This is a genomic window from Streptomyces chromofuscus, assembly GCF_015160875.1.
GTDB lineage: Bacteria > Actinomycetota > Actinomycetes > Streptomycetales > Streptomycetaceae > Streptomyces > Streptomyces chromofuscus.
In genome coordinates this window covers 173,015-403,700 of record NZ_CP063374.1, presented here as the reverse complement: position 1 = coordinate 403,700, position 230,686 = coordinate 173,015, and the positions used below count along the sequence as shown (strand labels likewise).

Here is a 230,686-nt window from a genome sequence, read left to right as displayed (position 1 = left end):
CCGTTGGTGAAGTACAAGATCGGGCCCCTCCTCGCGGACGACTACACGTCGACGTTCAGCTCGCGGCTGATGCGCAAGGACCTGGACCTGGCTCTCGAGGCGGCGGCGGCGGGGGGAGTTCCGCTGCCGGTCACCGGTGTGGTGCAGCAGCTGCTCCAGGCCTGCATGTCGACCGGCTTGGGCGAGCTGGACTTCATGGCCCTGCTGGTCCGGCTCCAGCGCGAGGCCGGTCAGAGGTCTGCCTGATCGGCCGAGCGCCGCAGGGCGGGCACGTCGGTCAGGCCGCGCCCGGGCCGAGGCCCGGGCGGCGGTGCTCCGCGCCGATGTCGCGGCGGGCGACGGCGGCGAGCCCGGCCCGGGCGGCGAGCTCCGTCACGTCTCCTCGTCCCGGACGCCCGACCTGAGGGCGCGGCTCGGGCGCGGCATGGAGCAGGACGGCGTCGATGTCGTCGCGGTCGGCGGCGTTGACCTGCTCCAGCACCGGCCGGGCACGCCGCCGGCGCCCGCCTCGCCCAGCAGCGGATCCGTGCCCGGTTTTCGGGATCTGCCTGCACTGCGGGGCGGGCGGACGCGCCGTCGTCCCCCTGTACGTCACAGGCAGTCACCGTCGGGCAGCACCGTGCGCGCGATGCGCTCGGCGTGGGCCGGCCTTCGGCGAGGTCGAGTTCGCCGCCGGAGATCACCCACGGCAGCTGCAGGCCGTCGCTCACGGCGATGCACCGGCAAAGCGGACATGGAGGGGAGTTCAACGACGCGCTGAGCCCGGAACCGCACGGAAGCCTGATCCAAGGCATCCTGTCCATGTGGGGCCGCGCGCTCCCGGCAAGGCCTCGCCCACGGAAATACGGTCGGCCCGACGGGAGGATCGCACAGTGACCAGGAACCTCGACGGCGTGCCCGCCCAGGACGGTGCACCCGTGCCGCCCGAGCACATACCAGCCGCCGTCACCGCAGCAAAGCTCGTCTACAGCGACGGCGCGACGCAGACCTTCGACCCCGACGGGGCCACCGTCTACTTCGAGGCAGGACGCCGAACGGAGGGGACCTGGTCTGTGGACGGAAGCGGCCACTTCAGCTCCTTCTGGCCGCCCTCGTACCGGGCCTCCTACGATCTCCGGTGGGTGGTGGAGGAGGGCCGGATCGTCGGCCTGCAGTTCTTGGACCTCAGAAGCGGAGCTCGCTTCGACGGCCGCTACCAGTGACCAGACCGGGCACCCCTGAGGCCATGCGCATACCGAGGAAGATTCGCCTCCTTGTGTCACGGCTGATCCACAGGTATTGAGCATCGCTCCCGCCGTGGGCCAGGCTGTATCCGTCCAACGCGGGACTTGCTGAGGGAAGGGCCTGATGGCGGTGACCGGGGGCCGTGGTTACGGCAGTTGGGCCCTTCTTGTTGTCGGATTGCTGATGTTCGCCTGGGGTGTGTCGCCCTTTCTGACGAGCGACGTGGACTGCGGCGGACAGCGGATGACGGAGTCCGACACGTGCGTGAGCACGACCGTGAGCGCGAACGAGGTGCACAGCCGCACCTCCGACCTGACGCAACAGCGCAGCGAGAATCGGCGCGTGGGAGTGTTCGGCATGGTCGTCGGTGGGGCGACAGCCCTCGGCTCCGGTTACCTGATCCGCCTTCAGGCACGGGCTCGGCGCGAAGGGCGGCCTTTGCGGTTCGAAGTGGTCGGACGGCGCAGTCGTTTCGCACGACTGAGGCCGAGACGGTACGACGAACCACGGCACGTGCGCGGGGTGGTGCGGCTGAGCCCTGCCGACGCTGCGGCCGGCACCACCAAGACGGTGGAGTACCGGGCGAGGGTGCGCTGCGATCACTGCCACGGCACCGGAAAGGACGGCCGTAGACGCTGCCGTGACTGCCGGGGAAGCGGGCTGACCCGGCGCGTCCGGCAGTCGGTGACGATCCGGGTCCCCGCCGGAACGCGGGACAGGGGCGTCGTACGCGTACGAGGCCGGGGCGTACCGGGCCGCCATCCGAGGCCGTCGGGTGACCTCCTGCTGTCCGTCCGGCTGGTGTCCGAGGGAGGGGCGTCACCGCGGCCGGCGCCCGAACGGGAAGCGGCCGTGCGGGAGTCGACCGGCTCGGCGGCGCTTTCCGTCACCGTGACCGGCGACGGCGTCCGCTTCGTGGTCGGACCTACGGGGATCCTGGTGCAGCAGGAGCGCCGGTCGGCCACCGGGCGCCGGGACTGGGTCGACCATGTGGATCTCTCCTGGCCGGACATCACCGACCTGAGCTTCGACAGCGACCGGCACGACGCCGTCGTCGCCCTGTACGCGGTCCGCGCGGCCGGTGGTCGGCAGCATGTCGTGGATTCACGCGCCCTCAGCACGGTCCAGTGGCGGGACGTGGCCAAGGGCGTCGAGCGTCTCAGCGGAGGGCGGATCACTCTCGACCTCAGTCGGCGCGACCGCCCGGGCGGCCCGCGCGACTCCTGACCTCAGGCCAGGTGACAGGGTCGCACGGTGGCGGCTGTCCCTGATGTCCCCCGCGACTCCGCTGCCCCGCCCAGCGCTGGGGATGGTCTCGGCCCCGCGGGCGGCAGTACGCTCACGAACGTGTGTACGGGGGGACGTCCTCTGTACAGGCAGAATCGCATACAGCCGAATACATACAGCCGAATACAGGGGGGGGACCGTGCCCGCACGGAACCATCGGCCGAGGCGCCTGGGGAGCGCCGTCGCCACCGCGCTCGTCGTCACGACGGGCATGGCCATGCCGCCGCTGCTCTCGCCCGCCCACGCCGTTGCCGCGGGAGTGGCGATACCCGCGCCCGACGCCGACGTCGACCGCGGGGTCGAGGTGCTGGCGAGCACCCGCAACGGTGTGCTGTACCAGGAGGAAGGCACCGACGGCTATGTGTGGAGCGACACCGGACAGGCGGTGACGGCCCTCAACGGCGTCCCGGCGCAGTCCATTTTCCTCACGCACGACGACTACGACCGGGTCGCGTACTCCACCACCGGCGCCGACGGCAGCACCGGCATCGTCCTGCTCACCCTGAGCGAGGGCACCACACGCACCCTCACGCTGCCGAGCGGTTACGAGCACCCTCGGCTGAGCGGTGGTTCCGTACTGGTCTCGCGGCAGCTGGGCGACGGCTCGTACGAGTACAGGGTCCTCAGGCCGAACAGCACGGGCGGCTTCTACGACGTCCAGGTGCGGCTGCCCGCGGGCGCGACCGCCGAAGCCGAGCCCGAGATCCTTGCGAGCGACGGCGTGGAGTTCATCGTCCGGTACCAGAGGGACGGCCGGGCCGCGTACGGGATCGTCAGCGGCGTCTACGGCACCGTCACGGTGCTCCAGGTGACCGGAGCGGCGAGCAGTTTCCGGCTGACCGACGCGTGGGTGTCGTGGTACACCCGGGAGGGCGAGGACGGTATACGGATCAGGGCGCGCAGCAGCGCGGGTGGCACCCCCGGTGTCCGAACCGTACCGACGTCGTCCGAGGACAGCGAGGTCACCTCCTTCGTGGTGGGCGACAACCTGCTGTGGTACGAGGGTTCGGGCGGAGTGCTGCACACCCTGTCACTGGGCGGTGAGTCGGGGGTGGCCCTGGCCGATGTCGAATGGGCCGTGCAGACCGGTGAGTCGGTGAGTGTGGTCGGACGGGCCACCGCCGGCGGTACGCGTGCCATCCACCGGCTCACCCAGGACGGCAACGGCGCGGTCGCCGCCACCCCGCTGCACAGCGTGCCCCAGGTCCACCACGACGGCTCGGTCGGTGCGCTCAGCCTGGACCGGGGCACCGTACGCCTGCTCAACACCCTCCGGGACGAACGGACCCTCCACAGCCAGAACATCGGCACCGCGCTGGCCCCGACCGGCGGAGCCGCCCTCACCCCCACCGTCACATCCGCCACCACGGGCGCGGGCCGCTTCGCCGACGGCGGCGACGAGGGCCTCGCCCAGCTCACCACCGACGCGGCCACCGGCAGGGACGTCCTCACCACTGCCGACGACCCGAACGGGAACATCGCGCTGCCGGCCGCCGACGGCCGCATCCTCGACGTGTCCCCGCAGTACGTCCTGTACCAGGGCGGTGGTGACGCCGGACATCAGTACGTCGTGGACATCACCTCGGGCAAGGTCGTCCGCGAGCAGAACGCGCAGGCGGCCGCGCTCGACTACGCCACCCTGTGGACCCCGTCCACCACCGCCGGCACGGTGGTCGCCACCAGCCTGCGCACCGGCAGGACCGTGCGCACGGTCAACGTCGGCTCCGGCTGCACCCCCGACGACCTGCGGACCAACGGCACACTCCTCTACTGGAGTTGCCCCGCACAGAAGAAGGCAGGCATCAAGAATCTCTCCGCGCAGGGCCAGACGTACTACGCCCCTGTCGGGGATGTGCTCCTCGGCGACGGTTTCTACGGCTACCACGACGTCGCCGAGGGATCGATCCGGCTGACGCAGGTCGTCAACGACGTCACCGCCGACCTCGGGGAGATCACCGGCGTCGCGCCCTCGGCGGCCACCGACACCCGGGGCGTCACCTGGACCGTCGACCGACGCTCCAACAAGGTCGCCTACGTCGACGCGGGCAACACCGTTCACGTCGTCGGCGCGTACGACTACCACTGGCTCCCGGCCAAGCTCTCCGCACCCGACTCCACCGTCCCGACGTCCTTCGCGGCGGGCGGCGGCGCGGCGCGGTGGAACGGCCGCTGGTGGCTGTCCAAGCCCGCGGCGTCCTGGAAGGTGACCGTCAAGAGCACCACCACCGGGGCCGTACAGCGCACCTGGCAAGGCGGAGCGACCCGCAGCGTCGTGCAGGTCGCCTGGGACGCCAGGAACCAGACGGGCGCGCTGGTGCCCAACGGGTCCTCCACCTGGACTTTGACCGCCGTCCCGGCCGACGGCGCCGGCGCCACGCTGTCGACCTCCGGCACCGTCAAGGTGTCCGGCGCCGCGGCCGTGAGACGCGACCACGCCGGCTCCGACGGTATCGGCGATCTGCTGACGCTCAACTCCTCGGGCACCTTGAGCATCCAGAAGGGCAACGGAGCCGGCGGCTTCTCGGGCACGGTCTCCGCGTCCGGCTGGGCGACCTCCGTCAAGGCCGTCCCGTACGGCGACCTGAACGGCGACCGCTGCAATGACGTTCTGGTCCTCTTCAGCAGCGGCACGCTGCGTGGCTACCGGCCCGGCTGCGGGAAGGCTGTGACGACGTCGACCCCGTACACCTCGCTCGGCACCGGCTTCGGCCAGTACGACGTCCTCACCTCACCGGGTGACATCACCGCCGACGGGCGGGCGGACCTGATCGCGCGGAACTCGTCGACGGGCGCGGTGTACCTGTACAAGGCGACCAGCGCCGGAACGCTGTCGTCGCGGGTGAAGCTGTACACCAATTGGTCCGGCTACAAAAAGGTCATCGGCGTCGGTGACCTCAACGGTGACGGCCGCGGTGACCTGCTGGCCCAGGACAGGTCGAACGAGCTGTGGCGGTACGACGGGACCGCGTCGGGCACGTTCAAGTCCCGGGTCAAGGTCTTCGACGACTGGGGCTCCTCCTACAACGTCGTCGTCGGGGTCGGTGACATCAGCGGCGACGGCAAGGCCGACCTCGTCTCCCGCGACACCTCCGGCAACCTCTGGCGCAACACCGGCAACGGCAGGGGCTCCTTCGGCGGCCGTACGAAGATCGCCACGGGATGGAGCGCCTACAAGGGCGTCTTCTAGCCCCGTCCTGCCCACGGCCGCGGCCGACAGGTCCCTCCGGCACCTCCTCACGGGCGCCGGAGGGCAGCGGCAGACACGGTGCGGCGGCGCCTGTGTTGTGCCTGCGGGGTGCGCCGTGTCCTGAACCCCGAGGGCTGTCCTGACCGAACGGGTTCGCAGGCACCGTCAGCCCGAGCTTGACGCACTGGACGAGCGGTTCCGCGTGGCCACGGCACCGATCAAGCCGTTCCAGGAGAGCCGGCGCCCCACGGCAGAGCAAGCGCGGTGGTGGCGGTTCCGCTACCCGGTGCTGGTGACCGGGGATCCGGCTGAGCAACTGCCTGCGACGTGGTCACCGGTGCCCGTCCACATCGACTGACAGCGACCGTGGCCCACCGGGCCGCCCCACACTCCCGCCCCAGGGCACAAGCCAGGCCCCGAGAGCGGCCCCGGCGCCCGTACAACACTCCCTTCGGCCGGGCCGCGCGCGACACCCGAGGACCTCGCCATCACTCCTCCGCGCGCTCCACGGTTGCTGCGATCGGGCGACGCGCGGCATGGGGAGCGTCGGCTGTCAGAGCTCCGGCACCATGCTGAAGGGCATGTCTCAACAGCTGAGCAGGGTGTCGCTACGCCACCCTGGTTACCCGTTCCCGTCCATCCCGGCCGGTGGCCCGTCACACCGCCGGGCCCGGGTACCCGGCCGGTTCCTCGTCACCGCCCTCCTCGGCCTGTTCGTCTTCCTGGCCCCCGCCCTTCCCCCGGTCGGCTCCGCCGGCCGGGCGGCGCTCGGTACGTCGGCCGCCGCCGCGGTCACCGACGGCCATGACTCCGGCAGGGCACTGGCCGGGTTCAAGATCCAGTCAAGTGCTCGGGTGAAGGACCCGGCGGCCGAGGTGTCCAGCCCCGGCTATCCGGCGAAGGGCTGGTACCAGGCCGGCCCTCGCTCCACCGTCCTCGCAGCCCTGCTGGCGGCCGGCCTTTACCCCGACCCCTTCCACTCCACCAACCAGAAGCTGATCCCTGCCGCCGACTTCACGGTCCCGTGGTGGTACCGGTCCGACTTCTCGGTCGACGACAGCCGGTCACGTCGTACCTATCTCGACTTCAGCGGGGTGACCTCCGCCGCCGACGTCTACGTCAACGGCCGTCAGGTCTCGACGGCGAAGGACGTCGCGGGCACCTACACCCGACACGAGCTGGACATCACCGGTCTGGTCAGACCGGGTGCCAACACGGTCGCCTTCCGGGTCCAGCCCAACGACCCGCGCAAGCACCTCACCGTCGGCTGGCTCGACTGGCTGCAGCCCCCACCTGACAGGAACATGGGCATCCTCCGCGACGTCGTCGTCCGCCGCAGCGGCCCGGTGGTCCTCCGTGACGCGCATGTCGTCACCGACCTGGCTGTCCCGTCGCTGGCCTCCGCGGACCTGACCGTCAAGGCCCGCCTGCGCAACGACTCACCCGACACCGTCACGGCGGTCCTCTCCGGCACGGCCGGGCCCGCTGCCCTCAGCCGACGGGTGACGCTGGCGCCCGGGGAGAGCCGCACCGTGGTGTACTCCCCGGCCGACCACCCCGAACTCCATGTGCGGTCGCCCCGCGTATGGTGGCCCGCCGGGATGGGCGGGCAGCCCCTGTACGACCTCGACCTGGCCGTGACGGTCGACGGGGAAACCTCCGACACCGCCCACTCCACCTTCGGTATCCGCGACGTGCAAGCACCGATCAACGCCGACGGCGCGCGCCAGTACCGGATCAACGGCCGCCCACTGCTGATCAAGGGCGCGGGCTGGTCACCCGACGAGTTCCTGAGGTGGGATCCCGCCTACGCCGAGCACCGCATGCAGTACGTCCGCGACCTGGGCCTGAACACGCTGCGCCTGGAAGGCCACCTCGAGCCCGACGAGTTCTTCGACCTCGCCGACCGGTACGGGATCCTCACGATCGCCGGCTGGGAGTGCTGCAACAAGTGGGAAGGGGAGGTCAACCCCGCGGAGTCCGGGGAGAAGTGGCACGCCGCCGACCATGCGGTCGCCCGGGCGTCGATGGCCGCCGAGGCGGCCCGGCTGCGCAACCACCCCAGTGTGATCTCGTTCCTGATCGGCAGCGACGCGGCGCCCAACGCCAAGATCGAGTCGGGATACCTCCAGGCACTGCGGGCCGCCGACTGGAAGGTGCCCGTGATCCCCTCCGCCTCCGGGAAGTCGACACCCGTCATCGGTCGCTCCGGGATGCGGATGACCGGTCCCTACGACTGGGTGCCGCCCGGCTACTGGTACGACAAGCGTGAGGGAGGAGCCACCGGCTTCAACTCCGAGACCAGTGCCGGCCCGAGCATCCCCACGCTCGACACGCTGCGACGGATGATGACCCCGGCCGAGCTGGAGACCCTCTGGAAGAAGCCCTCCGCTCCCCAGTACCACCGCTCTCCCTCAGCCACCTTCTCGACGCTCAAGCTGTACAACGCCGCGCTCGCCGGCCGCTACGGACCCCCGACCGAACTCGGCGACTACGTGCGCAAGGCCCAGCTCGCCCAGTACGAGAGCGTCCGGGCGCAGTTCGAGGCGTACTCCCGCAACGCCAAGGACACCACCGCCCCCGCGACCGGCGTCATCTACTGGATGCTCAACAGTGGCTGGACCTCTCTCCACTGGCAGCTCATCGACCGCTATCTCGACCAGAACGGGTCCTACTTCGGCGCGAAGAAGGCCAACGAACCGCTCCACATCCAGTACGGCTACGACAACCGCACGGTGAGCATCGTCAACAACCGATCAGCCGGCGCCTCGGGGCTGAACGCCCGGGTCACACTGTTCAACACCGACGGGACCAAGAAGTACGACCGCACGGTGACCGGCGTCGACGTCGAAGCCCGCGGTGTGACCACCACCTCGCTGACCCTCCCCGCCAAGGTCCCCGGCCTGGGCAGGACGTACCTGGCCCGGCTGCTGCTCACCGACACCACCGGCCGGGAACTGAGCCGCAACGTCTACTGGCTCTCCACCCGCAACGACGTCCTCGACTACGCGAAGACCGACTGGTACTACACCCCCACCACCTCCTACGCCGACCTCACGGGACTGACCTCGATGCAGCAGGTCGCCTTGGACGTGACCGCCACGACGAAGGGGACCAGGGCCGGCACGTCGACGACGACCGTGACCCTCCGCCACCCGGGCACCACGAAGGCTCCCGTTCTGCTCACCGACGTCGACCTGGTCTCCGCGGACGGCAGGACTCCCACGTTGCCCGTCCACTGGAACGACAACCACGTCAGCCTGTGGCCGGGCGAGTCGGCGACTCTGGTGGCCTCCCATCGGACCGTCGATCCTGACCAGACCCCACGCGTACGCGTCTCCGGATGGAACGCCCGGGCCGTCACGGTCCCGTCCGGCTGACGACGCGGCAGCACACATCAGCCCACTTGGTAAAGGCATCCGTGGTCCGTGATCGTGCCTGGTGGCGGCGTTGCCAGTCGGACGGGGCGAAGCAAATTCCGACGGCCTCGACCTGCCACCCGGCGCCTTGGCTCCCTCGGGCTCAGACCAGGTGGTGGGTGGTCAGCTTCCCGCCCTTCGTCCCGGCGGCGAGGAGAGCGCTTCCGTCCGGCAGAGACACCGCGGAGACATAAGATCCGACGAACGTTTGCTTGAACGACTCGCCGGACAGCAGATCCCATTGGCGTACCACGTCCTGGTCTGCCGTGAACAGCCGCATCCGACCCCCAACGGTTGCCGTCGCGATCCTCACGAACTCCCCCCCAGCCGGAATCGGCGGCCCCACCTCCTTCCCCGTCGCGGCGTCCCAACGGCAGACGACCTCGCCCTCCTCAACCACACCGACAATCAGCGGTCGCCCGTCCTGGTCGTATGCCGTGATCAGCATGTCGATGTGAGGAGCCTTGATCTCCGCGCCGAACGACGACTCGCAGAGGTCGCCCTGCCAGCGCCGTACCCCTTCGTAGTCACCCGTCACGATCAATGAGGTGCCGCAGCGCAACTTCGCCAGGGTCACGGCGACCGCGTCTCCCACATGTTGCAGCGGAGGGACCAGGGACGCGCCTGTGACCGGATCCCACATGTGCAGCCCGTTGACCCCTGTGCCGACCAACTCAGCCCGCCCACCGCCCGTCAGTCCTCCGGCGACACGGAAGATCTGGTCGTCCCCGACCGCGTCGGCCAGAAGCCGTCCGCTCGCACCGTCCCACAGGAGGAGCCCCCATTCGTCCCCGGCCGCGATACGCACCTGCCCGTCCGGCAGCACGAGTGCTGTCAATTCGAACGTGCCGTTGGAAGCGTTCTGGGGCACCTGGAAGTTGCCCATCGGGCGGCCGGACTCGGCATCCCACCGCGTCAGCCGCCCGCGAGAGTCAGCGGCCACCAACTCCGTCCCACCCGCAGGTGACCGGTAGATCAACGGGGTTACCGGACCGTCGAGACTCGCAATCTCGATCCCTGGTCCAACGCTTCTCGGACGCATCGTTTCCTCTCCTGCCCGCACCCCATTCTTCATCTCTGGGCTGCGGCTCCTCGGCGGTAGTGGCTGGTCTGTGATCGTGCCTGGTGCTGGCGCCGCCAGTCGGACCAGCCAACCGGTGGGCCAGAATTTGCCCACAGTGTCCCGTGCGGGTCGTGCACTGTTCGAGGGCAGGATTCTGCGAACCCGCGCGTCTCCCGGCGAACACCGCCGAAGCTTCACCGGCGAGAGACGGGCACCACCCGCGTCACCCTGAGTCTGTGCCGCCATGCCTACCGCACGTTGCGGCGGCTGACCCCATCCCAAAGAGACCCGGCGCCCAGCCTGACCGTCTGTCAGTCGTCCGCGCCGCTCGGTCTTCCTGGAGGCCCGAGCCGGCGCCCGCCCCACTTGCCACCGAGAGGTTCACATGGGGCGGAAGCCGACCTCTCTCACTTGAGGCCGCTGAGCATCACGCCGCGGATGTAGTACTTCTGCAGCAGCAGGAAGGGGATCAGGACCGGCAGGACGCTCAGGACGAGACCGGCCATGACGATCGGCATCGTGCGGGTCGGGTCCACGTAGTCCTGCAGGAACTGGATGCCGACGGGCAGGGTCATCACGTCCGGGTTGGCGGTCGAGATGAGCAGCGCCCAAATGTACTCGTTCCACGCGTGGACGAAGGTCAGCAGAGCGAGCGTCAGCACGACCGGCCTCGTCTGCGGCACGACGATCCGCCACCACACGGCGAACTCGCCGGCACCGTCGATGCGTGCGGCCTCCAGGACCTCGTCCGGGATCGAGACCATGAACTGGCGCATCAGGAAGATGCCGAAGCCGTTGACGAGGAACGGCAGGGCGAGCGCCGCGATGCTGACGGTCAGGCCCGCGCCCCCGCGCCCGAACAGGTCGTTGCCGCCCGCGAGTGGCCAGTGCACCAGGATCAGGAAATGCGGGATGAAGAAGAGGAACGGGGGGAACATCATCGTCGACAGCACGAGCCGGAAGATCAAGTTCCGTCCCGGAAAGCGGAGTTTGGCGAGCGCGTAGCCGGCGAGCGATGAGGTGAGCAGCACCGATCCGGTGATCACGGCGGTGGCGACGACACTGTTGCGAAAGAGCACCGGCAGATCGAGCTGGTCCATCGCCGCTCGGTAGTTGGACAGGTCGAACGCCTCCGGCAGGAACCGGTACGGCAGCGTGCCGGCCTCGCCGGCCCCCTTGAACGACGTCATCACCATGTCGAGGAACGGCACCACCGTGAGCACGGCGCCGATCACGACCACCAGGTACGACAACCACGGAAAACGGCGGCGGATCATGCGTCCTCCCCCTTGCGCCGGAAGATCCACAACTGCACCAGGGTGATCAGGAGGACCACCACGAACAGGACGAAGGCGGCGGCGCTCGCCGGGCCCCAGTGGCCGTACGAGAACGCCTGCCGGTACATCTCCAAGGCAGCCACGTTGGTCGCGTCGCCCGGCCCGCCCTTGGTCATCACGATGATCAGCGCGAAGGACTGCAGGCCGCTGATCAGCTGGGTGACGCACACGAGCAGCAGGGACGGCCGCAGCAGCGGCAGTGTGATCTTCCAGAAGACGGTGACCGGCCCGGCGCCGTCGAGCGCAGCGGCCTCGTAGTACGACTCGGGAATGGACTTGAGCCCGGCGGTCAGGACGAGGATCGCCGAGCCGACCGAGGCCCAGGCCTGGACGACCACGACCGAGGGCAGCGCGGTGTCCGGGTCCTGGAGAAAGGCCACAGAGCCGAGCCCGAGGGCGTTCAGCACGCCGTTGACGAGGCCGCCCGGCTCGTACATGTACTTCCACACGTTGCCGACGGCCACGACGGTCGTCACGATCGGCAGGAAGTACAGGGTGCGCCACAGACCCTGGAACCGCAGGTTGTCGATGCAGGTGGCGACCACCACGGAGCCGGCGAGCGAAAGGACCAGGGTGCCCAGGGCGAACAGCAGCGTGTTGGTGAGGATCGGCGCCAGGAACGTCGATCCGTCAGCGAAGAGGCCCCTGAAGTTGTCCGTGCCGACGGGTTGGATGCCGCCGAGGTCGAAGCCGGACCAGCGGGACATGGACAGCAGCAGCGCGAACCCGAGCGGCAGGATCAGGAAGACGGCGAAGAACAGCAACGTCGGCGCCAGGAAGAGATAGGCGACGACGGCCTGGCGGCGGCGCGCCCGGGCGCGGCCGTCGATGGCGGGGCCGGCGGAGCGCGTGCGGGGCGCCGCCCGCTCCGTCGTCGCCGTCGTCAGCGCGTTCACCATGAGCGGGACACCTCTCGATCGACCTGACGGCGGGTGGTGCGCAGTGCCTGGTCGACCGACTGCTGACCGGTCCACAGCGCCTCGATGTTCTTGCGCAGCAGCGATTTGGCCTGCTGTGCGCCGGGCACGTTCGGTTCCGGCACCGAGTACGCCAACGCGTCCAGGAAGGGGCGCAGGTTCGCATCGCTGTGCGCGCCCAGGAGCGTGCGCATGTCGTCGGCGCGGCCGGTCAGGGAGCCGGCCGACACCTGCAGGGAACTCATCCGGGTTGCTTTCACACCCTTGGTGGTGCCTCTGACGTTCACCTTCTCGGTGTTGAGCCAGCGCAGGAACTCCCAGGCGGCGCGCGGGTTCTTGCTCGCCGTGTTGACCCCCAGCATGAAGCCGGTGGAGAGCGTGGCGCGCTTGCCGTCCGTCTCGGGGAGGGGGAGCGGCGCGACGCCGACGTCACGGTAGTCCTTGCCCATCAGTGCCTTCAGGCTCCCGGTCCACCAGCCGGCGCTGACCACCATGGCCACCTGCCCGGACCGGAACGCCTTGTAGACGTTGACGCCGGGAGCGCTCGCACCTCGGGTGACGAGGCGGTGCTCCAGCTCGAACACGGCCCGTCCGGCCGGTGAGTCGATCGCGGTGCTCCTGCCGTCCTCGGAGACGAACCTGCCGCCGGCGGCGTTGAGCAGGGCGAGTGTCTGGCCGACGGTGGTGGAGTCGTCGGCGGTCGACAGCCCGAAGCCCTGGACCAGTGTGTTGCCGTACCGGTCACGCCTGGCGGTGCGGTGGGCGGTCTCCTCCAGCTCCCGCCAGGTGCGTGGCGGGCCGTCGATGCCGGCTTCGCGCAGCAGCCGTTTGTTGTAGTAGAGGGCGTACGTCTGCACCTCGGTGGGGTAGCCGTAGATCCGGCCGTCCACCGAGGCGGAGTCGACGGCCGCTTCGCTGTACCCGCGTGCGATCTCCTCCGCGTACTCGCGCGGAGCGGGGCGCAGGACGCCGGCTTGGACCAGCTGGCCGTTCCACAGGCAGTACGGGTGGAGGATGTCGGCGCCCTGGCCCGCGGCCTGCCGCACCATGAAGGTGGTCAGCAGGTCCGTGAACTCGACGGCCTTCGTCTGCACCTTGACCCGGTCGTGGCCGGCGTTCCACTCGTCGACAGGGCCCTGCAGGGCCTCCTTGAGCACGCCGCTCGCGTAGTGGGAGAGCAGGGTGAGGACGATCGGGTCCCCGGGCCGCCCGGTGCCCTGATGCGGTGCGGCGCATCCGGAGACGAGCAGCGTCGAGGGGAGCGCGAGCGCGAAGTGGCGGCGGCTCAGGCCGCTGGTGCGGGGCGCCGGTGTCATCGAGCGGCCGTCCGGCGCATCACGCGGAACACGCGGGTCGTGGTGAAGCCGGTCTTGCGGTACATGTGGCCTGCCGGGGACTGCGCGCCGGTCCACAGGAACCACGCGGAGTGCGCGCGGCGCGCCCGCATCCGCTGAAGGACCAGGTGCAGGAGGACCTCACCGAGGCCGGTGCCGCGCATCTCCTCCAGCACGCCGATCGGGCCGAACCGCTCGTCCACCGCGTCGAACGCGCCGTGCATCGCCCAGCCGACCATACGGCCCGACGGGTCACGAGCGACGACGATCCGGTCGAGCGGAGTGCCCGCGACCAGACACGCCCGGATCGTGCACGCCCAGTCGGGGCCGAAGTGGCTCCCGGCGAGCGCGAACAGGTCCACCAGGTCGTCGTCGGACGGGGTGGCGAAACGGTGGCCCTGCGCCGTCAGTTCCTCCACGCGGCGCGTCACGTGTTCCGGGACGCGGTAGCCCACCAGGCCACGGTCCATCGCCTCCGCCTCGTACAGCGTGCGAAAGCCAAGGGACTCCAGGAGCAGGGCCGCTTCCGGGTACGTCTCGGCGTCCAGGCCGGGCAGGACGTAGTTCGGGGTGTACGAGGAGAAGTCCACCTGGGTGCGGCCGTGGCCGTGCAGCCAGTCGATGGCGTCGGTCAGCAGGCGACGGCCGAGGCCGCGCCCGCGGGCGGTCGGGTCGACGAAGAAGAACGGGATCCAGCCCTGCTCCGGCTCCAGGTCGGTGCCGGTCATCGGCGTCAGACGGCGCACCGCGTAGGCCGCGCCGACGACACGGTCCCCCTCGACGGCGACCCGAAGACCCTCCGGGTCGAAGTTGGCGTCGAGCAGGACCAGGGAGCGGAAGCGGTCCGCGGTGACGGGGTCGGCCGGCGCGCTGCGCCGCCACACGTCGACCAGCTGTGGTCCGTCGCCCGCGAGAAAGCCACGGATGTCGGCCCGGGATCTTGTTGTGCGATCGGTCATCGGGCGAGGTTGTCCTTCCATGGGCTGACGCGGGTCGGGGACGGGGCCGAGCGTTGCTTGCGGAGCTGCTGCGGTCTGGTGCGTGTGCGCGCTGCGCCACGGCGATCAGTGGCTGGTTCCTGAGGGCACGTGGGGCCGATGAGGCGCTCCGCGCCCGGATGCAAGGTGGGGGAGAGGGCGGTTCGGCTCGGGGTGTTTGTGGCGGCTGTCGGTTCCGCAATGGCGTCCGCTTCCGTCAGAGGAACGGCAGCAGGTCGCGCGGTGCGGCATCAGGGATCAGGCGCTCAGCGACACGTCGTCACCACTCCACGCCGCTGTCAGCGGCGTGCCGCGCCAAGTGGTCCGGGCAGAGCCGCCGCAGCGTATAGGTGTCGTCATGGCAGCCCGTGCGGGAGCGAGGCCCTCGCGGTCCGCCACCGAGTGGGACTCCGCGTCTGCGGCACGCTGTCGGTCGGCCACCTCAGTCACCGTCAAGTCAGTGGACATGCCTGCTACTTGGGTCATGGCCGAGGCGTTGAGACACCGAGCGAGCCGGTCGTGGACGAGCCTGTGCACGACGGATGCCGGGGCTCGCCCGAAGGAACCGGCAGTGCCGGCGGCCTGGTTCTCGCCGTCCTGACCGCTCCCGTGCAGCAGGAGTCCGGGCGGGGCATGCAGGCGTGCGACGCCGCTTGTCACTGCGACGCGGTCGTTCGTGCTCATCCTTTGCCCCGTCTGCCAGTGACATCTCGAAGCCGCGGCTAGGAATTTACTGGTATGTCCCCTAATTGCGCAATTGTTGACCAACGGGTCGTCCCGTGGACGGCCGGGATGTGGACCAGCGCGCACCGCGCCGCGCATTCCGTTGACCATGTGGCCGGGGGCATCCCGTCGGCGAGGTCGCCGGTGACCGAGACCCTGCACGCCGCCCGCCGCCGCGGGGTCGATGTGGCCGCCGCGGCGCATGCCGACGGGGTGGCCGAGCCGAAGGAGGCGGCCCTGGTTCGCCCAGGAGGGCCGCGGACTTCCCCTGGGCCACCGGCGGCCGACCCGCCGTCGCCCGCGGCTAGTTGGAATATCCAACTAGCCTGGTGGGTTCTCCTGACGAACGGTTTTCGTGAGGAGTTCTGGGCCTGAAAGGGTGAGGGCCGTGGCCGCTGGAGTCGGTGTTGTTCCGACGACGGGCGAACAACCCGAGAGCGGACGTTTCGGCGTCGAAGAGGGTGACGTGCGTCCGGGCGTACCTGGCGAGCGCGTCTCGAGCCCGGTGGGCGTCCACCGCGTGGTCGAGCTCGCCGGCTTCGGACGGGCCGCGCACGAGGCCCGGGAAGCCGTGCGGGAGACCTGCTCGGACCATCTCGGCGGGCGGCTGCCGGACGCGCTGCTCGTGGTCACCGAGCTGGTGGCGAACGCGGTCTCTCACACCGACGGTGTCGGGAACCTGGTGCTCCACAGCGACGTGAGCGGCACTGAACTGACCGTGTGCGACCGGGGCGGTTCCCCGACCTGGCCGCGGGTGGCCGACGGTGATCCGCTGGCCGAGTCCGGTCGGGGGCTGCGGTTGGTCGAGGCCCTCGCCGATTCCTGGCACACCCGCGCGGAGCCGGAGGGCAAAGCCGTCACCGCCGTCTTCCGCGCCAACGCGGTGGAATGACTTCTGCCCGGCGTCGGTGGTCCGTCTCGGCGAGCCACCGCACCGCGCGACGTCCGTCGACAAGGACTTCCCCGCTGATCTCCCGGCGCCACGCAGACGCGTTGATGGACAGCACCTGCCGGTCAACGGTGGCGAGGGGCGGCTGACCTGGGGCAGGGCGAGCCAGTTGTCCGCGCTCTGGGCGGGCATGGGGAGACCTTTCATGTCTGCCGGGCGCGCGGCCGGCGCTGGACGTGCGCGCCACTGCGGGACACCGCAGGGCGGACGCGGCGAACGCGCTGGGCGCGCTGCACGCCGAGAGCGCGGGCAGCACCGCCCACCGGCAGCGGTCGGGAGGGCGGGCGCGCCGGCGATGATCAGCACCACCGGGTCACCGCCACGGCCCTGACCTCCCGCCGCCGACGGGCAGCAGGCGCGCGAGGGCACCCACGGCAACCGCCGCAGCCATCGGACCGGCCAGGTAAGGCCACGCCGGTCCGGGAGCGCCTGCCATGAGCCAGGGGCCGAACTGCCGGGCGGGGTTCAGACTGCCCCCCGTGACGGGCGCCGCAAGAATGATCAGGACGGTGAGCGTCGCGCCGACGGCGGCCGGTGCCACCTCCTCGAGATCGGGATCGCTGACGAGTCGCAGCACGATCGCCAGCAGCACGGCCGTACCCACCGCCTCGCCGACGCCGATCACCATGGGTGGCTGGGCGAGGAGGGGGCGGAGCAGGGCATACCTGACGTGCGGGTGGGCCACCGCATCGCCGAGCAGACCCCGCCCCAGCGCGGTGCCCAGGAGCGCTCCCGCCAGTTGCGCGGACAGATACACCGGCAGCCGGGCCGCGGGCAGCCGGCCCGCCGCACACAGCATCACGGTGACCGCCGGGTTCATGTGGGCGCCGCTGACGCGGCCCAGGGGTGAGGCGACCAGCCCGCCCACGACCGCGCCGCTCACCGCGGCGTCGACCAGGAGTCGTCCGGCGTCCGAGGTGAGGTGCCCTGCCGGCCACGCCTGGGGGTGGAACAAGTGGCGGAAGAGAACCGTCATCGCCAGCAGCAGCAACAGTGTGGCGGCGCCTTCCGCCAGCCAGACACGGCCGGGGCTGGGCGGGGCGGCGGTCGCGGAGCGATCGCGGGAGGCGTGCGACGAGGAGGACACGGTAGGACTCCAGTGCTTGGGTCACCAGGGCTCGGACGAGGTACTGCTCGTCGTCGAACACCGCCGCTCCGGGTCGTCACGGCGCGGTCCCGGACAGGACGCCCTCACTTCGGGCCACCTCGCGGCCTCCCTCGCCGGGCCGGCTGCGAGGCGTGTCCCGATTCGAGGGTGTCCCGTCCCGAAGCACGGTCATGGACAGCTCCGTTCGCGGAGTTGAGTGGGGTGTCCGCTGCCACGCAGGTGCGGATCGGCGTCTCGCGGACAGCGCGGCGCCGAAGCTGGACGACCTCAGGGGAAGACACCATGGACACGTTGGGTGCGGGACCAGTCCGTCCGCGGACCGAATACTTGACAGCGCTGGGCCTGGCGGCCGGCCCGGTCGTGGCACTCGGGTTCACTCGCTTCGCCTACGCCCTGCTGCTGCCGTCGATGCGCACCGAGCTCGATTGGTCGTACGCGGCTGCCGGCGGTCTGAACACGGCCAACGCGGTGGGGTACATCATCGGTGCCGGCAGCGGCGCCTGGTGGGCCAAGCGGTTCGGCGCGGGCAGGGCCTTCGTGTGGGGCATGGTGATCAGCGCGTTGGCGCTTCTCGGCTCCGGCGCCACTGGTGACTTCGCCGCCCTGTCCGTACTCCGCTTCGTCGGTGGGCTGTCCACCGCCGTGACGTTCGTGGTCGGGTCGGCGCTGGCCTCCCGGATCCACACCGGCGGCCGGCAGCAGCGCTCCGCCGCGCTCGTCGCCGTCTACATGGCCGGGGTCGGCATCGGTGTCGTGCTGTCCGGCGTCGCCGTTCCCGCCGCGCTGAGCGCCCTGGGCGCCTCCGGCTGGCAGACGGGCTGGCTGCTGATGGGCGTCCTGGCACTGCTCGCCCTGATCCCCGCCGCACGGGCCGCCAAGGCAGTGCCCGCGGCGCCGCCGGCCGCGGCCGGGCAGGGGCGTTCCGGCCTGGGGCGCATGTCGTGGTCCTTCGTCTGGTACGTCCTGTTCGGTGCCGGCTACGTGTCGTACATGACCTTCGTCATCGCACTCCTGAAAGACCAGGGCCTGGGCACCTGGAGCACGGCTGCGTTCTTCATCGTGCTCGGTGCCGCGAGCGCGCTGGCGACGTTGCTGCTGTGGGGCCGCATCACCGGGCGACTGCCCGGCGGCGCCTCTTTGGCCTTGGTGTCCGTGGTGGTCCTGCTGGGCGTACTGCCCGTGCTGCTGGGCGACGGACTCGCCGCCGCCATGATCTCCGCGATCGTCTTCGGCTCGGCGTTCATGGCCGGTCCCACGGCCGTCACCGTCCTGGCCCGGCGCATGCTGCCTCCGCACGCCTGGGCCTCGGGCATCGCCTGGCTGACCGTCGCCTTCAGCGTCGGCCAGGCCGTCGGCCCGCTGGTCTCCGGTGTCCTGTCCGACTCCGACGGAGGCATCGCCAAGGGCCTGTGGCTGTCGGTGATCCTGCTCGCCCTGTCCGCGGTGGCCGCGCTCGCCCAGCGCGAACGTCCCGTGATCGCGGCGGTGGCGGGGTCGCCCGAGGGCGCCCGGCCTGCCGCCCGGAAGTGAAGGACGCGTCGTGCCCGCCCGTGCCGCCGTAGGGGAGAGCAGTCCTCCCGCCCAGGCCCAGGTGATCACCATCGGTCCGCACGCGCTGACCGCGGACGAACCCGCGCCCGTCGGACAGGACACCGGCCCCACCCCGGTCGACCTGCTGCCGGCGGCGCTCGGTGCCTGCACCTCCGTGACCGTGCGGATGTATGCCAAGCGCCATGGCCGGCCCCTGACCGGAGTCGAGGTCGACGTACGTCTCGACCGAACACAGGGTCGCGCGGCCACATCGTCAAGGACGTCCGCCTGTCCGGCGAACTGGGGCCTGAGCAGGTCACACGCTTGAACGCCGTCGCCGACCGCTGCCCGGTTCACCGCATGCTCAGCGATCCACCTGCCATCACCTCGCGCACGGTGTTCGCCTCCCCGGCGAGTCGCTGATCGCTGAACCGCCCATGGTGCCGCCGCTCGCCGGCGGCACCGTTCCCCGCCTCCTTGGAGCCCTGATGACCACCGAAACGTCCACCGCCGCCGGCGTCACCGTGCCCGGCAGCCGGCTGGCGCGCGCCTTCGGCAACGTCAAGGCGGACGGTCTGGAACGCCGTCTGCCTGGTTACGTGCGTCAGAGCTTCGTCGACACCGTCCTGAACTCCGACTGGCCCGAGTAACCCGCCCTGTTCGTGCCTCGGGGGCTCCTGTCCTGTCTCCACCGCCCCCGGGGCGCTCCGCACCCCACGAGGTAACCGATGTCGTCCCCTCCGCACCCGCCTGTCGGTCTGCCGCAGCCGGTCACCGACTCCGCCGACCGCGTAGCCGGAAATCGTCCGAGCGGACGCTGCACGCGGCCGGACGCAGGGCACTTGGTCGTCATCCTGTTGTACGAGGGCGTGCAAATGCTCGACGTCGCCGGCCCTGTCGACGCCTTCGCCACCGCCAACGAGCACGGGGGCCACTACGTCATCAAGACGGCCTCACTGACAGGTGACGCTGTCCACACGTGCGCGGGCGTCGTGCTGGGGGCCGACTGTGCCGCCGCCGACCTGCCCCGGGACATCGGCACCCTGATCGTGCCCGGGGGGCCCGACTGGAGACCGGCGATGCTGGACCGACGTCTGCGGCAGACTCTTACCGAACTCGCCAGAGGCGCCCGGCGCACGGCCGCCGTCTGCGCCGGGGCGTTCCCGCTGGCGGCGACCGGCCTGCTCAACGGCCGCAAAGCCGCCACCCACTGGGAACTCGCTCAGAGCCTGGCACACCGCTTCCCCAAGGTTCAGGTCGACGCCGAGTCGATCTTCGTTCGCGACGGCAGCTTCTACACGTCCGCGGGGGTGACTTCCGGCATAGACCTCGCCCTCGCGCTGATCGAGGAGGACCTCGGAGCGGACACCGCCCGCGAGGTCGCCCGGCAGTTGGTGGTCTTCCTCGCCCGACCCGGCGGCCAGTCCCAGTTCAGTGTGCGCAGTCGAGTCCGCCACCCTCGAACTCCCGCCGTGCGTGCGGTGCTGGACCGCGTGACGGAGAACCCGGCCGGCGACCACACGCTCGAGTCCCTCGCCCGGCGCGCCGGCATCAGTCCACGCCACTTCACCCGGCTGTTCCGTGCGGAGACCGGAACCTCGCCCGCCCGCTACGTCGAGCAGGTGCGTCTCGAGGCCGCCTGCACCCTGCTGGTGAGCGGAACGGATTCGCTGGAAACCGTGGCACGCCACGCCGGGTTCGGCAGTCCGGAGACGATGCGGCGTGTGTTCCAGCGGGAGATGGGTGTCACGCCCGGAGCGTACCGCGACCGGTTCAGCAGCACGGCGGCCTCGCCCCATAAGTACCGGACGGGCGACACCGTCTGATCGCGCTTCGGGCGCCGATGACTTCGCTGTGCCCTCCTCCTTCCGCCGTTGGGTACGGACGGCCATGCCGGTGCCGTCAGACCAGACCCCAGGGTGGCCGGCGTCGTCGGCCGACCGAGGCGGGGACCTTCTCGGCAGCGGCAGTGGCAGGGTCTGGGTGAGATCGTTGCGGGTGCCGCTGGTCAGCGACACCGCACGCGGGATGCCTGCCCCGGCCCATCGGTGCGGCAGTGTGCTTGATGCCGGGCTGTCGACGCCGGGACCGGGCTGATGCCTGCCTTCTGGGCAAGGCCGAGCCGACCAACGGTGGGCTGCCCGTTGCCGAGAGGCCGGCGCGGGAGCGGATCTGGTTGCAGGGTGTCGTCCGTTTCGAGGGCGTGGAGACGAACGGCGTTGTCGCCGCCGCTGTGTGGCCGAGTGAGCGGTCGGTGGTGCGGTGGCGCCGGCACCTGGCGTGAGCGCGGCACGGCCGGGGTCCTGGCGCGGGGCTCTGCGGGGCGGATCCCGCTCAGCGAAACGCAGGTCGCCAGGCCGAGTCCGGGCGCTGGTCGAGCGTGCCCCGGGCCACCCGGCCGCCGCGGACCTCGGTGAGAACAACAGAGCCCAGCGCCCGATCGCCCTTGGGTGCCTGGGACATCACCGCCCCAGTCCCGCACCTTTCGCGACGAGGGCGAAACTCGGCCCACCCGCTTCGCGGAACAAGTGCGCCCGAAGCCAGTCGGCCCTGTGGTCGGTATCGCAGCGAGACTCATTCGACACGGTGGCGCGCCGCCCAGGACGGGGCAGTCCACGCGCCGCGTTGTCCGACGCGTGCCGGCACCAGCCCCGGCGCTTGCCGCAACCGCTGCAGTCCGACCGCGGTGACAGCCCCGTTCCACGCGCGCGCTCTCCTGGCGTGCATCCGGCCACGATGAACCCGGGCGGCAGCCCGAGCGGCTGAGGCTTCGAGCAGACCTCGACGGCAGGCGCGCGAGACAACGCGTGCAGGTCCTCTCACGTCCCGAAAGCGCAGGCTGGGGCGGGCTGTTGTCCGCCCCGTCGGCACCCGTTCTGCGCCCGGGCAACAGCGGGCGGACGTGTCCCTCGGCCGTAGGGCGGAGGCCCGCCCGAGCTCGTTCGTGCGGCTGAGGCGAAAGGTCGTCGTGCGAGCCGAGGCCGGCGCGCCGGCGCGGACGAAGACTGAAAAGCGAACGTCGTTCCTTACCCCGGACGCCGACCACTTCATTCCCGACCGACCGGAGCAACCCCGCGTGGCAACTCTTCTCAGCAAATTGGGCCGGTTCGCCTTCAGACGGCGCCTGACCGTGATCTTCTCCTGGATCATCCTCCTGGTATTTGCCGGATTCGCGGCCTCGGCGGCCACGCCACCCGCCCCAAATTCCTTCTCGATGCCGGGAACCGAATCCCAGCGGGCACTCGATCTGGTGCGAGAACGCTTCCCCGAAGCGGAGGTCGACGGCGCCTCGGCCCGAATCGTGTTCAAGGCGCCGCACGGTCAGCGGATCGACAACCCGGCGAACCGGGCCGAAATCAGGCGCACTCTCGCTGAAGTGCGCGACAGCTCGTCCCAAGTCGCCGCGGTGCCCGATCCGTTCACCGCGCGGGCCGTCAGCCAGGACGGCTCCACCGCTTACGCGGCCGTCGCCTACAAGGCCGACGCGGCCGCACTCACGGACAGCACCAAGGATGCTCTGCTCGAGGCCGCCGACGCCTCACGCAAGACCGGCCTGACCGTGGAGATCGGCGGCAGCGCGGTCCAGCAGACGCAGGAGGGATCGGGCGCCGAGGTGATCGGCATAGCCATGGCCGCGATCGTCCTGCTCATCACGCTGGGGTCCCTGGTCGCCGCCGGACTGCCGCTGATCACCGCTCTGTTGGGCGTGGGCACCAGCGTGTCCACGATCGCGGCCCTCGCACACACACTGGACCTGGGGGACACGACCTCTCAACTCGCCCTGATGCTCGGCCTCGCCGTCGGCATCGACTACGCGTTGTTCATCGTCACCCGTTACCGCACCGAACTCGCCGGCGGACTCACGCGTGAGGAGGCGGCCGGCAGAGCCGTCGGAACAGCAGGCTCCGCGGTGGTCTTCGCCGGTCTGACCGTGTTCATCGCGCTGGCCGGCCTGTCGATCGTCGGCATCCCGATGCTGACGAAGATGGGGCTTGCCGCCGCGGCGACCGTCGCCCTCGCCGTCGTCGTCGCGCTGACCCTGCTGCCGGCCCTCCTCGCGGTCGCGGGAAAACGCATCCACGGCCGCAGGGCCCGCGCCAGGGGCCGCAGCCCGCAGCCGTCCCACTCCCGGAAGGGGGGTCGATGGGCCCGCTTCGTCCTCAGGCGCCCGGTCGCCGTGCTGGTGACCGGAGTTCTCGGCCTCGGCGTCCTGAGCGTCCCCGCGATGTCGCTGGAACTGGGCCTTCCCGACGAAGGGTCCCTCTCCGCCGAGACCACCCAGCGCAAGGCCTACGACCTGCTGACCGACGGGTTCGGCGCGGGGTTCAACGGCCCCTTGACGGTGGTCGTCGATGCGCGCGAGAGCGCCAGCCCACGCGACGCGGCGGCCGATGCCGCGGCGAGGGTCGCACGGCTCGACGGGGTGGCGCAGGTCAGCCCGCCCGTGTTCAACGCACCGGCCGACACCGCGACGATCACTGTGGTGCCCACCACCGGTCCCAGCAGCGAGGACACGGAAGCGCTGGTGCGTGACATCCGCGGGACCCGCACGACGGTCACCGAAACCACGGGAGCCCACACCATGGTGACGGGCCAGACCGCGCTGAAGATCGACTTCACACGCAAGATGAACGACGCACTGCTGCCCTACCTCGCTCTCGTCGTGGGACTGGCTTTCGTCCTGCTCATCCTGGTGTTCCGCTCGGTGCTGGTTCCCCTCAAGGCGGCGCTCGGCTTTCTGCTGTCCGTCGGCGCGGCTTTGGGTGCACTGGTCGCGGTCTTCCAGTGGGGGTGGCTGGCCGACCTGTTCGGCGTCGACCGCACCGGCCCGATCATGAGCACCATGCCGATTCTGATGGTGGGGATCATCTTCGGTCTCGCCATGGACTACGAGGTCTTCCTGGTCACCCGGATCCGGGAGGCGTACGTGCGCGGTCAGAGCCCTGCTGCCTCGGTCGAGGAAGGCTTCCGGCACGGTGGGCGGGTCGTCACCGCGGCGGCCGTCATCATGGTGACCGTCTTCGGCAGCTTCCTGGGCGCGGCCGAGGAGACGGTCAAGATGGTGGGCTTCGGCCTGGCGGTCGCCGTGGTGTTGGACGCTTTCGTCGTGCGCATGGCCATCGTGCCCGCCGTGCTCGCCCTGCTCGGGCGCGCCGCGTGGTGGCTGCCGGGATGGCTGGGCAAGGCCCTGCCCTCCGTCGACGTAGAGGGCGAAGGGCTGCGCCCGGAGCAGGCCCGGCATGGAGACGGACACAGGCAGCCCGAGCCGGCCGCGCGCTGACGCGATGGCACTGACCCGATGACCGAACGTGCCCCGGCGCCACGGCCGGGGCACGTTGCGTCCTGGGAATCCGGTGCAGCGAGAGCGACGGCCAGGGTGCGCGGACACCGGTGGCCGGTTCCTGCCGTCGCCGTTCCGCGGCGACGGCCTCAGCGAGCGAGTTCCTGTGGCCGGTCGACGCGCAGCGGTCCCGGCGGCCGTGGACGAGTGCGGGGCAGCCCGGGCTCACCGAGTGGTCAAGCCCTGGGAGGCTGCCGTGTTCGGGCGGGGTGGAGTCACCCGCCGACGGCCGGCCGTACCAGCCCTGTGTCATAGGCGAGGATGACCGCCTGCACGCGATCCCTGAGCTGGTACTTGTCGAGGATGTGGGCGACATGGGTCTTCACCGTCGCCTCGCTGACGTGCAGTTCGCGGGCGATCTCGGCGTTCGACAGTCCTCGCGTCAAAGCGCGCAGCACGTCGAGTTCCCGGCTCGTGAGCGCGTCCAGGCTCCGGGGCACCGGCGCGACCGTCTGATCGGCGAGACGGGCGAAGCGGTCGAGGAGTCGGCGGGTGACGCGCGGAGAGATCACCGCGTCGCCTTCGGCGACGGTGCGGATCGCCGACACCAGCGAGTCGGCGGGGCCGTCCTTGACGAGGAAGCCACTCGCACCGGCCCGCAGGGCGTCATGGACGTGCTCGTCCAGGTCGAAAGTGGTGAGGATGATGACCCGGCTGGAGGACCCCGACTCGACGATGCGCCGCGTCGCCTCCACGCCGTCCATGTGGGGCATGCGGATGTCCATCAGTACGACATCGGGCTGAAGCGTCCGGGTGTCGTCGACCCCGGCCCGTCCGTCGCCGGCCTCTCCGACCACGGTGATGTCCGGCTCCGCTTCCAGGATGAGCCGGAACCCGGTCCGGATCATCGGCTGGTCATCGACCAGCAGTACGCGGATGGCCATACTGCTCTCCTCTGTCCTACCGTCGCCCAGGGCGTCGTGCCCGGCCACGGACTACTGCCTTATGGCTGTGCCGCCGCCCACGGCTTCCTCGGCACCGGACGCCGACAGCGGAACGGTGGCGTGGACACAGAACCCGCCATTGCGCTGCTCACCCGTGTGCAGCGTGCCGCCGACAGCGGCGATGCGCTCCCGCATGCCGACCAGGCCGTGCCCGGTACCCCGTGCGGCGTGCTGCACTCGAGGCACGTCGTGTCCGGGGCGTCGGCCGTCGTCACAGACCCGCACCGACAGCCCCTCCCGCGCGCCCCAGTCGAGACTGAGCCGCGCGCTGGTGTGCCCCGCGTGCTTGAGCGTGTTCGTCAGGGCCTCCTGGACGACGCGGTAGACGACCAGTTCCGTCCCCGCCGGCAGTTCCACGGGGGACCCATGGACGGCGAACTCGACGTCCAGCCCAGCGGTGCGCACGGACTCGACCAGCCGCGGAATCTCCGCGAGAGTCGGCTGTGGGGGCTGCTTGGTGGGATCGTCGTCCTGCTCTTCGCTGCGCAGCACACCGAGCAGTCGGCGCAGTTCGCCCACGGCGGCCCGACCCGTCTGCTCGATGGTGCGATGCAGTTCGTGCGCCTTCGCCCCGTCCCGGTCCTGCACGCGGTCGGCGGCGATGGTCTGGACGACCATGAGGCTGACGTTGTGAGCGACGATGTCGTGCAGTTCACGGGCGATGCGGGCTCGTTCCTGCGCCACCGCGGCCCGGGCGTTGGCCGCCTGTTCCCGCTCCACGGCGGCCGCTCGTTCCAGCGCCTCGTGCGCCATCGCCTTGCGAGCCCTGAACAGCCGGCCGAGCGCCCAGGCCGCGACGAGGAGGAACACCGTGGTGACCGCGTTGGCCGTGCGGTAGCCGGGCTCCATGACGGCCTCGGCGACGGCGGTGGCCGGAATGAGCACCACGATCGTCACCGTCGCCGCTCGCGGCGAGGTGCGTACGGCGGTGAGGAACACGGCCAGGGCCAGGGCCAGGTAGGGAACACTGATCGTGGTGCCCTGCGGTCCCACCGGCGGCGGGAGGTAGTGCCAGGCCTGCAGCGCACCCAGGCCCACGACGACGACCGCCAGAACGGGTAGCGGCCACTTGCGGTGCACGGTGAGGGACAGCCCCACCAGCAGCACGAGCAGCACCCGCCACAGATCCAGACCATGAACGTACGTGCCGACGGACTGCGCAGGCTCGGACAGCCCGCCAGTGACCATGACCACGGCCAGCACCAGGTCGACGACGGCGCGGGGTACACGCCGCCGCGCCATCGAGTCGAGATAGGTCATACATCTCACGGTAGACGCGTACGGCACGGCCGCCCTCCGCCCCCGGGGGCAGGAGACGGCCCACGTCTCATCATTCCGGTCATCCGCCTCAGGGACGAGATGGGTGCGCTGATGCGGCACACAGTTGAAGGTCAGGGCCCAGTGGACTGCCCGCGACGATCGAGGTCTCCGTCGACCGGCTGATTCCGTTTCCCGGCTAGCCCGTGTGGACGACTCCGGTGTTCACCGTTGCGGCCGAGGAGGCGACGACCTGCCCGGCATGCAATGGAACAGGGCCCTCAGGAGGGCGCCCCGCCAACCCGAACGGACAGGGAGACAGACGTGAGCCTGTGGACTCCAGCGGTAGCCGCGCCCGGCGTGGCGCCGCGCGACGCACAGCATGCGGTTCGACTGCACGAAGTGACCAAACGGTACGGGCAAGGCCCGCGAACGGTTGTGGCACTCGACCGGATCAGCGTGGACCTCCCCGCGGGCACCTTCACGGCGGTCATGGGTCCCTCCGGCTCGGGCAAGAGCACGTTCCTGCACTGCGCGGCGGGACTGGACCGCCCGACCTCCGGCTCGGTCATGCTCGGAGCCACGGAACTGTCCCGCATGAAGGAAGCACCCCTGACCAGGTTGCGGCGCCGCCGCATGGGGTTCGTGTTCCAGGCGTTCAACCTGGTGCCCTCACTCACCGTCGAGCAGAACATCGTGCTGCCGCTGCGGCTCGAACGCCGCACACCCGACCAGGCCTGGTTCCAGCAGATCGTCGCCAGGATGGGGCTGTCGGAACGTCTCCACCACGTACCGGCCGAGCTGTCCGGCGGCCAGCAGCAGCGTGTGGCGATCGCCCGTGCCCTCGTCACCCGCCCTGACGTGATCTTCGCCGACGAACCGACCGGCGCTCTCGACCCCGCCACGGCCCACGACATCCTCGTCCTGCTGCGGCAGGCCGTCACAGACATGCACCAGACCGTGGTGATGGTGACCCACGACCCGGTCGCCGCCGCTCACGCCGACAGCGTCGTCTTCCTGGCCGACGGCAGCATCGTCTCCACCCTGACTTCGCCGACCGCGGACCGGGTCGCCGCGATCATGACCGGCCTGCGCAGGGCGGCCGCCTGATGGTGCGACTCGCGTTTGCCACCGTACGGGCCCGCAAAGGCGGCTTCGTCGGTACTTTCGTGGCCCTGCTGCTCGGCTCGGCCGTGGTCAGCGTGTGCGGCATCCTCATGGAGTCGGGCCTACGCACCTCCATGCCGCCCGAGCGGTACGCCGCCGCCGATGTCGTGGTCAGTGGACGGCAGCACGCGAGGCTCCAGCTCAAGACCGTGGAAGGACCCCAGCCCGTCAAACAGCCGCTGGTCGAGAAGGTGCCGGTGCGGGCGGACCTCGCCCGGCGCATCGCCTCGGTTCCCGGCGTGGCGGACGTGACCGCGGACATCGCGGTGCCGGCCGACCTCATCGGCCAGGACGGCCTTCCCCTCGCCGGAGCGAACGGAGCAGAGACCACCGGTCACAACTGGTCCAGTACCGGCCTGGGGCCCTACCGGTTGACGTCGGGGCGTGCCCCGAGCGGAGACCGGGAGGTCGTGCTCGATCAGGACCTGGCCCGGCGGGCGGGGGCCGCGGCGGGTGAGACGGTGCTGCTGATGACGGGCTCCACGCCGGAGGCCTTCCGCGTCACCGGCGTCGTCGCGCTGGACGGGGACCCGTCCCCGCGCCGCTCCGTCCTGTTCTTCACCGACGGCCGGGCCGAGCGCCTGGCGGCCCGCACGGGCTTCGTCGACGCCTTCGGGATACGAGCCGCAGCCGGGACCGGCGCCGGAGAACTGGCCGACGCCGTCTCCGACGCCCTGGCCGATCCGGATCTGGCCGTGGTGACCGGCGACGCTCGTGGCAAAGCCGAATTCCTGGACGTGGCCACCACCGGCTCCACCCTGGTGCTTCTCGCATCGGCGGTCGGCGGCAACATCGTCGTCGTCACGGTCTTCGTCGTGGCGAGCACCCTGTCCCTGTCCATCACCCACCGCCGCCGTGAGGTGGCACTGCTCCGCGCTGTAGGGGCCACTCCTCGTCAGGTCCGACGCATGGTGGCGGCCGAGGCGCTGACGGTGGCGGTGTCGGGCGCCGTGCTCGGATGGCCGCTCGGCATCGCCGTGGTCCACTGGATTCGCGACCACCTGGCCCGGCACGGCTTCGTCCCGCGCGACTACGAGCTGGTGATCGGGCCACTGCCCGCGGTGGGGGCGGCGTTGATCGCCATGGCCACGGCGTACACGGCGGCACGCGTCGCCGCCCGCCGTGCCACGCGGGTCCGGCCGTCGGAGGCGCTCGGCGAGGCCGCCGTCGAACGCGCGGAACTCGGCAGAGGCCGCCTGATCACAGGAGGAGTACTGGTCCTGGGCGCGGTCGGGCTGTTCGTGACCGGGCTGACGCAGGGCGGCGACTTCGCCGCGCTCGCCGGGTTCGCCAACTCCCTGGTTCTCGTCGTGGTGATCGCCGCGTCGGTATGGGGACCCGTCCTCGCCCGTGCGGCCACGCGTGCGCTGACCCCGCTGCTGAGAATGAACCAGGGACCGGGGTTCCTGGCGGCGGCGAACATCTCGGCTCATGCGCGGCGCCTCGCCGGCGCCGTCATACCGCTGGTGCTGTCCGTCTCGTTCGCCGCGACCGTGGTGTTCGCCGAGACCACCACCCAGCACACGGCCGAGCGGCAACTGCGCGCCGGTAGCGTCGCCGACCACGTACTGACGTCCTCGGCGGGCCTCGCACCCGAAGTCGCGCACGCGGTGCGTGAGCTGGACCAGGTGGAAGCCGCGACCGGTGTGGTCAGGTCGAAGGTCGTCGCGGTCACGCCGGACGCGGACGAGGAAAGGGAAAGCCTGGTGTCGCTCGGCGCGCAGGGCGTCGAACCCGGAGGGCTGCACAGGACGATGGATCTCCAACCCCGCGAGGGCAGTCTGGGGCGGCTGAACGACGGCACGGTCGCGCTCAGTACGGTCGCGTCCTCCTGGCTGGATCGCGGCGTCGGCGACACCGTGCGGCTGGTACTGGGCGACGGCACCGCACTCACGCCGAGGGTCGTCGCCGTCTACGAGCGTGGTCTGGCCTTCGCGGACGTCACCTTCGACCACGATCTGCTGCTGGCGCACACGACGGCGCGCCGCGACGATTCGGTCCTGGTCCGTGCCGCCGAGGGAGTGGACGACCTGGCCCCGGCGCTGGCCGAAGTGGCCCAGCGGTATCCCGGCACCGTCGTACAGGACCGGCTCGATCTGGACAGACAGCTCGAGCAGCAGAAGGCGAACGCCTGGGTCAACTATCTCCTCGTCGGGCTGATCATCGCCTACGCGGGCGTGACAGTGGTGAACACCCAGGCCATGAACACGGTCGCACGGCGCAGAGAGTTCGCGCTGCTCCGTCTGGGCGGCATGACCCGCGCACAGGTGATGCGGATGATGCGGTGGGAGGCCCTGGCCGTCGTCCTCGCCGGTGTGGGGATCGGAACGCTGGCGTCGGTACCTGCGCTCCTCCTGGTCTCACTCGCCCTCACGCAGAGTCTTCTGCCCACGGTGCCCCCGCTGCTGTACTTGGCCATCGCCGGCGGAACAGCACTTCTCGCGGCCACGGCCGCACTGCTTCCGGCACGGCTGATGCTGCGGACGCGACCCGTCGACGCGATCGGGTCGCGGGAGTAGACGAGCCCGGCCCGGCGGACGCCGACGGGATGCGCCGGCGCACGGGCCCCGCATGGCCGAGGTGGCTTCCGGGCCCTCGGTCACGCGGGGTGCGTGGTGCGGAACCGCGCCCGATACGCACTGGGTTTGACCTTCAGTACGCGCTGGAACGCCCTGCGCATGGTCTCCACCGAACCGAACCCACTGCGGCGGGCCACGGTGTCGAGGGGATCGCTGCCGCTCTCGAGGAGGGCCTGAGCGGCCTCCAGCCTGATCCGTTCGACGAACTGGGCGGCGGTCATCCCCGCCTCGGCCCGGAACAGACGGGTGAGGTGCCGTTCGCTCACACCGGCCCTGGCCGCCATGGCGGCCAGGGTGTGGTCCCCGCGTGGATCAGCGGTCACGCTGTCGAGCACGTTCCTGAGCACCGAGTCCGTGCCGTACTTCGCACCTTGGCGCACGGAGAACTGGGACTGCCCGCCCGGCCGGGCCATGAACACGACGAGGTACTTGGCAGCGGCCCGTGCGACGTCCGCACCGAGGTCGGTCTCCACCAAGGACAGGGTGAGATCGATACCGGCGGTGATCCCGGCCGATGTGACGTAACGCCCGTCGCGTACGAAGATCGCGTCGAGGTCGACGTCGATGTTCGGGTAGTGCGCCGCGAGATCGGCGGCGAGGCGCCAGTGCGTGGCCGCGCGACGGCCGTCGAGCAACCCTGTGGCGGCCAGCGGGAACGCGCCCGCGCAGACGGCGGCCACGGTGCGCGAGTCGGCTGCGAGACGGGAGATGCCCTCGACGAGGGGAAAGTCGGAGACCGCGGCCCGCCAGTCGGGCCGTCCGGGGATCATGAGGGTGTCGATGGCGAAGCCGACGTCGGGCAGGGCCAGGTCGGGGACGAGCTGGAGCCCGCCGGTGGTCGTCACGGGTTTGCCGTCCACGGAGGCCGTCGCGGTCCGGTAGTTGCCCCCGTACTCGTTCGCGGCGGCGTAGACCTCGAGCGGCCCGGTCACATCCAGAATCTGCACGCCGTCGAACAGGACCATGAGGACCTGGTGCGGCGGCACAGGCGACCCGTTCATAGGAGAAGCCTTCTCCTCGGCGGGGGCCGGGGCAAGCCTCTGCGTCGGCGCTGGACGCTGGAAGGTCAGGTGCCGCAGCCGCGGCAGCGCTCAGCCGGCGAACACCTGTGACAGCGGAAGGACGGCCGTTGGGAAGGCAGCGCCTACGTTCTGACGACGGACGGCACGTACCAGCGGCGCAGCGTCTACGGCAAGACCGATGAGGCGCACGAGAAGCTGACCGAGCTCAAGGCCGACTCCCTCAACGGGTTGCCGGTCGCCACCAGCGAGATGACCATCGGCGAGTACCTGACGTACTGGCTGGTGAACGTCGCCCGGGGCAAGGTGCGCAGGACGACGTACGTCAACTACGAATCGCTCGTCCGCAACTACGTCACGCCCGAGTGCGGCAGGAAGAAGCTGGCCCGGCTCACCGCCCGCGACATTCGGGCCTTCCTGACCAAGACGGCGACGACCTGCCAGTGCTGCGCGCAGGGCGGCGGGGGCCGCCGGAGCGGTGGCGGAGACAGGGAGCGGCGGCGGCCACGGGCCGCCCGGGATCAAGGGGGTGCGGATGCGGGTGAAGCCGGGCGAGAGCCGCCACGGCAGCTTCGTCCTCCACCGAAGCGGAAACCGGCCTGGTCGCCGCGCCCAGCGCACCGACTGAGCGTGCCCGGCTCACCGTCGAGTCCGACGCCATCGGCGAACGCGTCATTGCCTGGGGCCGCCGGTTCAAGGTGGACCCCATCACCGCCCTGGGCGACGGCGAACTCACCGACGCCAGGGCCGCCGAGTTACGCAGACGCCAAGGTCGCCGGATACATCGCCAGGTACTCCACGAAGAACGCTGAAGGTGCGGGGACCGCGGACCGCACTCTGATGTGCCGCCCCTGCGCCGTCCCGATCCCTGCCGCCCGTGCTCCGTCAGGGAAGACCTGACGCGGATGCGCTGACGCGCCCGCAGGGCAGCACAGCCTCGATGCAGTAACCGTCCGTTTGCCGCTCGACACTCATCCTGTCGCTGAGCACCCGGACGATCTCCATACCGCGGCCGGACTCGTCCGCAGCACGCCTGACGGCCGAGCCCCCGTGCCCCGGCTCCCGCCCGAAGTCGACCACGGAAATACGCAACGAGAACTCGGACAGTGCCAGGGCTATGGCCATCTTCGACCGCCCGTGCTCGGCCGCGTTGGCCGCCAGTTCCCCGAGCACCGCGATCGCGGTGTCGCGCTCATCCAGCGTCAGGCCCCACTGATCCAGCAACGCGGTGCCGAAATGCCGCGCCATCCGGACGTAGGGCGCCTCTGCCGGCAGAGCCAGGGTGGCTTCGATGCCGGGGTGGTCATAGGAAGCGTTACCGCACATGATCCGCATTCCTCGCTCGGGAAGTGGCCTACCCACGGCGAACTGCCGCGGCATTCGTTCTCAACCGATGAGGAAACGGTGCCGAAGGCCACGGGAGCAGACACGCACACCGCATTTGGGGACATCCGCCCGAGGCAGGGCGACGTGGGGTGCTGAAGGCGAGGGGCCGGCAGTGGTGCAGCCGGCCACGTCTTGCTCGCCTACCCTTCGGCATCGGGGCCGATCCGCTACCTGGCCATGACGTGAACGCGGGTCCAGGCGCGCAGCTGGTCAGGTGCGTCGGACACCCTCGTTCTCGTCTCCGCAGGCACCCCTTGGACCACACCACCAGGAGGAACCAGTGTCATACCCGCAACTGCTCACCCCCGAGGAGAAGCTCGCCGACGCGAAGAAGCTGTTGGGCCTCCCGCGTATCGTCGTGATCTGCGGCTCCACCCGCTTCATGCCCGAGATGAACGAGGCCGATCTGCGGGAGACCAAAGCCGGAAAGATCGTCGTCAAACCGGGCTGTGACATGAAGTCGCCGCACGAACTCTGGTCCGATCCTGTCGAGGCCGAGGCGCTGAAGGTTCGACTCGACGATCTGCACCGGGCGAAGATCCGGCTCGCGGATGAGGTGCTCGTAGTCGGCGACTACATCGGAGACAGCACCCGAGCGGAAATCGCCTACGCCCGGTCGCTGGGCAAGCCCGTGCGGTTCACGCACCCCGAAGTCGACCCTGACGCCTGACCGCCCGCTGCCACCTCGACGACCAGGGCCGGCAGCCCGCCGCCTGACTGTCTTGCGGTGGCTTCGGCCGCAGCCCACCCCACACCCTCACTGCCGCACCGAACTTCACGTCATCCGGGCAGCCCTTGAGGTGCCATCGGCAGACCGGGAGCGGGCCCTCGAACGGTTCAGGCGCGCCTTCGACTCCCACCGCGACGGCACCGGCCTCGGCCTGCCCGTCGTCCGCCACCTGGTCCGAGCCGCCGGGGGACGAGATCACCCTGCGCCCGGCCTGGGCGGCGGCCTCGACGCCTGAGTGGCTGATGTTACACCCGTAACATGACTACTGGAGGGGGCGGCGCGTCCGCTCGACAGCGACCGGCGGAGTGAGCGATGAACGACATCTGGCAGATGCTGATCGGCATCGCCGCCGGCCTGCTGGTGTGCTGGCTGATCCTGTTGGCCGCCCTCGCTCTTGCCCGGCCCAAGGGCGACCTGCTCACCGAGGCCGTCCGGCTCCTGCCCGACCTGCTGCGCCTGGTCTCCCGCCTCGCCCGCGACCGCACCCTGCCCCGCCGCACCCGCGCCCTGCTGTGGGTGCTGGCCGGCTATCTGGCCCTGCCCGTCGACCTGGTCCCCGACGTCATCCCGGTCCTCGGCTACGCCGACGACGCCATCGCCGTCGCCCTCGTGCTGCGCGCCGTCATACGCCGCTCCGGAGCGGACGCGCTCACGCGGCACTGGCCCGGAACGGATGACGGGCTCGCCGTCGTGCGCCGCCTTGCCGGACTCGGGGCAAGCGCACCCCGCCAGTAGCCGCCACGCCGGCCGCCTCGTGCTCGACGGCCCCGACCTGCAGTGGCCGCTGATCGGCCGCTTCGCTGCCGGTGCGATCCCAGCCGCCGTCGGCCGACGCATGCTTTGACGACGGGGGCCGTCGGCGCCCTGCTCTCGCTGCGCGTCCTGCCGCTCGGTGCCGCCCAACGCTTCGGACTGGTCGTCCAGGGACCGCTGTTCCTGCCCAGACCGTGAACCGCGCACTCGATGCCGCCCTACCCGGACGGGGTCGCGCCGTCCGCGTCCTCCCCGGCCAGCGCCGCCGTCGCGAACGCGGCCAGCGTCTCCCCGGCCCGCACCAGTTCGGCCCGCACCAGGTCGCCCCGCGGTGCGTCGAAGTAGTCGCGGGACTCGATCTTCGCCACCCACGAGCGGAACCCCTCCAGGTCGGCCTCGGACTCCTCCACCTCGGCGAAGATCGCCCGCCCGCGCCCGGATTCCCTCGCCAGCTCCGAGAAGAAGGACGGCAACCGTTCCAGCACCTCCGCGTACTCGCGATCGACCGTGGCGGTCATCTCCCCGGCAAGTTCTCGCCGCTCGCCCTCATCGGCGACCTCGATGTGCACCACCCGCATCCGCCCGCCGTCGGCCAGTACCCGCTCACCCAGCTCCGCCACCGCGGCAGCCACCGCAGGCCGTTCCGGCAGCAGACACACAGACTGCTGCAGATACAGCGCCCCCAGCCCTTTCAGCTTCCGCCACACGTGCATCCGCAACGACGAAGCGGCCCCGGCCGTCGTCACCGACACCAGCAGCCACCGCTCATCCACCTCACTCACCACACCGCGACCGTAACCCGACAACCGGCCTGGGATCAGACAGGCGATGTCGCCCGCGGGAGCTCGTGGACCCTGTGCGTGACGGCACTTCCCGAAGATCGCCCGGGCCACCGCACCGTCCCATTTCACTCCGTCGGCCCACCCATATGTGGCACGAGCAAGTATTGACGGAGTTCAGTCAAATCCCTTGCTGTGCAAGATCTTTCGTGGAACATTGAGTGCGGCCTCGCAGCGCCGTCAACGCCCGTTCATCAGCGGGTCGTTGGTGGCCGCTGGGCCTCCCTGGTGACGGACTGACCAACCGGCGCCAGGAGTCGTCCGGCGAGTCCGGGCGACAGAAACCCCGCACGGCCCGAATTGCCCGTAATCCGGACAGCGAAAGGTCTGGTTCTTCGCATGAGATCCACCGCGCGACGACTTCGCGCCCTGGTCCCCGCTGCCGTGCTCGCCGCAGGACTTCTCGCGGCCTCACCCACGCACGCGGCCGACCCCACGAACATCCGCACGGCTCCCGCCGACAGCGCGATCTCCGACAGCTGGATCGTGACCCTCAAGGACACCGCGCAAGCGTCGGTGCCGGCGGTCGCGGAAGGGCTGGCGGAGCGGTACGACGGCCGTCTCACCCACGTCTACCGCTCGGCGGTGCGTGGCTTCTCGGTGAAGATGAGCTCGGCGCAGGCGCACCGGCTCGCCGCGGACCCCCGTATCGCCCGGGTCGAGCAGGACGCCGAGGTCCGTATCGACGCCACCCAGTCCAACGCCACCTGGGGCCTGGACCGTATCGACCAGCGCGCGCTGCCGCTGAGCACCACGTACACCTACAACACCACCGCTTCCGGCGTCCGTGTGTACGTCATCGACACCGGAGTGCGTGTCGGCCACAGCGAGTTCGGCGGGCGGGCGAGCATCGGCACCGACACCGTCGGCGACGGCCAGAACGGCAACGACTGCAACGGTCACGGCACCCATGTCGCCGGAACCGTGGCCGGATCGACGTACGGCGTCGCCAAGGCCGCCTCGATCGTGGGCGTGCGCGTCCTGAACTGTTCGGGGTCGGGCACCATATCCGGCGTCATCGCCGGCGTGGACTGGGTGACCGCCAATGCCGTCAAGCCCGCCGTGGCCAACATGAGCCTGGGCGGCGGCGCCAGCTCGTCACTCGACGCGGCCGTGCAGAACTCCATCGCCTCGGGCGTCACCTACGCGATCGCGGCGGGCAACGGCAACCAGGGCGGCCGGGCCCAGGACGCCTGCGGCTCCTCACCGGCCCGCGTTCCGGCGGCGCTCACGATCGGCGCCACCGACTCCACCGACACCAAGGCGTCCTGGTCCAACTACGGCACCTGCGTGGACCTGTTCGCCCCGGGCGTGAGCATCACCTCGGCCTGGATCGGCAGCGACTCGGCGACCAGGACCATCAGCGGCACCTCGATGGCGACTCCGCACACCGCGGGCGTCGCGGCCCTCTACCTCGCCGCCAACCCCTCGGCCACCCCGGCCCAGGTGGGGAGCGCGCTGACGGCCAACGCCACCACCGGCGTGGTCAAGAGCGGCGGCACGGGCTCGCCGAACAGGCTGCTGTACTCCCTGTTCTGAGGACACGTCACCGGCGGGCGGTGCTGACCGGCTCTCCGCCCGCCGGGCTCTGACGCTCCCACGTCTACGACGGCCGCTCGGCGCACCGCCGGGCGGCCGTTCGCCGGTCCTGACACGACGGGCGCAGTGACGGCTGTCCGGCACCCGGAGGACGCGCGACGCCCCACTCGGAGTCCGACGGTTCATGGCTCATCACCCGAGCGTGATGACTGACCGGGATCGTGCAGATGGCGACCTCGCGCCCACGGCAGCAGCGGGCTCGCCGACTGCGGTCCGTGCCCGGCCAGACAGAGCTTCATGGCGCACTGATCTTCGGCCTCGATGAACACCTGCTGTCCCCAATGATCACTGGGACGGCGCGCGACATCAACCGGTCGACGGCGCTCGACGGCGTTCCTCCGGCGAGTATGCGGGGAAGCGGACCCAGCCTCGTTCAGCGATGACGTTGCCGAGATCGCGGAACAACACCGCCCACGCCCGTGCTCTTCCTCCTCCGTCAGTGGCGTGGGCCCGCCTTCCGCAGGCTGCACCCGGACGTTGTGAAGGTCTCGGACCACTGGCTTCCGGCAATGCGTCGGGGCTGTTTCCGGAGAGACTGTCGGCGCGACCAGAGGTCATCGATGCCGGAGCGTCCAAGTCTCACCCCTACCGGGATGCCCGCCTTGCGACCTGCGGCACTGGACGTGCCAAGGCTTCTTGCCGAGACCGATTTGCCCGCCCAGCTGCTGAACGGCCCGCTCTTGATGCTCTTCGTCATGAGCGGCTCCGGTCCTCGGGGAGGACGAGCGGAACCGTGTGAGATAGGGGCTCCGCCTCGCGGGTCGGGCGCCGCGTACCCGTCGGGCTGCTCGGGTCACGCATCATTCGCGGCACCGGTGCCCGACCATCGTCGCTGGACTGCCGACCCGGCCTACTCCCGACCGGCCGCACTTCACCCCGCGCCCCGGCGGCCGTCCCGACCAGGCCCGACGGCCGTCGCGACCAGGACTGTGCCTGGCGGCCCAGCGAGCCGGACCGGCGTGTGTCGGCGCCCGCTCGTCCGAGAGCGGCTCACGTCGAACGGGCGGGCGGGCTTATCCATCAGCGATCGGGTCACTCGTGAACCGACATACACGCCGAAGTCCGCCAGTCAGGGGCGGAAACCCGACGGCGGCAGGCGTCCGCCTCGCCGAGGAGTGTTCGTGAGCGTTCGTATCGGTGTGGAGGAGGAGTTCCACGTCGTCGAGATGGAGAGCGGGATGCTCGTGCCGCGCGCCGCCCGGTGCTTGAGCCTGCTTCCCCGGCGGACGTTCAAGAGTGAACTGCACCAGTCCGTCGTGGAGTCGAACAGCGGGGTGCACACCTCGCTCGACGGCCTGTACGCCGACCTCACCGCGACCAGGCGCCGCCTCGACGCGGCCGCCTCCTCACTGGGCCTGGCAGTCGTGGCCGCGGGCACCGCGCCCCTGGCGCCCGGAGTCTTTGCGAGTCCGACCGCCGGGGCACGCTACCGCCGCATGGTCGAGGCCTATCGCAAGGTCGCCGAAGAACAGCTGATCTGCGGGGCCCAGGTCCACGTGGACGTGCCCGACCGCGACACGGCGGTGCGGGTCATGTGCGTGGTCTCGCCCTGGCTGCCGGTGCTTCTCGCGCTCTCCGCCAGCTCGCCGTACTGGCAGGGGTCCGACACCGGATACTCCAGCTGGCGCACCATGCTCTGGCAGCGCTGGCCGACGGCGGGCCCGCCCGGCTGTTTCGCGGACGCGGCGGACTACGACGGCGTGGTCAGGGACCTCATCAGGGCGGGGACCATCAGCGACGAGGGAATGATCTACTACGACGTACGTCCCAGCGCGCACCTTCGGACGCTCGAGCTGCGCCTGTGCGACGCCTGCCCCCGCGCCGAGACGGTCGTACTCGTCGCCGGCCTGTTCCGTGCCCTGGTGATCGACGCCCAGGAGAGGCTGCGGACCGGCCGCGCGCCGGACTGCCGGGGCCGACATGAATGGCTGCGCGGCGCCTCGTGGCGGGCCGCCCGGTGCGCCCTGGAAGCCACACTCGTAGACCCCGAGACCCACCAGGAAGCACCCGCGGGTCAGGTCGTGCGCAAGCTGCTCACGCGCATGCGCCCGGCTCTGGAAGCCCACGGCGACTGGCAGACCGTCCAGGCGCTGACCGAGGCGGCCCTCGCCGAGGGCTCCGCCGCGCGGCGCATACGCCGGGCCGCACACGACGAGGATCTGCTGGCCTGCGTCGACATGCTGATCGCCGAGACCCGGGGTGAACGCCGGCGCCCTCGGTCCACCCCCGTCGGCCACCCGGACGTCCACTCGGCCGTCGCTGGGGTGACGGGCTCCTTCTACCGGTCGGGGGCTTGGTCCGCTCGTCCGCCGATTGGCGGGTGAGGGCGTGGAAACGGGCAACCGGACCACCTCCCACCTTCCGGGCGTCAAGCCTCCGGCCCGGCACTGGACGGAGAGGGCGGGCGGCGGGACGACGGTGACGCGCGTACGGATGCGACGCGGGCCGGGCGCTCGGGAGCCATGGCGAACTCCGTGCGAACCCGCAGGCCTGAATAGTGCAGGCCGTGGCGGGTCGGACAGCGATCCACGTAGAGGGCGATGCAGGTCGTCGGCGACGCGGCGAACAGCTCCGGGGCGTGGGCGCGGTGTCCGCACCGCCTGCGTCCGTGGGCTGATCGACCATCCTGATGACCACGGACGTCCACGGATCGAGCCACAGGTCGGGGCGGGGCGGCTCGGTCCTCGGCGACGGCGATGCCCGACACGCGTCCGACGCCCTCACGCCTCGGCGAAGACGCGTACGGCAGCTGTGTGGACTTCCGCAGGTGCCGCCCGACCCTCCCGGTGGGGCCGGTCGGCCCAAGCGCGCGCAGTGCCCGGTGGAGAACGCTGGTATGGGAGAAGAGGTGAACGTCATGACCAGCACGATCGAGTGGCTCCCCGGCCTGCCCGTGCCGTCCGCCCCGACCGACTGGGCGGAGGCCGGCTTCCCCGTGATGCACACCGTTCCGGAAACGCACGGCATCCATGTGGAAGAGCGCCTGACCGACGGGACGTATGTGCTGCTGGCCGAGCTTCCGGGAGTCGACGCCGAGGACATCGAGATCACCATCACAGACGGTGTCCTGACCCTGCGCGCGCAGCGCAGCAGGGTGACCCCGGACAGGCAGTCCGTCTACGGCCACCGCACTCCGCTGCCCACTGGGGCGAAGGGCGAGGAGGCCACGGCGCAGTACGGGCACGGCGTCCTCACCATCACGATGCCGGTGCCGGTGCCGGTGCCGGTGCCGGTGCCGGTCCTGGACGGGCAGCCCACGGTGCCGGACCCGGCAATCCGCCTGCGGGCCGGGGACGAACGCCTGCTCGCCTCCCACTCCGCGACCGATCGGGAGATCCACACGGTGTTCCAGTGAGCGCCCCGATGCCGGGCACGCTGGGCTTCCAGCAACCCGGCTGAACCACGCGCCCCGCGCCCGATCACCACCGGCTCGGCGGAGCACTCCGTCGTGCGGCTGCTCGCGCTCCGAGACACGCGACAGCGCCGCGGCAGGATGCGACGCCGAGCCGTAGCCTCCCTCCGCACCGGCGCCCTTACCTGTTTCGTCCAGGTTCACCCCGGCCATGCTCCGCCGCCTCGGGGACGAGTGGCGACTGCGGGGCTCTGGACCGTGCGGGAGAAGGCTCGAGCGGCGCCGTGTACGCGCAAGCCGACTTCACTGCCGACGAGATGGGGGACCGAGGCCGGGTTGAAGATGCGGGCCGTAATCGGTGTTCCGTCCGTCAGCCGCAGCGCGAGCAGGGCGTCGTGGCCCCGGAAGTCACGGCGTACGACGGTCGCGGTGATCACTGCCGCACTGTCGGCCGGGACGACCTCGATCTGCTCGGGGCGCAGCAGTACCCGTCCGGGCGCGTACGGCGGACGGCCGTCCGTGGTGACGACCTGCACGGGGCCGAGCGGTGTGCGGGCCCCGTCGCCGGTCAGCTCGGCGGGCAGCCAGACGGCTTCGCCGACGAAGCCGGCGACCCAGGGATCGGCGGGCGCACCGTAGACCACGTCCGGAGGGCCGCTCTGCACGATCCGGCCGTCGTGCATGACGGCGACCTCGTCGGCGATCGACAGGGCCTCGGCCTGGTCGTGGGTGACGAGGACGGCCGTCGCGCCGTCGGCGCGCAGGGCGCCGCGTACGTCCTCGCGCACCTCGGCGCGCAGGGCGGCGTCCAGGGCGCTGAACGGCTCGTCGAGCAGGACGACCGGTGGGTGCGGGGCCAGCGCCCGGGCGACGGCCACGCGTTGTTGCTGGCCGCCGGAGAGGTGGTGCGGCATTCGGTCCTCGCATCCGGCGAGGCCCACCAGCGCCAGCACGGTTTCGATGCGGCCGGTCCGTCGGCTGTGCCGGTCGAGCCCGTAGGCGACATTGCCGCGCACCGTCAGGTGAGGGAAGAGCGCGCCTTCCTGCGGGACGACCGCGATACGCCGCCGCTCCGGCGGCACGGTACGGCCGGGGGCGGCGATCCGGTGGCCGTCGAGCCTGATCTCTCCGGCGTCCACGGGTTCGAATCCGGCGATGCAGCGCAGCAGCGTGGTCTTGCCGCTGCCGGAGGGGCCGAGCACCGCGGTCAGTGTTCCGGAGCGGACCGTCAGGTCCACGCCGCGCATGGCCCGCACCTCGCCGAAGGACTTGTGCACCGCGGTGACACGCAGCTCCGCCATGTCAGCTTCCTCCTCCCCGAACCGCCCGGGTGAGGACGCCGGTACGGGCCGACAGCCACCAGGTCGGTACCGCGGCCAGCAGCACCAGGAGCGCGGCGTAGGGCGCGGCGGCCGCGTATGCGGAGACCGATGTCCGGCTCCACAGCTCGGTGGCGAGGGTGTCCGTCCCGGTCGGCCGCAGCAAGAGGGTGGCGGGCAGCTCTTTCATGCAGGTGAGGAAGACCAGGATCGCGCCGGCGCCGATACCGGGGGCGGTCAGTGGCACGGTGAGCGTGCGCAGCACATGGGATGTGCGGCGGCCGAGCGAGCGGGCCACCTCCTCCAGGGCCGGCGGGGCCTGCAGCGCGGCGGTGCCGACCGCTGCGACGGCCAGCGGGAGGAAGAGCGCGGCGTAGGCCAGGGCGAGCAGCCAGACGCTCTGGTAGAGCGGGTAGGCCACGTTGATGCCGAAGAACACGAGGGAGAGGCCGATGACCAGGCCGGGCAGCGCGTGCGAGAGGTAGGCCAGGCGGTCCAGGACGACGGCGACGGTGCCGGGCGCGCGGGCGCCCAGCAGTCCCAGTGGCAGGGCGAGCAGCATGGTCAGGCCCGCACCGGCGGCGGAGACGGTGAGCGAGTTCCCCGCCGCCGTGGCCAGTCCGGACAGTGCGCCCGGCCGTGACACGCCCTCGCCGAACCATCGCGCGAGGCTCGCCGCCGGTACGCCGAGCGCCGGGCCCGCCGTGCCGACCAGACCGGATACGGCGAGCCACCGCAGGCGGCCCAGGCGCAGCCGTGCCGGTGGGCGGCCCGCGCCGCCCAGGCGGGCGTAGCGGGCGGCACGCCGTCGGGTCAGCTGTTCGCCCGAGACGATGAGCATGGTGAGGACGACCAGTACGGTGGCGAGTACGAGTGCGCCGGCGCGGTCGAAACCGAGGCTGATGGAGGTGAAGACGGCCGGGGTGAAGACGTCCGCCCGCAGGACGGAGACCGCACCGAAGTCGGAAAGCACATACAGCGCCACCAGGAGCGCCCCAGCCCCGACCGCGGGTCGGACCTGGCGCAGCGTCACCCTGAGGAACGTGCGCCACGGGCCGCTCCCCAGGGATCGGGCCACCTCCTCCTGTGCAGGGTCGGCGCTCGTCAGCGCGGCGGCGACCGGGAGGGAGACGTACGGGTACGACACCAGCGTCAGGACCAGCGCGGCCGCCCAGAACCCCTCGAAGGCCTCCACCGTGGAGACCCAGGCGAAGGCCGCCACGTAACTGGGCACCGCCAGCGGCAGCGCGGCCAGGACCCCGAACAGTCGCCGCGCAGGCAGGTCGGTGCGCGTGACGAAGAACGCCAAAGCCACGCCGAGCGCCGTGCACGACGTGGTCACCACCCCGGCCAGCGCCAGGCTGCGCGTCGCGAGTTCCCCGGTCCGCGCCCTGAACAACTCCTCGCTGATGCGGGCCCAGCCCGCGTCACCGACCCGCACGCCCAGATACGCCAGCGGGATCAGCGCCACCGCGACTGCGGCCACCGCGGCAACCGCCAGCGCCGGGCGTGGCACGAGCCGCCGCACCCGGCGGCGCACGACGGCCACCGATGCCATGGTCAGGCCAGCCCCGAGTCCCTGATCATCTCGACCGTCGTCCGTAGGTCGTCGAGGTCGTCGAGGTCGATGTCGGGAGTGTTCAGCGAGGACAGCTGCGGCAGGCCGGGCGCACTGGCGACACCGGCCACCAGCGGATATTCGTACGTCTCCTGGGCGAAGTAGGTCTGTGCCCGCCTGCCGAGCAGGTAGTCGACGAAAGCGCGGGCGTCGGGATCGTCGTCGGCCCCCTTCAGGACGCCGACGCCGGAGACGTTGACGAGGGCGCCGATGTCCCCGTCCGGGAAGAAGTGGTTCTTCGCCTTGAGCGCGTCGACGGTGGTGCCCTTCTCCTTGGCCAGCTCGTACACGTAGTAGTGGTTGACCAGCCCTGTGGCGAGCCTGCCTTCGTCGACGTCGGCGACGATGGGCGCGTTGCCCTCCCTGATCTGCGCGTCGTTGGTCTTGAGACCGTTCAGGAAGTCCTGGGTGCGCTCGTCGCCGTGCTCGACCCGCATCGCGGTGATGAACGCCTGGAACGAGCCGTTGGTCGGCGCGATGCCCACCTTTCCCTTCCACTCCGGCTCGGTCAGCTCGAACACCGACTGGGGCAGGTCGTCCTCGGCCACCTGGCCGACGTTGTGGACCATGGTGCGCGAGCGGCCGGTCACTCCCACCCACTGCCCGGCTTCGTCCCGGTAGGCGGCCGGTACCTTGTCCAGCACCTCGTCCGGCAGTCCGGCGAACAAGTCGTCCCCGGCCACCGCCCCCAAAGCCCCCGCCTCCTGGGCGAGGAAGACGTCCGCAGGTGTTCGGCTGCCCTCTTCCTGCAACTGCGCGGCCATGGCGGCCGTATCGCCGTAGCGCACCTCGACGGTGATGCCGCTGGCCTTCTCGAACTCGTCCAGCACCGGCTCGACCAGGGGCCTGCTGCGACCGCTGTACACCGTGACCTCCTGGTCGGAAGCCCGACCGGCCGGGTGTGCTCCCTCACTGTCGTCGGCACAGCCCGCAAGGCCCAGCGTCAGCACAGTGCAGACGGCGACCGAGGCGACGACTCTCGGGCTGGTACGCGTGTGGTCACTCACCGGTCGTCTCCCTGAAGCCCGACCCGACTTAGGACAGGCTAAATTTACCTCTATTTCCGATCTGTGCGGACATCTCATGACTGATGCCGGGCAGCCCACCACCGTCGCCGGACGCTGTCCTCGTGCTCGGCCTGCTCCAGGGCGAGGTCGCTCCGGTCCAGGGCCGCCCGAAGGCGGGGGATCCAGTGGCGTCGCAGGGCACGGACCCGGTGCCTGGTGCTGCTGACCTCCGTGCCCACCAGCTGGACGGCGGCATGGGCCGCCGCGTACTCGGCTGCGGCGCGCACGGCACGGCCATAGGCCGCCTCGGCGTGTACCAGGGCCGTGTTGGCGGGGGCGGCGGCCGTGGGCGGACGGGCCGGTACGGACAGGGAGACCGCGGCCGGGCGGCGTACACCCAGGGAAGTGGCCCAGCGCACCGTGACCTCGGCGGCGCCGATGCCCGCGGTGGCCGACTCCAGGGCCTGTTCCCCGCCCAGGAGCAGTCCCCGCAGCAGCCAGCTCTCGGCCTCCGCCAGAAGGTCCCGCCAGGCGCGGGCGGCTTCCTGTTCCGCGCGCAGCAGCCGCGCGTGTTCGGAGCGCAGGATGAGCAACTTGCGCTCCAGGAGGTCGGCTCCGCGCTCGGCGACGTCGAGGCCGTGCCGCAGCCGCAGACGTCCCGCACGGCCGGGCGGCGTATGGCGGGCGCCGGTCATCGGGACGCCTCCGTGTCAGCGGCGTCCTCGGCCCCGTGGGCGCCGAGGAGCCGTGCGGGCAGCATGGAGAGCTGGCTGCGGGGCAGGGTCAGCAGAACCCGCCGGCCGCGTTCCAAAGAGGTGTCGAGGTCGCGCGGTTCGTCGCTGCGCTGGTCGGCGAAGTCCCGCAGGAACGCCTGGTCGAAGTCCAGGTAACGTCGGTCGGTGGGGCTCAGCGCCGACCGGCCGACCAGGTCCGCGAGATCGCGCACCTGCCGCGCGCGGGCCAGGGCGGCCAGCAACTGGGCCGCGACGTCGAGATGGTCGTCGCGGGTACGGCCGGGCCCCGCGCCCTTGCGCATCAGCCGGGAGAGGGAGGACAGGGCGTCCAGCGGTGGGTAGACGCCTCGCGCGTGCGTCTCGGGCGAGAGGACGATCTGGCCCTCGGTGATGTAGCCGGTGAGGTCGGGCACCGGGTGGGTGATGTCGCCCGCGGGCATGGTGAGCACCGGCAGCACGGTGACCGAGCCGGGCCGGCCCCGAATGCGTCCGCAGCGTTCGTACAGGGAGGCCAGGTCGCTGTAGAGGTAGCCGGGGTAGGCGCGGCGGGCGGGTACCTCCCCGCGGGCGGCGGAGACCTCGCGCAGCGCCTCGGCGTACGTGGTCATGTCGGTCATCACCACCAGGACATGCCGTCCCTCGTCGAAGGCGAGGTGCTCGGCGACGGTGAGCGCGATGCGCGGGGTGAGGATCCGTTCGACCACCGGGTCGTCGGCGGTGTTCAGCAGCAGGACCAGTTCTCCGGCCGCGGACCGTTCCTCCAGGGCGTCGCGCACGAAGGAGGCGTCGGCATGGGTGAGCCCCATGCCCGCGAAGACGACACTGAACGCCTCACCGGCGGCGGTGGCCTGCGCGGCGATCTGGGCGGCCAGTTCCAGATGCGGCAGTCCGGCCACCGAGAACACCGGCAGCTTCTGCCCGCGTACCAGCGTGGTCAGGGCATCGACGACCCCCACGCCGGTCAGCACCGGCTCGGACGGCGGTTCGCGCCGCACCGGGTTGATGGGTGCGCCGCCCACCTCGGCGTCGTGGGAGCCGAGGACGGGCGGGCCGCCGTCCAGGGGCTCGCCCCGGCCGTTGCAGACCCGGCCGAGCCAGTCCGTGCCGACCGGGACGCGCAGGGGGCTGCCCGAGAAGGCCGCCCGGACGCCCTCCGGGTCCATGCCCGCGGTGCCCTCCAGCACCTGGACGACCGCCAGGTCGCGGTCGGCGTCCAGGACCACGCCGTGGCGGAGTTCGCCCGAGGCGAGGGTGATGCGTACGTATTCGTCCCAGCCGATCCCGGTCACCCCTTCGACGATCGCGAGCGGCCCCCTCAGTTCACGCACCGACGTGTACTCGATCCCACCGGTCGGGCTCATGGCCGCACGTCACCCAACCTGGCGACCATGGCGTCCCGCCGCGCCGCCACTGCGGCGGCGTCCTGCGGGGCGGTGTCCTCGCGGGCGCGCAGCAGCGGGCCGAAGTCGACCTCCTCGATCGTGGCCGGTGAGACACCGGAGTCCACCAGTTCGCGGCAGCGGTCGGCGACCGCGAGGACGGCGTCGGCCAGGGCGGCCGTCTTCTCCGGCCCGCAGTAGGAGTCCCGCTCCGACAGCGCGCTCTGCTGCAGCACGCCCTCGCGGACCAGCCTCCCCGCCAGCACGCTGATCCGCTCCCGCGCGGGCAGGGCGGCGATGCCGATCAGGTCCACGAGAGCGGCCAGCCGGTCGGCCTCCGCCAGCGCCGCTCCCACCCGGTCGCGGCGCCGGGTCCATGCCGGGTCGCCGGCTGCCCGGTGTCCGGCGGCGAGGACCGGTACGTCCCGGGAGAAGGACCCAGCCCAGGAGACGGCGGGGTAGTGGCGGGCGTAGGCGAGGTCGCGGTCGAGGGTCCACAGGCAGCGGACGAAGCGTTCGGTGTGCGCGGTCACCGGTTCCGTCATGTCCCCGCCGGGCGGGGACACCGCGCCGATCACGGTCACCGAACCCCGGTCGCCTCCGAGGGTGGTCACGGCCGCGGCCCGTTCGTAGAAGGCCGCGATGGCGGAGGCCAGCCCGGCCGGGTAGCCCTCCTCGGCGGGCAGCTCGCCGGTGCGGGAGGCGAACTCGCGCAGCGCCTCGGCCCACCGGGAGGTCGAGTCGGCGATGACCACCACGTCGAGGCCCATGTCCCGGAAGTACTCGGCGACCGTCATTCCCGTGTGGACGCTCGCCTCGCGGGCCATCATCGGCATGTTGGAGGTGTTGGCGATCGTCACGGTGCGGTCCGAGAGGTGCCCGCCCGTGCGCGGGTCCTGAAGCTCGGCCAGTTCGGTGATGACGTCGGCCATCTCGTTGCCGCGCTCCCCGCAGCCGACGTAGACGATGACGTCCGCGTCGCACCACTTGGCGATCTGCTGCAGGAGCATCGTCTTGCCGGTGCCGAAGCCACCGGGCACCGCCGCCGTGCTGCCCCGCGCCACGGGGAAGAGCAGGTCGATCACCCGCTGGCCGGTGTTCAGGGCCTCGTGGCTGTCGACGCGCTCCCGCACCGGGCGCGGCCGGCGCACCGGCCACAGGGCGCCGACGGTCACCTCGGTACCGCCCACCACGGCCACCACGGCGTCCCGCGGGTGGTCCCCGGCCCCGGCGATCTCCTCGACCGTGCCCCCGCCGCCCGGCGGCACGAGGACCTTCACCGGCAGGGGCCCCACGTCGCGGACTTCTCCGAGCGCCTGCCCCTCGGCCACCGCCTCGCCCCGCGCGACCGAGGGGCGGAAGGACCAGGTCCGGTCCCCAGCCGTGTTCCGTTGCGCACCGGGCACCAGCCAGTCGCCGACACCGGACAGAGGGCGCAGCAGACCGTCGAAGATTCCGCCCAGCAGTTCGGGACCGAGCCGGACCGACAGCGGACGGCCCTGGGGCAGCGCCATCTGTCCCGGAGCGAGGCCACCGGTGTACTCGTACGCCTGGACGGTGACCACGTGGCCGCTGACGGCCACGATCTCCCCCGGCAACCGGGCGGGGCCGATCGAGACCAGGTCGTACATCGCGATGCCGCGCGTGTACTCCATCTCGACGAGCGGTCCGGTGACGCGCAGGATCCGGCAGACCGACTGCCGGTCGGTCTGTCGCCGATGCGTCCCGGAGTCTTCCGTCACGGCTCCCACAGGCTCCGCACCTCCCCTCTCACGCGGTCCACCGCGCGGTCGGCCAGCGTGGTCAGCGAGAGGTCGACACGCCTCCCCGGCGCCCGGGCCACCACGCCCCCGTCGGCGTGTTCGGTCACTTCGGCCGCGGGACCGAGCAGGACACGAGCCCGCTGCTCCAGCCACCCCCTCAGGGAGGTGTAGCCATCGGTCCCGCGCAGGGCGCGGACCCGCTCGGCGGCCTCGTTTCGCAACTCCTGGTACGCCTCCCGGCGAGCGGCGAGCGTCCGGGACCTGGCGTCCCGCCGGGTCTTGACGAGAAGGTCGCGGGCGGCGTCCGAGCCGTCGGCCTCGCCCTGCCGCCGGGCCTCGTCGAGGATGGCCCGAGCCTCCGCGCGGGCCTGGTCGAGGAGTGCCGCGGCCTCGCGCTCGGCGTGGGTCAGGAGCGCATCCGCGTCGGCGTGAGCGGCTCGCAGCAGCCCTGCCCGGACCGGCGAGAGGGGGTCCGCGTCCGTCGCATGCTCCGGGGCCGGGGTCGTCATGGCGGCATCACGGCGGTCAGCGGACGGCGGCCACCCGGCGTTGCGGGGTCCGACTTCAGCGCCTCGGCCGCGGCGGGTGTGAGGATCACCAAGTCGATGCCGTCCGGCAGGCTGCGCCAGACCCGGCGCACGGCCTGGACGTCGTCGGCGACCAGGACGACCGCCCCGGCCAGGGCCAGGCCGGTCACCCTGGACCGCTCTCCGAGGGCGGCGACGCGGCCCATGGTCATGCCTTGCCGATGAGGATGACCGCGACGACCAGCCCGTAGATGGCGATGCCCTCGGCCAGGCCGACGATGACCATGGCCCGGCCGAAGAGTTCGGGCCGTTCGCTGAGTGCCGCGAGGGCCGCCGCACCGGTGTAGGCGACCGCGATGGCCGCGCTGATCGTCGAGGCGGCCACCGCGATCGCGGCCGCGATCAGGGCGGCGGAACCCGAGCCGGAGTCCTGCGCCGCCGTGGTCGCGGCCTGCGCGGATCCGCCGCCGAGTGCCAGGGCCGGCACCACGGTGGCGGCCACCAGCAGCACGGCGTCCGCGGCGACCATCCACCACAGGGCCGTCCGGCCCGAGCGCCGCAGCACAAGGCGTACGGCGACGAATCCCGCGACGATGACAGGCAGGGCCAAGAACCAGGTGATCACGACGACTCCTCCCTCGCCGGGCCTTGTCGGACGGCTTCCTCCGTTGCGGGCGGCCCGGCGTCGGCGGCCGGCCCGGTGAGGTGCTGCACCGGCAGATGCCAGGGCCTGAAGGGGCGGCCCTCGCCCTCGAAGAGCCGCGAGAACAGTTCGTAGAACTCCAGCCGGAGTGCCTGGACACCCGCCACCAGCGCCTCCAGCGAAAAGGCGACCGCGTTGCCCACGAGGAACACCGGCAGCGCGGCGGCGACGCCCACCGGACCCCGGCCCGCCAGAGCCGTCGTGCCGTCCCAGACGAGCGCGCCGAGCGCCCCGTGGGTCAGGCCGAAGGCCGCGAGCCGTGCGAAGGACACGACGTTGGAGCCGATCCGGACCACCGCGTCGAAGAGCTGAATGCCGGTCTGCACGGCACCGCCCGGCCCGCCCGCCGTGGTCGCGTACAGTCCCGTCCCTGCCAGAGCCAGTCCCACGACGGCGATCACGGCGCCCACGACGCCGTACGCCACCTGGCCGAGCCACACATACCCCGCGCAGACGGCCAGGCCGAGGTAGAGCGCGGCCCCGGCGATTCCGGTCGTCGCGCACAGGGCAGAAGCACGTCCACCCTCCCGCCACCTGTTCACCGTCCCCGCCGCGTAGGCACCGGCGAGCAGTACGGCGCCGAGCGCGACGGCGACGGCGAGCAGCCGCATGGGCTCCTGCAGCGGTTGCAACCACAGCACGGGGAGCACCCCGGTCGGGCCGAAGAACTCGCCGTAGGCCACCCCCGCCACGGTGGCGGCCAGCCCCGCACCGGCGACGAAGGGCCACAGCGGGCGCAGCGCCGCCAACCGGCGCGGCCGTCCCGCCCGCAGCAGGAACGCGAGGGCGACCAGCAGCAGCCCCTGCCCGGCATCACCGAACATCAGGCCGAACATCACCACGTAGACGATTCCGGCCGCCATCGTGGGGTCGAGGTCGGCGTAGGGCACGGTTCCGTACGTGGTGACCAGAGGCGTGAAGGAACGGCGTACGGGCGTCGCCGTGTGCACCGCAGGTGCGGTGTCCGCTCCGGCCAGCAGGGTCGGCGGATCGACACCGCGCGGAGCCCGCAGGGGCACCAGCGCGGCCCCGGCACCGGCGATGCGCGCCGCCGTGGCGCCCACCTCCGTCTCGGGACACCAGCCGGCCAGTGCCGCGACCGCGCCGTGCCGGACCGCGCTGCCGAGCCGTTGCTCCAGCTGTGCCTCACCTGCCAGCAGGTCGGTCCGGCCCTCGCGCTCCAGGACGTCCAGATCGGGGGGAGCTTCACAGAGCATGGGTTGTGCCGCCTCGGCGCGCAGCCGCTGCAGGCGCGTCGCCGCCGGCCCGCGGACCTGAGGACCGCCGTCGCCGGCCAGGTCGACCTCGACGCAGCCCGCCTCCGCGATCCGCAGCAAACACTCTCTCAGCGCCTGCTCGGGGGCCATGACGGCCACCCTGCGCATCCGGACCGGGACCGCGCCCTCAGCGCGGAGCATCGAGCACCTCCGCCGTCCAGTCCCCGGGGCCACCGCCCCTGGCGGCCAGTTCCAGCGCCCCGCGGGTCCGCCACGCATCGACGGACAGCAGCGCCACGGCCCCGACCACCGGCTGGGGACCGAAGCGGGACCGGCGCATCAGTTCCCGGCCGTCCCGTTCGACCACGTTCCACCACCGTGCCTCCGCCCGCCACAGGTCCGCGGCCTCGTCGACGTCGTCCAGCAGCCACCTCGCGGTGGCCGGCAGCGCCTCCCGGAAATCGGCGTACGACCCCGCCCCCACCGCGCGCGGCCCGAGCAGGCGGGCCGCCCGGCGGACGGACACCTCCGGCAACCCGCGGCCGACGACGAACACCTCACGGCCGAACAGCAGCGCGAGTCGGGCCGCCGCCCAGCGCGCCGCGTCGGGGACGGCGGTGGCGAGCCGTACGGCGGCGGAGACGCGCATACCCGTGGCGACCGCCGCCGGGGAGTCGTCCCCCGGGTCGCCCCAGACGGAGGCCGTCAGCGCGGCACGCAGCTCCGACGGCGTACGGGTGTGGGCCAGCCGTCTCCAGGCGGTGGCCAGAGCGCCAAGGCGGTAGGGCGGCAGGTGCCCTGTGTCCGCGGCCGCTGCGCCGGCCGAGGCGGAGCGCGGGTCCTGGGCCGAGAAGGACCGCAGATGGTGTTGGGCGTTGGAGATCTCGAACCCGGCGGCGAGCGCCCGGATGGCGTCGGCGCCCGTGGCCGGCTGCCAGCCTGCGAGAACCCGGAGATGCCACAGCAGCGTCGCCGAGACCGCGCGCTGGGCCTCGGACGGCGTCGCGCCCGGGCTGACGTCGTGCCGGTACGGAGTGGCCGCCAAGTAGCGCAGGGCGTCCTCGAGGGTGCGGGAACCGGCCACGTCCCTGATGCCCTCCGCGCCCAGACACCTGGTCCGCAGAGCCCGTGCCCGGGACACGCCGGCCACCCGTCCGGCGCCCATCAGAGATCACCCTCCGGGGGGTGCCCCCGTTCGGCGGCCCGGCGTTCCTGCTCCGCTTCGATGTCCTCCAGCACCAGCGCGACCACTCGGTCGGCGAGCGCGGGCGTACGGATCCTGGCACGCTCGCGTACGGCCACGGCCTCATGTTCCGCTTCGGCGAGCAGTGCCGCTGCCTCGCCCTCGGCCGCACGCAGCACCTGCTCGGCGGTGCGTGCCCGTACGCGGCGGGCCTCCGCACGCGCCGCCGCCACCATCGCCTCGGCCTGCCGTTCGGCTTCATGCCGGCGCGACGCGGCGTCGGCGTCGGCCCGTTCCCGTACGGCCCGGGCTTCCGCCTCCGCCTGTTCGAGCAAGGCCAGCGGCGGTGCGAGTTCCGCACGGAGCTCGGCGGAGCGGTCCGCCGGGACACCGCTCGGTGCGGCCCGGCCCGGCGACACCGCCGGCCGGAACCGTGTCAGAAAGTCCCGGAAACCCGTCACCGACTCTCCTTGCGTGGGCCCGAGCCCCCGCTTCCAGTCTCCCCGCCGAGCGGCGACATGTCGTGCCGCATGGCACCGCCCGTCCCGCCGCGAGGCAACTCGGCCCGCGCCCCCTCGAAGCCCGGGACCGCTACCGGCACGGCGGAGTCGACGCGGCGTCCGCGACTCGTTCCGCCGAGTGAACGGTGACCGGCCGGGACGGCGGCCTCGGCCTTCAGGTCCGACTCCAGGACGACCCCGACCACATGGTCGTCGGCGTCGGCCACCGGTACGGCGCTCACCTGCTCGCGGGCGAGTGTGTGGGCCACGTTCGGGAACGGCATGTCGCCGAGCGCGTCACTGCGTGTGGGCGACCAGGAAGTCGGCGCTGCCGGACAGCGTGGTCAGCCGGGGTGTGTCCGCGTCCTCGATGCGCACGCCGGACCGTTCGCTGAGCACCTGGACGAAACTCAGGAAGTCCAGGGAGTCCATCTCGAGAGCGTCGCGGAAGGCGTCGTCGGGCCCCAGCGCCGCGACATCGGCGTCGGGGATGACGTCGGTGATCGATTCCTTGACCATGTCCAGCGCTTCGGTTCGGTTCACAGTTGCTCCGGATTCTGCAGAAGGCGGGCGACCTCCGTGAGGTAGCGGGCACCGACGGCACCGTTCGTCGCCCGGTGGTCGGCCGAGAGGGTCGCTGTGACCACAGGGCGCACGCCCAGCAGGCCGTCGACGGCGCACGGCCGGTCGACCACCCGCCCGAAGCCGACCAGGGCCACCTGAGGCGGGTGGATCACGCCGAAGACCGTCTCCACGCCCTGATCGCCGAGATTGGTGACCGTGATTGTGGCGTCGGACACCTCTGACCCGCGCAGCCTGCCCGTGCGGGCCCGGGTGACCAGGTCCTTCAGGGCGGCCATCAGTTGGGGGAGAGCCAGGGTGTCGGCGTCGTGCAGGGCGGGCGCGACGAGACCTCCGCCGCGCAGGGACACGGCCATGCCCAGGTGTACGCCCTCGCCTTGCGTGAAGTGGTCATCGGTCCAGAAGCCGTTGAGCTCGGGGACCTTCCGGGCCGCCAGGGCCGCCGCCTTGAGCAGCAGGGCTGCGGGGAGCAGCCGTTCACCGACCGGACTGCGCCGGTTGTGCTCGTGCAGCCAGTCCGTCGCGGCGGCCATGTCCACGGTGGTGCAGAGGTAGTAGTGGGGGATGTCCCGGTTGGCGCGGCTCATCAGGCCGGCGATCGCCTGGCGCATGGCCGCCGCCCGGCCTTCGGACGGGTGTGTGGCAGGAGCGCCTGCAGGGGAAGGACGTACGGGCGCGGCGGCCGCGGGCGGGGTGAGGGCTGAGGGGCCGGGCGCTGCACGGCGTACGTCCGATGCGCGGATGGCCGACCGGCTGCCCGTCCCTTTCACCGTGGCGAGGTCGACGCCCAGTTCGGCGGCGAGCCGCCGGGCGAGGGGCGTGGCCCGCAAGCGCGGTGGCTCGGTGGTGGCTCGGGCGGCTGCCGCGTGTTCGACGTCGGTCCGGGTGACGCGTCCACCGGGTCCGGTGCCGTGCAGCGTCTCCAGGTCGACGCCGCTCTGCTCGGCGAGGTGCCGGACCAGGGGACCGGCCTCCATGTGGTCGGGCAGCCGAGCGGCGGAGGGTGCCGACACCGGGACCGCGACGGGCTGAGGCTGCGGGGAGGGGCGCTCGGGGGGTTTGGGTATCTCGGCGGGCTCGGCGGGCTCGGCAGGCTTGCCCTTTTTCGGTGCGTGACGGGCGGGTCGCCGCTCCTCGGCCGGTCCGATCAGCGCGAGCGGCGTGCCCACCGGCACCGTCGCTCCGGGCTCGATGAGCAGCTTCCTCATGGTCCCGGTTTCGAAGCACTCCACCTCGATGGTCGACTTGGCGGTTTCCACGACCGCGACCGGGTCTCCCTTGTGGACGAGGTCACCGGGTCTCACGAGCCATTCCAGGAGCGTTCCCTCGTCCATGTCCGCGCCGAGGGACGGCATGGTGAACTCGGACATGATCAGTCCACCGCCCGGTGGGCGGCCGCGACGATGTCGGCGACCTGGGGCAGGGCGGCCTCCTCCAGCCGCCTGGCGTACGGCATGGGCACCTCGGCGCTGCATACCCGCTCGACGGGTGCGTCCAGGTCGTAGAACGACTCTTCCGCGATGCGGGCGGACACTTCGGCGGCGAGGCTTCCCGTCCGCCATGCCTCGTCGACGACCACCGCACGATGCGTTCGGGCCACCGACACGGTGATGGCCGCGTCGTCCAGGGGACGCAGCGTGCGCAGGTCGATCACCTCGGCGCTGATGCCCTCGGCGGCCAGTTCGTCCGCCGCAGCGAGTGCCTTGGGGAGCGAACCGCCGTACGTGATCAGGGAGATGTCGGTGCCTGGGCGGCGGATCGCGGCGTGGTCGAGGTCCACGGGGGCGGTGGACGGCAGGAGTTCGCCGGAGACGTTGTAGAGGCTTCCGTGCTCGAAGATCAGTACGGGGTCGGGGTCGGCGAGCGCCGGGGCCAGCATGTGCCGCGCGTCCTCCAGCGTGGCAGGGGCCAGGACACGGATGCCCGGGATGTGCGCGTACCAGCCTTCGAGGCTGTGCGAGTGCTGGGCGGCGAGTTGCCGTCCGGCGCCCGTGGTCATGCGGATGACCAGGGGCACGGGCAGCTGGCCGCCCGACATGTGCAGCAGGGTGGCGGCGTTGTTGAGGATCTGGTCGAGGGCGAGCAGGCTGAAGTTGACGGTCATGATCTCGACGATGGGCCGCATCCCGGACAGGGCCGCGCCGATGCCGGCGCCCACGAACGCGGACTCCGACAGCGGGGTGTCCCGGACGCGTTCGGGACCGAACTCCTCCAGCAGACCGAGGCTGACGCCGAAGCATCCGCCGTAGCGGCCCACGTCCTCACCCATGAGGAAGACGCGGTCGTCGGAGCGCAGGGCCTGCCTGAGCGCTTCGCGCATCGCCTCGCGGTAGGTCGTCTTCGCCTCGTGCGTTCCGCCCACGCCCACGGTCAGTGCACCGCCTCTGCCGAGGAACTGGTGACGTGGTGGAACAGGTGCTCGACCGGCTCCTCGGGTGCCTGTTCCGCCGCTTCGACGGCGTGGTCGATCTCGTCGGTGATGCCCTGCTCGATCCGGGCCAATGCGTCGTCGCCCAGCTCACCGTTCTCGCGCATGCGGTCGGTGAGCAGGCTGATCGGGTCCCGCTCCTTCCACCGCTCGATCTCCGCCTTGTGGCGATACCGGTCCGGGTCGTACATCGAGTGGGCGCGGAAGCGGTACGTGCGCAGCTCCAGGAAGTGCGGCCCGGTGCCGGTTCGGACGCCTTCGACGGCCCGTCGGGCGGCCTGCTCGACGGCCTCGACGTCCATACCGTCCACGGCCCAGGCGACCATGCCGTAGGACGCGGCGCGCATGGCCAGATCCGTCTGCGCCTCGTGCCGCTCCAGGGCCGTTCCCATGGCGTAGAGGTTGTTCTCGCAGACCAGCAGCACGGGCAGCTTCCACAAGGCCGCCAGGTTCGCGGTCTCGTGGAACTCGCCCTCTGCGAAGGCCCCGTCGCCGAAGAAGCAGCAGGTGACGTGCGGCTGTCCGCGCATATGGTCGGCGAGCGCGAGGCCGGCGGCCAGGGGGAGCCCGCCGGCGACGATCGCGTTGCCGCCGTAGAAGCGGCGACTCGCGTCGAACAGGTGCATCGATCCGCCCCTGCCACCGCTGCATCCCGTCGTCCTGCCGTACATCTCCGCCATGGCGGCCTCGGCGGTGATTCCGCGCGCCAGAGCATGACCGTGTTCCCGGTACGTGGAGACGACTGCGTCCTCGGGCGTCAGGGCTTCGTTGATGCCGACGGCGACGGCCTCCTCGCCGATGTAGAGGTGGACGAACCCGCGAATTTTCGCGGCGCTGTACAGCTCGACGCACCGCTCCTCGAACCGCCGGATGCGCAGCATCGACTCCAGCAGATCCGTCCGGTGTCCGGTGTCCCCGCGCCCGGACGGAACTCCGGCCCTCCCGTTCCCTCTGGTCGTCGTTGTCCTTTTGCCGGCCTTCGGAGGCGCCGAGTCCTTCCGCGTCCGGGTGGGGTGGGCCAGGCTCATGCCGTTCCCTCCAATGTCGACAAGTCGCCCGTAGGCGCACCGAGTTCACGCGCACGCAGCACACGGCGCATCACTTTCCCGCTGCGGGTCTTGGGCAGGTTCTGGTCGAACGCGATCTCCCTCGGTGCGACGGCGGGGCCCAGCTTGCGGCGGCCGAAGGCCAGCAGTTCCCGCTCCAGATCCGCGGTTGGCTCGACACCGGGACGCACCGACACGAATGCCTTGACGACGTTCCCGGCGACCGGATCCGGCCGTCCGATCACGCCGGCCTCGACCACCGCCGGGTGCTCCATCAGCGCGCTCTCCACCTCGAACGGACCGATCAGATGTCCCGCCGACTTGATGACGTCGTCGGCGCGCCCCACGAACCAGTACCAGCCGTCCGCGTCCCGGCGGACCAGGTCACCCGTCAGATACCAGCCGTCCGCGAACGCGGCGTCGTACCGCTCCTTGTCGTGCAGGTAGCCGCGGAACATCGACGGCCATCCTGGACGTAGCGCCAACTCACCAACCACATCGGGGTGTCGGACCTCGGTGACCCGACCGTCGATGACCAGCGCCCGGCCGTCCTCCCCCTGTGCCAGGACCGTCGCGTCGACGCCGGGCAGGGGTCTTCCCATCGAGCCGGGACGGATCTCACCGGCGGCGAAGTTCGCGATCATGATGCAGCCGGTCTCCGTCTGCCACCAGTTGTCGTGCACCGGCAGGCCCAGCACGTCGCGCCCCCACACCACGGCCTCCGGATTGAGGGGCTCGCCGACGGAGGCGATGAACCGCAGCGCCGAGAGGTCGTAGGAGCGCGGCAGGTCGTACGGACCCTGGCGGGGTGTGGCGCGCATGAGCATGCGCAGGGCCGTGGGGGCGGTGTACCAGACGGTGACTCGCTGTTCGCCGAGGATCCGGTACCAGCGCCGGGCGTCGTAGTCACCCGCGTCGACGACCACCGTCACGCCGTGGACCAGCGGGGCGACGACGCCGTACGACATGCCGGTGACCCAGCCGGGGTCGGCGGTGCACCAGTACACGTCCTCGGGGTGCAGATCGAGCGCGTACGCGGCCGTGGCGTGGTGGGCGACGACGGCCTCGTGGACGTGGACGGCGCCCTTGGGGGTGCCGGTGGTGCCACTGGTGAAGTGCAGCAGGGCCATGTCCCCGGGCGAGGTCGCAGGGATGGCGAAGGTGTCCGGGGCGGCGGACATCAGGTCGTCGAAGGAGGCCGTGCCGGGCAGTTCCTCCGCGCCGGGACCGACGATCAGGACGTGCCTCAGTCCGGGAACCGATGCGCGGCGCTCGGCGACCTTGCGCCGGTAGAGGGCCGCGGTGGTGACCAGGACCTGCGCGTCGCCCAACCGCAGCCGCTGTTCCACCGGGTCGGGGCCGAAGGCGGAGAAGAGCGGGCAGAGCACGCTGGTGTTCTTCAGCGTGCCCAGCACGGTGGCGTACAGCTCGGGGCAGCGGCCCAGCAGGGTGAACACCCGGTCCCCCTGTCCGACGCCGAGTGACCGTAGGACGTTCGCGAAGCGGGATGTGCGGCGGGCCAGTTCGAAGTATGTGATGGTCGAGACGGAGTCGTCCCGTGCGACGCAGCACAGCGCGACCTTGTCGGCGTGATCCGAGGCCACGTGCCGGTCGACGGCCTCGTAGGCCATGTTGAGGCCGCCGCCGGGCAGCCCGGCCAGGGCGGTGCGCGCCTGCGACCAGGTGAAGGCGGAGCGGGCCCGGTCGTAGTCGGTCAGTCGGGGTGGGACGACCGGTGGGGTGTCCTTGTGGATGGTTTCCCAGTGCATGGGTTGCTCCTCCCGGCACTGCCCCTGATCTCCAGGGTCGCCGAGTCCGGCACTGGCCGCATTTCCGCCGGAGGGCACGGGCCTGAGAGGACGGCCGACGGTCGCTGCCGACGCTCATGGAGCCGAGGGCCGCCCGCTTCTTGCGGGCCCTCATTGCACGGTGCGCGGTCTCGCTCCGCTTCGCCGTGTCACCTGTTGCCCTCGGCTCACTTCCATAGCACTCCCGCTCGTCGGCGGGCGCCAGGGCCGGACGGCCCAGGTGGGGGGTGCCGGACGGCCTTTTCGGACGTCTGTCGGTCGGCCGGGTTCTGCGCCGGCCGTCGTGCCGTGGGAGAACACCTCGTAGCCGTCCTCCAACGATCGGGGCCGAACGTGTGGGTGACCGAATGTGGGACGTGCGGGCGTCCGAACCCCACCAGCTCCCTCAGCCACGGTGGGGAGGACGTGTCCACCTGCCCTCCCGCCCGGACGGCGCGGCTGCACAGGACGAAATTGTCCGGTTGGTGACCGCCGGCCCTACTGCCTGCCCACTGACCCGGCCGTCTCCGGAAACGCATCCGGGTCCTGGCCGGTGGTCGTCCGCTTCCTCGTCGACGTCACCTACGGTGCGCTGCTCTGCGGCACGTCGGGCGGGACGTGAACGCCCCCCGATGTCGTCGACGGCACTGACTGTCGGAGCGGCCCCCTTCGGACAGCCCTGCGATCGCAGTGGGTTCGCGGACGCGAACCATCGATCACCGCGGCGGGCGACGCGGCCGGTGGCTGGTGATCGGCGCTCGCACGAGGGGGGAAACCTGGCCGCCCCGGTCAGGCCACGGTGATGCTGTCGTCGAGGTACACGTCCTGGACGGCGTGGAGGAGTTCTATGCCCTCGCTGGTGGGACGCTGGAAGGCCTTTCGGCCCGTGATGAGGCCGGTGCCTCCGGCCCGCTTGTTGATCACCGCGGTCCGTACGGCCTGCGCGAGGTCCCCTTTTCCGGCCGATGCGCCGCCGCTGTTGATCAGTCCGACCCGGCCCATGTAGCAGTTGGCCACCTGCCAGCGGGTGAGGTCGATCGGGTGATCGGTGGTGAGCGTGCTGTACAGGAGCTTGTCGGTCCTGCCGAAGTCCAGCGCGGTGTAGCCGCCGTTGTTCTCCGGCTGCTTCTGTTTGACGATGTCGGCCTCGATGGTCACGCCGAGGTGGTTGGCCTGCCCGGTGAGGTCGGCCGACACCGAGTAGTCCACGCCGTCCTTCTTGAACGCCGCATTGCGCAGGTAGCACCACACCACGGTGAACATGCCCAATTCGTGAGCCCGTGCAAAGACCTGGCTGACTTCCTGCAGCTGGCGGTCCGACTGCTCCGAGCCGAAATAGACCGTGGCGCCCACACCGGCCGCACCGAGTTCGAAGCACTGCTCGACGTTGCCGAACATGATCTGGTCGTAGTGGTTCGGGTAGGTCAGCAGCTCGTTGTGGTTGAGCTTGACGATGAAGGGAATCTTGTGCGCGTAGCGCCGCGACACCGCACCGAGCACACCCATGGTGCTGGCGACCGCGTTGCAGCCGCCCTCGATGGCGAGTTCGACGATGTTCCTGGGGTCGAGGTAGCGGGGGTTCGCGGCGAACGCCGACGCCGCGGAGTGCTCGATGCCCTGATCCACGGGCAGGATCGAGACGTATCCCGTGCCGGCCAGACGGCCGTGGTCGAAAAGGGACTGCAGGTTGCGCAGCACCCGGGGCGAACGGTCGGTCGCGGACAGGGTCCGGTCGACGAAGTCAGGACCCGGCAGTACCAGGTCTTCACTGGGAATCCCTTGGGCGGTGAAGGTCAGCAGGTCCTTGGCCTCGTCGCCCAGCAAGCCTTGGATGTCGGTCATCGGCTCGCCTCCGGTCGTTCGGAATGCCGAGGGATGAGCCCCGGGTTCCCGCAACTGCCAGGCCCATGTAAACCCGCGTGTGTCGTTCGGTGTCCATCGGGCGTAACGCGTCCCCCGGGGCGGCGGCCCGACGGGTACCCCCCGGGGGTGGGATGACGGGCGGGCGCTGCGATCCGGTCGCCGGACGTGGCTGCGAACCGGTCCTCCTGGACCTTCGCGCCACCCGGCATCCGATCCGGGCGCTGAGCGGTCGCGCCGTGGAAGAGTGGAAGAGAGGAGACAAACTCGTGTGGCGACGCCGGCGGAGGGGCCGGGCGAAGGAGGACACGATGAGTCACTCTGTGCTGGCGGGTGTCGACGGGTCCGAACGCAGTTCGGCGGCGGCCGACTGGGCGGCGCGGGAGGCCGCGCTGCGGGGTGTTCCACTGCGTCTGTGCCACGCCTCCTCACCGCTTCCGGGCACCGCCGGGGACACGCTGCGGCACGTGGGCGCGCGAAAGCTCCAGCGGGTGGTCGCCGAACTCGGCGAGCGATACCCGGACCTCGAGGTACGGGGCGAGCAGGCTGATGACGCGCCGGACTCGGCCCTGCTCGCCGCGGCCCGCGATGCCGGGCTCCTCGTCATCGGCACACGGGGGACGGGCGGGTTCGACGGTCTCGCGGTCGGCTCGGTGGCCCTGCGGGTGGCGGCAGCAGCCCCTTGCCCTGTCGTGTTGGTGCCGCAACCGTCCGGCACCTTCGGAGAAGGGACCCGCCTGGCACGCGCCATGTCCCAGGTCGTGGCAGGGTTCGATGCGCATCACCCGGTCAGTGAGGTGGCGGACTTCGCGTTCTCGGTCGCCGCGGCACACACGGCACACCTGCGAGTGGTCCAGGCATGGGCCCTTCCCGCCGAGTCCGTATCTCCTCGGACCCTGGTGGTGACCGCGGAGGACCGGGCCACCTGGGAGGACCAGGAGGTCCTGCAGCTCTCCGACGCCCTGCGGGCCTGGCAGGAGAAATACCCTCGGGTGACGGTCCGCACCGATGTCGTGTTGCTCCACCCCGCGGAAGCGCTCCTGAACACGTCGCGAAGTGCGGACCTGCTCGTCGTGGGGCGCCGTGCCGATCCGAGTGCGGCCGAGGGCCGACTGGGTCCGGTCACGCACGCCGTACTGCACCACGCTCGCTGCCCGGTGGCGGTCGTACCGCACCCGGATGACGGCCGGTCATAGGCCGGGTGGTGGATCGGCAGGTTCTGACAGTGATCGGCTGAGCGCCGGGGCCGGTCAGCCGAAGAACGTTTCGAACTCTCGGTACAGCGACGGATCGACCACCTTCTTCTGCACCGTGGCGTCGGCGAGTGGGATGCGGATGATGCGGGTGCCCTGCAGGGCGACCATGACGCCGAAGTCACCGTCCTTGACCGCGTCGATGGCATGCAGGCCGAAGCGAGTGGCCAGCCACCGGTCGAAAGCGCTCGGGGTACCGCCGCGCTGGATGTGACCCAAGACCGTGGTGCGGGCATCCTTGTTGGTGCGCTCCGAGATCTCCTGGGCCAGCCATTCGCCGATGCCGGACAGCCGCACATGGCCGAACTCGTCCAGCGACTCGTCCTTGAGGACCATCTGTCCCTCTTTGGGGACAGCCCCCTCGGCGACCACGACGATCGGCGCGTAATTGATCTTGAACCGGCTCATCACCTGCTCACAGACCTGGTCGATGTCGAACGGCCGCTCCGGGATGAGAATCACGTTGGCGCCGCCCGCGACGCCGGCGTGCAGGGCGATCCACCCCGAGTGCCGCCCCATCACCTCCACCACCAGGGTGCGCATGTGCGACTCGGCCGTGGTGTGGAGGCGGTCGATGGCCTCGGTGGCGATACCGACGGCAGTGTCGAAGCCAAAGGTGTAGTCGGTCCCGGACACGTCGTTGTCGATCGTCTTCGGCACGCCCACCAGAGGGATTCCCTGTCGGCTCAGCTCGGTGGCCACACCGAGCGTGTCCTCGCCGCCGATGACGACGAGCGCGTCCACGTCGTGCGTGGCAAGAGTGTCCTGCACGCGTCGCAGGCCGTCCTCGTGCTTGAAGGGGTTGGTGCGGGAGGAACCGAGGATGGTTCCGCCGCGAGGGAGAATCCCCCGCACGCTGGGGATGTCCAGCGGAATGACAGCACCCTGGAGCAAACCGAGCCAGCCGTCTCGAACACCGACGAAGTCGAAGGTGTATTCCTGGACACCTTTGCGGACGACGCTGCGGATCACGGCGTTGAGGCCGGGACAGTCACCGCCGCCGGTCAGCACTCCGACCTTCATGGGCTTCCTCCCATCCGCTGAGCACCCCGCCTGGTCGCGGCCCCAGCGGCGGTCGAACCGCCGTCCTGTGGCTCGCCTCCTCCAAGCCTCCCTCCATTCGATCCTGGGCGGCCACTCGACGCACGCCGGATTCAGGCGGCTCACTCCTGGGACCCTGTCCCTGGCTCGGCTGCGCACCATCAGCCCGGGCATCCTGGAAGGGCGGCGCCCACCAGCGCTCCACACTTGTGGGAGTTCGGGGAACGGCCCAGCTCCAGATTCGCGCGAGGTTCCTCCTTCCGCCAAGGGAGCCGTCCGGTGATCACATCAGTCCGCCTTTCGGTCCGGCAGCTGTCACGCTCTGCCAAGTCGGGGCCCCCGCGCGAGCCGCCCAAGCCGCCGGCGCCTTGGCGAGTTCGGCCCGTCCCCGGCCCTCGGCCCCGTCGGCCACGGCTCCGGAGCCCCCGCTACCTCGGCGGCGACAGCACAGAGGACACCCTGCGCCGTCCCTACTCCGAGCGACCCGGCGCATCGTCGACGAGGAGACCGCCCGCCTGGTACGGCACGCAGAGGAACGCGCCGTGGCTCTGCTCCGTGACCACCGGGAGGCGCTGGACACCCTCGCCGAACTGCTCACCACCTCGCGAGACCGTCGACGGGCCGGTGGTCCTCGACGTTCTTCGGCAACAGGAGCGGCAACAGCGACTGGACGCTCACCACCCCGCCGCAGCGAAACCGGCGCCCTCCCCGTGACACGGCGGCGACGTCCGCAGATCAGAAGGAGGCGACCATGGAACAGCAGTCGGGGGCGGGCCACGATGAGCCGGGGATCTTGGCGCGGACGGTCGCCGACGTGATGCGCACCGCTGTGGCCGCGATCACTGTCGACGAGACCGTGCTCGTGGCGTGGGAGTTGCTGGAGCGATCGGGCTCCCGTCACCTTCCGGTCGTGCGTCCGGACGGTCGCTGTGCCGGCCTGCTGGACAGGGCTGACGTGGCGGTCGCCTGTGCGGCACCGGCCGCTTCGCTGTCCGGTCTGCGCGTGCACGACCTCCTGCCCGGTCACGGACCGGCGCTCGTCCACGCGGAGCAGACCGTACGCCACGCAGCCGACCTCATGACCTACACCGAGACCGACGCCCTCCTGGTGCTGGACGAAGACGGACGTCTGGCGGGGGTGCTCACCGCAGCCGACATCGTCGCGGCCCTCGCCGGCCGTCCGGCGCAGAAGGAACCCGTGGACACGAGGCCGCAGGCCCCGCCCACCGTGCTGCCCGGGCCCCCACCCCGGCGGAGCTACCGCGGCACGGCAGTGCCCTGACCGCCCACCACTCGGACGCTCACCCAGGTGACTCGCGGACGCCGCTGCTTCACGAGCGCCGGGTTGGCGTATGCGGGGCAGCGGTTGCCTGCTTGTACAGGTGGTGTGCTCACACCTGCAGGCCGAGGCCGGCCTCCGCGTAGGGGCGCGCGGCGGCCACGCCCTCAGCGGCATGCCCCTTGAGCGCCACGGTGCGGCCGTGACGCTCTTCCACCTGTTCACGGATGATCCCGCGGAGAATGCCGGTCAGTTCGTCCGCGGAGCCGACGTCGAGGGCAAACTGCTTCGGGCACGTAGGGCGCGGCTTACCTCCGTCATGGGCTGACACCCCGGTTGTCCGGACTTCAGGACCCGTCCCGCCTCAGTGGCTTGCCGAGTCGTCGGGCAGCGGTGCACCAGGCTCGGGTCAGCCCGCTGCGGGCCACGGCGAGGGCCTGGGCTTGTTCGTTGCCGAGGTGCAGTGGTGCACCGACGTGCACGTACAGTCTCGGGCGGTGCAGCGGAGCGGTGAGCAGTCTGACCACCTGTGCGACGTGGCCGCCTGATGCCAGTGCACGGGCTCCGGCCTGGCCGATCGGCACGACCGGGGCGCCGGCCGAGTGCGCGAGGCGGAAGAGGCCCGGATGGAAGGACCGGGGCGGGGCTTCGTGGGGGCCCTTGCGGTGCGGGAGCCCACCCTCCGGGCAGAGCAGGACGGACCGGCCCGCGGCCAGTGCGGCTCGGGCGTCCTGCAGTGCCTGTGCGGCCCGCCGGTCGTGACGGTGAACCGGGATGTGCCCCTCCCAGGTCAGGACGCGGCCGAGGACGGGGACGCGCCACAGCCCCGCGGCCGCGAGGACGACGGGTTCGGTGCCGAGGCGGTGCAGCGCGGCGAGCACGATCGCGGGATCGCTGAGGGAGGTGTGGTTGGCGATGATGATGCTGCCCGCAGGCGGTGCGGCACCGGTTTCCGTGGTGACTTCCAGACGACCGAATACGGGCACCACGATGCCTGCGAGGTGACTGAGCACGACACCACCCTCAATGCGGCGACCTCGGCACGAAGGCGGGTCACCGCCGTGGCGTACCGGCTGTGGTGTCGGTTTCGGGGCGGAGGTGATTCGTGACGTCGATGACTCCGTCGACGCTCTCGGACAGGCGTATCGCGATGGGGATGAGGTCCTCCTGCGGCACGGTGCCGTTGAGCGTCACCCGGCCGTCGGTGACCTGGACGGTGACCGTGCCGGGTTCCAGGCCGAGGGTGCGAGTCAGGATGTCCGTCGTGATCTCCTCGCTGATCGTGAGGTCTCGCCGCAGGAAGACCCGCAGCAGGTCGCTGCGGCTGATGATGCCCACCAGTCGACCGGCGTCGTCCACGACGGGCAGCCGTTTGACGTGGTGGCGGGCCATGCAACGGGCCGCCTCCACGACCGACCACTGCCGTCGCGCCGTGACGGCCGGGCTGGTCATCAGTCCCTCGGCGGTCAGCGCGTGGGCCTTGGCACGTTCCGCGGGCAGCAGGTGGGCGGCGGCCAGATGTCCGCCCGGATCGGCCTGGCTCTCCTGTTTGCGCAGCAGGTCCGCCTCCGACACCACGCCGACCGGGCGGCACTGGTCGTCGACGACGGGTACCGCGGTGATGTCGTGCTCCGCGAGGTGCTCGGCGATGTCCTTGAAGCCCGTGTCCCGCCGCACACTCACGACGGCCGAGGTCATCAGGTCTCCGACCAGGCGATGCAGCATGTCCCGCTCCCTCCTCGGACGCTCGCGGCGAGGTCCCCTCTCCACTGTCCGCCTCTCGGACAGCGCCTGCACTGCCGACGCATACGATCACCGCTGCTCGCCTGCCTGAGCGGGCGGCACCGGTCACCGGCCGCGAGCGCCGGCTGGGGCAGGCGCCTGGCACTGGGCTTCCCGGACAGCACGCACACTGCCCCGTGGCCGTCGTCCCCCGCGGGTGACCTCTGCCGCTTGCCGGTGGCCGGCAATTGCTCGATCGACGGGAGCTTCTCCGTGACGGGGCATCGGCCGAGGGATGTGTGCGCTCCGTCAGCGGCCTGGAAACTGTGTCAGCTGCCAGGACAGGTCGTCGAAGGAGATCATGCCGACCAGGTGGCCCTCGGACACCACCGGAGGATGACGCACCTGAACCGACGCATGGCGAGAAGGGCGAAAGTCGTACGGGCACGCTGGTCGGCGGCCAGGCCGACGCGCGTGCCCTTCCCTGCCGGACGACGATGGAGGCGCACGTCGTTCCTGGCACCTCATGAGGGGAGAGCGGGGAAGTGATGAAAGCGGGGAGTTCCGCGCCGAGCGCCGGGCATCGCAGTGTTCCCCACACCGCGGACCTGCGGGTAGAGGCATGGGCCCCCACCCGCGAGGAATGCCTGACGCAGGCGGTGCGGGCTGTCTGCGAGTCGTTCGTGGACCTGACGGCAGCAGCCGGTGTCCGCCGGCGGGACGTCGTGATACGGGCGGACAGGGACGAGGACGTGCTCGTCGCCCTGCTGGAAGAGGTCGTGTACTGGCTCGACACCGAGGGCGAGGTGCCGGTCGGTGTGGAACTGACCCCGGCCGACGGCGGCTTGCGGTGCGGGCTGCAGATGGCTGATGCCGGGGCGCTTCCGGTGACGGGGGCCGCGCCGAAGGCGGTCACGCTGCACGAACTCGTCTTCACCCGAGGCCCGGAGGGCTGGAGGTGCTCGGTGACGCTCGACGTGTGAGCGCACCTCGGGTGCCGGGGCGCCTCACGCCTCAGCCCGCCCGGTCCTTGCGCAGGAACCGGCGCAGCCGCCGCAGCGGCCAGGTGTTGATCACGTCGTCCGGGGTGAGCCAACCGCGTTGTGCCGTGCCGATTCCGTACCGCAGGCAGGCGAGCTGGGGGATCGAGTGGGCGTCGGTGTCGATGGCGAACTTCGCCCCGTGACTCCTGGCACGGAGGATGTCCTCGTCGCCCAGATCGAGGCGGTCGGGCTGGGCGTCGACCTCCAGGGCCGTGCCGGTGCGGGCGCAGGCGGCGAACACCTCGTCGAGGTCGGCGTCGATGCCCGGCCGTTTGCCGAGCAGCCGGGTGGTGGGGTGGCCGATGATGTTGACGTGCGGGTTCTCGCAGGCGCGGACGAACCGCCGGGTCATCGCCTTGCGGCCGAGGTTGAAGTGGGAGTGCACCGCGGCCACGCAGAGGTCGAACCCCTGGAGGAACTCATCGGGCCAGTCCACCTCCCCTTCGGGGCCGATGTTGAGTTCAGTGCCGTGCAGCAGCCGCATTCCGTGGTGTTCGCCGTCCAGTGACCGTACCTGTTCGCGCTGGGCGAGGATCTTCTCGTCGGTCATGCGCTGCATGTACAGGTTCGGCGCGTGGTCGGTGACCGCGTAGTACGCGTAGCCCCGCTGGGCGGCCGCTGCCACCATGTCCTCCAGCGGGGTGAGGCCGTCGGTCAGGTCGGTGTGGGTGTGCAGGTCACCGCGGATGTCCCGCTCGGTCACCACCTCGGGCAGTTCGCCGCGCAGGCCGGCTTCGATCTCGCCCCGGTCCTCGCGCAGGGCGGGCGGGATCCAGGGCAGGCCGAGCCGGGCGTACACCTCGTCCTCGGAGCGGGAGGCGACCCGCTTGCCGCCCTCCGTTTCGAACAGGCCGTACTCGGAGAGCTTCAGACCCAGGTGGACGGCGATGGTGCGAGTCCGGATGTTGTGCGCCTTGGAGCCGGTGAAGTACTGCATCCCGGCACCCCACGCGTCCGGTCGGACCACGCGCAGGTCGACCTGGACGCCCTTGACGGTACGGATCGAGGTCTTCTTCTCCCCGTGTGCGATGACCTCGGCGGTGGAGGGCAAGTCGGTGAGCGCATCCATGAAGGGCGCCGCCCGGCGGGCGGCGACCAGGATGTCGATGTCGCCGATGGTTTCCTTCATACGGCGCAGCGAACCGGCGTAGGCGCAGTGTTCACAGCCCGTGATCCGGGAGAGTTCGGCGACGATGTCCTCGGCCGCCTCCATGGCGGTGCTCAGCAGGATCCGCCCGCCTGCCTGCTGCATGAGGGCGATGCCGTGCAGGATGTTCTCCTCGGTCTTCTCCCCGAAGCCCTTCAGGTCGCGCAGCTTCTCCGCCTTGATGGCGTCGGCCAGCTCGCCCACGGAGGAGATGTGCAGATCCTCGTAGAGCGCCATCGCCTTCCTGGGTCCGAGGGTGGGGATGGTGATGAGCTGCCGCACCCCTGCGGGGATCTCGGCCCGCCTCTCCTCGACCACCGTGACATGACCGGTGCGGAAGTACTCGACGACCTTCTCGGCGATCGACTTGCCCACCCCCGGGATCTCTTTCAGGCCCGCGACGTCCAGGTGGGAGACGTCGGCGGGGTAGCCGCCGATGGCGCGGGCGGCCTTTTCGTAGGCGCGCGCCTTGAACGCCTCGCCTCCGGTGATGGCGATGAGGTCCGCGTACTCATGAAGGAGCGCCTCGACCTCTTCGTTGGGCCGGACCACGTCTCAAGTCTAGGAACCGACTTGTGCGGCGTGCCAGCTTCAGGGCATGTGCCCGGCGGCACCACGACCGGACGAAGACTGTCACACCCCGACGTGCTCCACCTCTCTGCTCCACGTGCTCAGGCCCCTTCAGCGCGCGGAGCCGTTGGGCCAAGGGTGTACTGGGAGCAGGAGGATTCACTGATCAGACGGGTCAGTTCGGTGGGAGGTCGGGGGATGGGGGCCTAGCTGAGCAGGGGAGAGCGCTGTGCGGGCGACGTTCGTTCTGGGCCGGATCGCGGGGGTCCGGGTCGGCGTTCACTGGAGCGTCCTGCTCATCTTCGGCATCATCGCGTTCGGCCTGTCCCAGGGCCGCCTTCCGGAGACGTATCCGGGGCGTGCCTGGGTGGTGTACTGGGCGGCCGGCCTGTGCACCGCTGTGATCTTCTTCGCCTCCCTGCTCGCACATGAGGTGGCGCACGCCGTCGTGGCCCGGCGCAACGGGGTCGAGGTGGACGACATCGTGCTGTGGCTGCTGGGCGGCGCGGCTCGGCTCAAGTCCGAGGCGTCCAGCCCTGGCAGCGAGCTGCGGATCGCCGGTGTCGGCCCGCTGGTCAGCCTCCTGCTGGGCGGGCTGTTCACCCTCGCCACCTGGCTGCTCGACCTGGCATCCGCCTCCGGGGTCGTGGTGGAGATGGCCGCCTGGCTCGCGGGCATCAATGTGCTGCTCGCCGTCTTCAACGCGCTGCCCGCCGCCCCGCTCGACGGCGGCAGGCTGCTGCGCGCGTTCCTGTGGTGGCGTACGGGAGACCGCCTGCGGGCGACCGCCGGCGCCACCGCGGCGGGGCGGGTCTTGGGGTGGCTGCTGGTCGTCCTCGGGCTGGTCGCGTTCGTGAGAACCCGGGCGTTCGGCGGTCTGTGGCTGGCACTGATCGGCTGGTTCCTCATCGCGGCCGCCACCGCCGAGGGACGGCAGGCCCAACTGCGTGGCGTGCTCGCCGGTGTCCCCGTGCGGGACGCCATGACACCCGAACCTCTCACGGTTCCCGCGGACACCACGGTCGCGGGCTTCCTCACCGATGCGCGCTACCGCTACCGGCACTCGGCGTTCCCGGTGACCGAGAACGGGACCCCGGTCGGGCTGGTGACCCTCGACAGCGCCCGAAAGGTGCCGCAGGCCGAGGCCCACGCCGTGACGGTGAGGGACGTCATGGTGTCGCTCTCGCAGACCACCGTGGTCGAGCCGGACAGCCCGCTGGCGGATCTGCTGCCGCGCATGGAGCCGGGCGCCGAGCACCGAGTCCTGGTCATGGATCACGGCAGACTCATCGGAATCGTCTCGCTCTCGGACGTCAGCCGGACGGTGACCTGGCTGATGAACTCCGCCGGACGGCGCAGTGATCCGTGACCGCGGCACGGCACCACCGGGCGGGCCAAGGCGGGCAGGGACCCGCTTGGATCCGGTCGCCCGCCCCCTTCCTGACCGCGCTCGCCGGGATCGGTGCCGACCGGGCCGTCGCGTCGGCGGAAGCACGGCGAAGAGAGGATGAAGGGCATGGACATCACACTGGTGCAGGAGACCCCGTTCCGCTTCCGTATCGAGCGGCAGGGCCCGATGCGTGTGCCCGGGGTCGTCTTCGCGGCGCGGGAGCTTGTGCCGCAGGTGGCCGGGGACAAGGCGCTGGAACAGGTCGCGAACGTGGCGACCCTGCCCGGCATCGTCCGTGCCTCGTACGCGATGCCCGACGTGCACTGGGGGTATGGCTTCCCCATCGGAGGCGTGGCCGCCACGGACGTCGAAGCAGGCGGAGTGATATCGCCGGGCGGCGTCGGATTCGACATCTCCTGCGGCGTCCGGCTGCTCGCCGCCGGTATGGACCGCGACCCGCCGGCCTCCGGAATGCGGAGGCTGATGGACATCCTTGGCGACACCGTCCCGCGCGGCCTGGGACCCGGCGGACTGTGGGAACTGTCCGGGCGGGCGCAGCTGGAGAAGATACTGGTCGCCGGTGCCGGGTACGCGGTCGAGCACGGACACGGCGTGCCACGCGACCTGGAGCGCTGCGAGGACCGCGGAGCGCTGGCGGGAGCCGACCCGTCGCAGGTCGGGCAGCGGGCCGCGGACCGGGGCCTGAAGCAGGTGGGCAGCCTGGGCTCGGCCAACCACTTCCTTGAGGTGCAGGCAGTGGACCGGGTGTACGACGCCGAGACCGCGACCGCGTTCGGCCTGCACCAGGGCCAGGTGTGCGTGATGATCCACTGCGGCTCCCGCGGCCTCGGGCATCAGGTGTGCACCGACCACGTCCGTGTCATGGACCAGTCCCTGCGCGCCTACGGCATCCACCTCCCGGACCGGCAACTGGCCTGCGTACCCGTTGTCTCCCCACCGGGCCGCGCCTACCTCGGGGCGATGGCAGCCGCCGCCAACTACGCCAGGGCCAACCGCCAGCTGCTCACCCAGGCCGCGCGTCGCGCCTTCGCCGCCGCCGGGGTAGGCCTGGACCTGGTCTACGACGTCTCGCACAACATCGCGAAGATCGAGAGCCACGATGTGGACGGCGTCTCGCGCCAGTTGTGCGTCCACCGCAAGGGCGCCACCCGTGCCCTGCCGCCCGGCCACCCCGACCTGCCGGCGGACCTCACCAGGGCGGGGCAGCCCGTGATGGTTCCAGGCACGATGGGCACCGCCTCGTACGTGATGGTCGGCACCGTCGGCAATGACGCGTTCTGGTCGTCCGCCCACGGTGCGGGACGCGTATGGAGCCGCCACCAGGCACTGCGGCGGGTCCGCGGCGAGCAGTTGGGCGGCGAGCTGGAGGCCCACGGCATCGCCGTCCGTCCGGTCTCCTGGCGCGCGCTCGCCGAGGAGGCCCCCGACGCCTACAAGGACGTCGACGCGGTCGCCACCGCCACGGAAGGCGCGGGGCTGGCCCGGCGGGTCGTCCGCCTGGTGCCGCTCGGAGTCGTCAAGGGATGAACACCGGAATCGGTCGGGCATCCCCGAGGTGCGACGCCCGAAGCGGAGGGAGCGCGTCCACCACGGGGACGGATGCCCGAACGGCGGTGCACCGGGCCGAGATGAGGAACACAGGCATGAGTACGTCGCAGGTGCGGGGAGCGGTCGTCGTCGGGGTCGATGCCACGCCAGGCGCCAGGCCGGCCCCGGACTGGAGGGCGGGTCCGCCGAGCTGAGCTCGCCCGGGACGTCGTGGGGCGCGGCGGCCCGTGCCGCCCACGCGCCGGTGCTGGAGGACGCGCGGGACTTCGCCGCCGGACGGCGTCCGGGGCTCACCGTGGTCGCCGCGGGCCCGGGCGGCGGGCAGTGCCATGGTGGTCATCGGCTCGCGGCACCGCGGCATCGTACGGGATCTGTTGAGCCGCGAGTCGGTGGGGAAGCCGCTGGTCACGCACGCACCGTGCCCGGTCGTCGTGGTTCGCGAGCCGGAGCCCGTGACGCCTGCCCCGCCCCATGTCGTGGTGGGTGCGGATGGTTCGGCCCTGTCGACGGAGGCGGTGCGGTTCGCCTTCGAGGAGGCCGCCTTCCGCGAGGCCCGCGTGATCGCGGTCTCGGCCTGGCAGCCCCCTGACTCCGTGATCTGGCTCTGGAGGATGCGGAGGACGAGGCGCGGCGGGTACTGGCGGAGTCCACGGCCGGCCGGCAGGACAAGTACCCCCAGGTCGAGGTCCGGCACACGGTGGTTCGCGGGCATCCGGTACGGGTGCTCAGCGACGCGGCCCAGTGGGCGGTGCTGCTGGTGGTGGGCAGCCGCGGGCTGGGCGGGTTCTCCGGACTGCTGCTCGGCTCGGTCAGCCAGGGCCTCCTGCACCATGCACCCTGCCCGGTCGCCGTCGTGCCGCACGCGAACGGGGAATGACGCGGCCACCTGACCGCCATGCGAAGGGTGGGACCCCGTCGGTGCGACGCGGCACGTGCCTCAGCCGACCCGGACGGAGGGGCGCCCCGGTGGAGACCCATGGTCATCCCTCCGCGCACCCGGCCGGGAGCCGCGCTGCGAATGACCGGCGAGGGGCGGCCCCCGCCGCATGCCTGCTACTGGTCGGTGTGCGGGACGGTGATGACCGGGCAGTGGGCGTGGTGCAGTACGCCCTGACTGACGGAGCCCAGCAGCATGCCGGTGAAGCCTCCGTGCCCGCGTGTGCCCACCACCAGACCGAGGGCGTGTTCTGTCGCCGTGGCCAGGACCTGCACCGGGTGGCCCGTCACGACCTCGTGGTGCAGTTCCACCTCCGGATGGGCGGCCGTACGCCCGGCGACGGTCTCCGACAGCAGCCGGCGACACTCCTGGACGGCCGCGTTCTCGTCCAGGACTCCGAGCAGCGGCGGGTGCCACACGTACAGGGCCCGCAGGACGGCGCCGCGCAGCGCGGCCTCCTCGAAGGCAAGGTCGACGGCGGCTGCGGAATGAGGGCTGCCGTCGACTCCGACCACGAAGTACGGGGGCTCCTGTGTGATGTGTTCCGACTCGGGGATGGTCACCACGGGGCAGGGCGCGTGCGCGATCAGCGGCAAGGCGACGGCGGCGGAGGTGAAGAGCTCCCGGAGAGGACTCAGATGCCAGGAACCGAGCACGACCATGGTGGCGTTCTGTGCCTGCTCACGCAGCACCCATGCGGGGTGCCCCTCGGCCAGCAGCCCGGACACCGGTGTCTGCGGATACCGGGACTCGACGAAGGCCACCGCATCCTTCAGCACGCTGTCGCCCGTGGCGTGCAGTGCCTCCGTCCACTCCTCCCAGGACGGCCGGCCGCCGGTCGGCCGATATCCGGGCGTCGGCACGTTCTGCGTGAGGACCAGAAGCAAGGGCAGGCGGCGCCGGTCCGCCTCGTCGGCGGCCCAGGCGAGCGCCGCGCGTCTGCCGGGATCAGGGTCGAGGCCGACCACGATCGGGCTTCGTCCTTGTACGTGGGTCATCGCTGACTCCCTGTGGCTTCTTCGGCGGCGCGTCGGGCCGTGTGCCCGTCACCGGCGGCCGAATGGGCTTCTTCGGGCGCCGGGGAGCGTCTACAGGCCCTGGGAGAGCAGGAGTTCGTGGGCGAGTCGTGCACCGCGGGCCGCTTCCTCGGGGGGAACGTCCTCCGACGGGATGTTCTCCAGGCCACGGGCGAGTACCCGGACGGCCTCAGCCAGGGTCGCGACCTGAGCCTCCAGTCGGCTCAACCGGGCCTCCGGTCCGAGCGTGGCATGGGATTCCGGCTGGGGCTGCGCCATGTCGAGCCTCCTTTCGAGGCAGTGATGGGATCGTGGGCCGACGCGGTCCGACACGCTGATCAATCCGCCCTGCGCAAGGTGGACCCCTTGCGACCACACAGTGCCCTGGCGGCGACGGTGCGCGGACAGGGAGCCCGGGCAGCGACTGCGGGAGACTGATCAGCCATGGGGGAGTACCACCGTTTGGTCGCCCCGGCAGCCGTGTCCTTCCGGTCACCGCCTATAGCCAGTAAACAACGGTCGCCCGGTGCTCGCAGCGACAGGGATTTTCGGGCGTAACACCGGCCCTTCCCCGCGGTGGGACCGCAGGACGGAGGTCCGCCGGATGCTTGGCCCGGAGCATGCGGGAGGGCCCAACTCTTCTTCCGCCGCGGCGTGATGGTTCTCCCGGTGCCTGGAGCCGCGCCTGCGCGGTGTCGGCGGAACGGTTCGCGCGACGGCTGCCTGCATGGCGGCGACCTGCATGACGTATGAAGCTGGAAATGCGGGGTGGACCACGCTGAACGAAGGTGTGCCCCCAACCCCCGTCCGCGGGCGCGTGTGGACCGCAGGAGGGATCCGGAGACATCGGAATCCGGCCGAGAGGAGATGCGGCGGTGACGATTCCCCTGGTGGTCGGCATCGACGGGTCCCCGGCGAGCCTGGAGGCGGTGGACTGGGCCGCCGACGAAGCCGTCCGGCATGGCGTGCCGCTCCACCTCTTGCACGCGGCGGCGCGGGATCACGAAGCGTTTGATGTGATCGATGCCGCCTCGGAACGTGTCAGGGAAAGTGGTCGCACGGTGCGGCTGTCGAGCGAAGTGCTGCACGAAGACGCGACCACGGCGCTGGTCGACGAAGGGCGTAACGCCTTCGCGCTGGTGCTGGGATCCAGGGGGTTCGGTGACCTGGCCGGCATGCTCCTTGGGTCGGTCAGCCTCGCCGTGGCGGCGCGAGCGGACTGTCCGGTCGTCGTGGTGCGCGGCGCGGCAGAGCACCGGAACGCACGGTTCGGCAGCGTCGTCGTCGGGGTCGAGGAGGGAGAGGGCAGCGGCACGGCCGTACAGTTCGCGTTCCGCGAGGTCCATGTGCGGCACTGCCGACTGGTGGCGGTGCACGCCTGGAGCGCACCGTTCGGCCTCACCACACCCCAAGCCCCGTCGTCGTACGCCCTGGAGGCCCACCGGCGTCCGCCGGCGCAGGTGCTGGACGACGCCCTGCGGGACGCGTCGGAGCAGTACCGCGAGGCCCCGGTGAGCCGACGGGTGATCGAGGGACCGGCACGCCAGGCCCTGTTGGAGGCGGCCTCCGAGGCTGACCTACTGGTCGTCGGCGCCCGCAGACGACAGGGACACCTGGGCCTGCAACTGGGGTTGATCAACCATGCGGTACTGCACCACGCGCCCTGTCCGATCGCGGTCGTCCCCCGGATATGACCGGACCTGCGGAGACGGACCACGTCGGAGGTCGGCCCCCGCGGGGCCGGCAGCCGTCCCCGCGGGGGCCTTCGGCCTTGTCACCGGAGGCTGGTGCCGTCCCATGGTGGGACGGGTGGTGAGGGAACGGACCAGCGACCCGCTGGAGGCCGAGTCATGAGCGCACACGATTCGCCGCATGCGTCCGGTCCGCCCCCGCCGCGTCGGCAGCACGAGTCAAAGGGGGCGAACCCCCTCCGACGTACGTCCGACAGGTTCGAGTCCTGGTTCCGCCGTTTCCTGATGCTGATCCTTCTCCTCGGCCTGCCGGTGGCCGCGCTCAGCGCGGGGCTGACGGCGTACGAGTCGTCGATGCGCACCGTGCAGGCCCAGTCGGCGCAGCGGCAGGAGGTCACCGCCCGACTGACGTCGAACGTCAAGGACGTCGCCATGGACGAGAAGCAATGGGCGCAGGTCCGCTGGACGGACGGCAACGGCACGGTGCGGACCGGGACGACCCTCGTCGAGCCGGGAACGCCGAAGGGCGCCACAGTGCGCGTGTGGGTGGACCGGGACGGCGGCCTCACCAGTCCGCCGATGAGCGAGTTCAACGCCACGACCACCGGCTGGTTTGTGGGCGTGGTGGCCGCGATCGGCGTGGGCGCCGGTCTCTGCGCGGCGCGCGCAGGCATGCGCCACGTGCTGGACCGGAGAAGGTACGCACGGTGGGACGCCGAGTGGGATGTGGTCGAGCCCCTGTGGTCCGCGCGCTTCCCCCGGTGACGGGCAGGGAACCCGGACGAGAGACGACGAGGCGACGCCGATGCCCGACGCGACGGCAACCGATCGGTACGCAGTGACGATGGCCATGTCCTACGGCCGGGAGGGAAATCACCGGCCCCGCGACGTTCAGCCCCTTCGTCCGCGACCTGCCTCCTGAGCGCGGCTTCCTGGTCGCCGTCGGTCGGAACGGATCGTGCCGGCGGGAGAGCTCCTGATGGAGGCTACCGCCCCTCTCCCGCAGGCACAGCTGGCCGAGACGTACGTGCTCAACCAGCTCAGCCACCAGACAGCCATCGCCTCGAAGGGCGCGCTGTGCGTCCCGGCGGCGGCAGGGCGTCCGGTCGTGAACTGCTCCCTGCGGGGGACCCACGGCCCCGAGGCCTGATTCCGGCGTCGAGGCGTTCGCAACGAGGTCGCCGAGGGCGAGTTCGGCATCCACGGCGGGATCGAGGAGGCTACCGCACGACTCTGCTGCCGAGATCCGAACCGGGCACACGGCGCGGACCTGACGAGCGGAGTCCTCACGGTGCGCGTCCCGACGACCGAGACGGGGAAGGCACAGACATCGAGATCACCGGCTGACCGGGGTGGGACAGTCCGCCGGGCCGCGTACCGGGTTCGGCAGGTCAGTGCCCGTTCCCGCGGTCACGGTCAGGGTGTCTCCCAGCCGCTCCGACGGCCCCCTCAGGTCGCAGTGGTGGAGGACCGTCGGGCGTCGTCGGTCCGGTACGCAAGATGTTCGGAGACCGATACCACCCCGTCGACGCTCCGGCAGAGCCGCTCGATGACAGGGATCAGACTTCTGAACTCGACCGAACCCCTGAGATCCACTCGCCCGTCGCGCACCTCGACCGTCACCTCGGAGGGGGCAAGCCTCATCGTGCGTCGCAGCACGTCCTCGGCGATCTCGTCGCGGATGGCGTCGTCACGGCGCAGGAAGATCCGCAGCAGGTCGCCACGGCTGACGATGCCCAGGAGCCGGTCCGTCTCGTCGACGACGGGCAGCCGCTTGACGTGCTGGGCCTCCATCAGGCGGGCGGCCTCCACCACGCTCCACTCCGGACGCGCGCACACTGCAGGAGCCGACATCAGTTCCTCGGCGCGGGAGCCCTCGGCCTTGGCCCGCTCCCATGCCTCGAGGTGTGGAACCGGGACCCTGCCAGACGGGTCGGCCTGGTCGGCGCTCTTGCGCAGCAGGTCCGCCTCGGACACCACACCCATGGGGCGGTCCAGGTCGTCCACCACGGGCACAGCGGTGACGTCGTTCTCCGCCAGAAGCCTGACGATCTCCTTGAACGGCAGGTCGCGCCGCGCCTTGACGACGTCTCTGGTCATGAGCTCCGCGACCGTTCGGTGCTGCATGTCGGCTCTCCCGTCCGGGTTGTGACCTTTGACTTCCAGTCGGCTCAGCCCGCCCATGCGGTATGGGCCGGTCGTCCCATGCGGTGGCGTGTCGCGCGTGGCACGTTGGATACAACACCATTCTGAGCAGATGGCGGCGATCATGCGAGCTCACCTCGGCGACCAACTCGCCATCGAAGGTCCGGCGACCGGCGTCACCAGGCGCGACGGCGAGATCGTCGGACGCCACCACGTGGACGGAACGCCGCCCTATCCACATGCGCCGGTCGGACACGGACGAAGACCCGTGGGCATCCGGCCCGGGGCACTCGACCCCGGCCATGTCGGCCGGCGCGTGGCCGTCGAACGCCGGGGGCACGGGCTCAGCCGGAGGGAATCGGCCCGCCGCGCCCACATCTCGCCGGACCGCCCGGCACGTCCGGAGGAACGGACGGCCGAGCCTGCCGTGGCGACTCACCTCACTGCGGCCGCCGCGCTGGGGGCAACCGCCACCGCCCTTCGGGGGGCAGGCGTCGACCTGCCACCGGTGGTGGTCGGCCTCGGCGACCCCACGGACGGCTCGGCGGACGATGCCGCAGGTGCCCACGAGGAGCGTGCCTCCACCCTGCTCACCGACGCGCTGCGCGACGCGGTACGGGGCCACCCGCAGGTAGAGGTGCACCGTCGGACAGTCGAAGCCCCCGCACACCAGGTCCTCCTCGACGCCTCCCACGACGCCGACCTGGTGGTCGTGGGTGCGGGGCGGCGCCACGGCCATGCCGGTCTCCAGCTCGGGAGGGTCGCCCACGCCCTGCTGCATCACGGTGCGTGCCCGGTGGTCGTCGTCCCGCGACGGGCCTGAGCCGACGCGCGTCTCGTGCTCCTGCACAGCTTGTGAAGGGAGAAGGAGAGGGTGGCGGATGTCGGAGTGGACCTGGGAGTACGAGGGCTACGACCCGGCCGATGAGCGGCTGCGCGAGTCGTTGTGCACACTCGGGAACGGCTACTTCGCCACCCGTGGCGCCATACCCGAGAGCAGGGCGGGGCTGGTGCACTACCCGGCCACTTACGCGGCCGGCGTCTACAACCGTCTGGAGTCCACCGTGGCGGGGCGGCGGGTGGTGAACGAGGACCTGGTGAACCTCCCGAACTGGCTGCTTCTGCGGTTCCGACTCCGCTTTGCCGACGGATCGACGGGCCCGTGGTTCTCTCCCGACACGCGGCAGCCGCTCGACCACCGGCACACTCTGGACCTGCGCCGCGCAACGCTGACACGCACGTTCCGCTTTCGGGACGACGAGGCAGGGGTGCTGAGTGTGGAACAGGTCCGGCTGGTGCACATGGGGGATCCGCACCTGGCCGCGCTGCGGACCGTTGTCACGGCCGAGGAGTGGTCCGGGGGGCTTGAGGTGGAGTCCGTGCTCGACGGCGACGTGATCAACAGCAACGTTCACCGTTACCGGTCTCTCAACCGGCGCCACCTGGTCCGTGTGCGGACCGGGGCGTTCGCGACCGACGTGCTGTGGCTGAGTTGCCGTACCAGTACCTCCGACATCGGCATCGGCATGGCGGCCCGTACGGCCTGCGTCGGGCAGCCGCCCACGTCGTCGGAGCTTCGTCCGTCTCAGCGCCGTGCCGTACACCGGCTCGTGATACCGGTCGCCCCGGGCCGCCCCGCCGTCGTGGACAAGACCGTGGCCCTGCACACCTCCCGTGACACGGCGATCAGTGATCCGCTCGGCGCGGCGCTCGACCAGGTGGCCACGGCTGCGGGCTTCCCGGCGCTCGTGGACTCCCATGTCGCAGCCTGGGCGAGGTTGTGGCGGGGCGCGGACGTCCAAGTGCCCGGGGAGGCGGGCCGTGTCCTGCGCCTGCATCTGTTCCATGTGCTGCAGACGTTGTCGCCGCACACCGCGGACCTGGACGTGGGCGTGCCGGCCCGGGGGCTGCACGGCGAGGCGTACCGGGGTCATGTCTTCTGGGACGAGTTGTTCGTGCTGTCGTATCTGAACCTGCGTCTCCCGGAGGTCTCGCGGGCCCTGCTCAACTACCGTCACCGGCGCCTGCCGCAGGCATGCCGCGCCGCTCGCGCGGCGGGCCGTGCCGGGGCGATGTACCCATGGCAGTCCGGTAGCGACGGCCGTGAAGAGACTCAGGAGCTGCACCTCAACCCCCGTTCGGGCCGGTGGCTCCCGGACAACTCCCGGCTCCAGCACCACGTCGGCTCGGCGATCGCCTACAACGTGTGGCAGTACTGCGAAGCAAGCGGTGACACCGAGTACCTGCACACCAAGGGCGCGGAGATGCTGTTGCAGATAGCCCGCTTCTGGGCGGACAGCGCGGAGTTCGCTCCGGGCCTCGGTCGATACCGCATCCGTGGCGTGGTCGGCCCCGACGAATATCACGACAGCTACCCCGCCGCCGCCCAGCCGGGCCTGGACGACAACGCGTACACCAACGTCACCGCCGTCTGGGTACTCGCTCGCGCCCTGGATCTGGTGCGGCGCCTCCCGGCATGGCGCCGGCAGGAGTTGTTCGAACGCATCGAGCTGGACAGCGGCGAACTCCCGAAGTGGGAGGAGGTCTCCCGGCGGCTGCGGGTGCCGTTCCACCAGGGCGTCATCAGCCAGTTCGACGGCTACGGCGACCTCGCCGAGCTGGACTGGGACGCATACCGCACCCACTACGACAGCATCCGGCGACTGGACCGCATCCTCGAGGCCGAGGGCGACTCCGTGAACCGCTACCAGGCCTCCAAACAGGCCGACGTCCTGATGCTCGGCTACCTTTTCTCTTCCACCGAGCTGCGGGCCCTTTTTCACCGTCTCGGGTACGACGTGGACGACGAGGTCTGGCGCAGGACCGTCGACTACTACCTGCAACGCACCAGCCACGGCTCCACCCTCAGCGGACTCGTCCACGGACTCGTCCTCGCCCGGGCCAGACGAGCCGAGGCATGGAGTTACGTCCACGAGGCTCTGGAGGCGGACATCGCCGACATCCAGGGCGGCACCACCGGAGAGGGCATCCACCTCGGCGCCATGGCCGGGACCCTGGACCTGGTGCAGCGCGGCCTGACGGGACTGGAGACGCGTGAGGACGCCCTCTGGCTGGACCCGGTGCCCCTTCCCGCACTGTCGGAGTACGGGTTCTCCCTGCGCTACCGCGGCCACTGGGGTGTCGGCGTACGGCGTCGGAGCGGACAGCTGGAGATCCGGGTGCCCGACTCGGAGGAGTCACCGATCCGCGTGGTGCTGGCCGACCGGGCCGTGACCGTCGCGCCCGGAGAGACCTGCACGCTCGTGCTGCCGGAGAGCTGACGTACGCAGACGGGTGGGGAGACCTCGGCGTCCGCGGCGGGATCCGCCGGACGGGCCACGGGTTCCCAAGGAGGGGTTGGACCCACGATGGCGGTCTGAGCCGTCTCGTCATGACGAGGCCTACCACGTCCACGACGGAAGGACCACGCGTCGCCGGCGGCGACGGTCGGCTACGCCGCCGACCAGCGTTTTGCTCCGGCCGGTGGCGCGGCGACGGTCTTGCATCGCCAGGATCGTCCACACGACGAGTGGTCGGTCGTGCCGGTCGGCGTCAGTGGTGGCACCCTGACAAGCGGACACCGGTGTTCGGGGACGGCGGTTCCCTGCATGACGGGAGTTGGTGAATGGCACACAGCGAACAAGCCGGTCCTGTCGCCGCCGCTCTGGTACGCCCCTGCGTCCTCGCGGTGTGCGGCAACGACCTTCTGGCAGTGCGTGGCGCAGGCGCGTACAGAACTGAGCCGGGCGTGTGAGCGAGCAGCGGGGCGACCGGGATTTCGATGCGGGCACCGACGCACCCCCTACGACATGGTCCGCATCTTCCGCGGGGGGTCTGTCGTCGCCCGAGGCCGCGCGTCGACTGACGCTTCACGGGCCGAACGCGATCCCGGCAGAGCCGCGTGCCCCCGTATGGCGACGGGTGCTGCAGCAGTTGCGCGACCCGCTGATCCTGGTGCTGCTGGTGGCCGCCGCCTTGACGATCGCCACCGGTGATCTCTCCGATGCCGCCGTGATTCTGCTCGTCATCACGGTGAACACCGCGGTCGGCGTCGTTCAGGAGGTACGAGCCGAACAGGCGGTGATGGCCCTGTCCGCCATGAGTGCGCCCACCGCCAGAGTCGTACGGGACGGCGAGGAACGCTCCCTCGCGGCTGCCGAGGTGGTGCCCGGCGATCTGGTCCTCGTGGCCGAGGGCGACATCGTGCCCGCCGACGGGGACGTACTGACCGCGGCCTTGCTGCTGGCGGACGAGTCCTCGCTGACGGGGGAGTCCGTTCCGGTGGAGAAGGCCCCAGACAGCGACCCGTCGCACGGCACGATGTCGGCGGGCACGGTTGTCGTCCGCGGCCACGGACGCGTCATGATCACCGCCACGGGAACCGACAGCGCGCTCGGCCGGATCGCAACCCTGATGGGTGCCGCACCCGGTCCGACCCCGCTGCAGCGCCGGCTGGCGGGATTCGGCCGGGTCCTGGCAGCCGCGATCGTGGCACTGTGCGCTGTGGTTCTGGCCCTCGGGCTGGTGCGCGGACAGCCCGTGGAACTGATGATCGTGGCGGCGATCAGCCTCGCGGTCGCCGCCGTACCGGAGTCCCTGCCCGCCGTCGTCACGCTCGCCCTCGCCCTGGGGGCACGGCGGATGGCGGACCGGCACGCCATCGTCCGCAGACTGCCCGCGGTGGAGACCCTGGGCTCCGTCACGGTGATCGCCACCGACAAGACCGGCACCCTGACCGAGGGCCGAATGGCAGCCGAACGGCTGTGGACGCCGCGCGGGCAGGCCACGGTCCTGGGCACCGGATACGAGCCCCATGGCCGGGTCGTCCGCGACGGGCGGACGGTCACGGCGAACGACGCACCCGACCTGGCGGCACTGCTGCGCGTCGCGATGCTGTGCAACGACGCCGCGCTGGAGCCACCGCCGTACGGCTCGACGGAGTGGCGCGCGCTGGGTGACCCGACGGAGGCCGCGCTGCTGGCGGCAGGGGCCAGGCTCGGACTGGACCGGGCGGCGCTGGACCGCGAACTGCCGCGCGTCGAGGAGATCCCGTTCGACAGCGGCCGCAAGCGCATGACGACCGTCCACCGCCGGCCGGACGGCGCAGTGCGGGTCGCCTGCAAGGGCGCGCCGGAGTCCGTGCTCCGACCGCAGGTCCTGGCCGAGGGCCCGGAGCTGCTTGCCGGGGCGGCGGCGCGGGCGGAGGCACTGGCACGTGACGGATACCGGGTGCTCGCCGTCGCGTCGGCCGACCGCGAGGAAGCATGGGAACCGGCCGGCACATGGGAGTCGGGCCTGTCGCTGCTCGGCCTCGTCGGCATCCTCGACCCGCCCCGCGCCGCATCCGAGCCGACGATCGCCGCCTGCAAACGCGCGGGTATCGTCCCTGTACTCATCACCGGCGACCATCCGCTGACCGCCCGGGCCGTGGCCGAGCGACTCGGCATTGCCTCCCGGGAGGACGAGGTCACCACCGGGCAACGGATCCGGGAGGGAACGGCGGGCGAGCTGACCGGCGTACGAATCTACGCGCGGACCACTCCCGAGCAGAAGCTGGACATCGTCGAGGCATGGCGCGGGGCCGGGCAGGTGGTGGCGATGACGGGTGACGGGGTCAACGACGGCCCGGCCCTGCGCCGGGCCGACATCGGTGTCGCCATGGGGCGGCGCGGCACCGAAGTGGCCCGCCAGGCCGCCGACCTGGTGCTCGCCGACGACAACCCGGCCACCATCATGTCGGCCGTCGAAGAGGGACGCCGGGTCTACGCAAACGTGCGCCGGTTCCTGCTCTACGCGCTCGCCGGAGGCACCGCGGAGATCCTCGTGATGCTCCTCGGACCCTTCCTGGGGATGCCGCTGCCCCTGCTGCCCGCACAGATCCTGTGGATCAACCTGCTCACGCACGGCCTGCCCGGTGTCGCGCTCGGTGCGGAGCCCGTCGCCCCGGACGCGATGCGCCATCCGCCCCGGCCCCCCGAGGAGAGCGTGCTGGGCGCCGGCCTGTGGCCGCGCATTCTGCTCATGGGCGCCTTCGTCGCCACTGTGACCCTGGTGGCCGGCGTGTGGGCCAGGGAGACGGGCCGCCCCTGGCAGTCCATGATCTTCCTGGTCCTCGGCGCGACGCAGCTGGGCGTTGCCTTGGGCTCCCGCGCCCGTCCGGGAAGCCTGGCCAACCCGTTCCTGCTGGTTGCCGTGGGTGTGGCCCTGGGCCTTCAGGCGGCCGGCGTCTATCTGCCCCCTCTCCGGGACCTGCTGGGCACAGAGCTGCTGTCGCTCGGGGACCTGGCGATCGCCTGCGCGTTGTCCGGTCTCGGCCATGTGGTCATGCGTGTGCAGGCACGGCTGTGGCCGGAGCGGCGGCCGCGCGGCGCCTCGGCGGGAGGCGGCGATCCCGGTGGTCGGCGTTCCCGCTCCGCCCGGGTGCAGCGTCCTGGCTGAGCCGGGTCTTCCCGCACTGAGACGGCCACGTCGACGGATTGAGGGTCACCTCACGCAGCGCCGGGAAGCCTCTCCAGGGCGCGGATGGTGCCGGCGTCGGCCCCAGACCGATACGGAGCGCCGCCGCTGCCGGAAAGTGGGTGAGAGGCAAGGGCGGCCGTGACGGGTCTCGTGGGACGAGGCTCCGGCTGCTGCGGCGTGTGACTTTGCGGTGAGGGCCGGCGGAAGGACGGAGGCGGCGGCCACGCAGGAGACGGGCAACCCCCGTCTGCCCCCATTACGGCACGGCCACGCGGACCGCCGTGACCTTGTACTCGGGACAGGAGGTGACGGTATCCGCGACGTCCGAGGTGAGGCGGTTCACTCCGCTCGCGGGGAAGTGGAAGGAGCAGAAGACCTGGCCGGGGGTGGTCTGGTCACCGACACGAGCGATGAGCCGGGCTCGGCCGTGCCGGCTCTCCACCGTTACCTGCTCGCCATCGCGCAGGTCGTACCGGCCGGCGTCGTCGGGGTGGAGGTCCAGGAAGTCAACCGGGTCGAGCGCGAGGTTGTCGCCCCGCCGCGTCATGCTTCCGGAGTTGTAGTGAGCCCAGCGCCGCCCGGTGATCAGGACCAGCGGATAGTCGTCGTCGGGCCGTTCACCCGGGGGGAGGTACGGGGCGGCGGCCAGGTGGGCCCGCCCGTCCGGTGTGGCGAAGCGCTCGGTGTACAGCTTGGCTTCTCCCGGCCGGTCGGGGGACGTGCAGGGCCATGGGACGGAGCCCTCGCGGTCCAGTCGGTCGTGGGAGAGCCCGGCGAAGACAGGCGCGAGCCGGCCACACTCGGCAAGGGCGTCGGCGGGAGTCGCGCAGACCAGGCCGACTCCCATGGCCTCGGCGACGGCCCGAAGGGTGTCGAAGTCGGTGCGGGCCTGTCCGGGTGGGGGCACGGCGGGGCGGACGCGCTGGAACCGGCGGTCGAAGTTGACGAAGGTCCCGTCCTTCTCCAGCCAGGAAGCCACCGGCAGTACGACGTCGGCGTGCTGGGCCGTCTCGGACAGGAACAGTTCGTTGCACACGACGAGCGGGCACGCGTCCAGGGCGTGGACGACCCGGTTCGCGTCGGGGTCGGTGGCGCAGACGTCCTCGCCGATGACCCACAGCGCTCGCAGATCGCCGGCTCGTGCGGCGGCGAACATGTCCGGGATCCGCAGGCCGGGCCGCCCTGGGACTGGTACGCCCCAGACGCCCTCGGCCCGCATGCGGACGGCCGGGTCGGTCACCTTGCCGTATCCGGGCAGGACATCCGGCAGAGCGCCCATGTCGGAGGCACCCTGGACGTTGTTCTGGCCACGCAGCGGGTTGACCCCGTGTCCCCGGTCGGTGCCCACGGCGCCGCACAGGATCGCCAGGTTGGCCAGGGACCGTACGCCGTCGGTGCCGTGGAGGTGCTCGGTCACACCCAGGCCGTAGACGATGGCCGGATGATCCGCGCTGCCGTAGAGGCGGGCGGCGGTGACCAGGTCAGGGGCCGGCACGCCGGTGAGGTCCGCGACCCGGTCCGGCGGGTAGTCGGCCAGCAGTTCGGTCAGCTCCGGCAGTCCGGTGGCGCGTTCGCGCAGGAACGCCTCGTCGGTCAGCCCTTCGGCGAGCAGGACATGGGCGAGCCCGTGGAAGAGCGCCACGTTGGTGCCGGGACGCGGACGCAGATGCACGTCGGCGTGCAGGGCGAGACCCACGGCACGCGGGTCGGCGACGACCAGCCTGGCGCCGCGGAGGACCCGCCTCAGCAGCCGTGCTCCGACCACCGGGTGGGCCTCGACGGGATTGGCTCCGACCACCAGCAGGCAGTCGGCCCGCTCCACGTCGTCGAAGGTGTCGGTGCCGCCGGAGAGCCCGAAGGAAGCGGTGAGGCCGGCGGCGGAGGGGGAGTGGCACAGGCGGGAGCAGTTGTCGACGTTGTTGGTTCCGATGACGACCCGCATGAACTTCTGTACGAGGTAGTTCTCCTCGTTGGTGGCACGGGCCGAGGAGATCGCCGCCACGGAGTCCGGGCCGCCGGCATCGACGGCGGCCCGCAGCCCTCGGGCGACGTGCGCCAGTGCCTCGTCCCAGCCGACCGGCTCCAGCACGCCGTCGCGTCGCAGCAGCGGCCGGGTGAGCCGTTCCGGTGAGGTGCGGAATCCGTGGCAGAAGCGACCCTTCACGCACGCGTGGCCGCGATTGACCGGGCCGTCCGGGGCGGGCAGCACCGCCGTGACCTCACCGTCGTGTGCGATCACGTCGAGGGTGCAGCCCACGCCGCAGTAGCCGCAGGTGGTGCGCGTCCGGGCCTTCACGGGGTGGAACGCCGAGGTGAGTCCCCGCGCCGGTCCGGGCTGGGTGATCGCCCCCGTGGGGCAGGTGTCCACGCAGCCGCCGCAGGCCACGCAGTCCGACTCGGCCCAGGGGCCGCCGGTGCCGGGCGCGACGACGGTGTCGCCGCCTCTGCCGACCAGGGTGAGGGCGAAGGTGCCCTGCAACTCCGAGCACATTCGCACGCACCGGCCGCAGGCGATGCACAGGTCCCGGTCCAAGTGGACGTACGGGTGGGACTCGTCCGCGCCCTGTCCTCCGGCACCCTGCGCCGCCTCGGGGCCGATGCCCATCGACCGGCAGACATGGGCCAGTTCGCTGGGACTGTCGTCGGCGAGGGCCCGGGGCGGCAGTGCGGAGACGATGACCTCCACCGCGTCCCGGCGCAGCCGCACGACCTCGTCGCTCCTGGTGTCCACGCGCATGCCGGGGGAGGCCGGAGTGACACAGGCCGCCGCGATGCGTCCCTCGGCCCGTACGAGACACGTACGGCATGACCCGGCGGGACTGAGCCGGTCGTCGGAGCACAGTGCGGGCAGCTCGATCCCGGCTGCCCGCACCGCCGTGAGCACTGACGACGCCTCGGGCACCTCGACGCCGGTGCCGTCGACCTCGATCGTGACGGCGTTCATGGCTCCCATCCCGCCAGTCGGTCCCCGTAGGCGCGGGCAAGGCTGTGCACGGCGGGCGGGATCCGCCGTCCGAAGGCGCACAGGCTCGCCTCGGTGAGGAGTCGCGACAGCCGTTCCCACTCCTGACCCGGCGGGGCATCGGCGGATGCCAGCTCCAGGCCGCGGCGCGAGCCGACGCGGCAGGGTGAGCACGCGCCGCAGCTCTCGGCCGCGGCGAACTCCCATACGTGACGAAGCACTTCCTCCGGAGCCACCCGCTCGTCGAAGGCGACGAGACCGGCGTGGCCCAGAGCGGCGCCTCGGGCCGACAGCCCTGACTCCGACAGCGGTACGTCCAGCGCGTCGGCAGCGAGGAAGCCGCCCAGCGGCCCGCCGACCTGGAGAGCCGCCGGCTCGGCGCCGTCCTTCAGACCGCCTCCCAGCTCGGTGACGATGTGCCGAACCGGCGTGCCGAGCTCGACCTCGTAGCAACCGGGCCGTGCGAATCGCTCCGAGAGACAGACCAGCTTGGTCCCCGTCTCGTCGGACGTGCCACGCCGGGCGTACGCCCGGCCGCCGTGCCGGACGATCCAGGGGACGGCCGCCAGGGTCTCCACATTGTTGACGACGGTCGGCGCGTTCCACAGCCCACGCTCGGTCGGGTACGGCGGACGGGGCCGGGCGCACCCGCGACCGCCCTCCAGCCCTCCGATCAGCGCGGTCTCCTCACCGGCGACGTAGGAGCCGGCGCCCTCGACGACATGGATGTCCAAAGAGGTGGCCGTCCCGCGCACCGACGCTCCGAGACACCCGGCGGTGTACGCCTGGCGCACCGCTTCCCTCATCCGTGCCAGAGCTGCCGGGTATTCGGAGCGCACCAGCACCACTCCCTCACGGGCCCCGCACGCGAAACAGGCCAGGGCCAGACCCTCCAGCACGCGCCCCGGGTCGGCCTCCATCAGCAGCCTGTCGGCGTAAGAACCCGGATCCCCTTCGTCGCCGTTGGCGACGACCACGGTCCCGGGTGCGCGGCCGGCCGCCTCCCACTTCGCCGCCACGCGGAATCCGGCGCCGCCCCGCCCACGCAGCCCGGACGCCGCCACCTCCCGGTGCACCTCGTCCGCCGTGGCCGACGACACCGTCCTCGACCACACCTGCCACGCCGGCTCACCGGAGAGCACACCACCGAGCAGGACCGGGTCACCGGTGTCGTCGGCCACCGGGATCTCCGGCGCCCGCGGTGGCTCCCGCCCGGCGAGCTGAGCGGGGAGGGACGCGCCGGTGCAGGGTGTGTTGCCGTCAAGGGCGGCGGGCCCCGCGTAGCAGTAGCCGAGACAGCGGACGGCCTGCACTGACACGTCACCGTGCGGCGAGGCGGTGTGTTCCGCGACACCCAGCTCACGCTCCACCTCCGCGAGGTGCTCTCCGCCCGCTGCGGCGAAGCACGCCGTCGCGGTGCACACCCGGACATGGCGGTCTCCGTGCGGGGCGGCGAGGTCCGCGTAGTAACTGGCAGGTCCCAGAGCGGCGGCAGCAGGAAGCCCAAGGTGGGCGGCGACCTTCGGTGCCCAGACCTCGGGGCCGTTCCGCGTTCCAGCCCTGGCCTCGGCCAACGACTTGATCAGTTTGTCTCCCGGCCGCCCACGTCGGTCCGCCAGCGCCCGGAAGGCGTCGAAAGGCTGAGCGGATCGGACGAGGGCCATGCATTCATCGTGGAGGACGGCGCACGGGGCCGCAGCTGGGGACCTGCACGGGCCGGACATCGGCATCGAGCACCTGCTGACCGGAGCTGGGACGCCAGGACCGACGTTCCGGCCCGGGTCACGCCGGCAGTACGGCGGCAGGTTGGAAGGACAGGCCGAGCAGGCGCCGACCGTCGGACGAGAGGACCTCGCCGCGAAGCCCTGATCCGGTGCACGGCCATGGCTTCCCAGGTCGCGGACCTGCAGTCTGAGCAGGCATCGCTTCGGGCCGAGGAACCGAGGAGGAGCAACTGACCCTCGCCGCACTGCGCCTGCGGGCGAAGGTGGAAACCCGTGCACTGAACGGGGATCGGCCGGAAGTTGTGCGGGTGACCGCTCGGGGCCTTTTCCGCAGGCACGGCATCCGGTTGGCGATCGAGGAGTGGCAAGGGCACACGGCCGCGCGCCTGCGTCGGAGTCCACACGGCGGGCGGCCGAACTGTTCGTTCCCTCATGAGCGCCGGGTTGGTGCATGCGGGACGGCGATCGCCTGCTTGTACAGGTGGTGTGCCCACACCTGCAGACCGAGACAGGCCTCCACATATGCGCGGGTGGCAGCCACTCCCTCAGCGGCGTGCTCCTTGAGTGCCATGGCGTGGCCGTGATGCTCTTCCACCTGCTCACGGACGATCTCGCAGAGCATCCCGGCCAGTTCGTCCGCGGAGCCGGCGTCCAGGGCTCGCTCAGCAGCCGGGATGACCGGTCCGACGTCGAGCCCGGCCGGCTTCAGTCCCGTGAAGGGAGCGCCTTCTCCAGAGCGGTGTACGCGGACGACCGTCTCGAAAAACCAGCGGTCGGCCACTTCCTGCGCCTCCTGGCCGAGCGTCCGTGCTTTGGCGGTGAGCTCGAACGCCTCACGAACTTCTGGTTCCCCTTCTTCAGACACGTAGGGCAGGACCCGGTCGACATCCCTCTCCTCCAGGGCTCTGCGCGCGGCCGTGACGACGGGGCCGTCGAGAGAGTCACAGTGCGGTGGCATCGCCCATCACCTCCTGTTGCGGCTTACCTCCATCATCGACCCGTCATGCGCGGGAGAGGTGCAGTAGCGGGCCTCGCCCGCCGCGTGGGCGGGTATGTCTGCGGCGCGCCGTCCGCGCCGTCCGCGCAGGCGGGCCGGCGGCGGGCGGCACGGCTCGACGGTGGTGATCAGGCGGGACGTTGTGAACCCCGACCACCGATGCGTTCACGGCGGCCATGGCACTCACCCCCTCCCCCTCCCCGCGTGCATGCCGTAGTTGCGCTTGTCGTTCATCACGCGCCTCCTTCGACGGAGGGTCACGGTCACAGGCGGTGCCGCCGTGGTCAGGATCAGGTGAGAGGGCCGGCATGCAGAGCGTTCAGACGTCGCCAGTACTCCTCTTCGTCGATCTCCCCACGGGCGAACCGCTCACCGAGGATCTGCTCAGGTGTGGGTGCTGCGGGGGTGTGAGTGTGTTCGTGGGGCCGGTTGGCGGCGCGGAAGACCAGGGCAAGGGCTGTGATGATCAGCGCCCAGAACAAGACCATTCCGACCGACATCCCGAACCAGCCCCACCCGCTGACATCGTGGCCGTACCAGAACATCATCGCCACCCACCTGCTTCGGCTCGTTCCGGCGACTCGTACGGGCGCGGAGCCCGTCGTCCGGGCGGACTGCTGCCCTCGCCTCCATTGTTCCCCTGTACAGGTGACGCTCCTGGGCCGGAGGGTCCAGGACTTGTGGGCCGGTCAGCCCCTGCCTGGCACGGGTACCCCAGCGCGTGCTGGAGAGTGACCTTCCAACGGAGGCGACCATCTCGTGGGCGCCCTCGATGTCGTGGTGGTCCTGGCCGCGATGCTGTTGGTCACCGGGCTGGGCTGGTTCTTCTTCGGGCCCCGCCACGCCGGCGCCGCCCGGGTCGCGGGCGGGGTGCCGCATGGTCACCGACGACCACTGCTGCTCGGCGGCCTCACCCGGATCAGAGCCGGCCTCCGCGCCTCGCGGAAGTCGCCCTCGGCCTGCTCGACGACCACGTACGCGGCTGCGTCACCGACGCCGCCCGCGCCGATCCCCACTCCTGCAGAGGAGAAGGACGAGGAACTCACCGGGCCCTGCGCCGCATACGGGTGCCGGCTGTCTCGCAAGGGCGGTTTCTCGGCCACTGAGGCGGTGATTGCCCGTCGGGGCCGGCGGGCTGAGCGTGTGGCAGGCGCATCGTGCCAGGTGATGCCGGGGCTGTCGTGGTTCGCGTCCCCCTTGGACGCGGCGTATCGGGGCCGAAACCGCCTGCCGCTGCCCGGAGAGGGCGTCGCGGGTACCCCGTCGTGCGGGGAGTATGACTCGGCGCCGGCAATCCGTGAGTTCTGTGGCCGGTGTGACAGCAGGGCTGGTGCCGATGCGTGTCCCGGATGGCTGGCGGACCCGGTTGTGACGGAGGAACGCGCACGCCTAGCTTTGGGCACTGCCGTCGGCGCCCGCTCCTCGGGTGCGGCGCGCCGGCTGGGGCAGCAGGCGGGGCGATGCCGCTTGCATCGAAGGCACGATCATCGACGAAGGGATTTGACGATGGCTTACGAGCGTCCCACTCTCACCAAGGTCGGCGACTTCCAGAAGGTCACGGGCCTGGCCGGGACGGGCAGCCCCGACCTGCTGGGCGGCCACAGCCTGCTCTGACCTTCCCCCCCACCCGCCTCTGTTTGTCATGTACACCTAACAGGGGTCTGGTGGAGAGCGTGGGCGGCGCCGACGGCGCCGCCCACACCCCTGCCGCACATCGCCGACCGCACCCGACCGGAAGGACCCGCCCATGGTGACCGGCCCGTCGTCTCCCGCCGGGGCCTGCTGGTTCCTCGTCTTCCCGGACACCGACGCCGTCGCGCCCCTCGCCGCGCGAGCCGGCTCCCGTGGGACCCGTCGGATACCGCACCCGTCCGGTCGGCCCTGGCTGATCGGGCGCTGGCCGGACCACGCCGTGACGACGGCCGTGTGCGGACCCGCCCGGCTGGCCGTGCTCGGGCAGCACGCGGTGACCGAGGAGGAAGCGGCGCGTGCGGCCCGTACCGGATCGCTCGAGGCCGCCGACGCGTACGCGAGGAACTGGCCCGGCAGTCACCACGTGATCGCCTGCCGCGACGGAAGGACGCTGGTCCACGGCACCGTCACCGGTGTCCGCAGCGTCTTCGCCGCCAAGGCGCCCGGGGCTCACGGCGCCTGTCTCGTGTCGGACCGTGCCGACGTCCTGGCCGACCTGACGGGCGCGGACCTGGACGAGGCCCGTCTGGCCGTGCAGCTGCTCAGTCCCGCGATCCTGCACCCGCTGACCACCCAGACGGTCTGGCGCGGCGTCGACGTCGTCCCCGGCGACCAGCGCGTACTGCTCGACCGCGACGGGCACCTCCGTACGAGCCGCTGCTGGAGTCCGCCCCCGGCCGACCTGTCGCTCGCCGAAGGCGCCCGGCTGGTCCGGGAGCGGCTCGCCGGCGCGGTCACCGCACGGATCGCGGGCCGCGAACTGGTCAGTGCCGACCTGGGCGGCGTCGACTCCACCGCGGTGGTCGCCACGGCCGCCCGCGCCGGGGCCAGGACCGTCGCCTACACCGCCGCCATCCACGACGTCCTCGGCGACGACGTCGCCTACGCACGGCGCACGGTGGAGGCGCTGGAGGCGGTGGAACACCACGTGGTGCCCGCGACCGCCGTACCCCTCACCTTCGACCGCGTCGACACCCTCGACGACGGCCTCGACACCCCGTCCCCCTACGCGGTCAACCGCCACCGCCGGATGTACATCGTCGAACGGGCCGCGGAACGCGGCTCCCCGCTGCACCTGAGCGGCATGGGCGGCGACGAACTGTTCAGCGGCGCCTCGGCCCACGTCCACAACCTGCTGCCACGCCACCCCCGCACGGCCTGGCGGCTGGCCCGAGGCTTCACCTCCCGCCACCGCTGGTCCCGCCGCACGGCCCTGGCCCAGCTTCTGGACCGACGCCCGTACGGCTCCTGGCTGACGCACGTCGCGCACGACCTCACTCACCCGCAACCCGCCATGTCCGTCCCCCTGTTCACCTGGGGCACCCCGCCGCGGCTGCCCCCGTGGGCCACCCGGCGGGCCGTGGAGGCCGCGCGCGAGCTGATCCACGAGCAGGCCAAGGACGCGCGGCCGCTGAGCCCCGGCCACGGCGGGCACCGGGAGCTGGCCACCCTGCGCACCCTGGCCCGCTTCGCCCGGCACGTCCAGCAGATGTCCGAACCGCTCGGCGTCACCTTCGCCGCCCCCTACTACGACGACCTCCTCGTCGAGGCCGCCCTCGCCGTCCGCCCCCAGGACCGGGTGACTCCCTGGCGGTACAAACCGCTGATCGAGCAGGCCATGCGGGGCGTCGTCCCCGAGGCCAGCCGCCACCGGACCACCAAGGCGCACGCCGCCTTCGAGGAGGAGACCGGGCTGCGCCGCCATCGCACCGCACTGCTCGCCCTCTGGGAGGACTCCCGGCTGAGCGAACTGGGCCTCGTCGACGTGCCGGCCCTGCGCGACTGGTGCATGCGCCCGCTCGCCGCCGACCTGGAAAGCGCACTGCTGCACCCGACCGTCGGCTGCGAGGTGTGGCTGCGCACACGCGAACGTCACCGCGACCCGCTGCAGCCGACGGAAACCGACATGGGAGGTATCACGGCATGACGATGACCCTGCGCCCCGGCGTGGTGACGGCCGACACCGAGTACGGCATGGCCCTGCTCGACCAGAACAGCGGTGAGTACTACACCCTCAATCCCACGGCGGCGCTGATCGTGCGGACCCTGCTGGAGGGCACGAGCAGGCAGCAGGCGGTGACGGCGCTCACCGGCCGGTACGACGTGAGCGCCGAGCAGGTGGAGGAGGACATCACGCGCATCCTCGAGGAACTGCGCACCGCGAAGCTCCTGGCAGCCTGACCGGGCCCGCACCGCCGTCCCCCTCCCGGCCCCGTGCTCGCCCCGCCTCTTCCCGCCCGTTCCCCGCTCCTCTTCCGCCCCGGTCCCGTCCTCGTCCCGGAGGGTTTGCCGCAGTGTCCACCTCGCAAGTCGTCCCGCACGATCCCCGGTCGGTGCCCCTCGGTCCGCGGCTGGTGACCCGGCTGGCCGTCGGCTGCGCCCATCTCCTCGCCCGGCAGCCCCCCGCCCGCATCCGTACGGTGCTGCTCCGGCTGCGCAGGGGAGCCCGGCCCGCGACCGTCGCCGAGGCCGCCCGGGCCCGCCAGACGGTGCTCGCCGTCAGCCTGGCCGCCGGCGGCCAACAGGGCTGCCTGCCGCGCTCCCTGGCCACCGTGCTGTTGTGCCGACTGCGCGGCCAGTGGCCGACCTGGTGCGTCGGCGTACGCACCCAGCCGCCGTTCGCCGCGCACGCCTGGGTGGAGGCGGAAGGCGTCCTGGTCGGCGAGGGCGCGCCCGCCGACTACTTCCAGCGGTTCATCACGGTGGACTGAGCGGTGACCAACGTGGAGCCTCTGGTGGCCACAGACATGATCTTGTGGTGAGGCCTGTCCCACCAGGGGCTTCACGCCTGCCCGTGGCCGGCGCGTCGTGCGGCGAGGCCGGCTCGGAGCGCGATGAGACCTGCCGTTGTCGGTTTGAACCCGCAGGCGTCGAAGTAGAACGACCGCAGGTCGTGCTCGAAGTCCACGTGAAGCCATTCGCATCCGGCGTCGCAGGCCTGCCGGGCGGCCTCGGCGACGAGTTCGGCTCCGATCCCGGACCGGCGACGGTCTCCCGCCACCACAGTGTCGAGGATGAACGCGTGAACGCCGCCGTCCCACACGACGTTGACGAAGCCGACGAGCTCACCATTATCACGTGCACAGACCCAGCCGAGGCTGTGGCGTTGCACCCGGGTCAGCCAATCAACATTCATGGCCGGGTGATGGAAGCCCTCTGCATGCAGCGCATTGACCGCGACGTTGTCGAAGCCGCCCCGCCACTCATAGGTGATCGTCATGGCGCGAGCGTAGGCCGCCGCCCTTGCACGATCCTCCTCCGCCGGCAGGATCAGAAGTGATCACCGTTGAGACAACCTCAGTGGCCTCAAACTCCAGAATGGTGATCAACGGCTTCCCGGACCGTAGGGCTCAGTTCAACGAGGCGAGGCGAAAGACCTACTTGGCTTGACCTTTGACCTCGTGGACCGCTGTAGGCCAAGTCCTTGAGAGTCCGAGGCAGGTGCCTCCGGGGTCTGGCCTGCGGCTTGCCGCAGGAATCCAGTGGCCTTGGGGATGGGCGAGTTGGTACCTTACGCCAAGTGATCACTATGCCGAACGATGATCTGATCGCTGCCGCTCAGGCCGTGCTGAATCCGCACAGGGTGGGTGACCGGCTGTTCGGCGATGTGGGGTCCACGTTGATCACCGATGCCGGCAATCTGTACTCGGGCGTCTGTATCGACACCGGGTCGGGCACCGGGTTCTGCGCGGAGCACGCGGCCATCGCCGCCATGGTGACTGCCCGCGAGTACCGGATCGCGAAGGTGGTCGCCGTGTGGCGCAATGATGAGGGCGTCTTGCATGTCCTCCCGCCGTGCGGCCGGTGCCGGGAATTCATGCGCCAGATCGACCCGGCGAACCTCGACAGCGAAGTGGTTCTGGGCCGCCGCAGAACGGCGAGGCTCCGCGACCTGCTGCCCGCCAATGAATGGCCCGACCCACTGGACTGACCTGCGGTTGAGTCGATCTCCGGGTTGCTCTTCGAGGTCTTGCCTCGAACGGTGCCTCGAACTGATCGTCTGTTCGGGGATCTCCCGGACGTGAACACGGCCTGGGTCTGGTCCCGTGCTTCGACCAAAGAGTCACTTGGTCACGTCTGTGGCCGTCGCGGACGCTCGTCGGACCAGTTCGTGCCCGGCTGGCCCTACCCGTTCGTCGCCGCGCTGAAGTCGGGCCGGACTTCGTGGTGCCAGATCCTGGACGCGCTGCGGCCGGGGCCGGCCGACGATGTCGCCGAGGTCACCGCTGCTCAGGTCGGCCGCGTGGTCGCGGACCTCATCACTGACTTCAGCTCGTCGGGGCGACTCTTCGCGAAGCCCCTGATGGGTGTGGGTGGGCGGCTGTACCCGTGTGGTGTGAGATATGCGGATGGGGGCGGGCTGACCCCTGCGGGACGTCGGCGCCGTGAGTCGGTACCTATGCAGGCGGCCGAGTCGTACGAGCAGGAGATCGCTGTCGCGTCCAAGAGAGCACCGCACGTCGGCGTCACGAACGGCGGGTCTCTGCCCGACTATCGTGGCTGCGCATGACGCATTCCGAGATTGAGATCACCGCGGAGCTGGTCCGGGATCTGCTGCGCGACCAGCATCCGGGCCTGGCCGATCTCCCTCTGCGGCTCGGCGCGCGTGGCTGGGACAACCAGGTGTGGCGGCTCGGTGACGACCTGGCCGTCCGGCTGCCCTGGGCGACGCTGTCCGCGGACGCGCTGCTGCGCAAGGAGCACGAGTGGGTTCCGCTTCTCGCCCCGCACCTTCCCTTGCCGGTCCCCGTTCCGCAGCGCCTCAGCGAGCCCTCGGAGCGGTTCCCACGGCCTTGGATCGTCACCACCTGGGTGCCGGGCACGCCCGCCGACCGTGCCCCCGCCACGCGCCCCGCCGAGGCGGCTGACACCTTGGCCGCCTTCCTGACCGCTCTGCACCGACCCGCTCCGGAAGGGGCGCCGACCGGCCGGGACCGTGGGGGTCCGCTGGCCGACCGTGCCGAGGGCTTCGCCCAGCAGTTGGCTTCTGCCACCGAACGACGGCTGATCCGCGACCCGGACGCCGTCCGCGCCGTCTGGGAGGACGCCGTCGCCGCTCCCGACTGGTCGGGGCCGGCGCTGTGGCTTCACGGCGATCTGCATCCGGCCAACGTCCTCACCGTGGACGGCACCTTCTGCGGCGTGATCGACTTCGGTGACCTCTTCGCGGGCGATCCGGCCTGCGACCTCGCCGCCGCGTGGCTACTGCTGCCGGACGGCGCCGTCGACCGGTTCCATGCCGCATATCAGCCGGCCCCGGACCCGGCGACCCTTCGTCGTGCCCGTGGCTGGGCGGTGTTGAAGGCCCTCGCCTGCATCTTCATCGGAGAGGCAGGTGTCCACGGCCGTCCGGGCGGCAAGCGCACCTGGGGCCCACCCGCCCAAGCCGCCCTGCGACGCCTCACCGCGACGATCCACCGCTCCGAGGCCCGAGCGCCCGTGAAATGAGCGACGGCGCCGGAGAGGCGCAGGGACCGGGCGGCGAGCGTCGCATGACGGAGGCCGTCGCCGCGTCCTCGGTGTCCGGCCGCCCCGCTTCCCCCTGACCCAGGGACGCCTGCACACTCTCCACCACTCGGTCAGGGACCCGGCCGCGAGGGCTGGGGGAGACCTGACTGGTCCTCGTAGGGTCCCCCCGACGTCGAGGACGGCTCGGCATCCCGGTTCGTGACCTGGGCCGACGACCGCTCAGGGACGGCTCGCGGCGAGCGCTTCCCGGCGGCTCCCGACCACCTCCGCGTACGCCCTCGCGCGGGGCTTGGGGCGGTGGCGCTTGCCGCCACGCTGCGTGCGTCCGCAGCTCCACTGCACCAGGAAGCACGGTCCGCGGTCTGGCCAACGCCCACCGGGCAGCCGGCAGGGGGTTGCGGCCAGGTGGAGCGTGGCTCCCGGGGCCCCTGTGCGACGGGGACGAACGGCGAGCCGGTGCCGCATGCTGGTGCTATGGGATGGTTCGCCACGGACCCCACCTGCACCTTCTGCGGCATCGTCGCCGGCAGAGTGCGCGCCAGCCGTGTGTACGAGGATCCGCAGGTGCTGGCCTTCATGGACATCCACCCGGCCGCGCCCGGCGACCTTCTCGTGATTCCCACCGTGCATGCCACAGGCCTGCAGGACATCGACGAGACTTTGGCAGCTCACCTGTTCCGGGTCGTGCACCTACTGGTGCGCGGGCTGCGGCGCTCAGGGCTGCCGTGTGAGGGAGTGAACGTCTTCCTCGCCGATGGTGAGGCAGCCGATCAGACGGTCTTCCACCTTCATGTGCACGTCTTCCCCCGTACCACTGACGACCGGTTCCGTCTGGAGGTCAGGTGGCAGGAGCGGTCCCGGGCGGACCTGGACGACGACGCGGCACGGATCAGGGCGGGCCTGACGCTTCGAGGCCCTGACAGGAGCCCTTGATCATGTGAGTGTCGACTCGACCGTTCGCGCTGATGTGGTCGTGGGGGAGAGCCAGTCGCGGCCGTGACCTGTCCACCTCCGACTACGACCGGCGGTTCGAGGCCGCTCGTCAGCGACGTCGACCGGACGGCTGACCAACCGACCAGCAGCACCGCGCCGTGGTCACAGGTACGACAAACAGCGACCGTCCTGGCTGCCGCGATCAACGAGTGGCTGCGACCGAGCCCTTCGACGCGTGTGCGGTGTGAGTGACGCGGACCAGCGGCTTCGACAGTGCACCCCCGTGCCCGACCCGTTGAGGAGTTCCCTTTTCCTAACCGGCTTCCTGCGCGCTGTAGGAGAACTTGTACCCGGCGAAATCGGCGACCCGGACGTATCCGATCCGCTGGTACAGGGCGTTGCTGGTGGGGTTGGCCGGGTCGGTGAACAGGACGACGTCCGTCGCGCCCGCGGCCAGCGCGGCACGGCTCACCTCGACCGTCACGGCGCCCGCGTAGCCGTGGCCCCGGGCATGAGCCGGGGTGTAGACGGGGTCCACCCGGACCATGCCGCCGACGAGTGAGGTCGCGGCCGCCATGGAGACGGGCGTGCCGTCCGGGGTCTCCCAGAACGTGAAGTGCCGGTCGCCGAAACGCGACTCCGCCCAGGCGCCGGCGTCGATCAAGTCGATGGAAGGCTGCTCCCCGACCTCGACGCAGAATTCACGGCACCAGCGCACGACTTGTTCATGGTCTTCGCCACCCGCGGTGCGACCCTGGCCGTCTGGGCGCGGCCGCGGTGAGGTGAGCGTGCCGAGACGGTAGAGATGAGTTCGCCAGAAGAGTTCTGGCGCTGCGCCCGTGTGCTTCTGCCATGCCTCGGCGAAGGCGGTGGCGGTGTCCTGGTCTGCGATGACGTTGGAGGGGGAGTGGCCGAGGTCGGCCAGATGAGCGGCGAGGTCGTCGGCCTGCTCGCCCGAGAGTGGTGTGAGGCCCAGACGGCCACGCGGAGTGCGATAGAAGATGGCGCGGATCTCGCCTCCTGACTCCAGTCTGCCGAAGACGGGGCCTTCGGCCTCGTGCGCGTCCGCCCCGCGGGTACGCAGTCTCTCGATGTCGGTCAGCGGCGTGTTGTGCAGGGCAGGCCGAGAGCGCAGGAAGTCTCCGGCTCGGGCGAGGAAATCGTCGACGTCTTCGCTGAGTTGCCAGTCATCCGGGAGCATGCTTCATGATCCCTTGTGTACTCGACCGGGGGAAGCATGCGCTCAGAGAGGCACCATCGTCACCACTGTTCCCACCCCTTTCCGCCGCGTGAACGGAGCTACGACAAGCGCGGGCACGTCTTTCTCGGCACCGCCCTCGCGGCGGCCGTCGCCATCCGGCTCCGAACAGGTACTCCTACGCGACCCAGCAGTAGACGCCCTCGTTCCGGCGTCGGGCGCTGCCGACGAGAGCAGCCACGGCACCCACGATCGCTTCGGCGATCTCCGTATCGATGACCTCGCCGTCCTCCGCGCGCAGCTGAGCCCACGAGGCGGCGACGTCACGCAACCGGGGGTGCTCGGCGTCCGCGAGTGCCGTGGACAGGCGTGGTGAGATCGCGAAGACGATGCACCCTCCGTTGTCCTGGTCGGCGATGATGCGGGGCTCACCGGCTTCGACGAGTTCCTCGAAGCTGCCGCCGGCGAGAAGGCGTTCCCACTCGACCACGGCCTCTTCGGCATCGATGGTGCCGAACGAGAGCGACTCGAATGCCCGTTCCGGCCCTGTCTGCAGGGTCCGAGCCGCTGACGTGTCGTCCGGCGCCACGAAGAACGTGACGATGATGCTCACCCGGGCATCGTGCCCGACTGCCTACGACGACGATCGGCCGGACAGGTCCTGGCCTTCGGGCGCGCTCGTCGACGACGAAGTGCCGCCCGGCGGCCGTCGTTTCCCCGGTGAGGTGCCCGTGCGGTACTCAACCGCCGTTGACCGGTGCGGTGAGCCCACGACGTGTCGCGCCGCGGTGATGGTTGAGAGGGAGATGCCCACGCGCTTGTCGTGGCGGCGACAGCATGGCGTGGCACGACCTCGGTCCGGCCTGGGTGGATGGTGGTCGATACCGATGGGCCAACCGTGCCGGCGCCCGCGCGCTCGCGGACTCACTGGTCCCGCAGCACGTCCGGGGACGAACGCCGTCCGAGCTTCAGTCCTCGGCGCTGCCCGCAGAATCCTCCGGCGTGGCCGTGTAGAAGACAGAGCTGCCCTGCTTGGTGCGCTGAGCCTGATTCTTCGCGACGAGATTCTCCAGTGTGGTGCGCACGACCGTGGTCTTGATTCCTCGGTCGGGGTGGACCTGGCTCAGGGCCGTGGCGACTTCTGCTGCGGAACGCGGTTCGCTCTGTTCGGTCAGGTGGCGGCGGACGAGTTCGACCAGCGTGGGCTGAGCCGCCTTCGAGTCGGCGTTCTTGGTCGTGGGCTTCTTGGCCGTTGACCTCTTGGTGGCGCGCTTTGCCGTCGGCTCGTCGGCCACCGCCTCCTTCGCCTTCTTGCCAGGCGCATCAGAGGCCTTCTTCCGGGGAGAAGGCACAGTGGCGCTGTCGGCGGGTGCAGGCTCAGACGCCGTTGCGGCGATGCCGAGCGCCTGCTGCACGTTCACCAGTACGGCGTGGTCATGCTGCAGGGCCGTCAACTGCTGCTGCAGCGCGGCGATTTCCGCCGCGATGCGATCCTGCTCCTTGGCGTTGCGTTCCAGGTCGCCGGCTACTTGGTTGATGTACTGCGACGCCAATTCGGTGGCCTGAGTCGTGTTTTCAGTCGTCATGCTTCTTCTCCTCGTTCCGTGGCTGCGAAGCCCTTTTCGCCTGTGTCACCGACTCCAGAGGACGAGTTCTCCGGCAGTAGTGGTCTGGCGCAGTGATGATACGGGTGAGTAGGCCTGATTTTGTCTCATGAGCGATTCGTTTGGTCAACCCGACTCTTCCGATGAGCGGTGTGTGAGGCCTCTCCAACGAAGTCGAGAGCCGATGTCGTGCTGCCGTCCAAACCTATGTGCGGTGGGGGGCGACCAGGACTTGGAAGTTCAGGTGCCCGCATCCAGGCCGGTCGCGGCCACACCGAGGCCGTAGCAATGGCCGGCGGCCGCGGACGTACGGCGTAACCGTCGCCGCGGCGGCGTGGCTTCGCCTCACTGTGCGTGCGCACCGGCTCAACCCGACCACTGCCGCTGCCCGTGTCCACACGTCACGCAGGTGGTCGGCGTGGCAAGAGGAAGGATCGGTCCACCGGTCAGGGAGGGAGGTCCGGGCGTGGTGGTGCTCGCCGACCGGTTCGGGGCACGACCGAGCAGGGATCTGTGGCGCTGCCGTCGCGCCGCCGGGCGGTCATGATGAAACCAGGTCGTGGACGCGGCCGAAGGGAGGTCCAGACCATGTCTCGCCACCTGACCGTGGGCGTGGACGGTTCGGCCGAGAGCCTCCGTGCGGCGGAATGGGCCGCCGACGAGGCGCTGCTTCGCGGGGTGGATCTGCGCATGGTGTTCGTCGATCAGTGGTCGGGTTCCGCGCCGGGTCCGTCGGTCGCGCTGGAGCAGCATCAATGGGCGGACAAAGTGCTCGCCGACGCCGCGAGCGACGTGGCCCAGGACCGCCCCGGCATCGAGGTCGCCACGGTGCGCCAGTCCGGCCGCCCCGCATCGGTCCTGGCCGCCCAGGCGGCCGAGGCGGACATGCTGGTGCTCGGCTCGCGCGGACTCGGCCGCGTCAAGGGTTTCCTGGTCGGGTCGGTCGGCCTGGCCACGATCGGCGCCACCGACCGTCCGGTCGTGCTCGTACGGGGGGCGCAGCACCCGGACGATGAGCGACCGGACGGTCGATGGCGCCGCGACGTGGTCGTCGGGGTGGACGTCCACCATGCCTGCGACGCCCTCCTCGCGTTCGCGTTCGAGGAAGCCGCACGGCACGGATGCACCCTTCGGGCCGTGTACGGCTGGTCACTGCCGCCGGTCGTCCGCGACGCCTGCGCTCTCGCGGCGGCCGAGCGGGACATGGGCCCCGACATCGCTCGGCGCCTCGCCGACATGCTGCTGCCCTGGCGGGAGAGGTTTCCGTCGGTCGACGTCGTGGAGTGCACGCCCGTCGGCGGTCCCACCATGCGGTTGCTGCACGCGGCGGGCGATGCGGACCTCGTGGTCGTCGGCCGGCGCGCACGCAGGGCCCCGCTGGGTACGCACATAGGGTCGGTCGCCCATGCCGTGTTGCACCACTGTCCTGCGCCGGTCGCCGTCATCGCCCACGACTGACGGGTCCCACCGGCTGGTCCCGTCGTCCAGCGTGTCGGAGTCGGCCGTGTTCCTCCCTGCGGCAAAGCTCGGCTCATGAGTACGGTTGTCGCGGTGGTGGCCGCCCTGCTGGCTGCCCTGAGCTTCGGAGTCGGGTCGGTGATCCAGCAGGAGGCGGCGCAGGAGGCACCCGCGCGGGAGTCGATGCGGCTCCGGCTCGTGCTGGATCTGGGCCGCCGTCCGAGGTGGCTGGCAGGCATGATCCTGGTCGTCTCCTCCTACGCGCTGCTGGGTCTGGCGCTGGCCTTCGGTCCTTTGATCCTGGTCCAGCCGCTCGCGGCCACCGACCTCCTCTTCGCCCTGCCGCTGCTCGCGTGGCGCCGCCGAGTGGGAATGACTCGCCTGGAGGTGGCCGGGATCGCTTGCACGGCAGGCGGCGTGGCGCTGTTCCTGACGGCGCTGCCACCGTCTCCCGAGGGCTCGGCCGTTCCCGCGGCGCGTGAGTGGCTGCCCGTGATCCTTGCGATCAGCTGCGCGGTGGTGCTGCTGGCGGAGACCGGACGCCGGAGCCGTGCGCCGACGCGCACGGCCCTCTACGCGATCGGCGCGGCCTTGCTGCTGGCCCTGCTCGACAGCCTGACCAAGAGCACGGCGGGACGCTTCCGGGCCGACGGGCTCGGGGCTCTGGCCCACTGGGAGCCGTATGCGGTGGTTCTCGTCGGCCTGACGGGGCTGATCGTGGCGCAGAGCGCCTACCAGGCCGGCTCGCTGGCCATCAGTCTGCCGCTCATCGACACCCTGGAACCCATGACCGCCGTGCTGATCGGTGTGGCGGTCTTCGGCGAGCAACTCGCTTCGTCGACTGGGGCGTTGGTCGTGCAGGCGCTGGGTGCGGCCATGGCCGTGGCCGGTATCGTGCTCCTGGACAGGTCGCCGCTCGCCAGACCCTGAACGCGACTGGGCGGGCCGCCCCGGCGGTAGCCTCATGCCGTCCGCGGCCAGGGGGCGGGGACAGGTGCGACCACAGCCATTGGGTGACACCTCTCGACGCCGCCAACCCCTCTTGCGCGGCCCAGCGCCGATTGACACATCCGCCTCCTGCCCGCGGTCGGACGTCTCTTCACTGGCCGTGAGGCATTGAGCTGCCTCCGAAGGCAGCCACCACCGCGACCGGTCCGCGCGCGATCCTGCGGAACATCCACAACGGTTATTACGCCGGGCGACTGTTTGCCGTCCATCCGGAGGCCGTCGTGGTCGCCGGGGTGCACGCCTGCCGGTCCGTCGCCGACCTGCCGCACGTGCCCGACCTGTCGTGATCGCCATACCGGCCGCAGCCGTCCCCGAGGTGGCCGAAGAGTGTGGAGGGTCGGGGTGCGCGCCCTGCTCGTGGTGTCCGCGGGCCTGGACACACACCAGAGCAGCGCCCTGATGGACGCGTGCCGACACCTCGGCATGCGGCTCGGCGTGTGCCGGCGCGGCTGCTGCCTTCATGGGTGCTTCTCCTCGGCGCGGCGGCTCAGCTGTGCGCGACGACCGCGACGGGGGCGGTGATGTGATGAAGGGCCGCGTGCGTGACATGGCCGATGTGAGCGCCGAAGGAGCCAGTGCGGATCTGCCGGCCTACGACCACCAGCGAGGCGTCACGGGACCCGTTGACGAGGACTTGGGCGGCGCTGCCGCACCGGCTCGCCTCGATCACCTCGACGTCCGGGAACTTCTGCCGCCAGGCACGCAGCACCTTGCTCAGGAGTGAGGCCTGCCCGCGCTCGAACGTGTCGTGGAGTTCGACGTCACCGGCGAAGCGGTAGAAGGACGTGGCCGGTGCGGGCCAGGCGTGAATGACCCGTAGAGCAGCTTCCCGGCGAGCGGCTGCGTCGAAGGCGAATTCCAGCAGCGTGTCGTCCGGGTGATCGATGTCGAGGCCCAGTACGACGGGACGGAACGGCGCCGCAGCGGACGGCACGCCCGCCGGGTCCGTCCTGTGCTCGTCGGTGGCCTGCTCTTGGGCCCGAACGAGCACCACGGGACGCTCGGCACGGGCCACGACACCCAGACTCACCGAGCCGACCATGAAACCGCCGAGTCCGCCGAGGCCCCGCGAGCCGAGCACCAGCAGCTCGGCGAAGCCCGCCGCCTCGCACAGGACGTCGGCCACGGTCCCCGTCAGTTGCTCGGTGGTCACTTCGATGCCCGGGTGACGAAGCCGGATGCCGTCCGCGGCCTCCTGCGTCAACTGCTGAGCCCAGTGCCGATAACTGTCCAGGTCCAGCAACGGGGTACGGGCGACTTGTTTGGGTGTCGGCTCCTGGGCGTACACGATTTTCAGGGGCAGTCCACGCAGCAACGCTTCGCGAGCCGCCCACTCGGCTGCCGCCCGGCTTTCGGGCGAGTCGTCGAGGCCGACGGTGACGGTTCGGGACACGGTCTCCACCTCCCGGTGTGAGGGTTCCGCCACCAGCGTCGCGCCGCGGCGCCGACCGCATCAGGGGCCACATGGCCCGTTCGGGGACCGACCGACCCTGCGCAACGCGGTAGCGGACGAGCCAACCGGAGGCCGGCCCGTCCTTGACCCGCCTCCGGCCTGCCGCACCCTCCGGAAGCCCGGACGGTCGTGCAGCAGCGCCGCGAGCCACGCCCCCTCGGCAACGGTCGCGCCCGGCAGCACCGTGATCGCGGGACGTGTCATCAGCTCGGCGGCCAGGTCGCCACGGGCCTTGCCGTGGACCCGGCGCTCACGCAGCCTGCCGATACGGCCGGGCCGGTGACCGGATGCCTCGAAGGCGACCTTGGCCGGCAGGTCGGACTCCGAGACGACGCCGACCCATGGTCCACGGCGTCCACGACCGGGAGCGCCTCCGCGTGCTCGCGCGCCGGCGAGCGCCCCTGAGAAGAGCTCCTCTACTGCTCGTGGTTCGGTCCGTGGGCCTGCCGGACGGAAGCGGCGACCCGGTCGACCAGTTCGGGGAGCGCCGACCGCACCGCTTCACTCAGGGGTGCGCCGAGTTCGACGTCCGTCACCTCCATGGCATGCACCACGAGCCTCTGCGGCAACTGCCCGAGCGCCTGCGCCAACGCAAGGCACTCGCCGAGGCCGAGCGCGTGGGTGCTCGCCGTACGCGCTGTTCGCGAGGCCGCGTCCGCCGCTGTGAGAGTGTGCAGCTTCCCCGGCCGGGCGGGCTGTGCACGGAGGACTTCCACCACGACCACCGTGTCCGCGCCGCGCCACAGATCGAGCATGCGTGCGGGTTCACCGTCACTGACCGTCAGGACGGTTCCGTCCGGGACGAGGCCCCGCAACGCCTCCACTGTCGCCGGACCGACCCCGTCGTCACCGCGCAGGGGATTGCCCACGCCGATCACCACGACCCGGCCGCTCATGTGCGCTCCACGGTGACGTCGAGGAAGTGGGCGGCGCAGGAGATACAAGGGTCGTGGTTGCGGATGGCCCGTTCGCACACATGGGTGAGCTCCTCGTCGTCGGCGGGCGGTCCGGCCGTCTCCAGACGCGCCTGGACGGCCTTGCGCACGTCCTCCTCGATGGCCGTCTGGTTCTGGGCCGTGGGCGGGATGATGCGTGCCTCGGTGAGCGTGCCGTCCTCGGTGAGGGCGTAGCGGTGGTACAGCAGGCCCCGGGGCGCCTCGGTGGCCCCGGTGCCGGCAGCCTGGCGCGGCGGGACCTCGACGGCCGGGCGGGGAGGTCGTTCGTATCTGCTGATGATCCGCAGGGCTTCCTCGATGGCCTGTACCACTTCCACGGCGCGCACGACGATGCTGCGGAAGGGGTTTTGGCAGACGGCGCCGGTCAACGGATCGCCCAAGCCGGCCTCCCGCGCCGCCTCGGTGGCCACGGGGTGAAGCCAGCGGCCGTTGATCGCGTATCGGGCCAGCGGACCAGTCAAGTAGCGGCGGCCGTCGAGTGCGCTCGTGCGAGCCGTGGAGTGCGGTACCTGCCCTTCCCGGATGTGCTGTTCGAATTCGGCCAGGTTGAACTCGCGCAGCGCCGGGCCCTGGCCTTGAGCGGCCATGACCGCCGGTGTTCCGGAGTCGATCGCGTAGCGGCCGGGGTCGCGCAGTGCGAACAGGTCGTGGTCGCACACGACGTCGGGAAAGTCGAACGTCGCCACCCAGCGGACGGTCTCCAGCGCGTCCTCCCGGGCCTGCCGCAATCGTTCCTCCAACGGACGCAGTTCCTCCCGTCCCGGGGTTCGGTAGAAGCCGCCGACCCGGACGTTGACCGGGTGGATGGGGCGGCCGCCGAGCTGTTCCAGGATCGCGTTGCCGGTCTGCTTGATTCTCAGGCCGCGCTCGACGACGGCTCGCTGGTCGCGGGCGAGTTCCACGACGTCGGCGCGCCCGAGGAAGTCCGGGGCGTGCAACAGGTAGATGTGCAGCGTGTGACTCTCGATCCACTCCCCGCAGTAGAGCAGGCGGCGCAGTTCCGCGAGAGGACCGTCCACCGTGACACCACAGGCGTTCTCGATCGCCTGGCAGGCGCTCATCTGGTAGGCGACCGGGCAGATGCCGCAGATGCGGGCGGTGATGTCGGGCGGTTCCGTGTGGCCGCGGCCGATCAGGAAGGCCTCGAAGAAGCGCGGCGGTTCGTAGATCCGCAGCCGCGTCTCGGCGACCGAATCGCCCGCGACGCGTAGGTGGAGGGCGGCTTCGCCCTCCACCCTGGCCAGCGCGTCCAGTCGCAGGACGCGGGTTCCGCGATCGTTCATGCGCACCTTTCCGGGCAGGGGTCCGTCAGGCCGGAGGGCTCTGCTGCTCCTCGGCCGCGAGGTCGGGTACGGGGGCATAGTCCGGTGACGCGGCGTTGAAGGTGCGGAAGACACGCTGGATGTCCCGCTCGCTCATCCCGTCGTGGCGCAACTGCGCGATCATGGCGCGCAGGTTGGGTTTGCTCGACGGCCCGAAGCAGCCGTAGCAGCCGCGTCCGTAGGCGGGGCAGATGGCGCCGCACCCCGCGTGCGTGACCGGGCCCAGGCAGGGGGTGCCGTGGGCCACCGTGATGCAGGTGGTGCCGCGCCTCTTGCACTCGAAACAGACGCTGTGATTCGAGATCTGGGGTTTGCGTCCGGCCAGGTAGGCGTTGATGACTTCGAGGAGCTGGCGGCGGTCGATGGGGCACCCCCGCAGTTCGAAGTCGACCGGCACGTGGGCCGAAATCGGTGTCGAGGTCTCCAGGGTGGCGATGTACTCCGGCTGGGCGTAGACGGCGGCGAGGAAGTCGTTGACGTCGACGAAGTTGCGCAGCGCCTGGATGCCGCCCGCGGTGGCGCAGGCTCCGATGGTCACGAGGTACCGGGAGATGTGCCGGACGTGCTGGATCCGCTCGGCGTCCTCGGCGGTGCTGATCGACCCCTCGACCAGCGACAGGTCGTACGGCCCCCGGCCCTCCAGCCGCGCACGCTCCCGGTCGGCGCCCTCGGCCGGGGTCATCTCCACGAAGTGGTCGATCCGAACGCGTTCGGTGAGGCCGAGGAGTTCGTCCTCGCAATCGAGGAGGGTCAGCTGGCAGCCGTCGCAGGAGGCGAACTTCCACACGGCGAGTGTCGGCCGTGTGCGTATGGCCGGGCCAAGTTCGGTGACCATGTCACAACTCCCTCACGAGGAGCAGGTCCGCCACACGGTCGTAGCCGACGACCGGGCCGTCCCGGCACAGCAGGAGCGGGCCGAGTTGGCAGTGGCCGCAATGGCCGGTGGCGCAGTGCATGTTCCGTTCCAAGGACACCTGGACGCGGTGCGGAACCAGCCCGCGGGTCACGAGATCGCGTGCGGTGTGCCGCATCATCACCTCGGGTCCGCACACCAGCGCGCAGGTCCGTTCGGGGTGCAGGTCGAGGTGGTCGAGGAGGGTGGTGACCACGCCCACCGCGCCCTGCCAGCCCGGACCGGGGCGGTCGACGGTGACCTCCACCCGGGCCGGGCCGCGCCACCTCTCGATCTCGTCCCGGAAGACCAGGTCGACAGGAGTGCGGGCACCCACCACGACGGCGAGCCGACCGTACTCGGCCGACCGGTCCAGGACCGTGTGCACGACCGGTCGCAGCGGAGCCAGCCCGATGCCGCCGGCGACCACCAGTACGTCGTGTCCGGCTGCCGATTCGAGGTCCCAGCCTGTGCCGTACGGCCCGCTGAGTCCGACGGTGTCACCAGGACGCAGCCGGTACAGCGCGGTCGAGACCGCGCCCACCGCGCGCACCGTGTGCACAAGACCCCCGTGGCGGCCGCGCAGGGCACTGGCCGAGATGGGCACCTCACCGACCCCGAAGGCGTAGATCATCGCGAACTGACCCGGTGAGAAGGGTGCGAGCGCTTCTCCGGCCGGTACCAGCTCGATCGACCGGGTGTCGGCGGTCTCGGCCCAGGCGTCGGCGACGCGGTACGGCAGCGGGGGCGGCACGGTGGTCATCCCCCCTTCGACTCCGCTGCCGTCCAGTCGTGCAGGGCAGCCGCTTCCTCGGTGATGTCGATGCCGACGGGACACCACACGATGCAGCGCCCGCAGCCCACGCAACCGGACGAGCCGAACTGGTCGTACCAGGTGCCGAGTTTGTGGGTCATCCACTGCCGGTAGCGGCTACGCGCGGAGGCGCGGACCGGCCCGCCGTGCAGATGGGAGAAGTCCAGGTCGAAGCAGGAGTCCCACAACCGCCACCGCTCCGCGTGATCACCGGTGAGGTCCGTGACGTCCTCCGTAGTGGTGCAGAAGCAGGTGGGGCACACCATGGTGCAGTTGCCGCAGGTCAGACACCGCCCGGCGACGTCGTCCCAGCGGGGCGCGTCAAGCGTTCCGGCCATCAGCTCCCGCAGGTCGGCTTCCGGCATGGTCCGTCCCATGCGGTCCGCGGCAGCCGTGACGGCTGCGCGAGCCGTCTCCCGGGTTTCCGGGTCGGACAGACGAGCGGGCACCTCGGCCAGGATCTCCGCGCCTTCCTCGCTGCCGCTGCGAACCCAGAAGCGGTGCCCGTCCCCGTCGACCACTTCGGTCATCACCAGGTCGTAGCCCGGCCCGGCAGCGGGTCCGGTGCCCATCGAGACGCAGAAGCACGTGGCACCGGGCTCCGTGCACTCGACCACGATCAGCAGGGCGCCGGAGCGACGCCCCGCGTAGGTGGGATCGCGGTACGCGCCGCCGGTCAGTACCCGGTCCTGGATGGCGATGGCCCGCAGGTCGCACGGGCGCACACCCAGGAAGGCGTACCGCGGGGGCGCGGCCTGGTCGGCAGTGAGGACCAGCTCCCCCTCCACCCGGTCGGCGCTCCACTCCCGTACCCGCGCCGGATGCAGGAAGGACTTCCACGACTGGGGACCCGCCGCGTTCGCGAAGGCCGCGCCGTCCGACCGCTCCCGCAGCCGGTACCGCCCGGCCTCCAGCTCCACGCCCCATCCGTACGGCAGCTCGTCGGCCGACAGCAGCTCCGCCAGCACGATCGCACCGTCCCGCACCGTGGGTCCGACCACGGTGAACCCACGCCGGACCAGAACGTCCACGAGCGCCGCCATGCCGTCCTTGCCCATCACGAGCCCCTCGGGCTCCGGGGACGGGACAGCGTTCACGTCGGTGTCGGCACTCATGACCGACCTCCTTCTGCACGGCGCGGCACATCGGGCCCTGCCCTCCCCTGAAGCCGCCAACAGCAGCCTTACAGGCACGGCACCCCGCCGACAGAGCCACATGGGCCCCGTCCGTGGGGTCCGTTGGTCCCCTTGACTCAGACAGGCCGACACCTGTGATTCTCGGCGAGCGTCGGAGGTGCCGCCACGCCAATCAGCAGGCTCGGCCCCGCGGTGAGAGGAAGGCCCTGCGGTGAGGGCAAGTACACCTGCCCTCCTGCCTCCACCCCCTTCCGCCACGGTCAGGGACCTGAGCCCGTGGGGCGCCGGCCGCCGTGCGGCCTCGTCCGGCGACGGGCCTGTGCAGGAGTCGTGCCCGGGAACCGGTCGGTCTCCGCAGCGGACGTCCGGCTGCCACCGCGCCGGTTCACAGCCGTGGCGGGGGCATGCCATCTCCCCACGGCTGCCTGCAGGTGGTGGTGCCATCGGTCGCTCCGTTCGTGCACCACCCTGCCACCGCCCCGACCGGCGGTTCTCCGCCCTTCTCGGAGTGCGTCTTCGGTCAGGGCTCTGCGCCACCGCGGCCGTGGTCGGCGGCGTACGCGGCGAACACCTCCGTCGGCGTTCCGCCCGTATGCAGGAAGCGTTGGTCGAGGATGACGGCGAGGTCTGCCAGCGCACCGGTGAGCAGGTCACCGGCCAGTCGGACCTCCGGCCGCTGGGCTGTCTGTCCTCGCCGGGCCAGAGCCTCGGCGTAGCCGACCATGGCAGCGAGCGACGAGTGGTCCTCCCCGTCGTGGAAGTAGTAGGCCTCGGCGTACTGGGTGAAGTCGATACGCACGCGGACGACTTCGGTGGCGAGGCTGTCCAGCAGCAGCGCCCCCGACGTGGAGTCGATCTGCTGCGGCGTCGGGGCCGCCTGGCGCAGCAGCGCCAGGCGGACGGCAAGGACCCGCCTGCGGGTCAGCGCCGGATAGATCTCCAGCACCCAGGAGACCGTGGCCGTCAGCAGGGCGAAGCCGACGAGGGCTTCCAGCGGTGAGACCACGCGGAGCCAGCCTTCTCCGGGCGCGATGTCCCCCAGCCCCAGGGTGGCCACGGTGACGAGCGACAGGTACACCGAGTCCAGCAGCGCCGCTTCCCGCGCCGCCTCGGAACCGGGCGAGAAGGCGAACGCCCCGGGCATGTGGGGCCAGTAGATGACGGCCCAGCCGAGGACGACGGTGAAGGCCCACATGCCCACCACCGTGACCATGGCGAGCGGTCCGACGAGCCCGACCACCCGTCTGCGCCCTCGGAAGCGTTGGGCGAGTCGCCACATCGCCGTCATGACGAGGCGGCTCAGGCCGCCATGGCGAGTGGGGTGCCAGAGCGTGTGGAACAGGTCCCGCAGGGTGAGCAGGACGAGCCCGGCTCCGACCAGCGAGACCAGCCACTTCATACGCGTCTCCCAAGGGGCCTGTCACGTCGTGGGAACCCGGCTCTCGGAGCCTATGGCCTGTCCGGCGGATCACGCGGCAGACGCGACAGGCGGAACCCTCGTCCGCGTGGCTCCACTCTCCGGCAGAGCCCGCACGCATCTCTCGCCGGGACCGACGGTGACCGGTCGGGCGGTACTACCCGGATCGATGACACATCCGAGTCGGGGCTGATTCCGCTGCCCGCTCCGGCGCCGCGCACCGACTCCCCGGTTACCGCGGTTGGCGCGGCGAGAAGCCGTAGTCCGAGAACGCCGCCAGTGCAAGGCCCCTCACCGCACGTGCGGGAGTCAGGCTCGCTGCGGGACGACGGCCACCGGGCATTCCGCGTGGTGCAGCAGGGCATGGGCGGCCCTGCCGAGCTGCAGACCGAAATGGCCGTGCCGCCGTAGCGCGCTCACGACGATCAGGTCGGCGTCTGCCGATGCATCCAGAAGGACTTTGTGCGCGGGGCCTTCCACCGCTTTGCGGTGCACTTCGACGTCGGGGTGCTCCCTCACGGCGTCGCGCAGTGCGTCGGTGAGAAGGGTCGAGGCCTGCTCCTGGTGCACGTCGGCGGCGACCTCGAGCAGCGGTTGATCCATGTGTTCATGGGCCGGGTACCGCCAGGCCCGGACGGCATCCAGGGCGCAGTGGCGCACCTCGGCCTCGCGGAAGGCGAACCGTACGGCAGTCGAGCCCTCGGTGGCATCACCGACGCCGACCACCACGCGGCCGAGGGAGCCCTGCCGGTTCCGCTTCCCGCCACGGACGACGACAACCGGGCAGACGGCGCGGGCGGCCACCGCGAGGCTGACCGAGCCCAGCAGCTCTCCGGCGAGCTCACCGCGGCCGCGGGAGCCCGTGACCAGGGCGAAGGACTCACGGCCGGCGTGCAGCAGCACGGACACGGCGTCGTCGGGCAGCACCTCGCTCGACACCTTCACCTCCGGGTTGCGCAGCTGCGCGCGTTCCGCGCCGGACGCGGCGATGTGCTGCGCCATGATCTCTCCCGACGGGCGGTCGGTGGTGAAGGACGGGCGGCCCCCCTCGTACCGCTCCCACAGGGAGGCGTACACGAGCCGCAACGGAAGCCCGTGGCGTGCCGCCTCGTCCGTCGCCCAGTCCACGGCCTGCAGGCTGGAATCCGATCCGTCGACACCCACGACGAGCGGGAGCTCCATCGTCCGCCACCGCCTTCCCACCCGGCAACGCGCGAGACCACCTGTGACCACGGTCGCACTGCCTCGGGCCCGTCGCGACACGTGGACCGGCGCCGTGACACGTGGACCGGCTCGGGAGCCGACGCCGGTCCCGGTTGCACCACGCCCGTTTGCGGCGATCGTGGAAGTCATACGGGGAGACGAACACGCTGGGTGCGAGCCCATCGCCGACACGACCACGAAGACCACGGCCCCACTCGGCGAGACGGTGACCGGCACACGAAGCCCGCCCCCTTTCCCCCGAGGCCATGGCGAAGGGAAGGCCACAGTGGTGACGAGGCCCGGCGTCTTCGGCGCCCTGACCAAGGAGCATCGCGAGCAGCTCATGTCGCTGGCTCGTGAGGTGTCGTTCGCGACGGGCGAGCGCATCTTCAACGAGGGAGGGAAGGCCGACCGCTTCTGGATCATCCACACCGGCACGGTCGCTCTCGACCTTCATGTCCCGGGCAGGCAAGCGGCGGTCATCGAGACCCTCGGTGCCGGAAGACTGCTGGGCTGGTCCTGGCTGGTTCCTCCCCATCACTGGCACCTGGGAGCCGAGGCGAGCAGCCCGGTGCGTGCCTACGAGTTCGACGCGGCGGCGGTCCGCGAGATGTGCGCGAAGGACCCGGCGCTGGACCACGAGCTGTGCTCCTACGTCCTGGGCGTGGTCGCGCGCCGGCTCAGGTCCGCCCGGATGCGGCTGCTCGACCTGTACGCACCCTACGGCGCGGGCGAGGTGCCCTGACGTCTGCGAGACGAGGTGGTTGGACATGCGTGACACCCCACACATCGTGAGTGATGTCATGACACAGACGGTCGTGGCGGTGGGCCGCGACGCGCCCTTCAAGGAGATCGTCCGGACCATGGAGCAGTGGAAGGTCAGCGCCATGCCGGTGCTGGAAGGCGAAGGCCGCGTCATCGGCGTCGTCTCCGAGGCCGACCTGCTGCCCAAGGAGGAGTTCCGCGACAACGATCCGAGCATGTTCGAGCAGCACCGAAGGCTCTCCGACATCGCCAAGGCCGGGGGAGTCACGGCGGAGGAGCTCATGAGTTCCCCCGCCATCACGGTCCACCCCGACGTGACTCTGGCCCAGGCGGCCAGGATCATGGCCGTCCGGCGTGTCAAGCGGCTGCCCGTGGTGGACGACCTGGACATGCTCCAGGGCATCGTCAGCCGCTCGGATCTGTTGAAGGTCTTCCTGCGGCCGGACGAGGAGATCGAGGAGGAGGTCCGCCGCACGGTGGTCTCCTACCTCTTCCCGGCCTTCAGCCATGCCGTCCACGTGAACGTGCACGAGGGAGTCGTCACCCTCCGCGGGCACATCAGCGACACCTCGCTCATCTCGGTCGCCGTGCGCCTGGTGCGCGCCGTGGAGGGCGTCGTGGACGTCGAGCCCCACCTCACCGGCGAGTCCACTTCTTCCGCCCGGCCGGAGGGCCTGCGGTGAGCCGGACGCGCTGGTTGCAGGGGGTGTTGTCCGACCTCCTGCTCACTGCTCGGCCGGAATGATGCGGCGTCCGGTGAGGCGCGTGGGCTCGATCGACACCCACATCTCGCGTCGACCTCCGGGCCACGGCTCGGTGTGGGCACGCTCGACCAGTTTCCCCACCACACCGGGCTCGGTGACCACGGTCGCGGGTCCGACGGCGAGGACACTCCAGCCCTGGCTCATTGCCTCATCCACATGGTCGACCTCGAAGGCGACTTCCCGTCCCACGGACCTCGCCGGTACCGAGTCAGGCGAGGTCCGGAAGGCGATCGCGTCGCCGACGACCTCGTAGTTGACCGGAACGACCGCCGGGCCGTCCGGTGTCCAGACCGCGACGCGCCCCACGCCGTGCGTGGAAAGCAGGGCCCGGCACTCGTCGGAGCTGAGGTTGTGCAGCTGAGGATGAAGCATGGCCTGGCCTTGGCCGGGCGGCACATCCGCGCCGCCGCCGCGCAGGGCCGCAACGCTGGTTCCCAGTGCGGCAGCCAGGCCGATGAGACTGCCACCGGTCGGGTCGGCCGGCTGTTCTTCGAGGTAGGCCAGGTACTGCGGCGCCATCCCGGCGCGGCGGGCCGTCTCGGCCCGGGTGAGTCCCCGGCGTGTGCGCTCGGCTGCGATGCGGCGGCCGACGTCACCGGGGTTGGGCGCCCTGCCCGGTGGGGTCTCGCCCGACACGGCACTCCGCTGCCCGCCCGTCACCTCGACGCCCGGCCTGGAAGCGACGGGCGGACCCCCGGGCTCGTGCTCGATGTGACGGATGTGCGCGTCGGGCCCGGGAAAGACGAGCGTCACTTCGTCCGTGTCCGACCAGCGCACGTCGTAGGGCGGCGTGCCGTCCGCGTGGTGCAGTCCCACGATCTCGCCATCGCGCCTCATGGCGCCGGTGGCAGGGCTTTCGACAACGAGTTGATCGCCGAGTTGAGCTCGCATGATCGCCACCGTTTTCCTGAGAATGATGCTCCAACCCAACGTGCCACGCACGGCATGCCGACGCAGGGATGAGACAGCCGACGGCCCCGGCCGGGAGTCGGACAGCGGCAGATCTCACGACCGGCGCGCTCTTGACGCCTCGGACGACTCCCGTGCCGCGGGCCACGGCACATGACCCTGTGACGGCACTGTGGAGTCAGCCACCGATGTCGATGCGGTGCGATTTGCCCTTCTCTGCCTTCGGCACGCGCACGGTGAGCACGCCGTTGGTCAGATCGGCGCTGACGTGTTCGGTGTCCGCGTTCGGTGGCAGGCTCGTGCGGTAGTCGAACTGCCCGATGTGGCGAGTCTGCCGCCTCACCACACCCGTGCGCTCCCTTTCCTTGATCTCACCGTGGATGTCGAGCTCGCCCTCGGCCACCTCGACGGTGATCTGGTCCTTGTCCACGCCGGGAAGTTCCAGCTCCACCAGATACGCGTCCTCGGTGTCCTCGATGTCGGCCAGCGGCGCCCACGCTCCGGCCGCTCCCGCACCGCCGGCGGGGAAGGCGGACTGCATCAGCCGGTCCATGCGGCTGTGCAGTTCCTCCAGTTCGCGGAAGGGGTCCCACGTCGGGAAAGCACCCCTGCCAGGACGGACAGGCAGCGTCATGGTCATCCTCCTCGCATGTTGTCCGGCAACGGCCAAGCGGTCTCGGGGCGGGTACTGGGCCCCGTACCGGGCCGGCTCACACCGTCGATGTCACGCTCTGCGACCTCCACCAATTGCCGGCCCAGATCGTGCATCGCCCTGCCCGCCGCCAGCTCGTCACCGATTTCCGGCACATCCCTGTCTGTGGGGTTCCGGTGTGCGGCACCGTGCCCGGTGAACTCGTTGGTCCCGGTGTTCAGCACCACACGTGCCTTTGTCGTTCCGTCTTCCTCGAAGAGGTAGAGGCGGACCTTCCATTCCACGGTATGCCGCATCGCGTTCCTCCTCATCACGGTACGGATCGCTGTGTTCCGGGTGCGCTCCGCTCACGGTGTCGCAGGACCGCGGCCGAGGCCTGCACCTCGTCCTCGATACGGCGCCGGACCTGTTCGGTGAGCAGCGTCAGGTGTCCGGAGGTCACCGCCCGGGGCGCGACGGGCGCCCGGATCCTGCGTGCCGCCGGAGGGAGTTCGGCCAGGTCCGCGGCGAACCTCTTCCGGCTCTCCTCGAGAGTGGAGCGCGCGACGGTTCGCCGTCCCCGCTCCATCACCGGCACCAGCAGCGGCACGCCTTGCCGGGGCGGCTGCTCGTCACGCACGCCGATCACATCGCCGTATCCCGGGCAACGGAACACCTGCTTCTGCCCGGGGGCGGTCACCTTGGCCGAGGAGAGCTTCATCACCGGACGTCCGTCGTACTCGACCAGCTTGTAGGCGGAATCCAGGAACGGGGCGTCGGCCGAGACGCCGACGCGGGTGCCGACGGCGTAGACGTCGATCGGCACTCCGGAGCGGACCAGGTCGTCCACGGAGTACTCGTCGAGACCGCCGCTGGCGATGATCCTGACGTCCGGCAGCCCGGCCGCGTCGAGAACGGCACGCGCGCGCAGGGCCAGGGCACCGAGGTCGCCGCTGTCCAGCCGTACGGCCGAGCCGGGCCCACGGTCGAGGTCCCGGAGCACACGCGCCGCGACGCGCACGCCCTCCTCGGTGTCGTAGGTGTCCACCAGCAGCGTCACCGGACCGGGATGGGAGCGGGCGAACGCACGGAACGCGTCCTCCTCCGCCGCGAACGCCTCGACGTACGAGTGGGCCATCGTGCCGACGGCAGGAAGTCCTTCGGCGGCGGCCGCGGCCACGTTGCTCGTCCCGGTGAAGCCGACCATGCCGCTCAGCCGCGCGGCCTGGAAACCTGCCTGGGGGCCGTGGGTGCGTCGCAGGGAGAAATCCACGACCGGGTGTCCCGCCGCGGCCAGGACGCAGCGGGCGGCCTTCGAGGCGATTGTCGTCTGGTGGTTGACCTGGTTGAGTACGTACGTCTCGACCAGCTGTGCCTGCGGAAGCGGAGCGGTCACCTCCAGCAGCGGCTCTCCGGCCAGGACGATCCGCCCTTCCGGTACCGCCCGGACCTTGCCGGTGAACTCCGTGCCGAGCAGCGGCTCGAGATCGCGGGGAGGCCGGCGCAGCGCCGAGGAGAAGTCTTCGACGTCCTCGCGGGTGATCCGGTACCCGGAGAGGAAGTCAAGCGCCGACTCCAGGCCGGCGGCCACCAGGAAGCCCCGGCCGGGCGGCATGTCGCGAACGAAGAGACTGAAGGTCGCCGGGCCGGTCACCCCCTCCGTCAGGTACGACATCGCCATGGTGACCTCGTACAGATCAGTGGTCGTCGCATCGGACATCAGCGTCACCTCCCGTGGACCCGTCCCACGACCGCCGGCCCACTCACCGGTGGAACCGCGCGGACCACAAGGGCTCCACCAGGTCCCATTCGGCGTCCCACTGCGCGTACCTCCAGCGGTTCAGCACCAGCCGCACGCCCTTTCGTCCAGCCGCGCAGCCGGCGTAGACGGCGACCGCCGTCATGCCGCCCGCCAGCCAGGCGGTGGCCGTCGCGTTGTCCTTCGGCATCGGCGGATCCTGCACGGCTTCCTTCCGGTCCACCCAGATCCGCACGGTTGAACCCGCGGTCGTGTCAAGCGGCACCTTCGTGGTTCCGGTCTGCTGCCGACCGTCCTGCCCCGTCCAGCTCACCCGCACCGTCTGTCGCTCGCCCGCGGCACTGCCCGGCGCTGCGTCAGGGGCCGAGATCACCCGTGCGGTGACCTGATGGCGGTCCGCGGACTGGATCTGTACGGTGCGCATGGTGGACTCGTGGGCAGCCAGGCCCGCGCTCACCGAAGCCAACGGCAGTCCGACGGCGAGCACCAGGAGCAGCAGGGCGGAGCACCAGGCTTCGACACGATCGGACGTACGCCTCAGTGGATTCGCGCCTTTGGGCGGGCGCGGTGCCTTGTGCGGTCGGTGAGGACCGGACGCGTGCGGCGGGTTCTGCGTGCTCATGGTCTGGCCTCCAGCTGTCGCTGGTGCGTCCCCCACAAGTTTCTCCCACCCCACCTTCCGACGGCGACAGTCCCCGGTCACTGGGCCGAAGGTCCCTGCTGACCAGCACTCGGCCCCATCCGGCCCCTGCAGCTCCCGACCCGAGCACCACCACGGTCGGCGACCGGAAACGGCGCGTGATGCAGTACCGCGTGGTTGACCCGACCAGGTGCAGACCGGTGTGCCGAGTCGCCTGCGGGTCCTCACGACGAACGGATCGGCGCGGGACTCGTGCTGCTCCCGCGTCCTGGTCGCCCTCGTACGCAGGTCCACATGCGCCGTGGGGTGGATTGGGGTACTTCTCGAATGAAGAAGGGTCGAGTGAGGGATCGCACCTCGTTCGCCGACGATGTCCGGACCCTCCACGCCGGCGGTCGCGCGCACGTCGTCCACCGCGTCATGTCAAGCTTCGCAGGAGACGGAGGCCCCGCCATGCAACCAGTCGTCACCGGCGGCCTCCCGCTGGGCCGGCGACGAGGCGGCGAAGCGCAGGCTCACTGCGGGCCTGTCGCGCGTACGGGCGGCCGAGGGCCCCGAGCTGCTGGTCGTCGGCCGGCACGAACACCGGCAGGGCTTGCCGCCCCACCCGGGTGGCGTGGGGCGCAGGCCGCCATTCACCACCGGCGCGGCCCAGTGGCGGTCGTTCCTCATGACTGAGCCCGGCCCTTTCGGAACATCCGTCCGGTCGGTGACCCGGGCCGACGCGTCCGTACTCCGGACCGGGCACGACGGTGAGCCGCCGGCGCGCGCGGAGGTATGTGAGACCCACACCGCGATCGTGCTCTTCGCCGGCGACCGCGCCTACAAGCTGAAGAAGCCGGTGAATGTGGGATTCCTGGACTACACCACGCTGACGGCTCGCCGCGCCGCGTGCGAACGCGAAGTCGCCCTCAACCGCCGCTTCGCCCCCGACGTCTACCTGGGCCTGGGCGGACTCAGCAGCCCCGACGTGGAGACGCCCGAACCGCTCGTGGTGATGCGCCGTATGCCGTCGGACCGCCGCCTTGCCCGGCTGGTGCGCGAAGGGGCCGCCGTCGACGGGGCGCTGCGGGCCGTCGCCCGGCACCTCGCAGCGTGGCACACGGTGGCGCCCCGCGGCCGTGACGTGGACGAGCAGGGGACGCGAGACGCGCTGTCGTCACGGTGGGAGGCCGGCTTCGCGCAGGTCGGCGCGCTGGCCGCGGACGGCTTCATGCCGGACGGGGTGCGGGAGGTCGAGCGGCTGGTGCGCCGGTTCCTCGCCGGCCGCGAGCGATTGTTCGACTCGCGCATCGAGCAAGGGCGGGTGGTCGACGGCCATGGCGATCTGCTCGCCGATGACATCTTCTGCCTCGACGACGGCCCCCGAGTCCTGGACTGCCTGGAGTTCGACGACCGTCTCCGCTACGTCGACGGCCTCGACGACGCCGCCTTCCTCGCCATGGACCTGGAACAGCTCGGCGCGCCCGAGGCGGCGGCGTACTTCCTCGCCCGTTACTGCGAGTACTCCGGCGACCCGGCCCCTCCGTCCCTGTGGCACCACTACGTGGCGTACCGCGCGTTCGTCCGCGCCAAAGTCTCCCTGATCCAGGCACGCCAGGGCGCGCCGGATGCGGAGACGGCGTCACGGCGGCTCGTCTCGACGGCGCTGCGCCATCTGCGCACCAGCGCCGTCTGCCTGACGCTCGTCGGCGGGCTGCCCGGCAGCGGGAAGTCCACCCTCTCCGGGGCACTGGCCGACCGCCTCGGCGTCACGCTGCTCAGCAGCGACCGCCTCCGCAAGGAGCTGGCGGGCATCCCCGCGGAGCAGTCCGCGGCGGCCGGCTACGGCGAGGGGTTGTACACACCGGAGTGGACGGCGAGGACCTACGCCGCCCTGCTCGACCGTGCGGCCGCCCTGCTGTCCACCGGCGAGTCCGTCGTCCTGGACGCCACCTGGTCCGACGCGGGCCAGCGCGAGGCCGCCCTGCGCATGGCGGAACGCACCACCGCCGACCTGGTGGCTCTGCACTGCCACGTGCCGCACGACGTGTCGGCGGCTCGACTGGAAACGCGCGCGCCGGGACCGTCCGACGCCGGGCCCGACGTCGCCGCCGCCATGGCGGCCAGGGAGCACCCGTGGCCCGAGGCCGTCGCGGTCGACACCAGTGGCCCGTTGGAATCCGCCGTCTCCCGAGCGCTGGCTGCCGTACGACCGTGGGGCACGGGCCAGGCCCCGGTCTTCCGCCGTCCCTACATGGAGCCGGACTAGAGGAACGGTCAGGCCCGCAGGTGTCCGGCAGGGCCGGCCGCCTCCGTGCGCTGACGGGATATGGGGAGCGTTCGTCCTCCGATGGTCCAGCCGTGGCGGCCCAGTCTTTGTGACCCCATGCCCCTGCGGGCATCTGCGGAGGCGAATGCCTCGCCCCGGTGACCACCACCGCAGGGGGGAAAATCCTCGTGGCCCTTGCCTGCACGGAGCTTGGCCGGCCTGCGTCGCCGAGTCCGCGGCCGGAGCGACGGTGGCCCGGAGAGCGCCGGGCACCGAAGTGGCCGCTCGGGGCTGAGGCCCGTGGCCACGCGATGCCCCTCGGGGTCGGGATCAGCTGTCCGTGCCCATGCTCACGGCGTCCGCGCGCGTGCGGGCGGAGTCGTCCAGGGAGGCGAGCAGACGCAAACGTTCTTCCGAGTCGCTGCCGGGGAGGGCGTGGAAGGTGACGAGGGTCTGTCCCTCGGCGCCGGGGATCAGCAGTTTCTCATAGTGCAGCTCCAGCGGCCCGACCTGAGGGTGTTGCAGCAGGCTGGTGCCAGTGGCCTTGTGTTTGACGTCCTGCCGTGCCCAGAGCTCGCGGAAGCGTTCACTGCGTACGGAGAGTTCACCCACGATCTCGACCAGGCGCGGATCGTCGACGTCCGGGCCGGCGACGGACCGCAGGTAGGGCACGACTCGGGCGGTCATCTCCTCCCAGTCGGAATGCAGCGCGCGCTGTTCCGGTTCCAGGAAGGCCGCGAGGATGCTGTTGCGGCCGGGTGCGTTGAACGGTGAGAGCGCGATGGCCAGGCGGTTGGCGGCGAGTACGTCCATGTAAGTTCCATGGACGTACGCCGGGGTAAGTGGCCATGTGTCGATCAGGGAGCGGATGCCGTCGCCGACTCGCTCGGCTCTGCGTGGACGGCGACGACGGGTGCTGTTGGACGTGGCGAGCTGCAGTAGGTAGGCCGTGGCTTCGTCGTCCAGCTGCAGTGCGCGGGCGAGGCTGTCGAGGACCTGTTCGGATGGGTGCCGGTCACGGCCTTGTTCCAGGCGCACGTAGTAGTCGGAGCTGACACCGGCGAGAAAGGCGACTTCCTCCCGGCGCAGGCCTGGGACGCGCCGATTGCCGGTGCTGGGAATGCCCACGGCGGCGGGCTGGACGAGTTCCCTGCGGGCGCGCAGGTATCTGGCCAGCGGGCCCGGGTCTCCTGTGTCCGTCATGCGTTCCAGGGTAGGCAAGCGCTGCCCTGCCTGGGTGGCCCTGTCAGTCCCAGTCTCGGCAGGTCCTGGGCGGTCCGCGGCGAGTGCCGCACAGTGGCAGTGCACGGTCGCGACCAGCATGCAGGTGATGACCGGCTTCCCACCGCCCGGCAGGGCGCGTGGACGGTCTGGTGCCGGCGCTCTCGTCCGTACTGGTCGCTTGCTGGTTCAACCGTGCTTCCGTGTGCAGATCCCGACCGAGGAACGCCCGTGTCTGAGCTCTTCCGTAGTCCCTTCGACCGCCACTCGACCGCGTCGGAGGTGATCGACGGCGCCGACCTGTCCGGCAAGCGTGCCGTGATCACTGGTGCCACTTCCGGCATCGGAGTCGAGACCGCCCGTGCGCTGGCGGCCGCCGGTGCCGACGTCACCCTTGCGGTCCGGCGTCCCGACGCCGGAGAACAGGTCGCGGCAGACCTGCGTACGAGGACCGGTAACGACGCGATCCACGTCGCTCGGGTGGACGTGGCGGACCTGGACTCGGTGAACGCATTCGCCGCCGGCTGGGCCGGCCCCCTGCACATCCTGGTCAACAATGCCGGAATCATGATGCTCCCCGATCTGGAGCGGGGCATGCGCGGCCACGAGCAGCAGTTCGCCACCAACTACCTGGGACACTTCGCCTTGGCCCTGGGCCTGCACGACGCACTCGCCGACGCCGGCGGTGCGCGCATGGTGATCGTGTCCTCCGCCGGCCACCTGTTCTCCCCGGTCGTCTTCGACGACCTCGACTACCGCTTCCGCCCCTACGACGCGCTGGGCGCCTACGGCCAGTCCAAGACCGCCGAAGTCCTTCTGGCCGTCGAGGCGGACCGGCGCTGGTCGAGCGAGGGCATCAGGGCGAACGCGCTGCACCCCGGGGCGATCGCCACCAACCTCCAGCGGCACACCGGCGGCCTGAAGACTCCCGAGCCCTACCGCAAGACCATCGAACAGGGCGCGGCCACGTCCGTCTTCCTTGCCGCTTCTCCCTTGGCCGAAGGCATCGGCGGACGTTACTTCGAGGATGTCAACGAAGCACCGCAGGTCATCTCACGGCCTACGGACTTCGGCGTGCCGGCGGTGGCGACCTATGCACTCGATGCCGCCAACGCCGAGCGCTTGTGGGACCTCGGCCTCGACATCCTGCGATGACCGCGGCCGTGAGACGCGACGGAGATCACGAAGGAGGCAGGTCCATGAGGAGCATCAGGAGAGTCGGTTTCATCGGGCTCGGTGACCAGGGCGGGCCGATGGCCGAGGCCATAGGTGAAAGCGGTTTTGACCTGCACGTATGGGCGCGACGGCCGGCATCGCTGTCCGCCGTGGCGGCGGTACCGCACGTGGTACACGGCACTGTGGCCGACCTGGCGGCCTCCGTCGAACTGATCGCGCTCTGCCTGCGTGACGACACGGACATGTGGCATGTGCTCGACGACCAGCACCTGCTGGCGAACATCGCCCCCGGCACGATTGTCGTCAACCACGGCACGGGCGACCCCGGGGAGGCCGAGCGGATCGGTGCACACGTCGCCGCAGCGGGCGCGGTCTATCTTGACGCGCCAGTCAGCGGCGGCGGACCGGGTGCTCGCGCCCGCACGTTGACCACATTCGTCGGCGGTCTCGCCGACACCTTCGAAGCCGCACGCCCGGTGTTCGCAGCCTTCAGCGACACTGTGCGGCTGATGGGACCGGTCGGAGGCGGACAGCTCACCAAGCTGTTCAACAACGCGCTGACCATCACCAACATGAAGAACGCCGAAGACGTCCTGGCCCTGGCTGACCAGGTGGGTCTCGACCTGCCTCCGCTGATCGAGATCATCGGCGCGAGCAGCGGCGGCAGCGCGGCACTGCGAGCTCTCGGTACGGACATCACCCCCGGACTCGCCGAGCACCTCGACCCGCTGATGCGCAAGGACATGCAGCACTTCGCACAAGCCGTACGCGAACGCGGCGCACGTCCTGAAGAAGTTCTCGAACGCGGGATGGCCGGCGCGTCCGGCCTGCTCCAAGCGGCCCGCCTGGTCGCCCGGACCAGGACCTGAGTGTTCCCCGGGCCCTACCTCGACGGGCACTCAGCCCTCGCGAAGCGCGGGTCGCCGGAAGGAGGCATCAGCCCTGCATCGAGCATGGGTCCTGGTCGGCCACGCGGGTCGCTTCTTCGCCCACCTGGCGGTCAGCCCTCAACGGCACCGGACGCGTGCCAGTCCGCGCCAGTCCTTCCTGACGAGCACTCGATGGGGGCCGCGGCCACTCGTCTCCGCCGGGGACGAAGTCCCCGGCGGAGTGGGGGCGGGTCCCGTCGACGGATGCGACCCCGGGAGGACGGGGGATTCGACGTACCTGCTACGCCGCTGCTTCAGCCCGCCCACGGGTCGGTGGTGGGGCGGACGGTGGGTCGTTGTGGGGCGGCAGCAGCCGAGTGTCACACCGAACCGAGGCGGTGGCCTGCAGCGCCGGACGGTCCTGGAGGGTCGGAACGAGCCGATGGGCGCGGTTGCTCGGGCGCCCTTCCAGGGAGACGGTGGAGACAGCCGGCCGAGCGAGCCAGGGAGTGGGTGACCATGAGAGCCCTCGTCTACCACGGCCCCGGGCAGATCTCCTGGGACACGGTCGCGGATCCAGCGATCGAGGACCCCGCCGACGCCGTCGTGCGCGTCGACGCCACCACCGTCTGCGGCACCGATCTGCACATCCTGCACGGCGACCTGCCCGAGGTGAAGCCGGGAACCGTCCTCGGGCACGAGGCGGTCGGTGAGGTGCTGAGCGTCGGCCGTGAGGTCCACTCCGTCACTCCGGGCGATCAGGTGATCGTCTCGTCCGTCTCGGCCTGCGGCCGCTGCCAGTTCTGCCGGCACAGCCTGTTCGGACAGTGTCAGGGCGGCGGGGGCTGGATCCTGGGAAACCTGATCAACGGAACACAGGCCGAGTTCGTACGGGTCCCCTTCGCCGACCACTCCACCCGACGGTGGCCCGGTGCCCTGGCGATCGAGGACGCCGTGCTGCTCGCCGAAGTCCTCCCCACAGCCAACGAGGTGGGGGTGCGCAACGGACACGTGGGACCGGGCGACACCGTCGTCGTGGTGGGCGCGGGTCCCGTCGGTCTCGCCGCCGTGGCCGTGGCACGTCTCTACTCGCCCCGCCGGATCATCGTGGTGGACCTGTCCACCGCCCGGCTGGAGGCCGCACTCCGTGTGGGTGCCGATGCCGCGGAACTTCCGGGGACGATGATCGCCGAACTGTCCGAAGGGCCGGGAGCCGACGTGGTCATCGAGGCGTCGGGGGAACCGGAGGGCTTCGCGCTGTGCACCCGCTCCGTCCGCACGGGGGGACACATCGCCATCATCGGTACCCATGGCAAACCGGTGACACTGCATCTCGAATCCCTGTGGCGCAAGAACTTGATGATCAGCACGGGCCAGGTGGACACATCCTCGACACCCTGGCTGCTGGAGCTGGTGAGGTACGGACGCCTGCACGTCTCCCAGCTGGTCACCCACACCCTGGCACTCGATCGGATGGAGGAGGCCTACGAGGTGTTCGCAGGCGGCCCCACCACCGGCGCCCTCAAAGTCATGCTGCAGCGAGAGTGACCCGCCTGCCGGCCGCGAGCTGGCAGCGGTGAGACTTGGTGCGGCATCCAGCGCAGCTGAGCGGCGTCGCTCGCCCGGTGTCCGGCGTCCGCATCGAGGACGACGACACCTCGGGCAGCATGCCGTGGGCGGTGTCGGCTCAGACCGCCTCGACGTCGTCGACGACATCGATGACGTCATCGATCTCCCGCACCGATGCGAGCAGTTCAGGGACGACGGCCTTGTCCAGTCGCCCCTTGATGGTGACCGCGCCGTTCTCCACCGTGACCTCGACGGCGCGCGGGTCCGGCACGTACCGACCCACCAGCGACTCGACCTCGGCCCGGATGTCGGCGTCGTCACGGATGAGGGCACGCAGCAGGTCTCGCCGACTCACCACACCGACGAGCCGACCGCGATAGTCGGTCACGGGGAGTCGCTTCAGCCGAGCGTGGGCGGCGGTCCACGCGGCGTCCGCCACGCGCTCCGCCGGGTGGACCGTGACCGGCGGGAAGGTCATCAGTGTCGCCGCCGTGTCGCCGTGGCTCTTCTCGTACAGGCGGTGCCGCCTCAGCCTGCCCACGGGTCCGTGCCGGTGCGGTTCCGCCATGACGGCGGCCTTGGCCAGCAGGTCCGACTCCGAGACGACGCCGATCACGTGGTCGTCGGCGTCGACCACCGGTACGGCGCTCACCTGCTCGCGGGCGAGTGTGTGGGCCACGTCCAGGAACGGCATGTCGCCGGGGACCGAGACCGCCGGAACCCGCATGACGTCCCGCACCCGCAGAACAGTCGGCTCCTGGACGGGCGGCCCGGGCGAGACGGTGACCGGCGGTTCCGACCTCTCTCCGCCAAGAGCACGCTCCGACTCCTCGGCGCTCCTCGCCGACGCGACGGCGGCCACTGCCCCGAGATAGCGGCGCAACGCGTCCTTGCGCTGCTCTTCGGCGGGTGTCCAGGGGCGGCCCGGCGTGGTGCGGCGGGCATCCCTCTCCCCGGAGCTGTGCTCGAAGTCGCTCACGGCTGCCTCCTGGTAACGCCGTCCACCTACGGCTCAGTTTCGCATCGATCGATTGGTGCGGCCTGCGGGCAGAAGGCCGAGCGCGCTCGTGAGGACACCGGCCCCGCGCCGCCGCCCGGCGGGTGGGCACGGAGGCCATCGGCACCCGGCACCGGGTCCGTGCCCTGCGGTGCCACTGGCTTTCGGTGTTCCTACCCCGTGAAGGGACAGGGCCCTTCCCGGGGCCCGCAGGAGCGTTCGGCAGAGGGGCGTGGGCTGGGTGAACCTGGAGGTGAGAGGCAACGGCATTCTTGTGGGAGGCATGGTGAGTGGTCTCGTGGTCGTCGGCGTTGACGGTTCGGCGTCGAGCCTTGCCGCGGTGGAGGTGGCCGCACGGGAGGCGCGGTTGCGCGGGGCGGGGCTGCGGGTGGTGCACGCGGTGGTCTGGCCCGCGACGCATGTGCCCTTGGGGCGGTCGGCGCCGGGACCGCCGGAGGACGGGCCGCAGAACGAGGTCGACCGCCTGGTGGCCGAGGCGGTGGAGCGGGCGCGGACCGGAGCGCCGGACGTCGACGTCCGTCACGTCGTCGTCACCGGTGAGCCGTTGACCGTGCTGGAGGCGCAGTCGCGCGGCGCGGAACTCGTGGTGGTCGGTTCCCGGGGCATGGGCGGGTTCGTCGGGCTGCTGGTGGGGTCGACGGCGGTCCATCTGGCGGCGCACGGCCGCTGTCCGGTACTGGTGGTGCGTGACCGGCCTCGCGACGACGGCCCGATCCTGCTGGGCGTCGACGGCTCGGCCGCGGGGCAGAAGGCCGTCGATTTCGCCTTCGCCGAGGCCGCCCTGCGGAGTGCGCCCTTGGCGGCGCTGCACGCCTGGACCACGTGGAACGCGCCGATGCCCGCACCACAGGACCCGTCGATGCCGTACGCGAACCCTCCGGGCGCGCTGGCCCAGGCGGAGGAGCGACTGCTGCACGAGGCGCTCGCCGGCCGTCAGGAGCGCTTCCCGGGGGTGGCGGTGGAGTACCGGGTGGTGCACGGCGGCACGCGGGAGGCACTGATCGACGCCAGTCGGTCCGCTCAGCTTCTGGTGGTCGGCGCGCGAGGGCGCGGGGGATTCGCCGGACTGCTCATGGGGTCGGTCAGCCAGGCCCTGCTGCACCACGCCCACTGCCCGGTCGCGATCGTGCGGGGAGCGGAGGAGGGTCACTGAGGGAGGCGACCGGGGCCGCGCCGGACGTTGAGGACCCCGCATCCGGGCGTGCGTTTCACTGGAACGCCGCGTGAATCTCCTGCTCGGTCGCGGAGTGCGAGACGAGAAGGATCTCGTCGCCCGCCCGGAGCGGGACCGCCGGATCCGGCACGGTCGGCTGCCCGTCGCGGACGATCGTGGCGACGACCGTTCCCTCGGGCAGCGCAACGTCGCCCAAGGTTCTGCCCACCGCCTTGGACTGCGGTGTGATCGCCGTTTCGATGACGTCGACGCCGGCCTTGCTGAGCCGCAGCAGGGCGACCGTGTCGGTGGCCCCGGTGGCCTCCTCGATGAGGGACACCAGGGGCGTGGCGGCGGGGACCGCGACGTCGACGCCCCAGCGTGCGTCGAACAGCCAGGCGTTGTCCGTGTCGTTGACCCGAGCGGCCACACGGGGCACCGAGAACTGCCGTTTGGCGAGCAGGCTGATCACGAGGTTGTCCTCGTCGTCCCCGGTGGTGGCGATGACCAGGTCGGCGGTGAGCGCACCGGCGTGCTCCAGGAGGGCAGGCTCGCAGGCATCCCCGGTGACCAGGTGCACCGGGATGCGGCCCTCCAGTTCGGCCACGCGGTCGTCGTCCACATCGATCAGCGTGACCTCGTTGTGGGCCGCGGAGAGCACCTGGGCGATCTGGGTGCCGAGACGTCCCGCACCGGCGATGATCACGTTCACGTCCCCAGCTCCTTGTCGAGGAAGCCGCGCAGCCTGCCGAGCGCGCCGGCGGCGACGGCGAAGGTGACCAGGTCGCCGGCCTGCGCGGGCGTGCTGTGCGCGGGGATGAGGGAGCGGCCCGCGCGGGTGACCTCGACGACGCGGATCTCGCCGTCGACGTCGAACTCGGTCAGCCGCCGCCCTGTGAGGTAACCGGGCACCTCCGAGCGGACGAGCAGGGTCTCCCCATTGCCGAAGCTGAGTTCGGGACTGAGGTGGCGGTGCAGCAGCATCTGGTGGATCCGGTGCACGGTCCAGCGGACGCTGGCGATGGTGGGGATGCCCAGTTCGCGGTAGATGTCAGCGCGCCGGGGGTCGTAGATGCGGGCGAGGACGATCGGTACGCGGTACGTCTCCTTCGCCGTGCGTGCGCTGACGATGTTGCTGTTGTCCCCGGAGGTGACGGCGACGAACGCGTCCGCGTGCTCGACGCCGGCGCTCTGGAGCACGGCGCGACTGAAGCCGTTGCCCTCGTGGAAGCGGATGCGCGGGCTGTCGGGCAGCCGCCGGGCCGCTTGGGGACGCCGGTCGACGACCTGCACGTCGTGCCCCTCCGAGGCGAGCAGACCGGCGAGCGTGGCGCCCACCCGACCGCAGCCGACGACGATCACCTTCATCGTTGCGCTCCCTCCTTCTGGCGCTCGGCGCGGCGGCGCAGCCAGGCTTTGCGGGCTTCGTCCGCGAGCAGAGGCACGGTGCCGAGCCCGGTGAGGACCGCCCAGTCGGCGGCGTCGAGCGGGGCGGTGTTGAAGACGGCCTGCAGCGGCGGCAGATAGCTGATGGCGGCCATGAGGGCGACGCCGAAACCGCCCGCCGCCAGCAGGGCCGGATTGGACAGCAGTCCCACCTTCAGGATGCTCTGGCGGTCGGTGCGCACGGCGAGCGCGTTGAAGAACTGGCTGAGCACGATCCCGGCCTGGACCATGGTGATCGCCTCTTGGTAGGCGGGCGTGTCCTTGGTGAAGTCGTCGAAGGGAATGCCCGAGGCATCGATGTGCCAGAAGAAGACGGCGGTGACGCACACCGCCTGGATGCCCCCGAGGAACAGGATCCGTCCCACCACGGGGGCCGAAAACAGCCGTTCCCGTCGTGAGCGCGGCGGGCGTTCCATCACGTCGGGCTCCGGCGGTTCGGCTCCCAGGGCCAGGGCGGGCAGTACATCGGAGCCCAGGTCGATCGCCAGGATCTGCACCGCGCTGATGGGCACCAGCGGGAAACCGGCGAAGGTCGCCGCCAGGATCGGGACCAGCTCCCCGATGTTGTGGCTGAAGAGGTAGACGAGGAACTTACGGATGTTCTGGTAGACGGCCCGGCCGAGCCGCACCGCCCTCGCGATCGACGCGAACGAGTCGTCCAGCAGCACCATCGAGGCCGCCTCCCGGGCCACGTCGGTCCCCGAGGCACCCATCGCCACGCCGATGTCCGCGTGTTTGAGCGCCGGGGCGTCGTTGGCGCCGTCCCCGGTGACCGCAACCACCTCTCCACGCCGTTGGAAGGCGGTGACCACACGCATCTTGTGCTCCGGGCTGACCCGGCACAGCAGCAGCTCGGACGGCTGGGCGAGCAGCGCGTCGAGCGCCTCGTCGTCCATCGCGTCGAGCCGGGCGCCCGTCGCCACGACCGGATCGGGCCGCCGTACGATTCCCACGCGGCGGGCCACGGCTTCCCCGGTCAGCGGGTGGTCGCCGGTGACCATGACGATCCGGATGCCGGCCCGGCGGCAGGTGGCGACCGCGTCGGTGACCTCCGGACGTGGCGGATCCAGCATGCCGACCAGTCCCAGCAGGGTCAGCGCCGACTCGGCCTCCTCCTGCGCCGGCCGGGGCCCGTCCAGCTCCCGCCGCGCGACGGCCAGCACCCGCAGCCCCTGCGACGCCAGCGCGTCACTCGCCGCGACGACCGCGGCCCGGTCCGCTCCGCTCAGCGGCCCACGCCGCCCGTCCCACTCCACTTCCGTGCACCGCGCCAGCAGCTCTCCGGGCGCCCCCTTGACGCACGCCTGATAGCCCGCGCCGGTCTTGTGCACCGTGGTCATCAACTTGCGGGCCGAGTCGAAGGGGAACTCCGTCACTCGCGGCGCCGCCGCCTCCTCCGCACCCAGATCGAGTCCGGCCTTGGCCGCCGCGACGAGCAGCGCTCCCTCCGTGGTGTCACCGAGCACCCGCCAGTGCTCCCGAGGGCCCGTGGGGGGAACCAACCGGGCGTTGCTGCACAGGCCCGCCACCCGCAGCACCTCGCGTATCGGCGTCACGTCGGCGACCTCGCCGCTCGGCTCGTACCCCACACCGCTCACGGAGTGCGGCGCATCTCCCGCCCACACCTGGGTGACGGTCATCTCCGCCTGGGTGAGCGTCCCGGTCTTGTCGGTGCACACGACCGTGGTCGACCCGAGCGCCTCCACGGCCAGCAGCTGTTTGATCAGGGCATGGCGGCGTGCCATCCGCCGGACGCCGATGGCCAGTGACACCGACAGCGTGGCGGGCAGCCCTTCCGGCACCAGTGCCACCATCACACCCAGTGCGAACACGAACAGGGTCACCGGGGACTCCCCGGTGGGCAGTCGCACGGCGAACATCAGGGCGCCGATCGCCAGGGCGGCCCCCGCCACCCGTCGCGCCATCGAGGCCACCTGCAGCTGCAGCGGGGTCTTCTGCCGCGGGGCGGCCGCGGCGAGCCGGTAGATACGCCCGAACTCGGTCGCCGCGCCGGTGGCGAAGACGACGGCCCGGCCGGACCCGGCGACGACGTCGGTCCCCATGAACACGCAGTTGCGGGCCTCCAACGGCGGTCCGGTGGCCACCGGGTCGGCCGTACGGTCCACGGCGTTGCTCTCCCCGGTCAGCGGCGCGTTGTTCACGGCCAGCTCGTGGGCCTCGACCACCCGGCAGTCCGCCGACACGGCGTCCCCGGCCTCCAGCACCACCACGTCACCCGGCACCAGCTCCCGGGCGGGCACCTCCAGCCGTTCACCGCCGCGCAGCACCCGGCAGGTGTGGGGCACCATCGCCTCCAGCGCTTCAGCCGTCCGCTCGGCCGAGTACTCCTGCGCGAAACCGATCCCGGCGTTCAGCACCACGACCCCCAGGATGGCCACCGCCAGCTGCAGGGTGCCCACCTCGCGTGGTTCCTCCAGCGCGTACGCCAGGAAGGTGATCCCCGAGGCGACGATCAGCACCACCGCGAAGAGGTCCGTGAACTGGGCCCCCAACTGGCGCCACACGGCGCGCCGCCCCGCGCGCGGCAGTTCGTTGGCCCCGCACCTCTCCAGCGTGGCCCGTGCCCGAGCCGTCGGCAGGCCGCGCCGTGACGTGCCCAGCGCGGTGAAGACCTCACCGGCCGGGAGGGCCGGTACCGGGGGACGCGGGCTGGAACCGGACGTGGCACCGACCGCCTCGTCCCGCCCTCCGTCCGGGGGCAACGGGTCCGTGCTTGCCTGTTCGCCGCTCATGACCGGTGGCGCTTTCCCATCGTGTGGCGGGCCGGCCGGGTACGACAGGGCCGTCCGGGAGGCAGGTCCCGGGCCGTTCGCGGCCTCACGCCAGGACCGTGGTGACGGGGCAGCGGTCGTGGTGCGGTACCCCGTGGCCGACCGGGTGCAGCATACGGGTGGACCGTCCCTGCCCCCCGGTTCCCACGAACGGGCCCAGGGCGTGTTCCGAGGCCTCCGTCAGGATCTGCACCGGGTGTCCGCGCAGGACCTCGTGGTGCGGGTTCACTCGCGGTGGCGTCGCGGTGCGGCCCGCGACCGTCTTGGCGAGCACCGGGCGGCACTCCCGGACTGCGGCTGCCTCGCCGAGGACGCCGAGGGGCGGCGGATGCCACACGTACAGGGCTCGCAGGAGTGTTCCGCGCAGGGCCTCGTGGAAGGCCACATCCTTTGCCGCGGCCGTATGCGGGCCGCCGTCGACGCCGACGAAGTACGCGGGCTGCTGGGTCATGTGTTGCGGCTCCGGTACGACCGTGATCGGGCAGGGAGGGTGGGCGGTGAGTGGAGGGCCACGGAGGCGGAGGAAAGCTCCCGCCACCGACTGTGGTGCCGGGAGCCCGCCACGACCAGGGCGGCGCCCTGGTGCCTCGTCGCCCAGGAACCATGCCGCCTCTGCTCCCGCCGGCAGCGTCGACGCCTCCAGGGCCGGGCGCCGGGACTCGACGAGGCGACCGCCTCCTCGAGTACCTGATCGCCCAGGCCGTGCAGCGCCCGGTTCCACTCCTCCCAGGACGGCCGCGCTTCGCCCGACCGGTGTGCGCCGGCCAACTCACTTCCGGTGTGGACGGGCGGCAGGGGCAGGTCACGAGACTTCATCCCGTCGGCGGCCCGGGTAAGGGCCGGCCGCTTCGAGAGGTCCCGGGCGAGCCCCACCACGATCGGCCGACGCATGTCCGCACCAGTCATGGCACCTCCCGAAATCTCTCCGCCGCCCCTCCGTCCACTGTCCTTCCAGCCTCACCCCTGCCGTCGAGAGCCGCCACGCCACGGCTTCGCGGGCACATGGCCTGTTGGCTCGCCCCTTCCACCGCATCGGCATCACATGCAGGCTGGACTGCGCAGGCAGGATCGCTGCCGCCACTCGGTCCGCTGCGGCGCATCCCGGGCGCCGCCGCTGTCGCCCGTGACGCGGACATGCCCCACTTGGGTCAACTGGTCGCCGTCACGGGCCTGCGGGCGGTGACCCCGACCGTGCCCGCCTTGCTCGCCGCCATCCCCCTGCAGAGCACCCCGCGGTCCGAACGCCCCCCTACTTGCTCACTGGCCCGGCTCGGCGGGCCAAGCGGAACAGGATCTGGGCGTACACGACAGTCGCTGCCGCAATGATCGTGGGGATGAACGCGACCGCGAGTGCGTTGCTGTCTTCGGTGCGTGTGCCGAGCCCTCGTGGGTCCGCCACCTCGAACCGGACTTCTTGCGACGGCGCCCATCGCTGAAACCGTCGCAAGGACCACTGGACCGCCTTGGACGGGGCGTCGGAGCGAGCCCACGCCCTCGCTGGGAGCGTGGCCTGACGCGTGGCAGAGCCCACACGCCCTCTGCCCGCCTGTCCGAATTCGGGTGACTCATGGCCGGACCGAGGCGGCGCCGGACACCGAGTGGTTGCAGTGTGGAAGACGGACACACGGTCCGTGCGAAGCACACGATTCCGGAAGGCCCAGAGGTCATGAGCGACATCATCGCGGGGGTAGAAATTCCTGAGACGGCGGTGGTCGCCGAAGCCACCCGCCTCATGCAGAAGATGACCAGCCCCCTCATCTACCATCACTCCCGACGCGTTTTCGTCTTCGGCGTCCTTCATGCGCGCAGGCTCGGTGTGGAGCCCGACCCCGAGCTTCTCTACCTGTCCGCCATGTTTCACGACACCGGCCTCCTGACGCCGTTCTCCGACGTAGAGCAGCGATTCGAGGTCGATGGAGCAGACCACGCACGTCAGTTCATGCTCGACCGCGGTTTCCCCGACACGGCCGCCGACGTGGTGTGGACGGCGATCGCGCTGCACACGACCCCGGGGATTCCCGGGCGTATGGGCCCTGAGATCGCCATCACGAATTACGGGGTTGTGACCGACGTGCTCGGCCTGGGCCTGGACGAGTTGGATCGCGGCCAGGTGGATGAGATCATCGCCGTCCATCCGCGGGGCGACTTCAAGAACGAGTTCCTGCAGGCCTTCGTCGACGGACTCAAGTACCGCCCGGAGACCACGAACGGAACCGTGAATTCGGATGTGCTGGAGCATTTCGTTCCCGGCTTCCGTCGCACCACCACGGTCGAGCGCATCATCGGTGCACCCTGGCCGAGCTGATGATGGAAACGCCATAAGGGCGCAGGCCGGAGAGGGTTGAGATCAGCATGGGTGACGGGCACGGGCACGGGAACGGACGGTCCGAACGGGAGGACCCGCTCGGAGCCGAGTGGGAGAGGCACCGGCCCGCGGTCTTCGGTGTGGCCTACCGGCTGCTGGGAAGTGTGGCCGATGCCGAGGATGTGACCCAGGACGTGTGGCTGCGGGCGGCCGGAGCGGATCTGCGGGACATCGGTGACTTGCGGGCCTGGTTGGTGACGGTGGCCGCGCGACGGTCGTACGACATTCTCAAGAGTGCCCGTTTCCGCCGGGAGACCTATGTCGGGCCGTGGCTGCCGGAGCCGCTGCTGACGGGGCCGGACGCGTCACTACCGGTACTCGTCGACGAGTCCGTCAGTTCGGCGATGCTGCTGATCATGGAAGAGCTGAGCCCGCCGGAGCGGGTGGCCTTCGTCCTGCACGACGTCTTCGGTGTCGAGTTCGGCCGGATCGCCGAAGTGCTGGACGTCTCCGTGCCGGCTGCCCGGCAGCTCGCCTCGCGGGCACGACGGCGGGTGGCCAAGGCGAAGCAGTCCGCGCCGCAGGCGTCGAAGGTGGAGCGCGAACGCATCCTCACGGTCTTCCGCGCCGCCTACGAGGCCGGGGACCTGGCCGGCCTGGTCAGGCTCCTGCATCCGGACGCCGTCTACGTCACCGACGGCGGCGGCAAGGTCGCCGCGGCCCGCAAGTTCATCCACGGCGGCGAGCGCGTCGCCGAGGTCATGGTGCGCACGGGGCGGCAGTGGCACCCGGATCGCATCGACTTCGCCGAGGTCGGCGGCGAGCTCTCCCTCGTGTTCCGCCGGGAAGACCGGGTCTACTCCGTCGACACGGTTCAGATCACCGACGGTCTGATCACCGCGTACCGCAGGGTCATCAACCCCGAGAAACTCGTGCGGGTCTGAGCTGTCACACCCGGAGGGGCCACCTCGTCTCCCTGCTGAGAACGCACAACAGGCGACGACGGAACACACGAGAGCAGGTGAGATCGAGCATGCAGAACGGCACGCATTCACCTGCACCCACTACGAGCCCCGCGCGAGAGGCTGTGCGCTCGGTCGCCCCTCCCCGGGAAGGACCAAGGACCTGTATGCAAGCCATCATTGTGCGAGACCGCAACGCCGGTCTTGCCGGGTTGTCCCTGACGGACATGCCCTACCCTCATGCTGCCGAGAACGACGTCGTCGTGCGGGTGCACGCCGCCGGCTTCACCCCCGGCGAGCTGGACTGGCCCGCAACGTGGACCGATCGCGCCGGCCGCGACCGGACGCCGAGCGTGCCCGGGCACGAGCTGTCCGGTGTGGTCGTGGAGCTGGGGTACGGCACCACCGGCCTGAGCGTCGGACAGCGGGTGTTCGGTCTGGCCGACTGGACCCGTAACGGCACGCTGGCCGAATACACCGCGGTGGAGGCCCGTAACCTCGCCCCGCTGCCGGCGGACATCGACCACGCCGCGGCCGCCGCGCTGCCCATCTCCGGGCTGACCGCCTGGCAGGGCCTGTTCGATCACGGCCGCCTCACCACGGGCCAGACCGTCCTGATCCATGGTGTCGCGGGCGGTGTGGGCTCGATGGCGGTCCAGCTCGCCCGCGAGGCCGGCGCCCGGGTCATCGGCACCGGCCGGGCCTCCGCTCGGGACGAAGCACTCGCCCTCGGCGTCGACACCTTCGTCGACCTGCAGGCCGAGAGGCTGGAGGACGTCGGCGAGGTCGACGTCGTGCTGGACGTGATCGGCGGCGACATCCTCGACCGTTCGGCCGCCCTGATCCGGGCCGGTGGCACGCTGGTCAGCATCGCCATGCCGCCCAAGGTCCAGCCCAAGGACGGGCGAGCGGTCTTCTTCGTCGTCGAACCCGACCGCGCCCGGCTGGCCGATCTGGCCACGCGGCTGAGGGATGGCCGGCTCAAGCCGGTCGTCGGTGCCGTGCGGCCGCTCGCCGAAGCACCTGCCGCTTTCGCCCCCGGCATGCGTATCCCGGGCAAGACGATCATCCGCGTCACGGAAGACTGAGTCAGGAGCCCAATCGTGATCGTTGCGCGAATCGCCGCCGGGCTCCTGGCCGTCGCCACGCTGACTACGGCCGCGGCCTGCTCGACCTCCGACGAGCCCGCCCACGCAAAGGTAGCGACGACGGCCTCGGCCTCGACGCGCCCCTCGGAAACCTTCCAACCGCTGCTCCAGCGGCCACTCCCGGATGTGCAGGGCAAGACCTTCACCTCAGCGGTCCTCGACTTCGCGCCCGGCACGCGCGCCATGCCGCACCGGCACGGCCAGGCATTTGTCTACGCCTACGTCCTGGACGGCACCGTGCGCAGCAAGGTCGATGACAAGCCCGTGACCACCTACCACCAGGGTGAGAACTGGGTCGAGCAGCCAGGCGCACACCACGTCCTCACCGAGAACACCAGCCAAACCAAGCCGGCCAAGCTTCTGGTCGTCTTCGTCTCCGACACCGGAGACAAGCTCAAGGTCGACGACCCGAGCTCATAGCCCGCGGCCGCAGCGGGCGGCCGTACTCTTCACGAGCTCTGCCCCTGCCAGACCGCACACCATCCGCCACCAAGACGTGCAGTGCCCCAAGGGCACGGCGCGGACCACGCAAAGGATCGAAGGAACCATGACCAACCCCCAGCGCGTCAACATCGGCAAGCAGCACCCGGCCCCTTACAAGGCCCTCATCGCCCTGTCGGCGGAGGTGGAGAAGGCCACCGCCGCAGCGGGCCTCGACCCGCTCCTGGTCGAGCTGCTGAGGATCCGCACCTCCCAGATCAACGGCTGCGCGTTCTGCCTGCGCATGCACACCCGCGACGCCCTCAAGAAGGGCGAGAACCCCGACCGGATCGCCGTGCTGCCCGCATGGGGAGAAACCGACTACTTCTCCGAGACCGATCGCGCCGCCCTTCGCCTGACCGAGGCGATCACCCGTGTGCCGGACGGACACGTCAGCGACGAGGACTACAACGCCGCAGCTGCCGTACTCACCGCAGACCAGGTCTCGGCAATCGCCTGGCTGGCGACCGTGATGAACGCCTTCAACCGCGTCGCGACCACCAGCCGGTACCCCGTCGGCAGCTGACCTCGACAGTGACACCGGCGGCGACACGGGCCGCCGAAGCCACCACCGTCGTGAAGGCGACGGCGCAATCAGCCGGGGCGGCTTGCGGGAGTCGCTCCGGCTCGTCACACAGGCGCGGAGGCCTCTTGCGACGACGCGCACGGGGAAGGAACAGCCTGGGGAGCCAGGTCGAGCCCTGCGCCACCGCCTCACCGTCCCGGGACCGCAGGTCCGAGCACTGCTCGCCGGATGTCGGCGCGGGGAGATCACCGACTGCATCGAGCATGCTTGTCACCATCGGCGACTTCACCCGCGAGGGAGCAATCCATGACCGCAGTCGACGTCCCTACCGCCATCGGCGCGTTCATCGACGCCACCAACCGCGGCGACAGCGAGGCTTTCGCTGCGGCCTTCACCGACGACGCCCAACTGAACGACTGGGGGCGCATATTCCGCGGACGGGACGGCGTGCGCGACTGGGACCGCACCGACAACATCGGTGTCCAGGCCCACTTCGAACTGATCGACGCAGTGGCCGGTCCCGATCCCGACAGTTATGTCGTCACGCTCAAGGTCACCAGCAACAGGTACAACGGCGTCGGTCCCATGACCTTCCGCCTGCGCGAGGGACTCATCGCCGACCTGCGCATCGGCTGACGAGTCAGCGACCCTGCAGCGCTCCGCAGCGACCTTCGTCACCTGGTCGGGTGCCTTCTCCTCGCTCTTGAGGCACTCGTCCAGGCAGCGGGGTGCGGGGGAGTGTGTCACGTCCTTGGTGAGCGGGCCGGAGCTGATTGCGGTCGGCGGGATCCACAGGTTCCCTGCGGTGCTGCGCGGCGTTTCGCGCGCCGGTGACGAGGAATGTCGGCACCCAGTCGTGTTCCCGGGACCGTGCAACGGAGAGCGGGAAGGGCGCGGTGCGCACCGCCTCCTGTGGCACACGGCCGAGGAGGCGCCGTACCGCCCCGCGGTCTCGTGGCCGGCCGGCCTTGTGGTCGGCGACCAGGCGGGCGAGGCGATCGAACGCTTTCGCGCCGGCGTACGATTTCGCACCGCGAGCCCGGCAGCGGACGAGCTGCCGGGCTTCAGGTGACGGGGAGGACGACGCGGTCCGTGGACTCCTCGGCCGCTCTCGCCCGCTCACGGCCGGGCCTGCCGCGAGCGGCAGCCCTCAAGGGTGGATCAGGCGAGGCCGGCCTTCAGGGCGGCGGCGACCTGAATCACGCGCTCGGCCTGGTGTCGGGCGGCGTTGCGGGTCTCCTCGCCGACCGGGTTGGCGCCCTGGGCGTCGACGTGCGACGTGCCGTAGGGGTTGCCGTCCACGAACTTCACCGGGTCGGTGTAGCCGGGGGCCACGACGATTCCGCCGAAGTGGTGGATGGAGTTGTACAGGGCGAGCAGCGTGGACTCCTGGCCGCCGTGCGCGGTGGCGGTCGTCACGAAGCCGCTGTAGACCTTGTTGGCCAGCTTGCCCTGGAACCACAGGCCGCCCAGGGTGTCGATGAACTGCTTCAGCTGGGAGGAGATGTTTCCGAAGCGGGTGGGGGTGCCGAAGATGATCGCGTCCGCCCATTCGACGTCGGCGGGCGTGGCCTCGGGAATGCCCGCGCTCGCCGCGGCGTGGGCGGCCCAGGCCTCGTTGGAGGCGACGGCGGCCTCGGGCGCCAGCTCGGCGGCCTTCAGCAGGCGCACCTCGGCGCCCGCCTTCTCGGCGGTCTCCGCGATCTCCTTGGCGATCTCGGCGGAGAAGCCGGTGGAGGAGTAGTAGATGACGGCGAGGCGGACTGGGGTGGTCATCGAAGTCGTCTCCGATTCTGGGATTGCGTGCAGATGCGTCACGGCGGCACGTCAAGGTGGTGCGCAGGGCCCGTGGTGACGGCTCTGTGCGACACGGCGGCGATCACCGGCGCGATGAATGAATCCTAAACCATCTTGTTCAATCGTCAACCACATTGGCCGATCTCGCCCTCACGCGCCGCTGCTTCCGCCGACGTCGGTGCCCGCGTCACCCCTCCGCTTGGGCGCGGCGGGCGGTACCGAAGCGGCGCCGGTAGGCGGCGGGGCTGATGGACAGCTCTCGCGCGAAGACACGTCGGAGGCTCTCGTAGTTCGGGAATCCGGCCAGGGACGCTGCCTGTGTCGCGGTGTGCCCTTGGTCCAGGAGGGCCTTGGCGATGTCGAACCGGATCGACTCGACGAACCGGGCCGGCGTGGTGGACAGCTCCTCCTGGAAGAGCCGCGTGAGGTGCCGCGGGCTGAGGTTGAGATGGCGGGCCAGCTCACCGAGGGAGTGATGGCCCGCGGGATCAGCCGTCACCAGGTCGACGACTCTGCGCAGGGCGGGAGTCCGCGGCGGCGGGCCCTGGAGCGGGGCGGAGAACTGCGACTGGCCGCCCGCGCGCTGCAGGTAGACCACCAAGGAGCGGGCGGCGTCCCGGCTCATGTCGGCGCCGTGATCCTCCTCGACGAGAGCCAGCGCCAGGTCGATGCCGGCGGTGACCCCCGCCGACGTGTACGTGGCGCCGTCGCGCACGTAGATGGCGTCGGGCTCGACGCGGGCCTTCGGGTACCGCTTCGCGAGCTCGCCCGCGATCTTCCAGTGGGTGGTGGCGCGCTTGCCGTCCAGATGGCCGGTGGCGGCCAGCACGAACGCTCCGGAGCAGATGGACGCGACCCGGTCCGCGCGGACCACCAACGCCCTCGTGGCCTCGACCAGCGCGCGGGTGAGGGGAGTCCTCGGATAGATGTCCCCGCCCGGCACCAGGAACGTGTCCGGCGCGGGCTCCGAGTCAGGGCTGCCGTCGACAGCGATCCTGATGCCGACCGACGAGGTGACGTCGGTGCCGGTCACCGACAGCAGGGCGATCCGGTAGTCGGCGCCGAGCCGATTGGCCTCGGCGAACACCTCGGCGGGACCGGAGACGTCCAGCAGTTTGACCCCGTCGTAGACGAGAATCGCCACCCGGTGCATGGGGGAGCTCACCGTTCTTTCCTCAGACATCTGAAGTCGAGTGGTTCATGGCCGGACCCAGGGCTGCGAGAACGCCGCGCCGTCGGCACCGCGGGGATCATGGGAGCGTGGACATCATGACCGACATCAGCGCAGGAGTGAAAATTCCCGCGTGTATTCCTTTCGGTTCGTGCACGCACGACCCAAATCTCCGGCCGGATCCCGAGGCTGCTCTACATCACCGCGATGATTTCCAAGCCGGTCTGTTGACCTGTATGACGCCGCGGAGCGAAGGTCGACTTCGACGTCAACGGGGCCACCAGGCGCGGGCGAGTACTCCACCATCGCGGGACTTCCCGGGAGCACCGCCGACATGGCCTGGACGGCCATCGCGCCGTACACGACGCCGCCCGTCCCCGGCCGTCTGAGCGCGGAGACCTGGCCGGTGCACCCCCGAGGTCGTTCAAGAAGGAATTGCCGTGGGCATTGGCCCTCGGGGAGTATCCGAACGGAAATTAGCGGTAGCGGAGCGATCTTGATTCCGGTTCGGTGACGTGCCCGTTTTGCCTGGTCAGCGGGCTCTACGTTCCTGGCCATGCCTGTTGAATACCTGTCTGCTGAGCAAGAGGCCCGCTACGGCCGGTTCGCCACGGAACCCTCACCCGGGGAGCTGGAACAGTTCTTCCGCCTGGACACCAGGGCCCTGGAGCTCACTCGGGCGAAGCGCCGTTCGGCTACGAGGTTGGGGTGGGCGGTGCAGTGGGGCACGGTGCGGATGCTCGGCACTTTCCTGACCGAGGACCCCACGGCGGTACCGGCCTCCGTGGTGCGGTTCGTCGCCGAGCAGCTCGGTCTGGACGACGAGCATTTCGCCGAGTACGGGACGCGCGCGCAGACGGTCTACGAACACGCGTGGGAGATCCGCGACACCTACGGCTACCGGGACTTCGCGGCTGGGGAGGCGGAGCTGCGGGAGTTTCTGGCGGCGCGGGTGTGGTCGTCACTGGAGGGGCCGCGGGCCCTGTTCGACCGGGCGGTGGTGTGGCTGGTGAACAACCGGGTGCTGCTGCCGGGTGTGACGTCGCTGGCCCGGATGGTGGCCGCGCTCCGCCAGGAGGAGAACGACCGGCTGCACGCCGCGCTGTACGAGGTGGTGCCGCACGAGCTGCGGACCGAGATGGTCCGGCTGCTGGAGGTGCCGGAGAAGAAGCGGGTGTCGGAGCTGGAGCGGCTGCGGCTGGGCCCGATGCGGGTGTCGGGCAAGGCTATGGAACTGGCCCTGGACCGCGCCCGCGAGGTGCGGGGCCTGGGGGCCGGCGCGGTGGATGCCGGACGGGTTCCGGCCGCGCGGATGACCGGGCTGGCCCGGTACGGGCTGACCTCGAAGGCACCGACACTGAAGCGGCTGGAGGTCACGCGGCAGACCGCGACGCTGCTGGCGACCGTGCGGCACCTGGAGACCGCGACGGTGGATGACGCGCTCGATCTGCTGCACGCACTGATGGCCACCAAGCTGCTGGCGAAGGCCGAGCGGATGGGCAACGACGCCAAGCTCAAGGCCCTGCCCCAGTTGCGCAAGGCCGCGAAGAAGGTCGCCGCAGCAGTCGACGTGCTGATGACAACGCCGCCCGCAACCGACACCGGCGAGCTCGTCTCCGTGGTCGACGCGTGGTCCGCAATCGAGCAGGTCGTGCCGCGCGAGCAGCTGGCCGAGGCGCTCGCCACGATCGCCTCGGTGGTCCCGGACAGCGACGGGGACGACGACGCGGAATGGCGGGCCGAGCTGGTCGCCCGCTACGGCACGGTGCGTGGCTTCATCCGCCTGCTGGTTGAGGTCATCGACTTCGGTGCCGTGGAAGCCGGCGCGCCCGTCGTTCAGGCCCTCAAGCGGCTCCCGGAGCTGATCGGCCGTAAGAAGGTCGGCGCCGAAGAGGTTGCCGCCGATCTGGTGACGGGCTCGTGGCGGCGGCTGGTGTTCGCCAACCCCAACCTGCCGCACGGCCTGGTTGACAAGGCCGCGTACTCGTTCTGCGTCCTGGAGCACCTGCACCGCTCACTGCGCCGGCGGGACGTGTTCGCCAAGGATGGCGACCGCTGGGGCGACCCCCGCGCCAAGCTGCTGGCCGGGGAGAAGTGGACAGCCGCCGAGCCCAAGGTGCTCACCGCGCTCGGCCTGGAGAGCGAATCGGCCGGACACCTCGCCGAACTCGCCTCCGCCCTGCACGCCGCGTACGTACAAGTCGCTGCCGGGCTTCCGGGCAACACGGCGCTGGAGGTCGTGGGCGGGAAGCTGAAGCTGGGCAAGCTCGGCAAGGCGGAGGAGCCCAAGCTCATGCCGCCGTTCCGGCAGCTGGTCAACGGCATGCTGCCGAAGGTCGACTTCCCCGAGCTACTGCTGGAGGTCGCCGAGCTGACCGGGATGGCGGACGCGTTCACGCACATCTCCGGCGCCGACTCACACATGGAAGGCTTCACCACCAGTTTGTGCGCCGTCCTGCTGACGGAAGCGTGCAACGTCGGGTTCACCCCGGTCATCAAGCCGGACGTCCCGGCGCTCAACCGGGGCCGTCTGGTCCAAGTCGATCAGGGCTACTTCCGGGCGGAGAACATCTCGGTGGCGAACGGCCTGTTCATCGAGGCCCAGGCAAAGATCGACGTCGTGAGGGCGTGGGGTGGCGGCCTGGTCGCCTCCGCCGACGGGGTCCGCTTCACCGTGCCCGTCCAGACCCTGTACGCGGGTTCGAACCCCCGGTATTTCGGGCTGCGGCACAAGGGCGCCACCTGGCTGAACGTGGTAAACGACCAGGTGATGGGGCTGGGCGGGGTGGTCGTGCCGGGCACGCTGCGCGACTCGCTGTTCATCCTGGACGCCATCCACGCCCGCGACGGCGGCCCGAAGCCGGAGACCGTCATCACCGACACCGCGTCGTACTCCGACATCGTCTTCGGCCTGTTCGCCATCTGTGGCTACCAGTTCTCGCCGAGGATCGCCGACATCTCCGACGCCCGGCTGTGGCGGACGAACACCGCGGCCGACTACGGGCCGCTCCAGCCGGTCTCCAACCACACCATCCGCCTGGACCGGATACGCGCCCACTGGGGCGACATGCTCCGCGTGGCAGGCTCCCTGACCCTGGGCGAGATCCGCGGACACGACCTCATCCGCATGCTCTCCCGCGACGGCAAGCCCACCGGGCTCGGCGACGCGTTCGCCCACTACGGACGGATCTTCAAAACCCTGCACCTTCTCCAGTTCGTCTCCGACGAGGGATACCGGCGCATGATCGGCGCCCAGCTCAACGTCACCGAGGCCCGCCACCGCCTCGCCCGGAAGATCTTCTTCGGGCAGCGCGGCGAACTGCGCCAGCACTACCGCGAGGGCATGGAAGACCAGCTCGGCGCCCTCGGCCTGGCCCTGAACGCGGTGGTCCTGTTCAACAGCCTCTACATCGACGCCGCCGTCAAGCAGCTGGCCGCCGACGGCTTCCCCGTCACCGACGAACTGCTCGCCCGGCTCTCCCCACTCCAGTACGACCACATCAACTTCCTCGGCCGCTACGCCTTCACCCGGCCGGCCGCGCCGGGCCTGCGGCAGCTGCGTGACCCGCACACCGATGACGAGGACGACGACGGCGGGCAGGGCTAAGTTTCACGACCGACCAGAAGGCTGATCAGCGTGCGCGCCGCCGCTTTCGGCAGCCGCTGCGCGGCGGGTCCCAGCCGGTATTGGTGGCAGGCGTGTGCGGGCCGATCAAGACCCTCACTCGGCTTGTGCGCAGTAGGAGAACTTGTCCCCGGCGAAGTCGGCGACGTAGCAGTACCCAGTGCGCTGAAGCCGAAGGCATCACCCGGCACGCACCACCTCGTCAGAAGCCGAAGGAGTTGTGCGGTTCGGGGTCGGTCCAGAACATCCGAGTCAGCTGCCCGATCGCGCCGTCGGTGTGCGCAGCAATGTGGCCCGCATACGCCAGGTGGTGCGCCGACATGCCCCCGAAGTAGAGCGAGCTGAGCGCTGAGAGCGTGATGGTCAGGTCTGCCGTCTCGTCGGTGGGAACGCACGTCACCACGGGACCGTCTGCTTTCAGATGCCACGTTCTGTTGTTCGCCGGGCACATCCGGTCGTCGCTAATCGTGAACCTCAGCTCGCCGGGCGCCAGGTACGAGCGTTGCGTCAGGGCTCGGGGGACATCGAGAAGGCGCGCCCATAGGTTGTCGGTCTGGCGGGTGATGCGCATCGCCCGCGGGTTGGTGAGCATCCACCGCAGGGGTTCGTCGCGTGGCCGGCTGGCTGCTACGACGGTCTTGGTGAGGTCGAAGTCGATCAGTAGGCCCCACAGGGCACGGTAGGCCACGGGGTTCGTTGCCTCCAGGGCTTCCACCACGAGCGTCCCGGCACGGTCCGTGGTCGGGGACCACGGCAGCCGGAAGTTGGCGATGCCGTCCACATTGCCGTGCTGGTCGCGGTGGGTGAGATAGCGCAGCGGCCCGTTGGTGCCGTCTGCTTCGTCGGACAGCCCGTCCCAGCGCCCGGGAAGAGGGCCGAGTTCCCCGACGCGGCGGGCACGCACCTCCGCATGCACCCGAGGCCACGCCTCCTTCGCCCGCGCAGCATCGACCAGCTCCAGCGACCCGGGATCGGGCTCTGTCGGAAGGAGGGCGGCTTCGTGACGGGCCAGTTCCCATCGGGTGCGGTAGGTCGCGGGTGAAAACCCGAACCGTCCGTAGATGCTGCCCTCGCTCGCGCTGAGCATCGCCAACGGCTCGCCTCGCTCAAGGGCCGCATCGAACATGGCCTGCATCATTTGCCGCAGGTACCCGCGCCGACGGTGCGTCGCGACCACCCCGGTGGCAGTGACGCCGGCCATCCTCCCCGTTCCCCCGCCGGGAACCGTCACCTCGAAGGAGATGGTTGCCGATGCGCCGACGCATCTGCCGTCGACGAACGTCGCGATCGGGTGGAACGCTTTGTCTTTGATGTCTGCTGCGGCCCACTTCTCAAGCTGATCCGCGCTCGCGGGCGTGCGCTGCGGAGGCCACGGCTCGGGGCCGCCGTGCCACGCCGCGTCCGCGGGCTCCCAGCTCGGCAAGCCGTTCGCGTACGGCAATGCCCGGTAGTACGCAGCCATCTCATCGTGTCGCGGAGGGCGGACCTCAGTCACCATGCCGGACATTGCATCCACCGCCTTCACAGGCGAGCAACCGAATATCTGCTGGGGGCTCGCGCGTCGGAGGACCTGGCCATGGATGGCCAGCGCCGGGACCTCGCGTGCGCTGCTGCAGGTGGGCCTGACGGGCTCGGCAATATTCGCATGCGCCGCGAGACTCGCGGGCAGTACGGTCCGCGCCATGGACGACGAGGACGGCTACTTCGGAGAGAGCGTTGCCGCTACGTACGACGAGTCGCTAGCCGAGTTGTTCGAGCCGGGGGTCGTGGTTCCCGCCGTCGATGTGCTGGTGGGACTCGCAGCCGGCGGCCGCGCCCTCGAGCTGGGCATCGGGACGGGACGTATCGCGTTGCCGCTGGCCGACAGAGGCGTGCCGGTCCATGGCATCGAGTTGTCACGGGCGATGGTCGACCGGCTTCGTGCGAAGCCCGGTGGTGGCGCGATCGATGTGACGATAGGCGACTTCGCGACGACGAGGGTGGACGGCACGTTCTCCGTCGCCTACCTGGCCGTCAACACGATCATGAATCTGACGTCGCAGGAGGGGCAGGTGGCGTGCTTCCGTAACGCTGCGGCTCACCTCGAGCCCGGCGGCTGCTTCGTTGTCGAGGTCATGGTGCCCGAACTGCGAAGGCTCCCAGCCGGGCAGAACGTCGTGCCCTACCAGGTGAGCCCGACGCGCTGCGCCTTCGACATCTACGACGTCGCCACTCAGGCGACGAGTTCGAACTACATCGACATCGTCGACGGGCGCGCCACATACACGTCGACCCCCTTCCGCTACGTCTGGCCGTCGGAACTCGACCTGATGGCTCAACTCGCCGGGATGCGACTGCGCGAGCGGTGGGACAGCTGGACGGGAGAGCCGTTTACAAGCGAGAGCCGCCAGCACGTCTCGATCTGGGAGAAACCCACAGAGTGACCGCGGCAACGCGGGCGAGCGGGGTCCGAGTAGGAACAAACCCGACGGGGACGTATGACGTGCTGGAGTAATATCGCGCCGAATCGGTCTGTCGTCAAACGATCCTTTGACGACAGGCGGACGACGCGTCCAATCAACCCGTGCAATCCGGGGGTTCACGGCGGCCCGAATCCAATCAGATCCGATGATGATTGCTGACAGGGTTTGACGACAGATAGGGTCCATTCCTCCGTACGGAAGGGGCCCGCAGTGGCAAACCTGGTCTACAAGCGAGTCTCGACCGACCAGCAGTCGACCGCCCGCCAGGACCTCGTCCTGGACGAGGCCGGCATCGAGAACCCGGTCGTCTTCGAGGAGGACCCCGGCACATCCAGCCGCCTCCACCCCCTCCAGCGCCCGAAGTTCGGCGAACTGCTCGCCTACGCGCGCCCCGGCGACACCGTGCACATCTCCGAGATGTTCCGCCTCGTACGCGGCACCGGCCACATCCTCGACGTGCTCGACGTCCTCCACCGCGACCGCCTCGCGCTGCGCATCCACGACGGCGCGTTCTCCGCGATGGACCTCACCGCCCGCCACCCGCGCACCGGCGAGCTGCTGTCCACCGTGAAGTTCATGGTGCAGACCCTCGCCGCCGCCGGCGAACTCCAACGCGACCTCCAACGCGAGCTGACCTACGACGGACTGCGCGCCGCCGAGGCCAGGGGCATCAAAGGCGGACGCCGTCCCGCCGTGGCGGCCGCGAAGACCGAAACCGTCCGAACCGCGTACCTGGAGGGCCGGTCCATCGCCGCCCTCGCGCGCGACCACGGCGTCAGCCGCGGCGCGATCCGCACCGCCGTCGCCGATCTCCTGCCCGAGCACACGGCCGGCGACCCGGGCGTCCCGGCCCCGGAGCTGCCGGTCGTCCTCGACATGCCGGGCAAGGTCGCCGACTTCCTCCGCTCGGCCGAGCTGGAGCCCGCCGAGCGCGCCGCGCTCGACCAGGGCGTCACCGTGCGGCGCGGCCAGGGCTACACCCTGCGCGTCAGCGCCGTCCCCGCCGTGCACCGAGGGCTCCTCGCCCGCTGCCAGCCGCTCGACGGCGTCCAGGGCGTCCCCGCGGTTCCGGCCCAGCGCAAGGCCCGCCGCGAGTACGAGAGCCGGGTCAGTGCCCTCATCCCGACCGGACCATGATCCGGGTCAGCGGCTACCGCTAATTTCCGTTCGGATACTCCCCGAGGGCCGCATTCCAATAAGGGCTCAAACACACCACGCTCAAAGCCGGCGGCATCGGCTTTGGGCTGCCTCGGGTCAAGGGCGGGTCGTGGACAGTCCGTGTTACCGGACTCTCCGAGGCGTGGGGGGTGTGTTCCAGATCAGGCAGCGGCGTCCTGGGGCGCCGCTTGGCAGTGACGCGTGTGCTCGCGCTCGGAACCGGATCGTGGCTGTCGCCGAAGCTCTCGCCGCACCCACCCCTCGCCGGCGCCAGTGGGGTGGGCCGGGTCAGCACACCGCCGCAAGGCATTTGGGCCGGTCGCCGGACGGGGCCGCCGCCGACGGCTCGTTGGAGCCGTAGTCGACGGCGGCCCGGCAGTGCGGTAAAGCACTGCGGAGGCGGCGCCCTGTGACAGGCGGGCGCTACGGCAGTCTTACGAACGGTGCCAGGAAGGCGCGGGCGCCCGGGGTGTCCAGGCGGTACGCGACGTTCGTCGCGTAGCACGGGCCGTCGCCGGTGATGGTGGTGGCCGCGAGGATGTTGCGGCCGCCGATCGCGGCGAAGTTGGGGCCGCCGGAGTCGCCGTAACAGGCGCCGCCGTTGCCCTGGGGTTCGGTCATCGCGAGGCGGACCCACGCGTCGTTGAGGGCGTCGAAGGTGACAGGCGCCTTCATCCGGACACCGCCGCCGGGGTGGGTCTGGCCACCAGGGCCGCGCTGGGCCTCCTGGGTGCCGTATCCGGCGACCAGCCAGTCCGTGGAGTTCAGCGCCTGCGGGCCGAGCGCGCCGAACTGGTTGGCGGTGGGCAGGGTGGCCGGGGTGAAGGTCCAGCGAGCCTTGACCTTGGTGGCGGGCAGCTCGATCACCGAGATGTCGTGCGAGTCGGACGCGGGCCCGGGGTAGCCGGGATGGCTGTGGGCGGTCCCCTGGACGGCGACGGCGCTCGCCTGCGCGGCCGGATCGCCGGGGTACTTCTTCGCGGCGGCGTCGAGGCCGGCCTGCACGTCCTGGTCCAGGGACACGTAGAACCTCACGTTGTCCGGCCAGTCGGTGGTGCAGTGCGCGGCGGTCAGGAACGTGTCGGCGTCGATCATGGTTCCGGAGCAGACCCAGTCGACCCGGTCGGGTGTCGTGGGGTCGCCGTCGTTGTCCCAGGTCGCGACGAGCGCGCCGACCTCGGTGCGCTCGGGTGCGGGTGTCGCGTTGTACGAGTTGATGGCCGAGGACGGCACGGCGGTGGCCAGCACGGCGGCGCATGCTGCGGAGGTGACGGCAATGGCGCGTAGGGCGGTCAAGAGAAACCCTTCTACCGGAGGGGACGGGTGTTCTCCTGCGGGGGGCGGAGCAGCGCCAGTGAACCGCCTGGGCGCGGCAGCGACAAGACCACGCCCGCCCTTCCAGGGTTTTCCCTCTGCGGGGTTGGTGGCGGGGATCGGCACGTGCCCCGCACTGAAGCAGATGGAGCGCGCCGCTGAACTCACCCGGAGCGCACTGGCAGGGTCGGTGGGCCGAGGGCGGCTTCCGTATCTGCAACGGGAAGATGCTGGATCGTCACGACCGCGCTGGCGTTGCTGCGCGAGCATCGGCAACCACCGTCGGGATGCCGCCCCTCCCCGCCGGGCCGCAGCTGTGCAGCGCCGTGCCGCCCAGGGAACGGCCGATCGCGAGGCTCAGTGCCCGGTGTGCGCTGTTCGGGAGCTGCGAGGCCGCCGTGAGCGCTCGCTTGCCTCAGCCGCCGCTTCACGCCCCGCGCACGCCGGCTACGGCGTCGCGGATGTCGAACGCCGTCACGCTGTCGATCGTCTCGATGCGCCGGAGCGGTAGCGGGCCCCGTATGTGGCGATGGCCCGGCGTCGCGGGCCGGGGCGAGCCTTCAACCTTCCTGAGCTCGGGCGGGTGGGCACCGGACGGCGAGGGCCGCGATGTCGTCGTCGAGCCTTCCGCCGCTGTAGTGAAGCAGGTCCCGGTGAAGCCGGTCGAGCAGCTCGCGAGGCGATGCCGGGCCTTGCCGCCGCATCCAGTCCGGCAGTGGGAAGAACTCGCCGGTGCGGTTCCGGGTCTCCGTGACGCCGTCGGTGTAGAGCAGCAGCTGGTCGCCCGGGTCGAAGGTGACGGTGTCGACGCAGTAGTGCTCTCCGATGAGCGTCGCAAGGTTGAGGGGCGGCGAGGCGGTGGTGGGTTCGAGGACGCGGACTTCCCCGCGGTGCACGAGCAGCGGTGGGGGATGCCCGCAGTTGAGAAGTCTGACCTGGCCGCCGCCGTGCGGGATCTCGACGACAAGAGCGGTGGCGAAGCGCTCCGGCAGGTCCTGGGTGTTGAGCCCGGCGCTGTAGCGGGTGGTGGTGATCTCCAGGCGATGGATGATGCCCCTCAATTCGGGCTCGTCATACGCGGCCTCCCTGAAACAGCTGATCACCGCCGAGGCCGCTCCCACGGCGGACAGGCCCTTGCCGCGTACGTCGCCGATCAGCAACCGGACCCCGTAAGGTGTGTCCGCCGCTTCATAGAAGTCGCCGCCGATCCGGGCCTCCTCCTGGGCCGCCAGATACAGAGACTCGATCTCGATGTCCTCGAAGCGGCGCGGCAGAGGACGCAGAAGCACCTGCTGGGCTGCGTCGGCGACGAGCCGGACGCGGAGAAGCGTCTGCTCCCGCTGGAGTCGGACATGGCTCGCATAGGCGGCTGCCAAGGTGACCGCGACGATCGCAGCCGCCGTGTAGGGCGTTCCCAGGTCGGTGTAGACGAAGCTGAGACCGATCATGACCGCCAGGCAGAACGTGCCCAGCAGGATCGTGGGGAGCACGGGCCACATCGCGGCGGCGAGGGCGGGCGCGGCGGGCAGGAGGCGGCTGATGGCGATCTCCCTCGGTGTGGAGAACGCCAGGCCGGTGATGAGGACCGTCAGGATCACCGGTGACAGCAGGGCAGCTTCCCAGCGGTCGCCGTGAGGAGAACGACGGCGCCGCAGCCGTCTGGGCGTGATCACAAACGCATCATATCTGGGCAAAGCGGGCATAGGGTGCCGATGGAACATGCAGCTCATGCGGGGTGATCAGCCGCTTGAAGCGAGGATGCGCGATCCGCTCGAAGGAGGAAGCCCTCAGGCCGCGAGGCCAAGAGCCACGAGCGACTTCGGAGAACTCGGCGGGATGTCACACAGTGCGTCTCGGTCCGACCCCAGTCAGCGGCCTCGCACGACACGGCAGTCAGGTGAAGGCGCGCGGCCGCCCGGAGCGCAGGCCTCTGATGGGGCTCATGCTTCGAGACGGCACCGTCGGCCGTCGGAGATCAGTAGTCGAGGCTCGGGTACCAGTCGTCGCGGCCCTTCGGGGTCAGGTCGAGGAGGTGCCAGACGGGAGCCAGGAGGTCGATGCCGCGCTCGTCGATGTCGTCGGCCATGCGCGGGTGGGTGGAGTAGAAATGGCGGACCGTTCCGGCGTCGTCGCGGGTGAAGACGGAGATGGTCGAATCTTGTTCGCCGTCCTTGTCCTCACTGCCCAGGTCGTATTTGAACGTGCTGTCGCCGCAGCTCAGGAGCCGTAGCCGGTGCCAGCCGCGGTTCCGGGCGTGCTGCCGGAGGGTGGGCGTGTCGGCGGCCGCGGCGATGGCGAAGTCGGCGTTGCGGGCGATGTGGTGGGCGATGCCGTTGAAGCCGTCGATCCAGAGGGTGCACATCGGGCAGGGGTCGGTCTGCAGCTTGCCGTACATGAAGTGGTAGACGATCAGCGGGCGGTTCGTGGCGGTGAACAGCTCACTCAGAGTGACCTCGCGGAGCGGTGTGTCGCCGGCGTCGAGGTCGGCGGGGCCCTCGCTGAAGACGTAGTCGTCGACGGGTGGCCCCTGAGGGAGCGCCCGTCGCTGGGCCGCGACCTTCTCACGGTGGCGCATGAGGTCGATCTCGGCCTGGCGCAGCTCCTCGCGAGCGTCGAGGTAGTCCGCTGATTCGCCGGCCAGTCTGGTGTGCCGCAGCATCGCGTCCTCCTGGGGTGGCCGTCCCCCCGGGCCCGGTCCGGATCAGGTGCTCCCCGCTCCTGTGTCCCCGAAACGGCTTCTTGAGTCTATGGCGGCTCCAAGGCCGCCGACAGTTGAGCCGAGGTCCGGCTCCGCGCACGCCCGGCGCACGGCACCCCGCCCTGCACCGGCCCGTGCACGCCTGCGCCGATCGGCCGGCGCCACCGGCCGCCGCCACGCCCCTTCACCGAAACAGCCGCACATGAGGTCACCGGCTTGGTCCAGCAGGCGACCGCGCATCCCAGACCGGCGTCGGCCTGCTCACCACGCTGCTGACGCGCGTGACGTTCCAGCGACCGCTCCCCGTCCACGCGCTGCGCAACGGCCGACCGGTACTCAGTCGACCGGCACATCGAATTGTTCGTCGAGCCGGTCGACAAGAATCATCGCCACGTCGTCCGTCAATGGGCCTTCGGTGTGGCGCATCAATGCCTGGTGCAGTCGCTCGAGGAACTCTTGAGGGGCGGTGCTGTAGTCGATCGACTCCATGATCTCTGGCAGAGGGAAGAAGTCGTTGCCGGGGTTGCGGGCTTCGATCACGCCGTCGGTGTAGAGGAGTAGACGGTCGCCGGGTACGAAGGGAAAGCCCTCCGGCTTCTCCGGGGGACCGGTGATCAAATCCTCCAGGCCCATGCCCAGGTCCAGGGGCGGATGGGGCGAGCTGGGCATCAGAGCATGGGCCTGGCCGTCGTGGAGTACCAGCGGGGGCGGATGGCCGCGGTTGACCACCTGCACCACGGGTTCGTCGTCCGGCACCTGAGCGATGAGTGCGGTGGTAAATCCTTCCATCAGGACTTCCTCGGAAAATGCGCCGGGAACGGCGGCCTCCCGGCGCAGCGCGGCTGCGCAGTGGTTCATGACCCCCACCAGGTCGTCCTCGTAGTGCGCGACCACCCGGAACGCGCCCAGCACCACCGCGACCGCGCGCATGGCGCTCAGCCCCTTGCCGCGGACGTCCCCAACGATCATCCGGACGCCGTACCGCGTCTGAACGGCCTCGTACAGATCACCGCCGACCTGCGCCCCGGTCCCGGCCGCGAGACACAGGCTGGCCGCCCGCGTCGGGCCCAAGCGCTCGGGGACGGGCCGCAGAATGACCTCCTGCGCGGCCATGGCGATCCGGCGGACCTCGTCGAGCTCGTGTCTCCGGTACGCGCGCACGGCGCTGCTCGTGATGAATCCGGCCACAGAGACCAGACCCAGAGCCAGGAAGTTGGTGTAGACCTGCAAGGTGCCCCATGCCTGGTTGTAGGTGGCCGTGATCACGCTGACCGTCAGCGCACAAGCCACCGCCAGGGCCGTGCGCGCGGGTCCCATCGTCACCGCCGCCAACGCCGGTACCGCGGTGAGAAGGGGGCCGGTGTACATGAAGTGGGCAGGGGTGAACTCGATGATCAGCACGGCCAGCGCGATCACGAACGGCACGCTCTGCGCCAGTGTGAGCAGGACGGTGCTTCGACCGCCCGCTCCTGGTGGAGAGGGTGAGCGGAAGGGCGACACCATGCCTACAGCCTGCCTCGCCGACGCCGTGGATGTCTCCTGATGGGGGACCGGTCCCTGCCGGTGACGGCAGCGTGGTCGGCCCGTGGGTGAGGCATCGGTTCTCGCGGAGTCACCGGTCTCTGCCGCGGTGGGCGGGACGGGGCCGATCCGTTTCCGCATCACCTTTGTGACGTCGCCGGCCCGAGCTGCCAGTACGGTCAGCAGGGCCGCGCGCGAGCATCGCGAGATTGATGTGCCGGTATCAGCCGGTGTAGCGGCAGCCCTCGCACCGGGCCGGGCCGCGTACGTGCGGAGGCGGGGACGCCGCGAAGGGCATGCCGACGATCTGTCGGCTACATGCTCGGGCTCGGGTGTGTACCGGTCGCGGCGGTGTTCTGGTCCACGTCTTCGACCCGTTGTCGTTTCTGTCCAAGACGGCCGCCGCGGCCGCGTTCTAGCGTGAACCCCGCAACTCGCCCGATCGTGAGGAGACAACACCATGCGTGACCTGGTCTACACCGGCTTCATGTCGCTCGACGGCGTCGTGGACTCGCCCGGCGGCGGGCCGGGGGAGGAGCACCGCAGTGGCGGCTGGGTGGTCAAGGACCTGGAGTTCGTCCCAGAGGCCTGGTCGCTGAAGGGCGAGGAGCTCGCCGACACGACGGCGCTGATGTTCGGCCGTCGCAGCTACGAGGCGTTCGCGCCGGTCTGGCCGGGTTCAGAGGACCACGCCGTCTACAAGGAGTTGCCCAAGTACGTGGTGTCGACCACGCTGACCGACGACGCCCTCGTCGACGGGTGGGGGCCGACGAGGATCCTGCGCTCGACCGAGGACATCGCCGCACTCAAGGAGGAGGAGGGCGGCGCGATCTTCATCCACGGGAGCGCGGAGCTGGCCCGGCGGCTGTCGGACGCGGGCCTGATCGACCAGTACAACCTGCTCGTCTTCCCCGTCCTGCTCGGTGCCGGAAAGAGCCTGTTCGGCCGGGCCGACCGGGACAAGCAGATGCTGGCGCTGCGGGAGTCGCAGAGGTACTCGAACGGCATCATGAAGGTGGTCTACGAGGTCAAGCGCTGATCCACATCGAGGGCGATGGCGCCGCCGGTGCCCTCGCGCAGCTGCCTGACCGTGCGTCCGACGTAGGAGCGCAGTGCCCGGGCCAGGTGCGGCTCGTCGAAGTAGTCGAGCTTGGCAACGACGTCGGCGGCCGGAACGCCGGTCGCCAGCAGCTCAGCCGCCGTGCGGGCCCGCTCGATCTGTCTGACGGCACCCTGCGTCAGCCCGGTCGCGGCGCGGAACCTGCGTTCGACCGTGCGCCCCGAAACAGCCGGCCGGTTGCCGCGCAGTACCTCGGTGACGAGCGGGTCACGGATGACCATGCCGGCCCGGACGAGACGCTCGACCAGAGCCTCGGCGTCGGCGGGGCCGGGCGTCTCCCAGCGCGCGCCGTCCCAACGGAACGTCCGGCGCGTGGTGTCGGGGAGCTCGATGCCTCCGTCGACCAGCACCGGTGTGGGCACAGCTCGCAACGACGTGCCCACGGCGAACTCGATGCCGGTGAACCTCGCGCCTTCCGGCACCGGTGCCGTGCCGGTCCGGGTCTCGGGGCCGGTGATGGCCGCGTAGGACCGGCCGTGCTGCTCCCAGAACACCAAACCCCAACGCGCCCCTGCGACGGACGTCATGGCCGTGATCTGCTCGCTTGTGCACGTCCACACGGTGTCGACCCACGGCGAGTCGGACCGGCGGGTCTCGAACCGCAGTCCCACAGGGGCAGGATACGCCGGTGGGACTGCCCCGTCGGTGATGTTTGAGCGGCAGGGGCTGCGGCCCGCCGTGGGGCAGCGGTCCGGGGACGCCGGTCGGTGGCATGGGGCATGTGGTCGATCAACGGCTTGCAGAAGCCAGGCGGTCCCACGAGGCGCGTGGCTTCTTCCGAAAGTGGCACGCCACGCACCTGGGGTGAGGAGGGGACGGCTGCCGGCCTCGCCGTGAGCCCGAGCCGACCCCAGCGTGATGCGTCCGCGCCGACGGAGGTCATGGTCCGGCCGACAACGCCTACTGCCAACAGGACTGGTGACGGGGTCTTCAGGTCGTCGCGGGCCCGGTACGGGTACGCCCGCCCGGCTGGCCCGGGCGGGCGTACGGCGCTGCGGTGTCAGCAACCGTCCGTCAGGTGGACCGAGATGCTGTGCGTGCCGGACGGAACCGAGACCAGCGTGCCGAGTTCCGTCGTGGTGGCGGACGCCGGCGACCCGGCGTCCGGCTGCGCCCGCGCGCCGGTCAGCAGGATGTGCCACCCCCCAGGCACACCCTCGGCCTCGATGTCGATCACGTCACCCTCCCGCCGGGTGCGGAACACGGCCTCCGCCGAGCCGTCGGCGGACGGGATCCGCGTGACCGTCGTGGCGCCGTCGGCCGGCGCGTGGACGCGCAGCGTCACACCGTCCGCCCAGTCGTAGACGGCCGAGTCGTCGCTCGCCCCGAACGGGATCACCGAGCCGGGCCGGGCGAGCAGCGGGAGGCTGTCGAAGCCGTACCGCTCGCGGCGCCAGCCCGGGCCCTCGATCCGCTCGCCCGACAGCACATGGGTCCAGGTTCCCGCCGGCACGTAGTAGTCGACCTCGCCGTCGGCCGAGAAGACGGGCGCGACGAGCAGGTCGTCGCCCAGCATGTACTGCCGGTCCAGCGTGTGGCAGGCCGGGTCGTCGGGGAACTCCAGCACCATGGCGCGCATCACCGGGGTGCCGCTGTCGGCGGCCTGCCGGGCCGCGCGGAACAGGTACGGCATCAGCCGGTGCTTCAGGCGGGTGAAGTCGCGGGTGACGGCCACCGCCTCCTCGTCGTAGTCCCACGGCACCCGGTACGACTTGCTGCCGTGCAGACGGCTGTGCGAGGACAGCAGGCCGAACTGCACCCAGCGCTTGAACACCTCGGGTGTGGGTGTGCCCTCGAAACCGCCGATGTCGTGGCTCCAGAAGCCGAAGCCCGACAGGCCCAGCGAGAGACCTCCGCGCAGCGACTCGGCCATCGCGCCGAAGTGGGACTCGCAGTCGCCGCCCCAGTGCACCGGGAACTGCTGGCCGCCCGCCGTGGCCGAGCGGGCGAACAGCACCGCCTCGCCCTCGCCCCTGGCCTCGGTCAACACGTCGAAGACGGTCTGGTTGTACAGCTGCGTGTAGTAGTTGTGCATGCGCTCCGGGTCGGAGCCGTCGTGCCAGACCACGTCGGTCGGGATGCGCTCGCCGAAGTCGGTCTTGAAGCAGTCGACGCCCTGTTCGGTCAGCACCCTCAGCTTGTCCGCGTACCACTGGCGCGCGTTCGGGTTGGTGAAGTCGACCAGGGCCATGCCCGCCTGCCACAGGTCCCACTGCCACACGTCACCGTTGGCCCTGCGCACCAGGTAGCCGTGGCGCCTGGCCTCGGCGAACAGCGGGGACTTCTGGGCGATGTAGGGGTTGATCCACACCGAGACGCGCAGGTCGTGCTCCTCCTTCAGGCGCCGCAGCATGCCCTCCGGGTCGGGGAAGACGTCCGGGTCCCAGACGAAGTCGCACCACTGGTACTCGCGCATCCAGAAGCAGTCGAAGTGGAACACCCCGAGCGGGATGTCGCGCTCCGCCATGCCGCGCACGAACCGGTTGACCGTCTCCTCGTCGTACGAGGTGGTGAACGACGTCGACAGCCACAGGCCGAATGACCAGGCGGGCGGCAGCGCCGGGCGGCCGGTCAGGGCCGTGTAGCGGTCGAGGATCTCCTTGGGTGTCGGTCCGTGCACCACGTAGTACTCCAGCGTCTGGTCCTCGACGCTGAACTGCACCCGGCCGACGGCCTCCGAGCCGATCTCGTAGCTGACCTTGCCGGGGTGGTTGACGAAGACGCCGTAGCCGCGGTTGGTCAGGTGGAAGGGGACGTTCTTGTAGGCCTGCTCGCTCGCGGTACCGCCGTCCGCCTGCCAGATGTCGACGCTCTGGCCGTTCTTGACGAAGGGCGTGAAGCGCTCGCCGAGCCCGTACACCAGCTCGCCGACACCGAGCGAGAGCGAGGCCAGCGAGTGGTGGGCGCCGTCCCCGGTGACCGCGAAACCGGTGCCGCGGGCCTCGGCGGAGGTCAGCACCCGTCCGCCGGCGGTGAAGTCGAGCCGCCAGGGGGCAGAGGTGTCCACGCGCAGGGACAACTCCCCGGCCGTCAGTTGAAGCAGGGCGCCGTCCCGGGTGACCTCGGCCGTGTGGGCGGCGTCGGTGCGCAGCGCGAAGTCCGGGCCGCGCTCGGCGGAGCCCGCGTGGTGGGTGGCGCGGACGCCGATCACGCCGTCGGCCGGGGACCAGCACTCCACCGTCAGCAGCGGGCTGTTGAGGGTGTGGCCGCGCTCGGTCACATGGCGCACGGGCGCGTAGAGGGTGAACCGGTCGTCGGTGACATGGACGTCGGCGACCTCCGCCGCGTACGACGCGCGGACGCCGTCACGCATCAGCCAGTAGCCGTCGGTGAACTTCATCGGGTGTTCCTCAGGAAGGGTCGGCGGTCCCTCAGGACCGGGTGGTGCCGGTGCGTGCGCGGTGGGCGGCGATCAGGCCGCGGTACCAGTGGTAGCTGTCCTTGGGGATGCGCCGCTGGGTGTCGTAGTCGACCCGGACGATGCCGAACCGCTGCTCGTAGCCGCGGGCCCACTCGAAGTTGTCCAGCAGGGACCACACGTAGTAGCCGCGGACGTCGACGCCCTCGCGCAGGGCGGTCGCGAGGGCCTCCAGATGGCTGCGCAGGTACTCGATCCGGTCGGTGTCGCGAACCCGGCCCTCGGCGTCGACGGTGTCGGCCTCCGCCGAGCCGTTCTCGGTGATCAGGATCGGCGGCAGTGCGGGATAGCGCCCGGACAGCTCGACCAGCAGGTCGGTGAAGGTGTGCGGGACGACGGGCCAGCCCATGGTGGTGTGCCGCACGTCGTCGCGCCAGCTCTCCTCCGCCCGGACGTCGACGGCCGTGCGCGTGGCCGGGTCCGGGTCCTTGTGCGGGGCGTCGGCGACGGTGATCGGCCGGTAGTAGTTGATGCCGACGAAGTCGAGCGGCGCGCCGATGAGCGCGAGGTCGCCGTCGCGGCGGAATGCCTCGCCCTTCTCGAGGAGTTCGCCCCAGGTCTCGGTCTCGTGCGCGGGGTAGCGCCCGGCGAACAGCGGCTCGAACCACACGTCGTTGTGCAGCGTCTCGACGCGGCGCACGGCGGCCAGGTCGGCCGCCGAGTCCGTGGCCGGCAGCAGCCGGTCGGGGTTGAGCGTGATCCCGACCTCCCTGGCGCCCGCCGCGCGCAGCGCCCGTACGGCGAGTCCGTGGCCCACGAGCAGGTGGTGGGCGGCGGCGAGCGCGCCCCGCCCCTCCCGGGCACCCGGGGCGTGGCCGCCCGCCGCGTAACCCACGAAGGCGCTGCAGAACGGCTCGTTGAGGGTGATCCAGCGATCCACCCGGTCGGCGAGCCGGTCCGCGGCGAGTGCCGTGTACTCGGCGAAGCGCTCGGCGGTCTCGCGCACCCGCCAGCCGCCCCGGTCCTCCAGCGCCTGCGGGAGGTCCCAGTGGTACAGGGTGGCGGCCGGGGAGATCCCGGCGGCGAGCAGTTCGTCGACGAGCCGGTCGTAGAAGTCCAGGCCGGCCGGGTTCGCCGGGCCGGAGCCGGTGGGCTGCACGCGCGGCCAGGCGAGGGAGAAGCGGTAGCTGTCCACGCCCAGCTCACGCAGCAGGGCGACGTCCTCACGGTAGCGGTGGTAGTGGTCGCAGGCGACGTCGCCGGTGGCGCCCCGGGCGACCCGGCCGGGCTCGCGGCTGAAGGTGTCCCAGATCGACGGGCCTCTGCCGTCCTCGTCGTGGGCGCCCTCGATCTGGTAGCTGGCCGTGGCCGCCCCGAAGAAGAAGCCCTCGGGGAAGCCGGGGAGTCCGGACGAGCCGGGCTCGGGGGGATTGCTCACGGGAAACCGTCCTACTTGACCGATCCGCCGGTGATCCCGGCGGCGATGTACTTCTGGGCGACGACGAGCAGGATCGCGGCCGGGACGGCCGAGAGCACGGCGGTCGCCATCACCGCGCCCCAGTCGCTGACGTGCGCGCCCACGAACTGGTAGATGCCGAGCGTGATCGGCTTGACGTCGTCCGTGGTGTTGAGCGTCAGCGCGAAGATGAAGTCCGACCAGGCGAAGAGGAAGGTGAACAGGCCCGCCGTGATCAGCGCGTTGCGGCTCATCGGCAGCACGATCCGGACGAACGCGGTGAACCGGTTGGCCCCGTCGACCATGGCGGCCTCCACCACCTCGGTGGGGATCGAGACCATGAACGCCCGCAGCAGCACGATCGAGAACGGCAGTCCGAGCGAGGCGTCCGCGAGGACGAGCCCGAGGTAGGAGTTGACCAGTCCCAGCTCCGCGTAGGCGCTGTACATGGCGTTGGCGATCACGATGCCCGGCACCATCTGGGTGATCAGGGTGGTGAACACGATGCCCTGGCCGCCGCGCAGGCCGAACTGGGCCAGTCCGTACGCGGCCGGTGCGGCCAGGGCCAGGCACACGACGACGGCGCCGAGCGCGACACCGAGGCTCGTGAGCAGGGAGCGGCCCTGGGTGCTGAACGCCGTCTCGAAGTTGTCGAGGCTGGGCGAGGTGGGGAACCACGCGGTGGCGGCGATGCTCGCGTCGGGCTGGAGGGCGGTGTTGAGCATCCAGTACACCGGGAAGAGCAGGACGGCCAGGATCAGCAGCGCGGCGGTGGTGTTCCACGCCGAGCGCAGGCGGACGCCGCGGGGGAGCCGGTTCGTCTCCGGCGTGTTCGTCGGTTGCTTCATCGTCGGTCACTTCCCCTTGCCGAAGTCGGCGCGGTTGGCCCGCAGGTACAGCACGGCGAAGACCGCGCTGATGAGGATCAGGACGTTGCCCACGACGGCGCCCTGGCCGAAGTCGAGCTGGAGGAACGACAGCTGGTACGTGACCGTGCCCAGCGTCTGCGTGGAGTCGGCGGGTCCGCCGGAGGTGAGCGCCAGGATCAGGTCGAGGATCTTCACCGTCGACATGAAGCCGAGCACCAGCACGACGGTGATCACCGGCCGGAGCATCGGCAGGGTGATGCTGCGGAACGTGCGCCAGGGGCCGGAGCCGTCCAGCGCGGCGGCCTCGTACACGTCGCGCGGTATCTCCTGCAGGCCGCCGTAGAGGATCACCATGTTGAACGGGATGCCGATCCAGATGTTGACCAGGACCGCCGACAGCAGCGCCACGCTCGGGCTGCTGAGCCACGGGACCCCGTCGGCGGACACCAGGCCGACCGCGTGCAGTACGGAGTTGAGCATGCCGTGCTCCTGGTCGAGGATCCGCCGCCAGACGACGGCGGAGACCACCATCGGGACGAGCCACGGCAGCAGCAGGACGGCGCGCACCAGCCCGGACAGGCGGAAGCGTCGGGAGAAGAAGACCGCGAGGGCCAGACCGATGGTGAACTGGCCGAGCAGCGAGCCGACGGTGAACAGCAGCGTGTGCCACAGGGCGTCGCCGAACAGTTCGTTGGCGAACACGGCCCGCCAGTTGTCGAGGCCGTTGAACGGGGCCTCACCGGTGAAGTAGGTCTTCGGCGTGTACCGCTGGAAGCTGATCAGGATGTTGTTGACGAGCGGGTAGCCGAAGAACAGCGCCATGTAGGTGAGCGCCGGGGCGACGAAGAGCCAGCGCAGCAGCCGCCGGCCTCTTGGGGCCCGGTGGGCGCTCGCGCTCGTGCCGCCGGTGGCGGTGGCGGGCGCCGTCGAGGTGATGGTGGTCATGGCCGGTTCCTCACTTCCCTGCCGAGGCCTGCTGCTGTGCCCGCTGCAGGGCGTTGTCCGGGCTGGTGCGCCCGGTCAGCACGGACTGGAACGCGCCGGCCAGCGCGTCGCCGACGACCGGCCATCCGGTGCCGACCTTCGCGGTGCGGGAGCGGGCCGTCTCGACCAGCTCGGCGAAGGGGGCGAGCTTGGGGTTCTGCGCCGCGTAGGCCTGGGCGGCCGCGGCGCGGGTGGGCACGTTGTTCACGGACTCGCCCCACTGGAGCTGGTTCTGCTCGGAGTTGAGGCAGTCGAGGAGGGCGGCGGCGCGCTTCTCACGGGCCGTGTCGTCGTTCTTGGGGATGGCCATGACGGTGCCGCCGATCGGCGGCACGGCGGCCTTGCCCGCCTCGGGGACCGGGATGCTCGCGACCGCCCAGTCCACGTTCTTCTGGGCGCTGAGGACCGGCACCTGCCACGGACCGTTGATCATCATGGCGGCGCGGCCGGCCACGAACTGGTCATTGACGTCCTGCTGGTTCCAGTTGACGACGGACTTCGAGGCGGATCCGTCCGTCACGAGGTCCTTCCAGAGCTGGAGCGCGGCCTCGCCCTTGCCGTTGTCCAGCTCGGCCTCGTCGCCGCCGGCGGACCAGAAGAAGGGCAGGAACTGGTAGACGCCGTCCGCGTTGGGGCTCGCGCTGAAGGCCATCCCGTAGGTGTCGCCCGAGGTCAGCTTCTTCGCGGCGTCCCGCAGCTCGGCCCAGGTCCGTGGCGGGTCGATGCCCGCGTCCTTCAGGAGTTCGGTGTTGTAGATCAACGCGAGCGAGTTCACGGAACGCGCGACGCCGTACTGCACCCCGTCGTAGGAGCCGAGAGAAGTGGCGCTCGCCGAGAAGCCGGACGTGTCCACGCCCGCCTCCGCCAGCGGGCGCAGTCCCTCGGTCTGCGCGAACTGCGGCAGCTCAGAGCCGTCGAGCTCCAGGATGTCGGTGAGCGAGTCCGACGACGCCATCCGCAGCGCCTTGGAGGCGACCTGGTCGGCGGGAACGCTGATCTGCTCGACCTTCACGCCCAGCGGTGCGGCGCAGCGGTCGAAGAACCGTTGGTTCGCGGTGTGCTCGGCGGTGTCGGTGGCCGAGTTGAGCACGGTGACGGTGCCCGGGTCCGGCTCGGCGGCGCAGCCGGTGAGGCCCAGCGCGGCGGTGGCGCACGCGAGGGTCGCGGCGAGCGCGGGAGCGCGTACGCCCGCGGCTCTCGCGGCTCCTGCTCTGACGCGTCCGGTCAGGGACGGCATGGTCGTTTCTCCCTTACATGTACGGCTCTGGACATGCGGTGATCCGGCGCAGGCGGGCGGCCGGTTCCCGTGCGTGCCGGCGGTCCGGACGCACGGGTCGGCCCGCCTGCTCAGCCGCCCGGCGGCGGGGCCACGGCGGGCCCGGCCATGCGCGGCTGGATCGGGTGGTGCGGCACCGTGGGGGAAGCGTTCGGGGCGGGTGCCCCGGGGCGCGGCGCGGCAGGGTGGTCGTTGGTGCCGCAGCCGGTTTCGACCGCCTCTATGGCGAGCCGGGCCACGGCCGCGGACATCTCGGCGACGGGCAGGTCGATCCGCGGCAGATGGCGGGTGCCCAGCTCGTCGGGGAGGCTGCCGACGAGGACGACGGACAGGTCCTCGGGGATCCGCAGCCCCATCGAGGCCACCGCGTCCAGCAGGTGCGGGAGCAGGATCAGGTGCTGCACGACCAGCGCGGTCGGCGCGGGATCGGCGGTCAGCGCCTCGTGCAGGCGGCGCGTGAGGACGTCGGGGTCACGGTGCGAGGTGACCACCCGGACGTCCGCGCCGGTCTCGCGGGCCGCTCGCCGGGCCCCGTCAAGGCCCTGCAGGGCGTAGCCGCGGCGGGCGGCGAGCTCGTGCTCGGCCGACGACAGGAAGACCGTCCGCCGGTGACCGGCCGCCGCGCACTCGTGCAGCGCGAGGGCGACGGCGGCCTCCCAGGCGAGGTCGGTCCAGGGCAGCCCGGAGTGGCCGTCGTGCCCGAGCAACGCGGCGGGGAACCCCAGCTGGTGCAGGACCTCTATGCGGGGGTCGCGCTCCTCGACCGCCATCAGCACCGCCGCGTCGGCGAGTCCGCTGCGGGCGACCCGGCGCAGTCCGCCGACGCCGTCCTCGTCGGTGATGAGGAGGACGTCGTGGTCGTGGCCCCGGGCGGCGTCGGTGACGTCGACGGCGAACCGGCCGTCGATCGCCCGGTACTCGCCGGGCACGCGCGGCACGGCCAGCGCGAGCACCCGGGTGCGGGCACTGCGCAGGGTGCGGGCGCTGGCGCGCGGGTGGTAGCCGAGCTCGTCGATGGCGGCTTGGACCGCCCGCCGGGTCTCCTCGGAGATCTTGCGGGACCCACTGAGGACGTAGGAGACGGTGCTCGGAGCGACGCCCGCTCGTTCGGCGACGTCCTTGATCGTGGCCATGTCCGAATGCGCCCGCCCGTCTGGAGTCCGTGGGGATCTGATTGTCGAATCGATTCGACAACAGGCCGGAGCGGTGACGTCGAATCGATTCGAGGATGGGCGAGACTGTATGCAGGGGGTGTGGGCGATGGCAAGACCTCGACTGATACGTCACATTCCTCCCGCACGACCGGGGGTTGTGGCCGGTCCCGCGACGTGGTGCGGATCGGACCTACCAGCAGCTCGCCTCGCCCCGCCCCGCGGGTCCGGAGCTTCAGTGAAAGCGGCAGCGGCTGGAAGTGCCTACGTGCGCAGGGTGTTCGCTGCAGGCTCCACGCCCCCGATCGGATGGGGGCGCGGGTCGGCGACCTGGCGCCCGAACACCGCCTGTTTCGCCGAGCCCTGGGCTGTGAGGGGGCACGCCTGCGCGGCCTGGGTGAGAGTGACTCCCGCCTGCGGTCGCGGTTTACAGGCGTCCCGGCTTGTTTGCCGCTGTGAAGGGACGTTGTCACACGGTTGGACACGCACCCGTGGCGGCCCACGCCCGGCAGCGACCGGTCGTGTGCTGTGCCCATGAAGGCCCCACGCGGGGCACGCCAGTGAGCGCGATCAGCTTCACCACCAGCAGTCGATGTCGGCCAGTCCTCCGTGGAGGACCGGATCGGTGCTCGTACCGCTGATCCGCAGAAGACCGCCGTCCCGCCCCCAGTCCAACTCGTACGTGCCTGCTTCGACGGGCCGGTAACCATCGTCGACCGCCCAGGATCCCGACTCGCCCAGTGCCCAACCCGTGCGCCCCACCGCATACGCCTCGCCACTGCCGCTCACGAGAAAGGACGTCTCGCGCACCACGGCCGTGCAACCTCCTGGACCCGAAGGGCGCAGCACGTGGTACTCCGCACCCGAGATCAGGTCGTCCACCGCTCCCCACGCGGTGCCAAGTACCGCCGCGACGATCAGCAGACCGTTCCCCGGCCGGGACCACGGGGCTCGCTTCCGCGGGAGCCTCACGGCACCCGCCGGGCGGCCGGCCCGGGTGAGGACCCGCCGGAGAACGAGCGACATGATGAGGAGAGTTGCACTCACCCCCCAGCCAGGGATCACACGCCCCTGGACAATCAGCAAGAGGCTGCTCCAGCTCGCCACAGCGGCGAGGGTCAGACTCCCAATGCCTGCTGCCGTGAGGACGGCGGGCGACGACCCCGAAGGGTCCTGTGTGCGTGCTTCGGTCACGGCGGGTATGACTCTTCGAACGCGGCGACGGTTGCAGGTGGAACCGAAGCATGAGGAGAGCCGACGGACCACGGCACCTCGCGGACCCGGGGTCGAGCGACCTCGGACGACCCAGGGACGGCCCAGCCGACACCGTCATGAGCATCGGCTTACGGCGTTACGCGGCCGGACGCGGGGGTGAACCTTCCGCGTAGTCCCCATTCAAACGGCGGTGAACGAGGCCGACGGGAGGGGAGCTGAGACGGTGGGGGATGACAGCGTACTGTGCTGCGGTGTCGCGATGAGGCGTGGTACGCGAGACGTCGAGGGGGGACTGTGAGAGCAAGCGATCAGGAGACGGCGTTTGCAGGCCGGCGTACGAGGACTGTGCTCCGCGGCGCGGCGGCACACCTCGCCGCCATGCATCTGAGCGGAGTGCTGCTAGTGCTCACCTTCCTTGTGCCACCGTCCTGGGTCCTGGACGCTTACGGGGCGGCCCCGTCCCATGACCCTTCGGCGGACGTGCCGCCGTTCATGCTGCACCTCGCGGTCGTGTTCAGCTGTTTGAGTTTTCACGTGGTGGTCCAGATTCCCTCGGGGCTGCTGGGTACGTGGCTCGGTCGGAACCGTACTGCCGGCATCTGTTACGTCTTCGTCCTGACGGTGGCGAGTGTTCTCACGGTCGTTCTGGTGAGGGGAGTCCTGGAGGTTGGCAGCGTTGCCGACCTCCTCCCTCTGTGGGGTGACTTCATGGCACGCGGATCGCTGGCCCTGGCCGCGTATGTCTGGCTGAGCCGTCCCCTCCGGACTTGGCCTGTGCGACGACATGAAGACCGTGAGGCCGCAGCATGCCGAGTTCGCCTCCCACGGCCCCGTGAACGCCCCGGAGTCCGGTCCGCGGACCCCAGCTGATCCGCCTGTAGAGCGGGCCGTCGGGTGCTGAGTCGCGGGAGCACACCGTGACGTCCTGCACTCCGAGGTATGCCGGCATCCACTCGCTGAACGTCATGGCATGTTGCTCGCCCCAGGGGAGCAATGGCCCGTTGGGCGGACCCCACCGGGCAGGGGTGTTCAAGATCCTCCGGGACTTCGGCCCAAGCCGCGATGCCAGGCTTGATACTGCGGCCAAGGTGCCCACGCTCGACAGCGGGGTGACCGAACCAGAGTTGGTGGTTGACGACCATGGGGCCGTAGGCGTCCGCGTATGCGCGGTAGTCCTTGGGGCACCGCACTCCGAGCTCCGACTCCAGCTCCAGTCACGGCGCAGTACCTGGCCAATGGCAGGAGTTCCCCGAGCGATTCCTCTGTGGCGGCCCAGTCGTTGCCGCCGGCGGCACTGATCGTGTATTCCGTCACGGACGGGATCATGTCAGGACGTACAGAGGTCGGCCCAGCGGGCTTGATCCGCTGACGGACATCGCAGATCAAGGGCTTCGGCCCACAACGAGAGGAAGCGAGCTGCAAGGGCACGCGCCACCGCTCAGATCTCCGGGAACGCCGGCACTTCGTCCATCGCCCGCAGCAGTTTGTGTGCCGCCTCGGCCTCCTCGGGCCGTACGGACGATGCGAGGCCCTCGATGATGGGCCGGCCCGCGCGCACCGCCGCTCGGGATGCCGCCTCCCAGCCGGGCTGCTCCTTGAAGCCCGTGCGCCTGGGACCGCCGGCCGCCGCGGCTGATGAGTGCCAGTTGTCCGTACGGAAGATGCCCTCAAGGAGTTCCAACAGCTCAGCTTTGCACGGCACGTTCGGGGCCCCTGCCAGCTCCAGCAGAAAGGGCACCGTCGGGGCCGTCGCCTCGGCCACGACGAAGCCCAACGCGCATACCCGCTCCCCGAGTTCGTCGATCGCGAGCCGGGCGGTGTCCTCGCCTCCGTACGCGATGCGGGAGAGCAGCGGCGGGATGTCCGAGGCGAGGGACTCCCGCGCATCACGCAACTTCCCCCACCGGACACCGGAGACGCCCTTCAGCAGACTTCTCACGCGCAGCTACCTTTCATCGGCCCCGCTGCTCTCGTCAGAGCCTCAGTGTCCTGTTGCGGCGATCGGAGTCAACCGCGACCCCACTCCATATTGTTGACCGCGACCAGATGGGCGACCACCACCCCGAGGTCGTACGCCGCAGGCCGTGACGTCGGGAGCCTGGCGAACCGGGGGAGGGTGTCCGGCGGACGATCGATCGTTCGCCCGCCGGACACCAACGGGTGTCAGTGACTGACGGGGGTGCCGCGGTCCAGGGTCTCCGTGGCCGTGCCGGTGCGCTGCATGCGGTGCCAGCCGAGGCGGGAGCCGAGCAGGGCGGTGACCGTGGACTGGATGACGACCAGATACATCAGCTGCCGGTAGACGAACAGCTGCAGGGGCAGTGTCCACAGCGGGCCCAGCCCTTCGCGGTCCAGCCGCAGCGCGTAGACGGCCGCGCCCAACTGAACGGCGAGGAAGCCGAGCCAGACCTGCAACGCCTGCCCCGCGTCCTGGAACAGCAGCCCGTAGACCGCGTACAGGTCAACGATCGGCGCCAGCAGGGGCAGCAGGGTCTGGAAGAGCCACAGGTAGGTCAGCCCGCGGCGGCCGAAGCGGCCTGCCGGGCCGCGCTCGACGAAGGCGTGGCGGTGCTTCCACATCGCCTGCAGAGTGCCGTAGCACCAGCGGTAGCGCTGCTTCCACAGCTGCCGCAGCGAGGACGGCGCCTCGGTCCAGGCGATGGCCTTCTCCTCGTACACCACCCGCCAGCCGTCGCGGCACAGCGCCATCGTCAGGTCGGTGTCCTCGGCGAGAGTGTCCGTGCTGAGCCCGCCGACGCGGAGCAGCGCCTCGCGCCGGAAGGCACCGATCGCGCCCGGCACCGTCGGCATGCACTCCAGCAGGTCGAACATGCGCCGGTCGAGGTTGAAGCCGATGACGTACTCCAGGTGCTGCCACTTGCCCAGCAAACCTCGCCGGTTGCCCACCTTCGTGTTGCCGCTGACCGCGCCCACGGCCGGGTCGGCGAAGGGCTGGATGAGGTGGTGGACGGCGTCCGGCTCGAAGACCGTATCGCCGTCGATCATGATGACGATGTCGAAATGAGCCCAGTACAGCCCGGTGTTCAGGGCCGCGGACTTGCCCGCGTTCTCCTGCCGGATCACCATCATCCGGCGGTCGCGGGCCGCGATGGCGTCCGCGATCTCGTACGTGCGGTCGGACGAGCCGTCGTCGACGACGATGATCTGGGTGTACGGGTGGGTGGAGGCCAGCAGCGAGCGCAGGGTGGCCTCGATCCCGGCCTCCTCGTTGTACGCCGGGACGACGATGGTGACCGGCGCGTTGACGCCGCCCGAGAGCCGTCCTCCACGTCCTGGCCGACGCCGTACCTCACGGACGTGCTTGCGGGCGAAGTGGAACAACAGCACCATCCGCAGTCCCGTCAGCGCCCCGGCCACCACCAGGAGCCAGGTCATGCCGACCGCGAACGCATGCGCGCCGGCCTGCGCCCACAGCAGCCCCGTCCCGCGCCACCGGTCGAGCGTCGCCGCGGCGGTGGTGCCGGACGGCAGCTCCAGCCCGGAGGTGACTGTGGTGAACTCCTCGTCCGTGCCGCGCTCTTCGAGCAGCGCCGCGACCTCGTCGTACGCCGCCCTGGTCTGCGGAAACTGCCGGACGCCCCCGCCGGCGGCCACGATCAGGTAGCCGTCGTCGGCGGCCCGCTCGGCGGCCTCCCACTGTGCCGCGCACAGCCCGTCCGGTGTCGTGGTGTACGGCAGGCGCAGCAGCCGGGTGTGCACCCCTGCGCTGCCTGCCAGTACGTGCTGGGTGAGAGAGAGCTCGAGCGAGCCGCGTGCGGTGCTGGTCTGCCCGAGGTCGGCGGCGGTGTAGGTGTACGAGCCGAGCTCGTGCCCTTCCGCACGGATGCGCTCGACGAGCGCCTGGTGTTTGGCGGCCTCGGCGCCGGTGACGAAGAAGGTGGCCCGTACCCCGTGCTCGCGCAGCAGATCAAGCAGCCGCGGCGTGTACACCGGGTCCGGTCCGCCGTCGAAAGTCAGCGCGGTGGTGCCGGCGGGCATACGGGCGGACTCCACCGTGCCGTCGACGACCCGGATCACCGGCCCGCCGTCCCGTACCTCCACGGGTGCCGGGGCCGTGCACCGGTCCGGAGCCGGTGCCACGGCACCGATCTGGTGGTACGTGAAGCCCTCGAAGAGCAGCGCCGCCGCGCACGCCGACAGCGTGAGCAGCAGCAGGAACCAGTGCGCGCGGGGATTTCCGCGCCGGGCGTGCCGACTCACGGACGGTTACCCCCATTGGCCGCCGAGGGCGGCTCGGTTCCGTTGCCGCCACCGGTTCCGTTGTCGCCGGAACGTGTGGCGCCGGGCGGGGCGGTGGGCGATGGTGCCGTTGTCGCCGTGGAGCCGTCGCTGCCGGCAGTCGGCGTGGGCGTGGGCGTGGTACCGCCGTCTCCGGCCGGTGCCGTCGAGACCGTCGGTGACGGGTTGGGGGCCGGATCCCCGGACAGTGAGGAGTCCGTCTCGGCCGCGGGTTTCGCGGACGGCGTGGTGTCGGCGTCGCTGGGACGCCCCGACGGCCGTCCGGCCTCGGCGGACGGCTTGGACTCTGCGCGGGGCGGCCCCCACGGCAACGAGTCGGAGACGGGTCCGGCCCCGAAGAGGCCGACCATCAGCAGGGCGAGATAACCCGCGAAACCCGCACCGACCACCGCCATTCCATAACGGACCACGCGTCTGCGACGACCGTCGTCGGCCACGAAGACCTGGCTGCCCGCGGGCCGCCCTCTCGACGCCGCGCGGCGACCTCGCCGCTCCGTGGCGTGGGCGTCCGGCCCGTGCTCGGACGCAGTGAGACCAGGGGGACCGGTCCGCCCGCCGTTGGACCGACGGCTTGCCATGTGTGCTCCTTCCGGGACTGCCGACGGTCACAGCCGGGTTCGTGCACACGTCGGGCTCTCGTCGGGTACAGCGCGGTGCGCCCCGGATACGTCACAGAGGCCCCACCGGTCCCACAGGAAACACACCACGGGAGGCCGAACCGGACGCGGCGGGCCTGCCTGGCGGACCGGGTACGGGCCGACAAGCGGAGAACACCGCCTCGAACACCGGGCTGCCATGCGCAGAGGGGAATTGCGGCCCACCCGCTTGACGGCGTCGTCCAGGGAGTGATGGCGGCCGCACGGTGGACAGTGGGGCCGCCCGCCGTGGGCGGAGGACCGCCGACCCGTTTCGGGGGAGCGGCGCCCTCGTGCAGGCGCGCCAGACGCCGGCCCGGGACCAGATCAAAATCCGGCGATGGCCCACGGCTGTTGACATAGAACAGGGCGGCAGGGCCCGCGAGGAAGCCGCAGTCGGGCCAGTCGACGAGGTGTGGTGAGTTTCTGGCGCTGTCAGTTTGGTTCGATCGCCTGGTCGATCAGCATGTTCGCCAGTTCCCGGGCGTCCTGATACGGAAGCATGTCGTTGAGTGAGGTGGACAGGGCGTTGGCGCCCTCGAACAGCACCGCGAGCTGCCGACCAAGGGATTCGGGCTCGCGTGCGCCTGCCTCGGCGGCGGTCTTGATCAGACGCTCGGTGAAATCTCTCTTGTGACGTTCGACCAGTGCCGCGGCTTCGGGCATCGTCCCGGCTGCTTCGACCGCGGCGTTGTGCAGTGGACAGCCGCGTACCACCTTCGCCGGCGGGGAGGCGGCGAACAGTGCCAGGAGGCGTTCGCGCGCGCTGAGGTCGTCGCGCTCCAGGACGGTCTCGCCGTGCACGGGCCCTTCGGGGTCGGACTCGACACGCTGCAAGTAGGCGCTGACCAGTGCCTCCTTGCTCGGAAAGTGCTGGTAGAACGTCCGAGTCGACACGTGCGCCACGCTCGTCAGCTTTGCGATACCCGTGACGTGGATGCCGTCGCGGGCGAACAACTCGACTGCGGCGCGCAGAATGCGCTCCCGCGCCCCGCGCCCGCCTCGACGTGTACCGGCCGTCGTTTCACTCTTCGCCATGCCAAAAGTATACCGATCGCTTTACTTCTACCGAGGGGGCGTGCTAGCTTCAGCTAAGTACAGCGATCGTTGTACTTGATGGAGGCCTCTCCGGGCACTGCCCTGACGCCGGCTCGTCCGGCGGTTGTGTGGCTGCTGCATCGCCTGGTTGCGCGATCAACGGCAGGGAGAGGCGACCGGGCCCGGCTGCGCCGGCGCACCGACCCGGCGACCACTGCGGAAGCCCGCGCAATCGGGCGGCGGAACTCGGCTGCTGTTCGAGATGAAGTCGACCGGACGGCCCGTCTCGCGTGGCCGGGCGGCCCGACATATGCCAACCCTCACAAAAGCGGAAGGATGAGTAAGCATGTCCAGTCAAAACTTCGTCGCAGTTCCCCACGAAGTCGTCCGGTGGTCGATCGACACCGGAACGTCATTCGATGATTTCCGGGCTCGGTACGAAGCCGCTGTGCCAACGCTGGAACGTGACCGGATGGCGCAGCTCCGCGCGGAGCGGGCGAGTTGGGACATGGTGCTCGCTGCCGCCGTGGAGAACGCACCGCACGGATTCATGCGGTTCTGGAGCACTGATGTGGGGGAAACCATGCAGCTCGCGGGTAATCCCGGATTCTGTGCCACCTACCTCATGGGAAACCACACGATCGCCGAGCGTATGTACAGGCACGACCCGGCCGTGATGCTCTATGCCCCGCTGCGAACGACGATTCACGTGGACCGGCAGGGCGTCACGAGGTTCTCCATCGACCAGCCCAGCAGCCGTTTCGCCAGCTTCGACATTCCGGACGTCGCTGCCGTCGGGCTGGAACTGGACCGCAAGGTCGTCAACCTCCTCCAGGTCCTGAATGTCCCCGTGCCGTCTGCCCTCTCTGCGGGCGCGAAGGCTCAGTGAGACCCGGCCCGGAACGCATCGGTCAAGAGGCGCTTCGTCTGCTGAGAATTCCAGGCGAATCACCAGGGCTGTGTGGCCGCACAGCAGGCACCCGGGCGGACCTTCCCCAGCACGATCGTCATGTAAAGCGAACGTCGGCCGGCTCACGGAATAATGTTTTGGTCATGTGCCGACGGTTCTTTTGTTTCAAGAGAGGTAATCATGCAGAACAAGGACGGCTCCGTCGGCGCGGTGCCGGCATCAGGAGACAACGAGCTGGCCGAACTTGGTGTCGCTGCCGCGGCCGCCGCAATTCGTGACGGCGACATCACTTCCGAGTCCTACTCGGCCGCGCTTCTGCGGCGCGCGCGGGAATACTCGGATCTCAATTCGTTCATCACGATCGATGAATCCGCCGTGCTGGCTGCTGCCAAGGATGCGGACAAGGCGCGCGCAGCGGGTTCAAGCGCCCCCTTCCTCGGTGTCCCCATCGGGGTGAAGGACAGCTACACGACGCGTGGTCTTCGCACAACGCTCGGAGTCGAGGCCCTGGAAAGTTTCGTGCCGACCGAAGACTCCGATGTCGTCGGCGCGGTCAAGAACGCCGGTGGGATCGTCTTCGGCAAGGTCAACCTCGTAGAAATGTCGTTCGGGCTGACCGGAAACAACAGCCGCTATGGGCAGGTGAAGAATCCCTACGGTCAGGACCACGTGCCGGGTGGGTCTTCGAGTGGCTCCGGAGCATCCGTCGCGGCCCGCATCGTGCCTGCGGCATTGGGCGGCGACACGGTCGGCTCCATCAGGGTTCCCGCTTCACTGTGTGGCGTGGTGGGTTTCAAGCCGACCACGGGACGGTGGCCGACGGGTGGTGTCGCGCCAATTTCGCACACACTCGACACGACAGGAATCCTGGCGCGCAGCGTCGAAGACTGCGCACTGATCGACCAGGTCGTCACGAAGGATGTGGCCGCTCCGCGTGCAGACCGTTCCGATCTGCAAGGGGCGAGGTTTGCTTATGCTCCCAGGCAGTACATGGAATTGATCGATCCTGAGACCGAGGCGCACTTCAAGGACACGCTCATGCGTCTGCGGGACGCTGGTGCCGAAGTGGTCGAGGTTGACCTCGGTGAGGACTTCTCCTCACTGGCGGACCGGTTGACGTGGAACCTTTTCTTCCGTGAGACGATGGAATCGGTGACGGAATTCCTCCGGCAGAACAACTTCCCGGTTTCCTTCGATGAAATTTACAACGATCTCAAGCCCGAGCTGAAGGAAGTGTGGAGTCATCTCGTCCTGCCGAGCGGGCAGGGCTATCTCGCGCACGAGGCCTACGAGACAACACTGTCCGTCGATCGCCCGGAACTCCAGCGTCGGCTCAGTAAGGTTTTCACGCACACCGGGGTCGATGCGCTGCTCTTTCCGACGACGCCTTGCCCGGCACCGCTGATCGAGCACCGGTCGAGGTTCACCGTCGCGGGCGAAGAGGTCAGTGACCTGTTTCTCGCGAAGAACACTGTTCCCACCAGCGGAGCAGGACTCCCCGGCATCAGCATCCCCATTGGTCTGACCGGACAAGGCCTGCCCGTCGGGCTCGAGATCGACGGCGCACATGGCCATGACAGGAAACTGCTGGACCTGGCACGCCGGGTGGAGTCTGTTTTCGGCACCCTGCCCGCACCCGCGTGAAGCACCGGGTGAGGCCGCCTCACCGGGGCAACCCCGGTGAACAGCGACCACAACCCGTGACTTCCGGAAACACGCGGCAGGCCCCCGTCACAGCCTGACAGCCTGCCGCGCGTGCAACGCCGACGGCCTGAGCCTGACAGGGTCCAGGCCGACATCGGGCGCTGATCGGCTGGGGCGGGGCCGGGCTCGCGCTCGGCGCCGCCGGGGGCGTGCTCGCGATGACCCGCGCCGGCAACGACCTCGACCCGGCCGGTGCCGAGGCCGGCGGCGCGGTCCCCTTCCACGGCGCCCACCAGGCGGGCATCGCCACCCCGGTGCAGGACCGGCTGCACTTCGCCGCGTTCGACGTGACCACCGAGGACCGCGCCGCGTTCGTCCAGATGCTCAAGGACTGGACGGCCGCGGCACGGCGGATGACCGCGGGCGAGGCGGTCGGCGACGGTGCCGCCGGCGATCTCGCCGAGGCACCCCCGGACGACACCGGCGAGGCGCTGGGCCTCAAGCCCTCGCGGCTGACCCCGACCATCGGGTTCGGGCCGTCGCTGTTCCAGCGCTTCGGCCTCGCCGACCGGCGCCCGGAGGCCCTCGTCGATCTGCCGCAGTTCGCCGGCGACAACCTCGACAAGAACCGCAGCGGCGGCGACCTGTGCATCCAGGCCTGCGCGGACGACCCCCAGGTCGCCGTGCATGCCATCCGCAACCTCGCCCGCATCGGCTTCGGGAAGGTCGTCGTTCGCTGGTCCCAGCTCGGCTTCGGCAAGACCTCCTCGACGACCCCGGACGCGCAGACCCCGCGCAACCTCATGGGCTTCAAGGACGGCACCCGCAACATCGCGGGGACGGAGACCGACCGGCTGAAGAAGTTCGTGTGGGTGGACGGCAAGGACGGCCCCGACTGGATGGCCGGCGGCTCCTACCTCGTCGCCCGCCGCATCCGCATGCACATCGAGACATGGGACCGCACCTGCCTCCAGGAGCAGGAGGACATCTTCGGGCGCGACAAGGGCGAGGGCGCCCCGGTCGGCAAGGCCAAGGAGCGCGACGAACCGTTCCTGAAGGCGATGAAACCCGACGCGCACGTGCGGCTCGCGCACCCCGACTCCAACCAAGGGGCGACGATGCTGCGCCGCGGCTATTCCTTCACCGACGGCACCGACGGCCTCGGCCGCCTGGAGGCGGGCCTGTTCTCCCTCGCCTACCAGCGCGACGTGCGCGAGGGGTTCATTCGCGTCCAGCGCAACCTCGCCACCGACGCGCTCAACGAGTCCATCCAGCACGTGGGTTCGGCCGTGTTCGCGATTCCCCCCGGCGTCCGTGACACGGACGACTGGTGGGGCAGCGCGCTGTTCTCCGAGGAGGCGTAGCCCGTGTTCTCCAACTACCTGATCGGCCTGCGCGAGGGTCTGGAAGCAAGCCTCGTCGTCTGCATCCTCATCGCCTACCTGGTCAAGACCGGCCGCCGGGACGCGCTGAGGCCCGTCTGGATCGGCATCGGCGTGGCGGTCGCGCTCGCCCTGGGCTTCGGCTGCGCCCTCGAATTCGGCTCCCAGGAGCTGACGTTCGAGGCGCAGGAGGCGCTCGGAGGCTCCCTGTCGATCCTCGCGGTCGGCCTGGTGACCTGGATGGTCTTCTGGATGCGGCGCACCGCCCGGCACCTGAAGTCGGAACTGCACGGCAAGCTGGACGCGGCCCTGCAGATGGGTACCGGCGCGCTCGTCGCCACGGCGTTCCTCGCGGTCGGCCGTGAGGGCCTGGAGACCGCCCTGTTCGTGTGGGCGTCGGTCCGCGCGGCCGGTGATGGCACCCCGCGTCCGCTGATCGGCGTCGCCCTCGGCATCGCCACCGCTGTTGTGCTGGGCTGGCTGTTCTACCGCGGGGCGCTGCGTATCAACCTCGCCACGTTCTTCACCTGGACCGGTGGCATGCTGGTCGTCGTCGCCGCGGGCGTCCTCGCCTACGGCCTCCACGACCTTCAGGAGGCCGACTGGCTGCCGGGCCTGAACGACAAGGCCTTCGACATCAGCGACATCATCCCGCCGGACAGCTGGTACGGCACCCTTCTCAAGGGCGTGTTCAACTTCCAACCCGACCCGACCGTCCCCCAGGTCACGGTGTGGCTGCTGTACCTGATCCCGACGCTCGCGTTCTTCCTTTCCCCGGTGGGGTTCGGCTCCGGGAAGGGGAAGGCGAAGGTGCCTGATGAGCAGGGATCGCGGCCCTCTGAGGCTCCGCAGGCCTGACCGGAGCGCGCTGATCGCGGTGGCCTCGGTGACTGCCTTGTCCATGACGGCGAGTGATGACGTGGTGGTGCGCGGGGAGCGGAAAGTGCTCCCCGCGCACCGTCCGGTTTGAAGCCGCGCCGGGCATCGCGGCAGTTCACCACCGCGGGCAACAAGTACCGAGCGCTTGCCGCCTCGCAACGACTCCCGCAGCAGTGGCCGAACGACCGTCCACTTCATGGTCCCCGAGGGGCACTGCGGTACGGACAGACCGCTTGTCGCGTCCAAGAGGCGCAATAGCCTGCCCGCGTGAACTGCCCATGATCGACTCAGCTGGCAACGTGCTGTCAAGAGTAGAGTGAGACCGCGCCACCCCAGAGGGCGCCGGGGTTGAGGCGCTCAGGGAAGCGCTCCAGCATGGCGTTGAAGAAGCTGAGGGCAGTGTCGTGATGGAGGAGAAGCTCCTCCTCGCGGGGAGTGTATGTCACATCGCGTATCGCCTGCGCCATCGCTGCGGAATCACACCGGTGTTCGATTGATATGGCTGGGTTACCCCCATGGCGCGGTCAGGGCCGCGGCAACCGTCGTGGAGCGGCCGCGGGAGGGAGGCCGGCGTGGCACTGCTCCCTACCCCGGCGAGTGCCCGGCGGACCGGCGCACGGTTGTGTCCGCTGGTCACTCCGACGGCGCGTCGCGCTGGGAGGTCAGCGCCTTCTTCCTCTGCCGGTAGGCGCGCATGGACTCGCGGGAGCCGCATCTGGGGCCGCAGTAGACGGCGTTCTTGTTGCGCGTCCGGTCGAAGAAGCCGAAGTGACAGGGCTGGTGGCGGCATGCCCGGACCCTGTCCCAGACGCCCGCCTGGGCGAGTTCGGTGGCGTTCGCCAGCACGGTGGCGAACAGCCCGGGCACGTCGCTCTGGGCGGGTGCCAGGGATGCTCCCGAGGCGGTGACAACCGTGATGAGCGGATACCGGGACGCGGCATGGCGCAGGTACGACTCCGCCTCGGCGAGCACGTGGGACGTGGTGCCCTGGTCGGCGGAGTGAGCCAGCAGCACTGTGATCAAGGCCTCGCGCAGCTCGCGGGCGGTGGCAGCGTCGGCCTCCGTGACATGGGTCGTCTCCGAGGCGATGGCCTGCTCCAGCAGCCATGCGTGCAGGTCCGTGGCGCTGGCGAAGCGCTCTGGCAGCCGGTGGGGTCCCGCGGGGTGTGTGTTGACGAACCGCAGGACTACGTCAGCCGCCGGCGGCTGCGTCAGCGGACTTGCCTCGGTCGTTCGCGGGGATATCGTCGGCCTCCTCGTGCGTACAGGAAGTAAGTGGCACATGTTACTCCCAAAAGGGTCACGGTGCCGTGCGGCGGGGTCTCCGCCGATGGGCTCCCGGTCACGTGCCGGACCGCCGCGCTGGTGCGGTCCCGGGCGGCGCGGCGTGCGGTGATGGGCGGCCGCGGCGGTGAAGAGTGGCCGCGGCGGCGAAGAGGGCGGGCAGGCTGCACCCCCGAGCGGCGAAGAGGGCGGACAGGCTGCACCCCGAGCGTCCAGACGGCCGTGCCTTCCAGGCCGGCCCCGTGCCGACGACGTTCACACACCGATGGCCGAGCGGCCACTGCAGCAGCGACGCGCTCTCGGCGACACCCGCTCCCGTTCGCAGGAAGCCTGCAGGCCGGGCGTATTACCCCCCGCCCTGCAGCATGTCGATGCCCAATGCCGCCCCGCCCGGGGGCGGGAGGCCGCTGTCACGCTCAGCCGCGACACCCGAAGTCCATGGCCACCTGGGTCGAATCATGTGGGCGGGGATCGCCGACCCACCCGGCATGCTCAGCCGTCGGAGGGACGCGGGGCGCGCAGGTGCGCACGTTCCCTCAGTTCTTCCTCGTCCACCAAGGTGAGCATGGGCTGCCCCGGCGCGCACAGCATGGTCACGACGAACTTGTTCGGTGCGTCCGCGCTGGCGTTGCCGTCCTGGTAGTGGATCACGTCACCGCCCGGCTCCCAGAACGTCCCCCCGGCCTGGATCACCTGCTCGGGCCGGCCCTCGACCTCGAACCGCAGCGCGCCTTCCATCACGTAGCCGAACGCCGGCCCCGAGTGGCGGTGCGGAGGGAGCCCGGGGTGACCGGGAGGCCACTCGACAAGGATCGTCATCGCCGATCCGCCTTCGGGGAAGAAGGGCGGAGTGACTTCCTGCAGCAACTTGACCTCTGGCGGCAGCGAGATTTCCTGCCCCTCGCCGGGGGGGACGTCCGCCGGGTTCCTGTCTGACATGGATCACACCTCCGCAAGCCTGCCTGGAGTGGACGATCAGCCACAGCCCGCATTCGTGACCCGCCAGTCCGAGATCCAGCCTGCCTCACGTCGACAGCCGCCGCAATCCGGGAGCAACAGGACCGAATGCGGTCAGAACTCGGGTTCCGGCTCAGGTCTCAGCGAGCGGCCCAGTGAGTGACGGTTGAGTTCTTCCAGGCTGAGTTCGTGAGCCGTTTGGAGGTGAGTCGGGGTGATGGTGAATGGGGTGACAGGTCGGCGCGCTGGAGGAGGTCTTCGACCTCTGCGTCCTCCAACCTTTCCGTCGCGTCCGGGCCGAGTCCACGACCAGTGGAACCGCCGGGAACGGGAATGGCGAGGCTCCGGGCGAGCCACCGTCGACCAAGCCATCCGCACCGTGCCGAACAGCGACACCTCGTTCGTGCGCAGGCTGGGGACACAGCTGACCGACCAGCGTGCCTCCGCCCTCGAACGGGCGAGGACGACAAATTGCGCGGACCGTCTGGAGAACCTGGGCCGCCGGCCGGGCCGTGGAGAGGAGTGCGGCCTGCGCATCGGCTACGTCCCGGACGCCATGCACACCGGCATCCTGCCCCGTGCGCTGCGCGCCGTGCACGGCGAACGCCCCGGCGTCGACATCGCTCTGTACAACCTTCCGCCCACCGAGCAGTTCGAAGGCCTGCGGCAGCGCAGCCTCGGCATCGCGCTCGTCCATGAACCTCCGGGCGCGGACGACCCCGACCTGCTGGCCGCACGGCTGCTCGAAGACCCGCTGCTCCTGGCCCTGCCCGCCGGGCACCCGCTCGCCGACCAGGAGGAAGTGACCCCCGGCGACCTCGACGGCCGGCCGTGGATCGCCGTCGAGAACCCCCAAAACCCCGCCGTGGGACACGTTCGTCGCCGCCTGCACGGCGTCCGGCTTCACGCCGGACATCCGCCTCGACGCCGCCGAGCCGCTGACTGCGCTCGGCCTGGTCGCCTCCGGACTCGGTCTCGCCCGCGTGCAGAAGAGCATGACCCGCGCCACGGCCGAGGACGTCGCGGTACGTGAACTCCTTCGGCACGTCGTCCAGTTGTGGGCCGCATGGCACCGAGTCGACCTACGGCCCCTGGTCGCGGAGTTCCGCGCCACCATCCTGGGCATGAGCGGCCCCGCCGAGTAGTGCCTCGTCAGGTTTGTCTCTGGATCTGTTTGCGGTGAGTGGTGGGCAGCAGCTGGTGCAGGTACAGATGCCGGTCCAGCACCGCACAGGTCCTGGAGTGGTTCCGGACCTGGTAGAGGGTCAGCCCCGGCGTAGGGGCTTTTGGGGCGAGCCGTTCGTCGCCCTCGTCACCGCCGCCCAGGCCTTCCTCACCCTGCGACGGGCCACCAGCGCCGCCGTGGGCGGGCGCGCGTCGAGGCCGCTGACACCTTGCACCTTGTGATGCGGCGCAGGCGTACGGCGTCCTCGACGCGTCCCTCATTCCCGGGAGAGGGCTAGAGGGCGCCCTGGCGCCAGGGCCCGGTGATCGCGAACGTGATGCCGGGGGACTGGATATTCACGAACAGCCAGTTGCCCACCTTCGGCTCGAACACCGAACCGGCCCACTCAGAGCCACGGTGGTCGGCCGCCGGGACGTTCTTGCCCGCGGTCCCGCCGCGCAGATCAACGTTGTTGGCGGCGAAGCGGAAGATCTCGCCCTGCGTCGTGAGCCCGTGGACGTATTCGGTGCCGCCACCGTCCTCGCAGAGCACCAGGCCGCCGCGCGGGCTGACGCACATGTTGTCCGGCGCGTTGAGGACCTCTGCGCCGGGTGAGGCGAAGAGCACGCGGAACTCGTCGGTGGCCGGGTCGAGTTCGAAGACCTGGCCCTGACGGGCCGGACCGCCGTCGGTGGTGATCACGTAGATGCGGTCGTTGCCGTACCAGGCACCCTCCAGGCGGCTGAACACTGCGGCGCCGTTCGCCTGCGCCTGGAGTCGGACCGTGTCGGCTGCCGGGTCGACGTCGTCCACCGGCACCCAGGAGACCGTGCCGTACGCCTTCTCGCTGTCGAGGCGGGTGTCGTACGACGTGCTGCCGATACGCAGAGCCTCGAGTCGGCCGCCCTTGGACAGGTCGCCGGGCACCGCCGGGACGAAGCGGTACAGGGAGGCGTCGCCGCGGTCCTCGGTCTCGTAGACGTAACCCGTCGCCGGGTCGACTGCGACCGCCTCGTGGTTGAACCGGCCCATGGCCCTGTACGGTTCGGGGTTGCCCTTGCCCTGCGCGGCCACCTCGAAGATGTAGCCGTGTCGCTTGCCGGCGGTCGTGGAGAAGGTCTCCTCGCAGGTCAGCCAGGTGTTCCACGGGGTGGGGCCGCCGGCGCAGTTGCGGATGGTGCCGCCGAGGCTGCCGTAGGACTCCAGCCACTGGCCGGCGTCCGGGTCGAAGACCAGGGTGGTGGTTCCGCCGCCCGCCTCGGGGTCGTAGGCGGGGGCGGTGAAGGCGGGACCGGCGCCGCGCTCATGGTTGCGGACGAGGTGGACCTTGTCGCCGTAGCGGAAGGCCGCCATGCCGTCGTGCGCGCTCGGGGTGCGCACGCCGTCGTCCATGAGGTCGTCGGTCCACCCGTAGGAGATGTACTCGAACCCGCGCGGCAACTGGAGCAGTTCCAGGCCGGTCGCCTGGTCCTTGACCGGGCTCAACGGGCCATATCCGGCGTCGGGTTCGAGCTTGACGGGGGTGGCCGCCGCCGTGCGTGCGGCGAGGGCCTGGAAGGCGACGGAAGCGGCCGCGGCCACCGCTGCTCCACGCAGAAGGGTGCGTCGTTCGAAACCGGAGCCGGTCGGTCCTCCGGCGGACATGCCTGTCATGGGAGTCCTCTCGATGCAACGAACGGGGAGAACGGGGGGCGGCCGCCGTCACCCTAGGTAGTGATACCTCCGTCCGACTCCCAACGGCAAGTGAGCATCGGGAGAACCTCTTCCTGTCGGCGTCCGGCCGGGGGACGGTGCGGCCGGACGCCGACGCGGCGGTCCGACGGACCGTCACCCGGGGCGGTTGCGGGCCGCATTGAAGCCGAGTTCCACGACCAGCTCCGGCCGGACCAGCGTGACGTGCGGAGTTTCGCGTGTGCCCCAACCCCCGCGGAGAACGGCCATCCGTCCATGGGTGCTCGCCGCCGGCCGGGACGAGCAGCCGGGCGACGGCCCGGGCTGCGCTCCGTGGCCGTGTGGTGCTGCGGCCGACGTACTGCAGGCGCCCGTTGCTGTCGTACCGGCGCACCAGCAGCGTGCGAGGAGCCGCGGGCGAGCCGGTGAACGTCGCGACGATCGCCTCAGGTGGGCGAGCAGTACGGCGGAAGCACCCGCCTTCTGCGCGTCCTCGGCCAGCTCCAGCACGTGGGAGGTGCGCAGTGCTCCGATACCGACGATGACCGGTACCCCGTCGGCGGCTTCGACCGCGGTCTTCGCGACGTGCGCGCGCTGCTCTCGGGTGAGATAGGCGTAGCCTCCGGTGGAGCCGAGCGCCCCGATGGAGTCCACGCCGACGGCTGCGAGGCGGGCGACGAGTGCGGTGTACGCCGCTGTGTCGATGCCCTGCCCGCTGGGGGTGAGGGGGAAGGCGCTCAGGCCGCGGAACATGATGGCTCGTTGTCGTGAGGGGGGAATGGGTGATGGTCAGCCGGCCGCGAAGCGCAGTTCGGTGACGACGGCGGCGAGTTCGGCGGCGAAGGCCTCGGTCTGCGGCTCGGTGACGGTGGATGCGGTGACCTGGATCGCGCCCTGGTCGGCGGCCGGATCCGGGGCGAAGAAGTGACCTGGCCGCACCGTCCAACCCCGCCGTGCCAGGGCTGTGACCGCGACCCGAGCGTCGACGTCGAGTTCGACCCAGACGTTCAGTCCGTCGGGTCGGTGCGGGACGTCGACGCCGTGGGCATGCAGGTGCTCGACGAGCAGGCCGGCCCGCCAGTCACAGGGGGACTTGAGCTGCAGTGAGCTGCTCAGGCATCCGGTGCTTACACGTGCCACGCCGACCGGACTTCGAACGAGGGACGGCCGCGCGATATGAACGATCCAATCACTGTCACTCCCGGGGCTTGACGCGGCGCTTCCCAGGGCCCATGTTGAACGATCAAATCAGCCTGTTCGGACCACGGTGACGGGACACTGCTGTGGGCCGTGGGCAGGCATGCGTTCAGCGAGGAGGAAGTATGGTGAGTTCGTCGCACACGAGCCGCAGGAGAGCCGGCTCCCGGGCAGCCACCAAGGCAGCGACGGTGGGGCGGCGGCCTGCCTGGGCCGTCGCGGTGGTGGCCGCATCGCTCGCCACCACACTCGTCGGCTGCGGCGGGGACTCCTCCGAACCGGCGGCCGACAGCCCGGGGAAGTTCTCCGGGCGCGGCCCCATCACCCTCGCCACCGGCAAGGACACCACCGGCACCATCCAGGAGCAGCTCGACCGCTGGAACAGCGAGCACCCCAACGAGAAGGTCACCCTCGTGGAGCTGCCCGAGAGCGCGGACCAGCAGCGGCAGCAGTTCATCCAGAACGCGCAGACCAAGTCGGACGCCTACACCGTGCTGAACCTGGACCCCATCTGGGTCGCCGAGTTCGCCGCCAACCAGTGGATCGACGAGCTGCCCGCCGGGCAGTTCCCGCTCGACAAAATGCTTCCTGCCGTCGTCATGACCGGTGAATATTTCGGCAAGCAGTACGCCATCCCCTACAACACCAATGCGGGTCTCCTCTTCTACCGCCAGGACCTGCTGGACAAGGCGGGCGTGCAGCCACCCACGACCTGGGACGACATGAAGGACGCCTGTGCCGCAGTCGCCAAACTGCCCGAGGGCAAGGACGTCGACTGCTACGCGGGCCAGTTCGACAAGTACGAGGGCCTGACTGTCAACTTCTCCGAGGCGGTCGCCTCGGCGGGCGGCACCGTCGTCGATGCCGAGGGCCGTGCGACCGTCGACACCGAAGAAGCCAAGAAGGGACTGCAGTTCCTCACAGACGGCTTCAAGGACGGCACCTTCCCGGAGGAGGCCTCGACCTACCAGGAGGAGGACGGCCGCCGCGCTTTCCAGGCGGGCAAGCTGCTCTTCCACCGGCAGTGGCCGTATCAGTGGGCACTGGCCAACGCCAAGGACGGCTCGAGCAAGGTCGCCGGCAAGTTCGGGGTGGCGCCGCTGCCCGGCCTGGACGGTCCGGGTAAATCCTCCCTCGGCGGACTCGATCTGGCGGTGAGCAAGTTCGCCAAGAACAAGGCAACCGCCCTCGATTTCATCAAGTTCTTCTCCAGCGAGGCCAACGCCCGCACCAACCTGAAGGTCAACTCGGCCGCCCCGCCGTATGCCGGCCTGTATGACGACCCGGCCCTGCGTCGACAGTTCCCCTACCTGGCCACCCTCAAGGAGTCCCTGAGCGGCGCCGTGCCTCGGCCCGTGGTCGTCCAGTACGGCGATGCCACAGCCGCCATCCAGGAAAGCGCGGCCGCAGCGCTGAGCGGATCGAAGTCGGTCGACGCCGCACTCGCCGATATGCAGCGGGACCTGTCCGCGGCGATCGCCGAGAAGTAGGCCGACGGAAAAAGGTCTCCTGGTGTCCCTTCTTTCCCAGGCAAAGCCGCGCCGCGGCACCGCGTTCCGGCCCTCGCGCAATTCGCGCAGGGCCGGGACCGGCCGACTGGCCGCCGCTTTGCTCTCTCCCAGCCTGATCGTCCTCGGTCTGGTCGTCGGCTATCCGGTACTCGCTGCTTGCCGGCTGTCCTTCGTCGTCTCCAACGAGACCATCGACCCGCAGACCGGTTTCAAAGTCACCGCCACCTCCTACGGTCTGGACAACTACGCGGCTGTCTTCACGGGGGACCGCTTCCTGCGCCCCTGGTGGAACACGACCTCCTTCGCTCTCGCCTCGGTTGCCGTCGAGGTGCTCATCGGCGTCGCCATGGCGCTGGTCATGCACCAGGCCTTCCGCGGGCGGGCGTTGGTACGGGCCGCGATCCTCGTCCCCTGGGCGATCCCGACGGCGATCTCGGGTCTGCTCTGGAAGTGGATCTTCAATAGTCAGGGTGTTGCCAACGAGCTGCTGGGCGCCAGGGTGCTCTGGAGCAGCGAGGGTTTCCAGGCATGGCTCTCCGTGGTGATCGCCGACACCTGGAAGACCGCGCCGTTCATCGGACTCCTCGTCCTCGCCGGGCTCCAGATCATCCCGGGCGAACTGTACGAGGCAGCCAGGGTCGATGGAGCCTCGACCTGGTACGCCTTCCGGCGCATCACCCTGCCGCTGGTCCGCCCCGCACTGGTGGTCGCGGTGTTGTTCCGGCTCCTGGACGTCCTGCGCATGTTCGACCTGCCGTACGTGCTCGTCGGCCCACGCAAGCACTCCGTCGAGACACTGTCGATGATCGCCTTCGAAGAAATGAGCAACCTGCGATTCGGCACCGCGGCCGCCTACGCCACCGTGCTGTTCCTCTACATCGCTGCGGTCGCCTTCGCGTTCGTCAAGCTGTTCGGTGCCGATCTGATCGGACGGGGCACGAGGAGTTCACCATGACCACGACCATCAGCAGATTGCGCACCGGTTCCCTGGCACGGCGGATCGGCATCGCCGCGATCGTCCTCTACTGCCTCGCGCCCTTCTACTGGATGGTGGTCTCCAGCCTGCGCAGGCCCTCGGACCAGTTCTCCAACTCCCCCCTTCCCGTGCCGGTCTCCTTCGACAATTACGCTGCCGCCTTCGACGCGCGCAACGGCTTCGGCCGCGCGCTGCTCAACAGCCTCATCGTCTCCGGAGTCACCACCGCTGTCACTCTTGTCGTCGCGATCTTCGCCGGTTACGCGCTGGCGCGGCTCAGCTTCCGAGGGAAGACGCTCATCCTCACTTTGATCATCGCGGCGTCCATGTTTCCCCCGATCACTCTCATCGTGCCGTTGCTGCAGTTCTTCACGGACGCGGGCTGGATCAACACCTATCAGGCCATGATCGTGCCGAGCATGAGTTTCGCCCTGCCGCTGGCCGTGTGGAACCTGACCGCGTTCTTCCGGCAAATGCCGGCCGAGCTGGAGAAGGCCGCTCAGGTCGACGGGTGCACGCCCGCGCAGGCGTTCCGCAAGATCGTGCTCCCTCTTGCAGCGCCTGGCATCTTCACCACAGCGATCCTGGTCTTCATCTCCGCCTGGAACGAATTCCTCATCGCCGTGAGCGTCGTCAACGACCGGCAGATGATGACCGCGAATGTGATCGTTTCTCTTTTCACCGGGCAGTACAAGTACGACCAGCCGTTCGGTACGCAGATGGCGGCCGGTGTTGTCGTGACGTTGCCGCTGGTGGTCGCGGTGCTGTTCTTCCAGCGCCGAATCGTCGACGGGCTCACCGCGGGAGGTTTGAAGTAAGTGACGGACCCGAGCGGATCGGCCGCCACCGACGCATGGCTGCTTTCCACCGATGACTCGTCCCAGGCTTCCGGCCTTCGGGAAGACCACTTCGCGGCGCTGACCGGTTACCATCCCACCTTCACCGGCAACGGCTACCTGGCCGCCAGGGTCCCGGCCGCCGGCAACGGATTCGCCGAATCCCCCATCCGCACGCAGTTCCACGTGGTCGGCCTGTACACCGGGCACCCGGGGGAGTGGTCGCGCAAAGCGGGGCTGCCCGCCTGGTCGGCGCTCGACATCGGTGACGGCAGCGGAACCTACAACGAAGCCTTCCTGCCGAAGGAGCGCGAACAGCGCGACGAGCAACTGGCGGGCGAGGAGCACCTGGTAGGCGGGGACTGGGAGGCGGTCGGCAGCTCCGCCCCGGCCGCAGTCGCCCGCGGCATCACACGCTACCGGCAGTCACTCGACCTGCGGACCGGCATCATCACCACCCAGGCCCGCTGGACCTCGCCGTCCGGCCGGGTCACCGACGTGCGCTACGAACTGCTCGCCGATCGCTCCAGGCCACACGTCGCGGCGGTGACCGTGACCGTACGGCCGCACTGGGACGGGCAGCTCGAGGTGACCGACGCGCTCGACGGCCGGGCAGCGACCCGGCTGTGCGACACACGGACAGGGGCGGGGGAGGGGGACATCTGGCTGACCACGGCCGCCGAGGGCAGTGGTGTCCCGGCCGCCTTGGTGTCCCTGCTGAGGGGACCGGTGGCCTCGGCCGCCTCGTGCGCCCAGCCCGCAACCGATGACTCGGTCGCGCGAACGGTAGTGGCGAACGTGGTGGCGGGACGCTCGTACACCTTCACCAAGTACGTGGGCATCGCCACTGGCCATGACGCGGACGACCCCCTGGCCCTGGCGCGCACCGCAGCCGAGGAGGCGGCCCGGGCCGGGTACCGGCAGCTCACCAGGGACAACCTCCGTGCCTGGCAGCGGGAATGGGCGGGCGACATCGTCGTACACGGTGACATACGACTGCAACGGCAGGTGCGAGCTGCGAAGTTCTATCTGCTGACCAGCGTGCGCGAAGACTCACCGTGGTCGCCCTCACCTGTCGGGCTGTCCAGCGACGGCTACAACGGCCACGTCTTCTGGGACACGGAGACGTGGATCTGGCCGAGCCTGCTCGCTCAGCACCCCCATATTGCCGGCAGCGTGCTCGACTACCGGGCCAACCGGATAGGCGCGGCCCGTTCCTATGCTGCCCAGTGCGGCCGGCGAGGCGCGCGGTTTCCTTGGGAGAGCGGCCTGCACGGCGACGAGGACACGCCGGCGTGGGCACCCTTCGGCCGCTACGAACAGCATGTCAGCTCCGATGTCGCCCTCGCCTTCTGGCAGTACTGGCTGGCCACGGGTGACGAGGGGTGGCTGCGGGAAAAGGGGTGGCCCGTGCTGCGCGGAGTGGCCGACTTCTGGGCTTCCCGCGCGGAGGCCGCAGCGGACGGCTCGTACCACATCAACGGCGTGATCCCGCCCGACGAGTACGCCGACGAGCCGAACGACGACTCCGTCTACACCAATGTGGCCGCCCGCAGCGTCCTGCGCTTCGCCGCCGAGGCGGCCGGGGTGCTCGGCGAACCGGCCGACCCTTTGTGGGCGGAGGTTGCCGACGGCCTGGTCGTTCTGTTCGACGAACAGCTCAAGGTGCACCCCGAGTTCGCCGGTTACACCGGACAGCTGATCAAGCAGGCTGACGTCGTCATGCTGGCGTACCCGTGGGAGAACCCGCAGCCCGACGAGGTAACGCGGGCCGACCTGGCGTACTACAGCGCGCGCACCGACGAGGACGGACCGTCGATGACGGACTCCGTACACGCGATCGTCCATGCTCAAGTCGGCGACACCAAGGCGGCGTTCGAGCACACCAGGCGCAGTGTGGAGCCCTTCCTGCGCCCGCCCTTCGACCAGTTCGCGGAGGGCCGCACCGGAGGCGCGTTCACCTTCCTCACCGGCCACGGAGGCTTCCTCCAGGTGTTCCTGTACGGCTACTCGGGGCTACGGTGGCGGCCGGACCGTATCGAGCTGGCCCCGATTCTGCCGACGGAGCTGGACGGCATCACGCTGCACGGCTTGCGGTGGCGAGATCGGACCTTCGAGGTCGACATCCAGCCGGACACAACGGTGATCAGGCTGCGTGAGGGCGACGCGATGCCGGTCACATCCGGTGGCCGCCAGTACCAGGTGCCCAGCGGAGGCGAGATCGCCATCCCCACCCGGCCACCCGTCTCGGCTCACTGAGCGACCGGAGGTCTCCACGCCACGGGCCCACCGCCGGTGCGCCGCGCGCGCCGGCCGGCATTACGTACGGTGCCGGCTGCCATCGGAGTCGTCGGTTTCGAGATTCTGGTGGCAGCGGTGGGCCGCAGTGGGCCGACGGCGAGGGCACGCCGGGGCTTTGTTCGCGTGTCGTTCGCGAGAGACCCGAGCGACGAATGAGCTTCGCAGGCCACCGGTCGTCGCATCGTCGGTCATCGCGGTCAGCCGGTGGCCCGAATGACCAACTCCGGCTTCAGAAGGCGGTGCATGGGTTCCAGGCCTGAAGGGCTGGTCGTGATGCGAAGGAGTTCGGCCATGATCAGACGGCCTACTTCCTCGATCGGCTGTCGCACGCTCGAAAGCCCCAGCGCCGCCGCCGCCGCGGTGTCGTCGAAGCCCATGACGGCCACATCCTCGCCCGCCCGAAGCCCACGCTCCCGCAGGGTTTGGAGAGCGCCCACCGCCAGCGTGTCCGTCGCCGCAACGACCGCACTCGGCGGCTGAGGCCGGTCCAGTAGCTCGGCCATGAGTCGTGTGCCCGTCGACATCGTGTCCTGCCCGCGCATGTCGAGCCGATGACTCTCAGCCAGGAGGTCGTGCCGGTCCATGGCTGCGAGCCAGCCGCGCGCCCTGGCATCGCCGACACTGGTCCCCTCGGGCCAGCCAAGGAACCCGATCCGTCGGTGACCTGCCGCCACCAAGTGGCCGACGGCGGCCTCCGTTCCGTCGGCGTTGTCGATGTCGACCCAGCTGTAGTGTTCGGCGCCCGCAGCGGTGCGTCCGAAGGCCACGAACGGGACCCCGGCGGCGGTGAGGCGCTCCGGCCGCTGATCGTCCGACTCGATGTCGTACAGCACGACACCGCTCACGGCACCGGTGCGCCACAGGGCCGTGCAGTTGTCGCTCTCCGCGTCCGTGTCCGCTGCCGTGAACAGCAGGACATGGTGGTTACCGGCCTGGCCCGCCTCGACGAGCGCGTGCAAGAAGCGGTCGTGAATGGCGGCCACGGATTCGGTGGGTACCGGCTGGATCCGGTACCCGACCATCCCGGGCGAGCTGGCCCGCAGCGAGCGAGCCACACGGTTGGGGTGGTAGCCCAGCTCCGCGATGGCCTGCTCCACTCGCTGGCGGGTCACCGGGTGTACACGCTGGGGGGCGTTGAGCACGTTGGACACCGTCTGACGGGAGACTCCCGCAGCCTGCGCGACGTCTGTGATCCTCGCGGAACCTCCCGAGCCAGGGCGCCCGCGCCCGGAGTCGAGTGCCACACGCACCCCCTGGGTAGTCTCGGCAGAACGGTGTACCGCACACGGGGACGGACAACGAGCCGCGTTCTCGGTGTCCGAGCCCAGGCGGTCGATTTTATCGTTCAAGCCTGCCTTGTCGACTCTATCGGTAACGCGGCTGTCCCGTTTGCTCGTGGCCATGGACGGCACTGCCTGAGCGACCCCCGTCGTCTTGCTCCGACCATTCAGGCTGCAGCAGTCGCCCCCACCCGGGCTGGAGAGGGGACCGCGCTCTGACGGGAGCCTGGAAGGCGTGACGTGTTCAGCGGGCAGGGCGCGGCGTGTCCGGCGAGTGGGTGGAGTGGCCGTCCGGAACAGGTGAGCCACCGGTTCGTAGTGGCTCGTGCTCTGTTGGTTGCACTCGGTATGAGCGAAGCATGACAGGTTGTGGTCTGCCGCACGGCCGACCGATCCCGACCTACGCCCACTCGCCCTCGCAGGTCAGAATGCACGGGAGCAATCCGTGGCGATCTCTGTGCACAGATGTGCCGGTGGGAGCCCGGTGGGAGTGGGGGCCGCATGATCGGGGTCAGGTTTCGCAGCGAGGACGTGCCCGCGGAGGAGCGCTTCGACCGCTGGCGGGAACTGCTCGACCGGACGCGCTCCAGCGAGGTCGTCAGTGCGCACGCCGCCGACTTCTGGGCGGAGGGCCGACTGATCGAGTTCGGGCCGGTGACCGTGGTGCCGATTTCGTGCCTGCCGTCGCGCTACCGGCGGAGCGCGCGGATGGTGCGCCGGTCCGATTCCGAGCGGTACCACTTGACGCTGCTGCTCGACGGCGAGATGGCACTCGACCACGTCGGGCGAACCGACACGTTCCGTCCAGGGGACCTGCACCTCGTCATGAACGGTACGGACGAGATCAACGTGACCACGGACTCCTGGTACGGCTAGGGTCCCGGGCGATCAGCTTCGCAGCCCAGATGGGCAGGGCCGCTGCCGTGGCGGTGCCGAAGAAAGACGTACCCGCGCTTGTCGTGGCCGGTGGCGACTGCCCGAGCCTGCTTCAGGCGGTTGTCCCCCGCCAGGCCGTCGGGCTCTGCGTGGCTTGTCCGCCAGGCTGCGGACCGGATCCCGCGCCGCGGCGCTTCGCCGGCTCGCCTGCAGCGCCGACGTCCAGCTGCTCCTGGACGGGATGCGGGCCGGGACGGAGGAGTCCACCGGCCGGATCGCGGAGCTGACCGGCGCAGCCCGCCACCGCGTCCCCTCCGTCCCGTCCCGCATCCCGTGCAGCCACACGTCGCGCCGTACTCACCAGCCGGCCCGTCGGCCAGGGCACCGGCCTCGCCCTGGACGTCGCCTGCCGCACCGTCGCCGGGCAGTACCACGGCGACTTCCCCATCACTTCCCGCCCTGGCGACACCCATTTGCGGGTTCCGCTCCGCTCATCGCGCCGCAGGCCGCGGCCGACCGGCATCACGCCGTGTGGCCAGAGTCCGTTGATGGGCGTGCTCCACAGCAGCGGTCAGCGCTGCCACGTCATAGGCGCCGTGATGACGCTGCCCGTTGATGAAGAAGGTCGGCGTACCCGACACACCGCTCAAATCGGCCGAGTCCACGTCCTCCGCCACCCTCCGGGCGCCGCGCCGCTGCTCCAGGTCCTGGCGGAACACGCTGACCTCGAGCCCGAGTTCCTGCGCATAACGCAGCAGGTCGCGGGCGCTCAGCGCGTCCTGGCGGGCGAGCAGCAGGTCGTGCATCTCCCAGAACCGGCCCTGCCGCGCGGCCGCCTCCGAGGCCTCCGCCGCCAGCTGCGCGTTGGGGTGCACATCCGTCAGCGGCAGATGCCGCCACACGAAACGCACGTCCACCGTGCTGCCGAGCAGTTCCCGCACCGCTGGTTCGGCCTGCCCGCAGTACGGGCACTCGAAGTCGCCGTACTCCACCACTGTCACGACCGCATCCTGCGGGCCGCGGATCCTGTCATGACGGGCGTCGACGGCCACGGCGAGATCCGTCATCGGATCGGTGCGCCCCAGCAGAGTCAGGGCCCTGCGGGCCGGCGGCAGAAGCGCGATCACCCCGGACACCGTCCAGCTGATCGAAAACGCGGCGATCAGCGTGGCCAGGATGCCGATGCGGGCCTGATTCAGCTGCTCGCCCTCGAAGGCGATGGCAGCGATCAGCAGCGACACGGTGAACGCCGCCCCGGCGATCGTCGACCCGGCCGTGACCGAGCCCCAGCCCACGTTCGGACGCAGCCGCCCCTTCGACAGCAGCCGCGCGGCTGCCATGGAACCCACGATTCCGATCACCTTGCCGACCACGCAGCCGCACACAATGCCCAAGGTGATGGGCGAGGTGAACGCCTGCGCCAGCTTCGCCCCGCTCACCTCGACGCCTGCGTTGGCCAGCGCGAACAGCGGCACGATGCCGAAGCTGACCCAGGGCAGGAACGCCTGCTCCAGTCGCTCGTTCGGGGAGATCGCCGCCGCCAGTCCCTGTGCGGCCGAGCGCTGCAGCTCAGGGGTCGGCTGCTCACGGAACAGTCGGAACAGGTGGCTGGCCCGCTCCAGATCGCCGCGCGGTGCCGGGTAGGCGAGCACGAGAGCCCCGACGGCAAGGCCCGTGATGACCGGGTCGACACCGGCCTCGTGAAGCGCTGCCCACACCACCACCGAGAGCACGGCGCACAGCGCACCGTTGCGTACGCCCACGAGCCGCAGCACGGCGATGACCAGCAAGGTCCCGACGGCCACCAGCAACGCCGGCACATCGATGTCGTCGCTGTAGAACACGGCGATCACCGCGAGGGCGATCAGATCGTCGACGACAGAGATGGACAGTATGAAAGCCCGCAGGGACGCGGGCAGCCGGGACCCGAACACCGCGAGGATGCCCAGCGCGAACGCGGTGTCAGTCGACATGGCCGTGCCCCAGCCGTGCACCGAGCTCTCGCCTGCGTTGACCGCCATATAGATCACAGCGGGAACGACCATGCCGGCCAGGCCGGCCACCGCGGACAGCAGCACCCACCGCCGGTCACGTAGCTCACCCACGTCGAACTCCCGGCGTGCCTCGAGCCCGACGACGAAGAAGAACAGGCTCATCAGCCCCGCGTTGATCCACTCATGCAGATCCAGCGACAGATGGTGGGCATCGAAGCCGATCGTGAAATGCGCGGCCCACACGGCCTCGTAGGAACGCATGTCGAGGTTGGCCCACAGCAGGGCCGCGGCCACCCCCATCAGCAGGAGGGCGGCGCTGCCGGTCTCGGTCTGGACAAAGGCCCGCCATCGCGACCCGCGTCGTGTGGACATTCCCTGGCAGGCCTCAGAGGGCTGGTTGCCACTCATCCGCCGATTATCGCCGCCACGGCTGCTGTCAGCACCTCGCTCGCCCGATCACCAGCTCGTCGCCGCCCACACGGTCCTGGTCGCCTCCGGTCTCAAGGCAGCGGCCGCAGCCGAGGGCCACCGCTGGTTCGTCGCGGGCTTCGAGAGCAACGACACCCTGCACGCGGACAACCCGCCCTACTGGCACATCTCGTAAAACTCCGGGGCGAACTTCAACGTCCCGACGCACAACGCGAGCAGGTCACGGTCCTGCGCGACGGAGAACCCGGGTTGCGCGTCACGACCGACGACCACCAGCGGATCGGTGTGACGACCGTGCGGGTCCTGGGCCTGCAGGACCCCCGCGAGAGTTGCGCGAAGGTACTGCGGTACGACCCGCTGACAGGCGGGCCGATCTGACCTGGCCGAACCCTGTGGGGAAGCGGGCGCGATCCGCATGGAACGTCCCTGAGAGCATGTGCCGTCAGGGCGAGCATGATCGGATCGGTTCTCATCGGTCGGGTGCGGCCGGGGTGTCTGCTGCCAGGGTTGAAGTCGAAAGGAGGCCTCGTGATCTCGGCACTCAACCAGCTTGTCGATCTGGTCGAGGAGCACCTCGCGGAGGAGCCCGATGTCCACGGGTTGGCGGGGGCGTTCGGCACCACTGAGTACCACCTGCGTCGGATGTTCTCGTCGTTGGCCGGTATGCCGCTGTCGGAGTACGTGCGACGGCGGCGCATGACCGTTGCCGCCGCCGACGTCGTCCGGGGCGGGACGGACTTGCTGAGCGTCGCGGTCCGACACGGATACGGCTCGAGTGAGGCGTTCGGTCGTGCGTTCCGGGCGGTCCACGGTGTCGGCCCCGGTGACGTACGCCGCCATGGAGGCCCCTTGCGCACACAACCGCAGCTCAGGTTCCGCCTGACCGTCGAAGGGAGCACCCCCATGGACACCCGCCTCGTCAACCGACCTGCGTTCCGGCTGGTCGGACACGCCACCCGGGTCCCGCTCATCCATCAGGGCGTCAACCCGCACATCCAGCAGCACATCGCCGCCCTTCCGCCGGAGGAACACCTACGGCTGAAGGCCCTCAGCGACACCGAACCCGGAGGCCTGCTGCAGGTCTCCGACGAGGTCGATGCCGATGCCATGGAAGGCAGCGAACTGACGTACATGCACGGAGTTGCGACGGGCCTGGACACGCCGGCCCCAGACGGCCTCGACGCCATCGAGGTGCCGGACGGGACCTGGGCGGTCTTCCGCACGAGCGGACCGCATCCGCAGGCCCTCCAAACGACCTGGGCGGCGACCGCGACCGACTGGTTCCCCTCCAACCCGTGGCGGCTGCGACCGGGTCCCTCGATCGTCGCCACCCTCGAGCGCGCGGACGACTTCAGCACCGCCACCTGTGAGCTGTGGCTGCCTGTCGAACCGGCGTGACGCACGACGCACCATCGAGCACTCAGTCGCGTCTCCTGCTGTGTCGAAGCACGAACTACGCCGGAACACGGCGTTCCTGCGCCTGCACGAGTCGACCGAATGTGCAGCCACGCGGGGCCCGTTCCGGTCGGCGTTCCGTCGACCGCGGTGGTCGGTGAGCAGGAGGGTTGAGCAACTCAGAGACAGTCCGCCCGACCGCGTCGTGGAGCGTCTCCGTCGTTGTGCGTCTGCGCACTCAGTTGGGCGCTTTGCCGGGTGAACGTGCACGTCGTGAACGACGACCTACCGGACGCCTGGGACGACCTGCCGCCGGCACAGCCTTTCCCCCCGATCGGGTATGCCGATCTGGACCTGGCTGACCCCACGCCGGCGGCGTACGGACGGAACACTGCCACGGCGTCGGCTTCCGGCGGGGCGGTGTCGGCCACGGCCAATGTCGCTATGCACGGTCGTCCCCGGTCGGGGTCTGGGCCGCAGCGCTTTGGGGCGGCCCGGATGCTGCCGGTTGGCATGTTCCACACAATTCGTGGCAACCGTCGGGTGTGACGACGGTCCCCCAGCCGAAACAGTGATCGCAGTCCAGCGCGTATGAAAGATCAGGATGAGGAGGTGCGGGGATGTGAGGGAGGTGGTGTCCCTGGGGCATGCGGCGTGTATCTCCACGGTGGTCGCGTATCTCGGACATGATAAGTCCATTCTGTGGCAAATGTCATACTGCAGAGAGTTCGCGCGTAGGGCTCGGTACGGGCATCCGTCCTTGCCGTAGGCGGCTCGGGCGAACTGGTTGAAGCCCCGGCGAGGGCCGGTGCAGTCCGCCGCTTCGATTCCCGTCCGGCGTCGGGGCCGCGTCAGTTTCCCGTGGCCAGTGCGCGGGCCGCGTGAACAAGGTCCTGGGCCACCCCGAGCGGCCCGGGCCTTTGCGCTCTGAGGCGGGGTTCGGTCCGAACGGGGCCGATCCTGGCAGGTGTGCGGGTGCGGTGGAGACCTCGCCGGCACCGTGCGGTCGGCGAATGGCACAGCGGCGGCGGGTGAGGAGCGTCCACTCGTCGTCCGCCCGGCCGGGGCACCGGGCCGTCCGTCTCTTCGTCCTCGGCGAGCTCGGGCGGTCCAAGGTGCGGAGTGCGGCGCGGGTCTGGTCGGCGTTCCAGCAGCAGAGCTGACGTCGGCGGCGCCCCGGGCGGCGATCGCTTCGCGCTCGGTGTCGTCGCGACTGTCGTCGCCGAGTGAGGCCAGGACCTCCCGCCACAGCGTCACCGCCCGCCCCCGTCCCTGATCGGGGGCAACACGGCGTCCGGCTCCTCGACCTCCCGGCCCCGCTGCCGTAGGCGATCGCCGGAGACGGGAGGCCCGGCGCCGGGGTGGACGTGGGCAAGGTGGCCGGCTGCGTTGTGGACCGGGACGGGCGTGATGACGGTGGTTGCGCCGGTGCGGCGGGCGAGGCGGTGCACTGCGCCGGCCGGCAGTGACAGGTGGGGGTAGTTGCCGCAGGGCAGGACGAGGGTGTTGAACCGGTGGGGGCCGGGCGCGATGAGGGTGTCGGTACGTGCGGCTGGGACGGCGTCGGTCGGCTGGGCGAAGCGCTGGGCCCGGGCGTGGTGGAGCAGGGCGTTGACGATGAAGCCGGTGGAGCGTACGGCGACCGCCGCGGTCACCTGGGCGCCGGTGCCGGCGGCGAGCCGCCCGGCGTGAGCGGCGGCGTCCTGGTCGGCGCGGGAGCCGGTGAGGACCACGAGGATGTCGCCGCCCGTTCGGGTCCCGACGACGTTGTAGACGTGTACGGAGGGCCGGGGGGTGCTGACGGGAGGTTGTCCGCCAGGGCTCAGGGTGGTCATGACGGTGGTTCTTCCTGGTGGCGGTCGGTTGGTGCGTGGAGCTGTGCGGCGGGCGGTGTGGTCACCGCGGCGCCGACGGTGCCTTGGCCGGTGCCGCCGCCCGCGTCGGTGTCCGTGCCGTTCTGGCGGCGGGTGGCGATGAGGGACCAGGCGATGGAGACGGTGATGGTGGCGGCGATGACGCCCAGGGTGAGGGGGATGGGGAGCTTGCCGACGGGGGTTTCGGACAGGATGAGCTTGACGCCGGCGAAGGTGAGCAGGACGGCGAGGCCGTAGTGGAGGTAGGCGAAGCGGCGCAGGAGTCCGGCCAGGCAGAAGTAGAGGCTGCGCAGACCCAGGACGGCGAAGGCGTTGGCGGTCCACACCAGGAAGGTGTTGGTGGTGATCGCCAGGACGGCGGCGACGGAGTCGATCGCGAAGATCAGGTCGGTGGCCTCGATCGCGACGAGAGCCACGAACAGCAGCGTTGCGACCTTGCGCCCGTTGATGCGGGTGAAGAACTTGTCGCCGTGGAACTGCGGGTCGGTGGGGACGATCTTCCTGACCAGGCGGACGATGAGATTGCGGTCCGGGTGGACCTCCTCGTCCTTGGAGACGGCCATCTTCCAGCCGGTCCAGATCAGGAACGCGCCGAAGAGGTAGGCGGTCCAGAAGAACACCTGCAGCAGCTCGGCGCCGACGAAGATGAACACCAGCCGGGCGGCGAGCGCCCCGATCACGCCCCAGAAAAGGATCTTGTGCTGGTAGGCGTCGGGGACGGCGAAGAAGGAGAAGACGAGCGCGAAGACGAAGACGTTGTCGATCGACAGCGCCTTTTCGATCAGGTAGCCGGCGTAGTAGGTGGAGGACACCTCCCCGCCCTGCCAGGCCAGCAGGACAAGGCCGAAGCCGAGGCCGATGGCGATCCAGACGCTGCTCCAGATCGCGGCCTCGCGGAATCCGATCACGTGGTTGTCGCGGTGGGCGATCAGGTCGACGGCGAGCATCACGCCGATGCCGACGGTGACGGCGGCCCACACCCACAGCGGGACCGGGAGCGACAGGTCATTCATAACGATCGGACTTCCTTCGCATCATGGGAGGTGGATGCGGCCCGGCCGGGACACGCGCCGCGGCAGGGCCGCTGAGGGTCAGGTGGGAGGGCAGGGCGCCGCGAGCCGGGTCCAGGGCACGGGGGGCACGGCGTGGATGAACGGCCTGCCGCGGATCGCTGCGGCCTCGATCAGCGTGCACGCGTCCAGCCCCGGAGGCCCGCAGCGGGAGGCGACCACCAGCGGCGAGTGGTGCATCGCGGCGAGCCTCAGCAGGTCGGTCGCGGCTCCCAGCCTGCTGCCCTGCGCGCCGGGACGGCGGTAGACGGCCGGGATGTAGCCGGTGCGATACCGGACGAGGCGTGGCAGCACCCGGCCCAGCACCGCCGGCCCCTCCGCCCCCGCGTCCGGCGCGGGTGAGGGTGAGGGTGGCAGCACGGCGACCAGCAGTAGCGGCTCACCGCGGGAGGCGGCCAGTCGGGCGGCGGTGTCGGCGACGGTCAGGTCGTCGAGGCGGTCGGTGAGCACGGCCGTCACCGGCTGCGGCAGCGAGAAACGGCCTGACGTGGGTGCATCCGGTACGCGGCGGTGGGCGAACTGAAGGTTCATGGCGGATCACGTCTTCAAGGAGGGTGGTGCGACACCACCAGCGTCACCCGAACAGAAATACGCGTCAATACTTACGCGAAAATCTTTTCGTCAATCATTGTTCGGGTGAAGGGGTAGGGTGGGAGCCATGAGCGTTCCCTCCGCGCGCGGCGAGACCTGGACCTTCCTGACCAATCACGCCCGCGTCCTGCTGTGCCTGGCCCGCGATCCCGAAGCCCGGCTGCGCGACGTCGCCAACGCGATCGGCATCACCGAACGCGCTGTCCAGCTCATCGTCGCCGACCTGGAAAACGCCGGATACCTCACCCGCACCCGCGTCGGGCGCCGCAACCGCTACGCCATCGACACAACGCAGGCCCTGCGTCACCCCCATGAGGCCGCCCACCCCGTCGGCGACCTGCTCAACACCTTCCTGCACCGCGAAGGCACCCCTGAGACCGAACCCCAGGTCGCTCCCTGAAGACCGGGGGCAGGAGCTGGGTGACGTCGTTGCGGTGCCCGTCGGTCAGCGACCGTGCGAGCGGGATGTCCCGTGAGGACGTGGTGCTTGCTGCCCGGGCGTGCGCTGTCGACCGGGCTGGGTCCGCTTTTGGGCCCTGGCGGGCTGCTCTGACGTGCGAGGAGTCGATCGCCGCCCGGGACCAGTCCAGCTGGTTCGTCGACCGCAGTTCGGTCAGCAGCTGGTGCGGCTGGTCCCGGACGCCGGCTTTGTTTCAGGCCGTCAGGCGCCGCCGGCACGTCATGCCCGAGCCGAAGCCGAGCTCCGCGCGCAGGTGTTCCCACTGGATGCCGGTGGGCAGGACGAAGAGGATGCAGCACAGGGCCTGCCGGTTGGGTACCCCCCGCCTCCGTCCCTTGACCTGCTTCGGCGGCGGCTCGGGCAGCAGCGGCTCAATGAGCGACCACAGTTCGTCCGGCACGATCCAGGGCCGCGACTGACGCTTCCCCATGCTCCCCTCAACGAGGGATCGAGCCGACAGTCATATGATCAACCCGCTTTTGTGGAGGTCTGTAAGCCGCGCCAGGTACCCCCTGGCGGCATTCGATCCCACCCTTGAGGCGGACGTCGCAGGGTTCGAATGCTGTCGGGGCACAGAGAATCATCTGGCCAGAGGCCCTTTCGTCCGAGGGGCGGGAGGGCCGGCCGGCGGACCCGCAGCACGCATGTGGTAGGCACGGGCCGCGGACTCAGGTGGGGAGCCGTGCGAGATGCGTGCGAAGGGCGAACCGGCCCCGCACCCGTGCGCGAAGGGCCCGGCAAGCGCAGCCCACCCCCTTCGCCGGTGGCCCGGCCACCTGCTGACGAGCGGTGCGCTCACGCGCGGGCAGACCGCTGTTCCGGCCTCTCCCACTGCTCCCACGCACGGCGAGATGAGCCGCCCTCAGGAAGACTCGCGGCCTCCGGAAGAACGGCGGCCGCGGCCGGCCTCACCGACGGAGTCATGAGTGGGCTTGCTCCGGGAGTCCGCGTGGTGGGTCAGTACCTTCATGATCTCCGAGGCCAGCACATCCGACAGAGCGGGCGCGAGAGCTTCTGCCAGTGCGGTCGCGAGGGTCTGGGCGAAGAGAACCCTTTCCAGTTCCGTGAAACGGGAGGACGGCTGCGACAGGGACCCAACTGCCGCCTCCATCAGGGCTACCGCCAGCGGGTCCTTCCCATGCTTGACGCCGACGCCGGTACGGGGGATCCCGGCATCACGCACCATCTCATCGAAGATCTCGTCGATGAAGGCTTCCAAGGGATCCCGTTCAAAATTGCCGCCGGACTCAGCTGCCATTGTCGTTCCTCATGTCCTCATGTCTCGATTTCCCTTTGGGACCTGCCCCCCGGTCCCGGCGACTGCCGGAACCGGGGGGCAGGGGTGTCGCCGTTTTCGTTCAGCGGCGCATCAGCGCCGCGAGCAGGAAGGGGTGCTCGATCATCGACTCACCCCGCTCCTCACGACGACGGTGCATGAGCGCGGCGAGGAGGAGCGGGTGCTCGACGATCGACTCCTCGCCGCCCTCCTCTCGGCGACGCGCGAGCGCGGCCAGCAGGAGCGGGTGCTCGATGACCGACTCCTCACCACCCTCCTCACGACGCGACAGAAGCGCGGCCAGCAGGAGCGGGCCGAAGGCGGATTCCTCACCCACTTCTTCCTGGCCGGCGGCCTTTTCCCGAGTGGGGGTCTCCGTCGTTGCCGTCATGTCTCTCTCTTTCTTTGATGCATGACTCGGCGGAGTGCTCGGCTGTCACCAACTTCGCGCTCCGCCCTTCAGCGCCATCGTCAAGGCACGCGAAGCCGACCGCATTTCGATCATGCAGCAGATTGCTGCACGGTCCCCGACGACTCGGCCTGTTCGAGAACGCTGGTTACGGCGCAAACAGATGCGGGAGCGCCCACGGTTCCGGGCCGCCCGCGCAGAGTACGGCGCTGTGGCGGCATCAGCCGGGGAGGGCCGACCTTCAGCGCGACGGAGCGCCGGAGTGCAGCGACCGCACTCACCCGCTCGCAGTACTGGCGGGTCACCCGACCGGCCCGCCAGGCCGAGGCCGAAACGCCGCTTCCAGGGTGAAGGCGCGGGGCTGCCCCTGTCCGCAAAAATACCCCGGGGGGTACTCATGCTATTGTCGAAGAAATACCCCCCGGGGTAATGGCCTGACGGTTTCACCTGAAGGGAGTACCTGGTGTTCTTCATCGACACGCTCGAGGTGGCCGGACTCGGCAACCGCAGCTACTTGGCGGGCGGCGAACGCACGGCCGTGGCGGTCGATCCGCCGCGGGACATCGACCTGGTGATCGCCGCGGCGGCGCGGCACGGGGTGCGGATTTCCCACGTGGTGGAGACGCACGTCCACAACGACTACGTCACCGGAGGGCTGCAGCTGGCCCGGATCGCGGGCGCCGCCTACCTCGTCCCCGCCGGGGCCCGCGTCTCCTACCAGCGCGTACCCGTGAGCGACGGCGACCGGTGGGACATCGATGCCGGCGCCGCCCTGGGCCTACGGGCACTGGCCACGCCAGGCCACACCCCGCACCACACCTCCTACGTGCTGGAGGAGAACGGCACGGCCGTCGCCGCGTTCACCGGCGGCTCCCTTCTGATCGGCACCGTCGGCCGCCCCGATCTGGTCGAACCCCGCCTGACGGAACAGCTGGCCCGGGCCCAGCACGCCTCCGCGCACCGGCTGGCCGACGAGCTCGCAGACGACACGGCGGTGCTGCCCACGCACGGCTTCGGCAGCTTCTGCTCGTCCAGCCAGGCGACGGGCGCGTCCACCACGATCGGCAAGGAGAAGACGTCCAACCGCGCCCTCACCGACGACGTGGACGCCTTCGTCGCCGATCTGCTGGCCGGACTGGACGACATACCCGCGTACTACGCGCACATGGGCCCGGCGAACGCCGCAGGGCCCGCGCCTGTGGATCTCACCCCGCCCGCGCTCGCCGACGCCGAGGAGATCGCGGCCCGCCTGGCCGCCGGGGAGTGGGTGGTGGACCTGCGCAACCGTGTCGCCTTCGCCGCAGGCCATGTCGCGGGTTCGCTCAACTTCGAGGCGGAGGGGCAGCTCGCCACCTACCTGGCCTGGCTGATCCCGTGGGGCAAGCCGGTGACGCTGCTCGCCGAATCCGCCGAACAGCTCGCCGCCGCCCAGCGCGAACTGGTCCGCGTCGGCATCGACCGCCCTGCCGCAGCCGCCACTGGAGATCCGACGCGCTGGGCACGCGGGGGTGAGAAGCTCGCCGCCTTCCCGCGGGCCACGTTCGCCGACCTCGCGGAGCACACCGCGGAGACCGTCGTGGTGCTGGACGTCCGCCGGGACTCCGAACGGTCCGTCGGCTTCGTCGAAGGGTCCGTCCACATCCCCATCCACACCCTGCACCACCGTCTCCACGATGTCCCCGAAGGCCAGGTGTGGGTCCACTGCGCCGGCGGCATGCGCGCCGCCATCGCCGCATCCCTGCTGGACGCCGCGGGACGGGACGTCGTCGCCGTCGACGACACCTTCGACGCGGCCGAGAAGGCCGGCCTCACCGTCGGCACCCTCTGACGACGCCCCGGCCGACACCGCACCAGCAGTGGAACAGAAGTGAGAACCCCGATGAAACTCTTCGGCCGCGAACGAAGCGGTCCTGGCCGGGTGAGCGTGCAGGAGGCCGCGGCACGCGCTGGCCATGCACGACTCGACGGCAGCGGCGCGACGGCCGTATTGCTGGACGTCCGCGCATCCTCCGAGTGGCAGACCGGTCACGCACCGCACGCCGTCCATCTGCCCCTCACAGCGCCGGCCGCCGGTGTCCGGCTGCCCACGGGGGCGCAGGCGCGCCCCGTCGTGGTGATCTGCCGCTCGGGTCACCGTTCCCGGCGGGCCGCCGAACTGCTCCACGCCCAGGCCATCGAGGTTGTGGACGTCGCAGGCGGCATGCAGGACTGGGCCGCAGCGGGGCTGCCGGTGGTCGACTCGCTGGGCGGCGACGGGACCATGGCGTGAGCGCTGTGATACTCGCCCTGACCGCCGGTGCCGTCATCGGCCTGGCGCTCGGCGCGCTCGGGGGCGGCGGCAGCGTCCTCGCCGTCCCGGCCCTGATCTACTTGCTCGGCTTCACCCCGGTCGCGGCCACCACGGCCAGCCTGGTCATCGTCACCGTGACCTCGGCCACCGCTCTGTCCGCGCACGCACGCGACGGCCAGGTGCGCGGGCGTACGGGGCTGCTCTTCGCGGCGGCCGGTATCGGCCCGGCGATGCTGGGCGGCGCGCTCGCCGGTCACCTGCCCGCAGCCGTACTGACCGCGGCCTTCGCCGTCATCGCGGCTGCCGCCGCGCTTCGGATGCTCGGACCCCGTTCCGTGCCGGACAGCGAGACGCCCGTACGACCTGGCCGGGCAGCGGCTGCCGGCGCCGGCCTGGGCGCGGTCACCGGCGTCCTCGGCGTCGGAGGCGGCTTCCTCGCGGTGCCGGCACTGGTCAGCGTCCTCGGCATGCGGATGCGGACAGCAGTGGGCACCAGCCTGCTTGTCATCACCATCAACTCACTGGCCGCTCTGACCATGCGCGCCGGTACGGCGGGCAGCCTCGACTGGGCCGTCATCGGCCCCTTCGCCGGGGCGGCGATCCTGGGTGCGTGGGACGGCAAGCGGCTGTCGGCCAAGCTCTCCGCGGGGACGCTGCAGCGGGTCTTCGCCGTGGTGCTGCTCGCGGTGGCCGGATTCATGCTCGTGGACGCGGTCACCTGATGAGCACCGTCCCTCGCGACCGGCCCTTCGCGCCTCCTCAGGCCAGCGACAGGAACAGTTTCTCCAGCCGGGCACGCATCGCCTCGGTGTCCTCACCGTTCTTCCGGCCCGATTCGATATCGGCCACGCACTGCTGCAGTCCCGTGGCGATGATCGCGAAACCGGCCCGGTCGAGCGCTCGCGAGGCCGCGGCCAGCTGGGTGATGACGTCCTCGCAGTCCCGCCCCTCCTCGATCATCCGGATCACTCCGGCGATCTGGCCCTGCGCGCGCCGCAGCCGGTTCAGCACGGCCTTCAGGGACGCGCCCTCGAGATCCAGTTCCACGATCACTCCCTCAAGAAATACCCCTAGGGGTACTGTACGTCCCGGTCCGGGACGACGGCGACCACAAAGGATCACACCTGCCATGAACACCCCCCTTACCCTCGACGTCGGTCAGGCGCACACCCGCTTGCACGAACTCACCGTCATCGACGTGCGCACCCCCGGCGAGTACGCCACCGGCCACCTGCCCGATGCCCTCAACATCCCGCTGGACCAGGTCCGGCGTGCGCTGCCCGACCTACGGCACGCGGCCGAACGTGGCGAGATCCTCGTCGTCTGCGCCTCCGGAGCCCGCTCGGAAAGCGCCTGCAAGCTCCTGGCCGAGCACGGCATCCACGCGGCCGGCCTCGTCGGCGGCACCCGCGCATGGGCCGCCGAAGGACACGAGCTGCACCAGCCCGCCGCCTGCGACACACGCGCCGGCTGGAGCATGGAGCGGCAGGTGCGCTTCACCGCGGGAGCGATGGTCCTGCTGGGCCTGCTCCTCGGCTGGCTCGCCCACCCGGCCTTCCAGCTCCTTTCGGCCGGCATCGCCGGCGGACTCGTCTTCTCCGCACTTACCGACACCTGCGGCATGGCCGTCATGCTGGGAAAGCTGCCCTACAACCGCCCCCGTGCCGCCGACCTCGACGCCACGCTCGCCGCGCTGCGTGGCCGATGACCGCGACAACCGAGCTGCGGTGCCTCAGCGGCTTCCCCGCACCACCGCCGTCGAGGACGTCATGGTGGGACCGCTCAAGGCGCCAGTTCGACACCGATCTCCGGTGACTGTTCGAGCGTGTTGTGGACGGTGCAGTGCGAGGCGACCGCCAACAGCGCAGCGCGGCGCTCTTCGGGGAGTGCCGGCGGCGGCACGACCACGATGCGCACCGAGGCGACACGAGCCGGGCGATCGGTGGCCATGACGAATCCGGCGCGCACGCGCAGTCCGGAGCGGGGCAGACCGTGACGGTGCAGGAAACGGCCCGCGTAGAAGGCGACGCACGTAGCCAGGGAGGCGGCGAAGAGCTCTGTGGGCGTCGGCGCGGTGTCCGTGCCGCCTGCTTCCGCGGGCTGGTCGACCCGGATGCGATGCCCACGGACCTCGACCGTGTAGGCGTCGCCTCCGGTGTGCGACACGTCGAGTCGGTGCACCTCGGCTTCCATGGGCCGACTCTCGGGAGTGTTGTGCGGTGCGGTCCCGGTCATGACCGTCTCCCTCCGCCGGCGCCAAGGGTTCCTGGTACTCAGTCGACTGCACACGGCTTGCCGTGTCCAGAGGCCGACCGGGGCGGTCCAGGGGGCCGAGCGGGCGTCACGTGGTTCAAGCGCTCATGGCCCCGGCGAGCCGGTGCGCCATGCGATCACCAAGACCCGGTGCCCGGCCGCGCGGTGGGCCGCTCGGCGGCATCGGCCTGCTGAAGGAGACGGCGGGCCAGGCCACGCGCCTCGTCCGGGGTGAGCGCCGCCCACACTCCGTGCTCGCCGCCCCGATCCTCTCCCACGGCCAACGCAATCCGGTCGACGGGGTGGTCAGGCCGTCCGAACCTCAGGCATCGCACCTCGATCCTCCGTCCGCACGTGGTGACGAGGGGAGTCTCCTCGGCACCGCTCCTTGTGATCGTGTGGAGTCGGTCTTCATCCGCCGTCGCCATCGATCTCACGCTCCCACCGCCGATCGGGTCCGCCGGCGATCGCGCACCCAAGGCGCGCATACCGGCGGGGTAAAAGGAACAGCGCTTGATGCGCGGGCCCTGTTCCCGCTGGGTCGGGACGGTTCAGCTCAGCATGCCTGTCAGGCGCCGAGCTACTCGGGGCGAGGCCGTATGACCGCCAGGGGGCACTGCGAGAACTGCAGCAGGTGGTGACTGACGGAGCCGAGGGCCAGACCGTGAAAACCGCCGAGCCCGCGGGAGCCGACGACCAGGAGGTCGGCCCGGTCCGAAGCCCGCGACAACGCGATGACCGGTGGTTCGTCGGGCACCTGCTCCACCACCTCGACAGCCGGATATCGCTCGCGCAGCGGTGCCAGCCATTCCTCCAGTGCCTGCAGTTGCTCCTTGGCCAGGGCGTCCTGGGCCGCGCTGACGACGGCATGCGGCCCTGGATGGCTCCAGGAGTGCACGGCCTGCAACTCGGCGCCACGCAGGGACGCCTGCTCGAAGGCGTACGCGAGGGCGGCCTCGGAGTGAGCAGATCCATCGACGCCCACAACAATGCGGTCATAGGCAGTGGCGACATGGTTGACGATCACAACTGGGCAGACCGCGTGCCCGACCACCTGCGTGGCCACAGAACCGAGCAGCAGGCTTCCGAAGCCGCCCATGCCCTTCGCGCCGAGCACCACCGTATGGGCATGCTCTCCCTCCGCCAGGAGCACCGCAGCCGGCCTACCGGACCGCAAGGAGGACGTCACTTTCAGGTTCGGATGGGCTTCCTGCGCGATGGCGGTGGCTTCCGTCATCACACCACGGTCCCAGTTGCTCGCCTCCCAGGCACGCCCCTCGTCGGTCGTCGCATATGAGTGAGCGGGGAGGAGGACGTGAACGATGTGCAGAGGGCGCCGGCGCAACATTGCCTCGTGGGCGGCCCACACCAGAGCTCGCAGACTCCGCCCGGACCCGTCGACCCCAACCATGATCGGTTCAGTCATTTCCGTCTCCTGGGTACACGGCCGTCAGCGTTCGCTGCCTCCGAACCTGCGGAGCTTTCCCAGCTCACGGTGTCTTCGGCCAGTCCTCGACACCAGCGGCTCATCGTTCTTGCGGTCTCTTCCACGGTCACACCTACGGAGGCCTCTCGCACATGGGCCTTCCGACCCACTGGCCGTGCCGTTCGGGCCAAATCGCGCGCCAGTAACACACCATCGCCGGTGCCCGACCGTTTCGACGTGCTTCTGCGGCGTGCAGGTCGGACGGTGGGGGGAGAAGGAGGTCCCGTCGAGAGTGGCTGGTGTGGTCACGGACCGCGGCATCACCACGTGCACCCTTGTGCGTCATGCTTCGCCCGATTCGCTGCCCAGGCCGCCGGTGCGCGGCTTCGCGGGTGCGTGCCCGGCTCACCGGCATCGGCCCGCGCGGCTGAGGGCGGCATGTGACCGTCCGGCCCAAGCGCTTCTCGCACAGGGCCTACCACAGCACCGCCCGGGCGACGCTCCGCTGTGTCCACACGTGCGCAGTGGCATCTGGCCGACCTCTTCAGCCGCACGTAGCGCGGGATTTCACCTGGATGGCCGCACCCGGTTCGACGTCTTAGCATCGTAGGAGCGGCGGCTCCGTACTCCGTCCACCCATGTTTCGAGCGTGCGGACGGCAGGGAGATGCGGCCACCCGGTCGCACCCCACACACGCCCGAAGAGAGATCCCAAGTGCCGGTCGGCACAGTTCAGAGTCCTCCGGCAGCCATGGAGGAATGCGGTATGGGCAAGGAAATCCGAGAGTACAGGCCGGGGACCGCGTTTCCCGGCATAATCGGCCGGACGGCTGGGGAATCGACGCCTGCATGGCCACAGCCGACGCGGGCCACTCCTGGCTCGCCGAACGTGGTGTACATCGTTCTCGACGACACGGGGTTCGGGCAACTCGGCTGCTACGGAAGCCCCGTAGCAACGCCGAATCTGGATGCCCTCGCCGCGAACGGTCTTCTGTACAACAACATGCACACGACCGCACTGTGTTCGCCGTCGCGTTCCTGCATGATCACAGGCCGCAACCACCATTCCAATGCCATGGCGGCGATCACCGAGATATCCACGGGATACCCGGGGTACAACGGCAACATCCCGTTCGAGAACGGCTTCTTGTCGGAGATGCTGCTTCAGCACGGATACAACACCTACATGGTGGGCAAGTGGCACCTGACTCCCTCGGAACAGGAGTCCGCCGCGGGGCCGTACGACCGCTGGCCGCTCGGTCGCGGCTTCGAGCGCTTCTACGGCTTCCTCGGCGGCGACACGAGCCAGTGGTACCCGGACCTGGTGTACGACAACCACCAGGTGGAACCGCCCGCGACGCCGGAACAGGGCTACCACCTGACTGCGGATCTGGTGAACAAGGCGATCTCGTTCATCGCCGATGCCAAGCAGGTGGCACCGGACAAGCCGTTCTTCCTCGACTTCTGCACCGGCGCCACCCACGCACCCCACCACGTGCCGAAAGAATGGGCGGACCATTACCGGGGCCGCTTCGACGCCGGGTGGGACGCCTACCGTGAGGAGACCTTCGCCCGGCAGAAGCAACTGGGCGTGGTCCCGCAGGAAACGCGTCTGTCCCGGCACGACCCCGACGTCCCGGACTGGGGCTCCCTGTCTGCCGACTCCCGCCGTCTCGCAGCCCGGATGATGGAGGTCTACGCAGGGTTCCTCACGCACACCGACCACCACATCGGGCGGCTCGTGGAGTTCCTGGGAGAGATCGGGGAGCTCGACAACACGCTCATCATGGTCGTGTCCGACAACGGTGCCAGCGCCGAGGGCGGCGTCACCGGTACCACCAACGAGGGCCAGTTCTTCAACAACGCGCCCGAGCCGATCGAGGACAGCCTCACGGCGATCGACGAGCTCGGCGGCCCGACCACGTTCAACCACTACCCCTGGGGCTGGACATGGGCCGGTAACACCCCCTTCCGGCGCTGGAAGCGAGAGACGTACCGCGGCGGCACCAGCGATCCGTTCCTCGTCCACTGGCCACGGGGGTTCAAAGCCCGCGGTGAGATACGCACGCAGTTCACGCACATCATCGACATGGTCCCCACGGTGCTCGACACGCTCGGCATCGAGCGGCCCGACGTCATCAGGGGTGTGGCCCAGTCCCCACTCCAGGGCATCAGTTTCGCGCACACCTTCGACGCCCCGTCCGCGCCGACCAACCACCACACGCAGTACTACGAGATGTTCGGCCACCGGGCGCTCGACCACGACGGGTGGCGTGCCGTCTGCCCCTGGCCCGGCCCGTCGTTCACCGAGGCGGGCAGCCCCTGGGGTACACCCCTGAACGCGGAGACCCTGACCTCCTTGGACGCCAACAACTGGGAGCTGTACCACATCGACCAGGACGTCGCGGAGACGAACGACCTCGCTGTCGACCAGCGGGACAAGCTCATCGAGCTGATCTCGCTGTGGTACGTCGAGGCCGGCAAGTACAACGTCCTGCCCATCGACAGCACTGCCACACAGCGCATGATGACCGAGCGCCCGCAGATCACCGAGGACCGCACCCGCTACACGTTCCGTCCAGGCACCCAGACCATTCCCCGGGCCTCGTCACCACGTATCCTCAACCGCCCGCACAGCGTCACCGCGGACGTGGAAATACCGTCGGGCGGCGCCGAGGGCGTGCTGCTGTGCGAAGGAACCGACGTCGGAGGCTGGAGCTTCTTCCTCCAGGGCGGCAAGCTGCGTTACGTCCACAACTACGTCCGGCGGGCCGTCTACCGCGTTGAATCGGCCGAAAGTGTGCCCGAGGGCCGGCATGAGCTGCGCTTCGAGTTCGAGCCCACCGGCAAGCCGGACATCGCGGGCGGCAAGGGCGCGCCGGGCAGGGCGCAGCTCTATGTGGACGGCAGCCTCGTCGGGGAGGAGGACTTCCCGGTCACGACACCGGTCACCTTCCAGCCCGCGGGCATGACCTGCGGTGCCAATCCAGGCTCCCCGGTGGCTGGCGACTATGCCCCGCCATTCCGTTTCACCGGTGTGCTCCACAGTGTGACCGTGGACCTCTCCGGCGAGCTCATCACGGACATGCAGAGCGAGATGCGCGTCCATATGGCCCGGCAGTAGGAAGGACTCGGCCGGCCGGCAATGTGTGAACAGGTGACGGACGGTGCCGACGTCACGGACGGCTGCCTTCTCGTGCACACATCGCAGCCAGGGCGCGAACCACAGCGGCCGGTCCCGCAAGCGTGCGGCCAGCTGGGCGAGAGCGGCACGGCCGACACCCGGGGAGCGTCTGTGCAGATGAGCGCATCGGAACGGATTGGAGAGCACAAACCTCGGTGCGCAAGCGACTGATCACCTCCCGTTCTTCGTTCCTCCGCGCTCAACACGCACCACACAGCAGGGCCGGTCGCCGAGACTGCCCCGCGCCCTGGGCCGCAGTGGCGTGACTCATAGTGTCCGACGGAGGTGCGGACGTATGGTGGGAACCGGTATCTGCATGCCTACCGGCACAAACAGTGCGCGGCGGCTTCGGTTCATCGGTCAGTCTCCGGGAGGTCCCATGACGCGGTCCTCCCCCTCGGTCGACCTGCGCATCCGCGCGGTGGTCGAGGCACTCAAGCCGTATGCATGGCACGGGCTCACCGCTGAGATGATCAGCCGACGAGCGCTCGCCGCCATCGATGGCTGCTCCGAGGGCAGGCCGACTGGGCCGCCCGTTCCCCGTCACGACGACCGAATCCTGATTCTTCTCGCATGTCTCCATGGCCACGCGTGGCGCTCGCTCACGGTGGAAGCCCTGAGCCGACAGCTGGTGACCGCTCTGGACTCCTGGCACCACGAAAGCCAGTGGTTGGAGGTCGAGCTGCGGTGGCTGCTCGACACGGACGGCTGAGTGGGCTCGCCCCGCCGTCCAGGGGCATTGCCCGTAACAACTCCGGGCCTTTGCGGGCGATGCGTGCCGCCGTCGCGCCGGGGCTTCGACGGGGCGGTGCCGTGGGCGGTCAAGGCGCGGACCGCCCACGCGGCGGCGGCCCCCCGTCGCCGCGAGGACGCGGCGACGGGGGCAGAGTGCGGTGTCGGGTCATGGGTTCCTGAGAGGGCGCGGACGCGGCCGGTACGGCGCGGCGTCGTGAGTGCGGTCACCTTCGCGGTGCCGTCGCCTCCCCATGACGCTCTCCGCACCGGGACGGTGCGCCGTAGCGCTCAGCCCGCCGGTGATGCAGGTTGGCCCGGCGCGCGTCGCCGCCATAGTGCGCCAGCACCTTCGGGTCCATCACCCGGCGCCACAGCGGGGTCATCCAGGCCAGAACGATCATGGAGGCATAGCCGGTGGGCAGCTGGGGGGCCTCGTCGAAGTGGCGCAGTGTCTGGTAGCGGCGCAAGGGGTTCGCATGGTGGTCGGAGTGCCGTTGCAGTTGGTACAGGAAGACGTTGCTGGTGGTGTTGTTGCTGTTCCAGCTGTGCCGCGGGGCGACCCGCTCGTAGCGCCCGTCCGGACGCCGCTCACGCAGCAGGCCGTAGTGCTCCAAGTAGTTGACCGTCTCCAGCAGCAGGATGCCGCAAGCCGCCTGGACGATGAGGTAGGGCAGGACCACCGGCCCGAAGACGGCGGCGAGCGTGGCGAACATCAGGACGGTCAGCGCCCACGCGGTCAGCACGTCGTTGCGGTACGACCAGGCGCGGTGCCGACGGCGGTGGAGCCGACGGGTCTCCAGGCGCCAGGCCGACCGCACGCTCCCCGTGACCGTGCGCGGCAGGAACGCCCACACGCTCTCCCCGAGACGCGAGCTGGCGGGGTCCTCGGGTGTCGCGACACGGATGTGGTGACCGTGGTTGTGCTCGACGTAGAAATGGCCATACGCGGACTGGGTGAGCGCGAGGCGGGCCAGAAGGCGTTCCACCGTCTCCCGCTTGTGCCCGAGTTCGTGCGCCGTGTTGATGGCGACACCGGCGACGACGCCCACCGTGGCGGCGAGTCCCAGCGCGTCCGGCACGTCCATGCCCTCGGACCAGAGCAGACACGCGTACAGCAGTCCGCCGTACTGCAGGGGCAGATACAGGTAGGTGCACCAGCGGTAGTAGCGGTCCGCCTCCAGCAGTGGGATCGCCTTGTCCGGCGGGTTCTCCTGGTCCGGTCCGATCAGCGCGTCGAACAGCGGGACGATCACGAAGGCGAAGAACGGACCCCACCACCACAGCACCTGCCAATCGCTGACGGTGACCAGCGCCGCGGCCTGGAAGGGCAGCGTGGGGACGGCGAGGCCGAGCAGCCACGCATAGCGCTTGCGGTCACGCCAGGGGGTGTCGGCGGGGGAGGCGGGAGGCGTCGTCGACGGTGCTGTCATCGGGCTCTGCTCCTTGCGTGTTGTTGGGGTCCGCAGACCCGGCAGAGAGTGGCACCGGCCATCGGCGCTGACAATCCGGGACGTCGTGTCAACGTTCTGACGTCCTGTCAGCTTGTGGTGGGTGGGCCCGTCTCCCGTGTCAGCACCCCCATGGCCGCCGCGGTGATGAGCTCGGCCGACACGCGCAGCGTGTGCTCGGGCGGAGGCAGCACGATGTGCGAGAGGGTCAGGCGCACGATGACATCGGCCGCCTGGTCCGTTCGTACGTCGTCGAACTGCTGATAGTGGGTCTGGCACCACGACCGCACCAGGAGTCGTGCCCCTGCGACCACCGGTTCCGAGCGCGCCGTCAGATAGGGCAGCAGCGAGTCCGTGCCGCCGCGCGCCGCCTTCACCACCGAGGCGACGAGCACGTTCTCCCGGGCCTGCCGCAACGCGTACAGGATCGCGGCGGCCAACGCGTCCGTCGCGGTCGCGGCCGGCTGTTGCAGGGCCCGGTCCACGCCGAGGAGGAAGCGCTCCGCCTCACGGTGCACGAGCGCCTGGCTCAGACCGCCACGGCTGCCGAACTCCTTGTACACCGTGGGCCGTGACACCTCGGCGCGAGTTGCCACCTCTGACAGGCTCACGGAGTCCCAGCCCTTCTCCGCCGCCATGGCGCGCGCCGCGTCAAGGACGTCGCCGCGCATCTTCCTCCGCCACGCCTCGCGGGGCGGCACCGCGGCCGCGCAACCGTCCGTGGCCGCGGTGAACGGCGTGTCCTTCACGATGCCTCTCCTCTCACCCGATGGCACGCCGACTTCCCAGGTGATAGCGGACGTTACAGTCGACCGACTACGGCGGCAAGATGTACCGCGCGGTTCGCCGCCAGAGTCACCCTTCTCGGGGAAAGCCGCAGGTGAGCGAGCTGAACTATCCATGGATGGACCGCATTCGACGGTTGGCATCGACGTAACGTGCGATACATATAGTCAACATTGGCGAGAGTCTGTAACGTCTGGGAGTGCAGTCGGCGGCACCTCCGCCGGCCAGAGCTTCCGAGAGGTCCGATCCGCCATGAACGCTCGCACGGCCCGCCGCCTGGCGGCCGCCACCGTAGTGACCACCGCCCTTACCGCGCTCAGCGCCTGCTCCAGTGGCGAGGACTCCCCACCGGCCGCGAGCGGCAGTGCCACCGTCGCCGGCGTCAGAATCGAGAAGGATCCCGCGCTGCACGACGCGCTGCCCGAGGAGATCAAGGACGCGGGCACCGTCAAGGTCGCCACCGATGTGCCGTACCCGCCCTTCGAGATGTACGTCAAGGAGGGCGAGAGCGAGCTGACGGGCCTCGACTACGACCTCGGCCAGGCCCTGGGCGCCAAGCTGGGGGTGCGGTTCACCTTCACCCCGCAGAAGTTCGACGGGATCGTACCGGCCATCCAGGCCGGCAAGTTCCACGCGGCCATGTCGGCCATCACCGACAACAAGGAGCGGCAGAAGGTCGTCGACTTCGTCGACTACTCGCAGTCCGGCTCCGGCATCCTCGTCGCCGAGGGCAACCCCGAGAAGATCGCCACCCTGGACGACCTGTGCGGGAAGAAGGTGGCCGTGCAGACCGCCACCAACCAGCTCGGCCTGCTCAAGAGCCACCAGGCCGAGTGCGAGAAGGCCGGCGGCGGCCAGATCGACATCCAGACATTCCCCAAGGACTCCGACGCCCAACTCGCCCTGCTCTCCGGCAGGGTCGTCGCGCAGGTGCTGACCAAGCCGGCCGCCGGCTGGACCGCCAAGACCGCCGACGGCGGCCAGACCTTCGACCTGGTTGAGGACCCCGCGGCACCCGGCGGCTACAACGCCTCGCCCAACGGCATCGCCGTCAGCAAGAAGCTGCCGGAACTGACCGACGCGATCCAGAAGGCCCTCCAGGCCCTGATCGACGACGGCACCGCGACCAAGATCTTCGACAAGTACGGCGTCGCCGGCATCGCGCTGCAGGAAGCCACCAAGAACGCGGCGGTCGACTGAGCATGGTCGAGCTGAAGACACCCAGGTATCCCGCAGCGCCGGCACACGGGCGCGAGGCGGAGGATCTCGTCGTCGTACCGGTGCGCAACCACGGCCGCTGGATCGCCGCCGCGGCCGCCCTGGCCGCACTCGTGGGGCTGATCGGTTCCCTCGCCAAGAACGACAACCTGCGCTGGGACATCGTCGGCGAGTACCTCTTCGCCGACCTCGTCTTCGACGGCCTGTTCACCACCCTGTGGCTGACCGCCGCCGCCATGATCCTCGGACTCGCCCTGGGCACGCTGATAGCGGTCATGCGGCTGTCCGCCGGCCCCGTCCTCCACGGGCTCGCCACCTTCTTCGTGTGGATCTTCCGGGGAACTCCACTGCTCGTGCAGATCATCTTCTGGGGGTACGCGGCTGCCCTGTACAAGTACGTGATGATCGGCATCCCGTTCACCGACATCACCTTCTTCCGGGCCGAGACGAACTCCCTGCTGACCCCGGCCGTCGCGGCACTGCTCGCCCTCGGACTCAACGAGGCCGCCTATGCCTCCGAGATCGTGCGTGCCGGCATCCAGTCCGTCGACACGGGGCAGACCGAGGCCGCGCACTCGCTGGGCATGCGTCCCGCCCTCACCATGCGCCGCATCGTGCTGCCCCAGGCCATGCGCGTCATCATCCCCCCGATGGGCAACGAGACCATCAACATGCTGAAGATGACCGCCTTGGTCTCGGTCATCTCCGCGCACGACCTGATGTCCAACATCCAGGACGTGTACGCCCAGAACTACCAGGTCATCCCCATGCTCGTCGTCGCGAGCCTGTGGTATCTCGCTCTGGTGACCCTGCTGGGCATCCCGCAGGCCTGGCTGGAGCGCCGCTACGGCCGCGGCACCGCCCGCGCGCAGCACGTGTCGCCCCTGCGGCGCCTGCTCGGCGGAGCCGCCAGGCCCGCGCCCGTCGGGAACCGTGTCAGGAACGTCATGAACAAGGAGGCGGGCCGGTGAGCGCCCTCACGGAGTACGCCGGGAGCGTGCCGACGGTGCACCCCGCGAGCGTGCCGATGGTGCACGCGGAAGGCGTGCGCAAGCACTACGGAAAGCTGGAGGTCCTCAAGGGAATCGACCTCACCGTCCGGCGCGGCAGCGTGTGCTGCCTGCTGGGTCCGTCCGGCTCGGGCAAGTCCACCTTCCTGCGCTGCATCAACCACCTGGAGAAGGTCGACGGCGGCCGGCTCACGGTCGACGGCGAACTCGTCGGCTACCGCCAACACGGCGGCAAGCTGCACGAACTGCGAGAACGGGAAGTCGCCGAGCGGCGCCGCGACATCGGCATGGTGTTTCAGCGCTTCAACCTCTTCCCGCACATGACGGCCCTGGAGAACGTGGTCGAGGCACCCGTACGGGTGGCCGGTACGGCCAGGGCGCAGGCCCGCGAGGAAGCGCGGCACCTGCTGGAGCGGGTCGGCCTCGCCGACCGCGCCGGCCACTACCCCTCCGAGCTCTCCGGCGGCCAGCAGCAGCGCGTGGCCATCGCCCGGGCCCTCGCCATGAAACCCAAGCTGATGCTGTTCGACGAGCCGACCTCCGCCCTCGACCCCGAACTGGTCGGCGACGTTCTCGACGTGATGCGGCAGTTGGCCGACGACGGAATGACGATGGTCGTCGTCACCCACGAGATCGGCTTCGCCCGCGAAGTCGGCGACACGGCCGTCTTCATCGACGAGGGAGTCATCGTCGAGGCCGGCGACCCACGGCAGGTCTTGGTGGACCCCGAACAGGACCGTACCCGCGCGTTCTTGTCGAAGGTCCTGTGAGCGCCCCCTCCCGGCAGCGGCCCCGGCCCCGCCCCGCCGACCTGCTCGGCCCGGCCCGCCGCCGTCTCCCGCGCTATCTGCACGACCTCGCCGAACTCGTGGCCATCGACTCCGGCTCGTACAACCCCGACGGGGTCAACGCCGTCGCCGACCGGGTACAGGCGCGCCTGACGTCGCTCGGGTTCGCCGTCGAACGGATCCGGCCGCCGGCCGCGGCCGAACCGCCCTTCGATGCCCCCCGCACGGGCGACGTACTGGTCGCCCGCAAGGCGGGCAGCCTCGCGGAGGCGGACGGCGGGCGCCGGATCCTGCTGGCCGCTCATATGGACACCGTGTTCGAGGACGGGACCGCCGCCGAGCGCCCGTTCACCCTTGACGGCACGCGTGTGTACGGGCCCGGAGTCAGCGACGACAAGGGCGGGCTGCTGGCCGGGCTGACCGCGCTGGAGCTGCTCCAGGAGCAAGGGGAGGCGGAGTACGCCGAGTTGGTGTTCCTGGCCACCCCGGACGAGGAGATCGGCTCTCCGACGAGCCGGACGGTCACCGAGGAGGTGGCCCGCGGCGTCCACTACGCCCTCGGCCTGGAGTGCGCGCGCGAGAACGGAGACCTGGTACTCGCCCGCAAGGGCGTCGCCGACTTCCGGCTCACCGTCACCGGACGCGCCGCCCACGCCGGCATCGAACCCGAACGCGGCGCCAACGCCGCTCTCGCCGCGGCGCACCTCGTCGTCGCCCTGCAGGCCCTCAACGGACGCTGGGACGGCGTCACCGTCAACGTCGGCGTCGTCAGGGCCGGCCACCGCACCAACATCGTCTGCCCCGAGGCCGAACTCCGCCTCGAGGTACGCGCGGCCACCGCCGCCGACGCGCGCAGGGTGAGGCGGGCCATCGACGACGCGGCCGCGTGCCCCCCGGTGCCCGGCACCGCCGTGACCGTCGAACAACTCGACGACTGCCCGCCGATGGAGGCGACGGCCGCATCCCACCGCATGCTTGCCGCGGCCGAACAGGCGGCAGCCGCGCTGGGCTTCACCCTCGGCGCAACAGCCACGGGAGGCGTCGGCGACGCCAACCTGATCGCTGGTACGGGCGTCCCCGTCCTGGACGGCCTCGGTCCCGTAGGCGGCGCCGACCACAGCCCGCAGGAGTGGCTGGACACAGCGACCGTGCCGCAGCGCGTCGCCCTGCTGGCCTCGCTGATCACCGCGCTCGGCGACAGCGGCAGCGACACATGACCGCCGGGCCCCAGGGCGTTCCGCATCCCGGCCGAGGCCCCGGCCCCACACCGACGTCCGACACCTCCCAAGGAGACCCCATGCGCGAGCGTTCTCGACCCGGTCGGCGCCACGCCGTCGCCGCCGCCACCGCCCTCGTCCTCACCCTCACCGCCGCTCCGGCGGCCGCCGAGGCGACCACGCGCCCCGACGCCGGCCGGGCGGCGGGCTCCCTGATCCTGATCGGTGGCGCACTCGCGGAGAACAACACCCAGGTGTACGGGGAGATCATCGAACGCGCCGGCGGCTCCCGCGCCCGCATCGGTGTTCTCACCGCCGCCTCCGTGCCCGAGAGCCAGGACCCGCATGCGGACGACCCCGACCGATGCAGCAACTCGGCGTGCAACGGCGCCTATTACGCCGAGTTGTTCGAGAAACACGGCGCGGCCGACGCCCAGTGGATTCCCGTCGACCTCGACCACATCGCCAACGCCGACTCCGACGCCGTCGTTGACCGGATCAACTCCAGCACCGGGTTCTTTCTCGGCGGCGGCGACCAGTACCGCTACGTCACCACCCTCCTGCACGGCGACCGGCACACCGACTCCAAGGTGCTCGCCGCCATCCGCGCGAAGCTCGCCGAAGGCGCGGTCGTCGCCGGTACCTCCGCCGGCGCCCAGATCGCCGCCGGACCCGACATGGTCACCGGCGGCGAGTCCTACCAGGGGCTGCGGGACGGCAGCGCGCCCGGCTACTTCGACGACCCCACCCGGCTCGGCTACCTGCCCGCAGGCGGCTTCGGCTTCCTGCGCTCCGGCCTCTTCGACACCCACACCGGCGCCTACGGCAGGGAGGGCCGGGCCCTGCGCCTGGCCGCGGACACCGGTCACGACCGGGTCTACGCCCTGCAGGAGAACAGCGCGCTCGTCGTCGACAACCCGGGAACACGCGACGAGACCATGACCGTCCTCGGCACCAACGGCGTCGGCATCCTCGACCTGCGCGACGCCCGTGCCCGCACCACACCGGCCGGCTGGACCCTGGCCGGCGCCCAGTACACCCACCTCACCGACGGCGACGGCTACGACGCCCGCCGCTGGGCCGCCCGGTCGGCGCCCGACAAGCGTCCGCTGACCCCGAGCGGCACGTCTCCCGTACCCGCCAACAACGACGTCTTCTACTCGGCCGACAACCCGGCCGGCGTCCCGTACTCCTTCCTGCGCACCGCCGCCGCACTCGCCGCCACCCGCAACCAGCGCACCGCCACCGCCACCACCTACGAACGCGAACCCCGCTTCACCGTCACCTTCACCAAGCAGCCGGGCTTCACCGCCTGGACGAGCGACGGCGCCACCGCGCGGTCCCTGATCGGACTGCGCATCGACATCGCCCCCCGGTGACCGCGCCCCCACCCCGCCGGCGGCCCGGACCAGCCGGCGGCTCGGACCGGCCGGCAGCTCCGGCCGGTCCGAGCCGCCCGCGCGGGCATTAGGCTCGGCACCGCGCACCGCAAGATCCTGAAAGGAACCCTCATGGCCTCCGGCACACTCGCCGACGACATCCGCCTCAAGCTGGGCACCCTCAGCCCGGCCGAGCGGAAGGTCGCGCGGGTGCTCCTGGCCGCCTACCCCGCGGCGGGCTTCGAGACCGTCGCCACGATCGCCGAACGGGCCGCCGTCAGTGCCCCCACGGTCCTCCGCTTTGTCGCCCGCCTCGGGTACGGCGGTTTCCCCGAGTTCCAGGCCGCCCTGCGCGCCGAACTCGACCAGCGCAACGCCTCGCCGCTGTCCCTGTACGAGGAGACGGAGGACACCCCCGGCGACGACTCGGCCGCGGGCCTCATGGCCCGCAGCAGCAGGCTGTTCACCACCGCCGTGGCCCAGACCCTGGCCGAGATTCCGCCGCACGACCTGGAACGGGCCATCACGCTGCTGTCCGACCGCAAGCGCCGGATCACTCTGGTCGGCGGCCGGTTCACGCACCTGCTCGCCCAGTACCTCGGCCTGCACCTGATGCAGCTGCGCGACGACGTCCACATCCTGCCCGAACGCGACGTCGAACGGGCCGCCGCTCTGACCCGGCTCGGCCGCCGCGACGTCCTCGTCGTCTTCGACTACCGCCGCTACGAGAGCGACAAGATGGCGCTCGCCCGGCTTGCCCAGGAACAGAGCGGCAAGGTCGTCGTCTTCACCGACACCTGGCTGTCACCCACCAGCGCGCACGCCGAGGTGGTCCTGCCCAGCCAGGTCACCACCCCGTCCCCGTACGACAGCCTCGTGCCCACCCTCGCCGTCGTCGAGACAGTCGTCGCGGGCCTCATCGCGGCCCTCGGCGACGAGGCCCACGAGCACATGAGACACACGGAGGACATCGCCCGCCGTACTGGGCTCGTGTGAGCGCTGCTCGGGGCGACGACCGGCGGGCCCCGCGCGTCGCCACGCCACGCATCGGCAGCCGCTGCCCTCGCAGGCCGAGGCGAGGGCGGCGAGCTCGTCACCCGGAGCGGAGCACGTGACTGTGGTGGCCCGCGTCGTCGAGGCTCAGCACCTCGACCGCCCGCCCCCGCGCGGCGGCACGCGATGAGGGCCGGCCGTCTGTGGCGTTGACCGACGCGTGTCGACCAGCCGGTCCCTCAGCACGTCCGTGGCGTCGTTGTCGCTCACGTTCATCATCGACAACGCCAGTTCGCGCACCGACAGCTCGACGGGGTCGGGCATCACCGACAGACCCGTCGGACCGAGGGTGCGCCCGTCCGGGGGGCCGTGATCCGGTCGGTCAGGTCCCCTCGGCCCTCCGCCGCCTTGCGTGCGATGCGAACAGGTCGACCGGGACCGGGACCTGGAAGACGCTCGCCGGCATCATCGGCTCGTCCGGCCGCAGACCTACCACCGCGCCCGAGGCGAGGTCGACCGCGTGGACGGCCCCCTCCACGTCGGCGGCCGCGAACGCCTCCGCCATTGCCGCTTCCCCCTCCGGCGTCGGTGACCGAACGCCCCTCGTCGGCGCTCTCGAACCGCTCCATGCCGGACCCTTCCACGAAGTCCGCACCGCTTTCGTGCGCGTGGCCGGCCGCATGCCGTGCGAGGAAGCACGGACATTCGGTTCGCCGCCGCGTCTGCGCCCGGTCCGACGAGGCCGCTCGCCCCGCTGCGTTCTGCGGCCCGAGCCGGCCCTTCGACGTTGGCGAAGTCATCGACCGCGCGGACGGCGCGGGCAGCCGCGCGGGTGCGACGACGGCCCCTGCCGGCGGCGTTCGTGGCCTCGTCCCACCGACGCCGTGGCCGGGGCCGCCGCGCACCGCACGGCGTGGACCGTGCTGCTGTTCATCGCGCCCGCGGAAGCGACCGGAACGACCGCGGCATGGCAGGGCTCCGCCGGCCCCCGGTCTGCCTTTCGGATGAGATCCGATGGCCGCGAGGTGGACGCCGGGGTCCCGGCTCCGCCGTCCGGGCGAGGACCAATGACGTGCCTGTGGGGGAGCGGGAGCGCGAGCGCGCCGAAGAAGCTTGAAGACGTCAGTTCGGGAAGCGGTCCCAGCGGATCGCCCCATGTTTTACTGCGGAAAGGTGCGTCGCGATGTCCGAGCACTCCTCTCAGCGTTCGATGCGGCAGCGTGTGGTCCCCGGTCGGCGTATGGCCGTGCTCGGCGCGATGGTGACGGCGTGCGCCGTCGGACTGTCGGGGACGCCGGCCCTGGCGGCGGACACGGACACGCGGCGCCCGGTGGCGGCGGCCTCGACCGCCGCGTCCGTCGCGAAAGAGCAGGAACGCGTGCGGGCCGTCCTGGAGCATCTGGTCGCCAAGAAGATTCCCGGAGCCGTCGCCACCGTCCGCCACGGCGACCAGGTAAGCCACGCGGCCGCCGGCCTCGCCGACGTCGAGTCCGGTCAGGAAATGACGCCCAAGCACCACTTCCGGGTCGGCAGCAACACCAAGGTGTTCACCGCCACGGTCGTGCTGCAGCTGGTCGGCGAGAACCGCCTGTCCCTGGACGACAGCGTAGAAAAGCTGCTTCCCGGCACCCTCCGCGACATCGAGCGCATCACGGTGCGGCAACTGCTGAACCACACCAGCGGTCTGGACGACTACGCCAACCACCTCACCTCCATGCAGCGGACCTACAGGCCGCACGAGCTGGTGGCCATGGCCGATGAGCGCGAGCGGCTCTTCGTGCCCGGCGCCAGGTGGGAGTACTCGAACACCAACTACGTCCTGCTCGGCATGATCGTCGAGGCTGTCTCCGGCCGTTCCTTCACCGAGGAACTGCACCGGCGGATCATCGTCCCTCTGCGCCTCCACGACACCCGGCTTCCGCTGACCACCTCGAGGATCCAGGGCCGCTACGCCCACGGCTACCTGCTGAACTCCCCCGACGGGACGCTCCCGGACGAGACGGTGGAGAACCCCTCGTGGGCGTGGACGGCGGGCGCGATGACCTCGACCACCACGGACCTGGCCCGCTTCCAGCGGGCACTGCTGGGGGGCGACCTGCTCAAGCCGGAGCAGCTGGCGCAGATGAAGGAGACGGTGCCGATGGGTGCGGACCCCACTCGCTCCTACGGTCTCGGCCTGATGCGCAACACGGCCGACGGAACGACGCTGTGGGGACACAACGGCCAGATCCCCGGCTACTTCACCGCCGCCTTCACCAGCGAGGACGGCCGGCACCAGGTCGTGCTGGCGGTCAACGGCAACCCGAACTCGTTCAACCAGCTGCAGTTCCTGGGCATCAGGGACGCCATGGCGGAGCTGTTCGAGCACTCTTCCTGAACCGCTTCGCGTCGGCCCCCGCCCGGTTCCGGGCGGGGGCCGACGCGCGCGGTCCGTCGAACCGTCGCGGTCGAACCCGCACCGCCACGGCAGCGATCGTCCAGGGCCGTGAGGGCCGTGAGGGCCGTGCGGGCCAGTCGTGGGCGGCCGGTCGCGGGCAGCCCCACTCGGCGTGAGGTGTGGGGAACCGAGCTCGAAAGGGGCCCCCACCGCGTTGCTTGCCACTGAGCCGACGACCGTCGCGAGGGCTCGCTCCGTACGCTTCATCTGCGCAGGCAGTCGACGTCACACGGCAGCCGCGCCGGCCTCTTCTTCGCGCGGTGGTCGGACGTCCAAGGCAGCGTCCCTTCCCATCGTTCCATCACTGCCGACGGGCAGCACCCCCCCCCGAATCCGTGTGCGGCTTGCCGCGTCGCAGCGCATCCCCAGCGGCTCGGTCTTCGACACCTGTCGTGACGCCACTGATGTTGCGACAGACGTCAGAGGGACAGCCGCGGGGTTGCGGGGGTGCGGATGTGGCGGACGCCCGCGTCGTGCCGTTGCGCGCCTGCTCTCTTGAGGCCCTTTCACCGGCCCGGTGTTGCCGGCCTGCCCAGCTGGGGCAAGGGCTGACAAACGCTCCACCGGACCGATGAGTAAGGGGCCTTGTCAGAGCACCCTAGGAGGGCACGGTCCGGTACACGCACAGGGGACCGGTCAACTGCAGCTCACACAACTCGACGGCGACGATCGTGCCGGAGAACCGTGCGTTCCCGCAGCCGGCACTCGATCCGTTGCCGTCTCGTACTGTGCCGCCCTGGCCGTTCCTGACGTAGAAGATGGCGGAGACACCGTTGCCGTCCCGCTCCATGTCGCAGACCTCGACCCAGGAGCGGTCAGCACCGACGCCGGCGTAGTCGCTGCCCTCGTACACCCGGTAGTAGCTCGCCGCCTGCGCCGGGAAGGCACTGGCGAGGGCGAACATGCTGACACCTGCCAGTACCGAAGCCAGCCTGGCAGGCGTCTTTATCGCACGGATTCTCATTTTTCCCTTTCTGTAGTGCATTAGTGAGCTGCGTATTTCCCATGGGTCCTGCTGGTGGCGCACAGGTCAGTGCGTGCCCTCGTGGTCAATGTCGTTCACATCGGCAGCAGCGGATGCTGGCAGAAGTTACCGACCGGCCGAAAGTACTTTTCCAAGCCAAGATTCCCTGCTCTGGCCGGAATCATCACCCAAAGGGCGTCGGGAATCACCGGTGCGAAGTCAAGTGAGGGTGAGGCGAGCCGATTTGGCGCGCATCGTCAATGCATTTGGCATTCGCTGTCAATGACCTTCCGGTCATCGGCGTGCCACAGTCGGACCGCTGGTGGTTCGCTGCTGCCCGTTCCGGCCGACGCCGCGACGAGGCGGGGTGAACCGAGGCCGACGCCGGTAGTCGGGTCGCCGTATCAACAGCGAGAGTGCTCGGCCCATGCGTAACCCCGAAGAAAGGAACAACGTGCCAATTGGTTCACGTGCCGTGGCAACCATGGTGCCGCTGTTCTTGCGGCTGGTGGAATCACCGCGGCCACCAGCACGCCGGCCGGCGCTGCTACCTGCTACGGCCGTGCCCGGTCCTACTGCACGAACGATTCGTGGGAGGGGCCGTGGGGAGGCGCCCTGCTGACCACTACGGCCTACTGCAACGACATCAACCTGAAGCCCACCGACCGCGGTATTTACGTGCAGACCTGCTTCTGTCGTACGGGCACGTGCAACGGATACCGCGATGGGACGAAGTTCTACTGGGACTTCCCGGCTACAGCGAGGTACTCGTCGCCTACTGACGGAATCCGGGGTAGACGTCACGGCTTTGGTGAACGGGGTATGTCAGAGTCTCCGGGCAATTCAAGGCCCGGAACCCGAGCCGAGCCACGTCGTGCCCCGGCCCTGGACGTCCGTTGGTCGCTTGATCGCGCAGTATCGCCCTGGGCATCACAAGGCCTCGGTGGCGCAGCGCGCGCGGGCCGCATCTGAACAGATCACGCGTCAGGCGGGGGCATCGGCCGGTGACTTCGCCCCTGCCATGGACGAGTCGAGGCCGGTCGGTACCAGATGCCGGTATTCGCCGGGGGACATGCCGTACGCGGCGCGAAAAGCGCGGCTGAAGTGCGCGGGGTCTGAGAACCCCCAGCGGGCGGCGATGGCACGGACCGATCGGGAGCGCAGGAGTGGGTCGGCCAGGTCGCGTCGGCAGGACTCCAGCCGACGGCCGCGGATCCAACCAGCGACGGTCAAGCCCTCCTGCTGAAAGAGGCGGTGCAAGGAGCGCAGGGACATGTGGTGCGCGGCGGCGATCGCCCCCGGGGACAGGTCCGGGTCGTCGAGGTGTCGCTGTACGAAGGCGCGAATCTGCAGCAGTTGGGCTTTGTGGCGAGCTGATGGCGGCACCGATGCGTCGGCATCAAGGTAGTGGGCGAGGTACGCGGTCAGCAGGTCGAGAGTGCACGCGGCGAGGCGGCTGTCATCCGCTGGGGTGTAGGCGGCGGCACCCGCGGTCAACTGCACGAGGTACCCGGACAATACGGCCCCGAGACCTTCGCGCCCCGGCAACGGAACGGCAGTGAGCCGGTCCAGTTCGTCCGCCGGCAGCGGCAGCAGCGCCCGGGGGAATGCCACCATCACCCCCTTCACCCTGTCCGAGTCGTCGGCTGTCCAGCCGTGCCAGGGACGCGAGGTGTCGTAGAGCATCATGTCCCCGGCGCCACAGACGGAGTCCCGGCCTGCCTGAAGGATCCGGTGGCCCCCACGCAGGCTCAGCATCATCTGGTAACCATCGGGGTCCGATCTTCGTATCAGCTGCGTCGACCGACGCGTCTCCAACGCCGGGTAGGCCAGGGCCGACACCTGAAGGTCGCCCAGCTGCAGCACTCGCGCCCGTGCCCGGAAATCCGCCTCGTGGTCGCTGCGGATCACATTCGGTATCAACGCCTTGGCTGTCATGTCGTGCCAGGATCCGAATCGCTCGGCCACCGGTAGATCCGCCGTCCGGAAATCCGTCACCAGCACCATGCATCCTCCCCTCATCGGGACGCGTGACGTCCCCACTGGGCAGGGAGGTTATCCAGAGTCACATGGAGAATCCATGCGTCCGCAGCCAGGTCCGTCGGCCGGAGGTGTCGTGATCCGGACGGGAGGGACAGCCGGGCACGATCCGGACGCTGCTGCCCGGCTGCAGCAACGGCCGTCGTACGCCGGTGTTCCACGCCGGCTGGTGGTGTACTCGGCGCCTGCGGCGCCCGGCCGCCATGCGCACCCACCGCACGGGCCGGGTGGGAGCGGCAACTCCATCACATCCGCTGTCATGCGACGGGCCGGAGCGGGTCCTCCCAGGCATTCAGCGCGCGCTCAGGTCCAGGTTCGCCACGCAGGTTTCGTCGCGCAGTCTCTCCGGCGGCGACAGCATGAACCGCGCCCCCGGCCGGCGATCGCGTGGCCCCGTCGGCCGCGCGGCCGCGTCCCGGCGTCCGGTTGGCGGGGGAGGGGTGGCGGTCACGTGGTCCGCGGGCGCGTACCCTGCGGCGTGACACACAAGGGGGCCGCGCCCGCCCTTACGGCTACCCAATTGCCCTACTTGATAAGTGCTTACGCCTATGAATGGGTAAATGGGCGATACAGGCGAGTGTCACGAGTATGTCGGCAATGTGTAACAGCGGTCGCGTGGTGCCCGTGTTGTGCCGGCCGGTGGGCAGTGTGGCGGACGTCGGCCAGCAGGCCGACGTCCGCACCACGCACCCACGGGCGGCTGATGTCAGACGCCCGTGGGTGCCGGCACCTTGGCAGGGAGAGCCTGTGTTCCCTTACCCGTGTGTGACCCCGCGCCGTCTGGCCGCCGCCACCTTGGCGGCTGCTGCTCTGGCGGGGGCCGGCGTCGCAGCGCCGGCGTCCGCGGCCGACCGTGACTGGCGCAGCCCGGCCGTCGAGATCAGTTCTGTGCAGTACGACTCCCCGGGCCGTGACACCCGTTCCAACCGTTCCCTGAACGGGGAGTGGGTGGAGGTCACCAACACCACTCGCCGCGGCGTGAACCTGGACGGCTGGACGCTGTCCGATGAGGACGGCAACACCTACACCTTCGACCGCTTCCGCCTGGCGGGTCGGGCAACGGTCCGTATCCACACGGGCGAGGGCCGCGACCGCGGCGGCGCCCTGTACCAGGATCGCCGCGACCACGTGTGGGACAACCGTTCCGACACCGCCACCCTGCGCAACGACTGGGGCCGTTTCATCGACGCCCTCTCCTGGGGCGGCCGCCACCACGACCGCAACGACGACGGACGTCACGGAGGTGACCGCGACGGACGCCACGACCGCAGCGACAGCCGCCACCACGACCGCAACGGCAGCGGACGCCACGACCGTAGCGACAGCCGCCACCACGACCGCAACGGCAGCGGACGCCACGACCGTAGCGACAGCCGCCACCACGACCGCAACGGCAGCGGACGCCACGACCGTAGCGACAGCCGCCACCACGACCGCAACGGCAGCGGACGCCACGACCGTAGCGACAGCCGCCACCACGACCGCGGACGTCACGGAGGCGACCGTCTCAGCGGTCGTGACTGACCCCCGCGTGCCGGTGAACCGGTAGCCGGTATCCGCAGTTGCCATCCGTTGTTGGCGCGCCCAGGCCCTGCTCGCCCGGGCGCGCCGCCGGCGTGTGGGCCGTGTCCGGCGACGAGCGCCTTTCGACACCTACGCTCGCTCGGCTTCTGCGTGGCTTCGTTGTTCTCTGGGGACAGCGTGTGGTGACCGGTTCCGGAGGCACTTGGCGATTGCCTGGCGCACGGATCTCGAGGAGCAGCGACGGCACTGCCGTGTCCGCGAACGTGGGACGGCCGGCCGTGCGTCACAGCAGCTGTTCGTCGAAGGGCCGACGGGGTCGCCGGAGCCGGGCTTGACCGTCGCGGCGGGGTTGCACTGCGCGATCCCGAAAGAGTACGGCCCTTTGCGCCCTCGCCGACCGCGTCCCGTGCTCCCAGCCGACGGTCACCGCCACGGTGGCGCACCTGGAGCCCGCAGGACTCGTGCGCCGCGAGCCCGCCCTCGCCGACGGCCGCGCCGTCCGGGTGGCCATCACGGCGCCGCTGTGTGGAGCAAGAACGTAGTCCCGCACAGAGCCTGCCGGTCCCGCACCCGACCCGCAACCACCAAGGAGGCGCACAAGCCCGGCTCGTTCCGGCTCCACCGCATGCCGGGGGCGTCGTCAAGCGCCGGCAGTTGCTGCGCGCCCACCGTGCCGACGCGCCGGCCGCCGCCGACCGCACAGTCCGACTGGTACGTGCCGCGGATCTTGTTGTGAGCGCACGCGAACGCGGTCGGCCGACGGGGCCGGCCGCGTAGGACCGGGGGGCTCCGCATCCGCTACGAGCGACGCGCCGACCTCCACCAGGGCACAGGCCTACGTCTCCACGGTAGCGAGACCGGTGGCCGTGGCCTGGAGCAAGCGGGTCAGTCGCGGTTCGAAGTCGAGGGCAATGTGCCCCCAACGGGGATGCTGGGCGTAGAGCTCGGCAAGCGTGGGTGTGGGATGGGAGATCTGCCAGAGGTTGGCGGTCAGCCCCAACGCCACGGTGATGAGGTCCTGCACCTGTGCGCTGGTCATGGTGCTGGCGGCTGTCAAATCGTCGACGATGGCGTCGTACACGGCGAACGTGTTGGTCTTGTAGCGGTGGGCGCGTTCGATGCAGACGTCTCCTTCGAGGCTGAGCGGGACGTGGGTGAGCAGGTCGCAGAGCAGCGGTTGCGCAGCGAGCGTGGCGGCCACGACGGCCGCGACCCCTTCCGGCGCGAGACCGCGGGTGCCGACCAGACGGGCGGCGAGGGACTCGTGCCACTGTCGCCAGCCGCGTTCGGCCAGTTCGAGCAGGAGTTCCTCCTTGCTGTCGAAGTAGCGGCGGACGGCGGAGGGGTGCAGGCCGGCGGCCTCCGTGACGGACGCCAGCGTGATGTGGCGAACACCGCCTCGGGCGGCGGCCAGCCCTCGGGCTGCCTCGAGCAGGTCTTCGGCCCGGCGGAGCTTGGCTTCGGGCGAACGGGCTCGGCGCTGCATGACCACACCTTAACGCACTCCCGCTGCGTAAACCGGAGTGGCGTGCTAGCGTGACATTAACGCAAGGCAATTGCGTTAACTCGGCGCGCGGACACCATCGCCTCGGCGAAGCCCACGCGCACCCATCCCTTGAAAACGGAGCTCGTCCCATGTCCAAGGTTTTCCTGGTCACTGGTTCCTCCCGCGGCCTGGGCCGCGAGATCGTCACGGCCGCCCTCACCGCAGGGCACCGGGTGATGGCCACCGCCCGCGACCCGCGCACCCTGGAAGATCTGGTCACCGCCCACGGCGATCAGATCCGTACCGCTCAGCTCGACGTCACGCAGCCCGACGCCGCCGAACGTGTCGTCGCCGAGACCGTCGACGCCTTCGGGCGGCTGGACGTCGTGGTGAACAACGCCGGTCAGGGCGACCGCGCTTCCTTGGAAGACACGTCCCTCGAAGCGTTCCGCCGCCAGATCGACACCAATTTCTACGGCACGGTGTACGTCAGCCGGGCCGCTCTGCCCCTGCTGCGCCGCCAGGGCGGCGGTCACATCATCCAGATCTCTTCTCTCGGCGGCCGCATCGCCAGCCCCGGTATGACCGCCTACCAGTCCGCCAAGTGGGCCGTGGGTGGTTTCTCCGAGGTCCTCGCCGCCGAAGTCGGCCCGTTGAACATCAAGATCACTGTCCTGGAACCGGGCGGCATGCGCACCGACTGGGCAGGGGCTTCCATGCACACCCCGCCCATCAGCGAGCCGTACCAGCCCACCGTCGGAGCCGCTGCCGAGGCGATGAAGGACTTCGCCCGCGAGGCGAACGGTGACCCAGCCAAGGTGGCCCAGGTCGTCCTCACCGTCGCCGACCTTGACGAACCCCCCCTGCGCCTGCTCCTGGGCTCGGACGCCTACACCTACGGGCGTGCCGGCTGGACCAGGCGCCTGGAGGAGGACGAGAAGTGGCGGCACCTCAGCTGCTCCACCGACCACGACCAGGCCGAGGACAACGGTTCCCGTTGGCTTGACAGTTGAACCTGCCGATCGCTACAGCACGAAGTTCGTGGGCGGCGGAGGCATATGAGGCTGCGGGCTGCTTCGAGCCCCGTGCACCGGCGGGTTCACCGGCCGTACCGTGCTCGGGCCTCTCGCACCGCGTCCGGCTTGACCTGGCCGGTCTGGGCGAGGGCGGAGAGCGCCGCGACGACGATCGACTGGGCGTCGACCCCGAAGTGGCGGCGTACGTCCTCCCGGGTGCCGGACAGGCCGAACCCGTCCGTGCCGATCGAATGCCACTCCTGGGGCACCCACTGGCTGATCTGGTCCGGGACCGTTCGCATCCAGTCGCTGACCGCCAGCACGGGTCCCGGCGCTCCGGCCAGCGCACGCGTGACGTATGGCACCCGCTCCTCTCCCCGCAGCCGTGCCGCGTCACACTCCAGTGCGTCGCGCCGCAGCTCGCTCCAGGAAGTGGCGGACCACACGTCGGCGGCCACGCCCCAGTCCTCGGCGAGCAACCGCTGCGCTTCCAGCACCCAGTGAATGGCGGTTCCGGAGGCAAGGAGTTGCAGGCGCGGGACGTTCGCCGACGGGTGGTGGCTCTCGGCCTGCCGGAAGCGGTACAGACCCTTGAGGATGCCCTCCTCCACGCCGGGCTCCAACGGCATGGCCGGCTGGATCCTGGGCTCGTTGTAGACGGTGAGGTAGTAGAACACGTCCTCCGCGTCCGGGCCGTACATGCGGCGTAGTCCCTCGCGGACGATGACGGCGATCTCGTAAGCGAAGGCGGGGTCATAGGCGACCGCTGCCGGGTTGGTGGAGGCGATCAGGTGGGAATGACCGTCACCGTGCTGAAGGCCTTCGCCGGTCATGGTGGTGCGGCCGGCGGTGGCCCCGACGAGGAAGCCGCGGCCGAGTTGGTCGGCCAGCGCCCACATCTGGTCGGCTGTGCGCTGCCAGCCGAACATCGCATAGAAGATGTAGAAGGGGATCATCGGTTCGCCGTGTGTCGCGTACGAGGTGGCGGCGGCCGTGAAGGAGGCCATGGAACCGGCCTCGGTAATGCCCTCGTTGAGAACTTGGCCGTCCTGAGCCTCCCTGTAGTAGAGCAATTGGTCACGGTCGACCGGCTCGTAGTTCTGCCCGACCGGGGAGTAAATACCGAAGGCGGGAAAGAAGGACTCCATGCCGAAGGTGCGGGCCTCGTCCGGCACGATCGGCACCCATCGCCTGCCGGTGTCTGCCTCCCGCATCAGGTCCTTGAGCAGACGGACGAGTGCCGTGGTGGTCGCGATCTCCTGGGTCCCCGATCCCTGGGCCAGCGCCTGGAAGTGTCTGGCCGAGGGGGAGGGCAGTGCCACGGGGTGGAACCTGCGTGCCGGAGCGGGACCACCCAGTGCCGCCCGGCGCTCGTGGAGGTAGCGGACCTCGGCAGAGTCGGTGCCCGGGTGGACGTACGGGACCAGGTCGCCGTCCAGCCTGCTGTCCGGGATCGGCAGGTCGAGCAGGTCTCGCAGCGCGCGGAATTCCCTGCCCGTCAGCTTCTTCATCTGGTGATTGGCGTTGCGTGACTCGAATCCGCTGCCAAGCGTGTGGCCCTTGACCGTCTGGGCGAGCACCACCGTCGGCGCGCCCCGGTGTTCGACGGCCGCACGGTACGCGGCGTGGACCTTGCGTGGTTCGTGCCCGGCCCGCGAGGTGTGGAAGCAGTCGATGATCTGCGCATCGGTCAGCACCCTCGCCATCTCGACCAGGTCTGGATCCGCGCCGAAGAAGTGCTGACGGATGTACGCCGCGTCCCGCGTCGCGTACGTCTGGAACTGCCCGTCGGGAACCTCGCGCAGGCGCCGTACGAGGGCGCCCGTGGTGTCCAGAGTGAGCAGATCGTCCCAGGCGGTGCCCCACAGCGCCTTCACGACGTGCCAGCCCGCCGCACGGAACTGGGCCTCCAGCTCCTGCACGATCTTGAAGTTGGCGCGCACCGGTCCGTCGAGTCGCTGAAGGTTGCAGTTGACGACGAAGGTGAGGTTGTCCAGTCCTTCGCGGCCCGCGAGAGCCAGGGCAGCGGTCGACTCGGGTTCGTCCATCTCGCCGTCGCCGAGGAACGCCCACACGTGCGAAAGGGAGGTGTCCTTGATGCCGCGGTGGCGCAGGTAGCGGTTGAAGCGTGCCTGGTGGATCGCGGTGAGCGGGCCCAGGCCCATCGAAACCGTCGGGAACTCCCACAACCAGGGGAGCCGGCGCGGGTGCGGGTAGGACGGCAGGCCTCCGCGTCCCGTCTCCTGCCGGAAGCGGTCCAGCTGCTCCTCGGTGAGTCTGCCGTCGAGGAAGGCGCGCGCATAGATGCCGGGGGAGGCGTGCCCCTGGAGGAAGAGCTGGTCGCCCGAACCGTCCGCGTCCTTGCCCCGGAAGAAGTGGTTGAAGCCGGTTTCGTAGAGCCACGCGGCGGAGGCGAAGGTGGCTATGTGGCCACCGAGCCCGTAGCGACTTCCACGGGTCACCATCGCGGCCGCGTTCCAGCGGTTCCACGCGGTGATGCGCCGCTCCATCTCCTCGTCGCCGGGAAAGGACGGCTCAGCTGCCGTGGGAATGCTGTTGACGTAATCGCTTTCCAGAAGCTTCGGCAGGACCAGGCCGACACGCTCGGCGTGCTCGAGGGTGCGCCGCATGAGGTACGAGGCGCGGTGTGGCCCGGCGGCTGCGGCGACGGCGTCGACGGACGCCGCCCACTCGGCGGTCTCCTCGGGGTCGAGGTCGGGACTCTGACCCGGTTCGCTCGGCCGGCCAAGTGTGTCCTCGGTCATGGTGCTCGCCTCTTTCCTGCTGCTGACAGCACTGCCCCCGTGAGAGTCTTCCTGGATATATTTCATCCAGAATCACCTCCGTGAAGAGCGCGCGGTCAGGGCCGCGCGCGAAATGAATCAGTCGACCCCGAAGGCCTGGCGCACCCGTGTCGCCATGTCGGCGCTGTGCGCGTCGCTCGAAGCTTGGACGTCGGCGAGACTCTGCTCGGCCAGCGCCTTCCGCCAGGCCGTCTCGGCTCGCCCCATGGCGGTCCTCACCGCGCACGGCCGGGTAAAGGCGGCGTTCGGGCATCGCTCGCCGATCGTGCCGCAGCGACGGATCTCGGCGCAGGTGAAGAGGGGCTCGTCACCCTCGACGGCGACGACCACGTCCAGCAATGACACGGCCTCCAAGGGTCTGGCCAGCCGGAAGCCGCCCCGTGCGCCGGGCACGGACTCCAGCAAACCGGCCTTGACGAGCTGTTGTAGCTGCTTGTTCAAGTAGGAGGGCGACAGGTCGTGACCGGCAGCCAGCTGTGCCGTCGGCACGGGCTCGCCGCCACCGAGCCATGCCAGGTTGAGCAGCGTGTGCATCGCCCATTCGACACCTTTGCCGGTTCGCATACCTGGATACTACACATCCAGTTTTCCGGGTGCAAAATGCCGTCGCTGCCGTTCGTTGCCTCGCTGCGCCTCGCCACCCCGATGGGGCGCGTGCAGGGTTTGACGCTGGTAAACTGGATGTCTACTATCCAGATATCTGAGCGGGTGGCGTCGGCTGAATGACGCCTCCTTGGTTGTGTGCCGGGATCGATTCGCCCGCTCGTTGCGTGAACGACGCCCTGGCTGATCCGGGCGTTCGAGCACCCCGATCCTGTGCGCTGCGCCCTGGGCGCGTACTTCTGTGGAGTGATTCTGGATGAAAAATATCCTGGTTATTGGCGGCGGGTTCGCCGGCGTGTGGTCGGCCGCAGCCGCCGTGCGCGCGGCGCGTGCCCATGGCGTGCCGCAGTCGGAGCTGCAGGTGACGGTGGTCAGCAGCGGCGACGACCTGGTGATCCGTCCGCGGCTTTACGAGTCCGATCCGGAGAACAAGCGCGTGGCGCTGGACCGGGTTCTCGGTCCGATCGGCGTACGGCGGATCGCCGCGACCGTCACCGGCATCGACACCGGCACCCGGACGGTGGACGCGGTCGACCGAAGCGGCCGTACCACCGTGCTGAGCTACGACCGTCTGGTGCTGGCCTCCGGCAGCCAGGTCGTGCGCCCGACGATTCCGGGCGCTCAGTGGATCTTCGACGTGGACACGCTCGATGCCGCCACGGCTCTGGACCACCATGTGCGCCGGCTGCCGCAGCGCGCGTCGACGCCTGGACGCTTCACCGCGGTCGTCATCGGAGCGGGCTTCACCGGCCTCGAGGTGGCCACAGAGCTGACCGGCCGACTGCGGGACCTGGCAGGCGACGCCGCCGATGTCCGGGTCGTCCTGGTGGAACGTGCCGATGTCCTGGGGCCCGAGCTGGGGGAGGGCCCGCGCCCGCACATCAGCTCCGCCCTCAGCGAGACAGGAGTCGAGGTGCGTCTGGGCAAGACGGTCGAACGGGTCACCGAGACTGAGGTGGAGCTCTCCGACGGAGAACTCATCCCTGCGTCCACCGTGATCTGGACGGCCGGCATGGCCGCCAGCCCTCTCACCCAGTACATCCCCGCAGAGCGGGACCGGAACGGGCGACTGCGAGTGGACGAGTTCCTGCGCGTACGGGGAGTGCCCGAGGTGTTCGCGTCCGGTGACACCGCGGCCGCTGCCGCCGACGAGGGGCAGACGGTCATGCAGAGCTGCCAGCACGCCATTCCTCTGGGCAAGTTCGCCGGCCACAACGTGGCCGCCGACGTCCTCGGGCTGGAACTGGCGCCCTTCACCCCGAACCCCTACGTCACGTGTCTGGACCTCGGATCCGCCGGCGCGGTGGTCACCACGGGCTGGGACCGGATCGTGGAGAAGACCGGCGACCGGGGGAAGGCGCTGAAGCAGCAGATCAATGCCGAATGGATCTATCCGCCGGTCGACGACGCCGCCGCGATTCTCGAGCTCGCCGACCATGGCGACAGCTGGTCGATGGAGGAAGTCAGCGGCTGAGGCGGTTGTCGCCGCGGGGGCGAGGAAAGCTCCATGACCGGGTCAGGGAGCGCCCAGCGCCGCGTCCACCTCGGCACGTGCCACCGCCGACGGCAAGGCGTCTCCCGCCTTGTCGTCGGCGGTGGAGGGGGTCCGCTGCTGCGTCGGGTCTCCGGGCACGCGTGATGCGCATGCAAGACGGGTGAGCACCGGACCGCATCGCAGTGCCGCCGGTGCGGGCGGAGCACTGCCCAACTGTCCGAGTCCCTCAGCTCGTTACTTGCATCGGGCCAGCTCCACGAAGCGCGGATCGTCGTACTCGACCAGGCAGAACCCCATCCGGGCCCGCGGCATCACACCCACAATGGCCGCGAGAGCACAGCCCACGGCTCCGATCTGGGCAAGTGGCCCTGGGCGTTGAACGGTTCGCCTGGCTCCACCAGCGCGGTCAGGGCCTCTCACCGAGTGAGTGCACATCGGCCACGACACCTGCGGGCCCCGGAAATCAGCGGTACGTCTCTCCGGGTTGGGCGGTGGCCGGGTGGAGGAGCTGGGAGACCGTGACGAACGTGTAGCCCTGAGCGGTGAGTTCTCTCAAGA

General features: G+C 70.4%; 195 protein-coding genes and 8 pseudogenes (2 of these 203 cut by a window edge). 93 read left to right on the top strand and 110 right to left on the bottom strand.

Going from position 1 to position 230,686, the window contains the following annotated elements; translation table 11 throughout:
• Positions 1-246 carry the final stretch of an NAD(P)-dependent oxidoreductase gene (locus IPT68_RS01660; protein ID WP_189697509.1) on the top strand. It extends 642 nt beyond the left edge of the window, so 246 of the gene's 888 nt are visible here — the last part of the coding sequence; the start codon falls outside the window, past its left edge; its stop codon occupies positions 244-246.
• Positions 247-277: 31 nt separating this feature from the next.
• Here IPT68_RS01660 and IPT68_RS01655 read toward each other — a convergent pair whose 3' ends face one another.
• Positions 278-481 carry a hypothetical protein gene (locus IPT68_RS01655; RefSeq protein ID WP_189697510.1) on the bottom strand — a complete coding sequence of 68 codons (204 nt, stop codon included), beginning with the start codon at positions 479-481 and terminating at the stop codon, positions 278-280.
• A 391-nt stretch (positions 482-872) separates the two neighbouring features.
• Between IPT68_RS01655 and IPT68_RS01650 the strand changes: the two genes are divergently transcribed.
• The 4 genes from IPT68_RS01650 to IPT68_RS01635 all read left to right on the top strand — a co-directional run bounded on the left by IPT68_RS01650 (position 873) and on the right by IPT68_RS01635 (position 9,078).
• Positions 873-1,202 carry a hypothetical protein gene (locus IPT68_RS01650; protein ID WP_189697511.1) on the top strand — a complete coding sequence of 110 codons (330 nt, stop codon included), beginning with the start codon at positions 873-875 and terminating at the stop codon, positions 1,200-1,202.
• Between the two features lie 286 nt (positions 1,203-1,488).
• On the top strand, positions 1,489-2,451 hold the full coding sequence (locus IPT68_RS01645; protein ID WP_194074045.1) for a DnaJ C-terminal domain-containing protein: 963 nt from the start codon (positions 1,489-1,491) through the stop codon (positions 2,449-2,451).
• Positions 2,452-2,650: 199 nt separating this feature from the next.
• Positions 2,651-5,698, top strand: a complete 3,048-nt coding sequence (locus tag IPT68_RS01640) for an FG-GAP repeat domain-containing protein (protein ID WP_189697513.1) — start codon at positions 2,651-2,653, stop codon at positions 5,696-5,698.
• Between the two features lie 581 nt (positions 5,699-6,279).
• A complete protein-coding gene (locus IPT68_RS01635; protein ID WP_189697514.1) occupies positions 6,280-9,078 on the top strand; it encodes a glycoside hydrolase family 2 protein in 2,799 nt (932 codons plus the stop codon).
• Between the two features lie 142 nt (positions 9,079-9,220).
• On the opposite strand, the gene IPT68_RS01630 is transcribed toward IPT68_RS01635, so the two are convergent.
• The 5 genes from IPT68_RS01630 to IPT68_RS01610 all read right to left on the bottom strand — a co-directional run bounded on the left by IPT68_RS01630 (position 9,221) and on the right by IPT68_RS01610 (position 14,727).
• A complete protein-coding gene (locus IPT68_RS01630; RefSeq protein ID WP_189697515.1) occupies positions 9,221-10,003 on the bottom strand; it encodes a WD40 repeat domain-containing protein in 783 nt (260 codons plus the stop codon).
• 584 nt (positions 10,004-10,587) lie between these two features.
• Positions 10,588-11,457: a carbohydrate ABC transporter permease gene (locus tag IPT68_RS01625; protein WP_189697516.1), complete on the bottom strand. Its 870-nt coding sequence runs from the start codon at positions 11,455-11,457 to the stop codon at positions 10,588-10,590.
• Positions 11,454-12,416 (bottom strand): carbohydrate ABC transporter permease, encoded by a 963-nt coding sequence (locus tag IPT68_RS01620; protein WP_189697517.1) that lies wholly within the window; start codon positions 12,414-12,416, stop codon positions 11,454-11,456. Before IPT68_RS01620 ends, IPT68_RS01625 begins: the two co-directional genes overlap by 4 nt.
• Positions 12,410-13,750 (bottom strand): ABC transporter substrate-binding protein, encoded by a 1,341-nt coding sequence (locus IPT68_RS01615; RefSeq protein ID WP_189697518.1) that lies wholly within the window; start codon positions 13,748-13,750, stop codon positions 12,410-12,412. Before IPT68_RS01615 ends, IPT68_RS01620 begins: the two co-directional genes overlap by 7 nt.
• On the bottom strand, positions 13,747-14,727 hold the full coding sequence (locus tag IPT68_RS01610) for a GNAT family N-acetyltransferase (protein ID WP_189697519.1): 981 nt from the start codon (positions 14,725-14,727) through the stop codon (positions 13,747-13,749). The genes IPT68_RS01615 and IPT68_RS01610 overlap by 4 nt, the downstream gene beginning before the upstream one ends.
• 1,129 nt (positions 14,728-15,856) lie before the next feature.
• Here IPT68_RS01610 and IPT68_RS01605 point away from each other — a divergent pair.
• Positions 15,857-16,360 (top strand): ATP-binding protein, encoded by a 504-nt coding sequence (locus tag IPT68_RS01605; protein WP_228040172.1) that lies wholly within the window; start codon positions 15,857-15,859, stop codon positions 16,358-16,360.
• A 370-nt stretch (positions 16,361-16,730) separates the two neighbouring features.
• Here IPT68_RS01605 and IPT68_RS01600 read toward each other — a convergent pair whose 3' ends face one another.
• On the bottom strand, positions 16,731-17,504 hold the full coding sequence (locus IPT68_RS01600; protein WP_189697520.1) for an MIP/aquaporin family protein: 774 nt from the start codon (positions 17,502-17,504) through the stop codon (positions 16,731-16,733).
• 348 nt (positions 17,505-17,852) lie between these two features.
• Here IPT68_RS01600 and IPT68_RS01595 point away from each other — a divergent pair, with 348 nt between their 5' ends.
• The 6 genes and pseudogenes from IPT68_RS01595 (at position 17,853) to IPT68_RS01575 (ending at position 24,336) form a co-directional block, all read left to right on the top strand.
• On the top strand, positions 17,853-19,055 hold the full coding sequence (locus tag IPT68_RS01595; protein WP_189697521.1) for a YbfB/YjiJ family MFS transporter: 1,203 nt from the start codon (positions 17,853-17,855) through the stop codon (positions 19,053-19,055).
• Between the two features lie 10 nt (positions 19,056-19,065).
• Positions 19,066-19,383: an OsmC family protein gene (locus IPT68_RS34920; protein ID WP_407699458.1), complete on the top strand. Its 318-nt coding sequence runs from the start codon at positions 19,066-19,068 to the stop codon at positions 19,381-19,383.
• Between the two features lie 160 nt (positions 19,384-19,543).
• Positions 19,544-19,705, top strand: a complete 162-nt coding sequence (locus tag IPT68_RS01585; RefSeq protein WP_189697522.1) for a hypothetical protein — start codon at positions 19,544-19,546, stop codon at positions 19,703-19,705.
• A 225-nt stretch (positions 19,706-19,930) separates the two neighbouring features.
• Positions 19,931-20,881: a GlxA family transcriptional regulator gene (locus IPT68_RS01580; RefSeq protein ID WP_229818360.1), complete on the top strand. Its 951-nt coding sequence runs from the start codon at positions 19,931-19,933 to the stop codon at positions 20,879-20,881.
• Between the two features lie 281 nt (positions 20,882-21,162).
• Positions 21,163-21,412, top strand: a pseudogene (locus IPT68_RS35180) (IS630 family transposase); the annotation flags it as partial.
• Between the two features lie 719 nt (positions 21,413-22,131).
• Complete coding sequence (locus IPT68_RS01575; protein WP_189697524.1) at positions 22,132-24,336, top strand: MMPL family transporter; 2,205 nt, start codon at positions 22,132-22,134, stop codon at positions 24,334-24,336.
• 275 nt (positions 24,337-24,611) lie between these two features.
• Here IPT68_RS01575 and IPT68_RS01570 read toward each other — a convergent pair whose 3' ends face one another.
• A complete protein-coding gene (locus IPT68_RS01570; protein WP_189697525.1) occupies positions 24,612-25,280 on the bottom strand; it encodes a response regulator in 669 nt (222 codons plus the stop codon).
• Positions 25,281-25,331: 51 nt separating this feature from the next.
• Positions 25,332-26,600 (bottom strand): sensor histidine kinase, encoded by a 1,269-nt coding sequence (locus IPT68_RS01565; RefSeq protein WP_189697526.1) that lies wholly within the window; start codon positions 26,598-26,600, stop codon positions 25,332-25,334.
• A gap of 435 nt (positions 26,601-27,035) precedes the next feature.
• On the opposite strand from IPT68_RS01565, the gene IPT68_RS01560 reads away from it, so the two are divergent.
• Entirely contained in the window at positions 27,036-27,707 is a 672-nt protein-coding gene (locus IPT68_RS01560; RefSeq protein ID WP_308438753.1) for an ABC transporter ATP-binding protein, read from the top strand.
• Complete coding sequence (locus tag IPT68_RS01555; RefSeq protein WP_189697528.1) at positions 27,707-30,283, top strand: FtsX-like permease family protein; 2,577 nt, start codon at positions 27,707-27,709, stop codon at positions 30,281-30,283. Before IPT68_RS01560 ends, IPT68_RS01555 begins: the two co-directional genes overlap by 1 nt.
• Before the next feature lie 80 nt (positions 30,284-30,363).
• On the opposite strand, the gene IPT68_RS01550 is transcribed toward IPT68_RS01555, so the two are convergent.
• Positions 30,364-31,344: a GlxA family transcriptional regulator gene (locus tag IPT68_RS01550; protein WP_228040170.1), complete on the bottom strand. Its 981-nt coding sequence runs from the start codon at positions 31,342-31,344 to the stop codon at positions 30,364-30,366.
• Between the two features lie 270 nt (positions 31,345-31,614).
• On the opposite strand from IPT68_RS01550, the gene IPT68_RS33710 reads away from it, so the two are divergent.
• Positions 31,615-32,262, top strand: coding sequence for a tyrosine-type recombinase/integrase (locus IPT68_RS33710; RefSeq protein WP_228040698.1), 648 nt, complete (start codon positions 31,615-31,617; stop codon positions 32,260-32,262).
• On the opposite strand, the gene IPT68_RS01540 is transcribed toward IPT68_RS33710, so the two are convergent.
• Positions 32,248-32,688: an ATP-binding protein gene (locus IPT68_RS01540; protein WP_189697529.1), complete on the bottom strand. Its 441-nt coding sequence runs from the start codon at positions 32,686-32,688 to the stop codon at positions 32,248-32,250. The two genes, IPT68_RS33710 and IPT68_RS01540, sit on opposite strands and share 15 nt — an antisense overlap.
• A 340-nt stretch (positions 32,689-33,028) precedes the next feature.
• Between IPT68_RS01540 and IPT68_RS01535 the strand changes: the two genes are divergently transcribed.
• From IPT68_RS01535 to IPT68_RS01525, 3 genes are all read left to right on the top strand, one after another.
• Positions 33,029-33,418 carry a TIR domain-containing protein gene (locus IPT68_RS01535; protein WP_189697530.1) on the top strand — a complete coding sequence of 130 codons (390 nt, stop codon included), beginning with the start codon at positions 33,029-33,031 and terminating at the stop codon, positions 33,416-33,418.
• A 130-nt stretch (positions 33,419-33,548) separates the two neighbouring features.
• Positions 33,549-33,713 (top strand): sensor histidine kinase, encoded by a 165-nt coding sequence (locus IPT68_RS01530; protein WP_189697531.1) that lies wholly within the window; start codon positions 33,549-33,551, stop codon positions 33,711-33,713.
• 77 nt (positions 33,714-33,790) lie between these two features.
• A complete protein-coding gene (locus tag IPT68_RS01525) occupies positions 33,791-34,213 on the top strand; it encodes a YkvA family protein (protein ID WP_189697532.1) in 423 nt (140 codons plus the stop codon).
• Between the two features lie 236 nt (positions 34,214-34,449).
• Here the strand turns inward: IPT68_RS01525 and IPT68_RS01520 are convergent, their stop codons facing one another.
• On the bottom strand, positions 34,450-35,013 hold the full coding sequence (locus IPT68_RS01520) for a Chromate resistance protein ChrB (protein ID WP_228040168.1): 564 nt from the start codon (positions 35,011-35,013) through the stop codon (positions 34,450-34,452).
• 396 nt (positions 35,014-35,409) lie between these two features.
• Between IPT68_RS01520 and IPT68_RS01515 the strand changes: the two genes are divergently transcribed.
• The 3 genes from IPT68_RS01515 (at position 35,410) to IPT68_RS01505 (ending at position 40,024) form a co-directional block, all read left to right on the top strand.
• The gene (locus tag IPT68_RS01515) at positions 35,410-36,609 is read left to right on the top strand and encodes a S8 family peptidase (protein ID WP_189697533.1); all 1,200 of its coding nucleotides are present in this window, start codon (positions 35,410-35,412) and stop codon (positions 36,607-36,609) included.
• Positions 36,610-37,790: 1,181 nt separating this feature from the next.
• A complete protein-coding gene (locus IPT68_RS01510) occupies positions 37,791-38,993 on the top strand; it encodes a carboxylate-amine ligase (RefSeq protein WP_228040167.1) in 1,203 nt (400 codons plus the stop codon).
• A 533-nt stretch (positions 38,994-39,526) separates the two neighbouring features.
• Positions 39,527-40,024, top strand: a complete 498-nt coding sequence (locus IPT68_RS01505; RefSeq protein WP_189697534.1) for an Hsp20/alpha crystallin family protein — start codon at positions 39,527-39,529, stop codon at positions 40,022-40,024.
• A 197-nt stretch (positions 40,025-40,221) separates the two neighbouring features.
• Here IPT68_RS01505 and IPT68_RS01495 read toward each other — a convergent pair whose 3' ends face one another.
• The 19 genes from IPT68_RS01495 to IPT68_RS01405 form a co-directional block, all read right to left on the bottom strand.
• Positions 40,222-41,322: an ABC transporter ATP-binding protein gene (locus IPT68_RS01495; RefSeq protein WP_189697535.1), complete on the bottom strand. Its 1,101-nt coding sequence runs from the start codon at positions 41,320-41,322 to the stop codon at positions 40,222-40,224.
• Position 41,323: 1 nt separating this feature from the next.
• On the bottom strand, positions 41,324-42,898 hold the full coding sequence (locus IPT68_RS01490; RefSeq protein ID WP_373300530.1) for an ABC transporter permease: 1,575 nt from the start codon (positions 42,896-42,898) through the stop codon (positions 41,324-41,326).
• A 2-nt stretch (positions 42,899-42,900) separates the two neighbouring features.
• Positions 42,901-43,965, bottom strand: a complete 1,065-nt coding sequence (locus tag IPT68_RS01485) for an iron ABC transporter substrate-binding protein (RefSeq protein WP_228040164.1) — start codon at positions 43,963-43,965, stop codon at positions 42,901-42,903.
• A 74-nt stretch (positions 43,966-44,039) separates the two neighbouring features.
• A complete protein-coding gene (locus tag IPT68_RS01480; protein WP_189697537.1) occupies positions 44,040-44,660 on the bottom strand; it encodes a V-type ATP synthase subunit D in 621 nt (206 codons plus the stop codon).
• On the bottom strand, positions 44,657-46,060 hold the full coding sequence (locus IPT68_RS01475) for a V-type ATP synthase subunit B (protein WP_189697538.1): 1,404 nt from the start codon (positions 46,058-46,060) through the stop codon (positions 44,657-44,659). Before IPT68_RS01475 ends, IPT68_RS01480 begins: the two co-directional genes overlap by 4 nt.
• Positions 46,057-47,820 carry a V-type ATP synthase subunit A gene (locus IPT68_RS01470; protein ID WP_228040162.1) on the bottom strand — a complete coding sequence of 588 codons (1,764 nt, stop codon included), beginning with the start codon at positions 47,818-47,820 and terminating at the stop codon, positions 46,057-46,059. The genes IPT68_RS01475 and IPT68_RS01470 overlap by 4 nt, the downstream gene beginning before the upstream one ends.
• Positions 47,817-48,350, bottom strand: a complete 534-nt coding sequence (locus IPT68_RS01465) for a hypothetical protein (RefSeq protein ID WP_189697745.1) — start codon at positions 48,348-48,350, stop codon at positions 47,817-47,819. Before IPT68_RS01465 ends, IPT68_RS01470 begins: the two co-directional genes overlap by 4 nt.
• Positions 48,347-48,580, bottom strand: a complete 234-nt coding sequence (locus IPT68_RS01460) for a hypothetical protein (protein WP_189697540.1) — start codon at positions 48,578-48,580, stop codon at positions 48,347-48,349. Before IPT68_RS01460 ends, IPT68_RS01465 begins: the two co-directional genes overlap by 4 nt.
• The gene (locus tag IPT68_RS01455; RefSeq protein ID WP_189697541.1) at positions 48,577-48,993 is read right to left on the bottom strand and encodes an ATP synthase subunit C; all 417 of its coding nucleotides are present in this window, start codon (positions 48,991-48,993) and stop codon (positions 48,577-48,579) included. The genes IPT68_RS01460 and IPT68_RS01455 overlap by 4 nt, the downstream gene beginning before the upstream one ends.
• The gene (locus tag IPT68_RS01450) at positions 48,990-50,489 is read right to left on the bottom strand and encodes a V-type ATPase 116kDa subunit family protein (protein ID WP_189697542.1); all 1,500 of its coding nucleotides are present in this window, start codon (positions 50,487-50,489) and stop codon (positions 48,990-48,992) included. The genes IPT68_RS01455 and IPT68_RS01450 overlap by 4 nt, the downstream gene beginning before the upstream one ends.
• Positions 50,476-51,453, bottom strand: coding sequence for a V-type ATPase subunit (locus IPT68_RS01445; protein ID WP_189697543.1), 978 nt, complete (start codon positions 51,451-51,453; stop codon positions 50,476-50,478). Before IPT68_RS01445 ends, IPT68_RS01450 begins: the two co-directional genes overlap by 14 nt.
• Positions 51,453-51,932, bottom strand: coding sequence for a hypothetical protein (locus tag IPT68_RS01440; RefSeq protein WP_189697544.1), 480 nt, complete (start codon positions 51,930-51,932; stop codon positions 51,453-51,455). Before IPT68_RS01440 ends, IPT68_RS01445 begins: the two co-directional genes overlap by 1 nt.
• Positions 51,929-52,255, bottom strand: a complete 327-nt coding sequence (locus tag IPT68_RS01435) for a CBS domain-containing protein (protein WP_189697545.1) — start codon at positions 52,253-52,255, stop codon at positions 51,929-51,931. The genes IPT68_RS01440 and IPT68_RS01435 overlap by 4 nt, the downstream gene beginning before the upstream one ends.
• A 13-nt stretch (positions 52,256-52,268) precedes the next feature.
• Positions 52,269-52,514, bottom strand: coding sequence for an acyl carrier protein (locus IPT68_RS01430; protein ID WP_308438754.1), 246 nt, complete (start codon positions 52,512-52,514; stop codon positions 52,269-52,271).
• Positions 52,511-53,923, bottom strand: coding sequence for a dihydrolipoamide acetyltransferase family protein (locus tag IPT68_RS01425; RefSeq protein WP_189697546.1), 1,413 nt, complete (start codon positions 53,921-53,923; stop codon positions 52,511-52,513). The genes IPT68_RS01430 and IPT68_RS01425 overlap by 4 nt, the downstream gene beginning before the upstream one ends.
• 2 nt (positions 53,924-53,925) lie before the next feature.
• Positions 53,926-54,921, bottom strand: a complete 996-nt coding sequence (locus tag IPT68_RS01420) for an alpha-ketoacid dehydrogenase subunit beta (protein WP_189697547.1) — start codon at positions 54,919-54,921, stop codon at positions 53,926-53,928.
• 2 nt (positions 54,922-54,923) lie between these two features.
• The gene (pdhA, locus tag IPT68_RS01415; protein ID WP_189697548.1) at positions 54,924-56,009 is read right to left on the bottom strand and encodes a pyruvate dehydrogenase (acetyl-transferring) E1 component subunit alpha; all 1,086 of its coding nucleotides are present in this window, start codon (positions 56,007-56,009) and stop codon (positions 54,924-54,926) included.
• The gene (gene acsA / locus IPT68_RS01410; RefSeq protein ID WP_189697549.1) at positions 56,006-57,796 is read right to left on the bottom strand and encodes an acetate--CoA ligase; all 1,791 of its coding nucleotides are present in this window, start codon (positions 57,794-57,796) and stop codon (positions 56,006-56,008) included. Before acsA ends, pdhA begins: the two co-directional genes overlap by 4 nt.
• Before the next feature lie 807 nt (positions 57,797-58,603).
• On the bottom strand, positions 58,604-59,656 hold the full coding sequence (locus tag IPT68_RS01405) for a class I fructose-bisphosphate aldolase (protein WP_189697550.1): 1,053 nt from the start codon (positions 59,654-59,656) through the stop codon (positions 58,604-58,606).
• 329 nt (positions 59,657-59,985) lie between these two features.
• Here IPT68_RS01405 and IPT68_RS01400 point away from each other — a divergent pair, with 329 nt between their 5' ends.
• Entirely contained in the window at positions 59,986-60,870 is an 885-nt protein-coding gene (locus tag IPT68_RS01400; protein ID WP_189697551.1) for a universal stress protein, read from the top strand.
• A gap of 54 nt (positions 60,871-60,924) precedes the next feature.
• Here IPT68_RS01400 and IPT68_RS01395 read toward each other — a convergent pair whose 3' ends face one another.
• Positions 60,925-61,950, bottom strand: a complete 1,026-nt coding sequence (locus tag IPT68_RS01395) for a 6-phosphofructokinase (protein WP_189697724.1) — start codon at positions 61,948-61,950, stop codon at positions 60,925-60,927.
• Positions 61,951-62,719: 769 nt separating this feature from the next.
• Here IPT68_RS01395 and IPT68_RS01390 point away from each other — a divergent pair.
• Positions 62,720-63,250, top strand: a complete 531-nt coding sequence (locus tag IPT68_RS01390) for a CBS domain-containing protein (RefSeq protein ID WP_189697552.1) — start codon at positions 62,720-62,722, stop codon at positions 63,248-63,250.
• A gap of 109 nt (positions 63,251-63,359) precedes the next feature.
• Here IPT68_RS01390 and IPT68_RS34915 read toward each other — a convergent pair whose 3' ends face one another.
• The 3 genes from IPT68_RS34915 to IPT68_RS01380 are packed head-to-tail and all read right to left on the bottom strand — an operon-like array spanning position 63,360 to position 64,972.
• Positions 63,360-63,578 (bottom strand): DUF6448 family protein, encoded by a 219-nt coding sequence (locus IPT68_RS34915; RefSeq protein ID WP_373300531.1) that lies wholly within the window; start codon positions 63,576-63,578, stop codon positions 63,360-63,362.
• A 16-nt stretch (positions 63,579-63,594) separates the two neighbouring features.
• Positions 63,595-64,260, bottom strand: a complete 666-nt coding sequence (locus tag IPT68_RS01385) for a lysophospholipid acyltransferase family protein (RefSeq protein ID WP_189697553.1) — start codon at positions 64,258-64,260, stop codon at positions 63,595-63,597.
• A 40-nt stretch (positions 64,261-64,300) separates the two neighbouring features.
• Positions 64,301-64,972, bottom strand: a complete 672-nt coding sequence (locus IPT68_RS01380) for a CBS domain-containing protein (RefSeq protein ID WP_189697554.1) — start codon at positions 64,970-64,972, stop codon at positions 64,301-64,303.
• A 545-nt stretch (positions 64,973-65,517) separates the two neighbouring features.
• Here IPT68_RS01380 and IPT68_RS01375 point away from each other — a divergent pair.
• Positions 65,518-65,952 carry an archease gene (locus IPT68_RS01375; protein WP_189697555.1) on the top strand — a complete coding sequence of 145 codons (435 nt, stop codon included), beginning with the start codon at positions 65,518-65,520 and terminating at the stop codon, positions 65,950-65,952.
• Positions 65,953-65,983: 31 nt separating this feature from the next.
• Here the strand turns inward: IPT68_RS01375 and polX are convergent, their stop codons facing one another.
• The gene (polX, locus tag IPT68_RS01370; protein WP_189697556.1) at positions 65,984-67,711 is read right to left on the bottom strand and encodes a DNA polymerase/3'-5' exonuclease PolX; all 1,728 of its coding nucleotides are present in this window, start codon (positions 67,709-67,711) and stop codon (positions 65,984-65,986) included.
• A gap of 247 nt (positions 67,712-67,958) precedes the next feature.
• Here polX and IPT68_RS01365 point away from each other — a divergent pair, with 247 nt between their 5' ends.
• The 4 genes and pseudogenes from IPT68_RS01365 to IPT68_RS34555 all read left to right on the top strand — a co-directional run bounded on the left by IPT68_RS01365 (position 67,959) and on the right by IPT68_RS34555 (position 71,565).
• Positions 67,959-69,098, top strand: a complete 1,140-nt coding sequence (locus tag IPT68_RS01365; RefSeq protein ID WP_189697557.1) for a site-2 protease family protein — start codon at positions 67,959-67,961, stop codon at positions 69,096-69,098.
• 147 nt (positions 69,099-69,245) lie between these two features.
• Positions 69,246-70,667: an RtcB family protein gene (locus IPT68_RS01360; RefSeq protein ID WP_308438755.1), complete on the top strand. Its 1,422-nt coding sequence runs from the start codon at positions 69,246-69,248 to the stop codon at positions 70,665-70,667.
• Between the two features lie 350 nt (positions 70,668-71,017).
• A pseudogene (locus IPT68_RS34560) lies at positions 71,018-71,230 on the top strand (universal stress protein); the annotation flags it as partial.
• Positions 71,231-71,286: 56 nt separating this feature from the next.
• Positions 71,287-71,565, top strand: coding sequence for a universal stress protein (locus tag IPT68_RS34555; protein ID WP_322734606.1), 279 nt, complete (start codon positions 71,287-71,289; stop codon positions 71,563-71,565).
• Positions 71,566-71,741: 176 nt separating this feature from the next.
• Here the strand turns inward: IPT68_RS34555 and IPT68_RS01350 are convergent, their stop codons facing one another.
• Positions 71,742-72,623, bottom strand: coding sequence for a universal stress protein (locus IPT68_RS01350; protein ID WP_189697558.1), 882 nt, complete (start codon positions 72,621-72,623; stop codon positions 71,742-71,744).
• A gap of 90 nt (positions 72,624-72,713) precedes the next feature.
• Positions 72,714-72,920, bottom strand: coding sequence for a hypothetical protein (locus IPT68_RS01345; RefSeq protein WP_189697746.1), 207 nt, complete (start codon positions 72,918-72,920; stop codon positions 72,714-72,716).
• A 596-nt stretch (positions 72,921-73,516) separates the two neighbouring features.
• On the opposite strand from IPT68_RS01345, the gene IPT68_RS01340 reads away from it, so the two are divergent.
• The 3 genes and pseudogenes from IPT68_RS01340 to IPT68_RS01330 form a co-directional block, all read left to right on the top strand.
• Entirely contained in the window at positions 73,517-74,335 is an 819-nt protein-coding gene (locus tag IPT68_RS01340) for a universal stress protein (protein WP_189697559.1), read from the top strand.
• 156 nt (positions 74,336-74,491) lie between these two features.
• A complete protein-coding gene (locus tag IPT68_RS01335) occupies positions 74,492-75,097 on the top strand; it encodes an Rv1733c family protein (protein ID WP_189697560.1) in 606 nt (201 codons plus the stop codon).
• A 40-nt stretch (positions 75,098-75,137) separates the two neighbouring features.
• A pseudogene (locus tag IPT68_RS01330) lies at positions 75,138-75,479 on the top strand (nicotinate phosphoribosyltransferase); the annotation flags it as partial.
• Positions 75,480-75,781: 302 nt separating this feature from the next.
• On the opposite strand, the gene IPT68_RS01325 reads toward IPT68_RS01330, so the two are convergent.
• Positions 75,782-76,459, bottom strand: coding sequence for a CBS domain-containing protein (locus IPT68_RS01325; RefSeq protein WP_189697726.1), 678 nt, complete (start codon positions 76,457-76,459; stop codon positions 75,782-75,784).
• Positions 76,460-76,601: 142 nt separating this feature from the next.
• Here IPT68_RS01325 and IPT68_RS33705 point away from each other — a divergent pair, with 142 nt between their 5' ends.
• The 3 genes from IPT68_RS33705 to IPT68_RS01305 all read left to right on the top strand — a co-directional run bounded on the left by IPT68_RS33705 (position 76,602) and on the right by IPT68_RS01305 (position 82,915).
• On the top strand, positions 76,602-77,300 hold the full coding sequence (locus IPT68_RS33705; protein WP_444545031.1) for a universal stress protein: 699 nt from the start codon (positions 76,602-76,604) through the stop codon (positions 77,298-77,300).
• A 58-nt stretch (positions 77,301-77,358) separates the two neighbouring features.
• Positions 77,359-79,758: a glycoside hydrolase family 65 protein gene (locus IPT68_RS01310; RefSeq protein WP_189697561.1), complete on the top strand. Its 2,400-nt coding sequence runs from the start codon at positions 77,359-77,361 to the stop codon at positions 79,756-79,758.
• A 469-nt stretch (positions 79,759-80,227) separates the two neighbouring features.
• Complete coding sequence (locus tag IPT68_RS01305; protein ID WP_228040155.1) at positions 80,228-82,915, top strand: cation-translocating P-type ATPase; 2,688 nt, start codon at positions 80,228-80,230, stop codon at positions 82,913-82,915.
• Positions 82,916-83,192: 277 nt separating this feature from the next.
• Here IPT68_RS01305 and fdhF read toward each other — a convergent pair whose 3' ends face one another.
• From fdhF to IPT68_RS01285, 4 genes are all read right to left on the bottom strand, one after another.
• Entirely contained in the window at positions 83,193-85,880 is a 2,688-nt protein-coding gene (fdhF, locus tag IPT68_RS01300) for a formate dehydrogenase subunit alpha (RefSeq protein ID WP_189697562.1), read from the bottom strand.
• Complete coding sequence (locus IPT68_RS01295; protein ID WP_189697563.1) at positions 85,877-87,562, bottom strand: NAD(P)H-dependent oxidoreductase subunit E; 1,686 nt, start codon at positions 87,560-87,562, stop codon at positions 85,877-85,879. Before IPT68_RS01295 ends, fdhF begins: the two co-directional genes overlap by 4 nt.
• A 490-nt stretch (positions 87,563-88,052) precedes the next feature.
• Entirely contained in the window at positions 88,053-88,580 is a 528-nt protein-coding gene (locus IPT68_RS01290) for a DUF6448 family protein (protein ID WP_189697564.1), read from the bottom strand.
• A gap of 329 nt (positions 88,581-88,909) precedes the next feature.
• On the bottom strand, positions 88,910-89,167 hold the full coding sequence (locus IPT68_RS01285; RefSeq protein ID WP_189697565.1) for an SHOCT domain-containing protein: 258 nt from the start codon (positions 89,165-89,167) through the stop codon (positions 88,910-88,912).
• 958 nt (positions 89,168-90,125) lie between these two features.
• On the opposite strand from IPT68_RS01285, the gene IPT68_RS01280 reads away from it, so the two are divergent.
• The 4 genes from IPT68_RS01280 (at position 90,126) to IPT68_RS01265 (ending at position 93,022) form a co-directional block, all read left to right on the top strand.
• A complete protein-coding gene (locus IPT68_RS01280; RefSeq protein WP_110635242.1) occupies positions 90,126-90,233 on the top strand; it encodes a keywimysin-related RiPP in 108 nt (35 codons plus the stop codon).
• 133 nt (positions 90,234-90,366) lie between these two features.
• On the top strand, positions 90,367-92,238 hold the full coding sequence (locus IPT68_RS01275; RefSeq protein WP_189697566.1) for an asparagine synthase: 1,872 nt from the start codon (positions 90,367-90,369) through the stop codon (positions 92,236-92,238).
• Positions 92,235-92,492 carry a lasso peptide biosynthesis PqqD family chaperone gene (locus tag IPT68_RS01270; RefSeq protein ID WP_228040153.1) on the top strand — a complete coding sequence of 86 codons (258 nt, stop codon included), beginning with the start codon at positions 92,235-92,237 and terminating at the stop codon, positions 92,490-92,492. Before IPT68_RS01275 ends, IPT68_RS01270 begins: the two co-directional genes overlap by 4 nt.
• A gap of 113 nt (positions 92,493-92,605) precedes the next feature.
• On the top strand, positions 92,606-93,022 hold the full coding sequence (locus tag IPT68_RS01265) for a lasso peptide biosynthesis B2 protein (RefSeq protein ID WP_189697567.1): 417 nt from the start codon (positions 92,606-92,608) through the stop codon (positions 93,020-93,022).
• Between the two features lie 71 nt (positions 93,023-93,093).
• Here the strand turns inward: IPT68_RS01265 and IPT68_RS01260 are convergent, their stop codons facing one another.
• The gene (locus IPT68_RS01260) at positions 93,094-93,531 is read right to left on the bottom strand and encodes a GNAT family N-acetyltransferase (RefSeq protein ID WP_189697568.1); all 438 of its coding nucleotides are present in this window, start codon (positions 93,529-93,531) and stop codon (positions 93,094-93,096) included.
• A 309-nt stretch (positions 93,532-93,840) separates the two neighbouring features.
• Here IPT68_RS01260 and IPT68_RS01255 point away from each other — a divergent pair, with 309 nt between their 5' ends.
• The 4 genes and pseudogenes from IPT68_RS01255 to IPT68_RS01240 all read left to right on the top strand — a co-directional run bounded on the left by IPT68_RS01255 (position 93,841) and on the right by IPT68_RS01240 (position 96,713).
• Positions 93,841-94,242: a cytidine deaminase family protein gene (locus tag IPT68_RS01255; RefSeq protein ID WP_189697729.1), complete on the top strand. Its 402-nt coding sequence runs from the start codon at positions 93,841-93,843 to the stop codon at positions 94,240-94,242.
• Positions 94,243-94,383: 141 nt separating this feature from the next.
• Positions 94,384-94,572 (top strand): annotated as a pseudogene (locus IPT68_RS01250) (NF041680 family putative transposase); the annotation flags it as partial.
• 245 nt (positions 94,573-94,817) lie between these two features.
• On the top strand, positions 94,818-95,759 hold the full coding sequence (locus tag IPT68_RS01245) for an aminoglycoside phosphotransferase family protein (protein ID WP_189697569.1): 942 nt from the start codon (positions 94,818-94,820) through the stop codon (positions 95,757-95,759).
• A 495-nt stretch (positions 95,760-96,254) separates the two neighbouring features.
• Positions 96,255-96,713: an HIT family protein gene (locus IPT68_RS01240; RefSeq protein WP_189697570.1), complete on the top strand. Its 459-nt coding sequence runs from the start codon at positions 96,255-96,257 to the stop codon at positions 96,711-96,713.
• Positions 96,714-97,026: 313 nt separating this feature from the next.
• Here the strand turns inward: IPT68_RS01240 and IPT68_RS01235 are convergent, their stop codons facing one another.
• The 3 genes from IPT68_RS01235 to IPT68_RS01225 form a co-directional block, all read right to left on the bottom strand.
• Positions 97,027-97,914: a GNAT family N-acetyltransferase gene (locus tag IPT68_RS01235; RefSeq protein WP_189697571.1), complete on the bottom strand. Its 888-nt coding sequence runs from the start codon at positions 97,912-97,914 to the stop codon at positions 97,027-97,029.
• A 175-nt stretch (positions 97,915-98,089) separates the two neighbouring features.
• On the bottom strand, positions 98,090-98,524 hold the full coding sequence (locus tag IPT68_RS01230; protein WP_189697572.1) for a hypothetical protein: 435 nt from the start codon (positions 98,522-98,524) through the stop codon (positions 98,090-98,092).
• A 355-nt stretch (positions 98,525-98,879) separates the two neighbouring features.
• The gene (locus IPT68_RS01225; RefSeq protein ID WP_189697573.1) at positions 98,880-99,497 is read right to left on the bottom strand and encodes a hypothetical protein; all 618 of its coding nucleotides are present in this window, start codon (positions 99,495-99,497) and stop codon (positions 98,880-98,882) included.
• 606 nt (positions 99,498-100,103) lie between these two features.
• On the opposite strand from IPT68_RS01225, the gene IPT68_RS01220 reads away from it, so the two are divergent.
• The 3 genes and pseudogenes from IPT68_RS01220 to IPT68_RS33700 form a co-directional block, all read left to right on the top strand.
• On the top strand, positions 100,104-100,973 hold the full coding sequence (locus tag IPT68_RS01220) for a universal stress protein (RefSeq protein ID WP_189697574.1): 870 nt from the start codon (positions 100,104-100,106) through the stop codon (positions 100,971-100,973).
• A 75-nt stretch (positions 100,974-101,048) separates the two neighbouring features.
• Positions 101,049-101,903 carry a DMT family transporter gene (locus IPT68_RS01215; protein WP_189697575.1) on the top strand — a complete coding sequence of 285 codons (855 nt, stop codon included), beginning with the start codon at positions 101,049-101,051 and terminating at the stop codon, positions 101,901-101,903.
• 227 nt (positions 101,904-102,130) lie between these two features.
• Positions 102,131-102,413, top strand: a pseudogene (locus tag IPT68_RS33700) (CoA-binding protein); the annotation flags it as partial.
• A 55-nt stretch (positions 102,414-102,468) separates the two neighbouring features.
• Here IPT68_RS33700 and IPT68_RS01210 read toward each other — a convergent pair.
• The 8 genes from IPT68_RS01210 to IPT68_RS01175 all read right to left on the bottom strand — a co-directional run bounded on the left by IPT68_RS01210 (position 102,469) and on the right by IPT68_RS01175 (position 111,153).
• Positions 102,469-103,374, bottom strand: coding sequence for a universal stress protein (locus tag IPT68_RS01210; RefSeq protein WP_189697576.1), 906 nt, complete (start codon positions 103,372-103,374; stop codon positions 102,469-102,471).
• Between the two features lie 476 nt (positions 103,375-103,850).
• Positions 103,851-104,330 carry a hydrogenase maturation protease gene (locus IPT68_RS01205; RefSeq protein WP_189697577.1) on the bottom strand — a complete coding sequence of 160 codons (480 nt, stop codon included), beginning with the start codon at positions 104,328-104,330 and terminating at the stop codon, positions 103,851-103,853.
• Positions 104,327-105,673, bottom strand: coding sequence for a Ni/Fe hydrogenase subunit alpha (locus IPT68_RS01200; protein ID WP_189697578.1), 1,347 nt, complete (start codon positions 105,671-105,673; stop codon positions 104,327-104,329). The genes IPT68_RS01205 and IPT68_RS01200 overlap by 4 nt, the downstream gene beginning before the upstream one ends.
• 25 nt (positions 105,674-105,698) lie before the next feature.
• Entirely contained in the window at positions 105,699-106,547 is an 849-nt protein-coding gene (locus IPT68_RS01195) for an NADH-quinone oxidoreductase subunit B family protein (RefSeq protein WP_189697579.1), read from the bottom strand.
• A 1-nt stretch (position 106,548) separates the two neighbouring features.
• Positions 106,549-107,367, bottom strand: a complete 819-nt coding sequence (locus IPT68_RS01190; protein WP_189697580.1) for an FAD/NAD(P)-binding protein — start codon at positions 107,365-107,367, stop codon at positions 106,549-106,551.
• A complete protein-coding gene (locus IPT68_RS01185; protein ID WP_189697581.1) occupies positions 107,364-108,533 on the bottom strand; it encodes a 4Fe-4S dicluster domain-containing protein in 1,170 nt (389 codons plus the stop codon). Before IPT68_RS01185 ends, IPT68_RS01190 begins: the two co-directional genes overlap by 4 nt.
• 541 nt (positions 108,534-109,074) lie before the next feature.
• On the bottom strand, positions 109,075-109,953 hold the full coding sequence (locus tag IPT68_RS01180; RefSeq protein WP_189697582.1) for a potassium channel family protein: 879 nt from the start codon (positions 109,951-109,953) through the stop codon (positions 109,075-109,077).
• 327 nt (positions 109,954-110,280) lie between these two features.
• On the bottom strand, positions 110,281-111,153 hold the full coding sequence (locus IPT68_RS01175; RefSeq protein ID WP_189697583.1) for a universal stress protein: 873 nt from the start codon (positions 111,151-111,153) through the stop codon (positions 110,281-110,283).
• Between the two features lie 310 nt (positions 111,154-111,463).
• On the opposite strand from IPT68_RS01175, the gene IPT68_RS01170 reads away from it, so the two are divergent.
• Positions 111,464-111,919, top strand: coding sequence for a Crp/Fnr family transcriptional regulator (locus tag IPT68_RS01170; RefSeq protein ID WP_189697730.1), 456 nt, complete (start codon positions 111,464-111,466; stop codon positions 111,917-111,919).
• A gap of 25 nt (positions 111,920-111,944) precedes the next feature.
• Complete coding sequence (locus IPT68_RS01165; RefSeq protein WP_189697584.1) at positions 111,945-112,622, top strand: CBS domain-containing protein; 678 nt, start codon at positions 111,945-111,947, stop codon at positions 112,620-112,622.
• Between the two features lie 42 nt (positions 112,623-112,664).
• Here the strand turns inward: IPT68_RS01165 and IPT68_RS01160 are convergent, their stop codons facing one another.
• The 5 genes from IPT68_RS01160 to IPT68_RS01140 all read right to left on the bottom strand — a co-directional run bounded on the left by IPT68_RS01160 (position 112,665) and on the right by IPT68_RS01140 (position 116,624).
• Positions 112,665-113,594, bottom strand: a complete 930-nt coding sequence (locus tag IPT68_RS01160; RefSeq protein WP_189697585.1) for a DUF1918 domain-containing protein — start codon at positions 113,592-113,594, stop codon at positions 112,665-112,667.
• A gap of 196 nt (positions 113,595-113,790) precedes the next feature.
• Positions 113,791-114,246 carry an Hsp20/alpha crystallin family protein gene (locus IPT68_RS01155; RefSeq protein ID WP_189697586.1) on the bottom strand — a complete coding sequence of 152 codons (456 nt, stop codon included), beginning with the start codon at positions 114,244-114,246 and terminating at the stop codon, positions 113,791-113,793.
• Positions 114,247-114,248: 2 nt separating this feature from the next.
• Positions 114,249-114,560, bottom strand: coding sequence for a DUF1876 domain-containing protein (locus IPT68_RS01150; protein ID WP_189697587.1), 312 nt, complete (start codon positions 114,558-114,560; stop codon positions 114,249-114,251).
• A 14-nt stretch (positions 114,561-114,574) separates the two neighbouring features.
• Complete coding sequence (locus tag IPT68_RS01145; protein ID WP_189697588.1) at positions 114,575-115,963, bottom strand: nicotinate phosphoribosyltransferase; 1,389 nt, start codon at positions 115,961-115,963, stop codon at positions 114,575-114,577.
• Between the two features lie 43 nt (positions 115,964-116,006).
• Complete coding sequence (locus tag IPT68_RS01140; protein ID WP_189697589.1) at positions 116,007-116,624, bottom strand: Rv1733c family protein; 618 nt, start codon at positions 116,622-116,624, stop codon at positions 116,007-116,009.
• 688 nt (positions 116,625-117,312) lie between these two features.
• Here IPT68_RS01140 and IPT68_RS01135 point away from each other — a divergent pair.
• Entirely contained in the window at positions 117,313-118,893 is a 1,581-nt protein-coding gene (locus tag IPT68_RS01135) for a bifunctional aminoglycoside phosphotransferase/ATP-binding protein (RefSeq protein ID WP_189697590.1), read from the top strand.
• Between the two features lie 330 nt (positions 118,894-119,223).
• On the opposite strand, the gene IPT68_RS01130 is transcribed toward IPT68_RS01135, so the two are convergent.
• A complete protein-coding gene (locus tag IPT68_RS01130) occupies positions 119,224-120,096 on the bottom strand; it encodes a helix-turn-helix transcriptional regulator (RefSeq protein WP_189697591.1) in 873 nt (290 codons plus the stop codon).
• A gap of 249 nt (positions 120,097-120,345) precedes the next feature.
• Between IPT68_RS01130 and IPT68_RS01125 the strand changes: the two genes are divergently transcribed.
• The 3 genes from IPT68_RS01125 (at position 120,346) to IPT68_RS01115 (ending at position 123,707) form a co-directional block, all read left to right on the top strand.
• Positions 120,346-121,269 carry an SDR family NAD(P)-dependent oxidoreductase gene (locus tag IPT68_RS01125; protein WP_189697592.1) on the top strand — a complete coding sequence of 308 codons (924 nt, stop codon included), beginning with the start codon at positions 120,346-120,348 and terminating at the stop codon, positions 121,267-121,269.
• 44 nt (positions 121,270-121,313) lie between these two features.
• Complete coding sequence (locus tag IPT68_RS01120; protein ID WP_189697593.1) at positions 121,314-122,159, top strand: NAD(P)-dependent oxidoreductase; 846 nt, start codon at positions 121,314-121,316, stop codon at positions 122,157-122,159.
• Positions 122,160-122,678: 519 nt separating this feature from the next.
• The gene (locus tag IPT68_RS01115) at positions 122,679-123,707 is read left to right on the top strand and encodes an alcohol dehydrogenase catalytic domain-containing protein (RefSeq protein WP_189697594.1); all 1,029 of its coding nucleotides are present in this window, start codon (positions 122,679-122,681) and stop codon (positions 123,705-123,707) included.
• A gap of 139 nt (positions 123,708-123,846) precedes the next feature.
• Here the strand turns inward: IPT68_RS01115 and IPT68_RS01110 are convergent, their stop codons facing one another.
• Complete coding sequence (locus IPT68_RS01110; RefSeq protein WP_189697595.1) at positions 123,847-124,707, bottom strand: CBS domain-containing protein; 861 nt, start codon at positions 124,705-124,707, stop codon at positions 123,847-123,849.
• A 304-nt stretch (positions 124,708-125,011) separates the two neighbouring features.
• Between IPT68_RS01110 and IPT68_RS01105 the strand changes: the two genes are divergently transcribed.
• Positions 125,012-125,899, top strand: coding sequence for a universal stress protein (locus IPT68_RS01105; RefSeq protein WP_189697731.1), 888 nt, complete (start codon positions 125,012-125,014; stop codon positions 125,897-125,899).
• A 55-nt stretch (positions 125,900-125,954) separates the two neighbouring features.
• Here the strand turns inward: IPT68_RS01105 and IPT68_RS01100 are convergent, their stop codons facing one another.
• From IPT68_RS01100 to IPT68_RS33695, 4 genes are all read right to left on the bottom strand, one after another.
• Positions 125,955-126,611: a potassium channel family protein gene (locus tag IPT68_RS01100; protein WP_189697596.1), complete on the bottom strand. Its 657-nt coding sequence runs from the start codon at positions 126,609-126,611 to the stop codon at positions 125,955-125,957.
• The gene (locus IPT68_RS01095; protein WP_189697597.1) at positions 126,608-127,267 is read right to left on the bottom strand and encodes a potassium channel family protein; all 660 of its coding nucleotides are present in this window, start codon (positions 127,265-127,267) and stop codon (positions 126,608-126,610) included. Before IPT68_RS01095 ends, IPT68_RS01100 begins: the two co-directional genes overlap by 4 nt.
• Positions 127,264-130,098, bottom strand: coding sequence for a cation-translocating P-type ATPase (locus IPT68_RS01090; protein ID WP_228040151.1), 2,835 nt, complete (start codon positions 130,096-130,098; stop codon positions 127,264-127,266). The genes IPT68_RS01095 and IPT68_RS01090 overlap by 4 nt, the downstream gene beginning before the upstream one ends.
• Before the next feature lie 85 nt (positions 130,099-130,183).
• A complete protein-coding gene (locus IPT68_RS33695) occupies positions 130,184-130,588 on the bottom strand; it encodes an adenine nucleotide alpha hydrolase family protein (RefSeq protein WP_228040147.1) in 405 nt (134 codons plus the stop codon).
• Between the two features lie 1,215 nt (positions 130,589-131,803).
• Here IPT68_RS33695 and IPT68_RS01080 point away from each other — a divergent pair.
• The 6 genes from IPT68_RS01080 (at position 131,804) to IPT68_RS01055 (ending at position 136,194) form a co-directional block, all read left to right on the top strand.
• Positions 131,804-132,442 carry an HD domain-containing protein gene (locus IPT68_RS01080; RefSeq protein ID WP_189697598.1) on the top strand — a complete coding sequence of 213 codons (639 nt, stop codon included), beginning with the start codon at positions 131,804-131,806 and terminating at the stop codon, positions 132,440-132,442.
• A 47-nt stretch (positions 132,443-132,489) separates the two neighbouring features.
• Positions 132,490-133,386, top strand: a complete 897-nt coding sequence (sigJ, locus tag IPT68_RS01075; protein ID WP_189697599.1) for an RNA polymerase sigma factor SigJ — start codon at positions 132,490-132,492, stop codon at positions 133,384-133,386.
• Positions 133,387-133,571: 185 nt separating this feature from the next.
• Complete coding sequence (locus IPT68_RS01070; protein WP_189697600.1) at positions 133,572-134,492, top strand: NADP-dependent oxidoreductase; 921 nt, start codon at positions 133,572-133,574, stop codon at positions 134,490-134,492.
• A gap of 15 nt (positions 134,493-134,507) precedes the next feature.
• Complete coding sequence (locus IPT68_RS01065) at positions 134,508-134,972, top strand: cupin domain-containing protein (protein ID WP_228040146.1); 465 nt, start codon at positions 134,508-134,510, stop codon at positions 134,970-134,972.
• A 127-nt stretch (positions 134,973-135,099) separates the two neighbouring features.
• Positions 135,100-135,558, top strand: a complete 459-nt coding sequence (locus IPT68_RS01060) for a carboxymuconolactone decarboxylase family protein (RefSeq protein WP_189697601.1) — start codon at positions 135,100-135,102, stop codon at positions 135,556-135,558.
• Positions 135,559-135,864: 306 nt separating this feature from the next.
• A complete protein-coding gene (locus tag IPT68_RS01055; protein WP_189697602.1) occupies positions 135,865-136,194 on the top strand; it encodes a nuclear transport factor 2 family protein in 330 nt (109 codons plus the stop codon).
• Positions 136,195-136,719: 525 nt separating this feature from the next.
• Here the strand turns inward: IPT68_RS01055 and wrbA are convergent.
• Together wrbA and IPT68_RS01045 are read right to left on the bottom strand one after the other, a co-directional pair.
• Positions 136,720-137,334 (bottom strand): NAD(P)H:quinone oxidoreductase, encoded by a 615-nt coding sequence (gene wrbA, locus IPT68_RS01050; RefSeq protein ID WP_189697603.1) that lies wholly within the window; start codon positions 137,332-137,334, stop codon positions 136,720-136,722.
• Between the two features lie 208 nt (positions 137,335-137,542).
• On the bottom strand, positions 137,543-138,520 hold the full coding sequence (locus IPT68_RS01045) for a GlxA family transcriptional regulator (protein WP_228040145.1): 978 nt from the start codon (positions 138,518-138,520) through the stop codon (positions 137,543-137,545).
• 562 nt (positions 138,521-139,082) lie between these two features.
• On the opposite strand from IPT68_RS01045, the gene IPT68_RS01040 reads away from it, so the two are divergent.
• Positions 139,083-142,133 carry a Tn3 family transposase gene (locus tag IPT68_RS01040; RefSeq protein WP_189697605.1) on the top strand — a complete coding sequence of 1,017 codons (3,051 nt, stop codon included), beginning with the start codon at positions 139,083-139,085 and terminating at the stop codon, positions 142,131-142,133.
• A gap of 220 nt (positions 142,134-142,353) precedes the next feature.
• Here the strand turns inward: IPT68_RS01040 and IPT68_RS01035 are convergent, their stop codons facing one another.
• Positions 142,354-143,613, bottom strand: a complete 1,260-nt coding sequence (locus tag IPT68_RS01035) for a GNAT family N-acetyltransferase (protein ID WP_228040143.1) — start codon at positions 143,611-143,613, stop codon at positions 142,354-142,356.
• A gap of 220 nt (positions 143,614-143,833) precedes the next feature.
• On the opposite strand from IPT68_RS01035, the gene IPT68_RS01030 reads away from it, so the two are divergent.
• Both IPT68_RS01030 and IPT68_RS01025 read left to right on the top strand, forming a co-directional pair.
• Positions 143,834-144,574 (top strand): class I SAM-dependent DNA methyltransferase, encoded by a 741-nt coding sequence (locus tag IPT68_RS01030; protein ID WP_189697606.1) that lies wholly within the window; start codon positions 143,834-143,836, stop codon positions 144,572-144,574.
• A gap of 249 nt (positions 144,575-144,823) precedes the next feature.
• Complete coding sequence (locus IPT68_RS01025) at positions 144,824-145,750, top strand: recombinase family protein (protein ID WP_189697607.1); 927 nt, start codon at positions 144,824-144,826, stop codon at positions 145,748-145,750.
• Positions 145,751-146,194: 444 nt separating this feature from the next.
• Here IPT68_RS01025 and IPT68_RS01020 read toward each other — a convergent pair whose 3' ends face one another.
• The 4 genes from IPT68_RS01020 to IPT68_RS01005 form a co-directional block, all read right to left on the bottom strand.
• Positions 146,195-147,067, bottom strand: coding sequence for a trypsin-like serine protease (locus IPT68_RS01020; RefSeq protein ID WP_189697608.1), 873 nt, complete (start codon positions 147,065-147,067; stop codon positions 146,195-146,197).
• Positions 147,068-147,645: 578 nt separating this feature from the next.
• Complete coding sequence (locus tag IPT68_RS01015) at positions 147,646-148,683, bottom strand: PP2C family protein-serine/threonine phosphatase (protein WP_228040695.1); 1,038 nt, start codon at positions 148,681-148,683, stop codon at positions 147,646-147,648.
• A 377-nt stretch (positions 148,684-149,060) separates the two neighbouring features.
• Entirely contained in the window at positions 149,061-149,744 is a 684-nt protein-coding gene (locus IPT68_RS01010; protein ID WP_189697610.1) for a DUF899 family protein, read from the bottom strand.
• 375 nt (positions 149,745-150,119) lie between these two features.
• Positions 150,120-151,208, bottom strand: coding sequence for a PP2C family protein-serine/threonine phosphatase (locus tag IPT68_RS01005; RefSeq protein ID WP_228040141.1), 1,089 nt, complete (start codon positions 151,206-151,208; stop codon positions 150,120-150,122).
• A 556-nt stretch (positions 151,209-151,764) separates the two neighbouring features.
• On the opposite strand from IPT68_RS01005, the gene IPT68_RS01000 reads away from it, so the two are divergent.
• On the top strand, positions 151,765-152,343 hold the full coding sequence (locus tag IPT68_RS01000; protein WP_189697612.1) for a dihydrofolate reductase family protein: 579 nt from the start codon (positions 151,765-151,767) through the stop codon (positions 152,341-152,343).
• Here IPT68_RS01000 and IPT68_RS00995 read toward each other — a convergent pair.
• The 11 genes from IPT68_RS00995 to IPT68_RS00945 form a co-directional block, all read right to left on the bottom strand.
• Positions 152,325-153,035 carry a helix-turn-helix domain-containing protein gene (locus IPT68_RS00995; protein WP_189697613.1) on the bottom strand — a complete coding sequence of 237 codons (711 nt, stop codon included), beginning with the start codon at positions 153,033-153,035 and terminating at the stop codon, positions 152,325-152,327. The genes IPT68_RS01000 and IPT68_RS00995 overlap by 19 nt on opposite strands.
• Positions 153,036-153,424: 389 nt before the next feature.
• Positions 153,425-155,764, bottom strand: a complete 2,340-nt coding sequence (gene yicI, locus IPT68_RS00990; protein WP_189697614.1) for an alpha-xylosidase — start codon at positions 155,762-155,764, stop codon at positions 153,425-153,427.
• 31 nt (positions 155,765-155,795) lie between these two features.
• Positions 155,796-157,220: a GH1 family beta-glucosidase gene (locus IPT68_RS00985; protein WP_189697615.1), complete on the bottom strand. Its 1,425-nt coding sequence runs from the start codon at positions 157,218-157,220 to the stop codon at positions 155,796-155,798.
• Positions 157,221-157,231: 11 nt separating this feature from the next.
• The gene (locus tag IPT68_RS00980) at positions 157,232-158,086 is read right to left on the bottom strand and encodes a carbohydrate ABC transporter permease (RefSeq protein ID WP_189697616.1); all 855 of its coding nucleotides are present in this window, start codon (positions 158,084-158,086) and stop codon (positions 157,232-157,234) included.
• A gap of 6 nt (positions 158,087-158,092) precedes the next feature.
• Positions 158,093-159,052: a carbohydrate ABC transporter permease gene (locus tag IPT68_RS00975; RefSeq protein WP_189697617.1), complete on the bottom strand. Its 960-nt coding sequence runs from the start codon at positions 159,050-159,052 to the stop codon at positions 158,093-158,095.
• 10 nt (positions 159,053-159,062) lie between these two features.
• Positions 159,063-160,328, bottom strand: coding sequence for an ABC transporter substrate-binding protein (locus tag IPT68_RS00970; RefSeq protein WP_189697618.1), 1,266 nt, complete (start codon positions 160,326-160,328; stop codon positions 159,063-159,065).
• A gap of 110 nt (positions 160,329-160,438) precedes the next feature.
• Positions 160,439-161,500 (bottom strand): LacI family DNA-binding transcriptional regulator, encoded by a 1,062-nt coding sequence (locus IPT68_RS00965; RefSeq protein WP_189697619.1) that lies wholly within the window; start codon positions 161,498-161,500, stop codon positions 160,439-160,441.
• A gap of 594 nt (positions 161,501-162,094) precedes the next feature.
• A complete protein-coding gene (locus IPT68_RS00960) occupies positions 162,095-162,544 on the bottom strand; it encodes a hypothetical protein (protein WP_189697620.1) in 450 nt (149 codons plus the stop codon).
• Positions 162,545-164,171: 1,627 nt separating this feature from the next.
• A complete protein-coding gene (locus IPT68_RS00955; RefSeq protein WP_189697621.1) occupies positions 164,172-164,672 on the bottom strand; it encodes a hypothetical protein in 501 nt (166 codons plus the stop codon).
• Between the two features lie 224 nt (positions 164,673-164,896).
• Positions 164,897-166,954 (bottom strand): bifunctional polysaccharide deacetylase/glycosyltransferase family 2 protein, encoded by a 2,058-nt coding sequence (locus IPT68_RS00950; RefSeq protein WP_228040139.1) that lies wholly within the window; start codon positions 166,952-166,954, stop codon positions 164,897-164,899.
• A 1,109-nt stretch (positions 166,955-168,063) separates the two neighbouring features.
• Entirely contained in the window at positions 168,064-168,666 is a 603-nt protein-coding gene (locus tag IPT68_RS00945; RefSeq protein ID WP_189697622.1) for a TetR/AcrR family transcriptional regulator, read from the bottom strand.
• Positions 168,667-169,012: 346 nt separating this feature from the next.
• Between IPT68_RS00945 and IPT68_RS00940 the strand changes: the two genes are divergently transcribed.
• The 4 genes from IPT68_RS00940 (at position 169,013) to efeU (ending at position 173,460) form a co-directional block, all read left to right on the top strand.
• A complete protein-coding gene (locus tag IPT68_RS00940; RefSeq protein ID WP_189697623.1) occupies positions 169,013-169,555 on the top strand; it encodes a DUF302 domain-containing protein in 543 nt (180 codons plus the stop codon).
• Between the two features lie 201 nt (positions 169,556-169,756).
• A complete protein-coding gene (locus IPT68_RS00935; protein WP_189697624.1) occupies positions 169,757-171,220 on the top strand; it encodes an amidase family protein in 1,464 nt (487 codons plus the stop codon).
• A 161-nt stretch (positions 171,221-171,381) separates the two neighbouring features.
• Positions 171,382-172,584 (top strand): iron uptake transporter deferrochelatase/peroxidase subunit, encoded by a 1,203-nt coding sequence (gene efeB / locus IPT68_RS00930; RefSeq protein WP_189697736.1) that lies wholly within the window; start codon positions 171,382-171,384, stop codon positions 172,582-172,584.
• Positions 172,585-172,587: 3 nt separating this feature from the next.
• Positions 172,588-173,460: an iron uptake transporter permease EfeU gene (gene efeU, locus IPT68_RS00925; RefSeq protein WP_189697625.1), complete on the top strand. Its 873-nt coding sequence runs from the start codon at positions 172,588-172,590 to the stop codon at positions 173,458-173,460.
• A gap of 654 nt (positions 173,461-174,114) precedes the next feature.
• Here the strand turns inward: efeU and IPT68_RS00920 are convergent.
• Both IPT68_RS00920 and IPT68_RS00915 read right to left on the bottom strand, forming a co-directional pair.
• Positions 174,115-174,765 (bottom strand): CGNR zinc finger domain-containing protein, encoded by a 651-nt coding sequence (locus IPT68_RS00920; RefSeq protein WP_189697626.1) that lies wholly within the window; start codon positions 174,763-174,765, stop codon positions 174,115-174,117.
• A 492-nt stretch (positions 174,766-175,257) separates the two neighbouring features.
• Entirely contained in the window at positions 175,258-175,704 is a 447-nt protein-coding gene (locus IPT68_RS00915; protein WP_189697627.1) for a cupin domain-containing protein, read from the bottom strand.
• 235 nt (positions 175,705-175,939) lie between these two features.
• Between IPT68_RS00915 and IPT68_RS34745 the strand changes: the two are divergent.
• Positions 175,940-176,867: pseudogene (locus IPT68_RS34745) on the top strand (LysR family substrate-binding domain-containing protein).
• A gap of 314 nt (positions 176,868-177,181) precedes the next feature.
• Here IPT68_RS34745 and IPT68_RS00905 read toward each other — a convergent pair.
• The 3 genes from IPT68_RS00905 to IPT68_RS00895 all read right to left on the bottom strand — a co-directional run bounded on the left by IPT68_RS00905 (position 177,182) and on the right by IPT68_RS00895 (position 179,698).
• A complete protein-coding gene (locus tag IPT68_RS00905; RefSeq protein WP_228040137.1) occupies positions 177,182-178,531 on the bottom strand; it encodes an alkaline phosphatase PhoX in 1,350 nt (449 codons plus the stop codon).
• Between the two features lie 183 nt (positions 178,532-178,714).
• Positions 178,715-179,311 (bottom strand): dihydrodipicolinate synthase family protein, encoded by a 597-nt coding sequence (locus IPT68_RS33690; RefSeq protein ID WP_228040135.1) that lies wholly within the window; start codon positions 179,309-179,311, stop codon positions 178,715-178,717.
• Positions 179,312-179,347: 36 nt separating this feature from the next.
• On the bottom strand, positions 179,348-179,698 hold the full coding sequence (locus IPT68_RS00895) for a transcriptional regulator domain-containing protein (protein WP_228040131.1): 351 nt from the start codon (positions 179,696-179,698) through the stop codon (positions 179,348-179,350).
• 182 nt (positions 179,699-179,880) lie between these two features.
• Here IPT68_RS00895 and IPT68_RS00890 point away from each other — a divergent pair, with 182 nt between their 5' ends.
• Genes IPT68_RS00890 through IPT68_RS00875 form a run of 4 tightly spaced genes read left to right on the top strand, consistent with a single transcriptional unit; the run spans position 179,881 to position 185,337 of the window.
• The gene (locus tag IPT68_RS00890) at positions 179,881-181,245 is read left to right on the top strand and encodes an ABC transporter substrate-binding protein (protein ID WP_189697629.1); all 1,365 of its coding nucleotides are present in this window, start codon (positions 179,881-179,883) and stop codon (positions 181,243-181,245) included.
• Between the two features lie 22 nt (positions 181,246-181,267).
• Positions 181,268-182,221, top strand: a complete 954-nt coding sequence (locus IPT68_RS00885) for a carbohydrate ABC transporter permease (protein WP_189697630.1) — start codon at positions 181,268-181,270, stop codon at positions 182,219-182,221.
• Positions 182,218-183,060: a carbohydrate ABC transporter permease gene (locus IPT68_RS00880; protein WP_189697631.1), complete on the top strand. Its 843-nt coding sequence runs from the start codon at positions 182,218-182,220 to the stop codon at positions 183,058-183,060. Before IPT68_RS00885 ends, IPT68_RS00880 begins: the two co-directional genes overlap by 4 nt.
• Positions 183,061-185,337: a glycoside hydrolase family 65 protein gene (locus IPT68_RS00875; RefSeq protein ID WP_189697632.1), complete on the top strand. Its 2,277-nt coding sequence runs from the start codon at positions 183,061-183,063 to the stop codon at positions 185,335-185,337. It abuts the gene before it with no gap.
• A gap of 239 nt (positions 185,338-185,576) precedes the next feature.
• Here IPT68_RS00875 and IPT68_RS00870 read toward each other — a convergent pair whose 3' ends face one another.
• Positions 185,577-186,782 (bottom strand): LacI family DNA-binding transcriptional regulator, encoded by a 1,206-nt coding sequence (locus IPT68_RS00870; RefSeq protein WP_189697633.1) that lies wholly within the window; start codon positions 186,780-186,782, stop codon positions 185,577-185,579.
• 378 nt (positions 186,783-187,160) lie between these two features.
• Between IPT68_RS00870 and IPT68_RS00865 the strand changes: the two are divergent.
• Positions 187,161-187,481, top strand: a pseudogene (locus IPT68_RS00865) (AraC family transcriptional regulator); the annotation flags it as partial.
• Positions 187,482-188,026: 545 nt separating this feature from the next.
• Here IPT68_RS00865 and IPT68_RS00860 read toward each other — a convergent pair.
• On the bottom strand, positions 188,027-189,937 hold the full coding sequence (locus IPT68_RS00860) for a Na+/H+ antiporter NhaA (RefSeq protein WP_189697634.1): 1,911 nt from the start codon (positions 189,935-189,937) through the stop codon (positions 188,027-188,029).
• Between the two features lie 270 nt (positions 189,938-190,207).
• On the opposite strand from IPT68_RS00860, the gene IPT68_RS34540 reads away from it, so the two are divergent.
• The 3 genes from IPT68_RS34540 (at position 190,208) to IPT68_RS00850 (ending at position 192,516) form a co-directional block, all read left to right on the top strand.
• A complete protein-coding gene (locus tag IPT68_RS34540; protein ID WP_265583881.1) occupies positions 190,208-190,336 on the top strand; it encodes a hypothetical protein in 129 nt (42 codons plus the stop codon).
• A 150-nt stretch (positions 190,337-190,486) separates the two neighbouring features.
• Complete coding sequence (locus IPT68_RS00855) at positions 190,487-191,356, top strand: AraC family transcriptional regulator (protein WP_189697635.1); 870 nt, start codon at positions 190,487-190,489, stop codon at positions 191,354-191,356.
• Between the two features lie 1,010 nt (positions 191,357-192,366).
• Complete coding sequence (locus tag IPT68_RS00850; RefSeq protein WP_189697636.1) at positions 192,367-192,516, top strand: hypothetical protein; 150 nt, start codon at positions 192,367-192,369, stop codon at positions 192,514-192,516.
• Positions 192,517-192,606: 90 nt separating this feature from the next.
• Here IPT68_RS00850 and IPT68_RS00845 read toward each other — a convergent pair whose 3' ends face one another.
• The 3 genes from IPT68_RS00845 to IPT68_RS00835 form a co-directional block, all read right to left on the bottom strand.
• A complete protein-coding gene (locus IPT68_RS00845; RefSeq protein ID WP_189697637.1) occupies positions 192,607-193,188 on the bottom strand; it encodes a hypothetical protein in 582 nt (193 codons plus the stop codon).
• On the bottom strand, positions 193,185-194,240 hold the full coding sequence (locus IPT68_RS00840; RefSeq protein WP_189697638.1) for a TerC family protein: 1,056 nt from the start codon (positions 194,238-194,240) through the stop codon (positions 193,185-193,187). Before IPT68_RS00840 ends, IPT68_RS00845 begins: the two co-directional genes overlap by 4 nt.
• A gap of 78 nt (positions 194,241-194,318) precedes the next feature.
• On the bottom strand, positions 194,319-194,828 hold the full coding sequence (locus tag IPT68_RS00835; RefSeq protein ID WP_228040129.1) for a universal stress protein: 510 nt from the start codon (positions 194,826-194,828) through the stop codon (positions 194,319-194,321).
• 127 nt (positions 194,829-194,955) lie between these two features.
• Between IPT68_RS00835 and IPT68_RS00830 the strand changes: the two genes are divergently transcribed.
• On the top strand, positions 194,956-195,288 hold the full coding sequence (locus tag IPT68_RS00830) for a helix-turn-helix transcriptional regulator (protein ID WP_189697639.1): 333 nt from the start codon (positions 194,956-194,958) through the stop codon (positions 195,286-195,288).
• 253 nt (positions 195,289-195,541) lie between these two features.
• Here IPT68_RS00830 and IPT68_RS00825 read toward each other — a convergent pair whose 3' ends face one another.
• The 3 genes from IPT68_RS00825 to IPT68_RS00815 form a co-directional block, all read right to left on the bottom strand.
• The gene (locus tag IPT68_RS00825; protein ID WP_189697640.1) at positions 195,542-195,778 is read right to left on the bottom strand and encodes a transposase; all 237 of its coding nucleotides are present in this window, start codon (positions 195,776-195,778) and stop codon (positions 195,542-195,544) included.
• A 432-nt stretch (positions 195,779-196,210) separates the two neighbouring features.
• Positions 196,211-196,606, bottom strand: a complete 396-nt coding sequence (locus IPT68_RS00820) for a hypothetical protein (protein ID WP_189697641.1) — start codon at positions 196,604-196,606, stop codon at positions 196,211-196,213.
• A 100-nt stretch (positions 196,607-196,706) separates the two neighbouring features.
• Positions 196,707-197,015, bottom strand: coding sequence for a hypothetical protein (locus tag IPT68_RS00815; protein WP_194074044.1), 309 nt, complete (start codon positions 197,013-197,015; stop codon positions 196,707-196,709).
• Positions 197,016-197,496: 481 nt separating this feature from the next.
• Here IPT68_RS00815 and IPT68_RS00810 point away from each other — a divergent pair, with 481 nt between their 5' ends.
• From IPT68_RS00810 to IPT68_RS00800, 3 genes are read left to right on the top strand one after another with little or no spacing between them, the layout of a single operon-like run.
• A complete protein-coding gene (locus IPT68_RS00810) occupies positions 197,497-198,861 on the top strand; it encodes an MBL fold metallo-hydrolase (RefSeq protein WP_189697643.1) in 1,365 nt (454 codons plus the stop codon).
• A gap of 51 nt (positions 198,862-198,912) precedes the next feature.
• Positions 198,913-199,302 carry a rhodanese-like domain-containing protein gene (locus IPT68_RS00805; protein ID WP_189697644.1) on the top strand — a complete coding sequence of 130 codons (390 nt, stop codon included), beginning with the start codon at positions 198,913-198,915 and terminating at the stop codon, positions 199,300-199,302.
• Positions 199,299-200,045 carry a sulfite exporter TauE/SafE family protein gene (locus tag IPT68_RS00800; RefSeq protein ID WP_189697645.1) on the top strand — a complete coding sequence of 249 codons (747 nt, stop codon included), beginning with the start codon at positions 199,299-199,301 and terminating at the stop codon, positions 200,043-200,045. The genes IPT68_RS00805 and IPT68_RS00800 overlap by 4 nt, the downstream gene beginning before the upstream one ends.
• A gap of 37 nt (positions 200,046-200,082) precedes the next feature.
• Here the strand turns inward: IPT68_RS00800 and IPT68_RS00795 are convergent, their stop codons facing one another.
• Positions 200,083-200,370 carry a metal-sensitive transcriptional regulator gene (locus IPT68_RS00795; protein ID WP_189697646.1) on the bottom strand — a complete coding sequence of 96 codons (288 nt, stop codon included), beginning with the start codon at positions 200,368-200,370 and terminating at the stop codon, positions 200,083-200,085.
• 82 nt (positions 200,371-200,452) lie between these two features.
• On the opposite strand from IPT68_RS00795, the gene IPT68_RS00790 reads away from it, so the two are divergent.
• Positions 200,453-201,031 (top strand): rhodanese-like domain-containing protein, encoded by a 579-nt coding sequence (locus tag IPT68_RS00790; protein WP_189697647.1) that lies wholly within the window; start codon positions 200,453-200,455, stop codon positions 201,029-201,031.
• 74 nt (positions 201,032-201,105) lie between these two features.
• On the opposite strand, the gene IPT68_RS00785 is transcribed toward IPT68_RS00790, so the two are convergent.
• A complete protein-coding gene (locus IPT68_RS00785) occupies positions 201,106-201,558 on the bottom strand; it encodes an OsmC family protein (protein WP_228040127.1) in 453 nt (150 codons plus the stop codon).
• A gap of 598 nt (positions 201,559-202,156) precedes the next feature.
• The gene (locus IPT68_RS00780) at positions 202,157-203,002 is read right to left on the bottom strand and encodes a universal stress protein (RefSeq protein ID WP_189697648.1); all 846 of its coding nucleotides are present in this window, start codon (positions 203,000-203,002) and stop codon (positions 202,157-202,159) included.
• Positions 203,003-203,752: 750 nt separating this feature from the next.
• Here IPT68_RS00780 and IPT68_RS00775 point away from each other — a divergent pair.
• Complete coding sequence (locus IPT68_RS00775) at positions 203,753-206,125, top strand: arylsulfatase (protein ID WP_322734592.1); 2,373 nt, start codon at positions 203,753-203,755, stop codon at positions 206,123-206,125.
• Between the two features lie 439 nt (positions 206,126-206,564).
• A complete protein-coding gene (locus IPT68_RS00770) occupies positions 206,565-206,897 on the top strand; it encodes a hypothetical protein (RefSeq protein WP_189697650.1) in 333 nt (110 codons plus the stop codon).
• A 247-nt stretch (positions 206,898-207,144) separates the two neighbouring features.
• Here IPT68_RS00770 and IPT68_RS00765 read toward each other — a convergent pair whose 3' ends face one another.
• Positions 207,145-208,350 carry an alkane 1-monooxygenase gene (locus tag IPT68_RS00765; protein ID WP_189697651.1) on the bottom strand — a complete coding sequence of 402 codons (1,206 nt, stop codon included), beginning with the start codon at positions 208,348-208,350 and terminating at the stop codon, positions 207,145-207,147.
• Between the two features lie 107 nt (positions 208,351-208,457).
• Positions 208,458-209,117, bottom strand: a complete 660-nt coding sequence (locus IPT68_RS00760) for a TetR family transcriptional regulator (RefSeq protein ID WP_189697652.1) — start codon at positions 209,115-209,117, stop codon at positions 208,458-208,460.
• A 289-nt stretch (positions 209,118-209,406) separates the two neighbouring features.
• Here IPT68_RS00760 and IPT68_RS00755 point away from each other — a divergent pair, with 289 nt between their 5' ends.
• The 6 genes from IPT68_RS00755 (at position 209,407) to IPT68_RS00730 (ending at position 215,762) form a co-directional block, all read left to right on the top strand.
• Positions 209,407-210,354, top strand: a complete 948-nt coding sequence (locus IPT68_RS00755) for an ABC transporter substrate-binding protein (protein ID WP_228040125.1) — start codon at positions 209,407-209,409, stop codon at positions 210,352-210,354.
• Between the two features lie 2 nt (positions 210,355-210,356).
• Entirely contained in the window at positions 210,357-211,343 is a 987-nt protein-coding gene (locus IPT68_RS00750) for an amino acid ABC transporter permease (protein WP_189697653.1), read from the top strand.
• Positions 211,344-211,399: 56 nt separating this feature from the next.
• Positions 211,400-212,152 (top strand): amino acid ABC transporter ATP-binding protein, encoded by a 753-nt coding sequence (locus tag IPT68_RS00745; RefSeq protein ID WP_189697740.1) that lies wholly within the window; start codon positions 211,400-211,402, stop codon positions 212,150-212,152.
• Positions 212,149-213,387, top strand: coding sequence for a M20 family metallopeptidase (locus IPT68_RS00740; RefSeq protein WP_189697654.1), 1,239 nt, complete (start codon positions 212,149-212,151; stop codon positions 213,385-213,387). Before IPT68_RS00745 ends, IPT68_RS00740 begins: the two co-directional genes overlap by 4 nt.
• Positions 213,388-213,467: 80 nt before the next feature.
• Positions 213,468-214,766 carry a cyanophycinase gene (locus tag IPT68_RS00735; protein WP_189697655.1) on the top strand — a complete coding sequence of 433 codons (1,299 nt, stop codon included), beginning with the start codon at positions 213,468-213,470 and terminating at the stop codon, positions 214,764-214,766.
• Positions 214,767-214,898: 132 nt separating this feature from the next.
• Positions 214,899-215,762 carry a MurR/RpiR family transcriptional regulator gene (locus tag IPT68_RS00730; RefSeq protein ID WP_194074043.1) on the top strand — a complete coding sequence of 288 codons (864 nt, stop codon included), beginning with the start codon at positions 214,899-214,901 and terminating at the stop codon, positions 215,760-215,762.
• 144 nt (positions 215,763-215,906) lie between these two features.
• Here IPT68_RS00730 and IPT68_RS34910 read toward each other — a convergent pair whose 3' ends face one another.
• Positions 215,907-216,083: a serine hydrolase gene (locus IPT68_RS34910; protein WP_189697657.1), complete on the bottom strand. Its 177-nt coding sequence runs from the start codon at positions 216,081-216,083 to the stop codon at positions 215,907-215,909.
• A 58-nt stretch (positions 216,084-216,141) separates the two neighbouring features.
• Positions 216,142-216,324 carry a hypothetical protein gene (locus IPT68_RS00720; protein ID WP_189697658.1) on the bottom strand — a complete coding sequence of 61 codons (183 nt, stop codon included), beginning with the start codon at positions 216,322-216,324 and terminating at the stop codon, positions 216,142-216,144.
• A 618-nt stretch (positions 216,325-216,942) separates the two neighbouring features.
• Here IPT68_RS00720 and IPT68_RS00715 point away from each other — a divergent pair.
• A complete protein-coding gene (locus IPT68_RS00715) occupies positions 216,943-218,136 on the top strand; it encodes a serine hydrolase domain-containing protein (protein WP_189697659.1) in 1,194 nt (397 codons plus the stop codon).
• Positions 218,137-218,794: 658 nt separating this feature from the next.
• Here the strand turns inward: IPT68_RS00715 and IPT68_RS00710 are convergent.
• On the bottom strand, positions 218,795-219,100 hold the full coding sequence (locus IPT68_RS00710) for a hypothetical protein (RefSeq protein ID WP_189697660.1): 306 nt from the start codon (positions 219,098-219,100) through the stop codon (positions 218,795-218,797).
• A 1,044-nt stretch (positions 219,101-220,144) separates the two neighbouring features.
• A complete protein-coding gene (locus tag IPT68_RS00705) occupies positions 220,145-221,167 on the bottom strand; it encodes an AraC-like ligand-binding domain-containing protein (protein WP_228040123.1) in 1,023 nt (340 codons plus the stop codon).
• Between the two features lie 780 nt (positions 221,168-221,947).
• Here IPT68_RS00705 and IPT68_RS34740 point away from each other — a divergent pair.
• Together IPT68_RS34740 and IPT68_RS00695 are read left to right on the top strand one after the other, a co-directional pair.
• Positions 221,948-222,724 carry a lamin tail domain-containing protein gene (locus IPT68_RS34740; RefSeq protein WP_322734591.1) on the top strand — a complete coding sequence of 259 codons (777 nt, stop codon included), beginning with the start codon at positions 221,948-221,950 and terminating at the stop codon, positions 222,722-222,724.
• A gap of 425 nt (positions 222,725-223,149) precedes the next feature.
• Positions 223,150-223,266 (top strand): annotated as a pseudogene (locus IPT68_RS00695) (hypothetical protein); the annotation flags it as partial.
• Positions 223,267-223,559: 293 nt separating this feature from the next.
• On the opposite strand, the gene IPT68_RS00690 reads toward IPT68_RS00695, so the two are convergent.
• Positions 223,560-224,210 (bottom strand): TetR family transcriptional regulator, encoded by a 651-nt coding sequence (locus IPT68_RS00690; protein ID WP_228040121.1) that lies wholly within the window; start codon positions 224,208-224,210, stop codon positions 223,560-223,562.
• A gap of 149 nt (positions 224,211-224,359) precedes the next feature.
• Between IPT68_RS00690 and IPT68_RS00685 the strand changes: the two genes are divergently transcribed.
• Positions 224,360-225,223, top strand: a complete 864-nt coding sequence (locus IPT68_RS00685; protein ID WP_189697663.1) for an SDR family NAD(P)-dependent oxidoreductase — start codon at positions 224,360-224,362, stop codon at positions 225,221-225,223.
• Positions 225,224-225,309: 86 nt separating this feature from the next.
• On the opposite strand, the gene aceE is transcribed toward IPT68_RS00685, so the two are convergent.
• Both aceE and IPT68_RS00675 read right to left on the bottom strand, forming a co-directional pair.
• Positions 225,310-227,991, bottom strand: coding sequence for a pyruvate dehydrogenase (acetyl-transferring), homodimeric type (gene aceE, locus IPT68_RS00680; RefSeq protein ID WP_189697664.1), 2,682 nt, complete (start codon positions 227,989-227,991; stop codon positions 225,310-225,312).
• A gap of 117 nt (positions 227,992-228,108) precedes the next feature.
• On the bottom strand, positions 228,109-228,594 hold the full coding sequence (locus tag IPT68_RS00675; RefSeq protein WP_189697665.1) for an RrF2 family transcriptional regulator: 486 nt from the start codon (positions 228,592-228,594) through the stop codon (positions 228,109-228,111).
• A 295-nt stretch (positions 228,595-228,889) separates the two neighbouring features.
• Here IPT68_RS00675 and IPT68_RS00670 point away from each other — a divergent pair, with 295 nt between their 5' ends.
• Entirely contained in the window at positions 228,890-230,107 is a 1,218-nt protein-coding gene (locus IPT68_RS00670) for an NAD(P)/FAD-dependent oxidoreductase (RefSeq protein ID WP_189697666.1), read from the top strand.
• A gap of 484 nt (positions 230,108-230,591) precedes the next feature.
• On the opposite strand, the gene IPT68_RS00665 is transcribed toward IPT68_RS00670, so the two are convergent.
• Positions 230,592-230,686, bottom strand: the 3' end of a protein-coding gene (locus tag IPT68_RS00665) for a polysaccharide deacetylase family protein (RefSeq protein WP_189697667.1). It continues 673 nt past the right edge of the window; 95 of the gene's 768 nt are visible here — the last part of the coding sequence; its start codon lies beyond the right edge, outside the window; its stop codon occupies positions 230,592-230,594.

Bases quoted from the DNA above. Each gene is read 5' to 3' on its own strand.
- IPT68_RS01635 (WP_189697514.1), top strand. From the start codon at position 6,280: ATGTCTCAACAGCTGAGCAGGGTGTCGCTACGCCACCCTGGTTACCCG.
- IPT68_RS01630 (WP_189697515.1), bottom strand. From the start codon at position 10,003: ATGGGCAACTTCCAGGTGCCCCAGAACGCTTCCAACGGCACGTTCGAA.
- IPT68_RS01625 (WP_189697516.1), bottom strand. From the start codon at position 11,457: ATGATCCGCCGCCGTTTTCCGTGGTTGTCGTACCTGGTGGTCGTGATC.
- IPT68_RS01620 (WP_189697517.1), bottom strand. From the start codon at position 12,416: ATGGTGAACGCGCTGACGACGGCGACGACGGAGCGGGCGGCGCCCCGC.
- IPT68_RS01615 (WP_189697518.1), bottom strand. From the start codon at position 13,750: ATGACACCGGCGCCCCGCACCAGCGGCCTGAGCCGCCGCCACTTCGCG.
- IPT68_RS01610 (WP_189697519.1), bottom strand. From the start codon at position 14,727: ATGACCGATCGCACAACAAGATCCCGGGCCGACATCCGTGGCTTTCTC.
- IPT68_RS01585 (WP_189697522.1), top strand. From the start codon at position 19,544: ATGACCACCGAAACGTCCACCGCCGCCGGCGTCACCGTGCCCGGCAGC.
- IPT68_RS01580 (WP_229818360.1), top strand. From the start codon at position 19,931: ATGCTCGACGTCGCCGGCCCTGTCGACGCCTTCGCCACCGCCAACGAG.
- IPT68_RS01570 (WP_189697525.1), bottom strand. From the start codon at position 25,280: ATGGCCATCCGCGTACTGCTGGTCGATGACCAGCCGATGATCCGGACC.
- IPT68_RS01565 (WP_189697526.1), bottom strand. From the start codon at position 26,600: ATGACCTATCTCGACTCGATGGCGCGGCGGCGTGTACCCCGCGCCGTC.
- IPT68_RS01555 (WP_189697528.1), top strand. From the start codon at position 27,707: ATGGTGCGACTCGCGTTTGCCACCGTACGGGCCCGCAAAGGCGGCTTC.
- IPT68_RS01550 (WP_228040170.1), bottom strand. From the start codon at position 31,344: ATGAACGGGTCGCCTGTGCCGCCGCACCAGGTCCTCATGGTCCTGTTC.
- IPT68_RS33710 (WP_228040698.1), top strand. From the start codon at position 31,615: ATGACCATCGGCGAGTACCTGACGTACTGGCTGGTGAACGTCGCCCGG.
- IPT68_RS01540 (WP_189697529.1), bottom strand. From the start codon at position 32,688: ATGTGCGGTAACGCTTCCTATGACCACCCCGGCATCGAAGCCACCCTG.
- IPT68_RS01525 (WP_189697532.1), top strand. From the start codon at position 33,791: ATGAACGACATCTGGCAGATGCTGATCGGCATCGCCGCCGGCCTGCTG.
- IPT68_RS01515 (WP_189697533.1), top strand. From the start codon at position 35,410: ATGAGATCCACCGCGCGACGACTTCGCGCCCTGGTCCCCGCTGCCGTG.
- IPT68_RS01505 (WP_189697534.1), top strand. From the start codon at position 39,527: ATGACCAGCACGATCGAGTGGCTCCCCGGCCTGCCCGTGCCGTCCGCC.
- IPT68_RS01495 (WP_189697535.1), bottom strand. From the start codon at position 41,322: ATGGCGGAGCTGCGTGTCACCGCGGTGCACAAGTCCTTCGGCGAGGTG.
- IPT68_RS01490 (WP_373300530.1), bottom strand. From the start codon at position 42,898: ATGGCATCGGTGGCCGTCGTGCGCCGCCGGGTGCGGCGGCTCGTGCCA.
- IPT68_RS01480 (WP_189697537.1), bottom strand. From the start codon at position 44,660: ATGACCGGCGCCCGCCATACGCCGCCCGGCCGTGCGGGACGTCTGCGG.
- IPT68_RS01475 (WP_189697538.1), bottom strand. From the start codon at position 46,060: ATGAGCCCGACCGGTGGGATCGAGTACACGTCGGTGCGTGAACTGAGG.
- IPT68_RS01465 (WP_189697745.1), bottom strand. From the start codon at position 48,350: ATGACGACCCCGGCCCCGGAGCATGCGACGGACGCGGACCCCCTCTCG.
- IPT68_RS01460 (WP_189697540.1), bottom strand. From the start codon at position 48,580: ATGACCATGGGCCGCGTCGCCGCCCTCGGAGAGCGGTCCAGGGTGACC.
- IPT68_RS01450 (WP_189697542.1), bottom strand. From the start codon at position 50,489: ATGCTCCGCGCTGAGGGCGCGGTCCCGGTCCGGATGCGCAGGGTGGCC.
- IPT68_RS01445 (WP_189697543.1), bottom strand. From the start codon at position 51,453: ATGGGCGCCGGACGGGTGGCCGGCGTGTCCCGGGCACGGGCTCTGCGG.
- IPT68_RS01435 (WP_189697545.1), bottom strand. From the start codon at position 52,255: ATGCCGTTCCCGAACGTGGCCCACACACTCGCCCGCGAGCAGGTGAGC.
- IPT68_RS01425 (WP_189697546.1), bottom strand. From the start codon at position 53,923: ATGTCCGAGTTCACCATGCCGTCCCTCGGCGCGGACATGGACGAGGGA.
- pdhA (WP_189697548.1), bottom strand. From the start codon at position 56,009: ATGAGCCTGGCCCACCCCACCCGGACGCGGAAGGACTCGGCGCCTCCG.
- acsA (WP_189697549.1), bottom strand. From the start codon at position 57,796: ATGCACTGGGAAACCATCCACAAGGACACCCCACCGGTCGTCCCACCC.
- IPT68_RS01405 (WP_189697550.1), bottom strand. From the start codon at position 59,656: ATGACCGACATCCAAGGCTTGCTGGGCGACGAGGCCAAGGACCTGCTG.
- IPT68_RS01400 (WP_189697551.1), top strand. From the start codon at position 59,986: ATGAGTCACTCTGTGCTGGCGGGTGTCGACGGGTCCGAACGCAGTTCG.
- IPT68_RS01395 (WP_189697724.1), bottom strand. From the start codon at position 61,950: ATGAAGGTCGGAGTGCTGACCGGCGGCGGTGACTGTCCCGGCCTCAAC.
- IPT68_RS01390 (WP_189697552.1), top strand. From the start codon at position 62,720: ATGGAACAGCAGTCGGGGGCGGGCCACGATGAGCCGGGGATCTTGGCG.
- IPT68_RS01380 (WP_189697554.1), bottom strand. From the start codon at position 64,972: ATGCTGCATCGCCTGGTCGGAGACCTGATGACCTCGGCCGTCGTGAGT.
- IPT68_RS01375 (WP_189697555.1), top strand. From the start codon at position 65,518: ATGAAAGCGGGGAGTTCCGCGCCGAGCGCCGGGCATCGCAGTGTTCCC.
- IPT68_RS01360 (WP_308438755.1), top strand. From the start codon at position 69,246: ATGGACATCACACTGGTGCAGGAGACCCCGTTCCGCTTCCGTATCGAG.
- IPT68_RS01350 (WP_189697558.1), bottom strand. From the start codon at position 72,623: ATGACCCACGTACAAGGACGAAGCCCGATCGTGGTCGGCCTCGACCCT.
- IPT68_RS01345 (WP_189697746.1), bottom strand. From the start codon at position 72,920: ATGGCGCAGCCCCAGCCGGAATCCCATGCCACGCTCGGACCGGAGGCC.
- IPT68_RS01335 (WP_189697560.1), top strand. From the start codon at position 74,492: ATGAGCGCACACGATTCGCCGCATGCGTCCGGTCCGCCCCCGCCGCGT.
- IPT68_RS01325 (WP_189697726.1), bottom strand. From the start codon at position 76,459: ATGCAGCACCGAACGGTCGCGGAGCTCATGACCAGAGACGTCGTCAAG.
- IPT68_RS33705 (WP_444545031.1), top strand. From the start codon at position 76,602: ATGCGAGCTCACCTCGGCGACCAACTCGCCATCGAAGGTCCGGCGACC.
- IPT68_RS01310 (WP_189697561.1), top strand. From the start codon at position 77,359: ATGTCGGAGTGGACCTGGGAGTACGAGGGCTACGACCCGGCCGATGAG.
- fdhF (WP_189697562.1), bottom strand. From the start codon at position 85,880: ATGAACGCCGTCACGATCGAGGTCGACGGCACCGGCGTCGAGGTGCCC.
- IPT68_RS01295 (WP_189697563.1), bottom strand. From the start codon at position 87,562: ATGGCCCTCGTCCGATCCGCTCAGCCTTTCGACGCCTTCCGGGCGCTG.
- IPT68_RS01290 (WP_189697564.1), bottom strand. From the start codon at position 88,580: ATGCCACCGCACTGTGACTCTCTCGACGGCCCCGTCGTCACGGCCGCG.
- IPT68_RS01285 (WP_189697565.1), bottom strand. From the start codon at position 89,167: ATGATGTTCTGGTACGGCCACGATGTCAGCGGGTGGGGCTGGTTCGGG.
- IPT68_RS01280 (WP_110635242.1), top strand. From the start codon at position 90,126: ATGGCTTACGAGCGTCCCACTCTCACCAAGGTCGGCGACTTCCAGAAG.
- IPT68_RS01275 (WP_189697566.1), top strand. From the start codon at position 90,367: ATGGTGACCGGCCCGTCGTCTCCCGCCGGGGCCTGCTGGTTCCTCGTC.
- IPT68_RS01270 (WP_228040153.1), top strand. From the start codon at position 92,235: ATGACGATGACCCTGCGCCCCGGCGTGGTGACGGCCGACACCGAGTAC.
- IPT68_RS01260 (WP_189697568.1), bottom strand. From the start codon at position 93,531: ATGACGATCACCTATGAGTGGCGGGGCGGCTTCGACAACGTCGCGGTC.
- IPT68_RS01255 (WP_189697729.1), top strand. From the start codon at position 93,841: ATGCCGAACGATGATCTGATCGCTGCCGCTCAGGCCGTGCTGAATCCG.
- IPT68_RS01245 (WP_189697569.1), top strand. From the start codon at position 94,818: ATGACGCATTCCGAGATTGAGATCACCGCGGAGCTGGTCCGGGATCTG.
- IPT68_RS01240 (WP_189697570.1), top strand. From the start codon at position 96,255: ATGGGATGGTTCGCCACGGACCCCACCTGCACCTTCTGCGGCATCGTC.
- IPT68_RS01235 (WP_189697571.1), bottom strand. From the start codon at position 97,914: ATGCTCCCGGATGACTGGCAACTCAGCGAAGACGTCGACGATTTCCTC.
- IPT68_RS01225 (WP_189697573.1), bottom strand. From the start codon at position 99,497: ATGACGACTGAAAACACGACTCAGGCCACCGAATTGGCGTCGCAGTAC.
- IPT68_RS01220 (WP_189697574.1), top strand. From the start codon at position 100,104: ATGTCTCGCCACCTGACCGTGGGCGTGGACGGTTCGGCCGAGAGCCTC.
- IPT68_RS01215 (WP_189697575.1), top strand. From the start codon at position 101,049: ATGAGTACGGTTGTCGCGGTGGTGGCCGCCCTGCTGGCTGCCCTGAGC.
- IPT68_RS01205 (WP_189697577.1), bottom strand. From the start codon at position 104,330: ATGAGCGGCCGGGTCGTGGTGATCGGCGTGGGCAATCCCCTGCGCGGT.
- IPT68_RS01200 (WP_189697578.1), bottom strand. From the start codon at position 105,673: ATGAACGATCGCGGAACCCGCGTCCTGCGACTGGACGCGCTGGCCAGG.
- IPT68_RS01195 (WP_189697579.1), bottom strand. From the start codon at position 106,547: ATGGTCACCGAACTTGGCCCGGCCATACGCACACGGCCGACACTCGCC.
- IPT68_RS01190 (WP_189697580.1), bottom strand. From the start codon at position 107,367: ATGACCACCGTGCCGCCCCCGCTGCCGTACCGCGTCGCCGACGCCTGG.
- IPT68_RS01185 (WP_189697581.1), bottom strand. From the start codon at position 108,533: ATGAGTGCCGACACCGACGTGAACGCTGTCCCGTCCCCGGAGCCCGAG.
- IPT68_RS01180 (WP_189697582.1), bottom strand. From the start codon at position 109,953: ATGAAGTGGCTGGTCTCGCTGGTCGGAGCCGGGCTCGTCCTGCTCACC.
- IPT68_RS01175 (WP_189697583.1), bottom strand. From the start codon at position 111,153: ATGGAGCTCCCGCTCGTCGTGGGTGTCGACGGATCGGATTCCAGCCTG.
- IPT68_RS01165 (WP_189697584.1), top strand. From the start codon at position 111,945: ATGCGTGACACCCCACACATCGTGAGTGATGTCATGACACAGACGGTC.
- IPT68_RS01160 (WP_189697585.1), bottom strand. From the start codon at position 113,594: ATGCGAGCTCAACTCGGCGATCAACTCGTTGTCGAAAGCCCTGCCACC.
- IPT68_RS01155 (WP_189697586.1), bottom strand. From the start codon at position 114,246: ATGACGCTGCCTGTCCGTCCTGGCAGGGGTGCTTTCCCGACGTGGGAC.
- IPT68_RS01150 (WP_189697587.1), bottom strand. From the start codon at position 114,560: ATGCGGCATACCGTGGAATGGAAGGTCCGCCTCTACCTCTTCGAGGAA.
- IPT68_RS01145 (WP_189697588.1), bottom strand. From the start codon at position 115,963: ATGTCCGATGCGACGACCACTGATCTGTACGAGGTCACCATGGCGATG.
- IPT68_RS01140 (WP_189697589.1), bottom strand. From the start codon at position 116,624: ATGAGCACGCAGAACCCGCCGCACGCGTCCGGTCCTCACCGACCGCAC.
- IPT68_RS01135 (WP_189697590.1), top strand. From the start codon at position 117,313: ATGACTGAGCCCGGCCCTTTCGGAACATCCGTCCGGTCGGTGACCCGG.
- IPT68_RS01130 (WP_189697591.1), bottom strand. From the start codon at position 120,096: ATGACGGACACAGGAGACCCGGGCCCGCTGGCCAGATACCTGCGCGCC.
- IPT68_RS01120 (WP_189697593.1), top strand. From the start codon at position 121,314: ATGAGGAGCATCAGGAGAGTCGGTTTCATCGGGCTCGGTGACCAGGGC.
- IPT68_RS01115 (WP_189697594.1), top strand. From the start codon at position 122,679: ATGAGAGCCCTCGTCTACCACGGCCCCGGGCAGATCTCCTGGGACACG.
- IPT68_RS01095 (WP_189697597.1), bottom strand. From the start codon at position 127,267: ATGAAGGTGATCGTCGTCGGCTGCGGTCGGGTGGGCGCCACGCTCGCC.
- IPT68_RS01090 (WP_228040151.1), bottom strand. From the start codon at position 130,098: ATGAGCGGCGAACAGGCAAGCACGGACCCGTTGCCCCCGGACGGAGGG.
- IPT68_RS33695 (WP_228040147.1), bottom strand. From the start codon at position 130,588: ATGACCCAGCAGCCCGCGTACTTCGTCGGCGTCGACGGCGGCCCGCAT.
- IPT68_RS01080 (WP_189697598.1), top strand. From the start codon at position 131,804: ATGAGCGACATCATCGCGGGGGTAGAAATTCCTGAGACGGCGGTGGTC.
- sigJ (WP_189697599.1), top strand. From the start codon at position 132,490: ATGGGTGACGGGCACGGGCACGGGAACGGACGGTCCGAACGGGAGGAC.
- IPT68_RS01070 (WP_189697600.1), top strand. From the start codon at position 133,572: ATGCAAGCCATCATTGTGCGAGACCGCAACGCCGGTCTTGCCGGGTTG.
- IPT68_RS01060 (WP_189697601.1), top strand. From the start codon at position 135,100: ATGACCAACCCCCAGCGCGTCAACATCGGCAAGCAGCACCCGGCCCCT.
- IPT68_RS01055 (WP_189697602.1), top strand. From the start codon at position 135,865: ATGACCGCAGTCGACGTCCCTACCGCCATCGGCGCGTTCATCGACGCC.
- wrbA (WP_189697603.1), bottom strand. From the start codon at position 137,334: ATGACCACCCCAGTCCGCCTCGCCGTCATCTACTACTCCTCCACCGGC.
- IPT68_RS01040 (WP_189697605.1), top strand. From the start codon at position 139,083: ATGCCTGTTGAATACCTGTCTGCTGAGCAAGAGGCCCGCTACGGCCGG.
- IPT68_RS01035 (WP_228040143.1), bottom strand. From the start codon at position 143,613: ATGGCTGCGTACTACCGGGCATTGCCGTACGCGAACGGCTTGCCGAGC.
- IPT68_RS01030 (WP_189697606.1), top strand. From the start codon at position 143,834: ATGGACGACGAGGACGGCTACTTCGGAGAGAGCGTTGCCGCTACGTAC.
- IPT68_RS01010 (WP_189697610.1), bottom strand. From the start codon at position 149,744: ATGCTGCGGCACACCAGACTGGCCGGCGAATCAGCGGACTACCTCGAC.
- IPT68_RS01000 (WP_189697612.1), top strand. From the start codon at position 151,765: ATGCGTGACCTGGTCTACACCGGCTTCATGTCGCTCGACGGCGTCGTG.
- yicI (WP_189697614.1), bottom strand. From the start codon at position 155,764: ATGAAGTTCACCGACGGCTACTGGCTGATGCGTGACGGCGTCCGCGCG.
- IPT68_RS00980 (WP_189697616.1), bottom strand. From the start codon at position 158,086: ATGAAGCAACCGACGAACACGCCGGAGACGAACCGGCTCCCCCGCGGC.
- IPT68_RS00975 (WP_189697617.1), bottom strand. From the start codon at position 159,052: ATGACCACCATCACCTCGACGGCGCCCGCCACCGCCACCGGCGGCACG.
- IPT68_RS00970 (WP_189697618.1), bottom strand. From the start codon at position 160,328: ATGCCGTCCCTGACCGGACGCGTCAGAGCAGGAGCCGCGAGAGCCGCG.
- IPT68_RS00965 (WP_189697619.1), bottom strand. From the start codon at position 161,500: ATGGCCACGATCAAGGACGTCGCCGAACGAGCGGGCGTCGCTCCGAGC.
- IPT68_RS00960 (WP_189697620.1), bottom strand. From the start codon at position 162,544: ATGTCGCTCGTTCTCCGGCGGGTCCTCACCCGGGCCGGCCGCCCGGCG.
- IPT68_RS00945 (WP_189697622.1), bottom strand. From the start codon at position 168,666: ATGGCGAAGAGTGAAACGACGGCCGGTACACGTCGAGGCGGGCGCGGG.
- IPT68_RS00940 (WP_189697623.1), top strand. From the start codon at position 169,013: ATGTCCAGTCAAAACTTCGTCGCAGTTCCCCACGAAGTCGTCCGGTGG.
- IPT68_RS00935 (WP_189697624.1), top strand. From the start codon at position 169,757: ATGCAGAACAAGGACGGCTCCGTCGGCGCGGTGCCGGCATCAGGAGAC.
- IPT68_RS00920 (WP_189697626.1), bottom strand. From the start codon at position 174,765: ATGTGCCACTTACTTCCTGTACGCACGAGGAGGCCGACGATATCCCCG.
- IPT68_RS00915 (WP_189697627.1), bottom strand. From the start codon at position 175,704: ATGTCAGACAGGAACCCGGCGGACGTCCCCCCCGGCGAGGGGCAGGAA.
- IPT68_RS00905 (WP_228040137.1), bottom strand. From the start codon at position 178,531: ATGTCCGCCGGAGGACCGACCGGCTCCGGTTTCGAACGACGCACCCTT.
- IPT68_RS33690 (WP_228040135.1), bottom strand. From the start codon at position 179,311: ATGTTCCGCGGCCTGAGCGCCTTCCCCCTCACCCCCAGCGGGCAGGGC.
- IPT68_RS00890 (WP_189697629.1), top strand. From the start codon at position 179,881: ATGGTGAGTTCGTCGCACACGAGCCGCAGGAGAGCCGGCTCCCGGGCA.
- IPT68_RS00880 (WP_189697631.1), top strand. From the start codon at position 182,218: ATGACCACGACCATCAGCAGATTGCGCACCGGTTCCCTGGCACGGCGG.
- IPT68_RS00870 (WP_189697633.1), bottom strand. From the start codon at position 186,782: ATGGCCACGAGCAAACGGGACAGCCGCGTTACCGATAGAGTCGACAAG.
- IPT68_RS00860 (WP_189697634.1), bottom strand. From the start codon at position 189,937: ATGAGTGGCAACCAGCCCTCTGAGGCCTGCCAGGGAATGTCCACACGA.
- IPT68_RS00850 (WP_189697636.1), top strand. From the start codon at position 192,367: ATGGCACAGCGGCGGCGGGTGAGGAGCGTCCACTCGTCGTCCGCCCGG.
- IPT68_RS00845 (WP_189697637.1), bottom strand. From the start codon at position 193,188: ATGACCACCCTGAGCCCTGGCGGACAACCTCCCGTCAGCACCCCCCGG.
- IPT68_RS00840 (WP_189697638.1), bottom strand. From the start codon at position 194,240: ATGAATGACCTGTCGCTCCCGGTCCCGCTGTGGGTGTGGGCCGCCGTC.
- IPT68_RS00835 (WP_228040129.1), bottom strand. From the start codon at position 194,828: ATGAACCTTCAGTTCGCCCACCGCCGCGTACCGGATGCACCCACGTCA.
- IPT68_RS00830 (WP_189697639.1), top strand. From the start codon at position 194,956: ATGAGCGTTCCCTCCGCGCGCGGCGAGACCTGGACCTTCCTGACCAAT.
- IPT68_RS00825 (WP_189697640.1), bottom strand. From the start codon at position 195,778: ATGGGGAAGCGTCAGTCGCGGCCCTGGATCGTGCCGGACGAACTGTGG.
- IPT68_RS00820 (WP_189697641.1), bottom strand. From the start codon at position 196,606: ATGGCAGCTGAGTCCGGCGGCAATTTTGAACGGGATCCCTTGGAAGCC.
- IPT68_RS00815 (WP_194074044.1), bottom strand. From the start codon at position 197,015: ATGACGGCAACGACGGAGACCCCCACTCGGGAAAAGGCCGCCGGCCAG.
- IPT68_RS00805 (WP_189697644.1), top strand. From the start codon at position 198,913: ATGAAACTCTTCGGCCGCGAACGAAGCGGTCCTGGCCGGGTGAGCGTG.
- IPT68_RS00790 (WP_189697647.1), top strand. From the start codon at position 200,453: ATGAACACCCCCCTTACCCTCGACGTCGGTCAGGCGCACACCCGCTTG.
- IPT68_RS00785 (WP_228040127.1), bottom strand. From the start codon at position 201,558: ATGACCGGGACCGCACCGCACAACACTCCCGAGAGTCGGCCCATGGAA.
- IPT68_RS00780 (WP_189697648.1), bottom strand. From the start codon at position 203,002: ATGACTGAACCGATCATGGTTGGGGTCGACGGGTCCGGGCGGAGTCTG.
- IPT68_RS00775 (WP_322734592.1), top strand. From the start codon at position 203,753: ATGGAGGAATGCGGTATGGGCAAGGAAATCCGAGAGTACAGGCCGGGG.
- IPT68_RS00770 (WP_189697650.1), top strand. From the start codon at position 206,565: ATGACGCGGTCCTCCCCCTCGGTCGACCTGCGCATCCGCGCGGTGGTC.
- IPT68_RS00765 (WP_189697651.1), bottom strand. From the start codon at position 208,350: ATGACAGCACCGTCGACGACGCCTCCCGCCTCCCCCGCCGACACCCCC.
- IPT68_RS00755 (WP_228040125.1), top strand. From the start codon at position 209,407: ATGAACGCTCGCACGGCCCGCCGCCTGGCGGCCGCCACCGTAGTGACC.
- IPT68_RS00750 (WP_189697653.1), top strand. From the start codon at position 210,357: ATGGTCGAGCTGAAGACACCCAGGTATCCCGCAGCGCCGGCACACGGG.
- IPT68_RS00745 (WP_189697740.1), top strand. From the start codon at position 211,400: ATGGTGCACGCGGAAGGCGTGCGCAAGCACTACGGAAAGCTGGAGGTC.
- IPT68_RS00735 (WP_189697655.1), top strand. From the start codon at position 213,468: ATGCGCGAGCGTTCTCGACCCGGTCGGCGCCACGCCGTCGCCGCCGCC.
- IPT68_RS00730 (WP_194074043.1), top strand. From the start codon at position 214,899: ATGGCCTCCGGCACACTCGCCGACGACATCCGCCTCAAGCTGGGCACC.
- IPT68_RS34910 (WP_189697657.1), bottom strand. From the start codon at position 216,083: ATGCCCGACCCCGTCGAGCTGTCGGTGCGCGAACTGGCGTTGTCGATG.
- IPT68_RS00720 (WP_189697658.1), bottom strand. From the start codon at position 216,324: ATGGCGGAGGCGTTCGCGGCCGCCGACGTGGAGGGGGCCGTCCACGCG.
- IPT68_RS00715 (WP_189697659.1), top strand. From the start codon at position 216,943: ATGTCCGAGCACTCCTCTCAGCGTTCGATGCGGCAGCGTGTGGTCCCC.
- IPT68_RS00710 (WP_189697660.1), bottom strand. From the start codon at position 219,100: ATGTTCGCCCTCGCCAGTGCCTTCCCGGCGCAGGCGGCGAGCTACTAC.
- IPT68_RS00705 (WP_228040123.1), bottom strand. From the start codon at position 221,167: ATGGTGCTGGTGACGGATTTCCGGACGGCGGATCTACCGGTGGCCGAG.
- IPT68_RS00690 (WP_228040121.1), bottom strand. From the start codon at position 224,210: ATGCAGCGCCGAGCCCGTTCGCCCGAAGCCAAGCTCCGCCGGGCCGAA.
- IPT68_RS00685 (WP_189697663.1), top strand. From the start codon at position 224,360: ATGTCCAAGGTTTTCCTGGTCACTGGTTCCTCCCGCGGCCTGGGCCGC.
- aceE (WP_189697664.1), bottom strand. From the start codon at position 227,991: ATGACCGAGGACACACTTGGCCGGCCGAGCGAACCGGGTCAGAGTCCC.
- IPT68_RS00675 (WP_189697665.1), bottom strand. From the start codon at position 228,594: ATGCGAACCGGCAAAGGTGTCGAATGGGCGATGCACACGCTGCTCAAC.
- IPT68_RS00670 (WP_189697666.1), top strand. From the start codon at position 228,890: ATGAAAAATATCCTGGTTATTGGCGGCGGGTTCGCCGGCGTGTGGTCG.